Origin of the sequence: Photobacterium sp. GJ3 (assembly GCF_018199995.1) — a bacterium.
Taxonomy (GTDB): Bacteria; Pseudomonadota; Gammaproteobacteria; order Enterobacterales; family Vibrionaceae; genus Photobacterium.
The window spans coordinates 1324425-1555110 of the sequence record NZ_CP073579.1; the positions used below are offsets into that span (position 1 = coordinate 1324425).

191 protein-coding genes and 6 pseudogenes (2 of these 197 only partly in view) are annotated in these 230686 nt (G+C 51.0%); 72 read left to right on the forward strand and 125 right to left on the reverse strand.

The features are described 5' to 3' along the window. Window positions 1-191, forward strand: the end of a protein-coding gene (locus KDD30_RS22730) for a hypothetical protein (RefSeq protein WP_211650842.1). The gene continues 754 nt to the left of window position 1, outside the view; only the last 191 of its 945 coding nucleotides appear in the window; its start codon lies off the left edge, out of view; it ends in the stop codon at window positions 189-191. Window positions 192-306: 115 nt separating this feature from the next. Here KDD30_RS22730 and KDD30_RS22735 read toward each other — a convergent pair whose 3' ends face one another. Next, window positions 307-1704, reverse strand: coding sequence for an MATE family efflux transporter (locus KDD30_RS22735; protein WP_211650843.1), 1398 nt, complete (start codon window positions 1702-1704; stop codon window positions 307-309). Window positions 1705-1800: 96 nt separating this feature from the next. Here KDD30_RS22735 and KDD30_RS22740 point away from each other — a divergent pair, with 96 nt between their 5' ends. Next, window positions 1801-2652 (forward strand): AraC family transcriptional regulator, encoded by an 852-nt coding sequence (locus KDD30_RS22740; protein WP_211650844.1) that lies wholly within the window; start codon window positions 1801-1803, stop codon window positions 2650-2652. A 27-nt stretch (window positions 2653-2679) separates the two neighbouring features. Then, window positions 2680-2898, forward strand: a complete 219-nt coding sequence (locus KDD30_RS22745; RefSeq protein ID WP_211650845.1) for a DUF6500 family protein — start codon at window positions 2680-2682, stop codon at window positions 2896-2898. Between the two features lie 246 nt (window positions 2899-3144). Here the strand turns inward: KDD30_RS22745 and KDD30_RS22750 are convergent, their stop codons facing one another. The 6 genes from KDD30_RS22750 to ltnD all read right to left on the reverse strand — a co-directional run bounded on the left by KDD30_RS22750 (window position 3145) and on the right by ltnD (window position 9255). Next, entirely contained in the window at window positions 3145-4641 is a 1497-nt protein-coding gene (locus tag KDD30_RS22750) for a GntP family permease (RefSeq protein ID WP_211650846.1), read from the reverse strand. Beyond that, window positions 4641-5606: a D-erythronate dehydrogenase gene (denD, locus tag KDD30_RS22755; protein ID WP_211650847.1), complete on the reverse strand. Its 966-nt coding sequence runs from the start codon at window positions 5604-5606 to the stop codon at window positions 4641-4643. Before denD ends, KDD30_RS22750 begins: the two co-directional genes overlap by 1 nt. A gap of 67 nt (window positions 5607-5673) precedes the next feature. Beyond that, complete coding sequence (gene otnI / locus KDD30_RS22760) at window positions 5674-6450, reverse strand: 2-oxo-tetronate isomerase (RefSeq protein ID WP_211650848.1); 777 nt, start codon at window positions 6448-6450, stop codon at window positions 5674-5676. Further along, window positions 6450-7082 (reverse strand): aldolase, encoded by a 633-nt coding sequence (locus tag KDD30_RS22765; protein ID WP_211650849.1) that lies wholly within the window; start codon window positions 7080-7082, stop codon window positions 6450-6452. The genes otnI and KDD30_RS22765 overlap by 1 nt, the downstream gene beginning before the upstream one ends. Next, window positions 7075-8337: a 3-oxo-tetronate kinase gene (gene otnK, locus KDD30_RS22770; protein WP_211650850.1), complete on the reverse strand. Its 1263-nt coding sequence runs from the start codon at window positions 8335-8337 to the stop codon at window positions 7075-7077. The genes KDD30_RS22765 and otnK overlap by 8 nt, the downstream gene beginning before the upstream one ends. 3 nt (window positions 8338-8340) lie before the next feature. Continuing rightward, entirely contained in the window at window positions 8341-9255 is a 915-nt protein-coding gene (gene ltnD / locus KDD30_RS22775; protein ID WP_211650851.1) for an L-threonate dehydrogenase, read from the reverse strand. A gap of 285 nt (window positions 9256-9540) precedes the next feature. Between ltnD and KDD30_RS22780 the strand changes: the two genes are divergently transcribed. Beyond that, window positions 9541-10299: a DeoR/GlpR family DNA-binding transcription regulator gene (locus KDD30_RS22780; RefSeq protein ID WP_211650852.1), complete on the forward strand. Its 759-nt coding sequence runs from the start codon at window positions 9541-9543 to the stop codon at window positions 10297-10299. Between the two features lie 97 nt (window positions 10300-10396). Here the strand turns inward: KDD30_RS22780 and KDD30_RS22785 are convergent, their stop codons facing one another. Together KDD30_RS22785 and KDD30_RS22790 are read right to left on the reverse strand one after the other, a co-directional pair. After that, entirely contained in the window at window positions 10397-10615 is a 219-nt protein-coding gene (locus KDD30_RS22785) for a hypothetical protein (RefSeq protein WP_211650853.1), read from the reverse strand. A gap of 16 nt (window positions 10616-10631) precedes the next feature. After that, entirely contained in the window at window positions 10632-11600 is a 969-nt protein-coding gene (locus KDD30_RS22790) for an AraC family transcriptional regulator (protein WP_211650854.1), read from the reverse strand. 254 nt (window positions 11601-11854) lie between these two features. Here KDD30_RS22790 and KDD30_RS22795 point away from each other — a divergent pair, with 254 nt between their 5' ends. Next, window positions 11855-13846 carry a TonB-dependent receptor domain-containing protein gene (locus KDD30_RS22795; protein ID WP_211651942.1) on the forward strand — a complete coding sequence of 664 codons (1992 nt, stop codon included), beginning with the start codon at window positions 11855-11857 and terminating at the stop codon, window positions 13844-13846. Window positions 13847-13971: 125 nt separating this feature from the next. Here the strand turns inward: KDD30_RS22795 and KDD30_RS22800 are convergent, their stop codons facing one another. The 3 genes from KDD30_RS22800 to KDD30_RS22810 form a co-directional block, all read right to left on the reverse strand. Next, entirely contained in the window at window positions 13972-15939 is a 1968-nt protein-coding gene (locus tag KDD30_RS22800) for an LTA synthase family protein (protein WP_211650855.1), read from the reverse strand. A gap of 40 nt (window positions 15940-15979) precedes the next feature. Beyond that, window positions 15980-16348, reverse strand: coding sequence for a diacylglycerol kinase (locus tag KDD30_RS22805; RefSeq protein WP_211650856.1), 369 nt, complete (start codon window positions 16346-16348; stop codon window positions 15980-15982). A 230-nt stretch (window positions 16349-16578) separates the two neighbouring features. Then, window positions 16579-17028, reverse strand: a complete 450-nt coding sequence (locus tag KDD30_RS22810; protein ID WP_211650857.1) for an Lrp/AsnC family transcriptional regulator — start codon at window positions 17026-17028, stop codon at window positions 16579-16581. Between the two features lie 191 nt (window positions 17029-17219). Between KDD30_RS22810 and KDD30_RS22815 the strand changes: the two genes are divergently transcribed. Then, entirely contained in the window at window positions 17220-18143 is a 924-nt protein-coding gene (locus KDD30_RS22815; protein ID WP_211650858.1) for a DMT family transporter, read from the forward strand. 8 nt (window positions 18144-18151) lie between these two features. Here KDD30_RS22815 and KDD30_RS22820 read toward each other — a convergent pair whose 3' ends face one another. From KDD30_RS22820 to KDD30_RS22840, 5 genes are all read right to left on the reverse strand, one after another. After that, window positions 18152-18358, reverse strand: a complete 207-nt coding sequence (locus KDD30_RS22820) for a DUF3283 family protein (RefSeq protein ID WP_211650859.1) — start codon at window positions 18356-18358, stop codon at window positions 18152-18154. Between the two features lie 84 nt (window positions 18359-18442). Continuing rightward, window positions 18443-18652, reverse strand: coding sequence for a hypothetical protein (locus KDD30_RS22825; protein ID WP_211650860.1), 210 nt, complete (start codon window positions 18650-18652; stop codon window positions 18443-18445). 29 nt (window positions 18653-18681) lie between these two features. Further along, entirely contained in the window at window positions 18682-19086 is a 405-nt protein-coding gene (locus KDD30_RS22830) for a hypothetical protein (protein WP_211650861.1), read from the reverse strand. Between the two features lie 107 nt (window positions 19087-19193). After that, a complete protein-coding gene (locus KDD30_RS22835; RefSeq protein WP_211650862.1) occupies window positions 19194-19709 on the reverse strand; it encodes an outer membrane beta-barrel protein in 516 nt (171 codons plus the stop codon). 61 nt (window positions 19710-19770) lie between these two features. Beyond that, window positions 19771-19989 carry a hypothetical protein gene (locus KDD30_RS22840; RefSeq protein WP_211650863.1) on the reverse strand — a complete coding sequence of 73 codons (219 nt, stop codon included), beginning with the start codon at window positions 19987-19989 and terminating at the stop codon, window positions 19771-19773. Between the two features lie 265 nt (window positions 19990-20254). On the opposite strand from KDD30_RS22840, the gene KDD30_RS22845 reads away from it, so the two are divergent. From KDD30_RS22845 to tkt, 7 genes are all read left to right on the forward strand, one after another. Next, a complete protein-coding gene (locus KDD30_RS22845; RefSeq protein ID WP_211650864.1) occupies window positions 20255-20425 on the forward strand; it encodes a XapX domain-containing protein in 171 nt (56 codons plus the stop codon). Window positions 20426-20455: 30 nt separating this feature from the next. Continuing rightward, the gene (deoD, locus tag KDD30_RS22850; RefSeq protein WP_211650865.1) at window positions 20456-21166 is read left to right on the forward strand and encodes a purine-nucleoside phosphorylase; all 711 of its coding nucleotides are present in this window, start codon (window positions 20456-20458) and stop codon (window positions 21164-21166) included. Window positions 21167-21415: 249 nt separating this feature from the next. Then, window positions 21416-22897 (forward strand): lactate dehydrogenase, encoded by a 1482-nt coding sequence (locus KDD30_RS22855; RefSeq protein WP_249199372.1) that lies wholly within the window; start codon window positions 21416-21418, stop codon window positions 22895-22897. Between the two features lie 174 nt (window positions 22898-23071). Further along, entirely contained in the window at window positions 23072-24151 is a 1080-nt protein-coding gene (locus KDD30_RS24690) for a hypothetical protein (protein ID WP_249199373.1), read from the forward strand. Continuing rightward, the gene (locus tag KDD30_RS24695; RefSeq protein WP_249199374.1) at window positions 24133-25830 is read left to right on the forward strand and encodes an ATP-binding protein; all 1698 of its coding nucleotides are present in this window, start codon (window positions 24133-24135) and stop codon (window positions 25828-25830) included. Before KDD30_RS24690 ends, KDD30_RS24695 begins: the two co-directional genes overlap by 19 nt. Window positions 25831-26180: 350 nt before the next feature. After that, window positions 26181-27131, forward strand: coding sequence for a transaldolase (gene tal / locus KDD30_RS22865; RefSeq protein ID WP_211650866.1), 951 nt, complete (start codon window positions 26181-26183; stop codon window positions 27129-27131). A gap of 82 nt (window positions 27132-27213) precedes the next feature. Further along, on the forward strand, window positions 27214-29205 hold the full coding sequence (gene tkt, locus KDD30_RS22870) for a transketolase (protein ID WP_211650867.1): 1992 nt from the start codon (window positions 27214-27216) through the stop codon (window positions 29203-29205). Window positions 29206-29283: 78 nt separating this feature from the next. On the opposite strand, the gene KDD30_RS22875 is transcribed toward tkt, so the two are convergent. After that, entirely contained in the window at window positions 29284-29469 is a 186-nt protein-coding gene (locus tag KDD30_RS22875) for a hypothetical protein (protein ID WP_211650868.1), read from the reverse strand. 96 nt (window positions 29470-29565) lie between these two features. Here KDD30_RS22875 and KDD30_RS22880 point away from each other — a divergent pair, with 96 nt between their 5' ends. Further along, window positions 29566-30492 carry a LysR substrate-binding domain-containing protein gene (locus KDD30_RS22880; RefSeq protein ID WP_211650869.1) on the forward strand — a complete coding sequence of 309 codons (927 nt, stop codon included), beginning with the start codon at window positions 29566-29568 and terminating at the stop codon, window positions 30490-30492. A 35-nt stretch (window positions 30493-30527) separates the two neighbouring features. Here KDD30_RS22880 and KDD30_RS22885 read toward each other — a convergent pair whose 3' ends face one another. Beyond that, window positions 30528-31931, reverse strand: a complete 1404-nt coding sequence (locus KDD30_RS22885; RefSeq protein ID WP_249199375.1) for an MFS transporter — start codon at window positions 31929-31931, stop codon at window positions 30528-30530. 258 nt (window positions 31932-32189) lie between these two features. Beyond that, window positions 32190-32846 (reverse strand): metalloregulator ArsR/SmtB family transcription factor, encoded by a 657-nt coding sequence (locus tag KDD30_RS22890; protein WP_211650870.1) that lies wholly within the window; start codon window positions 32844-32846, stop codon window positions 32190-32192. Between the two features lie 140 nt (window positions 32847-32986). Here KDD30_RS22890 and KDD30_RS22895 point away from each other — a divergent pair, with 140 nt between their 5' ends. Both KDD30_RS22895 and KDD30_RS22900 read left to right on the forward strand, forming a co-directional pair. Next, window positions 32987-33478 (forward strand): DUF2938 domain-containing protein, encoded by a 492-nt coding sequence (locus KDD30_RS22895; protein ID WP_211650871.1) that lies wholly within the window; start codon window positions 32987-32989, stop codon window positions 33476-33478. Window positions 33479-33781: 303 nt separating this feature from the next. Next, window positions 33782-35455: an amidohydrolase gene (locus tag KDD30_RS22900; protein WP_211650872.1), complete on the forward strand. Its 1674-nt coding sequence runs from the start codon at window positions 33782-33784 to the stop codon at window positions 35453-35455. Window positions 35456-35637: 182 nt separating this feature from the next. On the opposite strand, the gene KDD30_RS22905 is transcribed toward KDD30_RS22900, so the two are convergent. The 14 genes and pseudogenes from KDD30_RS22905 to KDD30_RS22970 form a co-directional block, all read right to left on the reverse strand. Beyond that, window positions 35638-36513: a LysR family transcriptional regulator gene (locus KDD30_RS22905; protein ID WP_211650873.1), complete on the reverse strand. Its 876-nt coding sequence runs from the start codon at window positions 36511-36513 to the stop codon at window positions 35638-35640. Between the two features lie 258 nt (window positions 36514-36771). After that, on the reverse strand, window positions 36772-37857 hold the full coding sequence (locus tag KDD30_RS22910) for a nickel/cobalt transporter (RefSeq protein WP_211650874.1): 1086 nt from the start codon (window positions 37855-37857) through the stop codon (window positions 36772-36774). A gap of 68 nt (window positions 37858-37925) precedes the next feature. Further along, entirely contained in the window at window positions 37926-38615 is a 690-nt protein-coding gene (locus KDD30_RS22915) for a DUF1007 family protein (protein ID WP_249199376.1), read from the reverse strand. Between the two features lie 330 nt (window positions 38616-38945). Beyond that, window positions 38946-39437, reverse strand: coding sequence for an AAC(3)-I family aminoglycoside N-acetyltransferase (locus KDD30_RS22920; RefSeq protein ID WP_211650876.1), 492 nt, complete (start codon window positions 39435-39437; stop codon window positions 38946-38948). 3030 nt (window positions 39438-42467) lie between these two features. Then, window positions 42468-44102, reverse strand: a complete 1635-nt coding sequence (locus tag KDD30_RS22925) for a methyl-accepting chemotaxis protein (protein WP_211650877.1) — start codon at window positions 44100-44102, stop codon at window positions 42468-42470. Window positions 44103-44719: 617 nt separating this feature from the next. Then, window positions 44720-45052 carry a nitrite reductase small subunit NirD gene (gene nirD, locus KDD30_RS22930; protein WP_211650878.1) on the reverse strand — a complete coding sequence of 111 codons (333 nt, stop codon included), beginning with the start codon at window positions 45050-45052 and terminating at the stop codon, window positions 44720-44722. Continuing rightward, window positions 45049-47613, reverse strand: coding sequence for a nitrite reductase large subunit NirB (gene nirB / locus KDD30_RS22935; RefSeq protein ID WP_211651945.1), 2565 nt, complete (start codon window positions 47611-47613; stop codon window positions 45049-45051). The genes nirD and nirB overlap by 4 nt, the downstream gene beginning before the upstream one ends. Before the next feature lie 41 nt (window positions 47614-47654). Beyond that, complete coding sequence (locus tag KDD30_RS22940; RefSeq protein WP_211651946.1) at window positions 47655-48443, reverse strand: ABC transporter ATP-binding protein; 789 nt, start codon at window positions 48441-48443, stop codon at window positions 47655-47657. A gap of 180 nt (window positions 48444-48623) precedes the next feature. Next, on the reverse strand, window positions 48624-49598 hold the full coding sequence (locus tag KDD30_RS22945; RefSeq protein WP_211650879.1) for an ABC transporter permease: 975 nt from the start codon (window positions 49596-49598) through the stop codon (window positions 48624-48626). A 12-nt stretch (window positions 49599-49610) separates the two neighbouring features. After that, window positions 49611-50975 (reverse strand): CmpA/NrtA family ABC transporter substrate-binding protein, encoded by a 1365-nt coding sequence (locus KDD30_RS22950; RefSeq protein WP_211650880.1) that lies wholly within the window; start codon window positions 50973-50975, stop codon window positions 49611-49613. A gap of 175 nt (window positions 50976-51150) precedes the next feature. Then, window positions 51151-51756 (reverse strand): ANTAR domain-containing response regulator, encoded by a 606-nt coding sequence (locus tag KDD30_RS22955; protein WP_211650881.1) that lies wholly within the window; start codon window positions 51754-51756, stop codon window positions 51151-51153. A 77-nt stretch (window positions 51757-51833) separates the two neighbouring features. After that, window positions 51834-52643, reverse strand: coding sequence for a uroporphyrinogen-III C-methyltransferase (gene cobA, locus KDD30_RS22960; RefSeq protein ID WP_249199454.1), 810 nt, complete (start codon window positions 52641-52643; stop codon window positions 51834-51836). Between the two features lie 44 nt (window positions 52644-52687). Next, a pseudogene (locus tag KDD30_RS22965) lies at window positions 52688-55512 on the reverse strand (molybdopterin-dependent oxidoreductase). A 276-nt stretch (window positions 55513-55788) separates the two neighbouring features. Continuing rightward, the gene (locus tag KDD30_RS22970; RefSeq protein WP_211650883.1) at window positions 55789-56715 is read right to left on the reverse strand and encodes a DMT family transporter; all 927 of its coding nucleotides are present in this window, start codon (window positions 56713-56715) and stop codon (window positions 55789-55791) included. A 91-nt stretch (window positions 56716-56806) separates the two neighbouring features. Between KDD30_RS22970 and KDD30_RS22975 the strand changes: the two genes are divergently transcribed. Next, entirely contained in the window at window positions 56807-57706 is a 900-nt protein-coding gene (locus KDD30_RS22975; protein ID WP_211650884.1) for a LysR substrate-binding domain-containing protein, read from the forward strand. A 213-nt stretch (window positions 57707-57919) separates the two neighbouring features. Beyond that, window positions 57920-58693 carry a DUF1194 domain-containing protein gene (locus tag KDD30_RS22980; RefSeq protein ID WP_211651947.1) on the forward strand — a complete coding sequence of 258 codons (774 nt, stop codon included), beginning with the start codon at window positions 57920-57922 and terminating at the stop codon, window positions 58691-58693. A gap of 97 nt (window positions 58694-58790) precedes the next feature. On the opposite strand, the gene KDD30_RS22985 is transcribed toward KDD30_RS22980, so the two are convergent. Then, window positions 58791-60548: a hypothetical protein gene (locus KDD30_RS22985; protein ID WP_211650885.1), complete on the reverse strand. Its 1758-nt coding sequence runs from the start codon at window positions 60546-60548 to the stop codon at window positions 58791-58793. A 249-nt stretch (window positions 60549-60797) separates the two neighbouring features. Continuing rightward, window positions 60798-61787, reverse strand: a complete 990-nt coding sequence (locus KDD30_RS22990; protein WP_211650886.1) for a hypothetical protein — start codon at window positions 61785-61787, stop codon at window positions 60798-60800. A 427-nt stretch (window positions 61788-62214) separates the two neighbouring features. Between KDD30_RS22990 and KDD30_RS22995 the strand changes: the two genes are divergently transcribed. From KDD30_RS22995 to KDD30_RS23020, 6 genes are read left to right on the forward strand one after another with little or no spacing between them, the layout of a single operon-like run. Continuing rightward, a complete protein-coding gene (locus KDD30_RS22995) occupies window positions 62215-62613 on the forward strand; it encodes a DUF2170 family protein (RefSeq protein ID WP_249199377.1) in 399 nt (132 codons plus the stop codon). Beyond that, complete coding sequence (locus tag KDD30_RS23000; RefSeq protein ID WP_211650888.1) at window positions 62610-63296, forward strand: PspA/IM30 family protein; 687 nt, start codon at window positions 62610-62612, stop codon at window positions 63294-63296. Before KDD30_RS22995 ends, KDD30_RS23000 begins: the two co-directional genes overlap by 4 nt. A 37-nt stretch (window positions 63297-63333) precedes the next feature. Next, window positions 63334-64362, forward strand: a complete 1029-nt coding sequence (locus KDD30_RS23005; RefSeq protein WP_211650889.1) for a potassium channel family protein — start codon at window positions 63334-63336, stop codon at window positions 64360-64362. 17 nt (window positions 64363-64379) lie between these two features. Further along, a complete protein-coding gene (locus KDD30_RS23010; protein WP_211650890.1) occupies window positions 64380-65015 on the forward strand; it encodes a YjfK family protein in 636 nt (211 codons plus the stop codon). Between the two features lie 39 nt (window positions 65016-65054). After that, a complete protein-coding gene (locus KDD30_RS23015) occupies window positions 65055-65471 on the forward strand; it encodes a DUF350 domain-containing protein (protein WP_211650891.1) in 417 nt (138 codons plus the stop codon). 11 nt (window positions 65472-65482) lie between these two features. Beyond that, window positions 65483-66100 carry a DUF1190 family protein gene (locus KDD30_RS23020; RefSeq protein WP_211650892.1) on the forward strand — a complete coding sequence of 206 codons (618 nt, stop codon included), beginning with the start codon at window positions 65483-65485 and terminating at the stop codon, window positions 66098-66100. Window positions 66101-66172: 72 nt separating this feature from the next. Here KDD30_RS23020 and KDD30_RS23025 read toward each other — a convergent pair whose 3' ends face one another. Further along, complete coding sequence (locus KDD30_RS23025) at window positions 66173-66490, reverse strand: hypothetical protein (RefSeq protein WP_211650893.1); 318 nt, start codon at window positions 66488-66490, stop codon at window positions 66173-66175. 658 nt (window positions 66491-67148) lie between these two features. Here KDD30_RS23025 and KDD30_RS23030 point away from each other — a divergent pair. From KDD30_RS23030 to KDD30_RS23045, 4 genes are all read left to right on the forward strand, one after another. Then, complete coding sequence (locus KDD30_RS23030; RefSeq protein WP_211650894.1) at window positions 67149-69128, forward strand: BCCT family transporter; 1980 nt, start codon at window positions 67149-67151, stop codon at window positions 69126-69128. Between the two features lie 250 nt (window positions 69129-69378). Further along, complete coding sequence (gene norR / locus KDD30_RS23035; RefSeq protein ID WP_211650895.1) at window positions 69379-70908, forward strand: nitric oxide reductase transcriptional regulator NorR; 1530 nt, start codon at window positions 69379-69381, stop codon at window positions 70906-70908. Window positions 70909-71083: 175 nt separating this feature from the next. Beyond that, window positions 71084-72745 carry a hydroxylamine reductase gene (hcp, locus tag KDD30_RS23040; RefSeq protein WP_211650896.1) on the forward strand — a complete coding sequence of 554 codons (1662 nt, stop codon included), beginning with the start codon at window positions 71084-71086 and terminating at the stop codon, window positions 72743-72745. Window positions 72746-72807: 62 nt separating this feature from the next. Continuing rightward, the gene (locus KDD30_RS23045; protein WP_211650897.1) at window positions 72808-73851 is read left to right on the forward strand and encodes a hybrid-cluster NAD(P)-dependent oxidoreductase; all 1044 of its coding nucleotides are present in this window, start codon (window positions 72808-72810) and stop codon (window positions 73849-73851) included. A 25-nt stretch (window positions 73852-73876) separates the two neighbouring features. Here the strand turns inward: KDD30_RS23045 and KDD30_RS23050 are convergent, their stop codons facing one another. Continuing rightward, window positions 73877-74395 carry a lactoylglutathione lyase family protein gene (locus KDD30_RS23050; protein ID WP_211650898.1) on the reverse strand — a complete coding sequence of 173 codons (519 nt, stop codon included), beginning with the start codon at window positions 74393-74395 and terminating at the stop codon, window positions 73877-73879. Window positions 74396-74491: 96 nt separating this feature from the next. Here KDD30_RS23050 and KDD30_RS23055 point away from each other — a divergent pair, with 96 nt between their 5' ends. The 4 genes from KDD30_RS23055 to KDD30_RS23070 all read left to right on the forward strand — a co-directional run bounded on the left by KDD30_RS23055 (window position 74492) and on the right by KDD30_RS23070 (window position 78397). Next, window positions 74492-75376 carry a LysR family transcriptional regulator gene (locus tag KDD30_RS23055; protein WP_211650899.1) on the forward strand — a complete coding sequence of 295 codons (885 nt, stop codon included), beginning with the start codon at window positions 74492-74494 and terminating at the stop codon, window positions 75374-75376. 118 nt (window positions 75377-75494) lie between these two features. Then, a complete protein-coding gene (locus KDD30_RS23060) occupies window positions 75495-76583 on the forward strand; it encodes a poly(3-hydroxybutyrate) depolymerase (RefSeq protein WP_249199378.1) in 1089 nt (362 codons plus the stop codon). A 276-nt stretch (window positions 76584-76859) separates the two neighbouring features. After that, on the forward strand, window positions 76860-77153 hold the full coding sequence (locus KDD30_RS23065) for a hypothetical protein (RefSeq protein WP_211650900.1): 294 nt from the start codon (window positions 76860-76862) through the stop codon (window positions 77151-77153). A gap of 209 nt (window positions 77154-77362) precedes the next feature. Beyond that, window positions 77363-78397 carry an endonuclease/exonuclease/phosphatase family protein gene (locus KDD30_RS23070; protein ID WP_211650901.1) on the forward strand — a complete coding sequence of 345 codons (1035 nt, stop codon included), beginning with the start codon at window positions 77363-77365 and terminating at the stop codon, window positions 78395-78397. A 151-nt stretch (window positions 78398-78548) separates the two neighbouring features. On the opposite strand, the gene KDD30_RS23075 is transcribed toward KDD30_RS23070, so the two are convergent. Continuing rightward, entirely contained in the window at window positions 78549-78953 is a 405-nt protein-coding gene (locus KDD30_RS23075; protein ID WP_211650902.1) for a hypothetical protein, read from the reverse strand. 102 nt (window positions 78954-79055) lie between these two features. Then, window positions 79056-80180 (reverse strand): ISAs1 family transposase, encoded by a 1125-nt coding sequence (locus tag KDD30_RS23080; protein WP_211650903.1) that lies wholly within the window; start codon window positions 80178-80180, stop codon window positions 79056-79058. Window positions 80181-80207: 27 nt separating this feature from the next. Here KDD30_RS23080 and KDD30_RS23085 point away from each other — a divergent pair, with 27 nt between their 5' ends. From KDD30_RS23085 to KDD30_RS23095, 3 genes and pseudogenes are all read left to right on the forward strand, one after another. Beyond that, complete coding sequence (locus KDD30_RS23085) at window positions 80208-80462, forward strand: hypothetical protein (protein ID WP_211651969.1); 255 nt, start codon at window positions 80208-80210, stop codon at window positions 80460-80462. Beyond that, window positions 80374-80592: an alpha/beta fold hydrolase gene (locus tag KDD30_RS24945; RefSeq protein WP_211650904.1), complete on the forward strand. Its 219-nt coding sequence runs from the start codon at window positions 80374-80376 to the stop codon at window positions 80590-80592. Before KDD30_RS23085 ends, KDD30_RS24945 begins: the two co-directional genes overlap by 89 nt. A 174-nt stretch (window positions 80593-80766) precedes the next feature. Beyond that, window positions 80767-81404, forward strand: a pseudogene (locus KDD30_RS23095) (lytic polysaccharide monooxygenase auxiliary activity family 9 protein). A gap of 88 nt (window positions 81405-81492) precedes the next feature. Here KDD30_RS23095 and KDD30_RS23100 read toward each other — a convergent pair. The 3 genes from KDD30_RS23100 to KDD30_RS23110 all read right to left on the reverse strand — a co-directional run bounded on the left by KDD30_RS23100 (window position 81493) and on the right by KDD30_RS23110 (window position 83762). After that, window positions 81493-82665 carry a BamA/TamA family outer membrane protein gene (locus KDD30_RS23100; protein ID WP_211650905.1) on the reverse strand — a complete coding sequence of 391 codons (1173 nt, stop codon included), beginning with the start codon at window positions 82663-82665 and terminating at the stop codon, window positions 81493-81495. Between the two features lie 74 nt (window positions 82666-82739). Then, the gene (locus KDD30_RS23105) at window positions 82740-83180 is read right to left on the reverse strand and encodes an N-acetyltransferase (RefSeq protein WP_211650906.1); all 441 of its coding nucleotides are present in this window, start codon (window positions 83178-83180) and stop codon (window positions 82740-82742) included. Between the two features lie 3 nt (window positions 83181-83183). Further along, window positions 83184-83762, reverse strand: coding sequence for an adenylate kinase (locus KDD30_RS23110; RefSeq protein ID WP_211651949.1), 579 nt, complete (start codon window positions 83760-83762; stop codon window positions 83184-83186). A gap of 444 nt (window positions 83763-84206) precedes the next feature. Between KDD30_RS23110 and KDD30_RS23115 the strand changes: the two genes are divergently transcribed. Genes KDD30_RS23115 through KDD30_RS23125 form a run of 3 tightly spaced genes read left to right on the forward strand, consistent with a single transcriptional unit; the run spans window position 84207 to window position 87810 of the window. Then, window positions 84207-85220: a thiamine pyrophosphate-binding protein gene (locus KDD30_RS23115; protein ID WP_211650907.1), complete on the forward strand. Its 1014-nt coding sequence runs from the start codon at window positions 84207-84209 to the stop codon at window positions 85218-85220. Further along, entirely contained in the window at window positions 85118-86155 is a 1038-nt protein-coding gene (locus KDD30_RS23120; RefSeq protein ID WP_211650908.1) for a thiamine pyrophosphate-dependent enzyme, read from the forward strand. The genes KDD30_RS23115 and KDD30_RS23120 overlap by 103 nt, the downstream gene beginning before the upstream one ends. Before the next feature lie 29 nt (window positions 86156-86184). Beyond that, window positions 86185-87810 carry an FAD-dependent oxidoreductase gene (locus tag KDD30_RS23125; RefSeq protein ID WP_211650909.1) on the forward strand — a complete coding sequence of 542 codons (1626 nt, stop codon included), beginning with the start codon at window positions 86185-86187 and terminating at the stop codon, window positions 87808-87810. Between the two features lie 50 nt (window positions 87811-87860). Here KDD30_RS23125 and def read toward each other — a convergent pair whose 3' ends face one another. From def to KDD30_RS23145, 4 genes are all read right to left on the reverse strand, one after another. Beyond that, complete coding sequence (gene def, locus KDD30_RS23130; protein ID WP_211650910.1) at window positions 87861-88373, reverse strand: peptide deformylase; 513 nt, start codon at window positions 88371-88373, stop codon at window positions 87861-87863. A 1400-nt stretch (window positions 88374-89773) separates the two neighbouring features. Beyond that, on the reverse strand, window positions 89774-90121 hold the full coding sequence (locus KDD30_RS23135; RefSeq protein WP_371826110.1) for a GNAT family N-acetyltransferase: 348 nt from the start codon (window positions 90119-90121) through the stop codon (window positions 89774-89776). Between the two features lie 143 nt (window positions 90122-90264). Then, complete coding sequence (locus KDD30_RS23140) at window positions 90265-91284, reverse strand: S66 peptidase family protein (RefSeq protein ID WP_211650911.1); 1020 nt, start codon at window positions 91282-91284, stop codon at window positions 90265-90267. A 108-nt stretch (window positions 91285-91392) separates the two neighbouring features. Beyond that, the gene (locus KDD30_RS23145; RefSeq protein WP_211650912.1) at window positions 91393-92091 is read right to left on the reverse strand and encodes a YafY family protein; all 699 of its coding nucleotides are present in this window, start codon (window positions 92089-92091) and stop codon (window positions 91393-91395) included. A gap of 99 nt (window positions 92092-92190) precedes the next feature. Here KDD30_RS23145 and KDD30_RS23150 point away from each other — a divergent pair, with 99 nt between their 5' ends. Continuing rightward, entirely contained in the window at window positions 92191-92559 is a 369-nt protein-coding gene (locus tag KDD30_RS23150) for a VOC family protein (RefSeq protein WP_211650913.1), read from the forward strand. Between the two features lie 96 nt (window positions 92560-92655). On the opposite strand, the gene KDD30_RS23155 is transcribed toward KDD30_RS23150, so the two are convergent. The 4 genes from KDD30_RS23155 to KDD30_RS23170 form a co-directional block, all read right to left on the reverse strand. After that, window positions 92656-94038, reverse strand: a complete 1383-nt coding sequence (locus KDD30_RS23155) for an ATP-binding protein (RefSeq protein ID WP_211650914.1) — start codon at window positions 94036-94038, stop codon at window positions 92656-92658. A 162-nt stretch (window positions 94039-94200) separates the two neighbouring features. Further along, on the reverse strand, window positions 94201-94572 hold the full coding sequence (locus KDD30_RS23160) for a hypothetical protein (RefSeq protein ID WP_211650915.1): 372 nt from the start codon (window positions 94570-94572) through the stop codon (window positions 94201-94203). A gap of 126 nt (window positions 94573-94698) precedes the next feature. Beyond that, a complete protein-coding gene (locus KDD30_RS23165; protein WP_211650916.1) occupies window positions 94699-95373 on the reverse strand; it encodes a hypothetical protein in 675 nt (224 codons plus the stop codon). 38 nt (window positions 95374-95411) lie between these two features. Next, window positions 95412-95708: a DUF4157 domain-containing protein gene (locus tag KDD30_RS23170; protein ID WP_249199379.1), complete on the reverse strand. Its 297-nt coding sequence runs from the start codon at window positions 95706-95708 to the stop codon at window positions 95412-95414. Between the two features lie 241 nt (window positions 95709-95949). Between KDD30_RS23170 and KDD30_RS23175 the strand changes: the two genes are divergently transcribed. The 7 genes from KDD30_RS23175 to KDD30_RS23205 all read left to right on the forward strand — a co-directional run bounded on the left by KDD30_RS23175 (window position 95950) and on the right by KDD30_RS23205 (window position 102444). Continuing rightward, window positions 95950-97038, forward strand: coding sequence for a hypothetical protein (locus tag KDD30_RS23175; protein ID WP_211650918.1), 1089 nt, complete (start codon window positions 95950-95952; stop codon window positions 97036-97038). 11 nt (window positions 97039-97049) lie between these two features. Next, window positions 97050-97703: a hypothetical protein gene (locus KDD30_RS23180; RefSeq protein ID WP_211650919.1), complete on the forward strand. Its 654-nt coding sequence runs from the start codon at window positions 97050-97052 to the stop codon at window positions 97701-97703. Beyond that, entirely contained in the window at window positions 97700-98023 is a 324-nt protein-coding gene (locus tag KDD30_RS23185; RefSeq protein ID WP_211650920.1) for a hypothetical protein, read from the forward strand. Before KDD30_RS23180 ends, KDD30_RS23185 begins: the two co-directional genes overlap by 4 nt. 191 nt (window positions 98024-98214) lie before the next feature. Further along, complete coding sequence (locus KDD30_RS23190; RefSeq protein ID WP_211650921.1) at window positions 98215-100719, forward strand: hypothetical protein; 2505 nt, start codon at window positions 98215-98217, stop codon at window positions 100717-100719. Next, entirely contained in the window at window positions 100712-101362 is a 651-nt protein-coding gene (locus tag KDD30_RS23195) for a tail fiber protein (RefSeq protein ID WP_211650922.1), read from the forward strand. The genes KDD30_RS23190 and KDD30_RS23195 overlap by 8 nt, the downstream gene beginning before the upstream one ends. Before the next feature lie 207 nt (window positions 101363-101569). Then, window positions 101570-101752: a hypothetical protein gene (locus tag KDD30_RS23200; protein ID WP_211650923.1), complete on the forward strand. Its 183-nt coding sequence runs from the start codon at window positions 101570-101572 to the stop codon at window positions 101750-101752. Between the two features lie 542 nt (window positions 101753-102294). Further along, the gene (locus KDD30_RS23205; protein WP_211650924.1) at window positions 102295-102444 is read left to right on the forward strand and encodes a hypothetical protein; all 150 of its coding nucleotides are present in this window, start codon (window positions 102295-102297) and stop codon (window positions 102442-102444) included. 1342 nt (window positions 102445-103786) lie between these two features. Here KDD30_RS23205 and KDD30_RS23210 read toward each other — a convergent pair. The 14 genes and pseudogenes from KDD30_RS23210 to KDD30_RS23275 all read right to left on the reverse strand — a co-directional run bounded on the left by KDD30_RS23210 (window position 103787) and on the right by KDD30_RS23275 (window position 120033). Continuing rightward, entirely contained in the window at window positions 103787-105127 is a 1341-nt protein-coding gene (locus tag KDD30_RS23210; RefSeq protein WP_211645381.1) for an IS4 family transposase, read from the reverse strand. A 356-nt stretch (window positions 105128-105483) separates the two neighbouring features. Beyond that, on the reverse strand, window positions 105484-105816 hold the full coding sequence (locus tag KDD30_RS23215; protein WP_211650925.1) for a hypothetical protein: 333 nt from the start codon (window positions 105814-105816) through the stop codon (window positions 105484-105486). Further along, window positions 105809-106333: a RebB family R body protein gene (locus KDD30_RS23220; protein WP_211650926.1), complete on the reverse strand. Its 525-nt coding sequence runs from the start codon at window positions 106331-106333 to the stop codon at window positions 105809-105811. Before KDD30_RS23220 ends, KDD30_RS23215 begins: the two co-directional genes overlap by 8 nt. Further along, entirely contained in the window at window positions 106323-106622 is a 300-nt protein-coding gene (locus tag KDD30_RS23225; RefSeq protein WP_211650927.1) for a hypothetical protein, read from the reverse strand. Before KDD30_RS23225 ends, KDD30_RS23220 begins: the two co-directional genes overlap by 11 nt. 89 nt (window positions 106623-106711) lie before the next feature. Next, window positions 106712-106993, reverse strand: coding sequence for a RebB family R body protein (locus tag KDD30_RS23230; RefSeq protein ID WP_211650928.1), 282 nt, complete (start codon window positions 106991-106993; stop codon window positions 106712-106714). A 117-nt stretch (window positions 106994-107110) separates the two neighbouring features. After that, complete coding sequence (locus tag KDD30_RS23235) at window positions 107111-107317, reverse strand: RebB family R body protein (RefSeq protein ID WP_371826111.1); 207 nt, start codon at window positions 107315-107317, stop codon at window positions 107111-107113. A 117-nt stretch (window positions 107318-107434) separates the two neighbouring features. Next, the gene (locus KDD30_RS24950; RefSeq protein WP_211650929.1) at window positions 107435-107683 is read right to left on the reverse strand and encodes a RebB family R body protein; all 249 of its coding nucleotides are present in this window, start codon (window positions 107681-107683) and stop codon (window positions 107435-107437) included. A 252-nt stretch (window positions 107684-107935) separates the two neighbouring features. After that, a complete protein-coding gene (locus KDD30_RS23245; RefSeq protein ID WP_211650930.1) occupies window positions 107936-108988 on the reverse strand; it encodes a helix-turn-helix transcriptional regulator in 1053 nt (350 codons plus the stop codon). Between the two features lie 271 nt (window positions 108989-109259). Further along, window positions 109260-113024 carry a cellulose synthase subunit BcsC-related outer membrane protein gene (locus tag KDD30_RS23250; RefSeq protein ID WP_211650931.1) on the reverse strand — a complete coding sequence of 1255 codons (3765 nt, stop codon included), beginning with the start codon at window positions 113022-113024 and terminating at the stop codon, window positions 109260-109262. Then, window positions 113015-114123, reverse strand: a pseudogene (gene bcsZ / locus KDD30_RS23255) (cellulose synthase complex periplasmic endoglucanase BcsZ). The gene KDD30_RS23250 and the pseudogene bcsZ overlap by 10 nt, the downstream one beginning before the upstream one ends. After that, entirely contained in the window at window positions 114120-116408 is a 2289-nt protein-coding gene (gene bcsB, locus KDD30_RS23260) for a cellulose biosynthesis cyclic di-GMP-binding regulatory protein BcsB (protein ID WP_211650932.1), read from the reverse strand. Before bcsB ends, bcsZ begins: the two are co-directional and overlap by 4 nt. A 4-nt stretch (window positions 116409-116412) precedes the next feature. Beyond that, window positions 116413-119033, reverse strand: a pseudogene (gene bcsA, locus KDD30_RS23265) (UDP-forming cellulose synthase catalytic subunit). A gap of 3 nt (window positions 119034-119036) precedes the next feature. Then, on the reverse strand, window positions 119037-119774 hold the full coding sequence (bcsQ, locus tag KDD30_RS23270) for a cellulose biosynthesis protein BcsQ (protein ID WP_249199381.1): 738 nt from the start codon (window positions 119772-119774) through the stop codon (window positions 119037-119039). Between the two features lie 49 nt (window positions 119775-119823). Next, the gene (locus KDD30_RS23275; protein WP_211650933.1) at window positions 119824-120033 is read right to left on the reverse strand and encodes a hypothetical protein; all 210 of its coding nucleotides are present in this window, start codon (window positions 120031-120033) and stop codon (window positions 119824-119826) included. Window positions 120034-120498: 465 nt separating this feature from the next. Here KDD30_RS23275 and bcsE point away from each other — a divergent pair, with 465 nt between their 5' ends. The 3 genes from bcsE to bcsG are packed head-to-tail and all read left to right on the forward strand — an operon-like array spanning window position 120499 to window position 123873. After that, on the forward strand, window positions 120499-122076 hold the full coding sequence (bcsE, locus tag KDD30_RS23280; RefSeq protein ID WP_211650934.1) for a cellulose biosynthesis protein BcsE: 1578 nt from the start codon (window positions 120499-120501) through the stop codon (window positions 122074-122076). Continuing rightward, complete coding sequence (locus KDD30_RS23285) at window positions 122073-122219, forward strand: hypothetical protein (RefSeq protein WP_211650935.1); 147 nt, start codon at window positions 122073-122075, stop codon at window positions 122217-122219. Before bcsE ends, KDD30_RS23285 begins: the two co-directional genes overlap by 4 nt. A 16-nt stretch (window positions 122220-122235) precedes the next feature. Further along, window positions 122236-123873: a cellulose biosynthesis protein BcsG gene (bcsG, locus tag KDD30_RS23290; protein WP_211650936.1), complete on the forward strand. Its 1638-nt coding sequence runs from the start codon at window positions 122236-122238 to the stop codon at window positions 123871-123873. Between the two features lie 100 nt (window positions 123874-123973). On the opposite strand, the gene KDD30_RS23295 is transcribed toward bcsG, so the two are convergent. Then, window positions 123974-124225 (reverse strand): hypothetical protein, encoded by a 252-nt coding sequence (locus tag KDD30_RS23295; protein WP_211650937.1) that lies wholly within the window; start codon window positions 124223-124225, stop codon window positions 123974-123976. A gap of 58 nt (window positions 124226-124283) precedes the next feature. Here KDD30_RS23295 and KDD30_RS23300 point away from each other — a divergent pair, with 58 nt between their 5' ends. Together KDD30_RS23300 and KDD30_RS23305 are read left to right on the forward strand one after the other, a co-directional pair. Then, window positions 124284-124736 (forward strand): DUF417 family protein, encoded by a 453-nt coding sequence (locus KDD30_RS23300; RefSeq protein WP_211650938.1) that lies wholly within the window; start codon window positions 124284-124286, stop codon window positions 124734-124736. A gap of 373 nt (window positions 124737-125109) precedes the next feature. Further along, window positions 125110-125388: a hypothetical protein gene (locus KDD30_RS23305; protein ID WP_211650939.1), complete on the forward strand. Its 279-nt coding sequence runs from the start codon at window positions 125110-125112 to the stop codon at window positions 125386-125388. A gap of 61 nt (window positions 125389-125449) precedes the next feature. Here the strand turns inward: KDD30_RS23305 and KDD30_RS23310 are convergent, their stop codons facing one another. The 8 genes from KDD30_RS23310 to KDD30_RS23345 all read right to left on the reverse strand — a co-directional run bounded on the left by KDD30_RS23310 (window position 125450) and on the right by KDD30_RS23345 (window position 134512). Next, window positions 125450-126457 carry a substrate-binding domain-containing protein gene (locus KDD30_RS23310; protein WP_211650940.1) on the reverse strand — a complete coding sequence of 336 codons (1008 nt, stop codon included), beginning with the start codon at window positions 126455-126457 and terminating at the stop codon, window positions 125450-125452. A 15-nt stretch (window positions 126458-126472) separates the two neighbouring features. Continuing rightward, a complete protein-coding gene (gene rbsK, locus KDD30_RS23315) occupies window positions 126473-127405 on the reverse strand; it encodes a ribokinase (RefSeq protein ID WP_211650941.1) in 933 nt (310 codons plus the stop codon). A 1022-nt stretch (window positions 127406-128427) separates the two neighbouring features. Then, window positions 128428-129309, reverse strand: coding sequence for a ribose ABC transporter substrate-binding protein RbsB (rbsB, locus tag KDD30_RS23320; protein ID WP_211650942.1), 882 nt, complete (start codon window positions 129307-129309; stop codon window positions 128428-128430). A 73-nt stretch (window positions 129310-129382) separates the two neighbouring features. Beyond that, window positions 129383-130366, reverse strand: a complete 984-nt coding sequence (rbsC, locus tag KDD30_RS23325; protein WP_211650943.1) for a ribose ABC transporter permease — start codon at window positions 130364-130366, stop codon at window positions 129383-129385. After that, window positions 130363-131868, reverse strand: coding sequence for a ribose ABC transporter ATP-binding protein RbsA (gene rbsA, locus KDD30_RS23330; protein ID WP_211650944.1), 1506 nt, complete (start codon window positions 131866-131868; stop codon window positions 130363-130365). The genes rbsC and rbsA overlap by 4 nt, the downstream gene beginning before the upstream one ends. A gap of 30 nt (window positions 131869-131898) precedes the next feature. Further along, the gene (rbsD, locus tag KDD30_RS23335) at window positions 131899-132318 is read right to left on the reverse strand and encodes a D-ribose pyranase (RefSeq protein ID WP_211650945.1); all 420 of its coding nucleotides are present in this window, start codon (window positions 132316-132318) and stop codon (window positions 131899-131901) included. 408 nt (window positions 132319-132726) lie between these two features. Then, a complete protein-coding gene (locus KDD30_RS23340) occupies window positions 132727-133314 on the reverse strand; it encodes an isochorismatase family protein (RefSeq protein WP_211650946.1) in 588 nt (195 codons plus the stop codon). Between the two features lie 136 nt (window positions 133315-133450). Then, window positions 133451-134512, reverse strand: a complete 1062-nt coding sequence (locus KDD30_RS23345) for an alkene reductase (RefSeq protein WP_211650947.1) — start codon at window positions 134510-134512, stop codon at window positions 133451-133453. Window positions 134513-134624: 112 nt separating this feature from the next. Here KDD30_RS23345 and KDD30_RS23350 point away from each other — a divergent pair, with 112 nt between their 5' ends. Beyond that, on the forward strand, window positions 134625-135512 hold the full coding sequence (locus tag KDD30_RS23350) for a LysR family transcriptional regulator (protein WP_249199382.1): 888 nt from the start codon (window positions 134625-134627) through the stop codon (window positions 135510-135512). 44 nt (window positions 135513-135556) lie between these two features. On the opposite strand, the gene KDD30_RS23355 is transcribed toward KDD30_RS23350, so the two are convergent. The 6 genes from KDD30_RS23355 to KDD30_RS23380 all read right to left on the reverse strand — a co-directional run bounded on the left by KDD30_RS23355 (window position 135557) and on the right by KDD30_RS23380 (window position 145661). Then, entirely contained in the window at window positions 135557-137122 is a 1566-nt protein-coding gene (locus KDD30_RS23355; RefSeq protein ID WP_211650948.1) for a methyl-accepting chemotaxis protein, read from the reverse strand. A gap of 541 nt (window positions 137123-137663) precedes the next feature. Further along, the gene (locus KDD30_RS23360) at window positions 137664-138242 is read right to left on the reverse strand and encodes a TerD family protein (protein ID WP_211650949.1); all 579 of its coding nucleotides are present in this window, start codon (window positions 138240-138242) and stop codon (window positions 137664-137666) included. A gap of 24 nt (window positions 138243-138266) precedes the next feature. Beyond that, entirely contained in the window at window positions 138267-138842 is a 576-nt protein-coding gene (locus KDD30_RS23365; protein ID WP_211650950.1) for a TerD family protein, read from the reverse strand. 20 nt (window positions 138843-138862) lie between these two features. Beyond that, a complete protein-coding gene (locus KDD30_RS23370) occupies window positions 138863-140032 on the reverse strand; it encodes a toxic anion resistance protein (protein ID WP_211650951.1) in 1170 nt (389 codons plus the stop codon). Next, on the reverse strand, window positions 140022-141098 hold the full coding sequence (locus tag KDD30_RS23375; RefSeq protein ID WP_211650952.1) for a toxic anion resistance protein: 1077 nt from the start codon (window positions 141096-141098) through the stop codon (window positions 140022-140024). The genes KDD30_RS23370 and KDD30_RS23375 overlap by 11 nt, the downstream gene beginning before the upstream one ends. Window positions 141099-141545: 447 nt before the next feature. After that, entirely contained in the window at window positions 141546-145661 is a 4116-nt protein-coding gene (locus tag KDD30_RS23380; protein WP_211650953.1) for a hypothetical protein, read from the reverse strand. 420 nt (window positions 145662-146081) lie between these two features. Here KDD30_RS23380 and KDD30_RS23385 point away from each other — a divergent pair, with 420 nt between their 5' ends. Beyond that, a complete protein-coding gene (locus tag KDD30_RS23385; protein ID WP_211650954.1) occupies window positions 146082-147545 on the forward strand; it encodes a BCCT family transporter in 1464 nt (487 codons plus the stop codon). A 42-nt stretch (window positions 147546-147587) separates the two neighbouring features. Here KDD30_RS23385 and KDD30_RS23390 read toward each other — a convergent pair whose 3' ends face one another. Then, complete coding sequence (locus KDD30_RS23390; RefSeq protein ID WP_211650955.1) at window positions 147588-148754, reverse strand: right-handed parallel beta-helix repeat-containing protein; 1167 nt, start codon at window positions 148752-148754, stop codon at window positions 147588-147590. 335 nt (window positions 148755-149089) lie between these two features. Between KDD30_RS23390 and KDD30_RS23395 the strand changes: the two genes are divergently transcribed. After that, window positions 149090-150706, forward strand: a complete 1617-nt coding sequence (locus KDD30_RS23395; protein WP_211650956.1) for a methyl-accepting chemotaxis protein — start codon at window positions 149090-149092, stop codon at window positions 150704-150706. A gap of 49 nt (window positions 150707-150755) precedes the next feature. Here KDD30_RS23395 and KDD30_RS23400 read toward each other — a convergent pair whose 3' ends face one another. Next, entirely contained in the window at window positions 150756-151634 is an 879-nt protein-coding gene (locus KDD30_RS23400; protein ID WP_211650957.1) for a hypothetical protein, read from the reverse strand. A 314-nt stretch (window positions 151635-151948) separates the two neighbouring features. Here KDD30_RS23400 and KDD30_RS23405 point away from each other — a divergent pair, with 314 nt between their 5' ends. Together KDD30_RS23405 and KDD30_RS23410 are read left to right on the forward strand one after the other, a co-directional pair. Beyond that, the gene (locus KDD30_RS23405; protein WP_211650958.1) at window positions 151949-153046 is read left to right on the forward strand and encodes a S9 family peptidase; all 1098 of its coding nucleotides are present in this window, start codon (window positions 151949-151951) and stop codon (window positions 153044-153046) included. Beyond that, complete coding sequence (locus KDD30_RS23410; RefSeq protein WP_249199384.1) at window positions 153046-154083, forward strand: helix-turn-helix transcriptional regulator; 1038 nt, start codon at window positions 153046-153048, stop codon at window positions 154081-154083. The genes KDD30_RS23405 and KDD30_RS23410 overlap by 1 nt, the downstream gene beginning before the upstream one ends. 419 nt (window positions 154084-154502) lie before the next feature. Here the strand turns inward: KDD30_RS23410 and KDD30_RS23415 are convergent, their stop codons facing one another. The 18 genes and pseudogenes from KDD30_RS23415 to KDD30_RS23500 form a co-directional block, all read right to left on the reverse strand. After that, entirely contained in the window at window positions 154503-155459 is a 957-nt protein-coding gene (locus tag KDD30_RS23415; RefSeq protein WP_211650959.1) for a transposase, read from the reverse strand. 311 nt (window positions 155460-155770) lie between these two features. Further along, a complete protein-coding gene (locus KDD30_RS23420) occupies window positions 155771-157498 on the reverse strand; it encodes an ABC transporter ATP-binding protein (RefSeq protein ID WP_211650960.1) in 1728 nt (575 codons plus the stop codon). A gap of 18 nt (window positions 157499-157516) precedes the next feature. After that, window positions 157517-158475, reverse strand: a pseudogene (locus KDD30_RS23425) (acetamidase/formamidase family protein). Next, on the reverse strand, window positions 158465-160096 hold the full coding sequence (locus tag KDD30_RS23430; protein ID WP_211650961.1) for an ABC transporter substrate-binding protein: 1632 nt from the start codon (window positions 160094-160096) through the stop codon (window positions 158465-158467). The pseudogene KDD30_RS23425 and the gene KDD30_RS23430 overlap by 11 nt, the downstream one beginning before the upstream one ends. A gap of 20 nt (window positions 160097-160116) precedes the next feature. Beyond that, on the reverse strand, window positions 160117-161043 hold the full coding sequence (locus KDD30_RS23435; protein ID WP_211650962.1) for an ABC transporter permease: 927 nt from the start codon (window positions 161041-161043) through the stop codon (window positions 160117-160119). Continuing rightward, on the reverse strand, window positions 161040-161876 hold the full coding sequence (locus KDD30_RS23440; protein ID WP_371826133.1) for an ABC transporter permease: 837 nt from the start codon (window positions 161874-161876) through the stop codon (window positions 161040-161042). Before KDD30_RS23440 ends, KDD30_RS23435 begins: the two co-directional genes overlap by 4 nt. 14 nt (window positions 161877-161890) lie before the next feature. Then, a complete protein-coding gene (locus tag KDD30_RS23445) occupies window positions 161891-162472 on the reverse strand; it encodes an ANTAR domain-containing response regulator (protein WP_211650964.1) in 582 nt (193 codons plus the stop codon). Beyond that, window positions 162469-163599 carry a transporter substrate-binding protein gene (locus KDD30_RS23450; protein ID WP_211650965.1) on the reverse strand — a complete coding sequence of 377 codons (1131 nt, stop codon included), beginning with the start codon at window positions 163597-163599 and terminating at the stop codon, window positions 162469-162471. The genes KDD30_RS23445 and KDD30_RS23450 overlap by 4 nt, the downstream gene beginning before the upstream one ends. A 612-nt stretch (window positions 163600-164211) precedes the next feature. Beyond that, window positions 164212-164961, reverse strand: coding sequence for an SDR family NAD(P)-dependent oxidoreductase (locus tag KDD30_RS23455; protein ID WP_211650966.1), 750 nt, complete (start codon window positions 164959-164961; stop codon window positions 164212-164214). Window positions 164962-164965: 4 nt separating this feature from the next. After that, window positions 164966-165814, reverse strand: a complete 849-nt coding sequence (locus KDD30_RS23460) for a sugar phosphate isomerase/epimerase (protein ID WP_211650967.1) — start codon at window positions 165812-165814, stop codon at window positions 164966-164968. Then, complete coding sequence (locus KDD30_RS23465; RefSeq protein WP_211650968.1) at window positions 165815-166711, reverse strand: NAD(P)-dependent oxidoreductase; 897 nt, start codon at window positions 166709-166711, stop codon at window positions 165815-165817. A 30-nt stretch (window positions 166712-166741) separates the two neighbouring features. Then, window positions 166742-168001, reverse strand: coding sequence for a TRAP transporter large permease (locus tag KDD30_RS23470; RefSeq protein WP_211650969.1), 1260 nt, complete (start codon window positions 167999-168001; stop codon window positions 166742-166744). Then, window positions 167998-168564, reverse strand: coding sequence for a TRAP transporter small permease (locus KDD30_RS23475; protein WP_249199385.1), 567 nt, complete (start codon window positions 168562-168564; stop codon window positions 167998-168000). Before KDD30_RS23475 ends, KDD30_RS23470 begins: the two co-directional genes overlap by 4 nt. A gap of 115 nt (window positions 168565-168679) precedes the next feature. Then, the gene (locus KDD30_RS23480; RefSeq protein ID WP_211650970.1) at window positions 168680-169654 is read right to left on the reverse strand and encodes a TRAP transporter substrate-binding protein; all 975 of its coding nucleotides are present in this window, start codon (window positions 169652-169654) and stop codon (window positions 168680-168682) included. Window positions 169655-169745: 91 nt separating this feature from the next. Further along, window positions 169746-170729, reverse strand: coding sequence for a transketolase family protein (locus KDD30_RS23485; RefSeq protein WP_211650971.1), 984 nt, complete (start codon window positions 170727-170729; stop codon window positions 169746-169748). Window positions 170730-170780: 51 nt separating this feature from the next. Beyond that, on the reverse strand, window positions 170781-171626 hold the full coding sequence (locus KDD30_RS23490) for a transketolase (RefSeq protein WP_211650972.1): 846 nt from the start codon (window positions 171624-171626) through the stop codon (window positions 170781-170783). 48 nt (window positions 171627-171674) lie between these two features. Continuing rightward, window positions 171675-172358, reverse strand: coding sequence for a FadR/GntR family transcriptional regulator (locus tag KDD30_RS23495; RefSeq protein ID WP_211650973.1), 684 nt, complete (start codon window positions 172356-172358; stop codon window positions 171675-171677). 804 nt (window positions 172359-173162) lie between these two features. Beyond that, window positions 173163-173684, reverse strand: a complete 522-nt coding sequence (locus tag KDD30_RS23500; RefSeq protein ID WP_211651953.1) for an NADPH-dependent FMN reductase — start codon at window positions 173682-173684, stop codon at window positions 173163-173165. 139 nt (window positions 173685-173823) lie between these two features. Here KDD30_RS23500 and KDD30_RS23505 point away from each other — a divergent pair, with 139 nt between their 5' ends. Together KDD30_RS23505 and KDD30_RS23510 are read left to right on the forward strand one after the other, a co-directional pair. Beyond that, complete coding sequence (locus KDD30_RS23505) at window positions 173824-174732, forward strand: LysR family transcriptional regulator (protein ID WP_211650974.1); 909 nt, start codon at window positions 173824-173826, stop codon at window positions 174730-174732. Window positions 174733-175205: 473 nt separating this feature from the next. Further along, window positions 175206-176123 carry an IS5 family transposase gene (locus KDD30_RS23510; protein ID WP_211650975.1) on the forward strand — a complete coding sequence of 306 codons (918 nt, stop codon included), beginning with the start codon at window positions 175206-175208 and terminating at the stop codon, window positions 176121-176123. 498 nt (window positions 176124-176621) lie between these two features. Here KDD30_RS23510 and KDD30_RS23515 read toward each other — a convergent pair whose 3' ends face one another. The 4 genes from KDD30_RS23515 to KDD30_RS23530 all read right to left on the reverse strand — a co-directional run bounded on the left by KDD30_RS23515 (window position 176622) and on the right by KDD30_RS23530 (window position 179176). Then, window positions 176622-176783 carry a hypothetical protein gene (locus KDD30_RS23515; RefSeq protein ID WP_211650976.1) on the reverse strand — a complete coding sequence of 54 codons (162 nt, stop codon included), beginning with the start codon at window positions 176781-176783 and terminating at the stop codon, window positions 176622-176624. A 44-nt stretch (window positions 176784-176827) separates the two neighbouring features. Then, window positions 176828-177355 (reverse strand): DUF4225 domain-containing protein, encoded by a 528-nt coding sequence (locus tag KDD30_RS23520; protein ID WP_211650977.1) that lies wholly within the window; start codon window positions 177353-177355, stop codon window positions 176828-176830. A 15-nt stretch (window positions 177356-177370) separates the two neighbouring features. Further along, complete coding sequence (locus KDD30_RS23525) at window positions 177371-177856, reverse strand: Hcp family type VI secretion system effector (protein ID WP_211650978.1); 486 nt, start codon at window positions 177854-177856, stop codon at window positions 177371-177373. Window positions 177857-178075: 219 nt separating this feature from the next. Beyond that, window positions 178076-179176, reverse strand: coding sequence for an ISAs1 family transposase (locus KDD30_RS23530; protein ID WP_211650979.1), 1101 nt, complete (start codon window positions 179174-179176; stop codon window positions 178076-178078). 439 nt (window positions 179177-179615) lie between these two features. Between KDD30_RS23530 and KDD30_RS23535 the strand changes: the two genes are divergently transcribed. Beyond that, window positions 179616-180740 (forward strand): ISAs1 family transposase, encoded by a 1125-nt coding sequence (locus tag KDD30_RS23535; protein WP_211650980.1) that lies wholly within the window; start codon window positions 179616-179618, stop codon window positions 180738-180740. 245 nt (window positions 180741-180985) lie between these two features. Here the strand turns inward: KDD30_RS23535 and KDD30_RS23540 are convergent, their stop codons facing one another. From KDD30_RS23540 to KDD30_RS23580, 9 genes are all read right to left on the reverse strand, one after another. Next, on the reverse strand, window positions 180986-181501 hold the full coding sequence (locus tag KDD30_RS23540; protein ID WP_211650981.1) for a DUF2247 family protein: 516 nt from the start codon (window positions 181499-181501) through the stop codon (window positions 180986-180988). A gap of 1 nt (window position 181502) precedes the next feature. Beyond that, on the reverse strand, window positions 181503-187259 hold the full coding sequence (locus KDD30_RS23545; protein ID WP_211650982.1) for a hemagglutinin repeat-containing protein: 5757 nt from the start codon (window positions 187257-187259) through the stop codon (window positions 181503-181505). 89 nt (window positions 187260-187348) lie between these two features. Next, on the reverse strand, window positions 187349-188401 hold the full coding sequence (locus tag KDD30_RS23550; protein WP_211650983.1) for a hypothetical protein: 1053 nt from the start codon (window positions 188399-188401) through the stop codon (window positions 187349-187351). Then, complete coding sequence (locus KDD30_RS23555; RefSeq protein WP_211650984.1) at window positions 188359-190116, reverse strand: filamentous hemagglutinin N-terminal domain-containing protein; 1758 nt, start codon at window positions 190114-190116, stop codon at window positions 188359-188361. The genes KDD30_RS23550 and KDD30_RS23555 overlap by 43 nt, the downstream gene beginning before the upstream one ends. 19 nt (window positions 190117-190135) lie before the next feature. Further along, window positions 190136-191782 carry a ShlB/FhaC/HecB family hemolysin secretion/activation protein gene (locus KDD30_RS23560; protein WP_211650985.1) on the reverse strand — a complete coding sequence of 549 codons (1647 nt, stop codon included), beginning with the start codon at window positions 191780-191782 and terminating at the stop codon, window positions 190136-190138. A 242-nt stretch (window positions 191783-192024) separates the two neighbouring features. After that, a complete protein-coding gene (locus KDD30_RS23565) occupies window positions 192025-193218 on the reverse strand; it encodes an acetate/propionate family kinase (RefSeq protein WP_211650986.1) in 1194 nt (397 codons plus the stop codon). A 289-nt stretch (window positions 193219-193507) separates the two neighbouring features. Next, on the reverse strand, window positions 193508-194167 hold the full coding sequence (locus KDD30_RS23570; protein ID WP_211650987.1) for a CatB-related O-acetyltransferase: 660 nt from the start codon (window positions 194165-194167) through the stop codon (window positions 193508-193510). 135 nt (window positions 194168-194302) lie between these two features. After that, entirely contained in the window at window positions 194303-195484 is a 1182-nt protein-coding gene (locus KDD30_RS23575; RefSeq protein WP_211650988.1) for a tetratricopeptide repeat protein, read from the reverse strand. A 177-nt stretch (window positions 195485-195661) separates the two neighbouring features. Beyond that, entirely contained in the window at window positions 195662-196087 is a 426-nt protein-coding gene (locus tag KDD30_RS23580; protein WP_211650989.1) for an organic hydroperoxide resistance protein, read from the reverse strand. Between the two features lie 126 nt (window positions 196088-196213). Here KDD30_RS23580 and KDD30_RS23585 point away from each other — a divergent pair, with 126 nt between their 5' ends. Continuing rightward, the gene (locus KDD30_RS23585) at window positions 196214-196675 is read left to right on the forward strand and encodes a MarR family winged helix-turn-helix transcriptional regulator (RefSeq protein ID WP_211650990.1); all 462 of its coding nucleotides are present in this window, start codon (window positions 196214-196216) and stop codon (window positions 196673-196675) included. A 53-nt stretch (window positions 196676-196728) separates the two neighbouring features. Here the strand turns inward: KDD30_RS23585 and putP are convergent. From putP to KDD30_RS23605, 4 genes and pseudogenes are all read right to left on the reverse strand, one after another. Further along, window positions 196729-198224, reverse strand: a pseudogene (putP, locus tag KDD30_RS23590) (sodium/proline symporter PutP). 211 nt (window positions 198225-198435) lie between these two features. After that, entirely contained in the window at window positions 198436-199137 is a 702-nt protein-coding gene (locus tag KDD30_RS23595) for an aldehyde dehydrogenase family protein (RefSeq protein ID WP_211650992.1), read from the reverse strand. A 29-nt stretch (window positions 199138-199166) separates the two neighbouring features. Further along, window positions 199167-202277 (reverse strand): bifunctional proline dehydrogenase/L-glutamate gamma-semialdehyde dehydrogenase PutA, encoded by a 3111-nt coding sequence (putA, locus tag KDD30_RS23600; protein ID WP_211650993.1) that lies wholly within the window; start codon window positions 202275-202277, stop codon window positions 199167-199169. Window positions 202278-202645: 368 nt separating this feature from the next. Next, the gene (locus KDD30_RS23605; RefSeq protein ID WP_211650994.1) at window positions 202646-203434 is read right to left on the reverse strand and encodes an AraC family transcriptional regulator; all 789 of its coding nucleotides are present in this window, start codon (window positions 203432-203434) and stop codon (window positions 202646-202648) included. A 742-nt stretch (window positions 203435-204176) separates the two neighbouring features. Between KDD30_RS23605 and KDD30_RS23610 the strand changes: the two genes are divergently transcribed. From KDD30_RS23610 to KDD30_RS23620, 3 genes are all read left to right on the forward strand, one after another. Beyond that, entirely contained in the window at window positions 204177-205133 is a 957-nt protein-coding gene (locus tag KDD30_RS23610; RefSeq protein WP_211650995.1) for an AEC family transporter, read from the forward strand. Window positions 205134-205226: 93 nt separating this feature from the next. After that, window positions 205227-206417 (forward strand): putative manganese transporter, encoded by a 1191-nt coding sequence (locus KDD30_RS23615; RefSeq protein ID WP_211650996.1) that lies wholly within the window; start codon window positions 205227-205229, stop codon window positions 206415-206417. 557 nt (window positions 206418-206974) lie between these two features. Beyond that, a complete protein-coding gene (locus KDD30_RS23620) occupies window positions 206975-207652 on the forward strand; it encodes a PAS domain-containing protein (RefSeq protein WP_211651954.1) in 678 nt (225 codons plus the stop codon). 67 nt (window positions 207653-207719) lie between these two features. On the opposite strand, the gene pdxH is transcribed toward KDD30_RS23620, so the two are convergent. Further along, window positions 207720-208355 (reverse strand): pyridoxamine 5'-phosphate oxidase, encoded by a 636-nt coding sequence (gene pdxH / locus KDD30_RS23625; RefSeq protein WP_211650997.1) that lies wholly within the window; start codon window positions 208353-208355, stop codon window positions 207720-207722. 292 nt (window positions 208356-208647) lie between these two features. Between pdxH and KDD30_RS23630 the strand changes: the two genes are divergently transcribed. Together KDD30_RS23630 and KDD30_RS23635 are read left to right on the forward strand one after the other, a co-directional pair. Continuing rightward, window positions 208648-210465, forward strand: a complete 1818-nt coding sequence (locus tag KDD30_RS23630; RefSeq protein ID WP_211650998.1) for an ATP-binding protein — start codon at window positions 208648-208650, stop codon at window positions 210463-210465. Further along, window positions 210462-211757, forward strand: a complete 1296-nt coding sequence (locus tag KDD30_RS23635; RefSeq protein ID WP_211650999.1) for a sigma-54 dependent transcriptional regulator — start codon at window positions 210462-210464, stop codon at window positions 211755-211757. The genes KDD30_RS23630 and KDD30_RS23635 overlap by 4 nt, the downstream gene beginning before the upstream one ends. Before the next feature lie 97 nt (window positions 211758-211854). Here KDD30_RS23635 and KDD30_RS23640 read toward each other — a convergent pair whose 3' ends face one another. The 5 genes from KDD30_RS23640 to KDD30_RS23660 form a co-directional block, all read right to left on the reverse strand. After that, entirely contained in the window at window positions 211855-213516 is a 1662-nt protein-coding gene (locus KDD30_RS23640) for a DUF342 domain-containing protein (protein WP_211651000.1), read from the reverse strand. Between the two features lie 170 nt (window positions 213517-213686). Beyond that, complete coding sequence (locus KDD30_RS23645) at window positions 213687-214091, reverse strand: hypothetical protein (RefSeq protein WP_211651001.1); 405 nt, start codon at window positions 214089-214091, stop codon at window positions 213687-213689. 324 nt (window positions 214092-214415) lie between these two features. After that, complete coding sequence (locus KDD30_RS23650) at window positions 214416-216521, reverse strand: tRNA(Met) cytidine acetyltransferase TmcA (protein WP_211651002.1); 2106 nt, start codon at window positions 216519-216521, stop codon at window positions 214416-214418. A gap of 123 nt (window positions 216522-216644) precedes the next feature. Then, complete coding sequence (locus KDD30_RS23655) at window positions 216645-217622, reverse strand: ParB/RepB/Spo0J family partition protein (RefSeq protein WP_211651006.1); 978 nt, start codon at window positions 217620-217622, stop codon at window positions 216645-216647. Between the two features lie 3 nt (window positions 217623-217625). After that, complete coding sequence (locus KDD30_RS23660) at window positions 217626-218843, reverse strand: ParA family protein (protein WP_211651008.1); 1218 nt, start codon at window positions 218841-218843, stop codon at window positions 217626-217628. Between the two features lie 1304 nt (window positions 218844-220147). On the opposite strand from KDD30_RS23660, the gene KDD30_RS23665 reads away from it, so the two are divergent. Beyond that, complete coding sequence (locus tag KDD30_RS23665; protein WP_211651009.1) at window positions 220148-222151, forward strand: replication initiator protein RctB domain-containing protein; 2004 nt, start codon at window positions 220148-220150, stop codon at window positions 222149-222151. Window positions 222152-222435: 284 nt separating this feature from the next. On the opposite strand, the gene KDD30_RS23670 is transcribed toward KDD30_RS23665, so the two are convergent. Beyond that, on the reverse strand, window positions 222436-223125 hold the full coding sequence (locus KDD30_RS23670) for a DUF1566 domain-containing protein (RefSeq protein ID WP_211651010.1): 690 nt from the start codon (window positions 223123-223125) through the stop codon (window positions 222436-222438). A 14-nt stretch (window positions 223126-223139) separates the two neighbouring features. Beyond that, window positions 223140-226151 carry a DUF1566 domain-containing protein gene (locus KDD30_RS23675; RefSeq protein ID WP_211651012.1) on the reverse strand — a complete coding sequence of 1004 codons (3012 nt, stop codon included), beginning with the start codon at window positions 226149-226151 and terminating at the stop codon, window positions 223140-223142. A gap of 212 nt (window positions 226152-226363) precedes the next feature. On the opposite strand from KDD30_RS23675, the gene KDD30_RS23680 reads away from it, so the two are divergent. The 6 genes in view from KDD30_RS23680 to KDD30_RS23705 are tightly spaced (at most 45 nt apart) and all read left to right on the forward strand, a layout consistent with a single transcriptional unit that may run on beyond the window. Next, entirely contained in the window at window positions 226364-226564 is a 201-nt protein-coding gene (locus tag KDD30_RS23680) for a Flp family type IVb pilin (protein ID WP_249199455.1), read from the forward strand. Beyond that, window positions 226557-226991, forward strand: coding sequence for a prepilin peptidase (locus tag KDD30_RS23685; RefSeq protein ID WP_211651018.1), 435 nt, complete (start codon window positions 226557-226559; stop codon window positions 226989-226991). The genes KDD30_RS23680 and KDD30_RS23685 overlap by 8 nt, the downstream gene beginning before the upstream one ends. A gap of 45 nt (window positions 226992-227036) precedes the next feature. Beyond that, a complete protein-coding gene (gene cpaB, locus KDD30_RS23690) occupies window positions 227037-227954 on the forward strand; it encodes a Flp pilus assembly protein CpaB (protein ID WP_211651019.1) in 918 nt (305 codons plus the stop codon). A 12-nt stretch (window positions 227955-227966) separates the two neighbouring features. After that, window positions 227967-229355: a type II and III secretion system protein family protein gene (locus tag KDD30_RS23695; RefSeq protein WP_211651021.1), complete on the forward strand. Its 1389-nt coding sequence runs from the start codon at window positions 227967-227969 to the stop codon at window positions 229353-229355. An 11-nt stretch (window positions 229356-229366) separates the two neighbouring features. After that, complete coding sequence (locus tag KDD30_RS23700; RefSeq protein WP_211651029.1) at window positions 229367-229942, forward strand: hypothetical protein; 576 nt, start codon at window positions 229367-229369, stop codon at window positions 229940-229942. 3 nt (window positions 229943-229945) lie between these two features. Then, window positions 229946-230686, forward strand: partial view of a P-loop NTPase gene (locus KDD30_RS23705; protein WP_211651037.1) — the 5' portion only. 399 nt of this gene lie beyond the right edge of the window; 741 of the gene's 1140 nt are visible here — the first part of the coding sequence; its start codon is at window positions 229946-229948; its stop codon lies beyond the right edge, outside the window.

A 230686-nucleotide genomic window follows, 5' to 3' on the forward strand; every position in this document is an offset into this window, starting at 1 on the left:
AGATGTGGCAAACCGGCCATTGCTACAGTTTTGATCTCAGGTTTGGCAACAAAGCTGGTCAGCTGTATCTCGATGGCAGCTCCTCGCCTTGCATTGGTGGAAGCGGCGCCTCCCTCAACCAACTCATCGGTCACATCCGATTCCCTTTCTCGGTGGATATTCTGGATAACAAGACCGATGTGGTGAAGTAGTTGCGGCGGCCGTTTTCATTGGTTGCCTTGTTATACCAATCAAAGTCAGTCCGTGATCAAACACTTGAACCAGCTGGGATGACCCGTGATTGACTGCGATTGGTATCATGCCCCTTTAAATGCGGCCTGTCTCAAAGGCAGGCTGAGGCTCCCGGACCAAGTTGTTCATCCATTTTTTCGACTGAATCCGCTGCGACGTCAGACCAATTTTCACCACCTCTTCGAGCAAAATTGCGGCCATCACCCAATCCAGAGACCAGCCCAGTACCAGCCCGGTATAGTAAGCCAACGGGATCCCTATCAGCCATTGGGCCGACAGGTCGATAAAAATGGTGTAGTTGATATCTCCACCGCTTTTCAGAACACCGCCGATACCAACCATATTGAAGACTTTCAGAACCATTCCGAACGCCATCACCAGACAAACATGAACGGCCAGCGTACTGTTTTCCAGCGGGCTCAGGCGCATCAGCTGTGTCAAAAGTGGCTGCGCCAGCCAGCATCCGATGGCAATCAGCAATGCCACACCACAGCTGATGAGCACATACCCCCAGGCCGTCTGTTCAGCGCGCTGATAATTCTCGGCACCGAGTTCATGACCGAGGATAATCGACGCCCCAACGGCTGCCCCCAGAAAGGCCGACATCAGCACACTTTCAACCGGCGCTAACAAGGCAATCATTGCCAGTTCACTCACCCCGAGCTGACCCACAAGAATGTTGTAGACCACAATCCCTGCGGCCCAGCCGGTATCGTGAATCATCATCGGCATCGCAATCTTCAGATAACGCTTCAGGTGCGATTTTTGCCAGGCTTGCATCCAGTGCGTCCGGTTCGGAAACAATGCACGATGGCTGCGCAACGCCAGATAAAAAAGGATCAGGGTTTGTACCAGCCGGGAGATCGCCGTGCCTAATCCCGCCCCGAGAACCCCCATTTCCGGAAAGCCGAACAGGCCGAAGATCAGCAAAGCATTCAGCACAATATTGACAATCACGGCCACGATGCTGGCATAGGTTGGCAACCTGGCGTGACCCGAAGCACGCAACACAGCTTCAAGCGGGACAACGATGGCCGTCAGCAGAAAACTGGGGCCAGTGACCCACAGATAATCCGCAGCCATGTGAACATAGTCTGGCTCCGACGCCACCCAGCCGACAATGGTCGCTGGCATCAGCCCATACAGGGCAATAAATGGCAGTACCGAGAGAACACACATCAGCCATGATTGGGCCAGCGTGCGCTTGACGCCATCCAGATTCCCCGCACCAACATATTGCGAAGCGAGTATGTTTACCGCGCCACTGATACCGGCAATCATCAGCAAATTGAAGAAGAAAATCCGGTTTCCAACGCCCACGGCAGCCGTCGCCTGCTCCCCGAGCTGGCTGACCATAAAAATGTCGATCACGCCTAATAACGAAAACAGCATCGCCTGCAAAGAAATAGGCAAGCCAATGTGAATCAGTTTCTGCCAAAACGCGCGATCAAGATGACGAGATGCCAGCTGCATCACAAATCTCCTTCTGTGGGAATCAGCACAGTTTAATCCCAGTCCTCGTTTCCGGTATTCTGCTCCCCCATCCAAAACTTTTGCCAAACTATCCAGATGCAGGACAAACAGGAACATTATCTGATTTCAGATAAAACGCAGCAGGAGTTGATTGATCACACCAAAGTTCTGTTGATGGAAGAACACGGCATCGTTCAATGTGGCCTCGCCAACTGCCGTGAACAATTTTCAGTGTTCCGGAAGCAGCCGCAGCAACATATGCTGCTCTGCACGGTGCAGGGCAAAGGCTGGCTCGATAGCCAAGGGAGCCGGTGGATACTGGAACCGGGGTCGGTCATGATCGTGCCTGCCGGTACAGAGAACGCTTTTGGCATTGAAGAAGATGGCTGGCAACTCGCCTGGCTGTTTCTGGATCCTTCAATCCAGTGGCCTGTGCTGGATACTCAGTCGATTACGTACGCCTTCACGCCCGCGGCGGATGTGATGTACGCCGTCATTCAAACCTTGCTGAGAAGTCTGGCGTTGCCGATTGATTTGAGTGGTGCCGTCATGGCGCATGCCATACAGCAAATCATTCTGATGCTGCACAACACACAAGCCACGAACCTGCCCCACCAGCACCTCAGACTCAAGCGGGTTTTTGACCGCGCCCAGCGGCAACTGCACAAAGCGTGGGATGTGAAGCAACTGGCAGCCTTGTATCCCTGCTCAGAACCTCATCTGCACCGGCTTTGTCAGCAATATCTCGGCCGCAGTCCGATGGCACAACTCACCCGCATGCGGATGGAATATGCTGGCCGGTTACTGCGTTCCTCACAATGGTCTGTTCAGCAAATCGGAGAAATCGTCGGATATCCCACTCCGGCGAATTTCAGCACGCGTTTCAAAGCCTGGTCTGGCGTCACACCCAGAGCATTCAGGCAACAACACAGTCGTTCAGACGGGTAACTCACATCAATTAAAAAAGGAACAAAAATGCGCGATTCATTGCGTCAGAAAATTATTCAGGTCTGCCAGAAGAAGATCAGTCAGAAAGGCGACAACGTCGGGGTGTCGTTTTATGCGTTTTTCGCCAACAAGAACGATGACCCAGCATGCCTGATGGAGGCTGCAACCTGGTGGATTCAGACCCATCAGCTCGATCACTTTGAAAAAGCGAAAAAAATCATGGAAATGGTCGAGGCTGGCCGTTAAGCGATCTTTTGCCATTAAGAAGCCCCCGGAGACCGGGGGCAAATGTCACTTAATTTCAGACCGCAGAGATACACTGAAGCCGCTTATACCAATCGCAGTCAATCATTGGTCATCCTAGTTTGTTAAAATGCTCAATAACTGCGTTAGGTTTTTTGATTGTAGAATCACGACTTATCTAAAAAATCCGCCTTGTTCTCAAACATTTTTCCTACGCTATTTCTGATCACTGACTGACTTTGATTGGTATTAATGATTGGCAGCAGCCTCTGCCGCAGGTTTACTTTGCGACTTTACGAAGTAAATACAGCCCGCCAGGAACAGCAGTGGCAGAACCGGATCAAACAGGCTGCCGTTGCTGCCGAAAATCAGGTTCAGAATCATCACCAGCGAACCGCCCACCGACCATGCGATCGTGGTCGGCACCGTCCAGATCACCAGTTGCTTGCGAACTTCAGTCACACCCATCAGACGGTTCACGATGTGGAACAGACTGTCATTGAAGTAACCGGCAAACAGGCTGCCCATGGTCGCTGCCGAAGCCGCAAAGAGCATATTGATGCCTTCCATCTCTGCAAGCACCGGCGCTGAAATCGAGGCTGCCGTAATCATGGACACCGTTCCGCTGCCCTGAATCACGCGCACCAGCGTGGCAATAATGAACGGGATCATGATGGGTGAAATCGACAGCGCCGCAATCTGATTCGCGATCTCAGTGCCTGCACCGGATTCACGCAACACACTGCCCAGAGCACCACCCGCACCAGTCACCAGCAGAATAATGCCTGAGGTTGAAATCCCCTCTTCCAGTTTGCGGGTCGTGGTTTCTTTATCCAGATAAGGGGTCAGGGTGTACACCGCCATCAGGGTACTGATCGACAATGCAATGACCGGATGGCCGACAAAGTTGATCACCTGGCCGATCATGCTTTCAGACAGCCCCTCAAAGCCCAGTTGCTTCTCCATCAGGCTGGCCAGTGATTTCACCAGAATCAGCAGGATGGGCACCGCAATCGGCATGACTGATTTCGTCAGAGATGGCAGATCTTTCGACGCTTTTGAAGCCATATACTCATCGTGGACTTGCTTGAGATCGTCGGCATCTTTTGGCAGCGACACAGGCGTCGCATACTCAGGAAAGTGTTTCTCCAGCCAGCGGGCATACATCACGATGCCGTAAATTGAAGGCAGCGCGATCACCAGTCCCAAGCCCAGCATCGAGGCAATATCGACACCAAAAATGCTCGCGACACCCAGCGGACCCGGCGTCGGCGGGATACAGTGGTGCGCCACCACCAAGCCACCCGCCAGTGCGACCGTCAGTGTCAGAATGGAACGACCAGAGGTTTTCGACAGTGACTTCGCAATCGGGAACAGGATAATCAGCGCACTATCCACGAAGACCGGAATACTGACGATATAACCGGTAATCGCAAGCGCCATTTCTTCCTTTTTCTTGCCCAGCCATTTGATGAAATGGTACGCGATAGACTCACCCGCGCCGGAGGTCTCCAGAATAGCCCCCATCATCACACCCAGACCGATCACAATGCCGATCCCGCCCAGCGTGCCTCCAAAGCCTTGACTGATGGCAGACATGGTTTCATCCACACTCAGCCCACCAATCAGGCCCGCAATACAGGCCGCGGCCAGCATCGCAATCAGCACATGAACCCGGGTTCTCAGCACCAGAAAAATTAAAACAAAAACAGCAATGATTAAGCCAATCACAGAAATAGGTAACATTAGCAAGCCTCCTCTTCACAAACCGGATACTTGGCCAGATAGCCTTCAAGTACCGTGCGGAAATCCTTATCCGCCTGAAATCCCAATGACAGTTCTGCAGCATTGTTGAACGCTTTCGGCCAACTGCTGACGATGCTGGACACGGCTTCGTCTGTCTCGAAGCTGACGCGCTGGGCAAACTTCTCGCCTGCGATATGCGTCATTGCCGTGATCATCTCCGCTGGCGTCACCTGAATACCAGGCAGATTCAGCGTTCGGTAACCCTGAATCTGATCCGCAGGCAACTGGCTGGCGTGAATGATATTTTCAATCACGGTTTCCGGGCTGGAAATCCACAGCGGCAGCGACGGATCGACCGGGCAGTTCGAACGCTCTCCTTTCAGCGGTTCACGGATGATACCGCTGACAAAAGAAGACGCGGCTTTGTTTGGCGTGCCAGGACGGATACAGATCGTCGGCAAACGCACGGTGAGCGCGTCGACGAAACCTTTGCGGCCATAATCATTGACCAGCAACTCACCAACCGCTTTCTGCGTCCCGTAAGATGAGCTCGGCTGTGTCGCCGTCATCGGCTCGATCAGCGCTGGCAGCTCACCACCAAACACAGCCAGAGAACTGGAAAAGACAAACCGGATGGATGGATTCACCTGACGGCATCGCTCCAGCAGTAACTGCGTGGCGAGCAGATTCACTTTCATCCCAAGGTCAAAGTCTTCTTCCGCATGGCTGGAAACAATTGCAGCCAGGTGGAAAACATGGGTCGTCCGGGCGTCAATCAGACGATCCATCTCCGCCGGATTGGTTATATCTGCAACCACAGCCGTCACCCGGCTGTCGTACGGGCTCAGGTCTGGTTCAACCCGATCCACAATGCGGATCTGCGCTATCTCTTTGTAGCGGTGCAGTAATGCGTGGGTCAGCATGGCTCCGAGAAAGCCCGCCCCACCGGTAATTGTTATATTCATGAGGGTCATCCTTACTCTTCTATCTTTCTTACGTCTCTTGTCGAAAGTGTTGTCTTATAATTTCCGTTCACAGATAGGGGGTCACCCAGCTCAGGCCTTCTTGTGTGCCTTGTTGTGGGTTGTATTCACAGCCTATCCAGCCCTGATAGCCCGACTTGTCCAAGACTTCAAACAGGTAGGGATAATTGATTTCACCGCCAAAAGGTTCATGACGCGCCGGGACAGAGGCAATCTGTACATGCCCGATATGATCAGCCAGATCCTGAATCAGGACCGTCAGATCCCCGTCCATGATCTGGGCATGGTACGCATCAAACTGAAGCTTAACGTTTGGGCGATCGATCGCCTGAATCAGCGTGACGGCGTCACGTTGATGGGCAACAAAGTACTCCGGCACATCCCGGCTGTTCAGCGGTTCGATCATCACGCTGATCCCATGCGCCGCAAAACGATCCGCTGCATAGCGCAGGTTCCGGATAAAGGTTTCACGATGCGCTTCAAGACTGAACGCTGGATTCACAATCCCCGCCATGGCGTGCACTTTTTTACACTGCAGGGCCTGCGCGTAATGCAGTGCGGTTTCTACACTTTGCTCGAATTCAACCACCCGGTCCGGCAGGGCGGCAATGCCCCGCTCACCGCCAGCCCAGTCGCCCGGCGGCATGTTGAACAAAGCCTGCTCGAGCTGATGGAACTGCAGCTGCTCTGCCAGCTGATCCGCTTCATAGTCATAAGGAAACAGATATTCCACAGCCTGAAATCCAGCCTGTCGGGCTTGTTCAAACCGCGCCAGAAACGGCACTTCCGTAAACAGCATCGTGAGGTTTGCAGCAAACTTCGCCATTACTTGCCTCTCCCTTTCAAATCACTGACTTCTGCATCGGTGAGATACCGGATCGCTTTGCCATCCAGCATCAATGCCAGCTTGGCGGTTTCTTCCAGCTCTTCTGCATTATCGACGGCATCACACAAATCGGTGCCGGTCACGACAGGCCCGTGGTTAGCGAGCAGAAAGGCACGGTAATCCGCAGCCCGGTTCGCCAGTTCGATGGCAATCTGCGGATCCCCCGGTCGCAGGTAAGGAATCACGGGTAACTGTCCGACACGCATCACGTAGTAAGGCGTGAATGGCCGGATTGCATTCTCCGGGTCCAGCCCTTCCAGACAGGACAGCGCCGTCAGATAAGTAGAATGCAGATGCACAATGGCATTGCAGGCTGAATTATTCCGGTAAATCGCCAGATGAAAGGCAATTTCTTTCGATGGGCGATCGCCAGACACATGGTTTCCCTCAATATCCACCACCGACAGGCGTTCAGCCACCAGACGACCGAACGATGAACCCGTGGGTGTGGCCAGGAAATTACCGTCCGGCAGTTTCAGTGACAGATTCCCGGCACCGCCGGTGGCATAGCCTCGCTCAAACATGGAGCGTGCAAGCGTCACCATCTCTTCTCTTAACGCTTGTTCAGTCATGAAAATATCCTTGTGCCTTCTGAAAAAATGATTTGTCCCCGAAATTGCCTGATTTGAGTGCCAGTGACAGATCCTGATCGATCGCTTTCACCCAGGGCACACCCGGTGCGATTTGCGGACCAATATGGAAACCCTTCACCCCAAGACTTTGCGTGACGACACCGGAGGTTTCGCCGCCTGCCACAATGAAATTGCGAACACCGTGCTCACGCAACGCGTGGGCAAGCTGACTGAAAAACTGTTCGACCGCACGGCTGGATGCCTGTGCGCCAAACTCCGCCTGAATGGCTTTGAGTAATTCCGGATTGGCCGTGGCATACACCAGAGGTGCGTACTCACTGTCGAGGTTGGCCAGCACCCATTCACACACCGTCTGGCTGTAGTGGCTGTCGGTCAGACAGGCGTTCACATCCAGTGCAAAATGCGGTGCAATCGCCAGATAATGGCCGACTTGCTGGTTCGTCATCACAGAGCAGGAACCGGACAATACGACCGTCTTTCCTGCCTGTGGCCGTCCGGCAGACAAGGCCTGCGCTGTCGCTTTGTCTGCGGCACTCACCCAATGCCGGGCAATGCCGGCTGCCAGCCCTGAACCGCCGGTCACCAGTTTCAGATCTTTGCACGCCGCGCCAATGGTCTGTAAATGCTGATCACTGAGTGTATCGACCACGGCATAACGGATGCCCTGGCGTTGCAGTTCCCGGAATGCTGCTTCGACGGCCGCTGACCCTTGATCGAGCACGGCATAATTCACCAGCCCGCTCTTGCCGTTTGACTGCGCATCCATCAGACGCATCAGATTGGCATCGGTCATTGGCGTCACCGGGTGGTGACGCATCCCGGATTCACTCAGCAACTCGCCGTTCACGAACAAATGTCCATGGCACACGGTTCTGCCGTTCACCGGCAAAGCCGGACAAATGACGGTAAAGCTTGTCCCCAGTTCTGCCATCAGTGCATCAGTCACCGGACCAATATTGCCTTGTGCGGTACTGTCAAAGGTCGAACAGTATTTGAAATAGAACTGCTGACACCCTGCCGCCTGCAACCAGCGCAACGCTGCCACAGAATCCGCAACGGCTTCTTCGGCCGGACACGACCGGGATTTGAGGCTGATCACCACAGCATCCGCATCCATCGTCAGCGTCTGCGTCGGTACACCATTGAGCTGAATGGTTTTCATGCCGTTTTCAACCAGAAATCCGGCAATATCTGTTGCCCCGGTAAAATCGTCGGCAATCACTCCAAGTAACATGATTTAAGCTCCTTTCTTGCTCGGGTCTTTTTCAGGCAATTCGATCCCTGAAAAAATCTTAATCACCGCGCTGTCATCTTCCTGCCCGTGGCCGGCATTGCTGGCTTCGGTAAACATGGTGAGCGCCGTGCTGGCCAGTGGCAGTGGAAAGTTCATGGCTTTGGCACTGTCTGCGACCAGGCCCAGATCTTTCACAAAAATATCCACCATGGACGTTGGGGTGTAATCGCCATCCACGACATGTTTCATGCGGTTTTCAAACATCCATGAATTCCCTGCGGCATGTGTGACCACGTCATACATCAGATCCAGCGGGATCTCTGCTCTGGCTGCCATCGCCATCGCTTCCGCACCGACCGCGATGTGGACGCCAGCTAACAACTGATGAATAATTTTGACCGTGGACCCTTTTCCGATGTCTGGACCCACGTTGTACACACGGGCCGCGACAGCATTCAGCACAGGATCCAAGCGTTCAAAGACAGACGCAGCACCGGAAGCCATTACCGTCAGCTCGCCTGACGCCGCTTTGGCTGCGCCACCGGAAATCGGGGCATCCAGCATCGGTAAATCAAATTGCGCCAGCGCCTGTTCAATCGCTTTCGCATCCTGTGCAGAAATGGTGGCACACACCATCACTGGCGTTCCCGGTTTCAAAGCTGCCGCCAGACCCGATTCAAACAACACGGCCTGAACCTGACGGGCATTCACCACCAGCAAAATCACGGCATCCAGTTGATCTGCGAAATCTGTACACTGCGCTGAAGTGCCTTTTGCGCCCGCCTCCGCCAGGGTCTGACGGGCGGCATCATTCAAATCAACACCGTAAACGTCTAGCCCGGCACGGAGGCACGACTTGGCGACACCCATTCCCATGGAGCCCAGTCCAATCACTGCAACGGCCTGCATTTCACGCATGGTACTCACCTTAATGTTATATTTTGTGAATTAATGTTCATGTTTGTGATTCTAGTGATAGAACTGTCATCGTTCTGTCACCTACGTCACAAAATTTAACATAGATAGACTGGCATGACGTGTAAAAAACAAGCGAAATTCACAGGAAAGCACACTTTATCTTGTTTATTCAGCTAGATACGATTCACATAACATCACATCGGACATAACATTTTTTCACAAAACAAGTAGAGAGCATGGTAAACTGCTCTTGTCGGTATTCTTCAGTGTGAGCGAAAAAACCATATGATTCCTGCAGAGCGTCAACGGGCCATTCTGGCTATCCTGAGCAATCACCAAGTCATCAGTATTCATGAGCTGACCGAACAGCTGGATGTGTCGCATATGACAGTTCGGCGGGATATTGCCAAACTGGAAGCTGATGGGCGGGTCATGTCTGTTTCAGGGGGGGTGCAATTATCGGAATCCATTCATCTTGAGCTGCCTCACGATGACAAAATGGCCCATCAGCATGATGAAAAGGTCAAAATTGGGCAGCATGCGGCCACACTGATCCGGCCTCACAGCACGATCTACCTTGATGCTGGCACAACGATTCTGGAAATTGCGCATCAGCTGGCACAACGGGACGACCTCACGGTGATCACCAATGACTTTGCGATTGCTGCTTTTCTGATCGCACATTCTGACTGTGCGCTCTACCATACGGGCGGAAAAGTGGATCGGCAGAATCAATCCTGCGTGGGAGATAAAGCCGCATCATTGCTGCGGGAGATGAATATTGATCTGGCTTTTATTTCGACATCGTCATGGAATCAACGCGGCATTTCAACGCCGAACGAAGACAAAGTTATGGTCAAGCGGGCCATCATCAACGCCGCCAAGACCAATTATCTGGTCACCGACGCATCCAAATATGGCAAAGTCGCCACCTTTCACGCACTGGATATTGAAAGTTTCGATAAGATCATTACAGACCGCAACCTGCCTGCGAGCAGTCTGCATGACTTTGAGGAAAAAGGGATTCAGGTTGACGTGGTCTGAGCCTGCGCGTTCTGGCCTCATACCAATCAAAGTCAGTCAGTGATCAGACATAGCATTTGAACAAGCTAGGATGACCAATGATTGACTGCGATTGGTATCAGAGCCCCTCAATGTCTTCCTTCACCTGATACCCTTTGTCGGTGATAATTTTCTCCAGCACAGACACGCGAGCTTTCAGCTCGGCCATTTCTTCTCGCAATGCCTCGGCTTCCCGGCTCGCCAGTCTGTCCTTTTCCTGCTGCTTCGCCTGAAGACGAAGATACTGCTGCACAATCAGTGCGCCAAAAATAATGGCAATGATCCAGACAGCCGTCATGTTTCCCCCTGCTCGCTCATCCGGTCCGTGTGGTCGGTTCAGAGCCAACACCACATTCACCCGGCGTCATCCCAAATTTCCGTTTAAAAGCGGTGATAAAGTTCGACGGATGATTGTAACGGCAAAAATATGCGGCTTCACATACCGACAAATTTTCCTGCCGCATCAGTTCCCGCGCTTTTTCCAGCCGCCGGTTGCGGACATAATCCAAAACCGTAAACCCCAATTCCTGCTTAAATCGCCGTTGCAACACACTGACGCTCATCGCTGTGGCAGTCGCAACCTCTTGTAAGCGTATATCATGGTGCAAGTTCGATTCGAGATAAGCCACCACCCCCGACAATGAATCTGGCACCCGAAGTAAAGACTGGGCTTCACACCCAAAAGTTTCAGGCGCACAGGCGGCCAGTTGCCGGCAAAGATCCAGCATAATTAACTGAGCGCGTGATTCCAGCATCAATTCACGTACCCAAGGATCCGCGATGGTTTCGGCAACCAGCATTTCTTCGCACCAGGCCAATTGTTGCGAATCCGGCTCCCAGCACCAGGTCGCAAGATGGGTTTGGAGATATTGCCGAACCGATTCAGGCAACTGAAGGTGACTTTTTTCAAACCATTCCGGACGCAACAGCAGATTCACTTTTCTGATTTTTGTCTGGCTGGTTTCAATGTGTCTTCTGAAGGCACACTCCCGGGCCAGATTGACAGCCATCGCCTTCGCGCCTTTCGAGGCATCCAGCAGATGATCCTGACCGTCATAACCAAAACCAATACAACCGGACAGCAACAGCGTCACACAAACACACGGACCCGCTTTTGCCAGCACATCGGCTTGAGCAATCTCGTAAAAAGTACCGGCCTGTACAATCAGACCATTGCGGAACTGACTGTAGTGAAATGTACCTTCCAGCAAAGTTTCATTCTGTTGCCGGTTATCAGAAGATACGCGATCCCCCTGGCCACCATTTTGTATCAGCTTCGCCATTACGACACGTTTCGTCCGGTGTGGCGCACTTTCCTTTGCCTGTTTCCTCTGCCCGATCAATTTCAATGCCCATCCCCGGTGATTTTTACGAATAACAGTTAGACGATTTCGCATAACTGTCTGGCCTTCTCAGCGAACCGGAATCAAAATATCATGAATACGAATCAATATCATTCATAACAATAAGACACAGACAACACGGATTTCTTTTCAGGTAGGATTAAGCTCACATGTTCAATCATCACACTTTCAATGTGTCGCCCTTGCGACGTTCCGCCCTTTCGCTTGCCATTGCTTCAACACTGACCCTGCCATTCACCGTTCACGCTGAGGAAGAAAAACAACACCTTGACGAGATGGTGGTCTGGGGAGCAAAAGTTTCCAGCTCATCGGAATTTATGACCGATGAAGACATTTCCGTCCGTCAGGCGGACCATCTGTCGGATCTGCTGCGGGATATTCCGGGCGTTGATGTCGGTGGCACCCACTCCGTGAATCAGCGGATCAACATTCGCGGCATCGGTGAAACGGATCTGGACATTCGTCTGGATGGTGCGTCCCAGTATGCCAACATGTTCCACCACATCGGTAACCTGACGCTGAACCCGGATATTATCAAAGCCGTGGATGTGCAGGTGGGTGCGAACTCCGTTCTGAACGGGGGACTGGGCGGTTCTGTGATGTTTGAAACCAAATCCGCAAAAGATCTGCTGCGTCCGGGTGAACAGTACGGCATCCGCCTGTTTGCCGGGTATGGCAGCAATGACTTCACTCAGGGGTCGGTCTCCCTGTACGGTCAGCTCACCGACGCACTGGATGCGCTGCTCTATGCCTACCAGATTGATCGCAACAATTTTAAAGACGGCAATGGTGATGAAACACTGGGCTACGAAGGCACCGTAGATGACATCATGCTGAAACTCGGCTGGGAGCCAGCAGCCAACCAGCGTTTGCAATTCACCTATGACCGGTACCGGGATGAAGGCGATTACAATCCACGACCGGACATGTCGACCACGGCCAACAATGGCCTGACACAAGACCAGCTGGCACCGACCAATTATGATCGCGACACATTCAGCGCCCGATATCATCTGAATCAGGGCGATGCGCTGGACCTCTCTGTGACTGTTTATCAAAACCGAATCAAACTGACCCGGGATGAGTCTGCGCTCACACCCTGGCCGCCGAACCGTCAAAGTGTCAACACCGCTGAAAACATCAATACAGGTACCACGATTCTGGCAGTCTCTGAAGTGAACCTCGGCGGCATGGCGCACACCCTGAGTTATGGCGGTGAAGGCAACATTCAGGACAGTAAGAACAAATATGGCAGCCAGCCGGGCAATGAAGAAACCCTGACCAGCTGGGCGCTGTACCTGGAAGATAAGATTCAGGTCACCGATGCGTTCAGGGTGACGCCCGGCGTGCGCTTTGACACCGTGGATCGGGATGCGGTAACCAGCGATCAAACCTTTGATGACATCAGTTGGGCGCTGGCTGCCGATTATGACGTGACCGACAACCTGACACTCTTCGCCAGCACGCGGTCACTGTTTAAAGCGCCGCCATTGCTGGAAACCTTCATCAACTATCAGGATATTGCCTATCTGGCTGACGATATCAAAGCCCAAACGGGTCAGAACACACAAGGGGGCTTCCGCTGGCAGTACAATCAGGGACTGAGCAGTTATGGTTCGACGATCACTGTCTTCAAAACACAGCTGGATGATTATCTGGCCAGTGAATACAGTGCCGGCCAATACGTCTTCTTTAACAATGGTGATGCCGAAATCGAAGGATTTGAAGCCAGTTTCTTCTATGGCTACGATGCATTGACAGCGAAGCTGTCTTATTCGAAATCTGACAATGAAAACACCACCAACCATGCGCCGATTCTTGCGGCAAATGGCCGCAGCAGCGATGTCGGCGACAGCATTGGCCTGACGCTGGATTACAGCCTGTACGATTTCGACCTGTACCTGGGTTACCGCGGGCAGTTTGTGCTGGAAGAGGATAACGTCCTGCCAGGCACACCCGTCAAAGACAGCTATGATGTGCACAATATTTACGCGCAGTGGGCGCCGCGTCAGATCGATGGTTTCGTCCTGACATTCGGCGTAGATAACCTGCTTGATGAGGCTTATGTCTCGCACGCATCCCGTTCCGGCACAGCACGTGGGCTCGATACAGCAGATCTGGAGCCGGGCCGTAACATCAAGCTATCGGCATCCTACCAATTCTGATTGGCAACTGAAGAAACATCCCAAAATTATTCACTGCCAAATATCGACCAAGCCGCCTGAGTGAAGGGCGGTTTTTTTATTGTAAAAAAGCCGCTGTTTCGCAGCGGCTTTGATTCAGGAATAAGTTAGTCCGCATTGGCAAGCTGATGTTCGCTCGCATCCGGCAATTTATACCGCCCTTCCCGGTAGAGTTTGCCCCCCAGCAAGGCATGCGCTAAAGCACGCTTAGATTCAAGTTCGCTCACCTCGGTGACGCTTAATTGTCTCGAATCAAAATCATACTGATAACCCATCGGGGCTTTGCCCGGCTGCAGCACCACCAGCTTGTCACGGGTCAGATAACCGAAGTTCTTATCAAACTGCATCATGGCCCGCTGGAACTCAGGCGCAAGCGGTTTGGTCAGGTCATGGCCAATCATCGGCGAAGTATTGTCCGCACCGATCAGTGACAACAGCGTCGGTGCCATATCAATATTACTGGCCAGACGGTCATCCTGACGCGGCTGAATGTCGCTGCCCAGAATCAGCGCCGGAATATGAAAACGATCGACGGGGACAGGCACGTTGCCTTCTGCACGGGCATCATGATCAGCGATCACAATGAAAACCGTATCTTTCCAGTAATCCGATTGCTTGGCTTTGGCAAAGAACTCACCCAAAGCTTTGTCTGAATATTTCACCGCATTATTTCGGGTATGTTCAGGTTGCTCATAGAGTTCAATCTCACCATCCGGGAACTCATAGGGTGAGTGGTTACTACTGGTAAAGACCAGGCTGAAAAAAGGCTGACCCGATTGATGCAGTTTGGTGAATTGCAGATCTGCCATGGTGTACAGATCCTGATCCGATGCACCCCAGGAGCCGACAAACTTCGGATTCACAAAGTCCGGCAGGTCAACAATTACCTCAAACCCATTACCGAGGAAGAAAGACTTCATGTTATCGAAGTGACTTTCACCACCATAAATGAACTGCGTATGGTAACCCTGTCGCGCCAGCAGATCTGCGATGGTATAAAAGCCGGTCTGGCTCTTACTCAGCTTCACCACCGCGCGGGAAGGTGTCGGCGTAAACCCGGTTGTCATCGCCTCAATCCCGCGCACTGAACGCGTGCCTGTAGCGTACACCTGGGTAAAGTTCCAGCCTTCCTGCATCAGCTGATCCAGATTTGGCGTCAGCGGTAAGCCACCCAGCCCACCGACAAAACGTGCACCAAGGCTTTCCTGCAGCAAAATGACCAGATTCTTCTTCCCGGAAAACGTCGGCGAAATCGTATTCAGCGTCGGAATCTCATCTGAAATAAACTCTGCCTCACGACCTGAAGCCTGGCGCACCGTCTGAATAATTTCTTCCAGCGGCATCTGACCATAAAATTCTTCGGCATTTTTTTCTGATGCCATATTCTTGGCTGCAAAAATCACCGAATATGCGGAGTTCAGCGTGAGATCATTGAGCAGCGGATCGGTTGAAAACGCCACCATCGCCGGGTTCAGCGGCCGGTGCTGAAACGTTGAGCGCGCGCCCATCACACCCAGAGCAACAACTGCCAATGCCAGAACCGGCCGCCAGTACCACTTCGGTGCCGTCAGATCACGCACCGCATAGCCGCTCAGTTTCCAACCCAGTACCAGCGTCAGCAATGTTCCCAGCAATCCCAGCGCAAGTTCAGCTTTGTAGCCGACCCAAAGCATACTGAACACTTCTTTCGGGTAAACAAGATATTCGATGAACAATCGGTTTGGACGCAGATTATATTCTGTAATAAAAGTCGGGGTCGCCAGTTCCATATACACCAGAACCCACAGCCCAGCGACAAGCCAGATTCTGAAAACAAATAACCAGCATCGGCCCAGAACGCCTGTGACCGGCATCAGCGCAAGAAGCAATGAGGGCAGAATCAGCAACCAGCACAGTGTTGAAATATCAATCCGGACGCCCTGAGCGAGGATCATCAACCAATCCTGCCAACCCGTAATATGATCGGCCTGCCAGATTGTCAGCAACAATCGGGACAGGCTCAGTAAACATAAAGCAAGAAGAGAAAACAGGATGACAGGAAACATCACCCCGGTGACACGTTTGAGCGTTTGCATGACACAACATCCGAATCAATGGCATCCGGATTTCGACGGATTACCAGAACAGCTTCAAGATGATCGCCAGCCAGATCCCGCCTGTCAGCATCAGAGCAACGAAAACGGCTGCAGACCCGATGTCTTTCGCCCGTCCGCTCAGCTCATGAAATTCGTTACCAATCCGGTCAACGACTGCTTCAATGGCAGAATTCAGCAATTCAACAATCACCACCAGGAACAGACTGGCTATAAGCAAAATATGCTCTACAAAGCTCACGGGCAGAAAAAATGAAACCGCCGTTAGCACGACGAGTAAGACAATTTCCTGACGAATGGCGGCCTCGTGTTGCCAAGCAGCTTTCAGACCTTGCATTGAATAGCCGGCGGCTTTCACGATGCGTACCACCCCAGTGTTACCAGGCTTCATAATGTTCCTTTTCATCTAAAGTCGGACAAATTAGTAAATTTTTGCTGTGAGGAAAGCAATTTCTCGCTTAGATTTGAGTTTGCTCCAATCCTGACGGTCATCATCTTGTCATAATGTGATTTTCTCTCAAACCCACCCGCCACAGTCAGTCCGGCTTCACCATTGCCGTACTCTGCCTGTGAATTCTTAAGATTCCCTGAAGAGACCATTTTTCTTGGACTTTCAATCATTCAGATGGGCAGCTGCTGACCTGTTTTCACCGTGCGGATCGCTAAATTCGTATGGATATCTTTCACCATAGTCAGCCGTTGCAGCTGTCGGATAAAAGATTCGTAATGCGGTAAATCTCTGGCGACAACCTCCAGTAAGTAGTCATGCGCCCCGGAAATGACATGCGCGCTGATCACTTCAGGCATTTCTGTCATCACCTGTTCAAAGGCATCGATGGGCTGATCTCTGTGATTGTTCAGGCTGACATTCACAAAAAAAGTCATCATCAGCCCCAGCTTTTGCCGATCAAGTGAGGCCTGATAACCGGCTATAATGCCATCATTTTCCAGCTTCTTAATACGTCGGGCGCACGGAGACACTGACAAACCGACTTTATCGGCAATCTCTGCCGTGCTCTGACGGGCATCGCGCTGAATTTCGACCAATATTTGTTTGTCTTTTTTATCCATCCTGCCTGCTTCCCTGTCCACCGCCCCGGTTTCATCAGAAACGTTTCAGGCGTGTATCAATCAAATGATGCATCTTTTGCGGAATTATTGGTAAAAATAACCAAGATGACAATGAATTGAAGTCATCTTTGCCAACATTTATCACGCTATTTTCCCGATACTTTTGCTATCTCATTTCAAGGACACTTCAGATGCAAAAGTCTGCCTCCACTCTGCTGACCGGATTGTCAGCCATGCTGGTCACCCTGTTGATCTGGTCAAGCTTCTTTCTGTCGTTACGCGCAGCCAGCCACTCCAGCCTGACCACCGCCGACATCGCTTTGCTGCGATTTGTGCCAGCCGCCCTGCTCTTCGGCTGGTGCTGCAGAAGCAGATTCCGCGCAATATTCGCAACGCCCAAACGTTATCTGGCCCTGATTGCCTGGGGAGCAGGGTTACCTTACTTTCTGATTGCCGGATGGGGATTGCAGGCAGTCCCGGTCGCAGACGGCGCGTCTTTGATTCCGGGCATCTTGCCGCTTTTCGTTTCGGGGATTGCGGCGTTTTGCTATCGGGAATCGATCTCTGCTGCCCGCCGGTTGGGGTTGTGCCTGATCGCGGTTGGCGTTGCCTGCTTTGTGTATAAGTCGCTGATCAACGGCCAGCCAAACCTGTTGAAAGGGTACAGTATTCTGCTGTTTGCCAGCCTGAGCTGGGCCTGGTACACCATCGCGATGCGGGTTTCCGGATTAACGGCGATGGAAGGTGCTGCGGTGATTGCAATCTCAGGCTGTCTATTGTTGGGTCTCGGTGCCTTGAGCGGCACGATCACCTTCAACCTGACATCGGCTGGTTCTCAGGAGATTCTGTATCATTTTCTGGTCCAGGGAATCGGAGTCGGAATGGTGTCCAGCCTGTGCTATGCCATGGCAATTTCCAGGCTGGGTGCAGAAGTCAGCGCAGCGTTGGGCGCATTCACCCCCGTTCTGGCTGCTGCTCTGGCTTTCCCCTTCTTTTCTGAGCCCCTGAGCAGTCAGACTTTACTGGCGATGGCCTTTGTCGTTTGCGGCGCGATCACAGCCAGCGAAGTCTTGCCGCTCCGGTTGAACAAATCACTGAAAAAAGCCTTCCGGTAGGCACCGATTCAGGCCATCCCCATCAGTCGCTTGTAGGTCTCAACCGACTGATGGTAAAAATCTCGTTCGTCATCGTCGGCGATATTTTCCGCTTCTTTCAGAAATATCTCAGGGCCGGCCTTGCCGTTTTTCAGTTGCCAGACGGCATAGGCGGCCTGCTTATCCAGCTCGACACGGTTCTTTTCGGAATCAGACAATAAAGACAGGTTATGCATGCTTCGCTCATCTCTGGGATCACTCGGGCGACATAGTAACGAATTCGTCGTGAAAGTGAAGCCCGAGGTCCGGACGCAGCACCATCAGAACCCGATGTGATTCGAGACAATCCAGGTAAACACCACCACAACCACGGTAATCAGTGCAACACTGAGTACAGGATTTAATGTCCGCTGGCTGGGGTAGCGAATGGCATCGATCACCGACGGTTCATCAGACTGTCCGGCCGGACCTTGAGCCTGTTTCAATTGCACCAGTCCCTCTTCAATACAGTCATCCTCGCCATCAATCACTTGTGCATCCAGCCATCGCTGGCGATCGACTAAGCGATCCGCCGGAACACTTCTGGGGGGCCAAATTGACCGGTCCGGGGCTCAATCACGCTGATCACCATCAGCTGTTTCGACGCTCCCCAGACCCAGCAAGGCAGATAGCTACCCTGAATATCGACCCGACACGGGTAGGGATAGTTTTCATCACTGAGCAGTTGAACAACCGGCAGCTCCGTTTGCGGCAATGCAAGGAAAGCCTGCTCCAGCCAAGGCTGAATTGCATGGCGAAAGGTATTTTGACGCAGGGGCAAAAGTCGCGACAGTCCGCGCAAAATATAAGCCCGGAAATCAGTGCGTATCGCTTGTTCCTGACAGAAGTCCTCAACGGCCCGTGTTTCCCGCAGCGCAAGAAACACAGCCCGGCAGGTTTTCTGATAATGTTCAAAATTCGTCATATACGCCTCCGCAGCAAAGCCCCACTATTTGATGATTGTAACCAAGATGTGCCAGGCCGTTGTTGATCTCGCTGCGGTTGACAGTCAACGCTGTTCGTCAGGTCGCCTCAAAGACCAAATCCGACACTCAGCAAGATCGCATTGTTATCGACGTCGCCCATATCGCGGTATTCATAGCCAAGCGTCACATCCAGCAACGGAATAATACCCAATACAAACCCCGCACCACCGGCGAATCCCCAACCATCATCTTTGAATGTCGTCCCGGCAAATTTACGATCCACGTCGTAATAGTTTCCACCCGCTCTGGCATAAATACTGCCAATCAGTAACGGAATATCAGCCTGAAGTGTCAACGGAATGGTCGTGTAATCAATGTCATTTTTTGCCGCAGATAAATCTGAATCCACTTCTGCACTGCCGATTGCCAGCCCTGCATTGGCACTCAAAATAGACGTCAGCTGGTAATTTAAATTCACGCCATATTCATAGCCGTAGTCTGAATTTCCATCATACTCAAGCCGGGATGCACCGGCATGGACACCAGCAGATAACCCCAGAATTTCAGCACTGGCAGGTAAACTCAGCATCGTGAGTGCCACTGACATCATTACTTTTTTCATGGTTACGATCCTTCGAAGAAAAAATTATCACAAACTAAAGCCATCTATTCCGTATAAAGCTTTAGTCCAAAACCACGCAATCGCCAACTAATTCACCGAAAAAACAAACAGATACTTCTGTTTTTTTCATCCCGGTCACATTCAGACCCCCCCAGCAAATGAAAACGATTACATCACGTTCTGTTTCTACCATGGCATTTTTTTCATTGATCCACGTTCTCAAATGCTGAAATTTTGTATAAAAATGCAATAAACCTATGATTTGATACTTTTTTGGCATGGATACAAACCTTGTTGAATAAGCAGCGTTCTGATGAAAAAGCAAACGATTCACCTCAAGCTTTCAACACATTTGGTAAGTTAATCTGGAATATCATCCAAACAATCAATAAAATGTGATCAATTTCAAAAGTTCTCTGAGGGGTCTTCCCTAGACTGGCCCTCTGATTCAGCGACAGCCTTTTGGCTTTTTCGTTTCTGCCACCGCTGCGTTGATTTTTTTCAGATGAGAAGTGCCACAGAGTACGACACAGAGGGTAAAACACATGAGCGAAATTCTGCTTGCAACAGTCGCAGGATTAATTGTTGGCCTGTTCTTCAGCGCCGTGAAACTGCCACTGCCTGCACCACCGGTACTGCCGGGGATTATGGGTATTGTTGGTGTGTACCTCGGTGGCATTGCCTATCAGGCCGTGGTTGAACGTTTCTTTTCATAATTTTTTCAAATAACTTGTCAGGAGTCCGCTATGGCAACCCCGCATATCAATGCTGAATTTGGTGATTTCGCAGAAACTGTCCTGATGCCAGGTGATCCGCTGCGCGCGAAACTGATCGCCGAAACTTACCTGGAAGACGTCAAAGAAGTGTGTAATGTCCGGAATATGTTCGGTTACACCGGCACCTACAAAGGCCAGAAGCTCTCTGTCATGGGTCATGGTATGGGCATCCCGTCCTGCTCCATTTATGTGCATGAGCTGATCAAAGATTTCGGCGTCAAAAACATCATCCGTATCGGTAGCTGCGGTACGGTCAGCGATGACATCAAACTGATGGATATCGTGATTGCCATGGGCGCGTCAACCGATTCTAAAGTGAACCGTATCCGCTTCAACAACCACGATTTTGCGGCGATTGCAGATTATCACCTGCTGGAAACCGCTGTGAATGAAGCTCGTGAGCAAAATGTGCCCGTTCGTGTCGGTAACGTTTTCTCTGCAGACCTGTTCTACAGCCCTGAAGCTGATCTGTTCGACAAAATGAACAAGCTGAACATTCTGGGTGTGGATATGGAAGCTGCCGGTATTTACGGCGTTGCAGCTGAACTGGGTGCGAAAGCACTGACCATGCTGACAGTTTCTGACCACATTACCCGTGGCGAGCACTTGAGCTCTGAAGATCGTCAGAAGTCTTTCCATGCCATGATGCAGGTTGCACTGGAAACAGCCATCAAAATCTGATGCGTTGATTTCGAAGGAATTAGTCAGTTCAAACCTCAGACGAACATGCCGCAGCTCAACATTCTGTAATATGTGGCGTCTTACACAATTTGAAGCGGGTTAAACCGGGCGGCAATCGTGAAGTCTGACCGTTTGAGCGTACTAATGGGTGCTGGATCATCATAAGCAGTTATGATTCGGCACCTTTTTTCGATCAGGTTCTGAGATCGCTTCACCTGATACGTGAACCGGTTCTGAAGGAGAAGCAGCATGATGATCAGCCAAACAGACGTTGCAACACTACCACCAGCCAGTGGCGCATGGCAGTTTAATCACTGCAAAACGGTGCATTGCCGAAATTTTGGCTCCCGGAATCCGGACGATTACATCATCCAGCTCACGAACCCGAACCGACCTTCCTTTATTTGCAGAGAATGTGGCGCATTCCCGCCGCTGATCAACAACCACAGCGTCATTGCTGAATGGCGATACCTCAAACTTCAGCACAGTTGCGGGCTCCCGGCCTGTAACAATCTCAACTGCGAAAATCTTGGGCTTGCCGTCCTGACACACCGCCACCTGTATCATGCATTTGGTTACAGCGGTGACCGCCAGCGCTATCGTTGCAAGGCCTGCCAGACGACCTTTGTGGATCGCTGGTCGGGTTTTAATCCCAAACATCTGGTTCAGCAAAAACTCCTGGCACTCTTGTTCACCGGTCATCCCATCCGGGATATTTGCCGTCGCCTGAGCATGAACCCGAAAACGTTTTACGATCAGCTCAATCACATTGCCAGCCGTTGTCGCCGACAATTATCTGTTTTTGATGCCCGCTTGCTGCAACACAGACCCCAGCTGGCGCTGGCATGCACCCTGAGCCCGCTTCAACCCAATGCCGACAATGGCGTGAGTTGGCTGGCCAGTTGTGAAGCCCATTCCGGCTACGTGCTCAGCCAGCACATCAATTATCATCCAGAAGAAGCTGGCAACGCAGTCGCTATTCATGACCCGTTCAATCCGGATGCACGCTTTATGGCCAAACCAATCCGCGCAACGGTGTCCGTTCAGCCGCCCCCACCGCAAGGATTGCTGGCACAGGTGGATGCAAAATACCGGGAAGTTCTGTCCAGGCCTCACCTGGAAGATCCGATCAGTGCCAAAGGGCTGAACCATTTTCCCGCGAAAGGAAAGCTGATCCGGCCACAATATGCCGCTTATGCGCACTTCCTTCAATTGAATGAACTGATCAGTGAAGACACACAATTGATGCTTTTTATGCCGCAGGAACCCCTGTTGCGTTCAGCCTGCCTGTCCGTTTTTTACGACAGAATTCAGGCAGAAACCATTGAGCCCATTTATGTTGAGGAAGATCCGGCCTGGCCGACAGATCAGGCTGCCGGGCGGATTGATATTGTCCTGCTGGGCTGGTGGCGGGATCGCTGGGCCTTTACCCGCAACGATCAGGTCAGCAAAGGCATCTGTCATCTGCGGGGAGAGCGCGACAATGAAGCCAGATGGCTCCAGATAGCGTCTCACCGTGCGGTTGATGACTATCAGCAACGTTTTTATCAGCAATTTTCTCAGTTGGTTGATGAGCCAAGACGCAAAGCCAGACCCGGCGGATTAATTCCGTTGCTGGATATTTATCGCGCCTGGCATAACCTCTGCCGGCAAGACCGAAATGGTATGACCCCGGCACAGCAACTGGGCCTGATGCGCTCACCACTCACGCTGGAGCAGTTACTTTCCTGATCCGAAGCGCCATCATCTGTATTCTGGTTCCCGTCTGCTGCCTGAAACTACAGCAGACCACTCAAAATACAAATGAAATGGCAGCGGAAGGCTTCATCACGTGCTAACTCTTTTGGCATAGTCTGTGTTTGTAAGTATGCTTTTATCGAATGAACAGAATACTGAGGTCTAGTGGTGATAAGGATTGTCCCCAACCGAATCAAGCCAATATTACTGGTCAGCATGCTGAGTGTGGGCATACTGCCAGCCTATATTTACGGCTGGATTAGCGGCGAAAAACTAAACGACGTCGCATTGGACCGAATTGCCAACGGCATTAACGCGCGCAATAACATCTCTGCCCAAAGTCTGGATCAGACTTATGCGCTGCGACTGAAAAACCTGGACCTGCTCAGTCATTCTCCGATTTTTTCCCGTCCACCTGAGCAAATCAGTCAATTTTTCCGAAATTTCGGGATCACGGACACTTCTTTTTCTGCCATGCATCAGATCCGAAAAAAAGACGGCCAGTTTTATCTTGGTGCCAGCTCCACGCAAGGGCTTTCCATTGATGAAATTGATGCCCCGGATTTAGCACTGATTGAAACCGCGTTAAATCAGGCTCAAAACGACCACTACATCTCTCACCCCAAAGTCAAAGGAGAAGTGGCCACAGCCTATCTTGCCCGAAAGATTCGCAACCAACCGGATGGCTACCTGCTGATTGAATACAGAATGGATGACATCAAACAGCAATTGGCACAGTTGGGCCAGGAAGTCAGCAGAACCGATAATGTTTACCTGACCGACATTGACGGTAATCTGCTACTGAGCAGTAATGATTCACCCGCAGCACTCACTGAGTTTCAGCAATTCTTTCAGGCAAATCTGGTGGCTGGTTCTGGTGAAATGGCCTCTTTCATGCCCTTTGTCGCTGGGCTGACTTACTACCAGGATAATTCGGATCAGGCCATGATTGCCGCAGTGGTTCCCTCGCAAACCAAAGATGCAGAAGGCATGCCTGTCTGGTCATTGATCACTGTCACCTCTCAGGACAGTGCCATCAGTGTGATCGATGAGCTCCATCATTTCTTCATGCTGGCGCTTGCCATGATCAGCCTGTTTATCCTGTTGCTTGCCATCACCCTGACCAAACGCATTACCGATCCCATTGCTAAACTGACACGTTTTGCATCTCAATTCCGACTGGGCAATTATCAGCGCAGTGAAAGTTTTCAGGGCCCTATGAATTTCAGGTGCTGCACGATGCGTTGAATCAGGGCATTGACAAGATTTCGGCGGATACCCGCCGGCTCAATCAGACCCTCGAAAAAGCCAAAGCTGCCGATAAAGCCAAGTCGGCTTTTCTGGCCAATCTGTCTCATGAAATCCGAACGCCCATGAATGGCATGCTGGGCCTGTCTCAGCTTCTTCTGAAAACCGACCTGACCCAAGAGCAGCGACAGCACTTACTTACCCTGCTGGATTCCGGAAAGCATATGATGGCGCTTCTGAATGATATTCTGGATTTCTCTAAAATCGAGCAAGGCAAGCTCAAGCTGGATAAAACTCATTTTTGCTTTACCGATTTAGTCGGCGCGATTGAGAGTACATATTACTCACTGGCGAAAGAAAAAGGCCTGACCTTCAATATTGATTGCGGTTTTGTTCAGGAAACCTGGTTTTATGCAGACAAATCCCGCATCCGGCAGATCCTGTTTAACCTGATCAGCAATGCCATTAAATTCACCGATCAGGGCAGCGTCAGAGTCCGGATGTCTTTATCGCATTTACCCGGTGGTGAAAAACAGCAATTAACCATTGTGACCGATGATACCGGCATCGGGATTGCCCCGGAACGTGTGGCCCACATATTTGACCCTTTTGCTCAGGCAGAAGCCTCCACCAGCCGACGCTATGGCGGCACTGGTTTGGGACTGAGTATCGTGCGTCAGCTCGCTCAACTGATGGACGGGGACGTCGTTTTGACCAGTGAACCGGATCAGGGCACCGTCGTCACCGTCACACTCTGCCTTGAGCAAGGTGTGCCGCAAGAAGAGCTGATTGAGAACATTGAGGTCGATCGACAAGCGTTTGCGGGGTTACATGTACTTGTGGTCGAAGATAATCACCTGAATGTGCTGATTATGGAAAGCTTCCTCAAACAATGGGGATTCCTGACATATACAGCCGAAAACGGTCTGGATGCGCTGGACATGATTCAGCATCAATCCTTTGATCTGGTGCTGATGGACAACCACATGCCCGTCATGGATGGCCTTGAATCCACCCGTCGCATCCGCGCTTTGCCGGAGCCCTACCGCATCGTCCCGATTTTTGCCTGTACCGCTGATGCGTTCGAAGAAACACAGAAGAACATGATGAATGCTGGCGTTGACTGTGTAATCACTAAGCCGCTGGATGAAAGAAAGCTGCTGGATGCGCTGCAACGCTTCCGTCATCGCATTGATTATATGGCCTCGCTGCGTCACCGTGCACTCAACCAAAACATCCCGCAGAGTCAGGATTCTATCCTGAGCGATGCCATACTTCAGCCTCCGGAGCAGACAAAAACAGCCACGGAGCAAACAACCTCAGCGCCTGTACCTCAGTACAAAGAAATGGACATGGATGAACTGATGGAAATTCTGGATCATGACCCGGACATGATTGCACATTTCCTCACCATATTCGCTGATGATCACCATGATTATGATCATCAACTCCGTCTGGCACTTGCCCAGGGCGATATTGAACAGGGTATTTTACTCAGCCATACTCTGAAAGGGGCTTCCGCCAGCTTGTGCGCACACACGCTGACTCAGGCGGCCAGTGTAGTAGAAAAACGTCTTAAGAGCGGCGAAATGCCCACAGAATCGGAGCTTTCCCGCCTGTCGGACGATTTACACCGTTTTTGTACTGAGATCAGAGAACATCAATTCGTTGAACAATAAGCATCCATCAAGAGCGCCATGACAATACCATTCGTCTCGTGCTCTCCCCGACCGGGCTACTCTCACGTCGTTCATATACACACCCAACCAATCATATGTTCACATCAGTAACGACTGCTCAAAGGCTCAAATCCAATCCGATTTTTTGCAGGCTTATTTTTATCTTAATCAGTGCCAAACCCTGGCTTTGCGATTGACTTTTAGCCTGAAAAATTCAATTATCGGGACATCAATTGCTCTACAGCCATCCATATGTTCATACCTGTTGGATCAGGTGCGAACGGATCCTGACAAGAGCAGTCAACTGGCTAAACTTAAAGCTTGCATTAATTCAGCAAAGGTCGAGAGATATGAGCACGAAACTTGAACAACTGCGCGCCCTGACGACTGTTGTTGCCGACACCGGCGACATCGAAGCAATTAAGAAATATCAACCGCAAGACGCGACCACCAACCCGTCCCTGATTCTGAAAGCTGCTGAAATCGAACAGTATGCGCCGCTCATCGACGATGCCATTGCGTATGCCAAAGCACAGAGCAACGACAAAGCACAACAAATCGAAGACGCGGGCGACAAGCTGGCTGTGAACATCGGGAAAGAAATCCTGAACGTGGTGCCTGGCCGTATCTCCACTGAAGTTGACGCACGCCTGTCTTACGACACGCAAGCCAGTGTTGCAAAAGCTCGCAAGCTGATCAAAATGTACAACGATGCTGGCATCAGCAACGACCGTATCCTGATTAAACTGGCATCGACCTGGGAAGGGATCCGCGCAGCAGAAGTGCTGGAAAAAGAAGGCATCAACTGTAACCTGACCCTGCTGTTCTCATTCGCTCAGGCGCGTGCCTGTGCTGAAGCCGGTGTGTTCCTGATTTCTCCGTTCGTTGGCCGCATCATGGACTGGTACAAAGCGAAAGAAGGCCGTGACTTCGAAGCCTCTGAAGATCCGGGCGTGATTTCTGTCACCAAGATCTACAACTACTACAAAGCACTGGGCTACAACACCGTGGTCATGGGCGCAAGCTTCCGTAACACGGGTGAAATCCTGGAGCTGGCTGGCTGTGACCGCCTGACCATCAGCCCGCAGCTGCTGCAAGAGCTCTCTGAAGCACAAGGCGACGTCGTTCAGAAGCTGTCTGCTGACGTGGCTTCTGAAGAACGCCCGGCACCGATGACTCACGCTGAGTTCCTGTGGGATCACAATCAGGACCCAATGGCAATTGAGAAGCTGGCGGAAGGGATCCGTAACTTCGCCATCGACCAGGGTAAACTGGAAACCATGATCGAAGCGCGTCTGTAATCCCGCGACAATTTCTGAGAGCAGCACATCGCTGCTCTCAATCGTTTTATGACTAACCTGTATTGAGTAAGAAGAATTAATTATGGAACGTAAAGTACTGGCGAATGCAATCCGTGCCCTGAGCATGGACGGTGTACAACAGGCGAATTCCGGCCACCCGGGCGCACCGATGGGCATGGCGGACATCGCTGAGGTTCTGTGGCGTGACCACCTGAACCACAACCCGCAAAACCCGAACTGGGCTGACCGTGACCGCTTCGTGCTGTCCAACGGCCACGGCTCCATGCTGATTTACTCCCTGCTGCATCTGTCTGGCTACGCGCTGTCGATTGACGATCTGAAAAACTTCCGTCAGCTGCACTCCAAAACACCGGGTCACCCGGAGTACGGCTACGCGCCGGGCATCGAAACCACCACAGGTCCACTGGGCCAGGGCATCACCAATGCGGTGGGTATGGCGATTGCGGAGAAGTCTCTGGCAGCACAGTTTAACCGTGACGGCCACGACATCGTTGACCACTACACCTATGCATTCCTGGGCGACGGCTGCCTGATGGAAGGGATTTCTCACGAAGCGTGCTCTCTGGCAGGGACGCTGGGCCTGGGCAAACTAATCGCCTTCTGGGATGACAACGGCATCTCCATCGACGGTCATGTGGAAGGCTGGTTCTCTGACGATACACCGAAGCGTTTTGAAGCCTACGGCTGGCATGTCATTCCAGCGGTAGACGGCCACGACGCAGCAGCCATCAACGCGGCGATTGAAGCGGCAAAAGCCGATCCACGCCCAACCCTGATTTGCACCAAAACCATCATTGGTTTCGGCTCTCCGAATAAAGCCGGCTCTCACGACTGCCACGGTGCCCCGCTGGGTCACGACGAAATCGCAGCAGCCCGTGAATTCCTGGGCTGGCAGCACGGTCCGTTCGAAGTGCCTGCAGACGTTTACGCACAGTGGGATGCGAAAGAAGCAGGCGAAGCGAAAGAAGCGGCATGGAATGAAAAACTGGCCGCTTATGAAGCCGCGCATCCGGAACTGGCTGCCGAGTTCAAACGCCGTGTGAACGGTGAACTGCCAGCACAGTGGGAAGAAGCCACCCGTCAGATCATCGCTGATCTGCAGGCAAACCCGGCGAACATCGCTTCCCGTAAAGCCTCTCAGAACGCGCTGGAAGCTTTCGGCAAGATCCTGCCTGAATTCATGGGCGGCTCTGCAGATCTGGCACCTTCCAACCTGACCCTGTGGTCGGGCTCCAAGTCACTGACGGCGGATGATGCCTCCGGTAACTATATCCACTACGGTGTGCGTGAGTTCGGGATGACGGCCATCATCAACGGTATCGCCCTGCACGGCGGTTTCGTGCCTTACGGCGCCACCTTCCTGATGTTCATGGAATACGCCCGGAACGCCATGCGTATGGCTGCGCTGATGAAAGTGCAGAACATCCAGGTTTACACCCATGATTCAATTGGTCTGGGTGAAGACGGTCCAACGCACCAGCCAGTTGAGCAAATGGCTTCTCTGCGTCTGACCCCGAACATGAGCACCTGGCGTCCCTGCGATCAGGTTGAGTCTGCCGTGGCCTGGAAACTGGCCATCGAGCGTAAAGATGCGCCAACCGCGCTGATCTTCTCGCGTCAGAACCTGGCTCAGCAGGAGCGTAACGACGCACAGGTTGCAGATATCGCCAAGGGTGGTTATATCCTGAAAGACTGCGCAGGCAAGCCTGAGCTGATCCTGATTGCGACGGGTTCTGAAGTGGCGCTGGCTGTGAATGCTGCCGCTGAACTGAGTGCCGAAGGCAAGCAGGTCCGTGTGGTTTCTATGCCATCGACCGATGCATTCGACAAGCAAGACGCGGCTTACCGCGAGTCTGTGTTGCCATCAGATGTGACTGCACGTATCGCCATTGAAGCGGGTATCGCAGATTTCTGGTACAAGTACGTTGGTTTTGACGGCCGCATCATCGGCATGACCAGCTTCGGTGAATCAGCACCGGCTGGCGAGCTGTTCAAGCTGTTCGGCTTCACCACTGAAAACGTGGTCAGCACCGCGAAAGAGCTGCTGGCGTAAGTCAGACGATTTGAACATACAAAACCCGACGTCATCGTCGGGTTTTTTTATACCGGCGCAATACGCAAGGACAATCATTTATCTCTGATTGTGGTGCCCACGATCAAAGCCAATGTCATCCTGAAGATAGTCGGGCAGATCGTTCAGGCACCGTTCGCTGCGTTTCCGCAAACGCCATTGTCTGTATTCAGAAAAGACGAACTTAACTGTTCTGATCACTTCATCCACCGTCGGTAATTTAGGGCTGGCCGTTGTCATACGCATTTCATCAACCTATCATCTGAAAGTCATGGGCTAATCATTGACCACTGCGCTCAAACGCTCAAACGATAGATCCTGTCATTCAGTTAAGGAAAGCTAATGTCAAACCAGCATCGGATGCCGCCGCTTCAGGGACTCTATTATTTTTATCAGGCAGCCCATTGCGGCAGCTTCAAGGACGCCGCAGAAACACTGCACGTCACCGCTGCAGCGGTCAGTCAGCAAATCCGGTTACTGGAAGACTGGCTGGGTACGCCCCTGTTTTACCGTCAGCACCGGAAAGTTGTGCTGACCCCGGAAGGACAAATCCTGTTTGAGCAGAGCCAGAAAGGCTTTCAGCACATCCAGCAAGGCATCCGCTTGCTGAATCAGGATCCGGACCCGCATCGGTTATCTCTGTCGACGCTGCCTTCTCTCTCGCAGCACTGGCTGGTGCCGAGAATGACCTCATTCAGAGACGAACAGCCGGATATTTCGCTGCTCATCGAATCCAGAGTTGAGCTGGTTGATTTCGAGCAGTCTCCGCTTGATCTCTGTATCCGCTACGGCAAAGGGGAATATCCCAACCTCAGCAGCCTCTGGCTGATGGATGACTTGCTCTTTCCGGTGTGTCATCCGCTCTATCAGAAAGAAAATCAGATTGACGATCTCAAGGATCTGCACCGCGCTCACCTGATTGGCGATCTCTGGCCCGATATGAACTGGGAACGCTGGCTGTCGACTGTGGGAGTCACAGGCGGGCCAAGTCAGCTGTCTTACGATGGCTCCAACTTTGTGCTGGAGGGTGCCCTCGCCGTTCAGGGCGTCGCGCTGGCAAGGCATAGTCTGGCACAGCGTTACCTTGAAGAAGGCACTCTGATCCGGATTGGAAACGTGGCTGTCCGGCCGCCATTCAGTTATTACCTGTGCGCCCCGGAAGGATATTTCAGACGGGATAAAGTGAAACTCTTCTGCGACTGGATTCGCAGACAGGCAGCCGCCTTTCAGCGGACGCTGCCTGAAGAATTAGTCATTTTATCCGGCTGAAACAGATGTTGCCGCGATGCATGTTCGTCGTCGGTTCACTGCACTTTATCTGCCGCCACAGTGTCCGTCTGCAGAAGCTTATCGCGTGTCAGAAACCACGCAAGCCCCGCAGCAACCAGATACACCCCGGCTGCCGTGCCAAAGGCCAGACTGTATCCGCGGACCACATCCGGTGCCAAAGCTGCCACAGCCATGAGAGAGGCCAGGCCCAATGTCGGTCCCAGCTCCATGGATGTATTCATCACCCCACCAGCCAAACCGGCCTGATGCGGAGACACATGCATGGTCGACAGGACAGCAGCACCCGCAAACATCATTGACGTTCCGGTTGTCAGAATCACAATCCCGGGCAACAGCCCAGATAGGTACTCAATCTGCGAATGAATACCGGCCAGCCATGCCAGCCCGGCCGCACCAATCAGCAGACCGAAGCAGGTCACTTTCAATGGCCCGAAACGACTGACAATACCGCTGGCTGCACGATTCATCAGCAGCAGGGTGAAGGTGTAAGGCACAAAAGCCCCCGCCGTTTCAAGTGGCGTCCAGTGTTGCTGAATTTGCAGGAATAATGACAACAGAAAAGTCACCAGCCCCATACTGGCCGAGGCCAGAAGGATGCCCATCAAGCCCACAATACGGTATGGCTCACGCACAAAGCCGGGAGGCAGTAAAGGCGATTTTACCTGTCTTTCCACCACAAAAAACAGGCTGAGCAGCGCCACACCACTGAGCAAAGGCCCGTAAACACCGGGTGATGACCAGGCAAATTCGCCGCTGGCGATCAGCCCGTAACTGCCCAGCGCAATCCCCAGCGTGGCCAGCACAGCACCGATAAGATCAAGTCCAGATTGTACCGATGGCCGCGACTGCGCCGCTTTGGGGAGAAACCCTGCGACGGCAATCAAGCCCATCAAGGCCACCCCGACAGGCACAGCAAACATCCAACGCCATGAAATCCAGGTGGTCACCACACCGGATGCGAGAAAACCAACACCCCCGCCCAACACAGAAACGCCGCCCCAGGTGGCCATGGCACGCATGAAATCTTCTGGCTCAGGATATAAATGCCGAAGGATGGCCACAGCAGCGGGTGCAGTCATCGCTGCGCCTGCGCCCTGAAGAAATCGCATCAGCACCATCGCAGAAAAGTGGAACGACAAAGCAGCCCCCACAGAAGCCAGACCGAACAGGCATAATCCGATCGTCAGCAGTGTTCTGCCGCCAAACCTGTCTGTTAAGCGCCCGCCAAATAAAAGTAACCCACTGAAAGATAAGCCATAGGCTGTGCTGGCCAGCAGTAAATCCGCTTCGTGGATCCCAAACTCAACCCCTATCTCCGGTAATGGAATGCCAATCATCACAATCGTGAAAATCAAGGTAGCCTGTATCAGGGCAAGTAAGGCAAAAGCCTTGTTCAAGTTCCGTTTTGTTGTCTGCACTGTCTGTTCCTCTCTCGGACATGGTCGCGGCTTCCAAATCAACCAGCACACCTTTCTCCGTTAAAATATCATTCAATTGAATTATTGAATGATATTTAGAGTATGTGTGTCTGCTCATATCTGTCAACAGGAATGTCGCTCATCGGGCGGCGTCACCCGCCACAACAGTTCAGGCCAGAAGCTCAGAAAAGGCACAGCACATCGCCCGGCTCAGGCGATGGCTTCCGGCTCAATCAAACCAAATCGCCGGTGATGCACTCAGCCAACCGGATATCCCGCGGCTTTCCACTCTGGAACACCCTCGTGAAAACGACGGGCAGATAAGCCTTTGTCTTGAAGCGTATTCACGGCGGTCAGCGACAAGGTACAATACGGCCCGCGACAATACGCCACAATTTCCTGTGCTTTGGGCAGCTCTGCAAGGCGTGCTTCAAGTTCGGCCAGCGGAATATTGATCGCCCCGGGCAGATGACCCTGCTCAAATTCTTCTTCGGGTCGGACGTCCAGTAACGTCACACTGTTTTCCTGCAAACGAGCAAACAACTCTTCCCGGGAAATGCCTTCCAGCCCTTGCTGATGATGCAAAGTCCCCTGAACCAGCTTTCTGATCTCCGAGTGATGAAACTCGGCAAACTGACGCAATGCCATCAGCAGTTCGACAACCGGTGCGTCGCTCAAGCGATAAAAAACATGCTTTCCTTCCCGACGCGTCTGAACATAGCCATTTCTTTTTAATTGCTGCAAATGCTGAGAAGCATTTGCCACTGTCAGATCCGCAAGTTCTGCCAGCTTTTCAACCGGCTTCTCCCCCTGAGCAATATGCTCCAGCAAAATGAGCCGGTGGGCATTTCCCAGCGGCCGCGCAAGGTCAGCCAGATCAGCATACATATGAGACGCATTGTTTATCGTTGACATCAAAGTTTAACTGCCCCATCATTCAATCAATTTATTGAATTATATAACATCAACCATCAATTGAAACGATCACGGCCCGATTCAAGAGCATTTCTCTCGTGAATCAGGTCACGAGATACGACAACAAGGAGTGAACCCAAATGGAACCTGATTTTATTGTTCGCGCCATTGCACTGGGCGTCGGTGCCACGCTGGTGATGGACCTCTGGGCACTGTTCCTGAAAACCTGTTTCAATATCCCCTCGCTGAACTACGCCATGGTTGGCCGCTGGATTGGGCACTTTCCAAAGGGTCAGTTCACCCATCTCAATATTGCGCAGGCAACGCCCGTCAATGGGGAAGCCATCATCGGCTGGACAGCCCATTATCTGATTGGGATCGCTTTTGCCGGGATTCTGCTGCTGGGCTGGGGAGAAGCTTGGGTTGCCTCGCCAACCTTACTGCCGGCTTTGATGATTGGTGTGGCGACGGTGGTCGCCCCCTTTTTCCTGATGCAGCCTTGCATGGGCGCAGGCATTGCTGCCTCTAAAACACCACAGCCCAATACGGCCCGACTGCGCAGCCTGATGGCTCATACTTCTTTTGGGGTGGGATTGTATCTGGCGGGGTTGGTGCTGCCAGTTATCGAATAAAGTCCTGTATCAACACAAGTCAAGACAGTCAAAACCGACTCGCGCTGCGTGGGAAGCTGAATCTCTCTCCCCCCCCCCCGCTGCGCGAAATAGAGTCTACGGTGGAAATAGCAGGAAAATTCGTCCCCGCCATAAAATAACTCATGATCGAGTGAGTCTGATGAAACCTGACTGCTCCATACTATCCAATTTTTATGATACTCACTATTTTTCATTTGCTTTTTCAATACGCTAAACTTTCCGAAAGTTAACTGAATTCAAACAGTGAATTGTAAAAATTTCCAAGAAGATATGGATCAAAATATGAATCATCTCAAATTCATTTTCTACATCACAATTTTCATCATCAGCAAAAGTACTTTAGCCGAAATGAAAGCGGACGTGATCATTACGAACGCAAACATTTATGGTTACGGGAATGAAAATGCTATTGCAATACACGATGGCAATATCATTTTTATTGGAAATAATTCTGAAATACCCGCTTATCGCTCCTCAAATACTAAAATCATCAATATAGATCAAGCCTTTGTCTTACCTGGATTCATTGATAACCACAATCATATATTTGAAGCAGCCTCAGCGGCAGGAGGCAACTGTGAATTAAGCGCTGATGCCTCCTTGAAAGAACAGATACCTTATTTAAAAGCATGTCGTCAGAAATATGAAACAAGCCACTGGTTGATCGGATATGGTTTTTCTTTAGATGCAATTCTTGATGCAGAACATCATCAAACGCCCTTAGAAGTGATTGATGAAATTTTCCCGAATCAGCCCGTCATCATCATGGAGCAGACTTCCCACTCCATGTGGGTGAATTCCGCCGCCCTCATTGAAGCAGGAATCAGTAAAAACACCATAGAGCCACAAGGCGGCAAAATTCTCAAAGACGAAGAAACCGGTGAACTGAATGGTATCTTGCTTGATAATGCGGGCGATATTGTGATGGAGATGGCATGGAACAGTTTAGAAAACCAGTTTGAACAAAGCTACAACGGCTTAATGGCTGGCCTTGCAGAAGCATCTGCTCACGGAATCACAACAGTTGGTGATGGTCGGCTGTACTGGAAACGAGGCTGGTATGACGTATGGCTGCAAGCCGAGAAAGATAAAAAACTGACAGCTCGTGTATCCTTGCGTCCATGGATTTATCCGACTGACGCCATCGCCCCTCAACTAGAATTCCTAAAGAAAATTCAATCCCATGATAAATCCCGTTTATTAATCGTTGATCAGGTAAAAATGTACAGCGATGGTATTTTCATTAATGGCACAGCAAAAGTTCTCAGCCCTTATCTGGAAACCTACATTCCTGATGAGCCATATGGAATTCACTATATTCCACCAGGAAAAATGAAAACCTGGCTGAATGAACTCAATAACATTGGCTATAGCGCGCATATTCATGCCATTGGTGATGGTGCAATTCGGGAATCATTGAATGCTATCGAATCTGTCCGTAACCAAGGGGTAAAGAAGCCCTACACTCTCACTCATGTCGAGTTAGTGAATTCAACAGATATCTCACGTTTTGCAAAGCTGGGGGTCACTGCGGATTTTCAGGTCGGTTCTGATTATGTCGCCAGTCATGACCATCAATGGGCAACCGCTTTTCTTGGCGAAAAACGCACCCGATCGATGATGAACCTGAAAACAATCTTTGATACTGGCGCAAATGTCACTTTAAGTAGTGACTGGAATGTCCATGACATTAACCCATTAGTTGGGATTGCCAATAGCCTTATCATGGAAAAAACGGGGCTGCCTGATATTCATTCCGCCATTAATGCTTATACAATCAACGCTGCAAAAAGCTTAGGAATCAGTGAAATGACAGGCTCTATCGATATAGGAAAATCAGCAGATTTTGTCATTCTTGAACACGATATTACTCGTTTAGAGCCAGAAGAGATTGCTGACACCAATATCTTAATGACAATTTTACAGGGGAATGTGGTTTACGAATCAGAGCCCTAATTTTCATATAAGAAATGTTCCCAACTTTGATAATTTCGGGAGCATGAAGGATAAATCGACATCAAATCGGGTCTGAAACAAATCATATATCCATGCTTGATTGTCTCAGACCCGGTTCGAAATACGTGTTTTTCAATTCGACGGATGAATACCATTGATTTCCGAGAAATCCTTTTGATGATTTATTCAATGATCCGATGGTGATTTTTAAATTGTTCAATCACCTGATCTCCAACGCCAGAAAAAGTAAAACCATGACGCCAACACAGTTCAACGTTTCGAATCGTATCAGACAACTCGAACTCACAACGAATGGCAGTCAACTGACCATTTGCAATCTCAGCACTAACACTTTCTTTTGGCAAAAATGCATACCCTTGATTGTTTTTGAGCATCGTGATGAGACAAGCCATATCAGAAAAAATGGCATAATACGGGCTGAAACCGTCGTTGTCTCCAGCATGGGATTCCCCCCAGACTAACTCGCGGTATTCACTCAAATCATGGCTGTGAATAGGAAGTCGTTGAACCAGAGGATGTTCTGGACTACACACTAAAATTTCCTGATAGCTTCCTAAGCGGCAGTAGTCGAAATCCTTGTGATGAATCGTCGTTGATTCATGGGTCAAAATAATATCGACATGCCCGTCGCGTAACGCTTGCTCTAATTGGGCCTTTTCATCACGATAGACCACCACACTCAACAAGGGCATGTTCAAAATCAAAGCGAGTGATTTCGTAAAAATTATGTCCGGGACAAAATTTTCAATCCCTATCACCAATAACGTCGGCTCATTTTTTGCCAGATTTTCTGCACTTTGGACAAACTTTTCAAGTTGGCTCAGTGTGTGAGTCAGATTGGGCAGTAAGCGTTCGCCATCTTGGCTTAATGTCGTTTTATTGCCAGTCCTGTCGAAAAAGCGCACACCCAGATCAACCTCCAGATCGGAAATCCATTGGCTGACCTGCGACTGTTTTTTATTTAACTGACGTGCTGCGGCAGAAATTGAGCCCGTTTCGATAGATAACAATAAAGCTTTCAGGTGAAGTGTATTCATCTTCTCTTACTTGAAATTTACTTATACTTTGATTCTTTTCATGACGAAGCACCACAAGATGCTTGTACGCCAATTTCAAAATACAAATCTATTCCAATTGGCGAATTGAATCCAATACAGAATAAAAATCTTCATGACTGATTCCGTACGACTTCACACCGAATTGAACGCTCCTAAACCAAGGTTCAAGCCAGCATCTGTGTTTCCAGCGCATCATCATCCACATATACGAACATGTTCAAATTAAACCGGCTTCGCTTACACCGAAAACATCGGAGACAGACCCGTATCCTGCCCGCCCATCAGCAACATGCCAATCACCATCATCAATATGCCGCCAAGGAGCTTCAGCGAGTAACCCGCGAATTGCCAGCCACCCTTTTTGTGGCTGTTCTCCGTGATCAGATAGCGCTGAATCAACTGCTTTCCGGTTAAGGTCATGACTGCGATCAGGGACGTCGTCAACGCTGTCCCGGCCGCCATCACGATGGCACTGACCACTCCCATCCAGTACAACCCGGCCAGATTGGCAAACAGAAGGACCATCACAGCCCCGGTACAGGGCCGGATCCCAATCGAAGCCACAATCCCAGCATACTCCCTCCAGGTTGAAGCCCGGTTGATTGCTTCCGCATCTGCGACATGGGAATGGCCGCATCCGCAGTCCGCATGGTGATCATGGTTGTGAGCGGTTTGTATATGTACGCTGGGACGAATCGCCGGGCGGTGAATCGCTGACTTTAAAGCGAACGCTTGCGGCGCGGCTGAGCGCATCATAGGGAACGCGGATGACATCGGCGGCAAGGATGAAGCGTGGCGATGAGCATGACGTAAGGCATGGTAAATTTGCTGAATTGCTTTCCAGCTGATCAATCCGCCCAACACCACAACCAGCGCAAAGCTCAACGACACGAATACAGCGGCTTTCTCATTCACAACGCGCATGGATGCCTGAAATCCCCAAACCAGCACGCTCACAAGAACGATGGCAACCAGGGCCTGAATAAAAGCTGAAATCACGGTCAGCATCAGGCTGGCTTTCACCTTTGTCGGATGTGTCGCGAGGTAGGTTGTCACAATCACTTTGCCATGCCCCGGCCCCAGCGAATGCAACATGCCGTAAATAAAACTGAACCCTGCGAGCGAACCGCCGGCAATCAACGGATTGGATTTCGCATCGTATAACAAATCAGCCAACTGAGCGTTCACTTTCCGCTGCCACTGAATGCTTTCCACCACCAAGATTGGCCACATCGACCACAATGAGTAACCGCAAATCGTCATGACGCATACAAAGGCCGCAGTGACAAACCAGCGTCGCGGATCAATTCTGCTTTGTTTCATTGTCTTTCTCACTTCAACTGAATCAACGATTTCACCTTGCGCTGTCTCCGGCAGCTTGATGAATCGATTCATTTTTCGTCTGTCGTTGGTTCACAATGGATTTGCACGGTTTGCGTGAACAACTTCCCCAGCGTGTTATCCGGATTCGCATCTGCAGGTAAAGACATGGCATAACTCACCTGCTCCGGCGTCGGGTCCGGCTCAATCAGCGCAACCCGGCAATCACGGGCAAGTTCATCCGACAAGACAACATCCTCGGCAGCATCCCATGTCATCCCGAGATAAAAACTCGGCTCGAACACGAACAGCCGTAATGTCTCCTGTGTGAGAGGTTTCGGGTGGGACAGAGGCAGCACAAAGCTGAGCACCAGTTTTGCCCGGTCACGCGTGAGTTGTCCGCCATGGGCCGGTTTGAATTGAAGCGGCTGGTCACCGTCATAAAAATGGGTGAAATACTGATCACCCTGAATGTTTTCCAGCATGGATGCCGCCATCTTGCGAAAAGTTTGCTGCAGGTTTTCCGGGGAAGTATCTTCACCGTCCAGCATATAAGCGGACGTCATCGCATCAAACGTCCATTCCATTCGAAAACCGGTGATCTCGTCATTCTTTCCCTGGATGAACGTCTTCATATCCGCAAAGGAATGAGGATGCGCCTGTACTGCTGGCGCGACTAACACAGCCAAGGCCAAGAGACACCGCTGGAAACCTTTCCTGAATCCATCAAAATGTTGCCGTAATCCGTGTAATTGAATCATGTGCGTATTGCTGACCGACATAAAATGGTTGTTATAACATAACGAATGTGAATCACAAGATCGCCGTGGGCGCATCTGATACATCAGAGGTGCTGTGTTGAAACGCTCCGGAACTACGACGATAAGCGAGATCCTTGCACGGAAAAAACGTCATCACAATCTTTCAGTCAAGTTTTGAAGAAAGGTAACAGATTGAGGGGGATGTCGTGGGATTGGGAGCGTTCAAACGAATCAATCGTTTTTGAACATTTCCGAGTTAAAGCCTTAACTCTAACTCGTCAGTTTCAGATTAAAAATTTCTAGGAGTTAACGTTGCCAACACGCGCCGCTTTAACGGTCGCCGTGCTTGGCTTTGTTATGCGCTTCTTCGACTGCGATGTCAAAGTGGAGGATATTTTCACGCACTCCGAGCTTCGTATAAAGCGCGATCGCGGGTTCATCTTCGATGCCCTGATCGGCCTGAACGAAGATCACATAGGCGCCACGTTTTGCCGCGACCCCTTTTAGGTTTGAGATTAGTTCTGTCGCAATCCCCTCTCGTCGATGCCCTTCTAGTACAGCTAAGTCATAGATATAGACTTCGCTGCGCTCTTGCTCAAATTTTCTTAACTCATATGCGGCAATACCACCTACCACCTTCCCACCCTTCAAAGCTGCCAGTGCGATGAAAGAGTCACCGCCCAACAGTCGGCCCAGGTAGCTCGCGTGTGGGCGATTCCCGGTGTAAGTATCCATATCGCCGAAGGCTTCACCGAACATGACCAACATACTTTCCATCAAGCCGATGTCGTCGGGGGCGAGATGGTGAATTACAAGCGACATGGCGCTCTCCTAATCTGCATAACGAATGACATGGGCTCCCCCTCATCAGGCTCTGCCACACTTGGTAAGTCTTATCTTGTAACTACCGGAGGCCACCATGGCACATTCTATTTATAGCATTGATTTAGCCGAACATAGCTTCAGCATCCACGGTGAAGATCATCAAGGCAAGGTGTTGATCCACGGACCACTTTAAAAGGACATCAACTCTTGCTGATCATATGTCGCGCTTGAGTTCTGTGCTTCTCTCATCATTGTCTGACGCGCATCCGGAAATGGTGAGATTGCCACTAAACGGAAGCGCGACATACCCGCAAAATCCTCAGAATTACCCCAAACCATGCTACCGACAAAGCGCTCTATCAAGACCCCTAAACATCCCGTTTCCAAGATTAGGACACGGTTTCAGGGTTGCTGTATTGAATCAACCACAGTGTGATTTCAGGCAAAAAATCAGTACAACGGCTTTGTTTTGCAATGTCTTCACCGCAGACGAGCGACCTGAAAATACGCTCGTCTGGGTTAACTTAACCTGAAAGGTTTGCCCGCTTTACCGGGCCACAAAAAATGCCCGGACAAGCACTGCACTGTCCCTCTAACCAACAATGGGGCAAAAGCCTGTCGCACATTCCCTCCCAGTCAATGACTTACTTGAACTTTTCGGGTTGTATTCTGGGACTGCACCTCGACCATTCTGGAGGTGTTTTTATATTAATATCAGATGTTTAAGTCGTCATTCCCGCGAAGGCGGGAATCCATGTGGCTCGGTACTGAGGCAATTGAAGATCGGATGCTTTCATCCAACCCTCATTCGTGTTCTCCACCGTCACTGGATCCCCGCCTTCGCGGGGATGACAATTTATACTTATATATCAATAATTTAAATCTACAACCTCTGTAAGCATGGAAATCCATGTCGCTCGGTATCTGAAGCAATCGAAGATCGGATGCTTTCATCCAACCCTCATTTGTGTTCTCTACCGTCACTGGATCCCCGCCTTCGCGGGGATGACAATTTATACCTATATATCAATAATTTAAACACACGATCTCTGCAAGCATGGAAATCCATATGGCTCGGTATCTGAAGCAATCGAAAATCGGATGTATTCATCCAACCCTCATTTGTGTTCTCCACCGTCACTGGATCCCCGCCTTTGCGGGGATGACAAATTATACATATATATCATCAACTTAAGCCCATAACCTCAGTAAACATGGAAATCCATATGGCTCGGTATCTGAAGCAATCGAAGATCGGATGCTTTCATCCAACCCTCATTTGTGTTCTCCACCGTCACTGGATCCCCGCCTTCGCGGGGATGACAATTTATACATATATATCATCAACTTAAGCCCATAACCTCGGTAAACATGGAAATCCATATGGCTCGGTATCTAAAGCAATCGAAGATCGGATGCTTTCATCCAACCCTCATTTGTGTTCTCCACCGTCACTGGATCCCCGCCTTCGCGGGGATGACAATTTATACATATATATCATCAACTTAAGCCCATAACCTCGGTAAACATGGAAATCCATATGGCTCGGTATCTAAAGCAATCGAAGAGCGGATGCTTTCATCCAACCCTCATTTGTGTTCTCCACCATCACTGGACCCCCGCCTTTGCGGGGATGACAATTTATACATATATATCATCAACTTAAGCCCATAACTGAATAGCCACCGACTCAGTAAACATGGAAATCCATATGGCTCGGTACTGAGGCAATTGAAGATCGGATGCTTTCATCGAACCCTCATTTGTGTTCTCCACCGTCACTGGATCCCCGCCTTTGCGGGGATGACAATTTATACATATATATCATTAACTTAAGCCCATAACCTCAGTAAACATGGAAATCCATATGGCTCGGTATCTGAGGCAACCGAAGATCGGATGTATTCATCCAACCCTCATTTGTGTTCTCCACCGTCACTGGATCCCCGCCTTCGCGGGGATGACAATTTATAAATATATATCATCAACTTAAGCCCATAACCCCTGTAAACATGGAAATCCATGTCGCTCGGTATCTGAGGCAATCGAAGATCGGATGTATTCATCCAACCCTCATTTGTGTTCTCCACCGTCACTGGATCCCCGCCTTCGCGGGGATGACAATTTATACATATATATCATCAACTTAAGCCCATAACCTCAGTAAACATGGAAATCCATATGGCTCGGTATCTGAGGCAACCGAAGATCGGATGTATTCATCCAACCCTCATTTGTGTTCTCCACCGTCACTGGATCCCCGCCTTCGCGGGGATGACAATTTATACATATATATCATTAACTTAAGCCCATAACCTCAGTAAACATGGAAATCCATATGGCTCGGTATCTGAGGCAACCGAAGATCGGATGTATTCATCCAACCCTCATTTGTGTTCTCCACCGTCACTGGATCCCCGCCTTCGCGGGGATGACAATTTATAAATATATATCATCAACTTAAGCCCATAACCCCTGTAAACATGGAAATCCATGTCGCTCGGTATCTGAGGCAATCGAAGATCGGATGTATTCATCCAACCCTCATTTGTGTTCTCCACCGTCACTGGATCCCCGCCTTCGCGGGGATGACAATTTATACATATATATCATCAACTTAAGCCCATAACCTCAGTAAACATGGAAATCCATATGGCTCGGTATCTGAGGCAACCGAAGATCGGATGTATTCATCCAACCCTCATTTGTGTTCTCCACCGTCACTGGATCCCCGCCTTCGCGGGGATGACAATTTATACATATATATCATCAACTTAAGCCCATAACCTCAGTAAACATGGAAATCCATATGGCTCGGTAACTGAAGCAATCGAAGATCGGATGCTTTCATCCAACCCTCATTTGTGTTCTCCACCATCACTGGATCCCCGCCTTTGCGGGGATGACAGGGAGAGGCGGGGATGACATTTTCTAGCTTTATTTCGATTTCTAGCTTTAAATCGATGCGTTAATCAAAAACTCACCGCAAAAACAAATTCCATATGTTTCACAAGCCACTCCTATCGACTAAGCCAGCTTAAAGCGGTTAATCATCTTCATCAGATCCGCCGACACATGCAGCAGTTCATCGCTGGCTTGGGCCATCTGGCCGGATTCGGTGGCTACCGACAGGGACATGTCCTTCAGGCTGACCACATTGCAGTTGATGTCGTTCAGGGTCAGGGTTTGTTGCTCTGTGGCAGTGGCGATATGCTGGTTCATGGCCTGAATGGTCTGGACTTCGCCATTGATGATGTTCAGGGCTTCACCGGCTTCGATGGAGATTTTCGACGCGTTACTGGCTTTTTCTGTGCCCGTTTCCATCACTTTCACCGCATTTCCGGCGCCATGCTGGAGTTGCTCTACAATTTTCTGGATTTCCAGTGTCGATTCCTGAGTGCGCTGCGACAGCGTCCGGACTTCATCGGCAACCACGGCAAAGCCGCGGCCTGCTTCCCCGGCACGGGCGGCTTCAATCGCGGCGTTCAGGGCGAGCAGGTTGGTCTGCTCGGCGATGCCCCGGATGACTTCCAGGACGGTATCCACGTTGCGGCTGTCGGTTGCCAATTGCTCGACCACCTGACTGGCCTGCGCGATGTTGTCAGCCAGCTGATTCGCTTCTTCAACGTTTCGGTCCACAATCAGCTTTCCGTTTTTTGTGCCTTTGGCCGCCGACAAACTGGCGTCGTTGGCCTCTACTGTGCGACGGCTGACTTCTTCCACCGTGGCCAGCATTTCCGTCATGGCTGCGGCCAGTTGCTCAACGTCATTTTGCTGCTGATTCAGATTATGATCGACGGTATGAATCGACGATGAAACCTGATTCGCGGCCGCAGCCACCTGAGTCCCGGAAGTATTGATCTGCTGCAAAATCGACTGGATTGAGGCGACAAACTGGTTGAAATACTTCGATAACGCCGCCAGTTCATCCCGGCCAGACTCATTCAGGCGTTGTGTCAGATCCCCTTCACCACGGGACAGCGCTTTCATCGCATCGACGGTTTGTTTCAAGGGTACGGTAATCGACCGGATCATCAATGCAATCAGGACAGACAACACAGCCAGCATGATCCCGGCATTTGTCAGTGAGATCATTTCTGCTTTCCGCACATCCGTCTGCAGCGCCTGCATATTCATGCCACTGCCCACCAGCCATTGCCACGGGCCGAACTCCAGAACATAACTGGTTTTCGGCTCTGATGCGCTGGTACTCTGGCCACTGTGCCAGGCATAATCGACAAAGCCTCCGCCGTTTCTGGCTTCAACATACAGCTGGCGCACAAACCGGAAGCCTTCCGCATCTTCCAGATCCATCGTATTGGTGCCAATCAGCGTCTTCACGCCTGCCAGCTGAATGCCGTTTCGATCATTGACAAAGATATAGTTCCCCTGATCAAACCGCATCGCAGCAATGGCCGCAATGGCGTCTGATTTGGCCTGAGATTCGGTCAGAACACCGGACTGACTGAGCCCGTGGTAGTGCTCAATCACGCCGACAGCACTCTCGACCAGATTCACCACCCCCCGTTCATAATTTTCCCGCATGAACTCACGCGATTTACTGGCATTTAGCACCGTATTCACCACGAGCCCGACGGCAAATAAAGCCAGCAACGTCCATATCCGAGCAGCAATACTGAAACCAGAAAACCAGGTCTTCATTTTATTTCTCCTATGGGTGTAATACCAATCGCAGTCAATCACTGGTCATCCTAGCTTGTTCAAATGTTCGATCACTGCGTTAGATTTTTTGATTGTAGAATCAGGACTGATCTAAAAAGTCTGCCTTGTTCTCAAACATTTCCCCTGCGCTATTTCTGATCATTGACTGACTTTGATTGGTATAACTGTCGTCTTTTTACGACCGGGAAGTCTTTAAAAACACATGAGATTGTTCTTGTCACACCAAACAGGCTGCTGTTCACTCTTGGGCTTGCTGAACAGCGTCATTTGCCAGTCATCGGGTGCTTTTGTGAATCTCATCCAATCTATGCATAGATGAGCATGGCGGGAATGAAACTCAGCGAACATGAATTTATGAGAGTGTTCAAAATTTATACAAATCATCGGATAAAATACCCCGAAAATCTGGCAATTTTCAGAACTGCTGCAAGGTGGCGACTGTCAATAAATTGACGAATATAGCCATAAAAAAAGCCAGCTGATCGACGACACAGCTGGCGTGTAGGACCGCTTTCACGGCTTATCGCGTTGGTTCTCTGCGAAACCTTGCTTTAGGCGTGTAGGAACTGCCGATTATTTTACAGAGGCATGGGAAATCAGGTGGCAACCTCAACCCACACCATGTCTTGTTCAATTTTCACCGGCCAGATTTTCAGGCTGACGTCAGGGATTTCCAGACACTGCCCCGAGTGCAGACTGAAATGTTGTTTATATAGCGGCGATGCCACACAAGGCTCGCCCTGAATATCTCCCAGAATTCCCCGCGCCATCACATAGGCCTTCCCGACCGGGTCCCAGTTATCCAGCGCAAACACTTCCGGCGTCAGAGCGGGCAGATAAAAGAGGGCAATTTGCTGGTTGCCCGCCCATGCGCCCATGCCGGATTGCGCGACCAGGTCGTCGATATGACAGATTTTTTGCCAGCTCATAGGCCCTCCTTCTCTGTTTCCGGCAGCCTTTGTGGTTGCGCTTCGACCCACTGCACCGGAATACGCTGACCGCGTTCACGCACCGTTATCGGGACCGTTACCGGAACCGTTACCGGAACCGTTATCGATTCCGTCTCCGACGGATTGTCATTCACAAATCGGCGAAAACGAGCCAGTTTTTCCGGCGTCGACAAGGTGGTTTTCCATTCGCACTGATAGGTGTCCACCACATGCTGCATCTGTTGTTCCAACGCTGCATTGATGCCCAGACTATCCGCCACGACCACGCTGCGCAGATAGTCCAGTCCGCCTTCCAGATTCTGTAACCACACTGAAGTGCGCTGCAGTTTGTCGGCTGTCCGGACATAGAACATCAGCACCCGGTCGATCATGGTCACCAGCTCATCGGTAGACAGATCAGACACCAGCAGATCCGCATGACGCGGACGCATCCCGCCATTGCCGCACACATAAAGATTCCAGCCGTTTTCCGTCGCAATCACGCCAATATCTTTGCTCTGCGCTTCGGCGCATTCCCGTGTACAGCCGGAAACAGCAAACTTGAGCTTATGCGGTGAACGCAATCCTTTGTACCGGTTCTCCAGCAGAATCGCCAGCGCCATGGAATCGTCGACACCATAACGGCACCAGGTCGACCCCACGCAGGATTTCACGGTTCGCAGCGATTTCCCGTAGGCATGACCGGTTTCAAACCCGGCATCAATCAGGGCCTGCCAGATATCCGGCAGCTGTTCCAGTTGCGCCCCGAACAAATCCACCCGCTGACCACCGGTGATCTTGGTGTAGAGATCGAATGCTTTGGCCACTTCCCCTAATACAATCAGTTTGTCCGGCGTAATTTCACCGCCGGGAATCCGGGGAACCACCGAGTAGCTGCCATCTTTCTGAATGTTGGCCAGAAAGGCATCGTTGGTGTCCTGCAACGGCTGATGCTGCGGGGCCAGAATGTGCTCATTCCACAGCGAGGCAAAGATCGACGCCGCAGCGGGTTTACAGACATCGCATCCAAGCCCCCGGCCATGGCGGCTGATCAGATCCGTAAAGCTTTTGATCTCTTCTACCTGAATCAGGTGAAAGAGTTCCTGACGGGTGTGGGCAAAGTGCTCACATAAGTGATGATTCACTGCCATGCCCAGAGCGGCCAATTCTTCATCCAGCACAGATTTCACCAGCGCACTGCATCCGCCACAGCCCGTGCCGGCCTTGGTGCAGCTTTTCAGTTCAGACAACGCATGCGCCCCGGCCTGAACCGCCGCTGCGATATCCCCCCGGCTCACATTGTGGCAGGAACAAATGATCGCACCGGCATCTTTGCTGCCCTGCAAAGAAGAGCAGTCGAACAGCAGCTCGGCCGGATGCGATGGCAGTGGCATTTCATTCAGATAACACTGCAGCAGGGCGTCATAGTCCTGATGATCTCCAATCAGAATCGCCCCCAGCAGTTTGTCGCCGGTCTCATTCACCACCAGCTTTTTGTAGACCCCGGCGCGCATATCCTGCAACACCATTTCCTGACAGCCTTCACCCTGCCCCAGTGAATCGCCGATGGCAGAAACATCAACTCCCATGAGTTTGAGTTTGGTGCTCATATCCGCACCGTCAAAGGTCGCCTCCCCACCCAGAATCTGATCGGCCGCAATGCGCGCCATCCGGTAACCCGGTGCAACCAGACCAAAAATCCGCTGCTGCCAAAGCGCACATTCACCAATGGCATAAATCGCCGGATCACTGGTCTGACAGGCATCGTTGATCACAATCCCACCCCGCTCACCGATGGCCAGTCCGCATTGCCGGGCCAGTGTGTCCTGCGGGCGGATCCCGGCAGAAAACACGATCACATCAACTTCAAGCGGCGCGTGATCCTGAAAGTTCATCCGGTGATATGCCGTCTCGCCATCGGTGATCGCTGTGGTGGCGCGGCTGGTATGAACCCGAACCCCCAGTTCACTCACTTTACTTTTCAGCAATGCACTCCCCGCATCATCAATCTGAACCGGCATCAGCCGCGGCGCAAACTCCACGACGTGCGTCTCCAGTCCCAGTAAACGCAATGCGTTGGCCGCTTCGAGTCCCAGCAGTCCGCCACCGACCACAGCACCGGTTTTCGCGCCTTCACAGGCCGTTTTAATGGCAGATAAATCATCCAGCGTTCTGTAAACAAAACAGTTCGCGCGATCATTCCCCGAAACCGGCGGCACAAAAGGGTAAGACCCGGTCGCCAGCACGAGTTTGTCGTAAGCAAGCTGGCTGTCACTGGCCAGCGTGACACGCTGTCTGTCACGATCAATCGCGACAACCTGCTCCCCCAGCAGCAACTCAATGCCCTGATCCTGATACCATGCCTCCTGACTCAGTAAGAGATCCTGATGATCACTGCCGGAAAACAGCGAAGACAAATGGACCCGGTCATAAGCGACAAACCGCTCCTCACCCAACACAATAATCTGATATCGCTGCTGTGCATTTTGTGCCACCAGCTGTTCAATGAAGTGATGGCCGACCATGCCGTTTCCCACCACCAGTAATTTTTCCCGTTGCATCAACATCCTGCACTCCTGAATTCTGTTGTTTATCACGCGGCTCAGGCCACTTTGGGGTTCTTTTTCTGCGGGGTGATGGGCTCGACCTTGCGCTGCTTCTCATACAGGAAGCGCAACACCCGCTGGCGCAGCTGCTGATACACCGGATCATCCGCCAGTGCGACCCGATCCCGGGGCCGCGACAGAGGAATCTCCAGCACCTCACCAATGGTGGCTGCCGGGCCGTTACTCATCATCACAATACGATCCGAAAGCAGCACCGCTTCATCTACGTCATGGGTAATCATGATCACCGTGTTGTTCAGCTCCGCCTGGATCGCCATGAGCGCATCCTGCAAATGAGCCCGGGTCAGGGCGTCCAGCGCACCGAAGGGCTCATCCATCAGCAGCACTTTGGGCTTCATCGCCAAAGCCCGGGCAATCCCGACCCGCTGCTTCATCCCGCCGGAAATTTCATCGGGCCGTTTATCATGGGCATGATCCATCTGGACCAGCCGGAGGTAATGCATCACCGCATCCCGGATTGCGGCCGATGCCTTCCCCTTCTCGACCTGCTTCACGGCAAGTTCCACGTTCTGATAGACCGTCAGCCAGGGCAGCAGTGCGTGGTTCTGAAAAACCACCGCGCGCTCCGGGCCGGGGCCATCGATCTCACGTCCTTCCAGAATCACCCCGCCATCGGTTGCTTCATGTAACCCGGCAACCAGATTCAGCACCGTGGATTTCCCGCAGCCGGAATGGCCAATCAGCGAAATAAACTCCCCCTGCCGGATGGCAAAATTGACATCTTTCAGCGCAACAAACTCGCCCTGTGGCGTGGGAAACCGCATCCCCAGATAACTGAGCAGGAGATAATCCCGGGACTTGGCTCTCGACGGCGTTTGAGGCACTGTCCCGGCTGACGTCAGCACCTGCTTCGGCACCCGTGATTGAGATAACGACGTTTGGGTGAACCGGTTTTTCAACAACTTCGCTTTCGACAACATTGCTTTCTCCTTCACCTGAACCGCTTAGCGCTGGCTCAGTTGTTGATTCCATGAAAAATGACGTTGCAGACTGAGCATCCCGCGATCCAGCAGCAGTCCGATGAAGCCGATGGTCACAACGGCCACCATAATGCGTCCCAGTGAAGCCGAACTGCCATTCTGAAATTCATCCCACACGAATTTGCCCAGCCCCGGATTCTGCGCCAGCATCTCTGCCGCGATCAGCACCATCCAGGCCACTCCGAGCGACAGCCGCAATCCGGTGAACACCATAGGAATCGCCGACGGCAGAACAATGGTGCGCACATGCTGCCAGCGGGACAGCCTGAGCACGCGGCTGACATTGCGCAGATCCTTGTCCACCCCGGTCACACCGACGGCCGTGTTGATCAGGGTGGGCCACAGACTGCACATCGCGACAGTCAGCAGGGAATTTAAGAAGGATTTCGCCACCAGCGGGTCATCGCTGACATACAGCGCGCTGACCACCATGGTGACAATCGGCAGCCAGGCCAGTGGGGAGACGGGTTTGAGGAGCTGAATGATCGGGTTCAGCGCCGCATAGAGATTCTGATTCAGCCCCAGCAAAATCCCGGCCGGAATTGCAATCAGTGTCGCCAGCAGAAAGCCAGCACCGACCGTCAGCAAGCTGGTGCCGATCTGGTCAAAAAAAGTAGGCTTTCCGGTGTAATCGCGAATCCGGATCTCGGCCTGAGGATTCTGAGCCAGCCGTTCGGCATTCCGCGCTGCCTGACGTACATCAAAGGCTGTTTCGCGCTCCCGTTCACGCTGATGTTCAGCCACCAGACTGGTGAACTGCTGCCAGGTCTGAACCGGTCCCGGCAGGGTGCCTAAAGACGTCTGAACCTGACTGGCTGCCAGATGCCAGATCAGCAGAAAAATGACGATTCCTGAGGCCGGTAAGGCCAGGTTCCGGCAGTGCTGAATCACCTGTGCCGATTTCGGCAACACGCGAACATTGATCATTGAAGCTATCATCTGTTGTCCTCCTTACAAGCGGTCGTCGCCCTTCAGACCAATGGCGAATTTGTCGAGATACGCATTGGGCTGACGGCCGTCAAAAGTGATCTGATCAATGAAGCCATTCTGCGGGGGCCGGAACCCGTCTTCGCGGTCAAAATCCGGAAAGTCCGAGGGGGTCATTTTGCCTTCGGCAATCAGGGCTTCGGCAGCCTGGCGGTAGATCTCCGGACGGTAAACTCGCTTCGCAACAGACAGGTACCAGCCATCCGGTCTGGCCTGCGGGATCTGGCCCCAGCGCCGCATTTGTGTCAGCGTCCAGACGGCATCGCTGTAATAGGGATAAGTGGCGTGATACCGGAAGAACACATTGAAATCCGGCGCCGGACGCTGATCGCCTTTTTCATACTCAAAGGTGCCTGTCATGCTGTTGGCGATCACTTTGGCATCCGCTCCGACATACTGACTGCGCGCCAGCATCTGAACAGCCTGCGACCGGTTGGCATTGTCACCCTCATCCAGCCAGTGCGCCGCGCGGATCAAAGCTTTCACCACCCGGATATGCGTGTTGGGATTGGCCTCTGCCCAGCTTTTGCTGACCCCGAACACTTTCTCCGGGTTATTGCGCCAGATATCGTGATCCGTAATCACGGGCACACCAATGCCTTTCATCACAGCTTGCTGGTTCCAGGGTTCACCCACGCTGTAGCCCTGAATGGTGGCAGCCTCCAGCGTGGCGGGCATTTGCGGCGGCGGGGTGACACTCAGCAGCACATCGGCCTGACGCTGCCCGCTGTTATCTCCGTGCGCCGGATCATAAAAACCGGGATGAATTCCGCCGGCTGCCAGCCAGTAACGCAGCTCGTAGTTATGCGTTGACACCGGGAACACCATGCCCATATTAAAGGGCTTCCCTTCCGCCTGATACGACGCGATCACCGGCTTGAGCAGATCTGCCGTCACCGGATGCCGGACTCTGCCATCCGCCTGACGCTGAACGTTCGGCTTCATCGCTTCCCAGACGTGATTCGCCACCGTGATCGCGTTGCCGTTGAGATCCATGCTGAAAGCGGTGATCACGTCGGCCTGAGTCCCAATGCCAATGGTGGCTCCGATGGGCTGTCCGGCGAGCATGTGCGCACCGTCCAGCTCGCCGTCAATCACCCGATCCAGTAAAACTTTCCAGTTCGCCTGTGCTTCCAGGGTGACGTACAGGCCCTCGTCTTCAAAAAAGAAGTTTTCATAGGCCACGGCCAGCGGCGCCATATCGGTGAGTTTGATAAACCCAAACTTCAGTTCATCTTTCTCCGGTGGCCCCACGTCGGCCTGCGCCGACAGCGAGCACAGGCTGAGCGCCACCGCAACGGCAATTCCCTTTCGTTTTCCTCGTTCCATGTCTCATCCTCTTCCTCAAGTCGAAACCAATGCCTGAACCCATAAAAAAACGCTGCCCTTCCCAAAGGAAGCAGCAGCGTTGCTGTGTGATTCATGGATGTCTGATTTTTGGGCCGAAAAGTCAGGCGTCGTTGCCTCACCTTTCAGCCATGTTCATTCTGCTCGTCCGGTCCTTTTAACCTCGCGTCAGCCGGAGCAACACGTTCTTCGCAATCTGGCCCAGCGACTGACTGTGCTGCATCGCTGCGTTGCGAAGCATCTGATAAGCTTCAGCCTCCGCCAGACCATGCTGCTTCATCAGCAACCCTTTTGCCTGCTCCACCAGCCGCCGGTCTTCCAGACGGCGATTCAGCGTCTGAAACTCTCGCTCAATCCTGCGTTGCCGCGCCCTGACCTGTTCGGCCCTTTCCACCCAGACACACAGCGCCGTTGCCGAGTCGCCGGGGAGAAGGACATAACCGTCCGGGGCGGGTAAACGCTCGATATCGTGAATGTCCAGTTGCCGGATCATCACCACCAGCGGCCATTGCTGACTGCCCGCCTGCGTCACCAGCAGACGAAGTTCGGCATCCGCCCTGGCCCAGCTGATCACCAGCACCCGCGATGATGCCTGTGGGATCACCCCGGAAAGCTGGCTGAACTGACAACCGATCACATCGTCGTAATGCGCTGCCAGTTCTCGGGTCAGCCTCGCCTGTTCGCGGGTGCAGTCACTGCACACCAGGATCTGTCGGGGGGCTGCCGCCTGCTGCTCACTCTGTCGCGCATCTGATTTTGTCATCCCTGTCGACTTCCCTGTCCCTGACCGTTCACTCACTACACCATCACTCAAGCAAGGAAACGGCCACAGCGGCCAGCTCAACCAAAAAATACCTCTTTGGGGGTATCCATCGAATCAACATCTGACGTAAGTGATTGATTCAGCGTCTCACGGAGACGCACCACGTCGCCAATCACCAGCAGCGCCGGTGACTGTCCCTTGAAGATTTGCCCCAGTTTGGTGAGCTTGCCCAATGTCGACACATGCACCACTTCGTCCGGCGTGCTGCCTTTGATGACGACAGCCAGCGGGGTATCGGTGCTCAGCCCGCCCAGTGTCAGGCCGCTTTGAATTTCCCGCGCCTGTTCCAGTCCCATATAAAAAACAATGGTCTGCCCGGCGCCGATCAGCTGCGCCCACGCCGGTAAAGCCCCTGACACCACATGCCCGGTCACCAGCGTGACCGAACGGGACATTTCGCGATGGGTGAGCGGAATAGATGCCGACGCCGCGCAGCCAATTGCAGCGGTAATGCCCGGAACAAACTCAAAAGGAATTCCGGCAGCGGCCAGCGCCAGCCCTTCTTCGCCGCCCCGGCCAAAGATCAGCGGATCGCCCCCTTTCAACCGCACAACATATTGCCCCGTGCCCGCCTGCTCAATCAGGAGCTGATTGATGGCTTCCTGCTTCATACTGGGCTCACCGCAGCGTTTGCCGACATGAATCCGTACCGCGTCCGGATTCGCCAGCTTCAGAATCGCTTCACTGACCAGCCGGTCGTAAACCAGCACGTCTGCCCGTTCAATGGCTTTCAGTGCTTTGATCGTCAGTAACTCCGGATCCCCCGGTCCGGCTCCCACCAGACTGACTGCGGGCCGCTGTGCCATCGGTCTGATCGCTGGTATCATCGTCACTGTCTTTTCCGCAGTGTCTTTGAACGGATTCATCTCACTCATCCCTGTACTCCTTGTACTGAAGGCAAAGACTGCGCCACCCTGACCTCGGCCTTAGCGTCGCTTTCTATCCTCTGCTTTTCCTGAACATCTGGTGTCTGATTCGCCACCAGCACTGTGCGCACTTCTGCCAGACAAGACCCGCAATTGGTGCCGCATTTCAGCTGTGCCTGAAGTCCACCGAGTGTGTTGATGCCGTCTTCTTCAATGGCTTTGATGATTTGCCGGTCTGTCACTCGGAAGCAGCTGCACACCAGTTTTGACGGTGCCTGTCCCCGCAACATCAGCGCCAGAAATGCGGAAATTGAAAAGTCCTGTCCGAATAAGGCCGCCAGCGCCATAGCATCCGCCGTGAGTGGTTGCTGACTGACCAGACAGACAGCACTCAGTGTGCTGCCCTGTTGTATCAGCCCGGCCCAGCTGTTCGAAGCCGGACACATCCCATCCAGCATCAGTGCCCGTGCCACTTGTGGCGTCTGCGTTGTGTCGGACCATGCTTGTTTGGACAAGGGATGCCGGGTCGTAAAGCGCCAGAGACCCACGGCCTCTGTGGTCTGAAAACTCAGGTACTCGGTTGCAAATGGTGGCGGTTGATCACCGAGCCAGAGACCATAAGAGCCGACAGGTTCAGGGGCGATCGCAACGAAAGCGGACTTCAGAGCGGGCTGACCGGAAACCGGATCCGCATCAGCAGGAACGAGACCATTGACCCGGCTGTTGAAGCCAAACCTGCCAGCCCAGTGCATCGACATAAACAGCTGACCCGGTGACAAGCCATCATCCAGCCCCAGCTTCGCCAGCAGTGTCTGCCCCGACTGTGGTGCCTGTCCCGACTGTGCCGTTGCGGGTTGGGCATCGACTGCAGACAGCCGGATCAATTGTCCCTCATCCAGCTCAAGTTGCTGCGCGGCATGCGGATGCATGTAAACGGTGGGTTCAGGTTCGCTTTCGGCCAGCCGGGCGATGTGGCCGGTGCGGGTCATGGTGTGCCATTGATCCCGTTGACGGCCGGTATTGAGCCACCAGACAGGCAAGCGGCCATTTGGTCCGTGGTGTTCAGCAGTTTGCCCGGTAAACGTTTCAGACGAGACCGCCATGAAACGGGCACGTCCGTTATCCGTCGGAAACACGCCGTCACGGAACAGATGGGATGTCTGACCCAGTGGCCAGCGCTGTGGCTGCCAGTGTGCATAGTCCGCGTCGGACAGATCGGCCAGCGCAGACAAATCAAACATCAGAGGCGTGCCGCGATTGATCCCAGTCAGCGCAGCATGTTCGCGAAAAACATCCGCAGCACTGGGATAATCGAAACCCGGATATCCCATCCGCTGCGCGACCTCGCACAGGGCCTGCCAGTCCGCACGTGCCTGTCCCGGTGGCGGCAGAAAAGCACGCTGACGGCTGATCATCCGCTCCGAGTTGGTCACCATGCCTTCTTTTTCTCCCCAGCCAGCGGCGGGCAGCATCACATCAGCAAAGGCGGCGGTATCGGCATCCGGTGAAATGTCTGACACCACAACAAAGTCGCAGCGCGACAAAGCTGCCGCGATCCGGGCGCTGTCCGGCATCGACACAACCGGATTCGTCGCCATGATCCAGATGAACTTTATTTTGCCGGCATGCATGGCTTCAAAAAGATCGACCGCTTTGAGGCCGGGCTGAGTTGCCATGTTCGGCGCCTGCCAGAATTCCCCGACCGCAGCCACGGATTCGGTATCAAACCCGCGGTGCACCGCCAACTGATTCGCCAGCCCACCCACTTCCCGGCCCCCATCGCATTGGGCTGGCCCGTCAGAGAAAAGGGGCCGGCCCCGGGCTGACCAATACGTCCGGTCGCCAGATGGCAATTGATGATGGCGTTGGCTTTATCCGTTCCGTTAGCCGACTGATTGATCCCCTGACAAAACAGTGTCAGGGTTCGGGGCGTTTCACGGAACCAGTGAAAAAAGGTCTGCAGATCGGTCCGGCTCAGGCCCAGCGCTTCAGCACAGCGTTTCAATCCGTATTCCTCCCGGCGGATGATCGACCGGAGGGCTTCAAAACCCTGACAGTGCTGCGCAATAAATACGTCATCCAAAGCCTGATGATCCATCAGGAATCGCAACAGTCCGTTGAACAACAGCACATCCCCATCATTGGCTATCGGCAAATGTAAATCCGCCTGCTGCGCCGTCAGGGTTCGCCGCGGATCAATCACCACCAGTTTCAAATCCGGATTCACTTCCCGTGCCTGCTGTATCCGCCGGAACAGCACCGGATGCGTCCATGCCGTATTGGCACCGACGATCACAATCAAACCTGCTTTTTCTATATCGTCGTAATGCACCGGAACCAGATCTTCACCAAAGGCACGGGTATGTGCAGCGACCGCTGAGGACATACAGAGGCGGGAGTTGGTATCCAGATTGGCGGAGCCGACAAAACCTTTCATCAGTTTATTGGCGACGTAATAGTCTTCGGTCAGCAACTGGCCGGACACATACATCGCCACGCTCTCCGGCCCATGCTCGGCCAGAGTTTGTTTGAGTTTCTCTGCGATCAGCGTTGTCGCTGAAGCCCAGTCGGACTCCCGGCCCAGAATCCGCGGATAAAGCAAACGGTTGGGGATCGTCAGGCTCTCTTTCAGCGCAGAGCCTTTCACACATAACGCGCCCTGATTTGCCGGATGTCCGGCATCTCCGGTGACCTCTGGCAAAACGGTTGAAGCCCCCGACCGAGAACACGGATTGATCTGAACGCCGCACCCCACCCCGCAATACGGGCAGGCCGATTTGATCACAGATTGTTGCTGGCATCCGGAAGTCGGAGCGACCCTGCTGCTCATATGCATCTCCTACGCGGTGCTGCCACCGCCATATCGCAGGCATAAAAAATGCCACGCCCCCGGGAGAGGACGTGGCAGCAATGCCTAATAACCAAAGTATCAAGTGTTGAATGTCGTGTACGGAGTAGACTCTGCATCTTGTGTGCCAAAGTCGCACCAAATCAATCAAACCATTTAAAATCAATCGCTTATTTAGTTTTCTTGATCTTTCCCGCCCGAATCCGAAGATGAAAAAGTTCCGCGATAGTGCATCCCTGCACTGGCTTGGGGAGCGAATCAGCTGCGACTCAGACGAGCATGTCGCTGCCGGATCCAGACCGGACCAAAGGTATTCATCAGCATAGCCAGCACAATCAGGCTGACACCGAGCACCTTATTCCAGACCAGACTCTGCTCAAAGAAGGTGATCTGCCAGATAAAAGCGAACATCAGATTGGTGAGGATCAGCGGGGCCAGTTCAGAACCGGATTCAACCAGCCGGTACGCCTTCACCCGGAAGACCTGCGTATTCACAATACAGATAGCCAGCAGCAGCAACGCGGGCAACACCATGGACTGTAAATCAGTGATTTGCTGCCAGCTGTCGGTCAGCATGGCGTGGTTATGCGTGAACAGTACCAGCGGGACTAGCATCAGGCTGGCCAGAGTAAAACACCAGGCATTAAGGCCGAACGCTGACATCGTGCCTTTACTCACCCGGTATAAGCTAACCTGAGATCCGGCGTTAAACACACCTGCAGCGACGCCCACCAGTAATTCCGGCCGCATCGTCAATCCGTCACCACTGCCCGCCATCAGCATGACACCGAGAAACGTGATGATCAGATTCGCCACGGTGAGTGACTGAATCTGAGTTTTAAATAACAGTTTTTCTAACACAGGAATAAACAGCGGCCCGGTACTGAACAACACCACGGTTTCAACCAGCGATAAGTGACTGAGTGAAAAAAGAAAACACAGTTGTGCAGCCGCCACGCAAAACGCCCGGACTGCCAGCGATTGCCAGAGTTTCCGGTTGTCTGGCACGGCCCACTGCGTTAAAGACATCAGCCACATCAATAACAATGCAGGGAAGGCAAACCGTAACAGACTCAAGAGTTCAATACTGATCTGGTCACTGAGCAACTTAGACACCAGGCCGTTGACAGACAGGCTGAAAGTGGAAGCCAGCATAAAAAAGAGGGGGCGAAAATCTGAGGTCATGCAATACTCCTTAGCTGGCGAGGAGTCTAGCCGGGTTACAAATGATAAAAAAGCGAATAATATTAACCAAACCCGTAAGAAAAACTTACAGATGAGAAAATTCATTCCCCTGAAGTCTATTTATGCTTTTGTCGCCGTCGCGGAAACCGGCAGTATGACCGACGCTGCCGATGTGCTCAGTGTGAGCCATTCGGCCATCAGTCAGGCGATTAAGTCGCTGGAGAGTCAGTTGGGCTTGCCGCTGTTCCAGCGGGTTGGCCGGCGGGTTGAGCTCAACCGGAACGGCCGCAAGTATTACCGCCAGGTTGCACCGGCACTGGAACAAATTGTTGAGGCCGGTGAATCCTTACAGCAACAGAACCAGCAGCGAATCACCCTGAATATGGTGAATTCGCTGGCCCTTCACTGGTGGATTCCCCGAGTGCCGGAATTCCAGGCGATGGCGCCTCAGATTGATATCCGGATTTCGACGCTGACTCATGTGTTTGATCTCGACAAAGAGGGCGTGGATGTCGCCTTGATTCATGGCCGTCCCGACGACTGGAAAAATTATCATTGTGAAAAACTGGGCGATGATGAACTGATTCTGGTGTGTTCCCCCCGCTTATTGTCCGAGTCATCGGTCAATACCCCGGAACAACTCCTGCTGCACCATTCCCCGGTCTTCGTCACCAATCCCAGAAGACAGAATGACTGGCATCTCTGGTGTCAGGCCAATCAGTACCGAGTGCCCGCCCAGCAACGGAACTTATGTTTCACAACGTCGGCGCATGCTGTTCAGGCCACCTTACGCGGGCTCGGCGTGCTGGTAACCCATCGATTGTTTGTCCGGGACGATATTCGGCAAGGGTTGCTGGCCGAGGTCGGGCCTGCGGTGCTCAATCCGCAGCAGGCTTATTTTCTCGTGTGCCACCGCGACAAATTAAAACAGGAAAGTGTGATGACCCTGCGGGCCTGGCTCCGCAGTGAATTCAGCCAGCTCAGTGAGTGAGTCAGGATTTTTTACACCTTTCTCAGGCGAAAGACCGCCCTGGCTGCGATGACTGAGAAAAGGTGTCAGTATTTTTTACATCTGACGACAAGCTCATCCCAAAGATGACGAGGAATTAATGCCTTAGCATGATGGCACCGAAATTGCTCATCCCTTACGACCAACTTAGTTGGGTGTTCACCCCCGATTCTGTCGTACGTGAGGAGTAATCTAATGTCATTGTCGATTAAAAAAGCTTTGATTCCGGTTGCACTGGCCGCAACACTGGGCACCAGCATGCAGGCCAACGCGGATATTTTAGAACTGGCCCTGTTAATTGATGGTTCAGGCAGTATAGGTTCCACGGATTTTGCCAACCAAATCAGTGGCTATACCAACATTTTAAATTCAGCCGGCTTTTACAACACCTTCATCGATCCAAGCCCTTATACCGAGGTTTACGTCAGCGCATGGACCTTCTCCGGCACCGCCGTGCAGGTCGTCGACTGGACACTGCTCGACAGTGATGCCGCAGCGGCTGGCTTTGCAACCGACCTGACGAATGGCGCGTCTTACGCCGGCGGGTCGACCAACACACAAGACGCGATTCTGGATGCGATGGCTGCATTCTCAATCGGCTCACAGGATTACAAGTTCGTGATTGATATCTCCACGGACGGTGTGCCAACGTCCGACAATGATCCGGGCGATCCCAGTACGAATGCGCTGATTGCTGCCAATGCAGCCCGTGATTTGGGGATCACCATTAACGCACTGGGCGTCGGTGGCGTTGATCAGAGCTTCCTTGAAGCTTTAGTCGGGATCAATCCGGCAGACACGCCATTAGGTTTTTATCTTGAAGCCAGTAACTTTGGTTCAGACTTTCAGGATGCACTGGTCCGTAAGTTTGGTCGAGAGATCACTGATATGCCGGAGCCAACCTCCATGGCCTTTTTAGGTCTCGGCGTTCTCGGACTGGGCCTTCTTCGCCGCCGCCAGAAACAATAACCGGTATCCCTTCTTCCTCTCCCAAATAACAGAAAGCTCCTGACAACAGGGGCTTTCCATCATCCTCGGTGCATCATCGATTCCCGGTGACACGCATTTACAGACTTTCACCTTCGGCGGTCGCGGCAGTTTTCATGGCTTGCTCTTTGGCGACGCGGATAAATTCCTCGAATTCTTGCTGCATTCCGGCAATATCCATAGGCACAACCGTTTCCCAGTGTTCTCCGAAGTCAGCCGTACGCACAACCTGCCCCTGATCACACAAAAAATACAGCATGTTTTTATCAGTCAGCTCAGGCAACATGGTTTCACAACCCGCTTTAGAAGCACCATGATGCTGCCATGCCTCTTGATCACTGAGCCGATCCCTTTTCGCGGAAATCAGTTTCAGCGCACTGTCGCCATTGTTAGCAACAACGCGCCCCAGAGAAACCACAACGCCATCCTCTGTCATTGCAGGCAGGCTTCGCTCTGTCTTACCGTCACCCAAAAAATACAGGTGACGCTGAATCGTCTGCCACGCATCTCCATCATTGAAGCTGATGATCTGATCCCCCACACCATCCCACTGACTTACCGACAGACCCATTAAAACACCATCATTGAGTCTGGCCATTTTCACCAGGGGTTCTGATTCAGAAACAATCCATTGGCCGGTGGTGACATCGAAATCCGATTTCTGATTATCGTTCAGAATACGTATCTGACCCTTCGCATTGATCAGCGGAAACAGCCCCCCGTTCTGGACCCAGCCACCATTTGCCGGTTTTTGATTGAAAGAGCCGATTTTCTTCCATTCATGCTGAATATGCTCGAACTGATACACGGAATGAGTCATCGCAGAACGCGTCAATGCGTAGTAGCTCCCTTTGCCTTTACCCATCCACAGAATGGCTTCACTCGCCGGGACCGGAGAAAGTATTTGCCAGTGATCATGCCAGCCATTCGCAACAAACAATTGTCCGCGCTCACCGCCCACGGCAATCTGATGATCCAATTCCAGTACAGAAGCAACCTGCGCGTTCGTCGGCAAGTCCACCTGGAACCACTGACCATCGTGGCCCAGCACTCTCAGCTGTCCAAATTTCGCAGCGATGGCCCCTCTGGCAAATTGATTCAGCGCAATTGCATCATCGCCATAAGCATTCGCACGAGATAACTCACCCAGCTTCATTCTGATTTCATCCAGCTGGTCCTGTTGCCAGCTGCCTATGGCCTGCAAATCCAGCGTTTCAGCAATTTTCGGGTACTGATTCAGCACAAACTTTTCCAGATGCTGCTGTTCATCCAGTCGGGCGACATAAGCTTTCTGAGCGCTTGTGTTATTCCAGAACGAGGCTGATTTCACATTCAGTAATGGCTGAAAGCCAAGCGTGCCAAGATTGGTGATCTGATTGTTTCGCACGTCGAACTTGCCTGCACTGAAACCCACAGGCATGGAAAGCCAGGAACTCACATTGCCATCTGAGTAGTAACTGTACAGTTTGGTAATCAGATAACTGCCCTCCGGCATCGTCCCGACAAATAACTGACTGTCAATCACGCCCTGTGTAGAAGGAACCAGCGAATAAAAATCGGGCTCCCACTCAAGCAGGTCAGGGTCAATGTCTTTCACACCGGACTTTTCGACAGCGGCCTGTTTAATCGCTTCAATATTATCGGTTCGCATCACCAGAACTTCGGTCCAATGATCATGTAAAGCCCCCAGGGCTTCCGTATTATTAATAACCTGAACAGCCACCACACCATTGCCCGGAGGCAAGGGCTGATGATTCTCCATTCGAGTGGGCTGAATATTGCTTGCACAGCCACTCAGAACAGCTAAGAGAAAGAATAAAATCAATGGGTTTCTCATAAGCGCTCTCTCATCCCTTTGCTTCAATATTGTGAGTCATATAATTTTTTGTATGACTATACGCATACCGGAAATAATAGAAAGCCTTGCAAATGCAAGGCTTTCACAAAAAAGAAAGTTTGATCAGACATATCGATAATTTCGGTAAAAACTGCCTCATTCATTCGTCAGTTCAGGACCAAAGGGTGAGCACCCAATAAAAATCACGCGGCTCTTCCCAGGCAGCAACGAAAGAAATACCTCCTGATGTCATTCCCCCAAAGGCAACAGGACATGATCGGTAAACAGAAAGTTCCCCAGTAAAGCCGTGCGTTGCTGACTGCCATCCGAATAATCGACGAGAAAGCGAACCAGCAGATATCCCGGTGTGTCCCCTTTTCCCAAATCCAGAATGTTCACCGGTACTTCCAGGGCTTTCTCTCGCTCTGGCTGAATGACAACCGGATCAGCGAGGGTGACAGATTCATCATTGTCTGGCCCAAGACTGATTCCCGGTGCTTGCAATGTGACCCGGGGCGGTAACTGCTCCCCAAGATATCCTGCCTGCGCGGATGGGAAGACCACAAAGATCCGCTCACTGCGAATACGGGTCAGGGTTGCATCTCTGGCCCCACGATTTGAAAAGGTAAAGCGCAAGGTGGGTTGCAGCGTCGGATTCACCACCTCCTCCACATAGGCGATCGGCTGAGGCATCTCACTCAACGGTCTATTGATGAGTTTGCCTGCGGTGTCGTACCGATAATAATGAGGCACACCATCGTCGTGTTCATAGATATCCAACCGGGAAATCAAGCTGCCTTCAGCCTCGGGATCCCGCTCAATCCGGTAAACAGACACCATTGACTGCAAGGCATTCGCACTGAGGCTGCCCGCTGCGATTAATTGATTAGGCGCTTTGAACTGCGCCTGTGAATCGGTATTCAGCAAATAACCGGGTGTATCACAGAGTAACCAGGACGGCAGAACTTCAGCCCAGCGCTGGCATTCACCGGCAAGAGTCTGTTCTGCCTCTGGCGACGTTGCCGCCAGCATAGCGCTGTATTCGGGCTGGCTGATCGCGAGCAGTTCAGGCTTCAGCAACCCTGATTTTTCATCTGAAAACGGGGCGAGATCCACGCCCGTCAGGCTGAGCTCTGCGGGTCGTGTGTGATAGGTATAAAATTTCAGCACCACAGCCCCCAGCACCATCGCCAGCAACAGAGGCAAGATAAACCGCAACAGCAGATTCTTCTTGGTCATTGTCATTCCTCAGCGGTCAGCACTGCTGCTAAGTATAGCTGTCGCAACCCTCGCTATATTCAGTTAAAAGAGACGAGAAATCAGAATTAACCGACTTGTCATTTTTTTCATCGAATTCAATGTGTTTTAATTCTCAGGCCAATATCACAAAACCGGACTTCAACCACAAAAAATCGACCTGTCTCTATGAGTTCAAAGGCATACTCTGTCGCCCAATTGCCTTATATTAGGTTTTGTTGACCCGAGAATGGTCAATGCAGACCCAGGATAAAGACGCTTTATCCCCCGCTGTTCGCTGCGAAGCTGACCTAAAATCAGGAACTTCATCAGCAGGGATCAGTCAAATGTCTGGAAATAGTAATCTGCAGCGCTGCACGCGCTGCCGGATGACTCTTGAAATTGTTTTTTTAATCAAAGGATGCTGACTATGTGGCAACTTTCCGATCTGGCTCCCCTGCTGTCTGAGCATGACGGCTGGCAAGTCGAATTACAGGGTCAGGCACTGCTGATCCGCAATGAAGACAACATTGAAGCCTTTCTGGCGGTTTCAGGCGAACAGATTCTGGTTGAAGTCGTGTTGTTCGATGCCGCTCAGGTCAAAGATACCGATGCACTGAACCGCGAAGTTCTGCGTACACACAAGCTGTTCCCGCTGTCGACCATTGGCCTGAACACAATCAATGACAATGATTACTACATTGCCTTTGGTTCTCTGTCGTCTCAGTCCAAAGCTGAAAGTGTTGTCATTGAAGTCGCGACGCTATTCCGTAACGTTGAAGCCTTTATCGATCTGTATCAGGACCACTTCAAGGAGCAAACAGCATGAGTGTGTGGAAAAAACTGTTCACCGCAGTCCGTGGCGGTGCAAACGAAGCCGCTGAAGCCGTCGTCGACAGCCAGGCCCTGCGTATCCTTGATCAGGAAATTCGTGAAGCGAAGGAAGAGCTTCGCCGTTCAGACGAAGCGCTGGTTAAAATTGTCGCCAAGCGCAAAATGTCCCAGCAAAAAGTCGAAAGCTTTAATCTGGGGATTACCGAGTATGAAGCCTATGCCCGCAATGCGATGGACAAAGGTCAGCAGGATCTGGCGCTGGAGTGCGCTCAGAAAGTGGCAAACCTGCGGAACGAGCAGCAAACCGAACAAACGTACCTCGATCAATTCAACACGTCTGAACAGAGCCTGCGTGGCAACATCGCACAGGCGAAAGACAAACTGCGTCAGCTGGAACAACAGGTTGATGTGGTGAAAGCAACAGAAGCCGTGCAAAAAGCACAGTCTGCCGTTTCAGCCAGCCACGTCGGTGCAAACACCAAGATGCACACGGCAGCTTCGTCGTTGGAGCGCATCAAACAGCGTCAGGCCGAAAAAGCGGCACAATTGGAAGCCTCTGCTGAAATGGCGGAGGAACAGTCCGGTTCTGCGCTGGAGAAAAAACTTGCTGATGCTGGCATCAAAAGCGGTGGCCAAGCCTCTGCTGAAGATGAACTGGCACGTATTCTCGGTCGCTAAGCAGGCGCCATGCCTCTGAAGGATTGAGGAGAAAGGCATGACAATCTGGTTGTGGGTCCGTCGCTGGGCCCATCAACAATTCAATCAGCTCAATGGCCGCAACCTGCTCATGACCCTGGTGATCTATGTCGGGTTAAGCTGGATACTTCTTGAATTGGCGGGTGAGCAAGATCTGACTCACTCAGCAAGCCGCTTCATTTATTACCTCGTGGTGACTGCCTCGACTGTCGGTTACGGTGATTTTTCACCGCAGACCATCGCCGGTCAATGGGTCGTTTCCCTGTTCGTAATTCCGGGCGGTCTGGGATTATTCGCCATTGGGATTGGCCGTCTGGCCACCGTGTTTATCAGTTACTGGAAAAGCAGCCTGCTTGGCAAACGGAGAATCAACGTGGAGAACCACATTCTGGTACTCGGCTGGAATCACCAGCGAACCCTGCATCTGATCAAAATGCTGCAACATGAAGAGCGAACCCGTCGACACATTGTGCTGTGTGTTCGTCCTGAAATGGAAAATCCACTGCCGGGCGAAATCGACTTTGTGCGTGTGGTCAGTTTTACCGACACAGCAAGCATGGACAGAGCCGGGATCGGCAGCGCCAGTTGCATCATCATTGATAACGAAGAAGACGACGTGACTCTGGCTGCAGCATTGTACTGTGCCAGCCGGAATCCGCAGGCACACCTGCTGGCTTATTTTCATGATGAAACGCTGAGTGACCTGCTGAAAAGCCACTGTCCGAATGCCGAATGTATTCCGTCTGTGGCCGTGGAAATGCTGGCCAAAGCTGCAGTTGACCCGGGCTCAAGCGGTTTACACCACGAACTGCTGAGTACCCATCATGGCATGACTCAGTACGCAGTACGTTTTCCTGCCAACGGTGTGAGCACGCCGATCAGCCAGTTGTTCACCCTGTTTAAAGCTGAGCATGATGCCACATTAATCGGTATCGACCGGGGCGATGGGATTGAGCTCAATCCGGCGCTGGATCTGGAAGTCACGCCGGGTACCAATATCTTCTATATCGCGGATGAGCGGATAGACCAATTCAACTGGCCTGACTGAGCCAGCGAGGAGCATTGATGTTTGACTGGTTTAAAAAACGCAATCAGCCGCAGGATACGGGTCCGAAAGCTCCGGAAATCCTCGGTCTGAGACTGGGTGGAGCGTTTGAGCTGGATGATCTGAAGCTGCGTCTGACCGAACCCTCGCTGATCATCGAAGGGGCCGCGCGAACGCATCTGATTCAGGCGGTCGGAGAAGTCCAGCTGGATGAGCAGACTCGTCTGATTCGGTACTACACCGACGACGACGGCTTTGTTCAGGTCCTGGCCCATGGCGAGTCTGATGCCGATGTCAGTGAGGTGAAACTGTTCTATTTCTACGACAGTAAACCCATTGACACCGACAGTGAGTGGCAACATCAGCTGGATCATCAGATCGTCAAAAGTCAGTGGACTCTGGAAGAATTCAGCTTCGATAAACTCTGGGATAACAGCCGCCCGGTTGCGATGACGGAAACCACCTGGCTGCAAAATGGTTCCACCAACAGAACGGATCAGTTTGTCATGCTTTACGAGCGGGAAGCAGCACCGTCCACGACCGAAGTACTGCTGGTTGCCGCCGAAGAAAAGATTTTCAATAACCGGGCCGAACGAAGCCTGGTCTTGAGCACCGGATTTGATCTCAGCCCAACCGATTTTAAACTCATCGGCTGAATCAGATAACACAAAAACTATTATTTTTTAGGGATTTACATGGAATTACTAACACAATCACTCGCAGGGTTAGGCTCATTTGCAATCTATTTTTCGATTTCGATTCTGTTTCTGATGCTGTTCAAAATCATTTTCGTTCGGGTCACCCCTTACGATGAATGGAAATTGGTGAAAGAAGAGAAAAATACAGCAGCAGCGATCACGCTGTCCGGTTCAATCGTGGGTTACTCGCTGGCGGTTGCAGGTGCTGCCAGCAACTCTGTGAATTTTGTGGATTTCGCTATCTGGGGCGTCGTGGCGTTACTGGCACAGATGCTGGCTTATGTCATTGTACGTATTGGTTTCATGCCTAAAATTGCCGAGCGCATTGAAGCTGGCGAGATCCCTGCGGGTCTGCTGATGGCTGCAACTTCGGTATCCGTTGGCCTGCTGAACGCAGCCTGCATGACCTACTGAGGGGAAGTGCGATGAAACGGACCAAAGAAGTCAATCTACCTGGCATGCGAAAGCAATGGCGCTCTTTTGCTGTTGCACCGGTCACCGCAGCAATTTCAGCAGGATTGCTGGCTGGGTGTAGTGAAACGAAAGAAGACGCGCGGCTTTACCATACCCTCAACGACTGTAAAAGTGATAACCCCGGCTACGCCACACAATGTGAAATGGCCTATGAAGATGCATTGAAAGAGGCTGCCCGCACCGCACCCAAATTCTCAACCCGCCGTGACTGTACGGAAGAATTTGGTATGAACAGCTGTGTGGAAGCGCCGAACAACAACTGGTTTATGCCAGCCATGGCTGGTTTTATGTTTGCCCGTCTGATTGATAACCAGCGTGGCTATTACAGCCAGCCCATGTTCAGTTCTTCGTATCCGAGCAGCCGCTATTATGGCCGCTGGATGACAGCCGACGGTTACGATTACGGTTCATATCGCTATAAGAAAGCGAAAGTGCTCATCGGCAAAGAGCAGATGAAACCCAAACCAACCGTGACCCGTACCATTTCCCGGGGTGGATTTGGCTCCAGTGCAGCAGCTAAATCCAGTTGGAGCAGTTCTTCCAGCTCCAGCCGAAGCTGGGGTGGCTAATCCAAACCCGGTTGCCATGACAAAAAGAGCGCTGAATGCGCTCTTTTTATTTCATTTCTGGCAATTGAAGCATTAGTACGTCGCGTATCCCTGCGCTTCAGGTGTCGGCGCTTTCGCGTAATCTTCTTCACCCACACTGTAACAAAGATAGTAAATCGCGCCCTGCTCTCCTGCCTCCGTATCTCCCATCCCGGAAAGGACAACCACCTGAGCCCCCAGATCCTTCAACGTACTATACTGACTCTCGTCGATCGTGAGTGCCCCCAGATCGATGTCTTTCTTGATTGGGTCTCTGTCACGGATTTTGATTGTGACTGGCCCACGGTCCAGCGGAAATCGATAGTCATAGGATTCACTTTCAACAAAAGCGAACTGGTCTTCGAAAGGCACTCAATCTGAAAACCCGCACCAGGCAGGCTCTCGCGCACAAATTCCTTAAAAGAATAACTATTGCTATCTTTTTGCCTGAATCGCATGAACAGCAAACAAAAAGTGACCATAAACCGAAAATAGTTTATGTGTCTCATTGCAATTCAACAATTGACCTAAACTCTATGGCGGATCGCATTTCATCAGGGAAAATTTCGCAAACGCACAAGCTCAGCTCAATACGGATTCAAATTCTTTGTGATGAGGAGGCCCATTCATCAGCAGATCGGATCAGGCATTGGTATGCAAAAATCTCGTCGATCCTGCGCAAAAACTTACAGCTCAAAACAATCGGGCTCAAATTTATTCCACCATCTCAGAAATGTTGATAGATGTTTAAAAACAACCAATTACCGTGATGTTGACTCATTTTCACAAAAATTTTAACCAGATCACACTTTGAACACTAATCAATTTATTGTTAATATCTTGCCGGTTTCGTGCAGGTAGAAAATGTTGAAACTCTGCCTGACAAAAGGTCAAGCTGCATAATTTTGCTTCATAAGCAGTCAACGATGCCGTCCGATTCATTGATCTGCATCAATTTTTGCTTTGACCAGCGCCATTACGATAGCGCCCCCTTAATCGGACATATTGCACCGTAAAGTTTGAAGGATTTATGGAATTTAAGTCAGATTTAAATAAACCGGTATTTTTTACCTCAGCAATTTTTATTGCTGTCTTGTCATTCATTGGCGTCGTGTGGCCACAAGCCATGGAAGCCTATTTCAAAAACATTCAAAGCTGGGTCATTACGCAAGCAAGCTGGATTTACATTCTGGCGGTTGCAATTTTTCTGATCTTCCTCATTCTCGTGATGTTCAGCCGCTTGGGTGATATCAAGTTGGGTCCGGATCACTCCGAACCGGACTACACCTATACTTCCTGGCTGGCCATGCTGTTCTCCGCAGGGATGGGCATTGGCCTGATGTTCTTTGGTGTCGCTGAGCCCGTGATGCACTTTACGTCACCGCCGGTGGGCGATCCACAAAGTGTCGAAGCGGCCCGGGAAGCGATGAAAATCACTTTCTTCCACTGGGGTTTGCATGCCTGGGGCATTTACGCGCTGGTTGCACTGGCCATGGCTTACTTTGCCTATCGTCATAAGCTGCCTTTACTGCCGCGTTCAGCACTGTACCCGCTGATTGGTGACAAGATCTACGGCCCGATTGGCCATGTGATCGATATCTTTGCCGTGATTGGTACGCTGTTCGGTGTCGCCACCTCACTCGGTTTTGGTGTGGTTCAGGTGAATGCAGGTTTCAACTATCTGTTTGACCTGCCACAAACCACGGGCGTGCAGGTTGGATTGATTGCTGCCATTACCCTGATTGCAACCGCTTCGGTCGTGATGGGTCTGGACGGGGGCATCAAGCGCCTGTCGAACATCAACATGTTTCTGGCGGTATTGCTGCTGGCCGTCGTGATTATTGCCGGCCCGACCGCATTGATCATGAAGTCTTTTGTTCAGAACACAGGCTCTTACCTGAGTGACATCGTGAACAAAACGTTCAACCTGTACGCCTACGAGCCCAAAGAAGACTGGATCGGCGGCTGGACGCTGCTGTACTGGGGCTGGTGGGTTTCCTGGTCACCCTTTGTCGGAATGTTCATTGCCCGTATTTCACGCGGCCGGACCATCCGTGAATTCCTGGTGGGTGTATTGCTGATCCCATCTTTGTTCGGTTTCCTGTGGTTCACTGCGTTCGGTAACACCGCGATTGACGCCATCATGAACCATGGCGCAGCCTATCTGAGCCAGGCGGTGAGCGAAAATGTGCCGGTTGCGTTGTTTAAGTTCTTCGAACATATGCCCATGTCATCCGTCTTGTCCGTCATTGGTGTGGCACTGGTCATCACTTTCTTTGTCAGCTCTTCAGACTCCGGCTCTCTGGTCATTGATACCCTGACATCGGGTGGTGCGGCTGAGCCACCAGTCTGGCAGCGTGTCTTCTGGGCCGTCATTGAAGGGATTGTGGCTGCAGCATTGCTGGCAGCTGGCGGCTTGTCTGCCTTGCAGACAATGACCATCGCCAGTGCGTTCCCAATCATGATTCTGATGCTGCTGTTCTGCTACTGTCTGTTCAAAGCCCTGCGCAATGACTACATGCTGCAAAACAGTATTCAGAACCACAATACGACGCTGCAGTACACACAAACCAGTGTGAGCTGGAAAACCCGAATTTCTGCTTTGGTGAGTCATCCAAAACAGGAAGAAGCTGAAAAGTTCATCAAAACAACCGCCATTCCAGCGCTGGAAACTTTGATGAATGAAATGGAAGCACAGGGACTGGCAGCGAAACTGCAGGTTCTGGATGATGAGTCCCGGGTTCGCCTGGTGGTTGAGAAAGAAGACGTTGAAGATTTTGCCTACGGCATTCGTCTGCGTCACTTCGCCCTGCCAGCTTACGCGAATGAATCTTACGATGACTACTATCGCGCGGAAGTTTTCCTGCTTCAGGGCGGCCAGCAATATGATGTGATGGGTTACACCAAAGACCAGATTATTGCGGATGCTGTGAGCCAGTATGAACGCCACATGCACTTCCTGCATCTGGCCACCTCGGAAAACATTCAGGAAGAGCCTGTCCTGTCTTAAGGCCACCAGACTGCAGTAACTGCATAAGCCAGCTTCATTACGAAGCTGGCTTTTTTATACCGGATAAGATCCTAGCCTCATGACAGCGATACACAAAGCACTGAACATTCATCATTTCGCCTTCTGAAGCAAAATAATTGCCTCGCCCTTGATTGTCGTCAATAAAACATCACTCTCCAGATCCCTGGAGATGTTCAAATGACATCATCTTGCTAGCATTGACATCCAGAACCACTTCCCTGGTGTGATGATGTCGTTGAATCTTGATCAAGCGCTGCTGAATATTGCATTAAATCTCAGTTCCAATCGTTCCCATGAACAACAGTATCAAACCATCATTGATACAATTGAAAAAGTATTCCCTTCTGATGCCTGTTGTCTGTTTATCTTTGATGAAGAGGGTTTCCTGACGCCTGTGGCAGTGAGAGGCTTATCCGCTTCTGTCTTAGGAAGACGATATTTCCCGAAAGCGCACCCAAGGCTCCACGCGATGATTCAGAGCCATCAGCCTGTTCGTTTTGATGCTGATTGCCCGCTACCGGATCCTTTCGACGGTACTTTACTCACAGCAGATCAGTGTATCGACGTTCATGATTGCATGGGATTCAGCTTATATGTCGAAGATCAGCTGATAGGCGTACTAACGATGGATGCACTCTCAGTGGGGGCCTTTGACAAAATAGATCCTGTTGCCATCAAAACTTTCGCAGCATTAACCGCCGCAACACTGCGTAATATCTCCCAGCTGAAAGCATTGAAAGCACAGAACCAAAAGCAGAAAAATGTCACTCAGACACTGATCCGGCAAGCACGCTCTCAGCACGGGGAAATCATAGGCCTCAGCCAGCCAATCAAACAGCTGCGCAGCAATATCGCCACGGTGGCTCAATCAGATTATGCCGTCTTGATCACAGGAGAAACCGGAACAGGCAAAGAGTTGGTTGCTCATTCAGTTCATGCACAATCACATCGCAGCGACAAACCAATGATTTATGTGAACTGTGCTGCACTGCCAGAAGGCCTGGCGGAAAGTGAGCTGTTTGGTCACGTCAAAGGTGCTTTTACCGGCGCAAACTGTCATCGGACGGGTAAGTTTGAACTGGCCGATGGGGGCACAATTTTCTTGGATGAAGTCGGTGAGTTACCCTTAATTTTACAGGCAAAACTACTGCGGGTTATCCAGCAAGGCGAGTTACAGCGGGTCGGCAGTGACCAACACTTGATCGTAAATGTTCGCATCATAGCTGCGACCAACCGACAGCTTGAAAAAGAGGTGGAAGATGGTACCTTCCGGGCAGACTTGTTTCATCGTTTGAATGTATTTCCCATCCACGTCCCGCCACTACGCACCCGAGACGGCGATATTCCTGTGCTAGCCGGATATTTACTGGAAAAAGTGCGTCAACAGTTCAATACACCCAACCTCCATGTTCACCCCAAGGTACTGGCACAATTTGAATTTTTGCCCTGGTATGGCAACGTTCGTGAGTTAGAACACACACTCACACGGGCTGCTTTATACGCTATCCAGCAAGGTTCAGGCACCATCATGCTCAATCACTTTGATGCAACTCTTACCTTGAACGATGTCAAAATCACATCACATCATCTACCGACCACAAGCCAACCGATGCGTGAACTGGTTGAGGACTATCAGAAGGATCTGATTGAGCACGCATTAAACAAAACGAACCGTGTCTGGGCAAAAGCTGCCGAGTTTTTACAGATGGATCGGGGAAACCTCTATCGTATGGGTAGAAAACTTGGAATTACTCGATAGTAACCGAGCCAGCTTCGATGTCATTCAGACATCGAAGCTGTTGTGATTATCACAACATCTAACTTTCAAAAACCAACAAAAAAGCTATAAAATCAATATATTATGATATGGCACACATCGTGCAGTCTGGTGAGATGCAAAACCAAATCTGGTTAAAATCACTGGAGAACCCAATATGTTCTGTATTCAATGCGAGCAGACACTTCAAACCCCTGCGATCAAAGGCTGTTCATTTGCAAAAGGGATGTGCGGTAAAACGGCCGAAGTCTCTGATCTGCAAGATGTACTGGTCTACACACTGCAAGGCGTTTCTTTTTGGGCAACAAAAGCGCTCGAATTTGGCATCATGGATCATGAAATCAATCAATGGGCACCCAAAGCATTCTTCTCGACACTGACCAACGTTAACTTCGACCCGGCTCGTATTCTGGAACTGACATCCCAAGCCGAATCCTACAAATTACGCCTGAAAACAAAAGTCACCGCGGCAGCGGCATTGGCCAACCAGCCCATTTCTGAACTGCCTGCCGTCGCAACCTTCGAGCTACCGCAAACAGCCGAAGACATCGTTGCATTCGCGCCTCAGGTTGCGGTTAACCGCGGTAAAGATAAGCTGCATGAAGATGTCATCGGTCTTCGCCTGTTATGTCTGTATGGCCTGAAAGGCGCTGCCGCTTACATGGAGCACGCCCGCGTCCTTGAGCAGACCAGCAATGACATTTACGCCGAATATCATGACATCATGGCCTGGCTGGGCACGGATCCAGACGACTTGAATGCTCTACTGGAGTGTTCCATGCGTATTGGCCTCATGAACTACAAAGTTATGGAGATGCTTGACCGCGGCGAGACATCCGCGTTCGGGCACCCGGAGCCAAGCACTGTGAACGTCAAACCCGTCAAAGGAAAATGCATTCTGGTCTCCGGTCATGACTTACATGACCTTGAAAAAATTCTGCAGCAAACCGAAGGCAAAGGCATCAAGGTATACACTAATGGTGAGATGCTCCCCGCGCACGGCTATCCGGAGCTGAAAAAATACGCCCATCTGGTTGGTAACTACGGCAGCGCCTGGCAGAACCAGCAGAAAGAGTTCGCCAACTTCCCCGGCGCGATTGTGATGACTTCAAACTGCCTGCTCAATCCCAATCTGGGCCAGTATGCAGACCGTCTTTTCACACGCAGTATCGTGGGCTGGCCAGGCGTCGCCCACATTGAAGGGGATGACTTCAGTCAGGTGATTGAATGCGCACTGGCTCTGCCGGGCTTTCAGCATGATGAAATCGAGCATCATATTACCGTGGGTTTTGGTCGCAATGCGTTGATGAATGCTGCACCGGCTGTGATCGATCAAGTCAAACAAGGCAACATCAGACATTTCTTCCTCGTGGGTGGCTGTGACGGCGACAAAACGGAACGCAGTTATTACACCGATTTCACAGCAGAAGCACCGGAAGACACCCTGATCCTGACGCTGGCCTGCGGCAAGTTCCGTTTCAACAAAAACACCTTCGGTGAAATCAACGGCATTCCCCGTTTATTGGATGTTGGCCAGTGCAACGATGCCTACTCAGCAATCCAGCTCGCCTTGGCTCTGGCAAGTGAATTCGACTGCGGGATCAATGATCTGCCGCTGACTCTGGTGCTTTCGTGGTTTGAGCAAAAGGCAATTGTTGTCCTGTTAACACTATTCGCACTCGGTGTGAAAGGTATTTATACCGGCCCGACCGCACCTGCATTTCTGACGCCGAACCTGATTGCAATGCTGCAAGAGAAATTTGATATGCGCAGCATTGGCAATGTTCAGGAAGATCTGAAAACAATTCTGGCCGCGTAATACAAGTCGACTTCAATAAGCCCCAACTCAGGGGCTTTATCAACCACAACCAAGAGATGATTATGTTTTTTGAATGGCAAGCGAATCAGGCTGTAACACTCCGCTGTGTTGGCAAATATGCGGAAACTCAAGATGCTGTCACTATCAGGCTGTCTGAACTCAGTGAGTCACTGCTATTTCAATTCAAACCGGGACAGTTTGTTAATCTGGGCGTCGAAATTGCGGGAAAAATGGCGTTTCGGGCTTATTCAATCAGCTCTGCTGTCGAAGATGAACACCTTCAATTCACCATTAAGCGTGTGGCAGGGGGCAAGGTCTCTAACTACATTATCGATTCCTTATTACCGGGAGACACAGTTCAGGCCCTGCCTCCAGCGGGTGACTTTAACTGTATCGATCATCCGCCACAAACAATCAACGGACACGCAAAAGCACTGCTCATCAGTGCTGGCTGCGGAGTGACTCCTGTCTTCTCCATGGCAACATCCTGGTTAAATAACCGGGAGAATGTGGATATCGCATTTCTGCATATTGCCCGTAGCCCGGAAGAAACCATTTATTTTGATCAGCTGGAAACGCTGGATGCCATCTATCCAAACTTTCATCTTGAGCTCTTGCTCAAAAACAATCAGGGCACCTCTCATCCACAAGGTCGCCTGAACGCGGACTGGATAACTCAACTTGTACCGGATTTTAAAGAACGTACTATCTATTTATGTGGCCCGGATCAATTCATGCTTGATACTCAGCAATATTTAAAACAACTTGATTTCAATATGAATCAGTTTCATCAGGAGAGCTTTACCCCGACACCCCGGGAAGATGTTCAACTGTCTGATGAACATGTAATGGTGACTGTGCCAGACTTTTCTCAAAGTATTCAGGCGAACAAAGGACAGGTTCTGGCAGATGTTCTGGAAGATGCGGGTTTGCCGCTGATCGTGGCATGTCGAAGCGGCATTTGCGGCTCATGTAAATGTAAGGTGCGAGCAGGCAGTGTGTCGTCCACCAGCCAGGAAACGCTCACACCTGAAGAAATAGAGCAAGGTTATGTACTGGCCTGTTCTTCAACCATTCAATCAGATTTAGAGGTAAACATTGGCTGAAAGCGTTCAGCCAACTAAAATCTGTTCACTTGCTGTAGGCACCGCTGGCGTAGTGCAGTTCATAGCTGTGGCTGTAAATTTCCAGAATGTTCCCGAACGGGTCTTCCATGTAAATCATCCGGTATGGCTTCTCGCCCGGATAATAATAGCGAGGTGCTTTCATCCGTTTTTTTCCGCCTGCAGCCACGATCCGCTCTGCCAGTTCCTCGACATTCGGATCTTGCACACAGAAGTGGAATACGCCGGTTTTCCAGTATTCAAAGTTGTCTTCCGGCTGTTGCTGGTTCTCGAACTGGAACAGCTCTACACCAATCCGATCCCCCGTAGAGAGGTGCGCAATCCGAAAACGACGCCAGCCTGCGCCAAACACATCCGTACACATTTCACCAATCGCACTGTCATCTTCCACGATTTCAGTTGGTGGCATGATCAGATACCAACCGAGCACTTCGGTATAGAACTTCACAGCCGCTTCCAGATCGGGCACTGAAATCCCGATATGGGAAAATGTTCTTGGATAAGGCGTCTGTATTTCTGTCTTCATGATGAACCCTCTTTTTGTTCAGGGCTCCACTTTAATTCGCTAAAATGAGCATTAAAAATTATCATTTATTCTCATTACCATTACATAATGTTATCCATGAAACTCAACAGACAATGGCTTCATACGTTTTCGACACTGGTCGATGTCGGTCAGTTTACTGAAACCGCTGCCCGGCTCCACATGACACAGCCTGGGGTCAGCCAGCATATCCGCAAACTGGAAGCGCAATTGGGTCAACCACTGCTGACACGTATCGGGAAAAAATTTGAGTTAACCCGTGCAGGCACTGTGCTTTACCAGCATTGTCAGTCACTGATGGCCCAGGAACAGCATTTGGCTTCCGCATTGTTACTGGACAATCCTGAAACCGGACCATGTCGCTTTGCGATGTCCGGGACGCTGGCGAATCAGCTCTATCCCCTATTTCTTCAACGACAACTGGCCCATCCGGGGCTGACCATTGCTGTTGAATCCGCGCCGGATCAACGTGTCCTTCACTTGCTGGAACAAGATGAAGTCGAATTAGGCATCATGACGGAACCGCCGGCTCAGGCTCGTTTTGAATCAGAACGCATCGGTGAAGAAACGCTGTGTCTTGTATTTTCGGCATCTGTACCGAAAGAAACGCTGTCGGAGACGTTACTCAGCGAAACTGGTTTCATCGATCACCCCAATGCCCGCCGCAATCTTGATAGCGTCCTGCCTGATCTGCCTTTTCCTATACAACCCGAAACATTACCGGTGCACGGCTATATCAATCAGCTCAGCCAGATTCTGTTACCGGTTTCTCTCGGACTGGGATTTACTGTCTTGCCTGAGCGCACGATTCAGGAATCTCCTTACAATCAACAACTGCGAATCCTGCACCGCTGTGTGAACGTCCGCGAATCACTCTACCTTGTTCGTAAACGTCATCGGGAACTGCCGTCCCGTTATGTCTGGTTCATGGATTGTATCCGGCAGGCGATGCAGTTGGGTTAATCGGAAACGCACAAATCCGGAATTCACACTTACACAACAAAGCGCATATTCGCACCTATACTCCAACCAAAGATAATGCTCATCGACAGGACGTACAATCTCGGCAGGAGGCACTCCTATGCAGCAATCCAACACCATACACGCTCTGACACAGCTGACCTTTTTATTCATCCTGTTTTTCTGCAGTTCGCAAGCGCAGGGGACGACGGTCCCATTACCCGCGTTGAACGCCAGGGCCGATCAAACCTCAATATCCGGCCTCTCGTCCGGTGGGTTCATGGCAGCTCAGTTCCACGTTGCATATTCTGAATCCCTGATGGGCGTTGGCATTGTCGCCGGGGGACCCTGGAATTGCGCCGGGAATAATCCATTTGTCAATCCGCTGGTCAATGCCACGACAACCTGTATGAATCCCTGCGCAAATACCTTGGGTGTCTGCCCCTCAACCCTGTTTCCCAACAGCGGTTATCTTTCTGAACTAGCGAGAGTGACCGCCAGAAACGGTCGGATTGACAATCCGGACAACCTGAAAGACGACCAAATTTATCTGTTCTCCGGGCGTCTGGATGAAACCGTCGTCACCGGCGTCGTTGATACCGCGACAACGTTTTATCGGAAGCTGGATGTGCCGGATGCACAAATCCATTACGACAAAAGCTTAGATGCCGGCCACGCATTTATTACCGATGATCCAGCTGATACCGCCTGTGATATCACCCAGTCACCTTATATCAATCACTGCGAACACCACCAGGCACAACGTATCCTCGAACATATCTACGGCCCATTGAAACCAGAAGCGAACAGCCTGAGCGGGGAGTTGCTGGCTTTTGATCAGGGTGAATTTTTCAGCTCGTCGCTCTCCAGTATGGATGACACGGCTTATGTGTATATTCCCAAAGGCTGCCGCAGCGAATCCTGCAAAATTCACGTTGCCGTGCATGGCTGCCGTCAGGGGATATCCGTTATCGGCACCACTTTTGTGACAGAAACCGGTTATCTTGAAATTGCAGACACCAACAACATCATCGTGCTGTTTCCGCAGGTGAAGAAGTCCGAATTTGTACCTTACAACCCGCGGGGTTGCTGGGATTTTTGGGGCTATGGCAGCATGGGGCAACCGCCCTTCAACTACCACACCAAAGATGCCCCGCAAATGCAGGCCATTCAGCGCATGATTTCACGCTTAACCCGTGCTGCAATTTAATGGCCCATGGCCGCCCCCGGAATCATAATTCGATCCTGAACAGGGTTGGGTATTTTCAACACGCCGTCCATACTGAATCCATCCTGTGCCGACCGTTGTCTGCGGTCGGTGCGGTCTCAACCTGTGATGGAGAAGTCATATGAATATTCAGGTTCGCTTGATACCGGTTATCTCATCCGCCATGAGTCTGTTGTTACTTCTGGGTTCATTCACCGCTTCTGCAAACGACATTCGCACCGAGCGGGTTCAGTTCAAAAAGGGGCCAGTAGTGCCACCGTGGAAGGAAGTATCAAAGGCTATCAGATTGTTGACTATGTGCTGAACGCCAAAGAAGGCCAGCAGATGAATGTCAGCATGGCCACCCAAAATACATCCGCCTATTTCAACATCCTCGCACCGGGAGAGAATGAAGCGGCGATGTTTATCGGCTCCGTCAATGGCAATCAATATGAAGGTCAGCTCTCGGCCAGTGGCGATTATAAAGTCCGGGTCTACATGATGCGTGCAGCCGCCCGCCGGGATGAAGTCGCAGATTATCGCCTTGAAATGAACATCACCCCCGGCAATTAAACCGCAAATCCCGTGATTCCCTTCGGTCAGTTCACTGAGGCAGATCTGACAGGTCTGCCTCAGGTTTTCATCGATTCTATGGTCCGGGCCCACAAGTCTGCCCAACTTTTTTGGCACTGTCGGATCCGCCTTCTACGATGAATCGAATCCACTTGCAGTTCGTGGCACATCACCCGTTCATTTTTCACCTATTGCAGAGGGCTACAGGGATGAAATTCGCAACGTTTAACCTTTATCAGTTTCTGGAACCGGGAAACTGGTGGTACGAGAAAACGGCTCAAAATACTTATTCTCAGGCACTTTGGGATCAGAAAACCGGTTGGATCCAAGACACATTGCGTGCAATCGATGCCGATGTCGTTGGATTTCAGGAAGTGTTCAGTAAAAACGCTTTGCAGGCGCTGTGCAACGCGGCAGGTTTCGAGCACTTTGCTGTCGTGGGTCGTGCCGGGCAGGACGAGCAGGATCCGCAAGTCTTCACCCGGCCAGTCGTCGCGCTGGCTTCCAAGCATCCGATTGTATCCCTGTCTGAAGTGGGCGTTTCCGGAGAAGTTGCGGCAAACCTGCCCCTGGCCAATGGCTTTGCATTCAGCCGGACACCCATCAAAGCGGTGTTGAATACGCCAGAATTTGGCCTGATTCAGGTATACGTCACCCACCTGAAAAGTAAACGACCTTTATATCAAACCCGGTATTCGCCAGCAGACGCTCTGGAAGATAAAGTTTTTGAGGAAGTGCTGGGGCAAGCTCAAGGGAAAATCGCGGCACTGTTACAACGTGGCGCCGAAGCCGCGTTGCTGGCCGCTGATGTCGCCAAAGACCAGCGCTATTCAAAAATTCCTTCCGTGGTTCTGGGCGACATGAACTGCGACTATACCAGCGTTGAATATGACGCCCTCAGTCCATCAAACTACATGCCGGACATCCCGAAAGCCGATGGCAGTGAAGAGGACAGACATGCAGTCAAAGCTTATGCCAATCAGCTTTGGCTGGACAGTAGCTATCTCCGGGCCGAGCAAAAAGACAACGCCCCGACGTACTACTATCACGGTAAGGGCAGCTCGCTGGATTATATTTTCTTAACGGAAAGTTTCCTGAACGCTGGCGGCCGGGTCGCCCGGCATCAGGTCTGGGATGACCACCTGCTCGACCGTGACACCAGTAAACCTCACGGGAATCAGGCCAAAAAGAAAGTCTCCAGTGATCACGCCATTGTCAGTGTAGAAATCATTGCTGGTGCATGATTCATGGCTCTCGGCAAGTAAATGCTGTTTCAGTTCTGACAGGTAAAATCTTCGCTGAGTCTTTCACCCTCCGTGGGAAAACGGGACAGCAATCGGACGACGCTGCGATTGCCTCGTACCCGTTTTCCTGGAACTAAAATGAGCGACACAACTAATCACCATCCTGATTCATCTGGATCAGTTTCGCAAACTGGCTGAGTGCTTTCTTTCCTTCAGCATTCGCATAAGGCATCGCTGCTTCAGGTGTCAGGAAAAACTCCCGTTCACAGCCATCGCCGATGGCTCTTTCCCAGAACTGAAGTCCATTCTGTTTCAGTGAAATCTGATAGTAGCCCGGATCTAAATCATCGCAACCCGGAAAGTTGATGTCTTCAGCGGCTTCCTGTGACGCAATATCTTCTGGTGTTTCTGCCATTTCCTGCTCAAACTTGTCTCGCATGATTTGAGGCAACGGGTTTGAGTAGGGAGTATCATATTTATCTTGTTTTTGCGGTAGGGTGATAAACCAAGTCCAGGGATTCACGGCTTCACCCGTCGCCAGCGAAAAGTAACGCATGAGCATTCCATGAACAACGCAAGGCTAGCATTAATCGATCTGATCACCAGACCCGTGACACAAAACGAAGTCATCGTGAATGCAGGGCGAGAGCACGTATGCTCAGTTTTTATCCAAACCTTGGATTCCCGCCAATATTACTTGCTCCAAATAGGTAATATTCATGGCAGCTATTTTTTGCTTGCGCCTGATGCTCGCCTTTTTGCTTGTTTCTAATTGAAGCATGTTAAGCGCCATGTGACGCACACCAGCCAGGAGTTCGGCGGCATTGCCACGATAGATTTGGCAAGCATCTTCCTTCATCGTGACATCAAGCACCCAGTGCAACCGATTTTCGATTTCCCAGTGACCTCGGACTGCATCGGCAAAACGTTCGGGGGTGAACACCGCAGAGCTAATGTAGTAGCGGTACTCCAGCGATTCTTTCCCTGCTGAGTCAATACGATAGCCAATAGCAACACCGACGCTTTGAAGCCCTTTCCAATCAGGGAAATCTGTCGTCAACTCCTGCGCTGGCATGACGTGGTATTCGCGCGCTTCAATACGCCCATGTCCGCGCTCGATGTCACACGCTGGGCTTTTTTCGAGCAATGGCGCCAACGCTTTTTGTACTGCTTTAGCCAGGCTTTTTTGGTTGCCTTTGACTGCTAATAGGTAATCGCCACCTTGCTCAACTATCTGCTTGGCGATATCGGTTTGACAGCCCATCGCATCGATAGAGACAAGACAACCTTTGATATCTAACAGCTTGAGCAGCTCAGGGATGGCGGTGATTTCATTGGACTTATCTTGGGTTTTAACTTGTCCCATGACAACGCCGTTGGCTGTCGCAAAAGCACTGACCATGTGGAGCGTTGATTGCCGATCTTCTCGGTTATAGGAGCTGCGTAACACCTTGCCGTCAATAGCAATAAGCTCGCCATTCGAATGGACGTTGGCTGCCTGCATCCATTTTAAAAAGCAGTCTTGAAACTGGTCAGGCTCAATGGAAGAAACAACCCTGGCAATCGTGTCATGGACAGGGATGCCCTGGCGAAAAAGTCCTTTGTCCTGTAGCCAATTGAGGTGAGCTTCGCCAAAGTCTTCGATATCTTCCCAGCCCTCCATACCAGCAATGGTGGCGCATACGGTCAGAAACAAAATGTCGAACAGTGGGTACGATATTTTTGCTGACTGCCGTGGGTCTTGAATCACTGAAAAGAATTGAGAAAAAGCATCGATATGCATCAGGAACTCCCGTAAAAAGGGGAGTATATGATCACAGCCAGCCTTGATCGTCAAACTGATCTATTTTGTTCAAAAAACGTTCGTGATCTTGCCCTGATCGTGAATGACATCAACACAGCCTATCTCACTGCAGGTGAAGGTATGCCTGTGATCTTATTACATGGCGCAGGGGCAGGGGTGCTGCGGTTCGCCGATGCCGGCAGAAACGTTAAGCCAGATTCAGCATCAGACGCTGATTCTTTGGGGGGAACACGATCGACTGTTCGACATCAGGCACGGTGAGCAAGCGGCAGCGATCATGCCGAACGCGATCCTGAAGCGCATCCCGCAAGCGGGACACCTATCAATGATGGATCAGCCTGAGATCTTTCATGAGGCACTCCGCTCCTTTCTGGAATCAACCCCCAATTGAGCAAACCAACCTCATTCCCCATCATCCAGTCAAGGCTACAGACAGAAAGACAGAAAACTTTCGAGCTATTTCATAGTTTCTATACAACCATATGCACACTTATGAATAATATCTTTTTTACCGTCTATAACTGAATGACTTCCACAACCATCAACAACAAGAGGCATTTCAGTCATGACAAAAAAATCTCCAAATGTTGGCCAGATTTCCCCGAAACATGGCCGCGTCATCAATCCACCCTCTCGCGGTTTTCACGCAGTGGAACAAGGCTGGTGGGGTATCCAGGAATGGCATATCAATGAGCTGGAAGGTGGGAAAAACTTCCCTGATTTGTCAGGTGGCCCTGCACACTATGAACCCACGGACTCGCCAAGCGATCACCCCCCGCGGATGGCCTCATCTGTAGTGGTGGTCGTCTGGATGAGCGCCAGAAACTGAACTTAACTGATAGTGAACTCATTGCCGAAGGCAAGTCAGCCTGGCCTAAAATTCGTGTACCAACAAATAAAATTATCGACATAGAGTGGGTTTATACCATGGCGCATAAAACCCGTGGATATATTGCGTTCATTACCAAAGATGGCTGGAATCCAGACTTACCGATTTCCCGTGCCCAGCTTGAAATAAAACCCTTCTACGAAAATATCTATCCAGAAGTACCTTACTGGGAATATGATCTGCCCGCCCAAACGAAGCATCAAATTGCATTGCCGCACCTGAAACAAGGCCATCACGTCGTAGTGCTGCTTTGGTTGGTCGCCGATACGGGGAATGCTTTTTACCAGACGTTTGATTTTGACTTTGGCAATTAATTTCTGAGCAATCATCGCGGCCAACATCTCAAGGAGATGAAGAATCATCTCCTTGCTCACCCCAGATGCTTAAACGGATTGATTCAATTCAAAACCCCGATCCCACATTAAAATAGAAGGCGTTTTCTTCGTCACTGAAAGCGAAATCGATCCCCGTACGCAGGCCGTAACGGCGGGCGATAAGATACCGGAAACCAGTACCGTAGGCTGTTTCACTCTGCTCATACAAATCGTGACTTTCTCCGGCTGCAGAGCCGACGCCGATAAAGCCCGATACCGTCCACCGGGTATCAATGTGCCACATCAGCTGAGTCTGTAAGGCGCTGACATAATTATCCTGATAGCGGTAAGCCGAAATTCCCCGCAACTGAACGTAAGGTTTCACTAAAGGCGGCAGGCTTTGATCGTCCGTCTGGATCGACTGGTAATCCCCGGCAAAGGCCAGTGTGAGTGGTTTGGAAAGCGGAAAGAAGATCTGGCCATCCAAAGCAAACGTATCGTAGTTGTAGTTACTTCCAATCCCATCCCGGAAAAACAGATACTCTGCAGAAACCTGATAGCCGTTGGCCGGGAAAAAGATATTATCGCGGGTGTCATACTCCGCAATCACCCCCAGACCTGACGAGGTTGTACTGTTGCCCAGAATACGCTCAAAAAGCTGATCAACCGTTGGGTTCGAAGCGCTGACTTCCGTGCGCGTCCAGAACTGTGACATCCCTAAGAGTAACGGGGTATCCTGCACGCGAAACTGGAGCTTCTGAATGACGCCTGCGCCTTGCGTCTGTGTTTCAAACCCCAAGGCCTGACTGGCGGGCAGACGCCCCCCAAAGTCATTGAAAATATCCATGACGATATCGCCGTAGCCAACACCGCCCAGATACCGGATATGATCTTGATTCCAGGTTCTCCGATGGCCCAAAGCCCCAAACCAGGTGCCGTTGGCTGTCGCAGCGCCCCCCACCACGGTGATCGCCGGTGGGATCAACCTGGCACCGCCATCCAGTGAGTTCAGGGCCAGCTTTCGCCGGGCTTCTTTTTCAGCATCAGATTCATGAAGAAAAACACCGAAAATTCCTCCGCCTCCGCCCAACGCAGGTTCCGTAATAATGATGGGAACAGGCAGAAAACCATAGGCATTTTCTGCAAGATATTCCCCCATATCGAACATATGATCGACCGGGTCGATCATCGAAACCGCATACGAGGACGGCGCGAACCCGGCACACAGTCCGGCCAGTGCAAGCAAAGCTGGTTTTTGCATCCTTTCATTCCCTGAACAGCGACACGTAACAGCTTCAAACCATGGATGAATTGGGTTGATTTTTCAACAGAAACTCATCCGCAAGCGGGTGAGCTCGAGTATCCCATGACCCACTCGGCTTCGCCTATATGCTCATCTGTGCTTTCAGACGTGATCTGAAATCCCTGTGATAGATAAAAGCGATAGCTGTTTTCGTTCCGCTGATAAACATTCAGCGTCAGTGAAGCGCGCTGTACTTTTGCATGGGCCATCAAAGCTTTGCCCAGCCCCTGCCCTTGCGCATCCGGCGCCACGAAAATAGCAGCAAGCATGGTCTCGTATAACGCGTAAAAACCTTTGACTTGATCATTGTGTTCATACACATAGACCTCGGATGCCGGAATATACATCGTTCGCATATTCTCTACCTGAGATTGCCAGTATTCTGCCGCAATAAAATCATGCGCTTTCAAAGATGCGGCCAGCCAGATATTCAGTACGGATTCCATATCTGCGGATTTAAATTTTCTGATCATTGTTTATCGTCCTGATTGTTCTGAGGCAGGTGAAATTGTCGCTGCCTGAATTTTCTGTTGCTGAAGGATAAACTCTTTGGCCTCTGCCGGGCTGCGTAATTGTATAAATTTCAAATGTGCATAGGCGGGATCCGCCATAATTTTCAGATATCGTTCCCGGTTAGAATGATAGGTTTTGATTGTCCACCAGACCACTGAATTACGACTCAAGAAAGTATTTCGAAATTTTTCTGTATTCCCGGTGCCTGGCCATAATTCTTCCTGACTGAGGCAACGTTTGATGGCACGCCGAATAGCCTGAACAAGTGTTCGCAGAAAGGAGTAATCAATCCAGATGAGCGTATCAGCCTCCCGCCATTTTATGGGCACTGTCCTGTGGTAGTTGCCGTCCAATACCCATGCTGGGGGAGTTATTGCTGTTTCTAAGGCTGCAAAAAACTCATCGTCCGTTGATTCCCCCCAATTCCGCTTCCAGAACAAAGCATCCATTTCAATATGCGGAACACCGAAAGCCGCTGCCAGATTCCTGCTGAATGTTGATTTACCACTGCCACTGGTTCCGATGACATTTATCCGTCGCATCGTCATTACCTTTTGTGATGTAGATTTAATTTTAATGCCAGACCGAATCAATTTTATTTATTTTTTCTAATCTGAAATCCCAGCGTCATTGAGAATCTTTCTGTCAGCGTGTGCCTCTTTTATTTAACTGTCTCTCAATATAAAACTTTGAAAAGGTTCGGGAGTATACAGAGAGCAGCATTGAAATCAAGTGAAAGCGATAAAACATTCCAATGAAAAACAGAGGTTTAATTCTATTTTCATCCATTTCCTGCTTGGTATCACATAAGCCTAATTCACTGAATCCGGTATTGCGATTGAATGCATTACTTTGCTTTTCAAACGCTGGAAATCAAATTTGTACGCCCAGATTCACTGAACTAGGTTCGATAGGCCAGAAGCACATTTAACATTTAGTTAACTTCATTGGGAGGTCGTTGTCCCCGATTTCAAAAAGGAAACCTCATGTCAGACCTACCGCCACGTATCATGCGTGATTATCTCTACGATGCACTCAATCAATTGAATATTCGTCAAATCTTTGGCGTTCCCGGCACCAACGAAATTCCGATTATCGACGGCACTGCTTACCCTGAAAACAATGTGGAATATGTGGAATGTTTACATGAAAACATTGCCATGGGTGCTGCCATGGGTGCAGCACGAATGACAGGGGAGCCCGGTGTGCTGGTGGTACATATCACACCCGGGATTGCCCATGGCATTGGTAACTTATTTAATGCGTATCGCTCTCATACCCCGCTGGTGATTTTGTGTTGCCAGCAACAAAATGAGCTGGTCACTCAGGAACCATTGCTGTCTTCAAATATTGCCGAACTTGCCAAACAGTATTGTAAGTGGTCCCACGAACTGCGAACCCCTTATGAATTTCCCATGGTGTTACAACGGGCGTTCAAAGAAGCCAAAGCACCAGCTTGCGGCCCGGTCTTTATCTCTATTCCCTGGGAATTCATGATGGTCAACCCACTGCCCAATCAGCCTGAAAAGCTGCCGGGCATTACCCGGATTCCAACCAATTTTTGTGGGGATGTCGACGAAATTCAGCGATTGGCCAAACGATTCTCTGAAGCTAAAAATCCAATCATCATCGCCGGTGACGGCGTCGGGTACGACAACGCTGCCGAACAGCTGGGGATTCTGGCACAAACTGTCGGCGCACCGGTGTCACTGCAAACGTTCAGCAGTCTGGCGAATTTCCCCAACGATGATATTCACTGGCAGGGCGAGTTGCCCGGCAATCAGGCCATGCTGCAGGCACTGTTTCAAACCCACGACGTCGCTTTTCTGGTTGGCTGGAGCAATCAGGCGCAGGTCACGGTATTCAATTATGCCGATGGCCCGCTGATCCCCCTTCAGTGGATATTCTTTATCTGTCGAATAACACCTGGGATATCGGGAAAAACTACTACGGCAGTCATGCTGTGTTGGGTGGCATCCGGGCCAGTCTGGAAAAACTGAACGAGGTCATGGCCGGTTTACCCGTCACACCGGAACAGCAGCAGGCCAGAGATGAGCGGAATCAATTGTTAAGCCAACTGAGCCAGCAACGTCGTCAGGACTGGGACGCTTATTTGCATCAGGCGGAACAGGCCCCGGCCGATGGCATCAACCCGGCACTAATCCCGCACTATCTAGCGCAGGCCATTACAGAACAGGGACTCGCCAACCAGTTTGTTTATGTTCATGAAGCCGTCTCCGACAGCCCGAGCTTCCAGTATCTGATGCCGCTGAACCGGGAGATGAGCCGCCCTGTCAGTTATTACTGTGTGTCCGGGGGGTCGCTCGGGTGGTCAATGCCCGCCTCGCTGGGGATCAAAAAACAGCAAACCGCCATTCAGGGCGTGACCCCTAAGTTAGTGATCAATGCCGTGGGGGATGGTTCATCACTCTTTTATCCTCAGGTCTGGTGGACTGCAGCCAAATTTCAGCTGGCCGTGCTCTACATCATTACCAACAACCGGGAATACCATACGCTGCAAAACGGTCTGGAGGAAGTCATAGACTCGTACGACTGGGAGCCAAAGAAAAAGCCGGTTGAGCCGAATCCCACCGACAATGCTGATTATCACAATTACGAAGTGGACTATCTGTCGCTACAGCATCCGGCGCTGAACTTCAAGCAAATCGCCGATGCGATGGGCGCTGGCGTGCAGGGTCAGGTCGTCGAACAAACCGAAGATCTGAACGCGGCCCTGAAAGCTGCGATCGCCTTTGTGCTGACGGAGAACAAACCATTTGTGCTGGATATCCGCACCGCAAGAGATCCGGCAGCCGTTCAGTCCAGTGCAAACATGAAGGCATCCACAAGCCCGCTGCGCCGCCCGTCTTTAAATTATTTCCACAAGGACCTGCTGGATGAAATCAATCCGAATCATTTCAGCACCTTGTCTTAAATCATCAACGAATCACAAGGAAGCGACCCATGAGTGAACATTATGATGTTGCCATTATCGGCGCAGGCGTCTCCGGCGTGTACAGCGCTTGGAAACTGAAGAAGAATTTTCCCGGCAAGCGCATTGCCGTTTTTGAGGGCAGTGATCGCGTCGGCGGCCGTTTATTATCCGTCAAAGCCCCGGATGTGAGCAATATGGTGGCAGAGCTGGGCGGGATGCGGATTCTGGATGCCCAGCGTCAACCCCTGATTCACGCGCTGCTGAATGAAATCAATCAGTTTCATTCACTGGCAGATCCCATTGAGTTTTACCCGTTCCCGGTCGATACCCCGGTCAACATCGCCTTCCTTCGGGATGTCCGGCTTAGACTCAAGGATTACCAGAATAACCCGCACGCTATCCCATATAACACCAGCCCGGACGCCTTCGCCAAAACACCCGGAGCCGTCATCATTGAAGCCTTGGATATCATTGTTCCCGGAATCACCAATCCGGATCTGACCGAGAAACAGCGTCGTGAAATGACAATGAATGCTGATTTCAACGGTAAGAAACTTTATGAGCAAGGTTTCTGGAATGTCCTGCAGGTCGTCATGACAAGCGAGAATTACCATTATTGTTTAGATGCCGGTGGCTATAATTCCACGATGTCGAACTGGAATGCCGCGGATGCCATTCCCTGGTTCCTGACTGATTTTGGTGACAATGTGGAATATTTTGGTTTTAAACAAGGCTTCCAATCAGTCCCGCTGACATTGGCAGAAGAATTTCAGACGATTGGGGGCGAGCTCCTGATGGGGCACAAACTCAGCAGCTTTGAACAGGTGAATGGTGTCTTTAGCCTGAATTTCACAACAGAGCTGGATATCACGACTTTTGACGAGATTCAGTGTACAGCAACGCATATCGTGCTTGCGATGCCTCGACGTTCACTGGATTTACTGGAACCCAGCTGCCCGGTGCTGCAGCAGCCCGCGGTGAAAGCGCTGACTGGCAGCGTCACACCCAGACCGCTGTTTAAACTGTTCACAACTTACCAGTCGCCCTGGTGGGTCGAACAATCCGGGATTGAGTCCGGGCGTAGTGTGACCGACATGCCAGTACGTCAGACCTATTACTGGCCCACCAATCAGGGACAACCGGCACTCGACGGCCCGGCGATTCTGATGGCCAGTTATGATGATGGTGTCAACGTCGGTTTCTGGGACGGCTACCGACAAAAACGTGGTCTGGCCTGGAAGCAACAACTCGAAGTTTTACCCTTCACTGAAAAACGGGCATTTACGGGCCGACTGCTGAAACAGCAAAGCGTCGATCCACAGTGGGCAGAACATGAGGCGCCCGCCGCCATGGTGACCGAGGTGACCCGTCAGATTGACCAGATGCATGACGTACGACCCAATGAAAGTGCTCAAACACAGCCGTTACAGGCCGCTTTCCGCGACTGGGGTGATGACCCGTACGGCGGCGGCTGGAACAGCTGGAACATTGGTGTCCAGAGCGATGACGTGGCGAACCAAATCGTACAGCCGCTGCCACAAACGCATCTGTATATCTGTGGTGAAGCGTATTCCCATAGTCAGGGCTGGGTCGAAGGTGCGCTGCAAACCGCAGACCTGATGCTGGTGAAACTGGAATCTCAGCTCGGCGCATAACACTCCATGACGGGCTTTGAGCGCAAGGCCCGTCATGTTTTGTACTCGGTTCAGGCGGTTCGCGCCATCGCCTTCACCGCTTTCTTCACTTTCTTCATGGCCATCTGGCGCTTCAGCGGCGACAGGTAGTCAATGAACAGATTCCCGCTCAAGTGATCAATCTCATGCTGCATGACAATCGCCAGAAAATCATCGCGCTCGATGGTGATCGGATTCCCGTGCCGATCCTGGGCTGAAACAACCACGGACCGGTACCGCTCAACATCCGCGTAATAATCCGGCACCGACAGACATCCTTCCTGCCCCATCACCTTGTCTGCTCCGCGAGTCACGACAGGATTGACCAGAATCAGGGGTTCGTCCCGTGTTTCAGAGATGTCGATAACGACCACAGCTTCTTCCCGGCCCACTTGCGTTGCAGCAAGACCAATCCCATTGCTGGTGGCATAAAGCGTCTCCAGCATGTCATCAATCAATGTCTGTACAGATTCGACATCTGTTACAGGGACAGACTGCTCCTTCAGGCGCGGATCCGGGGCCGTAAGTATGGTTAAAATCGCCATAAGGGTAAAATTTTCCTCTGTTGAATCAAATTGATAAAAATAATTGAAGGGGAATAAATATTCCTGCTCGCAGCAAACTCGATCAATCCCTCCCCTTGCCAAGGGGAGGGAAAACGCAAGACTCACAGCAAACGCGATCAGTCCCTCCCCCTTTTCAAGGGGAGGCTAGGAGGGGGTTATCAAACACCAGCGCCAGTTCCGAATCCGTGCGCGCTGTTCGAACCCCACCCTAACCCTCCCCTTGCCAAGGGGAGGGAAAACGCAAGACTGACAACAAACGCGATCAGTCCCTCCCCCTTTTCAAGGGTAGGTTAGGCGGAGGTTACCATGCACCACCGCCAAATCCGCGCACGCTTGTCGAACCCCACCTTGGCCCTCCCCTTGCCAAGGGGAGGGAAAACGCAAGACTCACAACAAACGCGATCTGTCCCTCCCCCTTTTCAAGGGGAAGGGGAGGCGGGGGTTACTGTGCACACAGGCCAAATTCGTGCGCGCTGTTCGAACCCCACCCTGACCCTCCCCTTGCCAAGGGGAGGGAATCATTAGTGATCGCAGCATGCTCGATCTGTCCCTCCCCCTTTCAAGGGGGAGGTGAGGCGGGGGTTACTGTGCACACAGGCCAAATCCGTGCACGCTTGTCGAACCCCACCCTGGCCCTCCCCTTGCCAAGGGGAGGGAAAACGCAAGACTTACAACAAACGCGATCAGTCCCCCCTTTTCAAGGGGGAGGTGAGGCGGGGGTTACCATGCACCACCGCCAAATCCGTGCACGCTTGTCGAACCCCACCCTGCCCCTCCCCTTGCCAAGGGGAGGGAAAACGCAAGACTGACAACAAACGCGATCAGTCCCTCCCCCTTTTCAAGGGGAGGTGAGGCGGGGGTTACCATGCACCACCGCCAAATCCGCGCGCGCTGTTCGAACCCCACCCTGGCCCTCCCCTTGCCAAGGGGAGGGAAAACGCAAGACTCACAGCAAACGCGATCAGTCCCTCCCCCTTTTCAAGGGGGAGGTGAGGCGGGGTTACTGTGCACACAGGCCAAATTCGTGCGCGCTGTTCGAACCCCACCCTGACCCTCCACTTGCCAAGGGGAGGGAAAACGCAAGACTTACAACAAACTCGATCAGTCCCTCCCCCTTTTCAAGGGGGAGGTGAGGCGGGGTTACTGTGCACACAGGCCAAATTCGTGCGCGCTGTTCGAACCCCACCCTGACCCTCCCCTTGCCAAGGGGAGGGAAAACGCAAGACTTACAGCAAACGCGATCAGTCCCTCCCCCTTTTCAAGGGGGAGGTGAGGCGGGGGTTACTTGTGCACACAGGCCAAATTCGTGCGCGCTGTTCGAACCCCACCCTGACCCTCCCCTTGCCAAGGGGAGGGAAAAGTCATTGTTCGCAGAAAACTCAAAGCGTTGAAAGCAAAGATTTTTCCATCGGGATGCAGGCCAGCTGCAAACCGCCCGGCGATTCATACACCGAAATCTCATCACCCTCAAAGCCGCAATGCCGATAAAACGCCGCTGCATTCAAGGTTGAATTCAGCTTCATCGCTGGCAAACCCGCCTCGCGCGCAAGGTGTTCAAGATGACTCAGCATGGCCTGTGCCACGCCCTGTCCCATGAACTCAGGCACCACAAAAATAGCATCGACCATCCCGTCGTCCACATTGATCATGCCGCTGGCAATCACACGTTGTTCTGATTCAGCGACAAAAAATGCCCGTTCTACGTCGGCGATAAATCGTGCCGACATCTCCCCTTGTGTCCAGAGCGCCAACTGCGCTTCAGGATAATCAGCCGCACATTTGGCCCAGATTGCCCGCTGACGTCATTCAAAAATGGACCTTGCATCCGCGACAACCGCCTTTCTGATCAAAAACGACATCTATATTCCTTTCATTCAATCGATTCACGCAACCAAGCCCCATTCAGACGGATACTTTCCCGGTCAAAATCGACTTCAACCTCGGCACCAAGCGGCACCGTTAACATAGGGTGTGTATGGCAACTGTCAAAACCGGCCAGAATCGGGAGCGACTGCCCATTCAGGATTTCCTGTAAGACATCAAGCGGTGTTCTGCCTGTCCCTTTATCATCGAACAGCTCATGTTTCCCCAAGATGATGGCCGATACAGTATCGAATACACCACACAGTTTCAGGTGCGCAAAGGCGCGCTCGACCGTCTCGATCCCCTTCAGACTGTCTTCAATCAGCAGAATATCGCCGGGCTGAAGGTCAGGCATATACGGGCTGCCCCAGATCCCAGCCATGGTGTTGAGATTCCCGCCAATCAAACGTCCCTTGGTGACCCCTTCGCCCAAAAACGCCCACCGATTCGGACGGCAAACTTTCGGATCAGACTGTGTTTCCCAGTCCAGCATTTGCTCTGTCCAGACCGGTGGCATCTGATATTGATAGACCGATTTACCCGTCTGACACAGCACTTCAAAAAAAGAATCATAAGTTTGCTCCACCAAAGGCGGCAATTCACCAAAAGAAGCCACCAGCGCAGGTCCGTAAAAAGTGATCAATCCGGTTTGGGCATAAATCCCCATCAGCAATGCGGTGACATCTGAATAGCCGATGATGATTTTCGGATCCCGCTTCAGGGCTTCGTAATCAAGATAAGGCAGCAGCGCATTGCTGTTATTGCCCCCAATCGTCGAAATCACACACCGTACTTCGGGATCGCGAATCAGGGTGTTCAGCTCTTCTGCCCGAGCCTGAACAGAGCCAGAGCGATAGTGATCCGAATGCCCGGTCAGACTGCCAGCTTGCAGGCGAAACCCTTTTGACGCCAGAAATTGCTTCGCTCGTTCATACCGCTGCGGCGCAAACACGGTGGCGGGTGAAGACGGCGAGAAAAAGCCAATTTTATCCCCCGGCTTTAAAGGTGGCGGGAATAGGGTTTCCATGCAGTGATATCTGTCCTTGCTTGATATCGCCAATCACACCGATCAGCGATCCTATTTTTCTTTGTTCAGTGCACCATTGAGCCATGTTGTTTCATTGCGCGTCATTCGTTACATCTTTCTTTCAGAGCGCTTGGTGGGAACCAATTGCTGGGCCTGCCATTCCCGAAACAGATCATGACGCCGCCGCAGATAACGCTGATCCAGCAGCATCGCCTGGCGAATTCTGTCGGTCCGAAAATGGCGAAAATCCTGCCGGGATTCACACCAGGCCGCCAGAATCCTGCCATCCTGAAAATACCCGATTGCAAACGGCCAGATCACCCGGTTGGTCGGCTGACCGCTTTGGTCCTGATACGCAATCGCCAACTGGCGCTCCAGCTGAATGGCCTTGCGCAGCAAAGATAAATCTTCGTCTCGCGTTTTCACTGGCGGTCCGACCCGCAAAGGCACTTCATTGGCACCCGGCATCACATCCGGAGGCAATACAGCGGTCACTTTTGCCAAAGCTTCCTGAGCCGCGACCGCTAAGGGCTGATCGGCAAAAGTGGAGACCCACCGCATCCCCAGCATCAGTGCTGCCACTTCCTGCTCTTTCAACATCAATGGCGGCAGAAAAAAACCGGGTTTCAGGACATAGCCAATGCCGGGCTCTCCTTCAATCTGCGCCCCCTGCGCCTGCAACGTGGCAATGTCTCGATACAGTGTTCGGATACTGACATTCAGCGCCTCCGACAGAAACTGACCGCTCACAGGATGCCGATGCTGACGGAGAATTTGCAGAAGCTGAAGTAAACGTTCGGTTCGCATATGCACTCAGATTAAAGCCCTAACATACTGCCATTTTCTGACAGTGTCACGGGTTAATCTAAGCTCATTCCTAACCCACGTATAAAAGAAAGGAAAGTTATGTTGACACCTAACCTGTTGTTATTTTATGTGAAAAGTCCTGAAACCAGTGCCCAGTTTTATCAGACACTCTTTGACCGCGAACCTTCAGCTGTTCTGCCGACTTACGCAGCATTCGATTTTGAGAATGGACTCAGCCTGGGACTCTGGTCTGAAGAAGCCAGAAACTTTGTATCCGGAGGAAACGGACACCGCAGTGAGCTCTCGCTGATGGTGCCGGAAGACGATGAAGTGATCCGATTATATGAACAGTGGCAGCAACGCAATGTCACCATTGAACAGCCCTTGCATGAAGCGGTCTTTGGCCTCACCTTTGTGGCCCTGGACCCCGACGGCCACCGGATTCGGGTATGTACACCGGACGATTGATGCCACAAAGCACTGAAAATCATGGTCACTCCGGTGGCCATGGATTGTTTTCCACAACCCGTTGTTCGAGACAGAGCAGACATCTGAAGCAACCCTTCACGGATGCGATTGAAAAAACGCATGCTTGCCTGCAAAACGCTGCGCCTGAAAGGTGGTAACCTGGCGGATCCCGGTCTGCAGTTCATCCAGCCTGACGGCAGATGCAGAACGGCTCATGGCTTTTAAAGCGGCATAACGCACCACATTCACAATCTCTGCGCCACTCAACGGATACTGGCTGGCCAGTTCGCTTAAATCGACATCCGCCCCGCGCTTTGTTGCTGGGAGTGCGTGTTCCCATAATGTCAGACGTACAGACGCATCTGGCAGTGGGAAGTGCACCGTCGTTTCGAAACGGCGGAAAAAGGCACTGTCCAGATTCTCCTGCAGATTGGTGGCCAGAATAATGATCCCAGTGAACGACTCAATCCGCTGAAGCAGATACGCTACATTCTGATTTGCAAACTGATCGTTCGCCCCCGCAGTTTGTACCCGTTGGCCAAACAGGGCATCCGCTTCATCGAAAAACAGAATCCAGCCCTGCTGCTCTGCTTGCTGAAACAGTTGCGATAAGTTTTTTTCTGTCTCCCCGATATACTTAGACACCACCGCAGAAAGATCGACCCGGTAAACGGGCCGTTCATGCTTTTTACCCAGAAGCGCCGCCGTCATCGATTTACCGGTTCCGGGCGGACCGTAAAACAGCGCCCGAAATCCTGACCTGATTTTTCCGGCCAACTGCCATTCGGATTCAAGCGCTTGCCCGAAACAAAGCCAGAGTTCAATTTCATCCAGAGCGCCCAAGACCGCCGACGGCAATACCAGTGCTTCCCACGCCAGCGGAGTGGTGAGTAAACTGGCATACCGCACGGGTTCCTTCTGTGGCAGGGGGGCATCCGAACAGAGACACGCTGCGACCACGTCCTCCTTCAGCCGGAGTTTTTGCCACAGGCGAGACCCGCCTTCTTCTGAACTTTCCACCACAAACAGCGGCAATAAATCGGTTTGAAACTGTCCCGACAGCACCTGCAATGCCAACCGCCGGCTCTGTATTGGATCGTCCCCCAGCAAAAAAGCGAGCGTTTGACCCGTCGGCCACAAGGTGCCTTGAAATTCGGCAAATCCCAGTTCACTGAATGGCTGCTGTTTCTCTTCATAAGATTGCAGTAGATGTTCCAGCATCTGAGGCAGCACAATGGGCACCAAACCCAGACAGATCAACAAACGGGACTGCACCGAAAATTGGCAGGATCGGATAAAATCCGCGTAAGGCCCTGAATAAAGTGAAAGATCCGGCGCGGATAAACTCAAATGAGTCGGCTCGCCATCCAGACGCGCCTGAAACAGTGCCTGACACCAGGCGAGTTCAGCGCGCAACCCCTCATCCTGCGGGTGAGACCGGGATTGGGAGATCGGGAATTGCTGCAGTGATGTCATCATATCTTTGCCTGTACCCTGGCCAGAAAAATTGAAGTCCTGAAAAAGAAAGCCAGCGCCATTCCCCCGTTGTTCACAACGTCAGGATCTGGCTTTACTTTTTCAGCACTCCGGTTCAAGACGCCTGAGATAAAAACAATCAAAAGTCATCCAGTCCGTCGGAGATTATTTTTTGATGCCATAGGTGATGAAATCGATATTGATTGCCTCTGCATCTCTGGGAATGGTCCCGTTGTTTTTCAAAATGGCGATCACTTGACTGGTGTAATCGACTCTGTATTTGGGATGGCTTTTGGTGGTTACAATCACGGTGCCACCTTTACTGTCTTCCCGAAAATCAAAAGCGATATTTTCTGGATTGTTTCCCAGTCGATAAGTCCCCTCTGCAGACTTCAGACAGACATCAGTTCTCTGGCGCTGAGCAACCCCTGGCACCTGTTGACTTTGATTCAAGCCTACCCGCCCCAAATTTATCCACGGATTGGGTCGGTTTCCTGTATTCAATACCTGAGTGCCCGCCATTTTTGCAGGCTTCATTTCACTCGCAGACTTGAACCCTGAAGTCCGTTCGGTCCGATTCATTGTTGCAAACATAGTCACTTCTCCTTTCACTCATCATGAATGATTCAAACAAAATCTTGACTGTATAATCTCAATTTTCGATTAAACAAAAATAGGCGAACGTTCATTTCCCCCAGGCTGTAACCCGCCAGTAAATCTTTTTCTCTCTTCATGCATTCCCGGCATTCCCAGTACTGCTTCTAGTCTTGCGACGCCATCATGTAAAGAATTCGCGATATTTGGGTTATATGGCATATCAAAATATTTCCCGCCACCATCCCCGGTCGAATGATCGGCGATGAATAAATTCCCGCCATACATGGCAATACCATGAATTAATCGTTCAACCGCATTGTTATAGTCATACAGGCTATGACCGACTTGGTTCAAACTTGGCGTTCCTAAGGCTTGCGCAATTTGATTTATCTTCAGCAAAGCCATATTCCGGTTTTGCTCATTTTTCATGATTGATATCAGGCGGTCCCGAATCCAGTTATATGGCATACAATGTTTCAGTGTTTGATTGCTTGCATTTCTCTCTATATTTCCATCAGGAATGGGCGAACTTGGAACATTAGAGCCACGATCAATTTGTACATCAATGATTTGGGATTGTGATTCATAAAAATGATCATTCACAGTTTGTGTGGCAGCTAAACACTGCGCAACACCTTGATTTGAGTTTCGATATCCTTTCAAAAGTGACTTTAGGGTTTGATTTGCCTTTTTAGACGATTTCGTCTCATAAACATACATTTTGTTTTCCTCCTGATTCATTCAGATACCCATACCATGCGATGCTAAAATGACATCACTCACGCGCTCGGGCCACCATAACCCGCGCGTACAGCCTGTTCGCCAAGCCAGGTCGCATGGGCTTCCAGGGCCGGGTCATCATTCACAGCCACACCATTCACCTGCATGGTAGGCTGAACCATTCCCTTCGCTTGCTGAATAATATGTCCCAATTCATGAGGCAGGTGATGTTCCTGCCCCGGGGCCAGATAAATATTCCAGCCCTGAGCATAAGCATGGGCTTGTAACTGACTGGGTTTATCCGAGTGATAAAACACACGGACTTGTTCCAGATTGATGCCGGTTATTTTTTCCATCCCGCGCCTAAGTCGCGCGGGTAATGGGTAAACGTAGCCCGACGTCCTTTTTTGGGAATCAAATTTTCCTGGAATCGATTGGGAGAACATTGCCACTGCTTCCTTCATTGATTGTCGGCACTGAATTGAATGTAGTTTTCTCTGGTTGTAAAAACCCGGACATTCGGCGGTATTATTCAGCCGGAATTATCAATGCATTCACCTTCCTGACTTTCACTTAAAAATAACGGGATTCCCCCGAATGTTTCGCCCGGATCAGTTTTATGCTGAAAAGACACCCGCCACTTCAGAAAGGAATATCCAATGTCTGCAACCGAACATCTTCAATCTCAGCAAGCGGATCCATCCGAAACCCAACATCCGGCACATCCTGAAATACCTCAGACAGCGCCGGGAACAGCACCACAACCGCCATTGCAGCGCGCAGAAGTTGACACGGCTCCCCCCCTCCGGAAGTGCCCTCACCAAAGTTCGAACCCGTTTATGTGGCCGGGAAATTACAGGTCGAATTTCCAAACAAGGGCTGGAAAAAGAATGTGAAGCGGCCGCTCAGGAAATATCAGCCAAAGAAAATCGCAACGTCGCCCCCTATCAATACGGCACGATTTTTGGCTATATCGACAAGCAACCGGGCTCGGAACAGCGCACCAAGCCCTACCGTTATCTGGCAGAAAATGTGAACTGGATTCTGACTGTGGATGAACAGGAAGCCTATATCATTCAACCGCACAGTATTGTCGAACTGAATGAATTTATTAGCTATCTGCGCAAACTTGAGCAAGAGCAGGCCGATCAATCCACAGAATTACTCTGTGTCATCGTTGGCGTGCAAGAGGCATCGAGATCTGTAGATGCGGGAGAAGAAATCTGGCTGCCTGTGGTCCAGTGCAACCATATTTTTGATTTTGACCCGAATCCTGCCGTCATTTTGCGAAAACTGGGCCAGAGCGGAGAGAACACCACCACTACAGCCATCGCGAATCTGCTGAATTTGCTTCGAGTCCGCCAGAATCTCGGCGCCAGTGATTTTGAACGGGCACAGAACTTTCTGGCCTTCCGCTATCCGGATATTTATGAAACCCGGACCTCCGGAATGCTGGTGTCTGGCGAAGGCAACCACAACGTTCAAAAAGATACCGAAGCATTTCTGCTCAGTATTGAAACACAATACTCACCCAGCGCAGCGGAAACCACCCTTGTGGATGTGATCTTCAACTATCAGCGCACCATCAGTGGCAGACAATTCAGTTACTTTGCATCCGTCGATGTATCCAGCCTGTATCCCTTTCTGCAATCACCCCTGAGTGATTACATTCCCACGCATGGTTGAGGAGACATTCTATGCTGAGCACCCACTTCACTCCCTTGCCAAGCATCGCTGCGAATGCTTTTCCCATGCCGGTCCAGCGCACCACTGGAGATCTCCCATTCACGGTCGAAGCATTAGCGACTGATGTTTATGCCGTTGGCAAACTGATGGCCCAATGGCCCGACAAAAGTATTGAACGGGAATTTCGTTGCGCTTATGCCGTGATTGAACAGTACGGCAGCAGCGGAGACATGCAAGCGTACCGCACCCAGTTTGCTCCCTTCTGGCCCGATTGTCTGCCCAAACAGCCTGCGCCCATGTCGGTACAACAGGCGCAGGCCAAGGCCCTGCACATCATCAATACGGTGCTGGCTTCCCGCTATTACCGCTATCTGGCCAAAATGCTGGAATGGCAGTTGCAGGATATCTACGGCAATCCGATGTACCGTTTAGTGCCCAGTGAATACAACATGCAGATGCTGATCGACACCCTGGCCCGCAGTGAACAAAATAAGGACAGCGAGCGAGACACAGTCAATACATTGATTGTGGGCCCATTGCTCCCGGATTCGGGGATCTCAGCCTGTTACGCATCAACAAATTTCATGACGTCAACGCCCGTGCCATGGCGCGCCAGGGTTCCGGGCGACCGAACTCCGGCGCTGATGACGGCTTGGTTCAGATGATTGAATCCTACCTGCTGCTGGCCCGATGTACCGGTATGACGGATGAAGCCAGAGCCCTGAATTATCTGCTTTGCTATGGTGAAACCTTCTACCGGAAACTGTACCGGCAACGCAGCCAGAGCTACAGTCAGCTGATTCACCTGATCAGTATTGATGCCAACATCCAGTATGTGGGCGAAAGGATACTGGTCAGTGTGATCTTTCACTATCAGGACAGCAAAACCAGTGCTGTGGAGTCCTGGGCGTCCACGATTGATGTCACGGACGAATTTCCATTCACGGTGAATCCGTTCGAACCTTATGTGGCCGTGTTCTCCTGATGTCACCCCGTTGTCCCGGCCGTTCAGGTGATCGCCTCATCACCTGGACGATGCCGGATTTCACGACATCTTGCCCCTGAGTTGCCCCCACTTTCATCATACCGCCTGTAAACCGCCGCGGTTTGAACGATTCTTCCGGCTCAGATTCCCGCACGATAAACACTCTGTACCTGATTAGAGTGAGTCACGTTATGAGCAATCCATCGGAACTTGGCCATCTGCTCAGCAGACAGGTCACCACATCCTACCAACAACTGTTTCCCTATCTGAACATCGCCCCCGTGCCCGCAGTCAGCCCTTTCTACCTCGATAATTCTTTCTTTACGGTGCCGTCCATTGTGACCGCCACTCAGGACTATCAAACGCTGGCGAGCCTGAAAACACAGGGCGAGCGCATCGCGATGGAGCAATGGGCGGCCAGCTATATTTCAGACACCCCTTTCACGCCGCCATCAGAGGTGGCACAGCCTGTGACTGACAGCACAACCCAAGCGGCATCTTACATCAGCCATCCGCGCGAGTTGCCGCCGCTGTTTCGTCTGATTGCCGAATCGCAGATCGATGCGCATGCATCCCCGTCTGATATCCAGAGCTTCATCGAATCCAACCCGGCGTTGATGACGCAACTCGATCAGGCCAGTATTTCCGTCTGGTTCAGCGTGATCGCACTGAACATTCAGACCGACTATGAGCTCGCCTGGCTTGATTTTTTAATCGCCCTCTTACGAAAAACCCATGTGATCCAGCGAGCGGCACAACAACTTCAGAAACACGAGGAAATCAGCGATGACCTGCTTGAATTATGGTGGCAAGCCAGCCTGAATCTGCCCGTCGCCATTTTTCCGCTGCCTCCCGTCAACCAGCCCACCGACACCCCGTCCTCCAGTGCCCGATACTATGCGTTGGGCACGCTGCATATGCTCCAGTACAAACTGTCGGGCTACAGCTTGGGTGAACTCCAGAAAGTCGAAACCGTCCTGCAAGGGGAAACCCGGGAGCGGCGTTCCCGGCAGAGACGCTTTGACAGGACCCAGAATCAGCAGCAAACGAATTCCCGGCAGGATCAGGGAACAACACAACAGCGATGGGATAAAGAACTCAGCAACTATGTGGCACAGGTTCTGGCAGAAAGAACCCAGACCACCAGCTTTCAGGATTATCAGACCAATTATTCCGGCGCGGCTCCCAACGCAACCACCACGGGCGGCTGGACCATTGTCGAAAGCCCTACGGGTGACGAAGCAAGCAACCAGCAGCAATTCATCAGAAAAGTGTTAGAAGAAGCGCAGGCAAAAGCGAGTCAGGCTGTCGATGAAATGCGGCAGAATCGCGGAGAGCAGGAGCTGGAACAGACTGAAATCAACCGATTTCAAAATCATTCTGACAGCGCAGTAAACGGGTTTTACTACTGGCTGAACAAAAAATATGAAGTGGTCGCTTCGGACAGCCAGAAACGACTGCTCATTGAAATTGACTGTCCGATGCTGGCCAGCGACATCGATATCCTTGCCGAGTTACAGACCTTACTGAATTTTCAGAAACCCCAAACGCTCGCTCAGTTGGGAATTTCGTCTTATACCGACATCAGCGACAATCTCAGCGAGCCCAGCAGCTATCTCAACCTGGCTGCGCAATATCAGATCCCGGAGGTGCCGCCGCCGCCCGTATCGCCATATGCAGTTTCGGCCAGCCTGAAGAGCACGCAAGCTGTGTCTTCGCTCAATCTTGCGCTACCGCCGGGCTATCTCCTGCAGCGTGTGTCCGTCTCTCTTCAGTCGGCAGTGGCTCAGTCTTATGCGATCACAGTCGCGGATCAGAGCCAGCAAATCACGCCGGACACCACACAGCCTGTCACCTTCGACTTCTCTGCCGCGCAAGGGAGCGCTCCAACCACTTCCGACACTCAGTCCACAACACCCGCGCCTAGCAGCGAATTCAACGTTGCTGTCATCGCGATTCCCCCGCAGCCACAGGACGCGTCCACCCCCTCAGAGAACCTGAGTTATACCGTGAGCGTGGTGGCGACGCTGGTTTGTACGGAAGCGCATTTCAGCCAATGGCAATACGACGTTTATCAATTACTCAACCGCGGCTACCACACGCAATTTTCGGACTATCTGAGCCAGCTCAGCGAGATCCAGCACTGGCTCGACAAGCACTGCACCCCCAAAACGTTTGCCCTGTTGAAGCTGTATCTGATCCGACAAGGCATGCAGGCGTTATATCTGCAGGCGATGTCCCATGTCCAGTCTGATCCCAGTTACCCGCAAGAGAAACTGCCCTTCTATCAGTATGCGGAAGAGGCGTTAGACTGGGATCATCTCAATCTCAGAATCATCACCACGCGGGCGGACGATCAGTCCCGAATGATGTCTCAGCTCCTGTCGAATTTAGATCTGCACCTGTATCTTCAGAACATGCTGGTTGCGGACCGGGTGAAATTACTCTTGCCGGTCAAAGTCGATTATGTGCTGCGGTTTCTCTACTTTCTCGACACGGGCAAAATCTGGCATGGAGAGGAGACTCTGACGCCCATCAATGCACCATCGCTAGCGATTGTCAGTGATTATAAGAAGCTGCTCCGGATGCCTGACGAGCGTCAGCAAACCGAGACCTGGACGATGACACTGCCAACCGCAATGGCCGTGCTTTCTGATGATGATTTACGGGATATCGGAGGTCATCTCGATGAATAAAATGCCGCAATCGATTCAGACCAGTGCCTCAGCACAACCCACTCCGCTCCGTGGCCTGATTGCGCCCGAGCCCCCCACGCATCCTTCACCGGGACAACTGACAACCCTGGGCATGCCGGTCGGCTCAGTGATTGCCTTTGCCGGTGAAATCAGCCAGCAGCCCGGTCCGCATCGGACAAATCTGATGATGTTTGACTGGCTGCTGTGCGATGGCGCTTTGGTGAACATCGCGCAGTACCCGGAATTATTCGGCGCTTTAGGCGTCCGCTATGGCGGGAACGAATCGCAGGGGCAATTTCAGTTGCCGGATTACCAGGGCACGTTCTTACGCGGGGTCGACAGCCAGAACAAACAGCCTGGCAGCACAGAAAACCGGACCGCACCAGCAGGAGGAAACGCCAGCGAGGTCGGCTCCACGCAGGATTACGCCATGCGCGAACACCAGCACAATTATCAGTTCCGGCAAACAGGCACGGCGACGCCAACCGATCCGCCGACCGCCTTTACACTGAGCGCCACCACGCTGGCAAAACAAACCACAGATCACCCTGATGTGGCTGCCGTCAACGTCAGTTCGAATGAAACCCGCCCCGTGAACACCTTTGTCTATTGGCTGATCAAAGCCAGGCCAGACCGACATTAACCCAGCGCGCCCTGTGCCAGCAGGGCGTTTCCTCAACCGGCAACACTCAATTTCGTCATTTCCTCGCAGGCGGGAACGACACAGGTTTGGCATGAGTGGTAGAAAACGGAATCGTGACTCAAACTTCATATAATTCATACAATTACCGTCATTCCCGCGCAGGCGGGAATCCATAAAGCACCGGGTTAACAGCACACAAAAATCATCATGGAACAGATAAAATCTCAACGTGGTTTAGGCCATTCTGTCGAATCACTCACAGCACCCGGACGAGGCTTCAGCGCATCAACGTCACTGGGTTCCCGCCTGCGCGGGAACGACAAACTTCATACAATTCATACAATTACCGTCATTCCCGTGCAGGCGGGAATCCATAGAGCGCTGGGTTAAAAGCACGCGAGCATCAGAATTGAACAAATAAACTCACAACAAGGTTCCACCATGCTTCGGGATCATTCTCAAGTGGGTACAGCGCCTAAACGAGGCTCCGTCGCATCAACGTCACTGGGTTCCCGCCTTCGCGGGAACGACACAGGTTTGGCATGAGTGGTAGAAAACGGAATCGTGACTCAAACTTCATACAATTCATGCAATTACCGTCATTCCCGCGCAGGCGGGAATCCATAAAGCACCGGGTTAAAAGCACGCGAGCATCAGTATTGAACAGATAAAATCTCAACGTGGTTCAAGCCATTCTGTCGAATCGTTCACAGCGCCTAAACGAGGCTCCGGTGCATTCACGTCGCTGGGTTCCCGCCTGCGCGGGAACGACACAGGTTTGGCATGAGTGGTAGAAAACGAAATCGTTACTCAAACTTCACATAATTCATACAATTACCGTCATTCCCGCGCAGGCGGGAATCCATAGAGCGCTGGGTTAACAGCACGCGAGCATCAGAATTGAACAAATCAACTCACAACAAGGGTCCGCCATGCTTCAGGATCATTCTCAAGTGAATACAGCGCCTGAACGAGGCTCCGTCGCATCAACGTCACTGGGTTCCCGCCTTCGCGGGAACGACAAAATTCATACAATTACCGTCATTCCCGCGCAGGCGGGAATCCATAAAGCACCGGGTTAACAGCACACAAAAATCATCATGGAACAGATAAAATCTCAACGTGGTTTAGGCCATTCTGTCGAATCGTTCACAGCACCCGGACGAGGCTTCAGCGCATTAACGTCACTGGGTTCCCGCCTGCGCGGGAACGACACAGGTTTGGCATGAGTGGTAGAAAACTGAATCGTGACTAAAAACTCATATAATTCATACAATTACCGTCATTCCCGCGCAGGCGGGAATCCATAAAGCACCGGGTTAACAGCACACAAAAATCATCATGGAACAGATAAAATCTCAACGTGGTTTAGGCCATTCTGTCGAATCGTTCACAGCACCCGGACGAGGCTTCAGCGCATTAACGTCACTGGGTTCCCGCCTTCGCGGGAACGACAAACTTCATATAATTCATGCAATTACCGTCATTCCCGCGCAGGCGAGAATCCATAAATCGCCGGGTTAAAATCACGCGAGCATCAGAATTGAACAAATAAACTCACAACAAGGTTCCGCCATGCTTCGGGATCATTCTCAAGTGAGTACAGCGCCTAAACGAGGCTCCGGCGCATGAACGTCACTGGGTTCCCGCCTTCGCGGGAACGACACAGGTTTGGCATGAGTGGTAGAAAACGAAATCGTAACTCAAACTTCATACAATTCATGCAATTACCGTCATTGCCGCGCAGGCGGGAATCCATAAAGCGCCGGGCTACAAACACACAAAAATCATCATGGAACAGATAAAATCTCAACGTGGTTTAGGCCATTCTGTCGAATCACTCACAGCACCCGGACGAGGCTTCAGCGCATCAACGTCACTGGGTTCCCGCCTTCGCGGGAACGACGAATGACTTTAAATTCAACCACTTACCGTCATTCCCGTGCAGGCGGGAATCCATAAAGCACCGGGCTACAAACACACAAAAATCATCATGGAACAGATCAAATCTCAACATGGTTTAGGCCATTCTGTCGAATTGTTCACAGCGCCTGAACGAGGCTCCGGTGCATGAACGTCACTGGGTTCCCGCCTGCGCGGGAACGACACAGGTTTGGCATGAGTGGTAGAAAACGGAATCGTGACTCAAACTTCATATAATTCATATAATTCATGTAATTACCGTCATTCCCGCGCAGGCGGGAATCCATAAAGCACCGGGTTAACAGCACGCGAGCATCAGTATTGAACAGATAAACTCACAACAAGGGTCCGCCATGCTTCAGGATCATTCTCAAGTGAATACAGCGCCTGAACGAGGCTTCAGCGCATCAACGTCGCTGGATTCCCGCCTGCGCGGGAACGACAAAACTCATATAATTCATGCAATTATCGTCATTCCCGCGCAGACGCAATGCTGTTCGGTTAAGAGGATTCCTTCTTTTTTCTGTTGCTTTTTAACGGATATTTATTCGGCCTCATCTTGACCGCCCTTTCATAATTTGGGCGGTCTGGCTTGGGGAGAATCAGATCTTTCAGAGTATCCGTTAAATCTTTGAGTCGTGCTGGTATCGACTGTAAGTTTTTCGTCTGGCATATCGCTGTATAATCATACAAAACGACCTTAAAACCGAGTTTAAAGCTGATTCTTAGAGGGCTAACTTTCGCCTCCTTTGCCGCTAGAGCCATTTCGTAACGGATCAAATTATAAGCAAGTAACAGCCCGTATAATTCCTGGTAGACCAAAGTAATTTTCTTACTTCTTAAGGCAATGGCTTTGCGGAGCATCGTGCATTTAATTTCACGATATCCTAGTTCAATTTCCCAACGCTGATGATAGAGTTCGATAATTTTAGCGGCATCATACTGACTTTTCGGTAACGATGTCGCGAGAAAGCGTTCCGGGAAGCCTTCAAATTGATAGCGGATGACCCGAAAGTGCCACTCTTGCGGTAATGATGGTGACTGTTTACGCGCATGGGGGCTTAGCTTTCGTTTCACCAACCAGTCGTTATCCGTGTATTTATCCACGATTTCAAAGTTGATGTCTTTCTTCAATGGTGTCACCCAGTGGCGATCATGACCTCGACTTTCAATATGATGAAGCAACTCAGCACTATGATAGAGCTTATCCATCAGCAGGACTGAGTGATCGTCGATATCATCCACCAACTGTGATGCTTGCGTGATTTCAGCCTCTCGATAAGGTCCGGCTGCTGCTTTAAGGATCAACCGCGAAGCGGTATCCATTAAGCAGGTCAACTGCATTACTGGATAGCCGGACTGGTACTCGGAAGCCGTGTTTGCAGAGCCAAAATGCTCTCGGCATTCTGGCGTATCTTCTACACGGAATTGGGTACCATCAATGGCATAAACTCTGAGACCTTCCCATTTATCGACCTCAACTTGTTCTGACCAGTGACTGGCGCTTTGATGAAAGAGCCACTGAATGGGCTCGACGCCCAACCTTTTACGAGCCTCAGTTAATGAGCTTTTAGCAGACAGCAGTGCATTATCTAACTGTTTGGAATTTAAAGCTAATTGCTCAGCGACCGTATGGATAGACTCTTGCCTAAGCAAAGACATTCCAATCACGAGCCTGAGGATATCTTGCGGCTGAATTTTGCGACGCCTGACCGTAGCATGAGATGTCATGCTCAAGGCATTGTTGACCCACTCAAAGGGCAAGTGAGCATTTAACACCTCTAAATAATCATTCTTGAGTGGGTAGCTTGAAGAAAAGTCTTCTAATTCAGCAGCAAACATACAGGCTCCTTTCAGTTGAACCGATAGTTTGCTCGAAATTAAGGATCGTTCAAGTCCTTAATTTTCCTTAAACGATCAGCATTGCGCGCAGGCGGGAATCCATAAAGCACCGGGTTAACAGCACGCGAGCATCAGAATTGAACAGATAAACTCACAACAAGGGTCCGCCATGCTTCGGGATCATTCTCAAGTGAGTACAGCGCCTGAACGAGGCTCCGGTGCATTCACGTCGCTGGATCCCCGCCTGCGCGGGAACGACAAAGGTTTGGCATTTTCTCATGTGGGTAATGTTTTCAATGCGAAGCGTGTTGGTCATCATCCACAATCAAATCACGACACATCAAATACTAAAATCGTCATTCCTGCTCCTTCATGGTGTTCCTGAGCTGGGCATGCAAATCATCCAGGACGCATTTTAAGTTCAGGTGGGACTGTTCAACGTCATCCATCTGCGTCTGGACATACTGCTGGATATCGGTATTGAGTGCTTCTAAGCTGGCTCTGATTTGTGCCAGACGTTCAGCCGAACGATGTTCAAATACCTCAAAATCAAAAATATCCTGGCTGCTGTCTGTATGATTTTCTCCGTGCGATTTTGAATGATCTTGATTTGATCGATCCGCTTCCCGCTCCGAGTAACGCGCGTCTGAAATCTCCATCGCTTCCGACTCAACATTGCTTTCATTCATCACTGTTTCCTCCTGAGATAGGCTGGCTGATCGAATTCGAATTAAAATTCACATCAATCAGACTGGTAAAACTCAACCGGTGAAAAATTTCATACCCTGCCCAGACCAGCGCAAGCAGGATTAAAAACGCAAAGATAAACTTCTTGTTATTTCGCCAGAAACGGACCAAGGCATGAAAGATAGTGTGGGCACGTGGCGCCGTCTTTGTCGGTTCTGGCGTCGCTGCCGTTGTATTTCCCGATGCCGAATTGGACTCACCCGTGACTTTCCCGCCGGATTTTGCCTGTAAAATCCGGGCACAGGCATTGGTGATCGATGAAGATGACACCATCTGCGCATTTTGCTGGGAGATAATGGCATTCTGCATGCCTCGGGACAGGCTGTCTGCAAACATCGTATCAATCATTTCACTGGAATAATTGCCGCGAAACAAATCTTCGGAGAATATTTCAGACATCTCCGGATGCGTTTGTTTGGTCTCAGTCTTGGTCTGCTCCTTCCCTGATTTACTGTCCATGGGTTCCTCCATCATTCCGGCTGCTGATCGACTGATAGACCCTGGTAAATATATTAATAAAGTGATCGGTTGAGTTCTTTGCCTGAGAATTAATGTCATCAATTGCTTTCAGATAATTCACATCTCCGGTTTCGATGAAATTAGCGAGCGCAACACCCGAAGCCGTTGATAGCAGGGTGTTCATTTCTCTCAGGTTATTGGCTGCATCCTGCACCGCTAATGCGCCCGATTGTGCCAGAGATTTATCAACCATATTCTGAGTTTTCACATCGGATGAATTACTTTTCATGACTGCCACCTTTCAACAAGTTAAGAAAAACCCAAAGCCACTCCCGAAGGAATCAACTTTGGGCTGGAGTCTATTCAAATCAGCGAATATTAACGGCGAGGTTCTGCTGGCAGATCCAAGACCTGAGTGGTTACTTTCCCGGTGACTGCATTGCCGGTATTCATCAGTGCATTAATGCCCTGTACCGTGGCGGCCTGCCACATGACATTCGCCTGCTGCTGACCGGTGGTGAGGTTCTGCGCACTGATGGCCAGAGCCTGGCTGGTGGTCATCATCAGATTCCCCATGGCCGTTGCTGGCGTATCACCCAATACTTTCGTATTGACCTGTGTCACGGAGTCTGTGACTTGTTCATTGACATAGTTTGGCATGTGCTTTCCTTAATTTTCAGTGTCCAAAAAGGGCCTGTGCTTTACAGGATTATGGGTTTGATGGCAGTGTCAGTACCTGAGAAGCGACTTTACCCGTCACTGCATCACCGGTATTCATCAGGGCATTAATCCCTGCACCGTCGCCGCCTGATACATCACATTGGCCTGTTGCTGACTCGTGACCAGATTTTGTGCAGCAACCGAAAGTGACTGACTCACGGGTAACATCAGATTCCCCATTGCCGTGGCTGGTGTGTCTCCCAGAACTTTCGTATTCACTTGCGTGACCGAATCAGTGATTGAACCATCAACTGTATTTGGCATACATTTCTCCTCAATTTAGATAATCATATGGTTTATACAGCAACCATGTGGCACAACCTGATGCTGAGTGATACAGCAAAGATCAACACCAAGTCTTTCTGAATCAGCGATAAATCTTTATGACGACTCCCCAAGGAACAAAGCTTTATCTGCTGCTAAAGTCGTTGCAAACATACTATTTCTACCCTGAACACCAGAGGCTTGCTGAATGATGTACATTTGCTGCTGATTGGAAATGCAATTGTAAAATGACATTCCCAATGATTGGCTGCTCGCTGAAATCAGATTCGCAGCCGAATTCGAGGACATGAGCCCTAAAGTCAGCAATGAATTATCTGCGACTGCATTCGATATGATTTGACTCATGAATCCCTCGCTCTCGTCGATGTTCTATTTCATTGTCGTCTTCATCCGACACGCTGCTTCTTTGTTGATATAAATATATAATCCACCTCAACAATTATCTCAGCGAAACAAATGATCTTCCCGGGGGTTTATACGCAGCTTCCGTGAAATGCTTTCTGACGGATAAAAGCAGGCGCACAAACAGCATCAAAACAATCACATCAGGACGGGCTTCAGATGCTGTGTCACAGCAAAGGAACACCGGTAAAGCGCTCATCTTCTGGCGATACACTGCAACTTGCGTTGTTGAAAGCGATATTGTCTCGGTGTGCATCCAACATAACGTTTGAACATTTTTTCGAAGTGGCTTAAATCACCAAATCCGGCGGATAAACTCACCTCGGTAATTTTACACATCGGCTTTTCATCAATGAGCGTTTTCGCATAATGGACTCTGACCTGAACCAGAAGTTTTTTGAAGGACTGACCAATATATCGTCGAAACAGGTAGGATAAATGAGAAGGGCTGGTAAAAGAGGATTTTGCGATGTCATCTAAATGAATGTCTTGCGTAAAATTGTTTCTAATAAATGACAGTGCTTTCTGTAACCCCGGATGATATTTACGGAACACAGTCGACTGCTCATCGAATATCAGTTCGATAATATCAGGCGGAATGTCACCACGCTCATCTAGGGGTTGCTCCTCTCGCAAATCATGGCTTTGATTGAGAAAGCTTGGAATATGTGAAAATGCATCCGGTTGAAATCCCTGAACACTCGGTAAACTCACTTCCAGGCAAGGTTTGAGCAAGCGCATAATCAGTTCAAAATACGTGGTGTTTTTCGACAGCGTATCCACACGTTCCGTACAAGAGACAATCAGCTGAATATCATTCTCGGCGAGTTTCTCCATCAACTTGTCGACCTGAATCACCTCAATCAGACAAAGTTTCTGTGCCTCAGATAAGCGATCAATTTCTGACAGGTAAAGCGTGCCTGACGTTGCTCTGGATATCCCTTCCCGCAGGCATTGCTGATACGCATCTGCCGTTTCTAACGATGCTGGAATCACAATAAACTGGCCCGCATCCCGCTGGTAATCATCCTGAGTGCTCAACGATAATTGTTCAGGGCCGATGTCACTGTAAATCAACACCGGCAATCGGCGATCAGAGCAAATGCTCATCTGGCTGTTGGCATATCTTGCTGTCGCAGTTTTGCCCGACAGCGGGTATTTATAACGCATCTGATCATGTGCATCACGGGAGTTGGCATGGAGAGAACCACCCAACGGACAGGAATCTGAATATTTGCTCTGTGCCATAGAAAAGTCCTTTTGCAGAGGTTGAATGCTTCATGGGTATCCTATGACGTCTGAAATCAGGTAAATCGGGATCAACAATGAAAATCACAGCCTTACCTATGAACCTGATTGGGTACTCAATCGATTGGGTTGAACGTTACGAGGGACTTTTCTCTGCGTTTCATTTCAATAAGGAAGCAATCACGTCAGTCAGACATACAGACGGTATTCGCCGGTCCATGAAGTGCGTTCAAAAAAAAGAGCGCAAACGCGCTCTTTTCATGAGGTAAGATTAATCAAAATCACTGTACAGCGTTGGCACTGCTGGCGGATATTCAATCGGCTGCCAGCGATCGCTGAAGGTATATTTGAAATACAACATGACATGATTGGGCTCATAAAAATCTGAACGCTGCAAATCAAGTGATGCGCCAAGATACCAACGCCGACTCACCCGTTTTTCTACGGCAGCCTCCAGCGAATAACCAAACCCGCCACCGGTACTGTCCGCGCCATCACTCTGATATGGAGCATCCAGTTGTGACCACGAATTGGAAACAGATGCACTGACAAGATAGGACAGGCTGTTGTCATAACGACCGTAATAATTCACCGGAATGGACACCGAGAAATATCGATCCGGACTGTAATAGCCGCCGCTGCCGAGTGTATATTCACTCAGGTTTTTATCGTAATGGAAGAACAGCAGATTGGTGCCAATACTCAAACGCTGCGCATCGGTTGCGATCAACTTGTAATAAGCCCCGCCCAGCAGCGCCAGCCGGGTATTGTCGGCCACATTTTCTCCGGTCATCTGATGGCGCTGAAGACTGTTCCAGAATCCATAAGGCCCGCCGAGATCCCAGCTGGAATTCAGTTTCACGCCGGTACGGACCACACCTCCCCAGGACGTGCCCGCAGGATCATTGGTATTCTCTGGCACTGTCATCCCCGCATAAGACAGCGTACTGCTGGTTTCCGGACGACGAGACAGGGTGCCGGAGACCCCAAAATCACCCAGTTCCCCTCGAAGGGTCACACCGCCCACCCAGGTCGCATGATCAAAGCCCAGCGGCGTGGTTCCGATATCGGCATGCCAGTTCTCTGCCTGCCAGCCAACCCCCAGCGCCGTACCGGAAGCCTGCTCCCGGAAGCGCACAGGTGCATTCACATTGGGCGTCTTATCAAAATAAGTCAGATCACCGGAATCCACATGCACAGAGTCGGCCCGCAGCAACAAATGACCCGACCACGCCTCAACCGGGATCCGCGCTTCAATCGGCACCTGACTGGACTGGTTTTCACCATCCCGGGCGCTAAAATCCCAGCCGATGATGACATGACCATCACTGCGGTCCCGCAAGCGGTCAAGATCAGCTTTCACATTCCGGGTCAGCCAGTCATCGTCAGCTTCCTCATAAAGCGTGCGCAGATCCGGTGACTCAGTACTCGCTTGTGCCGGATCTTTGCTTTTGTCGATGCGATCTGCATTCAGCGCCTGATAACCCCGCTGCTCGGCCAGGGTCCAGTGCCGGTTGGCCATCGCAATGGCCATCGCATCCCGGTAATCCATGGCATCGGCATCGGTCCGCAGTTCAAGTTCCACATTCAGCGCATTGGCTTTTGACGTTTCTCTCTGCTGATTCATCACCCCCGCTGCCGTCATCAGCTGCCGTGCTGTCAGTTGAGATTTTTTCGTATAAAGCTGTTCAGATGTCTGCTGATAAAGTGTGGTTTCACCGGTCAGTGAAGCGACTTCCAGTACGCCGAGTTGCGCTGCAGTCTGATAGGGTTCCGGCTTTCTCAGCACTTGCTGGTACAACGCCAATGCCGAAGAATACTGGCGTTGCGCCAACCTCAGATCGGCTTCAGTCAGCGTGCGTTGCGCATGTAATTCATCCAGTTCGGCGACCGGCAGTGCATTCGGATCGCCTTTGAGTCGCAACTGGCCTTGCTTTGTCAGCCACGCATCAAAATCACCGAACTTCGCCAGCGCGATCATCAGCTCGCCGTGTCCCAGGGTGTCAGATTCCGACCAGTCCTCATCCGGCTGCATGCCCCGATAAATCGCTTCGGCCCGGGTCCGCTCTCCCAAACGTACCAGCGTAACGCCCAGCCGGGCCAGCACCGCTGGCTGATCGCCGTACTGCTGTGTCAGACCATCCAGCTGCGCTCGCACCGCAACCGGGTTCGCCGCGTAACGGTCCGCGACCGCATCCAGAGACTGGTTGAGTTTCAGCCGAGCCAGATTCCGGCTCATGGCATCCGTGCGCTGGGGAACCGGCACGCGAGACAAGGTCTGTACCGCTTCCGCTTCACGGCCGGATTGCGACAGATACAGCGCATAAGCAAAGTACATTTCCGGGTCTGAACTGCCGGAAGACCATTCACGCATCAGGGTATCCGCACGCGCACGCTGCCCGACAGAAACCAGCGCATCCGCGATATCCCGTCGCTGCCAGGCAGAGGTCGGATTCAATGCCAGCAGTGCGTCCGCAGCCCGCTCAATTTCATCGGGCTGATTCATCGCCACAGCCTGCGCGAATCCGGCCAGGGCCTGACGGGTTTTCAGGTCCTGTCGTCTGTCTTGCAGTAACCGTTGCGAAGACACTGGCATCGATTCAATCAATGCAATGGCTTCTTTCAGGGCCCCTTGTGCTTCACGGACATTCACCCGCCCTCGCAACGCCGAGGCATTCCCCGGTTCCCGTTTCAGCGCCTGTAAGTAGGCCTGATCAGCGGCATCGTAGGCTTGCTCAGACAGCAGTACATCTGCCATTTTCAGGTACGCATAGGGCTGTGCATCATTCACCGACGCCGCTTTCCGGTACGCTTTCTTCGCTGACGCAGACTGCCCTTTCGCCAGCAGCGCATCGCCTTCATCCAGCGCTGCCCAGTAAGACGACGCTTCGATCAGCGACTGCCATTTACTCAGGTTATCCGGGTCGCTGTCGAGCGCCTGAGCCTGCTGAAAATAGCCCAACGCTTTGCCCTGCTGCCCCATTCGCAAATACACCAGTCCCAATCCGCCCAGAATTTCCGGGTCTTTGGGGCGTGTGGTCAGCGCATAGCGCAGTTGGCGCTCAGCCTGGGTGTATTGTGATTTCTCAATCAGTGCCAGTCCCTGACGTTTCGCCTGATACGTTGGGTCTTGCCGGAGGGTTTGCTCGGTTTCCCAGCGTTGTTGTGCGTCCTGATTCGCCCGGTTGATCGCCAGATCGGACGGATAATAACTGGCCAGAATGGCATACTGATCCGCAACTGCTTGCGAGATCGGCAACTGATCCAGCGCGCGCAGCCAGGCATCGGCAGCCGCTCGGCCCAAATCCGTTCGTAACGACAGCTGGCGATAGGTCTCGAGAATCCAGGGATCAGCCGGGTTGCGGCGTCGGATATGGTTCGCCAGCGCCAGCTGGAATGCAGGGACGCCCGGATAAGCGGCATTCAGTTGCTCCAGACCCTGTTGAACATCCGGCCACTGGTCGCGAATATTTCCTTCCACCTGCAAATATTCCAGTTGCAGCTCCGGCGACGGCATGCCATGAGGAAAAAGCGCCTGATAGGCTTGCAGGGCTTCCGGGTAACGTCCGGCATGGGCCAGCAGGCGAGCCTGTTGCAGAGCACCTCTCTGTTCCCCGGCCACCGCCATCAGATCCCGGATTGCAATGGCTTGCCTGGCATCGGGGTTCATCTGACGAACCACAGCGTCTGCCAGCGAAATCTGATTCTGTTTCAGATACAGACGCGCCTGATAATACAGACCGTCCGGATGACGACTGTCGATCGCCAATAACCGCTCCAGCGCACTGGCCACAATATCGTCCCGCCCCAATGCGGTTGCCAGCGCCAACTGATCGCGCAAAAACGCCACGGAATCCACCTGATCCAGTGAGGTCGCCAGTTGAACAGGCGTGACCGGCTGATACACCTGCTTTAACTGCTGCGGCGTTAACGGCGTATCCGGGACCACACCGGCCAGTATGGTTGGGCTGCTGAACAATGCACCGATGCTCAGCGCAACCCGGGTAAATGAAACGGCAGATCGACTCACTGACATTGATTTTCCCAAGCTGGCAGTAACTTGCCATCCACATCAAAACGATAGCGCGCTTGATGCCAGCCTAGTCCAAACAGGGCCAGCACATTGTCGTAATAGTAGTCATCAGGCTGGCTGACCAGCATGGCGGCAGCTCGCTCCGCCTGTGTTTTCAGTAACGCCTGCTCGCCCGAAGCATGGATCAGCGGCAGCATGGCGGCAGAAAATCCGGCGCTTCCCGTCTGCTTAAATTTGCCATTCGACGTATTCACTTCACGCGGCGGAGCGGATAACCGGGCTGTCGCAGCAACCATCGGCTGCATCGCGGCGACCAGCGCGGCTTTCTCCGGAGATGCATCGCTGAGCATGCCCGCCACAAATAGCTCCGGATAGCGTTGTAGCTCCCGGTGAATCCTGTCTGCGGATCCACCTGGAATCCTGCACGGCTGGCTTTTGCCCAGTCGGGACTGAATCCGGCAGGCATTGTTGCCAGCATCAAGGCCTGACTGGTCTGATACAACGACGCCCAGTCGTCATGAGGATACAGTGCCCGAAAACGCGCCATGATCTGTAACGGAACATAACTCGGATTCACGCTGTACTCCCCATCACCCAGTTCAAACCCTGAGATTCCCGGCAGCAGTACCGTGCCCAGGCCATCGATCAGCACCGTTTCTTCCCGCATAATCCGGCTCGCCAACAGATGAGCCAGCGACTGATAGTAATAGTTGTCCCACAGGCGTCCGGCTTCCGCGAGGGTATAGGCAATCCAGAGATCTGAGTCCGACGCCGGATTGGCATCCAGCACACCGAAACGTCCGGACGCTTGCCTGCCCCACAGCCAGGCGGGTAAGCGGGCGGTCAGATCGCCGCCGGCCAGATGGCTTTGAGTCCAGTTCAGTAACTCAGCAAACATCGCCCGGTCATTGGCAACCAGCGCAAAAAATAGCGCGTACGACTGGCCTTCCGAAGTTGTGATCTGACGGGCATCGCTGCCATCCACAACCCGGCCATTTACAATGTAAATCGATTGAAACTGCTGCCACTGCGGCCAGTCACACGTTGCAGCACGGCCCGGCAGGCTGATGAGCAGTGCCAGAAGGAATATCAGCGTTTTCATGCTTCATCCTCGCCTTTTGACAGCCGTTTGGCAGCAATTCGGCGCAAAACACGCCACAGGACGATCGTCACAATCACCACGAGCAATGCCGCCAGACTGGCAACCAGCACCGGATGATTCGAGAAGTGATACCAGACCAGCTGCCAGACCGGTAATTTGCCGACAAAATAACGTTTGCCAACCTGATAACTGGCGACTTCCTGATTGCGCAGTGTCACCACAGAGCCCGACATAAACTCAACTTTGCCAGCATCCGTCAGTGCCTGATCCACCAGACTGAGTGCCTGCGGCTCTGCCGCCATCACGGTCACCAGACTTCGCTTCTTCGTGAAGGGGGATTCGAGCCCAGTGATTGCCGCAAATGTTCCCCCGGCTTCAACCGACACCCAGTCAGCCGCATCGCGATGCTGGCCCGATGTCGCGACACCTTCCTTCGACTGCGCCGTTTCATTCCGGCCCGGCAGCCGGATCTGACGTTGCCCGGCCTGCATCACCAGATTCACCTGATCCGCATCGACCGCGGCCTGCTGCAGTTCCGGCGCAACCCCGATACTCAGGATATCTTTGCCTTTCAGGTGTTGCGGGTCCCACTCATGGGTCAGCGTCACATTCAATCCCGGATAACCGGTATCTGCCCCAAAACGGCCCATCAGATTGAGAAAGGTCTGCAAGGCGTCTCTGGAAGGCGACTTCGGCACCACCACAACGGTTTCAGACAAGTCTGCCATCCGGGTAAAAGGAAAGCCCGAAGTTGCAAACGCCCGCAGATTCGGCATCTCGATATAATGCGGAAATCCGCTGAAATCGATGGTTGAGCTGCCATCAATCACGGCATATTGCTTGCTGGGTTGCGTGACCTGACAGTTGCCTTCAGTCACCGATGCAAACCCAAACTCAAACGCCATATTATTCTTGCTGCCCACTTTGAATGCAGGAATCCGTACCCGGTCATGGCCGTTCAGCATCCCGTCATCCAGTAAGGGCACACGGATCCGGGTCGACTCGCCTCCCTGACCTTTGGTGGTCAGATTAAAGGCTTCAATAAATTCATCATTGATTTTCAGGCTCAGGCGCGAACCGGAGTTGTCTGTCATCGGTGGTGAATAGCGGTAGCTGAGATCCATCGGGATGCCCCGGCTCTGCCAGGTAAAGAGATCCGGTGCCAGATTCAGATTCAACCGGATCGGTGGCGGCGTGCGGCCTTCCACCTGAAGCTGACTGCGCTGTTCCACCAGCTCAGAGAATGCAATCGGCCGTGAGGTATCAATCCAGTTTGGCGCATCATAAGGGACACGCGGTTTGATCTGCTTCACGGCATTAATTTTTGCCATCGGCCCGGTAAACAATTGCGTCCCCAGCGCCAGTCCCTGAACAGCCGTATTCAGATCCGCACTATCGCGCCCAATCACCAGCAGCAACTTCACGTAAGGGTTGGTCGGATGAGTAATCATCTGTAACCGCGGGCCATCTGTGTCGGGAAAATCCCGCAGAAAGTCAGGTTTGTTCTCATTGGTCACGAACACCACGGCATGTCGTTCCGGCAGGTGATCAAACGACAAAGGGAACTGAGCGCCGCGCCACTGAGACAACGCACCAAAATGAGACGCCAGCACACCCGCCGCTTTCATTGCCGCCAGATCGTACTCATCTCCCATCACAAACGGCAGATTCACACGACCGAAATCACGCGGATCAAAGAAGGGGGCAGGCAGCAGGCTGAGATCGCTTTGCAACTGTGTTTTCTGAACCTGTAAGGCGACGTGACTGCTCTGGCTGATTTCAGCCCAGATACTGGCATCGTTCGGGTTGGAACAGGTTTTGTGCGTATTACCAATCAGCTCAAAACGAATCTGGTTATAGTTACTGAAATAACGCGGGTCCAGCGGCATCGAAATATTCATTTTCTTGCCTTGCTGCCCGTCGGTGATCGCCACGACCCCCATCAGCTCGTTGTTCAGGTAGATCTTGATATGAGACACCAACGCCAGCAAGGCAGGTGAAGGGGTGACATCAAAGTTCAGTGATGCCTGAGCGATCACTTCGTCTAACCGGGAACCAAAGCCAATATAGGCGCTGGCTTCGCTGCCCTGAATCCCCACCGATCCCTGAAACCCGAGCTGTGAAAATGGCAGTTCGCGCTGAATGACCGCCGATAAAGTGTCGGACGCCAAAGGCGCCCTCAAAGGTTCAGTGACCACAGGTGTCGTCTGTGCACCCGTCAGTGCTGATGCACTCAAGCCCAGCATCAAAGCCGAAATTGTTTGAATTTTTTGTTTTATTTTCATGAAATTAAGCCCTGTTGGGGACAAAACGGGGTCTGAGCGACCACAGGCGCTCCCCCAGCGATATAACCAGATTCACCGTCACAGCCATCACTTTCGGGCCATGCTGAATCAAACGGCGGTAACCATCCAGACCAACCTGCAACACGGCCTGCATGCTGGATAACGGCTTGTCGGACTGATACGACTGCTGCCACTTCGCCCAGGTGTCTGCTCTGGCAAAGGTGCACTGCACGTAATCAATCCGCTGTTGTGTGCTGAGCGGATCAAGCCGCAACCCCAGCACGCCATGGCGGATATACGCAATCGTCGCCGGGAAGACATATGACTGACTGCCCCGGCTCATGACCACAGAGAGCTTCTGACTCACCAGCGCTTCCAGGCGTTCCCCGTCGGTTTCTGTCATCCGGATCCGCAGTCCACCCAGCGAAAAATCTTTCAGTTCTGCCTGCAGCAGGTGTCCTGAATGAAGCCGAACCGCCACCGGCATCGACACCTCAACCCGGTGATCCCGGCGAACCTGCTTGGCTTCCACGGCCACAGCCACGGCCGCACCGAGAATCAGCAGGTTATAAAGCGTCCAGACAATGTTCACCAGCACTGTCGTCAGCTCATCTGCCGGGCCCCATCCAAGACGATAGACACCAACACCCAGCCCCAGTACGTTCAGCAGGACCAGCATCAGATAAGGCCGGGAAATCACCCAGTCATAATGCGAGGCCTCGACCAGACCGCCTTTCGCCGTGACATTAAAGGTTCCTTTATGGGGTGCAAACAGCGCGACCGTGGTCGGGCGTGCGATATACCAGGCGAGCACCGTTTCATACACCTCTCCCCAGAAAGAATAGCGGTACTCTCCCTGCATGCGGGAATTGGTCATACTGGCATGAATCATGTGCGGTAAAACGTACAGAATGATCGCCATGGCAGGTGCATAAATGATGTATTCATGCAGCAGCAGAAACGCCAGCGGGGCGGTCAGAAAGATCAATCGCGGGATCCCCGATAGAAAATGCAGCATGGCATTGGCATAGCACAGTCGCTGCGACAGCTTCAGTCCTTTCCCGGTCAGCGGATTATCCACCCGGAATATCTGTGCCATTCCCCTTGCCCAGCGAATTCGCTGGCCCACATGCGCCGATAAGGTTTCGGTTGCCAGCCCGGCAGAAATCGGTTGTTTCAGATATGCCGATCGATAACCCAGCCGATGCATCCGCAACGACGTGTGTGCATCCTCGGTGACCGTTTCAACTGCAATCCCCCCACTTCTTCCAGCGGTTCACGCCGTAATACGGCACAGGAGCCGCAGAAAAAAGTGGCATCCCACAGGTCGTTACCGTCCTGAATCAACCCGTAGAACAGATTGCCTTCATTCGGAACATTGCGGAAATTCGACAGATTCCGCTCAAAAGGATCCGGCGAAAAGAAATGGTGCGGGGTCTGAATCAAGGCCAGTTTTGGATCTTTCAGAAACAGGCCCATCGTGAGCTGAAAAAATGCCCGGGCCGGAATGTGGTCGCAATCAAAAATGGCCACATACTCACCCTGAGATTGTTTGAGTGCGTAATTGATGTTGCCCGCTTTTGCGTGCTCATTGGTCGGACGGCGGATGTAGTGAACACCCACTTCCCGGGCAAAGTCACGAAAACTGTCCCGTTTTCCGTCATCCAGAATATAGATATTCAGCTTCTCTTTCGGCCAGTCCACACCCAGTGCGGCGTACACGGTGGCCCGGACAACATCCAGGTCTTCGTTGTAGGTCGGGATCATGACATCAATGGTCGGCCATGTAGACGAGTCAGAAGGCAGCGGCTCCGGCTGGCGATTCAGCGGCCAGATATTCTGGAAATACCCCAGAATCAGAACCAGCCAAGAGTATGTTTCAGCAAGCAGTAAAACCAGCCCAAGGCCTAAAGCGACCGGCTCATCCCAGTTCAACGTCGATGAATAGCGCCACCATAAGTACCGGCAAGAAGCCGTGACCGACAAAATAATCATGAGCAACGTCGGGAAATGACCCGGCATCCGCCGGAACAGCATCGCCAGTGCCCAGAGCAGCAGGACAAAAACCGTCTGCGCTTCCAGACCAAAAGGCACAGTGAAACAGATCAACGCCAGCAAAACCACGGCCGCCAGCAGCAGTCCGTTGATCACCCGGCCCGTCTTCGTTTCACGGAGCATCGCCTGAATTTCCCGGGTGTCTGTCTCACTGGCCTGATGTTCCAGCCACAGCACCAAACGACGCAGTGCTGCCATTGGCAGCAACAACACCCGGCGAATCTGCCCGGTCACCCAAAGAAAAGGGACAGACACATCTCGATATGAGGGCGCAGATCCGGACTGACGCACACCGATCAGCCACAGGCTTTGGATCAGAAAACGAACCGGATCCAGCCAGACAGGTGCCGCAAAGTTGATCTGCGGATAATAGACCAGCGGCAAACGCCATGCAGGCATCCCAGCGACAACGGGTTTGAACAGCACAAAAGCCATCGTAAACCAGAAGCCAAGCACCCAGCGGCCCAAACGTGAAGCGGGCTGGCCCCCTTCGCGCTCATAGACCTTCAGTTGGGTCCGGAACTGCGCGACAATCCAGGCCTGAAAAATGAAGTTGAAAAAGTTTGGCATGGTTTATCGTTCACTGGCTTCTGCGGCAAGTTGTGAGACACACCAGAGCGCCAGCGACTGATAATCCCGCGCCGCCTGACTGCTGGGCGAAAATTGCTGCACTGTGGTCAGGTTCGCCACGCTGTCGAGCAGTGCGGTATCCCGGTGTAACACAACAGAGGACAACTGCGTCCCCAGTTCTTCTTTCAGAACCAGGGTAAAATCCCGGCTGATCTCGGTTTCCGGCTGGTACTGGTTCAGCACGTATCTGATGCGTGGCCAGCGTTGCTGGGAACTGCCCGACTCCGCCAGTGCATCGCTCGTTTGCGAAAGCAGACTGTAAGCTGAAGCCTCAGGCGTCATCACAACCAGCACCAGATCAAACTGATGGGTTTGCGCCAAAGAGCTCAACTCGTGCAAATCTGACGGTGCAAAATGAAACAGTTGCCAGTGTTCTGCATGCGCAGGGAATTCAATCCGGCACAGCGATGCTGCCAGTTCAGACAGAGACTGAATCCGGCAGGTGTTCATCTGCTGCTGCAGAGGCTGTTGCAATTGGCCAAACGGCAGAAATGCCACACCAGAAGGGCTTTCAAACCCAGCCGACTGCCAGTTTTCACCCGTGCAGACAAGCGGTGCCCAGCCTTGTTTTTCCGACAGTGGCATGCCGAGATGCAAGCGCAGTACATTTGCCGGATCGGCATCCACCACCAGCACATTTTTCTGAATCAGCCGAAGTGCCTGCGCCAGATTCGCCGTCACGGTATTCGAACCAGCGCCCCCCGCTGGCTGATCAGTGCCACCCGCTTCATCATGATCCAGCTTCCGTTACACGGACGGCATCATGGCTCATGCTCCGTTCAGAGTCCGCGGAGATGACTGTTTCCCATTTTTCTCTGAGGATCAGCCATTTACGCTGAATTCGCACATAAGCTTCTCTTTCTGTTGTTTCGACATACTCGTTGCCAGGCAATTTATAGGAAGCGTAAATCGCTTCAATATCTTTAGCAGGAACAGCCACGAATGATCACCACTTCTTAACAAAAATATTAAAATATATAATTTTCAGATATTGATTTAACGTCTTTAAAATCAACGAATACAATTGAACATCATTTTTTTGTTATACTTTATTTCACTTTTGTTACTGAAAACATCAAAAATTCACTCAATAAAAAATTTTATTTTCCTGTACAAATAAACGTGAACTCGGTGGACCGGATGCACTCCAAAAAATTTCAATTTAATTTAAATGCATCAAAACACATATTAACCAACCCCCATATGCATCAAGGTTTGACCTTGTCAGAAAAATGGCGATGATATGAAAAATATTGGGAGCAACACTTCACTTTTTAACCGTATTCTATATTATCTGGCTACATTTTTGACACACATAATTTCGGGTCTGTCGCGAAAAGTCTTCAGTTTTCCCGATTGCCAGCCATCCGTACAGGATGCGAGCGATGTATGATTGGTATTTCTTATGTCTGACTTCCAGGGCGTTCAGCCATTTCAGGAAATGAAAGAATTACAATCCGTTTATGTTTATTTATTTGGACACAAACAGATTGCAATCGATTTACTGACACAAAATAAAACACAGAATAACAACACAACGTTTACTTTTGTAACCGATAAAGATAGCTTTTACAGTGGATTAAATCCTTCTGTCACGAGTGCGCTGGAATATTCAGTTCGGGAATGTGGAAAGCAGGCTTATTTCCTGTCCAAAGACATGTCAGGAAAAACTCAAAGCGCATTAAAGCTCATCAAAGATATATGCCGTATACGGATTTCAAGGCAATCTCGCATGATTATCCTGATGCCCGATACCCTGATTGTCAATTTAATGCAAAATCACCGTCACAGTTTACTCAACCTGCTGAATAAGCATGCGATTGACAGAACTGCAACCATTGAACTAATGATTTACGGTGAGCAGGCAACCTCAATCCGCCCCGCCTTGCTTGCCATGAATCACTGCATACGCGGGCTTGTCTCGATGACGGCAATCAACGCGCACCAGTGTCAGTATCAGTTGGCCTTTTGGGCAAATCGGCAAGGCGTTCTGTCTGGTCAGACTTTTCTGTTAAACCGGGCGGAAAACGGACACTGGCTGAGGACTGAGCCGCCGCTGCACCCGTATTTGTCGGACATGCAGCCCGATTCAGAGCCGAGCCCGATCTATCTCAGCGACGAGGCATTACTCGACGGTGAACACACGCCGGATCAGGTGATGCGCCAGATCTCAAATGAGGTGCTGCTCACTCAGACAGACTTTCCGGCATCCGCCACCCTGCTCCTGGGATGCGGCTCACCGACGTCCATTCAGCCCTTAGCCATCGCTTGCCTCCGATTACGGCATCAAACCGGCGCATCGCTGAAGATCATCATCCGGGAGACCCGACAATGTCTGCGATACACCGACGAAACCTTTTTGCTGGCCGCGGGGGTGAACCTGATTGTACCGGCCAACCTGCCGTTCAGCCGGTTGATGAGTCAGGTGGAAGCCATTCAGCATCAGATTTTAGTCCGAACCTTACCCTCCGATCCGGACGCTTTACTGTCGCTCAACCTTCAGTATGCAAACCGCGGTTATCTCGACAATCAGCAATTCAGTCAATACAGTCATCTCGCCATGCAGCATACGGCCCCAGCACAGTTGGGATTTGCGCTGGTTCGGCTCAATCTGCTGCCGGGAATGCAGGCAGAGGAATGTCTCAAATTATGTCGGATCCGGCGGGATGGTGATGTGGTCACCGCTTGCCACAATGCACTCTATGTCTTGTTCAGTGCGATTCGTCTGACGGATGTGCAGACAGCCCTGAATCATATCTTTGATATTCCGGTCCGGGATCTGTTTCAGCAAATTCAGATCTTTCAGACGCAGTACGACGCAGAGCGCGAACTCCAGACCGTGATCACGCAGGCTGTCCCGCTGGATAATGTGTCAGCGACCGTCTTTGAAAAAGAAGCATTCGGTGAGTCAGCGCAGCCTGAGCCTGCCCGACCTTCATTTTTCGCCATTCAGAAACCCATTCAACTGCGGGGTGGCAAATGAGCCTGGAAGATTTTCTGCTGACTTCAGGCATCAGCCTGCTGATTGGGCTGCTCCTTGGCTATTTTGCCCGAAATCTGGCCGCCTGGGTGCAACGAACTTATAAGGCCCGCTTCAGACGTGCGCATTACTTTAAACAAGACTAACGAACAGATTCAGCACATGACAAAGCAGCAAAGCAGACATCCAGTCCAAGCCCTGTCGGGACTGGGATGGTGGAATGTTTATTTCATTCTCAAAATTGCCCTGTACATTCAGGGCACTCTCGGATTCCACCCGCTGGAAAATATGGCACTGGTGGTCTTTCTGTTACTGCCACTGGGTTCATCCTGGCTCAGGGTGCTGCGTCAGGTTGTTGCCATTCCGGCGGCCGCCTGGCTGATGCATTACGACTCTTTCCTGCCGCCGCTGACCCGTTTATGGGCACAGTTGGGTCAGCTGATGCAATTTGAATTCAGCTATCTGCTGGAACTGATAGGCCGGTTCATCACGGTTCAGAGCCTTCTGGCGCTGATGACGCTCTGTCTGGGTTATGTACTGCTGAATCGTTTTCTGCGAGTCTCTGTTTTTGTGGTCGCAACATTAGTGGTGCTCTGCGTGCCTGCCGCCAAAACGCCTCAGGCTGTGGCACAACCAGAAACCGTCACCAGACTTGAACCGCCTGTCACGGTACAGAAACCGTCAGATTCGCTGACCGTGCCAACACAAACAGATGATGCATCGCTGAACACTTATGTGTCGGACTTCTTTCAGTCCGAGGCCCAACGTCAGGTGTTGTTTGAACCAAACACACCCGCAGGGGCCCCGTTTGACATCCTGTTCCTGAGCATCTGTTCAGTGGCCTGGGACGATATCGCTATCGCCGGGCTGAGTGATCACCCGCTGTTCAAAGAATTCGACATCCTGTTTGACCAGTACAATGCCGCAACCTCTTACAGTGGCCCGGCCGTGATCCGTTTGCTGCGCGCAGGCTGCGGACAGGAAACACACAATCAATTGTTCTCCGGTGCGCCCTCACAGCAATGCTATCTGTTCGACAATCTGAAAAAGCTGGGTTTTGAAGAAAATCTGGTGATGAACCACGATGGCGTGTTTGATAATTTCCTGAAACTGATCCAAACCGATGGACAGGTCACCGCTGATCTCATGCCTCAGGATGGCTTTTCGCCGTATCAGAAGGCGTTCGATGGCAAGTCGATTTATCGGGATAAACAAGTCCTTGAAGACTGGCTCGCCCAGCGCAACACCGACAGTCATGAGCAAATTGTCACGCTGTATAACTCCATTTCACTGCATGATGGCAATCGGCTGATTCGTGGCGATCGCACCACCAGCATGGCCAGCTACCAGCTGCGCCTGAAAAATTTGCTGGATGATCTGTATGCTTTCTTTCAGACACTCAAGCAGTCTGAACGAAACATTGTTGTCGTGATGATTCCTGAACATGGCGCAGGCATGAAAGGTGACCGGATGCAAATCTCCGGCATGCGCGAGATTCCGTCTCAGTCGATCACTCATATTCCGGTCGGCCTGAAAGTGTTTGGGAAAGATGTAATCCGGACCGGCGACACGGTTCATGTGACCGCGCCTTCCAGTCATCAGGCTCTGGCGCAGCTGATCAGTAATGTACTGGCTCAGAATCCGTATCAGCACAACAGCTTTGATCCGGCCACGCTGATCAGAAACCTGCCGGAAACGCCTGTCGTCTCTCAAAATGACGGCTCAACAGTGATCCAAATCAACGGCAAGCCGTATGTGTCGCTGGATGGCAGAAGCTGGTCTGTCTATCCGGGGAAATAAACTGTACAGCCACAACAAAGCCACGTCACTTGCCTGAGTGCCGTGGCTTTTTTAATCTGACGCTTCCCCTCCTGAACGACGAACACAATCAGACACCGTGCTAAAAGCGGTCACTGAGCCCGGCAGACACCGAGTAAGACACGCTGTCATAAAAAGCGACGTACTGCAGGTGTGCGAGATTGCCCCCAGTGCATTGAATGCCAGGTGATTCCAGCCAAACATCGCGCAGCGTCAGCGGCATCAGTGCAGAAGTGAATGCAACAGGATGCGTTATCTGGGATTGATCAATACCAAAGCCTGCATCGCTTTTACCGTCAGGAAATATTTCTGAACAACTTTCCGCCAGAACCACTGAAATTTCTCCGCCGAAGACGGGGTCATGTAGGCACTGTAATTTCAAGGAATCAAAGATGACTTCAAACGCAACATCCAATCACACAAATTATGGCTATCTTCTGGGAACATCCGGTGTGATTCTGGTCCTGCTCTGGTTGGGGATCTACAAATTCACACCGACAGAAGCCAAAGCGATTGAGCCTCTGGTGGCAAACCACCCCCTGATGGGCTGGCTGTATGACATTTTTTCACTGCAGGCGGTGTCGAACCTGATAGGACTCAGTGAAATAATTGTCGCGGGCGGACTGCTGATTGGTTTTCGCGTGCCGCTCGTGGCTTATTGGTCGGGGATTGCGGCATCCGTTATCTTCGTCGTGACACTCAGTTTCATGGTGACGACTCCGGATGCCTGGAAAGTGTCTGACGGATTACTGATCCCGAATTTCTTTCTGATCAAAGATATCCTGTTTCTGGCCATCAGCATCAGTGTCATCGAACGCGCAAAACACAAAATGGCCCATCAATAACTCGGTGATGGCCCGCTCTGAGGGGGACTCCAGCTCCCCCTTTTCTTTTCAGCGAATCGCGCTCAAAACGTCCGGGCCAACATACTGGCCGCTGCCAGAAACATCATGATCCCCGCGCCTTTACCGCTTTCCCAATCAAGACTCATCAACAATAACGGAAAAAGAGCAAAAAGCCGGAATAATATGAATACAAACACATAAAATCAATTCCAGATAGAATCTTTTACTGAAAAACTTGATAAGCACCACAGCACATAACAGCACAGGTAGAAAATTTCAGTGAAATCATCCAACTTAGCCGATGATTCTCATCCTTTTGCACCAACTGTATGCGATGTTGCTGCAATCAATCTATTTTAAGCCTGGAGTGCTCATGGAAAGCTTATCTTTTCTTTTGTTTTTGGTTTATCTGGCCATCGGGGGACTGGCAACCCTGTACGCGCTTGTGTTTTTCTTTCTGACCGGTTTAACGATATTTGATCAGGGCAAGAAACAAGCCATGCCTTTCCGACACAAATGCAGCTATGTTTTTGTCATGCTGTTGTTAATGCCCCTCTTTTTTCCTGTTTTCATGGATGAGATCATCTCACTCTCCGAATATTATCTGGCAAAGAAGAACGCGCTTGCACAAAGCGGGTCTGAAACGGTCTGATAAAAAATAAAGCCTTCCCTCCTCAAATGAACACACCGTTTGAAAAGGGGAGGGCTTCCGATTATTCCGAAATCTCTTTCACACTCTGACGCTTGACCAGCGTTGGCTCAAGTTGCACCACCTGAGTGTCTGTGATTTCTTTATTGATTCGTTTGAGCAGCGTCTCAACCGCTGCCTGTCCCAAACGATATTTCGGCTGGTGAATGGTCGTCAGGGATGGGGTCATAAATTTCGCGATATGGATATCATCGTAGCCGATGATGGAGAGATCGTCTGGAATTCGGATCCCTTGTTCATATGCAGCGTGGATCACGCCCATCGCCATCATATCGTTACAGACAAAGAGCGCCGTGGGTAAAGAACCGCTGGCACAGATCTGCTGAAAAGCCCGGTATCCGCCGTCACATTCGAAATCCGATTCGACAATCCAATCAGGTTGAATGGGCAGACCCGCTTCATTCATGGCCCGCTTATAGCCTTCATAACGGATCTGTGCCTGGTGTCTGACCAAAGGGCCGGTAATACAGCCGATCTCACGATGTCCGCTCTGAATCAGATATTGCGCTGCCAGATAACCGCCCTGATAGGAATTATCCTGAATCTTGTCGCTGGCAAAAGACATTGGCCCCCAATCCATCACCACCACCGGAATATCGGGATAGCGATCGAACACTTCAATGCGCTCGCCTTCCAGCGTTGAGCACATCAGCAACAAGCCGTCGACCCGCTTTTGCAGCAAGGTATCAATCGAGGCTTTCATGCGTTCGTTATCCCCTTCGGTGTTGCAAAGGATCAGGTTATACCCTTTCTGATAGCAACTGCGCTCAACCCCTTTCACCACTTCACCAAAAAATGGGTTGGTCGAGGTGGTCACCAGCATCCCGATGGTCTGAGTCCGATTGACCTTGAGGCTGCGGGCCAGTGCGGACGGGGCATAGTTCAGCTCTTTCGCTGCCCGGTTCACCCGCGCTGCAATTTCCTCACTGACAAAGCGGGATTTGTTGATCACATGGCTCACGGTAGAAGTCGACACCCCTGCCAGTCTCGCAATATCTTTCATCGTGGCCATGTCATGTTCCTGTATTTAATCGACGACCGCAAAACGCTCCGCCAGAAAAGCATCCACCTCTGCATGCGTTGGAATCGATGTCTGCGCACCAAAACGCGTCACAGAAATCGCGGCAGCAGCGTGTGCAAAACGAATGGCTGATTCTAAAGACATTTCTTCCAGTAAACCAGTCACCAACGCGCCGTTAAAGGTATCACCGGCCGCTGTGGTATCCACCGCATCCACTGTGTAACCGGGAATCAGCTGGCCCCGGCCATTCTGACTCAGCCAGACGCCTTTCGCACCCAGGGTGATCAGCACGATTTCAATGCCTTTCCGGTGTAATTCATCTGCAGCACGCTGTGCAGACGCATGGTCTGTGACCGGAATCCCTGTCAGCACTTCAGCTTCAGTTTCATTCGGTGTAATCACATCGATGCACGACAACACGCTGTCCGGCAAAGCACGCGCCGGCGCCGGATTGAGAATCACGTTGGTCTGGTGTGCTTTCGCGACCTGTGCCGCTTTTTCGACCCCGTCCAGCGGTGTTTCCAGTTGCATCAGCAGAAACCGGGCTTCACGAATCCGCGTCAGATCCGGTTCGATCCGCTCAGCCGTCAGATAATCATTCGCTTCCGCAGAGAGGCAAATTGTATTTTCACCGCTGTCCGACACCTGAATCATGGCGATACCGGTCGGGCAGTTGGGCTGCATTTTCACGCCTGAGATATTGATACCATCGTGCTTGAAGCTTTCCCGGATATGAATGCCGAATGCATCATCGCCGACACAGGCAATCAAGCCGATATCCGCATTCAGCCGTGCTGCCGCAACCGCCTGATTGGCGCCTTTGCCACCGGGAATGACCTGATAATCACGTCCCTGCAACGTTTCGCCCGGGCGGGGAAATGCGGGCACACGCAGAACATGGTCCGCATTCACACTGCCTAAAACCACTAATTTATTCATCACGTTATCCTGGAAATTCTGTTCCGACTTAAACACAAGGATTTGCCGTTTCCGCAAAAAGCAAAGCGTTGTGTTCAACTCCCCTTGTCAAGGGGAGGGAATGTTCAGTGCTTGCAACAAACTCGGACTGTCCCTCCCCCTTTTCAAGGGGGAGGCTAGGTGGGGGGTTACAAGGCACACCTGCCAAATCTGCGCACGCTTCACGAACCCCACCCTAACCCTCCCCTTGTCAAGGGGAGGGAATATTCAGTACTTGCAACAAACGCTGTACTGTTCCTCCCCCTTTTTCAAGAGAGGGGCTGGCCGGGAGTTACAAAACACACCTGCCAAATCTGCGCGCGCTGTTCGAACCCCACCCTAACCCTCCCCTTGCCAAGGGGAGGGAATATTCAGTGCTTGCAACAAACGCTGTACTGTCCTTCCCCCTTTTCAAGATAGGGGCTGGCCGGGAATTACTGTGCACTCAGGCCAAACCTGTGCGTGCTGTTCGAACCCCACCCTCGCCCTCCCCTTGCCAAGGGGAGGGAATATTCAGTACTTGCAACAAACTCGGACTGTCCCTCCCCCTTTTTCAAGAGAGGGGCTGGCCGGGAGTTACAAAACACACCTGTCAAATCTGCGCGCGCTTCACGAACCCCACCCTCGCCCTCCCCTTGCCAAGGGGAGGGAGTATTCATCACTCGCAGCAAATGCTGTATATCCCTCCCCCTTTTCAAGGGGGAGGCTAGGAGGGGTTATCGGGCACACAATCCAAACCTATGCACATTTCACGAACCCCACCCTCGCCCTCCCCTTGTCAAGGGGAGGGAATGCTCAGTGCTTGCAACAAACTCGGACTGTCTCTCCCCCCTTTTTCAAGAGAGGGACTGGCCGGGAGTTACAAAACACACCTGTCAAATCTGCGCGCGCTTCACGAACCCCACCCTAACCCTCCCCTTGCCAAGGGGAGGGAATATTCATCACTCGCAGCAAATGCGATCTGTCCCTCCCCCCTTTTCAAGGGGAGGGAATGTTCCTGAGGTTTACTGCTTCGCAACCACTTTCAGCGGCACCGGAATGTACTGCTCAACCGGCTCACCTTTCAGCACTTTCACCGCGGTTTCCACGCCCAGCGCACCGATTTGATCCGGCTGCTGTGCAATCGTCGCCGCCAGCTTACCGCGGTTCACCGCCGCAATGCCGTCGTCTGTGCCGTCAAATCCAACAATCATGACTTGCTTGCCAGACGCCTGAACGGCGCGTAGCGCACCCAGTGCCATTTCATCGTTCTGCGCAAACACAGCCTGCACATCCGGGTTCGCTGCCAGCAGATTTTCCATCACGTTCAGACCTTTGGTCCGGTCGAAATCCGCAGGCTGGCTCGCCAGCAGATCCATCTGACTGCCTTTCACCGCTTTCATGAAACCCTCACCCCGCTCGCGGGCCGCAGACGTACCGGCAATGCCTTCCAGCTGAATGACTTTGGCCTGCTCACCGACTTTTTCCATAATGAACTTACCCGCCATTTCGCCGCCAGCCACGTTATCCGAAGCAATATGACTCACCACCTCACCCCGGCTGGCACCCCGGTCCAGGGTCAGGACAGGGATCTTTGAGCGGTTCGCCATGCGAATCGCATTCGACACCGCATCAGAATCCGTCGGGTTGATCAAAATGGCCTTCACACCACGGATACTCAGATCTTCCACATTCGACAGCTCTTTACTCGGGTCATTTTGCGAGTCCAGCACAATCAAGTCGTAGCCCAGCTCCTTCGCCTTGGCTTCCGCGCCATCTTTCATGGTCACGAAGAAGGGGTTGTTCAGGGTCGAGACCACAATCGCCAGTGTGTCCTGTGCCTGAGCAGAAACAGAAACGGTCGAAGTGAGCAATGCAGCAGAAATCAGGGTTGCCAGTTTTTTCATTGTCATGATCCTTTGTGTAGGGGGAGCCGGTACACGTCATCCGGCTCTCTTTTCATGGATAAATCCAGAGGATTTACTTGTTTTTATTGTCCACCAGCACGGCCAGCAAAATCACAACTGCTTTGGCAATCATCTGGTAGTAAGAAGAGACATCGAGCAGGTTCAGGGCGTTATTCAGGAAGCCGATGATCAGCGCACCAATCAGGGTGCCCATAATCCGGCCTTTACCGCCCATCAGGCTGGTGCCGCCCAGCACCACAGCCGCAATGGCGTCGAGTTCGTATCCCATGCCCGCCGTCGGCTGCGCCGAAGACAGACGCGAGGTGACAATGATGCCCGCCAGTGCGGCCAGCAGACCACAGATCGCGTACACACCGATCTTCACCCGATCCACATTGATACCGGACAAACGGGTCGCCGACTCATTCCCGCCGAGCGCATACACATAGCGGCCAAAGCGGGTGTGATTGAGCAGATACCAGACCGCCGCAAATACCACCACCATCAACCAGACCGGCACAGGAATCCCCAGCGCATAGCCGGTGCCAAACCAAGCAAAAGCATCAGCCGTATCGGTAAAACCAGTCGAAATCGGACGACCGTCGGTGTACACCATGGTGACACCGCGCAGCAGCGTCATGGTGACCAAGGTGGCAATAAAAGCCTGCACTTTGCCCTTGGCAATGATGACCCCGCTGACTGCACCCAATGCAGCCCCGGCGAGCAGCGCTGTCGGCACGGCAATCAGAACCGGCACTTCCATCGCAATCAAGCTGGCGGCAAACGCGCCGCATAACGCCAGCACCGAGCCGACGCTCAGGTCGATCCCCGCGGTCAGAATGACCAGTGTCATCCCCACGGCAATGATGGCGTTGACCGAGGTCTGACGCAGAATATTGAGAATGTTATCCGCGGTGAAAAAGTTCGGATTCAGAAAGGACACCACAGCAATCAGTAACAGCAGGGCAATCAGCGATTTCTGCTCAATCAGCCAGGCTTTACTGAACCACTTTTTCTCGCGGGCTTCGGTCGGTTGACTCAAGGTTTTGGTACTCATGCTGCTTCCCCGTTAATCATTTTGCCGACAGCACAGGCCAGCAATTTTTCCTGATCGGCATCTTTTGCATCAAATTCGCCGCTGATCCGGCCTTCATGCATCACCAGAATCCGGTCACTCATGCCAAGAACTTCCGGCATTTCGGAAGACACCAGAATGATGCTCATGCCTTCGGCTTTGAATTGATTGATCAGCTGATAGATTTCTTTTTTAGCGCCAACATCGACGCCTCGTGTCGGCTCATCCAGAATCAGGACTTTTGGCCGGGTCATCAGACCTTTGGCAATCGCCACTTTCTGTTGATTCCCGCCCGACAGATTGCCGATGATCTGATCCCGGCCCGGCGTTTTGATGTTGAACAGGCGGATAAAATCCTCCACAGCGATGGCTTCATCGCCATGCTGAATCTGAATGCCTCGGCTCAGTTGTGCCAGCGCGCACAGGGACATGTTCTCTTTCACCGACAAGCCCAGAACCAGGCCATCGCCTTTGCGATCTTCTGAAATATAAGCGATGCCATTGGCCAGTCCGTCTTGCGGGCTGACCGGATTGATGGTTTTGCCGTTCAGGTTGATCACGCCCCGCTCGCTTGGCAAAGCGCCGTAAATCACCTTCATCAGTTCTGTCCGGCCTGCGCCCATCAGACCTGAAATGCCCAGAATCTCCCCGCGTTTGAGGGTAAAACTCACCTCGTGGACGCCGGAGCCGGTCAGGCCGATGACTTCAAGGCAGGTTTCGCCATGCTGAACCGCAATGCGCGGATACTGCTCTTCCAGTTTTCGGCCGACCATCATTTCAATCAGGCCGTCTTCGTTGGTGTCGGCCACCTGACATTCCCCAATGAATTTGCCGTCCCGCAGGACGGTGATGTCGTCGCAGATCTCGAAGATTTCTTTCAGGCGGTGCGAGATATATACAATGCCGCAGCCTTGCGCGCGCAGTTCATGGATCACCGTGAACAGCGAGGCAGTTTCAGTATCCGTCAGCGCATCGGTCGGCTCATCCATAATGATGACTTTCGACTCGAACGACAGCGCCTTGGCAATCTCAACCATCTGCTGCTCACCCAGACTCAGGTCGCCCAGTAAAGTTTTCGAGCTGTGTTTCACATTCAGCCGAGCCAACAGCCGGTCTGCCTCTGCGTACATCCGGTCCCACTGAATCCGGCCCAACGGCCCCGTGAATTCACGGCCGAGAAAAATATTCTCAGCAATCGTCAGTTCAGGGATCAGATTCAGTTCCTGATGAATAATACTGATCCCCGCCTGCTGGGAATCCCGTGGCCCTTTGAACGCGGCCGTTTGACCCTGATAGTGAATCGTACCCGCGTCTTTGCTGTAGATCCCGGTCAGGACTTTCATCAGCGTTGATTTTCCGGCACCGTTTTCTCCCATCAATGCCATCACCCGTCCCGGATAGACATTCAGGCTGGCTTTATCCAGTGCCTTCACGCCCGGAAAGGCTTTTTCGATTTCACTGAGCTGTAAAATGGCTTGCGTCATACGCCGTCCTCAATGGTTTGGTTGCAGGGGTCAGAACACCACACCAGCCTGAAAAATCACGTTCGCATACGGGGTGCATTCTCCCGTCCGGACCACGGCCCGGCTGTTGTGCGTCCGCTGCTTGAACAATTCGTGAGACAGGTAAGTCACAGAAATCTCGCGGCCAGTGCGTGCCTGTTCCGCCTGAAGCAATCCCATCAGCGACTGATGAAGCGCCGGGCTCACCTGCTGAAACTCCTCTGCCATCACCACGCCTTCAATCTGCGATTCAGACAACAGCGTGCGGACAGTCTCAATGAAACCCGGCACGCCATGGGTCAATGCCAAATCGATTCGCTGCACCTGATCCGGCACCGGCAATCCGGCATCACAAATCGTCACTTCATCGGTGTGCCCCAGCGTCGCCACCAGATAGGACAACTCAGCGTGCAGGAGGGTACTTTTTTTCATGCTTCAATACCTTGTTCGGTCTTTGGGTCGGACCTTGATCAAACCTTGATTGAATCATCCCGGCTGCGCCAGATGAAACAGCCGGGAAAAATGTCTAACGTCGTCAAAATGTCGGTTTCTCTCCCCGAAACGGGCAGTGATGCATTTTCTGTTTCCTGTCTTTTTTATGGTTGGGGAAAACTTATCGAAACGTTTCGATGAATTCTAATTCACTGAGATTTCTTTGCAGCAGGTGAAAAGTTGAACTGTGATTAGGATCGTGCGATCTATCAGTAAGAGGAATAAAAAAAGTGATCTGAGTCTCGGAGGGAATACAATGAATGGAGCGAATGACAGAAAAAAGCAGAAGCCTGTTCGGCCTCTGCTTTTCAAATCAATCTCAATGTCTGGCTGTGAAAAAATGCGCTTCTATGCCCCTTGCAGGGACTTCAGCATCACCTGAACTAATTGTGTCCCTTCAGGTGTTGCCCAGCTGCCTGCCAGTTCTGCGATCAACTGGTTGGTACTGGTCAGCGTAACGCCGTTTGTCTCCATCCGGCGCAGCGCCATCTCATCTGCCATTTTACTGGGTGAACCGCCCGCATCGGCGACGACCTGCACCTCGAACCCATCACGAACCAGACTCAAAGCCGGATAGACGGTGCAGACATCATTCGTCACGCCTGCGATGATGATTTTCTTCCGCCCGCTGGCATGCACTGCAGCGGCAAAATTTTCGTCATCCATCGCATTCACAATCCCCAGACGCTTGATACGGGCATTGAATTCAGCAGGAAGCAGTGTTTCCAGTTCACTCAGTAAAGGGCCCTGAGCATGTTCTTCCATGCTGGAAGTTAAGACCACTGGCATGTTCAGAATCTTTGCTGATTCTGCCAGCATCAGGGCATTTCGCTTCATTTCTTCGAAATCAATGGATTTCACCCAACTCATTGTGCCGACCTGATGGTCAATCAACAACAGCACGGCATTGCTGGCAGTAAATTTTTCATATGACATCGTCTTTCTCCTGTTTCAACCACTGGGTTCCCCCATCAGGAACGGACTGCGTCCCCGACGAAAGTATGGCTAATGCTTCAAATCTCGGATCGACAACGTGGTTACATCCCACGCTGCACCCTGAATTCAGATCGGTTTAAGGCTGCAGAACGGGATAATCGGTATAGCCTTGTTCACTACCGCCGTAATAGGAGGATGGATCCGCCTCATTCAGCGGTGCACCCGCCTCAAGCCGCGCCACAAAATCGGGATTGGCCAGTACCATCACGCCGTAAGATTCCAGATCCGCCAGGCCAGCCTTCAGGTCATTGCCAATGGACACCCGCGGACGTCCCGGACGGTTCAGAATCAGCGTGTGCTGCCAGATCTCCCGGATGTCACGCAACAGTTCTTCATTGCCCTGATGCATGATGTGCAGGTAAGCCAGCCCCAGCTTGTTCAGCTCCGCCACCAGATAACGATACAACGCTGGCCCTTCGGCACCTTCATCAATGCCCCAGATTGCCGTGCCCGGCGACAAGCGAATCGCTGTTTTATCGGCCCCGATTTCATCTGCAATCGCTGTCGCAACTTCAATCGCAAACCGTGCACGATTTTCAATGGAACCACCGTATTCATCTGTTCGAGTGTTGGCGCTGGGCGCAAAAAACTGCTGCACCAGATAAGCGTTGGCACCATGAATTTCGATGCCATCTGCGCCTGCTTCAATGGCTCGTCTTGCGGCGACCCGAAAATCATCGACGGTTTGCTGAATCTCTGCCGTCGTCAGTGCCCGGGGCACCGGAATATCCTGCATACCGCTCAGGGTAAACATTTTGGTTTGCGGCGAAATTGCTGAAGGCGCGACGCCCTGACGATGATGGGGGGTGTTGTCCGGATGCGACATCCGGCCAGCATGCATCAATTGAAAGAAAATATGGCCGCCCTTGGCATGAATCGCAGCAGTCACCGACTTCCATGCCTCAACTTGTGCATCGGTGTGGATACCCGGCGTTGCCAGATAACCCTGTCCATCTTCCGATGGCTGAACACCTTCACTGACAATCAGGCCAATGCTGGCACGCTGCGTATAATATTCCGCCGTCTGTGGGCCAGGCGTGCCGTCAAAATTCGCTCTGGATCGGGTCATCGGTGCCATCACCAGACGGTTAGATAATTTCATTTGGCCTAGTTTGACCGGTGCAAATAACTGACTCATGCTTCACTCCTACGTCTCGGCTCACTCAATGTTGATAGGGTCATCATGAATCAATTCACATTTGGAATAAATATGATTAAATGGAAATCATTAAGCCATTAATGGAGCAATCATGACAGGCCTACTGAATGACATGGCGTTATTTGTTGAAGTCGCCAATGTGATGAGTTTTCGCAAAGCTGCCGAAATCACAGGTGTGCCGAATTCCACCTTGTCACGGCGCATCAGCGTGCTGGAAAAAGAAATCGGATTACGTCTGATGCACCGGACCACCCGAAAGCTGGAATTGACGGAAGCAGGGCAACTCTACTACGAGCGCTGCAAGCGGATTGTTGAAGATGCCAAGCTGGCTCATGAGCAATTAGGCGATATGCTTGAACAGCCCAGCGGGCTGATCCGCGCTTCCCTGCCTGTCGACTTCGCGCTCACGTTTCTGGCACCGCTGATGCCTGAATTCATGCGTCGCTATCCGGAGATAACATTTGATTTTGATCTCACGCCGCGCAAAGTGGACATGATTACGGAACACGTTGATGTCGCCATTCGAATCGGCGAGCAGGAGAGCTCCAATTTAATCGCCAGAAAACTCGCCAGCCTGAAAACACAGCTCTATGCATCGCCCGGCTATCTCGCCCGTTATCCGGCACCGAACTCCCCTGATGAGCTTACACAGCATCAGTGCCTGCATATCCGGAATACCAGCCGGTGGTGTCTGAATGACGGCTCACAGACTCAGGAAATTGCCGTATCAAGCCAGTTTACGCTGAATAACATGGGGATGATCCGAAGGTTAGCAACCTTAGATCTGGGCATCGTGCTGATGCCGGAAGAAATTGTGATTGAAGCGTTACAGGCGGGACAGTTACAACGCATTCTGCCCGAGTGGCAGGGAACAGAGACCTCAATTTACGCGTTAACCGAAACACGGCTATTGCCTGCGAAAACGCGCTGTTTTATTGACTACATTCGGGAGTGTCTTGCTGAATCTCCCACACCATGAGCGATTCAGCAGCCGCTGGGTAGCCAGCGGCTGATTGTTCAAGCTTACTTCGCGAGTTTAAACGCGCCGACCAGACGATCCAGTGTCTGTGCCAGTTCAGCCAGTTCCTGACTGGATTTTTCCAGTTCGGTGCTGGCGTCCAGACCCGCCTGAACGGCCTGATTCACCGTATCCATGTTCAGGTTGATTTCATTCGCCACGCTGGATTGCTGCTCGGTTGCTGTCGCCACCTGCGTGTTCATATCCAGAATCGACACCACCTGACGGGAAATTTCTTCCAGTGCATTCCGCGCATTTTCAGTGGCTTTGGTGCCTTCCTCTGTCAGTGAGCGGCTGCTTTCCATGGCATCAACCGCATTCTTTGCTTCCCGCTGCAGCTGGTCAATCATGGTCTGAATTTCATCGGTCGATTTCGACGTTTTCGTTGCCAGATTCCGAACTTCATCCGCAACGACGGCAAAACCACGTCCGGCTTCACCAGCCCGTGCCGCTTCAATGGCAGCATTCAGCGCCAGCAGGTTGGTCTGTTCGGAAATACCGCGAATCACCTCCAGAATGGAGCCAATCGACTGGGTTTTGTCTGCCAGTGTAGCCACAACCACAGACATGTTATTCATTTCATCAGCCAGATGATTGATGGTGCTGGTCGCCGCCTGGAGCGTATGACGGCCCGCCTGGGTTTCACTGTTTGCTGTACCCGCAGATTCAGCCGCACCGGCTGCATTGTTCGAAATCTCGTTGATGGTGGCGATCATTTCGTTCATGGACGTGACCACCAGCAGCGTTTGTTCACTTTGCTCCTGTCCACGGGAAAGGGCGTGCACAGATTGTTCACGCAGCGAAGTCGCGGTGCGACCCAGGCCAACTCCGGTATTCACAACCTCAACAATGATTCCGTTGATCTTGCCCACAAAGGTATTGAAGGCCGTCGAAATACGGGCAATTTCATCATCCCCTTTCACTGGCAGGCGAACCGTCAGGTTACCATCGCCTCTGGAGATATCTTCCAGCGCCTGCTGCAAACCGGTCAGAGGTTGGAACAAGCGGCTCATCACCCACATCAACACAATGGCGCAAAGCAGGAAAATCAACACAATCGCCAGCAACTGCGTGGTCACAATTTCTTTCGCAGCGTTGTCCACTTCGGTGATAGGTATCCCGACATCAAATGAGCCATACAGCTGGCCGCCCACATAGACAGGCATCATGATGTCATAGACCCAGACTTTCTGTACATCAGCATACCATTTGGAATGCTTTGGCTTCCCTTCACCCGCAGCTTCTCTCGTGTATTGATCATCGTATACTTTCTGAAGCTTTTGCCGATCACTGTGGGCAACAGCGGTGATGTTTTTATCAATCACTACCGCATAGCTGATGTCACTGCGCTGCTTCAGCGTCGTGACAAAAGTCTGTAAATCGGCCAAGGGCTGATCGGAAGATTCCAGCACATACTCAACATGTTTTGCTAAGAGTTCAGCCTGAGCCTGCGACCGCTTCAGAATGATACTGTCGATTTCCTGATGGGAGATATAGGACGTGGAGGTGATACTTGCAATCGCAGCGATCGCAAACATCGCACACACGACCATAACGATGATCTTTTTCATTGTTGTTAGACCCTGACGCCGTAAAGACTTAAATTAGAAATTCATGAAAATGGCCTGCATTATCACTGCTGTCTGCGAGCCTTCATATCAGAAAAGCGGCACGCCGGGCAGCAGTAATAAACCCAAAAGTGACTCAATTTGAGCAAAAAGCTTATGCATCGATCCACTTATTTAAATGTCAGCTTGCAATATTTGAAGTGAATGCACAGTTTGACCCCATTTTATTCCATTACAGAATCAAGCTGTATCGAAATATGACGTGCTATCCGGATTCAATTCTCTGCACGGCCGCCACTTACGTTCCCCTCAGGCATGAAACAAGCAGCTGCCCCCATGTCGTAATGCATTCTCCAATATCGGGCTGCCATGCGCCCAACACAAAACCTTTACAGCCAAGTAAAGACAGATAGGTTTCTACATTCAGCCTTTATGCTTTCACTGGAAAATGCTTTATACAATCCAGAAAGGCTGTGATCATCATGAAGAAAAAAGCCATGACATCCATCATGGCTTTTCATCAAAGAGTTCAGCAATTCGTCGGTTACAACGAGGCTTTAATGGTCGAGATCATCTCGTTCACATGCGTGCCCTGAACCGGTGCCCCTTTAGCAGAGAAGTGCCATTCAGAACCCTGACGAGACAGCATCGCAATGAAAATGCCGGTATGATTACCCTGCTCAGACAGTGTGAAACGACACACTTCTGTCTGGGTTTGATCCATCACACGGCAGTACGCATTATCAACTTTACTGAATGGCTGGCCACGGAAGCTGTTCACCGTCAGTGCCATATAAGCCACATTATTCGGCAATTTTTCCAGATTGATCTTAATCTGCTCATCGTCGCCATCACCTTCACCGGTCCGGTTATCACCCTGATGATGAACGCTTTTACATTTTGATTTCAGCTGTTGGAAATACACGGTATCCAGGACTTCACCGGTGTCATCCAGCAGGACGCAGGAGGCGTCCAGATCGATATCTCCCGAACCGAAAATTGCGCCAAAGAAACCGGTTGAACGGATTGGGCTCCAGCCCAGTCCCAATGTCAGTTTTTTCAATTCAACCGACGCCGATTTGGTCAGTGAAATCGTGCTGTTCTTTTCTAGATTAATCGCCATAACTACTTCTTCCAGGTCCGTGAATTATTGGTAACCGTTCACAAAGTCAACCAGACCCAGCTGATAGCCAGCGCCCACGGCTTTGAAGTTCCACTGACCGTTCTCTTTAAACAGAGAGCCGAACTGTACCGAAGTTTCACTTTGGAATTCATTGCCCAGATTGAACTGTGCAATCAACTGACCTGAATCTTCGTTATACAGCTTGATATAGCTGTTTTTCACCAGACCGAAGTTATGATTACGCGCAGGGGCATCGTGGATCGTAACAATCAGAGAAATCTCGTCTGCATCCGGAGACATGCTGGTCAGGTTGATTTTGATGCTTTCGTCATCACCATCGCCATTACCGGTACGGTTATCACCGGTGTGAACAACAGCACCCTGCGGGCATTTCAGGTTGTTATAAAAAATAAAGTGACCATCAGACAGCAGTTTTGGCTCACCCTGCGCATTATGACGGCAAACAAAAGCAGATGCGTCGATATCAAACGGTGAGGTATGGGTCACAGGATCCCAACCCAAGCCCAGACGAAGATTAACCAGACCTGGTTCTGTTTTTTGCAGGTTGATGGAGTTGCCTTTTTCTAGATTAATAGCCATAACGTTTCTCTACTGATGATTTAATTAGACAGAACAGACAGTAATTCTGTTTTCATGGATTCCATTTTCTGGCTGGCGGCCTGACGTTGTCTGGCGCCTTCCTGCTCAATGGTGACCACATCCTGCAGCGTGCTGATCAGTGTGGTCTGGACATGTTCAAGGGTTTCGATATCCACAACGGAACGCTGATTGCTTCGCGCAACATCCAGCGTGTTCTGGCGCAGCATGTCGGCATTTTTACGAATCAGATCATTGGTGGTATCGTCAATTTTGTTGCTGAGCTGGACAGCTTTTTTCTGCTCCAGCATCGAAATCGCCAGCGTAAACTGCTTTTTCCATGCCGGAATCGTCAGCGTTTTGATGTTGTCGAATTTCTCAACCAGCGTCAGGTTGTTGGTCTGCACCATGCGGATCATCGGGGCGGTTTGCAGGGCCAGCATTTGCAGTGACTTCAGGTCATACACGCGCTTTTCAACCCGGGCAGCAATGTCCTTCAGATCACTGACCTGCTGCGCCAGATACGGGGAGCCTGCCGCTTCTTCAGCCATGCTATCAATTCGCTGCTGGATCAGACTCAGCTTGGCTTCACCGAACACAATGCAGGAAGACAGTTCTTTATACTCATTCATGTTATGAATGAAGACGTTATCCAATTGATGTGCACGTTCACGCAAACTCGATTGCTGCTTATCAATTTCTTTGACCAGGCGCTCAAGCTGCGTATTCACCGAATTAAACTGGGCCAGGATTTTCTCTTTGGTGTTCTTGACCTTGGCGATCAGTTTAGAGAAGAAATTGTCCTCCCCCATCAGGGCTTCAATATTGACGCCCTTTGCCAGGCCAATCACTTCCGTCAGGTTACCGGCCATGTGCTCCAAATCTTTACACTTCACATGCTTGAGCATGTCATCCGAATAGCTGCTGATCTTCTGAGCAGACGCATCGCCCAGTGTTGCAACACCATTCGGACTGTAAATATCCATTTGGGATAATTGGCTGACCAGCGTGGTACTGAGTACTTTTGTATCAATCTGGCATTGCTCCAGCTCAGACTGATACTGCCCCATGGCCTGATCAACTGCAGCCTGGATCACTGCCTGTTCAAGCGCAACCGGAGGTTGTGCGACTTCAGTAGATTGAACCCCAGGTGCAGGGGTGGCCGTGTTTACAAAAACAGGTTTAAACGTCATTTTTATTCAGCTCCATGATACTGGCGAATAATTTTTCCTGAACATCGTTGAGTTCGTAATACAGAGAGACTTCACTTTTCTCATGAAGCGCAATGGCAGTTAAAAACTGCTGTTTCCACACTTGAATAATGTGCGTACGGATTTCCTCAAGCTGGCTGAAACCATTCACCAGATTCGATGAATAAAGCTTGAGTTGCGGTAACGTCATCAGCAAAGACTGACGTAATACCTGAAGATTCGTGATTTTTCGTTCCCAACGCGACAAGGCTTCTTTCTGGCTCGACACTTTATCGGCGGCAAAAGGATCCGACGCAGATTGAGACGATTGCGCCTGACTGATTTCTTCCCGAAATACGGTCAGTTTGACTTTGGCGGCCAGCACCCTTAATTCCAGTTCCTGATAAATGGACTGAACAGACGCCATACGCACTTCGAAGTCAGTTAGGGTCGACTTCATTGAAGTCAGATCCTGAAAAACAGAGTCGATTTTTGCGTCGATCTGATCACAGGCAAAATCAAATTCATGCTTCACAAATTCGATCTTCCCTTTCTTGGTTCGCATCAGTGTTGCGATTTTGCTGGTTACTTTTCTGGGATTGAATATTGAAATATCAATACTTTTCGCAATATCAATCACCGACGATCCCATATCAGTCAGTTGATCAACTTTGCCCAGCTTGGCATAGTCCGACAATTCACCCTGAATCTCCTGAAATCGCTGCGACAAATGATTGCAGAACTCAATCTGAGCCGTTGCGCTTTCCAGGTTGATCTCTTCTGAATACGTTCTGACTTTCAGATAATCGTTACTCGACAGCTCAACATCAGGCTGTTTCTCGGCATCAACCTGATGTTTCCAGTCTGCCGGAATATCGACCTCGCCATTCACAGATTTCACCTGATTCGAAAAAAGAACACCGGGGGAACGATGTGTTTTTTCCGGCTGTGGTGCCGCAACGGGTATCGATATTTCTTTCGGTTTCTCACGTTCAACTGAAGCGAAGTCTTTTATCTTCGGCTTATTTTCTTTGCTGGTCTGAACCGCACTGTGAAATGTTTTAACCATTCGTTCATTCTGCTCTAACCGGGCCAGGAACAACCTGAAATGATAAAGCACTCATATTGTTTAAACCCAAGTGATCTCACGATTCGTGAATGAAGGTAATCGTATTACTCATTGTTTTTTAAGACAACTTTGATTATGAAAGTTACAGCAGTCATTTTTACTATCCACCCTGTCAAAATTACTGGTTCGCAATGAATTATTTGTTTTATGAGATGGATCCAACTTTGATTCAATCAATTTAATTTTTCAGAATGAATACACTCAACCCATGATTTCCCCGAACACTGCCCGAAGTATTTTATTGTCGGAGTTTCTCAGGCAGGAATATTGATATCTCAAAGATAAAAAACCGGGTTCATCCGAAATCACGAAAGCATGTCAGGTCTTCAAGATTCAACGAGATCATGCAGGCCACTGCCCTTGCCGTGGCCTGACGTATCGATCTCTCTATGCATCTGCATGTCTATCTCGAACTTCGAGACGACGTTGTCCATCTTTTCGGGTGAACCAGCTAATCAATCGATCCCACAGGCTCAATCGGCGGCTCATGATGAAGTAACAGCACATCTCTTCCTGAGCATCAAACCCGAAAAAGATTTGATAGCCCTGACGCTGAAAATGAAGTGCAATCAACGCCGATGATTCCTGAGTTTCACCTTCAGGCTGATAGACCCGGTAAGGTTCCGCTTTCGATACCTGTTGCCAGCTCTGGTCGGGTTCGGCCAGCACTTGATCCAGTGTCGATTTGTTTCCGACAAGCACCGTTTTAGATTTCAGAAAACGCTCCAGCCACATATAAGCAGGCGTACACCCTTGATGCCATTGTTGCACCGAGGCCAGTTGCCCGACCGCCAGACCGATCACCGACGCCTGTTCCCGGAACAGAGTGACAGGAATGGGCGCATCCCCCAGCAAGTAAGGTAAAACCACGTCTTCATTCTCACGCGCCGGATCAACAACGGTAATTTCTCCCTGTCCCATCAACACAGGTGGCAGCGTTTCCCGCAGCACAGCATCGTTGTCCAGTAATGCATCAAGTTCAGGGAGTCGGTTACGTTGCCCGCGTGGCCACAGGGACAGATGGTAAGTTCTGTGCCACAGGACCCGTTGCTGATCATCCATGACTTCAATGTCATACCGGCCAGGACGACAGTGTTCTGTCATTCCCAGATACCAGCCAAGGAAATACTCGGTATTGGGCTGAATAGTATGATTGGCCTGAACCGGCTGCCCCTGATCTTCCGGATGAGTGACTCTCACAATCACGTCAATTTCATCCGGGTAAGACAGGCCGTCCATTTCCGGGTGATAAACAACTTTCATTCCGAGAATCTTTTCGAAGGTCAGTTCAGAGATTCGCGTATTGCTGTCCAGCACTAAATAATCCGTTATATCGGGAACAACTTTCGCTTCCGGATTTTCCCGCTGAAATGATTCGATTCTTGCTTCGTCTGCCTTGTAAATACCTTCATCGACCCTGTCCAGCAGGGAGCCATATATCCGGCGACGGTATTGCCCCGCACGAATCCGGCTGACTAAATCACGAACTGTCGCTGAATCATCATCCGAAAATCGCTCCACCAGTGACATCTGGCCATCCACGACCGACAACGATTTCAGTAGCTTCAGCTGAGTGTGCTCACTGAGTCCTTGAATCGCACAGAACAAGTCATGGCGCTCCGCCAGATAACGAATCCCATGAAATAAATCATACCGAATCAAATACGGGAGCAGTCTTTCCAGTGAAATGCCAGCTTCATGCAGCTGCTGCGCGTAGTCGTTCTCACTCATCTGGCTGGGGTCATAGCAATCATGTAACGCTTGATCGGACAGTGCTGCACTGAACAGCAAGACACGCGCCCGCAATGGCTGACTCGCATGCCACAGCACAGTGCTCAGCTCGACTTCAGCGAAACGCTGCTTCAAAGACGCAATCTGGTACAGCTTTAATTTTTCCAAGGCGGCTTCCAGACGGGTTTGTCCGGAAAAGAAAGCCATGATTTCGTCCGACCTGACGCTGATAAATTCTTCTTCGTCATCCGGGATCTCGACTTCCTGATCGAGCAGGAACGATAATATCCTGTGGTTGATCTCCTCGCGAATCTCATCCATTAGTGCGGTATCAAAATACTCGTACCACGCAAGAGACGGATACAATTCGGTCAGCATCTGAAAGAACTTTTGCTGATCCTCTTTCTGCAGGTAACTGACAACAGAATGGATCACCTGATCGCGATTCGGATCCTGTTTTTCAGCGGCATAGCGAGCACCATACTTTGCAAGAATCGGTTTTGCCGCAGCATCGTCGGACTGTATCAGGGTCGTCATCAGCACGGCAGTTTCCTGAAGTTCGCCAATTTCGTCTCCGACAATCGCCCGTAAATGAAGAATAATTGCAACCACATCCATGTCGACATGGAACTGCTCGGCAACCACATCCGCAACTTGTGCCGGTGCAATTTCAATCCAGAGCGATAAGAACCGCCGGCTGGTTTCCCCGAGATTCGATGAATCTTGTGCTAAGTGATGTGCCGCACTCAGATAACATTTTGCACCCAGCTGTAGCACTAAATAACCATGACAGGGTGAATCTATGTCTGTCCTGATTGTTTGTGCCAGAATCGTCTTCAACGCCTGAACAGCATCCTCCCGACAGATTTCGTTCCGGATACACAGATAATCTTCAAGCAAGACAAACGCCTGTGACTGTGCATCCGTGATCGGTCGTTCAAATTGCTTCAGATCGTTTCCATCATCGAGATTCCTTGAGCTTTCAAGCGCACTCAATGCCCTTTCATTCAAGCACCAGGCTCGCAAATGAGCAATCATCCCCTGGGCAAGGGACTGTTCCAGAAGCTGTTGACTCAGTGCATAAAATGGATGGTGCTTGTGGTCACGCCGTAAGGAATACACACCGGCAAGCATCGCAATCCCTGCGGCCTTGTTTTGAGGCAACTGAACCAACTGAGGCAGAAATGTCTTCGCCTGTGCCCAGTCCGCTTCAAGCAACCCATCACAAATGAAATAGGGTCCATCTAATGCACCCCAAATTTGTTTGAAGAGGTCGAATGCCCCCCAAAAGTAAGACTTCCAATTGCACCCGTATCGCGTATAAAACTGCTCTGGTGGCATCAGCCGCACTTTGCCCAGCACAATAAACACCATTTCATCCGAGAAAGGCGTCTCATTTTTCAACTGGTAAATGACATCCAGCAAGCGAATGGCCTTCATGCGATTCAGCTCAATGTCGTCGTCCGACACAGCGCCCCTCAAAAACCAGTCATGGCCTAACCCGAACATGAAATGCATTGACAGGCAATGATCAAATTCCTCACGTCGTAACGCATACCGGATCAAATGCTGATACAGCCTGTACTGGCCTTCACGCGCCCGGTTCAGGATATCGCAGGGCTCGATTTCATCCTGAACAAGTTCGCCTTCTCCGAATTCCACATACCGCCACAAGGCATCACCCTGAGGGAGTGCGCCAGTGATGAATTCCTGCCAGGCAGCGACACTCTGACCAAATTCGTATTCATCATCAGATTCTTCACCTTCTTCCACAATATCGTCATCAGCTTTTTCAACCGCTGCAAAGCGTCGGTCAAACTCAGCCGGTATCACTGACGACACCTCGGCGGTCAATGCTGCCACAGACATTGTTTCGGTGAATGGCCCCGCCAGAGATACCGCGTCTGTCCTGTCTGTCCCCTGTTCATCCGGCTGAATCACCGACAGAACAAACCGCCGTGCGAATTGAATCTCGTGCGGCTCATCGGTGGCAGGAAACACATAAGGTTGCGCTTCACTACGCTGCGCGAGCAGGCTTAGTAACTGGTCAATGGTCTCCGGCTCTTTCTGACACACATGAACCAGATTGACATGCTGGCGAAAATCAACCTGGATCAGGTTGTTGAACGGCCCTTTCAAATCACATTGTGAAAACATACGGCCGCGGGCGATATCATTATCGCAGTAACAAAATGCCTTCAGCATCGACGCACTGAATCCATGATGAGCCACCAGCAAAGCGGGCAAATTCAGCACAGAGGGCGCAAAACTTTCATCCCAGCCAGCGACCACATAACCCGCAGCTAAGTAAGCGTATTCAGGATAAGTAAAACCAATCAGATAAAGCGCCGCAGCACCGAAAACTTCCGCCTCATTTACGCTGAGTTTCTGCGGGCAATTCAGTGCGCGTGCGGCCAGTCGAATGCGGTCACCTGCGTCAAAGAGCTGCGCTTTCAACGCGGGATTGAAACAGGCCAGTAAGAAAAAAACGTCTTCCGGGCTCAGCTGCGCTGACAGGTTATCCCGGTGCTGCCAGGCATCAATGGACTTCCAGGACAGCAATGCTTTCATCAGTGGCTGGTGCAAATGGTTCTTCAGCACCTCATTCACTTCGGTTTCCGGCAGAAAGCTGAGTGTGACACCCGCCGTTTCCAGTGCCTGTTCATGGCTGAGCCATCCGCAGAACTGTTGAAGGGCCTGCTGTATGGAATCGGATTGAGTCGGGTGGTAATGAATCACGTGTTGGGTATCAGATTGTTTTTGATCATGCATGCTTGAGCCATCAGACAAAGAACGGATGACATTGTCTGGCGACCAATCAAGCCGACAAATTTAAAACCAAAAAAATCAATAAATTGATGATTATCAATCTGTTACTTCAACATAATTGACCGTAATTCTGACTTTTCAGGCTGTGATTTTCACCAGGCCATCGCGACCCATCAGAAGGCATTCATATCATCGCTGCAATGATCATGGATTCGGCAACCGCAACATCCACGGCGTCAGCATGGGTTGCTCTGGGCTGTATTCACGATGTTCTCAGGATGAATCCACCCAGATGATCGCTATCTTTTTCCTGAAAATGGGCGCTGTTTAAAAACTTTCGTGTTCTTCACATCCTTCTGCTTGCAATGCTCTGACGCATCGTTTTTCATGACCGCGCTAACTCATGCCGCCACAGAGCAAACTATGCAATTATTGACCACTCACACCCAGCGCTTGATGCTGGTATCTGCCATCCTTGCTGGCGTATTTATTCTTTTTCCGTCCATCAGTGTCTATCAACTGGCTGCCTTTACTCAGTTTGTGATCGAACAACTGGGCAATCAGGTGATTCAATTATCCACTCTGGCACTGCTGATTTGTGCAGCCATCGTGGTCAGCCCCTTCGGCAAAAAGCGTTTAGGGGACGAAGCGCCAGAATTTGGATTCATCCCCTGGCTGGTGATGCTGTTTACCACCGGCATGGGCTCGGGTTTAATTTTCTGGGGGATTGCCGAGCCCGTCTTTCATTTAGCCAACCCGCCACTGCAGTCAGACGGGATGGATCCCAAAGATACCGCACTGGCGCTGACCTATTTTCACTGGGGCGTTCATGCCTGGTGCCTGTATGCATTGGCTGGATTAGTCATGGCCTGGGTTGCTTATGAAAAAAAACGGCCCATGCGTGTCAGTGCCTCCTTTATCGGTAACCGGAACCCCGGATGGTTCTCTCTGGTGGACTTGATCGCTGTACTTGCCATTCTGTTCGGCATTGCAGGCGTGCTGGCCAACACCATGGCGTTGGTGGAACAGGGGGTTCGTCAGGTATTCCAGATCGAAGGAGAAATGACCGGATTCAGACTGGTCATGACCGCTGTCATTGGTGTGCTTTTTACAGCGTCCAGCGCTTTAGGATTAAAGAAAGGGATTCAGCGACTCAGCAGCCTGAATGTCTGGCTCATGCTGGCATTGTTCACGTTCGTATTCATCAATATTGACGGCAGCGCCGTGATCACGCGAATGTTTAGCTCGGTTGCTGCCTACGTGACACTGCTGCCGGACGTCTCGTTCGGGATGATTGAAGGCAGTGAAACCTGGAGCCAGGGCTGGACGGTCATTTATCTGGTCTGGTGGATTGCCTGGACGCCTTTTGTCGGACCCTTTATTGCCAGAATCAGCCGGGGCAGAACGGTCCGGCAATTTCTGATCTGTACCATCATGATCCCAACACTGGCATCGATTCTGTGGTTTTCCGGCTTTGCCGGTGCGGTGTTTGAAAGTGATTATCTGCCGGAGATCATGGCAGCGGTGAATCAGGATTACACGCAGGGGCTATTCCTGTTTTTTGCACACCTGCCCTTTAGTAACATCCTGTCGATTGCCGCACTGGTCTTGTTGCTGACTTTCGTCATTTCCAGCTCGGATTCTGCCATTTACGCGGCTGGCATGATGACGGATGACACCCGTACCAGCAGTAAAATCAGCTGGTCTGTGATTGTGGTTGCCATGAGCATGGCATTGGTGATGTTCAACGACGTTGATTTGAATAAACAGGTCGCGATCGCAGGCGCTATCCCCTTCACGTTTGTCCTCATCGCGCAGGGGATTGCAGCGGTCGCAGAGCAGGTGCGAACCAAACCAGAGCCACTCCCGACACCGCAGCAGGAATAACGCTTTCCCCTCAGCGCCCACCTCCGGCGCTGAGGGAATCACTTACAAGCTCACGCTCTGACAATGCACCGGAATTGTCTGACCCGCGACCTTCATGACACACTGATCAGCTTCTTCACGCAGGAACTCAAAGACCTGAGCGAACTGATTATTCTCCTTCAGCGCGGCCTCATCCGGCACAGATCCTGCCACACCGGCGACCGTGGGTCGTCCGGGGCTGATTTCAACCGCTGACTTGAAGACATTCCCAGTCACTTCAATCGACCCTTGCTGCGGAATGGCCCGGATCATGATGGATGAACGGTTCGCCGTCCCGAAATCACCATAATTAAACCAGTTGTTATAAACATGAACATAACTGCCGCCGTAGCCATCTTTTTCATGCATATCAAACTGATGATAGGCGTCTTTTCCGCCGCCCTGCATAACCAGATTGTATGATGCCGTATACCCTTCTCCCAATGCGCCAGAACCGGCGATCGCATGTCGGTTATGATTAAAAATATTGCACCGGATGTCCGCGGTGGTCTCACCGTTCTGCACCACGACCCCATAACCAAGTTCACTTTTAATATTATGGTGAATAAAGTTATGGCTGATCTGACTGTCCCTTGAACGCTTCAGCGACACCCCTGCCCAGGGCCAGCCAAAAATTTCATTATTATCGACAACAATCCCGACAGCATCACTTTGCGATTGCATCGCGATTGTCGACTTCAGGGTGTCACTCACCTGACTTGGACCTTCAATGATCAAGCCCGTCACGCGCGCATGGCTGGCCAGTGTCATCACAGGATATCGGTCTTCATCGATGCCAGAATTCGGCAAGACCAGTAACTTCCCCGGTTGTGCCGCTCTCCCCCGCTCCCCAAACAACGTCTGGGATGCACCAACCGACAAAGCACCCGGCTGATTCGGGATTTCAATCGTGACACCATTGGGCACTTTGACATAGGCGTAGCCGCTATCCAGTGCCGTTTTCAATGCCGTGTAATCTGAAACCTCAATCAACTGATTGAGATCCGGCACCAGGACAGGCACTGATTTCACCCCTAGCGTGCCGCAGGTATCAGGATCAGCATACTGATCAGGATTCTCGACGAAAGCGGATTCCACGACATTTGAGGCTTGTTTCTCATCGGAATCCCCCGTACAGGCAGTCACAGACAGAAACAAAACGGGGAGAGAAAGCATCGGAATCAATTTCATAACAGTATTCTTTTACACATAACAATGAGCAGAGATAAAAAATATAAAACGACAATGATCGCTGCCGGCTTAAAAGGATCAAAACAATCGGCAACATTTACATCAAAACCGATTGATTGAAACATTTTCAGAACAAGGAAAAGTGAAAGATTTATCAACTCATTCAGCATATAAGTCCTATTGGGTTGATGGCATTTTAACTGGTGGCAAAACATACAATGACAGTGTGATATCCACTCGTAAACATGAAGAAATGTCATTCAAAAAACATTATTATTGACATAATCCATTCTCACTCCACACCCTATACTGAACAGGTATTGATCCAGGTTGATATGAAGCAGAAAATTTTCACAAAACTTCTTGTGGTTCCATTTACCTTATGCGTCTTGATGTTCCTGATGTTCTGGAATCAAATGTCTGGAAATCAAGGCACACTCAAAGCAATGAACTCGATTTATTTAGATCGTGTTATACCCCTTCAGCAATTGAAAAACATTTCTGATGCGTTTGCAGTTGATATTGTTGATGCTTTTAATAAGTGGAATATTGGCCAGATATCTCAGCATGAGCTGGAAACCTCGGTCCTGACAGCGAAAGACGACGTTGAGCGAATTTGGAATCAATACTATTCCACAACTTTAACCAACGAAGAAAAAAACATTGCAAATCAGCTTTCTGTAGAAATCAGAACCATCAAAAATAATCTGGTAAATCGACTGAAAGAAGCTGAAAAAAGACCGGAAACAGCCGATCAAATTTCCCGAGATGTTTACGCGTTAATTGACCCCTTGTCTAACCATATCGACACGCTGATCAATATTCAGTTAAACACATCTGAGCAAATCTATCAGAAAAGCCAGGCACAATACGAAACGGATCTCATTCAGTCGATCCTGCTGTTAATCAGTGCCTGTATTCTGGGCTTTATCGTTGCATTTTGGATCATCCGGAAGGAACTACGTGTGTTACCCGAAATCACACGCGCTATCCAGAAAATGTCGAATGGTGATTTTACACCCAACACGATCACCACAGCGAACAATGAACTGGACATTATTTCATCGTCCCTGTACGCATTGCAGAAAAGCATCGTCAGCATCATTGAAGCCTCAGAAAACATGTTGAGTCAGCTGGCCGTGAATCAAACCCAAATCTCTGAAGTGATTCGCAACAACTCCATTAATGCCGAACGTGAACTATCTGAAGTCGAACAAGTTGCCGCCGCAGCCACGCAACTGTCTTCCACCGCATCCGACGTCGCGCAAAATGCTCAATCGGCTGACACAACGACAGGCTCAGCGATTCAGGTGATCGTCGACAGCACCCACACCCTGGAACGTTCCGATCAGATTGCCGAACGTGTGGGTCAGTCTATTCAGGAATCTGCGACCATTATCAACGAACTCAAAGTGCATTCCGATAACATCAGCTCCGTGGTTGATGTGATTAACGGTATTTCTGAGCAAACCAACCTGCTGGCGCTGAATGCGGCCATTGAAGCCGCCAGGGCAGGAGAACAGGGACGCGGATTTGCCGTGGTTGCGGATGAAGTCCGGGCACTGGCTGCCAAAACGCAACAATCAACCATCCACATTCAGCAAATCATCAGCCAATTGCAGGCGCAATCCAAACGGGCCGATGATCACATGCAGCTGAACACGGAGCTGGTGACAGAATCTCAGACGAATACGCACGCCCTGTCGGAAGCATTTCAGATGATCTCAGAACAAGTCTCGCAAATTTCCGACATGAACACTCTGGTTGCCACCGCCTCGGAAGAGCAATCTTCAGTGACCAGAGATATCTCGCAACGGCTGGAAGCCATCAGTCAGATCGTGCAGCAGAATACGGATAACGCGAACCAGACCAAGCTGGCCAATGATGATATTTCGGCCCTGACGCAGCGCCTCAGAAAGGAAATGGCCTTCTTTCAGATCCATTCACACTAACCCTCCAAACGAATTCAGGCCCGCTTCCGGGCCTGAGTTTTATGAACCATTAAAGTGGCTGACATCGCGGACACGGTGGCTTGGGTGTGCCCGGTACACGGACATAGCCCAAGGACTGGCCATCGGTATATTTACCATCTGACAACGAAATGCTCACGCTGTTAATTCCCGGATTGGCGGGCGTGATGCTGATCGTCTGGCTGCCATTCAATGCACTGAGGCTAATCGAACGCGAAGTTGACTGACCATATAAGTCATCCCGAACCCGAATCGTCAGGCGTGCATTGACACTCGTATCTTTGGCTGCGGTTGAATACTTGTCGATCAGATACTGGACATTGGCCTGAATTTTACCGGAAGCATGGGACGCGCTGGCACTGACAATTCTTGGTTTTTTCTGGACCCAGACCCCTTCAGCAGAGCACATGCCCCCAGCACGGTTGATCCATACCAGCCCATAACCATAAGTTCGGGAAAACTTCATATTCAGATAGGAGTTTGCATCCAGATTCGACTTATCTTTGCCCACATAACCAAACTCAGAGTTATTAAACCGAACGTAAGCATATCGGTCGAATAAATTTCCTTTGGCCCGGAACTCTTCATCCTGCAACACATGCTTTGGTACTTCCACGCGCAGGTAATCGAACGAATTAAACAGATTAATCAGGGCTTCAAAAAAGTTCGCGTATTCTTCCTGATTATAGTCAGTCTGATCCGGTTGAGAGGGGTCGGGATAAGTTTGGGGATCATTGTAAATATCATAACCACTGTCAATCGCATTCCGGACATCCTGATACTGAACGTCATACGACTTCACACGACCATACTCACAGCCTGCCGGTAAATCAAACGAGCGCGCTTGGGTTGTCATCGACGTCACAGCCATTGTCAGTGCTGCGAAAGATAAAATCGATTTTCCTTTCATATTTCAACTCCTTATTTTAAGAACTTTCATCTGACCTTTTGATGATGAATCAATCAGATGAGTTCAGGAGAGAAACAGAGATCATCCATACCAGACAAGCCTGAACGACAGTGAATGAGATATAGCCAGCATGAATATTATGTTTATTGCATATCAATCAGATTGCACTTAGGTATCACTCGCAGAAAGAGCAGCATATCGTCATTTCTCCACATCAGTTCTTGATCTGTTTTCGTAGTAAAACAGCAAAACGAGACACGTTTTCTGCACTGACCTGTTCGATACTCAACCCAAAAGAAAACAGGGATATCCCGATGAATGCGCTGAAAATCCTCTTGCTGCTCTGCTCCTGTCTGATATCCGGCTGCTTTTCAGAAGAAAAAATCACCTTTCAAAGTGGCGAGAACCAATTATCCGGAGTGTTCCTGCATCCGACCAATCATCACCCCAGTAAGGCCGTCCTCCTTTTTGTCCATGGCGACGGCGCAATGCCTTTTGATGCGGAAGGATATTATCCTCTCATTTGGGATCAGCTCCGGGCGGAAGGATACTCCATATTGAGCTGGGATAAACCGGGCATCGGAGAGTCGACAGGCAACTGGCTGGATCAGTCGATGGCAGACAGACAAAACGAAGTGCTGGCAGCCATTCGATGGGTTCAGTCCCGATATCATTTCACCTCACAAACGACCGGGATCATTGGATTCAGCCAAGCCGGTTGGGTTTTGCCTGCACTGGCAACCCATGCCAAAGCACACATCGGATTCATGGTCGGTATTGGCTTTGCCACGAACTGGATCGAACAAAGCCGGTATTACACGCGTATCCAGCAGCAAGAAGCTGGGGCGACTGCCACTGACATCCAGGCTGCACTCAGTGCATATGATCAGGAAATTGCACTGCTGCATCAACGCCCGAGTTACGCGGATTACCGGAGAATAATGGGCAATGCTGCAATGCCGGAACCGCGGTATCCGTTTGTCCTGAAAAATTTAGACGCCGATGCAAAAGCGGATTATGAAGAGCTGGAAATACCGACGCTGCTGATGTGGGGCGAGCATGATCTGAATGTTGATGCTGCCCTTGAATATCAGCGGCAACAGCGCCTCAGCAATGTGTCGGTCACTGCCACCCTCATCCCACTCGCCAATCATGGGCTGCTGCATACGCACCACTTTCCCCACCAGAAGATGGGCATCAGGGATCTGCTAAAGCTGTATTGGCTCGGACAGCAAGCATTTGCGCCTGGCGCACTCGATACACTGACAGACTGGCTCAATCAGCAATCGCTCGGGGCCAAACAAGCCTCCTGGCTGAACTTATTGAATGTGCCGCCACCGCTGACAGCTGGTCGTTTCTTCACAACCCCTGCATCGGTTCTATCTGAACCTTTACAGCAAGAGATCCCCTGATGCTTGATCAACCATGCAAGACCGTGCATGCTTTTGTGACCATTCACAATGCCTTTTCTGCCATGGAACAGCATCTACATCATGCCCACCCTTTGTCCAACTTGCATGAAATCGTGCCGGAAAACGCTTTACTTACCTTGATGCCAGCGCATTTGCGTCACCGGTTCGAAACCGCTTTGCAACTGATGCATCAGTCGCTGGCGGAACCCTTGTCCTGGGAAACCATTGCGCAGCGCAGCGCGATCTCCCCCTTTCATTTTCACCGTCAATTCACGCAGTTGTTCCATGAAACACCGGGACAATATCTGAACCGACTCAGGCTGCAATTCGCCGTATCCAGATTACTCACCGTGCCACAAGCCTCTGTCACAGACATTGCGCTGAGCGCGGGCTTTTCGTCCTCTCAGGCGCTTGCCAAGGCATTAAAACGCGAAACCGGCTTTCAGCCAAAACAGGTCAAATTATTGGGGGCGCAGGGTACTCCTGAAGAAACCATGGCATTCCTTGCGAAACTGGCCCACCCCAGCCAGCGTTTTTCCAGCGGACAGACACCTCAATCACTGGAACAACAACTCGCAGCCACCATGCCCTGTGAATTGCTCTGGTTTCCCGCCCGAGGGATATCCCGGCCAGTGACCCACCGGGGCAACTGGACCCATTTTCATGAACACTTTGGTGCACGCACTGCAAAGATGCTTTGTGCGACGCCGATCTCCCAACTTGAACGCAGCTGGCAGGATATGAGCGCCAGCTTTGGACTCTGGCGCATGCCTCCAGAAACAGGAGATGATGTGATTGAAGCGGGACACTATTTGTGCAGTCAGGTACGCGTTGCTTCCGAAATAGCGTATCTGAAAGCCATCGAGTCTCTCTTTCAGATTGCAGAAAATCTGGGATACGAAATCAACACTTCTGGCTGCCTTCTCGAAACCTTGCTGGAAATGGATACCGATTTTGCCGGATATGCAATTTTTTACTTTCAGATTCCGGTTGAATCGCCTGATGCAGAGCGTTTTCCAAACGGACAGACACCTTAGTCAACTGGTGGCATCCTTTAGCGTTTTCCAAACGGACAGACACCTTAGTCAACTGGTGGCATCCTTTAGGACAGACACGTCGCTTTCCAAGAGAGCGTCCTCTGGGACAGACATAGTTAAATATCATCCTCGGCATACACCGGGACAGGCATCATTAAACATCGCTCCATTATATAAGGATAGAAGTGCCTGTCCGTTTGATTGTGTTCCAAGCGGACAGACACATTAAAAAAAGAAGGGTTCAATTTCCGTCAATCCCAACGGAAACACTGTTTGAAGCTCATGGAAATAGCAATTGAATTGATTTTCTAAATCAATCATCAGGCTGCTTTTATCCCGCTTCATTTAAAGGCGAGTGAGATCATTGTCGCGCGGAGCAAGGTTTGATTTGTTAGGGATTCTGGCTGATCTGAGCTGCTTTACGGAATTTGTAATCCCGTTCTCCGCTGTCGATTCAATGATGGCAAGGCCGATTGAATGGCAGCAGGGGAGCCAATGAGTGCACCTTTCTCGATTTGTGTACAGATTTTCAACCATGTCTGATGATTCAAGCCGAGTCGTGCCAGAATGGGCTGTTGCCTTGATTCAATTTGGCCATGTTTGCCCGCTTTGATTTGCCGCCCGGTCCAGTCGAGGAGTTTCAGATAATCCAACAAGCGGAACGGGAGTCCGTCCGGCATGTCTTTTCTCGGATTTCCAGCGAAAGGAAACAGAGAAGGTGCAGAGGCTTTCGTTTGTCGAAGTGATTCAATCCGTGTTTTTACCGATGTAAAGTCGGATGTTTCCGGTGTCTCAGCAACCCCGGCCCGAACCGGGTTCAAGTCGACATAGGCCATGGCGGCGGCCAACGCTTTATCATCCAGCAACGCCTGACTTTTGAAACGACCTTCCCAAAAGTGACCCGTACAATCGTCTTCTCGATTGGCTTCACTGGCAATGAATTGATTGAGAAGCCGCATGAACCAACTAATGGAGCAGAGTCTTTCCCGCCAGGTTCGGATGATTGCGAGGCATGCCTTTTGCTCAGACTTCGATGAAATTTCCCCCTTTAAGTACCGCTGAATCAGTACCGGCGCCTGGTGCAACGTGAGCCAGCGCTGAATGACCTCGTATTCAGAAAGTTGATGGACTCGCTTGGTGTTGATATGCAGCACTAAATGATAGTGATTACTCATGATTGCGTAAGCACAAACATCAATGCAAAAGACGCTGGCAATCCGCTTCAATCGCTTTTCGACCCAGCCGCGACGGTGTTCATAGCTCGTCTGAGTCAACTCATCGTACCCGCAAAGAAAAGAGCGACGGACACACCGAGAAACACAATGGTAATAGGGCGTTGCTTCGACACTGATCAGTTGGCTGCGTGCTGTGGTCATAGTTTTTCATCGAATAGGACTGGATGCATAAACAGTATTTCAGTTTGGCACTCTGGGAAAGATGCAAATGATGAAGACGAGAATTCGGTCTGAAATTGATGAAAATGATAGAGGTGTTTTTTGCTTGAGGTACTTAAGATGCCTGTCCTCACTCAAGTAAAGCGGGACAGTCACCCATAGAATTACCATCAACCATCAAACAGGACAGTCACCCCATAGAATTGAAGGCCCAGGCAAAGCTCAATGATTAACTGTCTGTCCGCCCATCTGTCCCAGAGAGAAAACCGCCGTCTGTCCTCCAGTTCCTCCCTTCAAATAGCCACAATATGATGCTGAGACACATGGCGATACTCAGGTGGCTGAACTTCACTGGACACCGGATGGATGGGATCAGGGATCTGATGCTGTGACAAGACTAACGATAGATCTCGCTTCACACGAACATCCGCAATCGGTACAGCTTGCATCAGACGTTGCGTGTAAGTGTGCTGAGGGGCGTGTAACACTTCATCTCTGGGTCCCATCTCAACAATTCTGCCTGAATACATCACCGCGACGCGATGACTCACCTGTTCTATCACAGCCATGTCATGTGAAATAAACAGAAAACTGAGCTGGAGCTCTTGTTGTAACCGCCCAAGTAACTCAAGCACTTGGGCCTGAACAGAGACATCAAGAGCAGACACCGATTCGTCGGCAATCACCAGTTTAGGCTGAGAGGCAATCGCGCGTGCAATACCAATGCGTTGGCGTTGGCCGCCAGAAAATTGGTGTGGATAGCGATCAAGCATATCCGGAGAAAGTTCCACCTGCGCCATTAAAGCTGCAGCATGGTCACGCACTTCATGCTTTGAACAAATATTGTGGATTAACAGTGGCTCTCGCAGCAGCTGAAAAATACTTTTTCTCGGATTGAGTGAGCTGTACGGGTCTTGAAAGATCATTTGGATATCTTTGCGCACCGCCATGAAAGCATCACCTTTCAGACCGTTAAGTTCTGTGCCGTTCAGCATCGCACTACCGGAAAATGGCACCATGTTCATGAGTGCTTTTCCTGTGGTTGATTTCCCGCAGCCACTTTCTCCGACAATGCCCAGTGTTTCTCCCCGTGCAAGAGAGAAACTGACACCATCGACCGCACGAACCTGATAACGCTCACGAGCCCAAAAGGGGGCATCCAAGTCAAAATGTACCGACAGATTGTCCACTTCGAGCAGCGGGTCAGGCTTCTCAATCGCTGTCATCGTTGGCGCGTTTCCAAGTTTTGGAACCGCTGCTAACAGTTTTTGGGTATATGCCGCTTGGGGTGACGTAAACAGGGTTTCAACATCGCTGTACTCTTCCACGTTGCCACGGTTCATGACCACAACCTGATTGGCCATTTCGGCAACAACACCCATATCGTGCGTGATCATGATGACACCGGCATTGAAATCGGCTTTCAATTCATTCAGTAAACTTAGGATTTGGGCTTGAATCGTGACATCAAGGGCGGTTGTGGGTTCATCGGCAATCAGGATTTTCGGCTGCCCGACCAAAGCAATCGCGATCATGATGCGTTGCAGCATCCCGCCGGACATTTCATGCGGATATTGCGAGAAACGTTTTTCTGCACGAGGGACTTTCACGGCATCGAGCAATGCAATCGCTTCTTTTCTAGCTTGAGCAGCAGAAACCTTCCGGTGCGCTTGAATCGCTTCCACAATCTGCTGGCCAGCCGTCATAATTGGGTTGAGCGACATCATGGGATCTTGAAAAATCATCGCAATCTCATGGCCACGCAACCGTTGCATTTGTGCTTCTGACTGAAGCAGCAAGTCTTTTTCACCAAAGAGAATCTTACCGCTGCTTACCTGGGCAACCTGAGGCAATAACCTCATGATGGCAAGGCTGGTCAACGACTTCCCACTCCCTGATTCTCCGGCAATACAGAGCGTTTCCTGCTCGGAAAGGGTGAACGACAAATCGTTCACCACAGGTTGAGTCAGAGGATTGTTTCCGATTCGGATGGTTAGGTTTTCAACCGACAATAACGGCATATCATTTCCTCTTCCGATTCAGTCGAACACGATGTTTGGGAAGTAGAAACTGACGAGCCAGTTCGGCATGTCGACAATCTCACTGATTCGAAGATCACCGCAGACAGAGCACAGCATGTAAGCGTCTTCTGGACTGAGATGATGCAGGCGGCAAAGGTGCTCAATCATCTGGCTGACGGCGATCCTGGCCCCTTCCATTAAATCAGGGTGAGCACCCGTAGTCACCATATAACCTTGACCGTCTAAATGACGAGAAACAGGGCCTGGCGTGGTGAAAAATGGCATCTTCAACGGTTTATTCTTAATCAGATCGACCGTCATCACCACATTCATCGGGCTTTCAATCGCGGTGCCGCACACTTCACCATCTCCCTGTGCTGCATGGGTGTCGCCCACAGAGAGTAAGGCCCCTCAACCGCCACGGGGAGATAAAGCGTTGTCCCGGCAGACAGATCTCGGATGTCCATATTTCCGCCAACATGCCGTGGCGGAACGACAGAATGGACACCTGGCTCCGCCAATGCCAGTCCGATTGTGCCAGCAAAGGGCTTGAGAGGCACTTTGGCATGCTTCCCGAAGGCTGCCGGCGAGCATGTATTTTTATCATAGGACCATAAAGCAAGTGCCGGAGATTGAAACTGGTCTGCCAGCAGGCCGAACCCCGGGATGTTTGCGGTCCAGCCAAAACCACTGGGTTTGAATTCTTCAATGGTCAGCCGAATGACATCCCCGGGTTTCGCCCCATCAATAAAGATGGGGCCAGTCACCGGATTAATTTGACCAAAGTCGAGGTTGGCAATATCTGCAGCGGTCGACTGGGCATGTAGCTGTCCGCTCGCGCTGTCTTTACATTCAAATTCCAACGTCGTGCCTGGTATCACCTGACTCACTGGCTGAATACTGTTGTCCCAGCCATGGTGATGGTGAACACTGTGAATGGTTTTGATCAAGTGATCGTGGGAGTTGTTATTGCACATCTTTCACCCATACTTTTTCGTAGTGAACAGGAATATGAACCGGATCGACAAAAATGGCTTTGTCGCCGCCAAGACGTTCAGAGCGGATGGTGAACCGTTTTTCGTGGAACACCGGCACCCAAGGCGCATCTTTCATCACGCTGGTATAGATGTTTTCCCAAGCTTTCATGCGTGCCTGTTGTTGGCCTGCATCCACCATGGCATCCGCTTGCGCAGCTTGTTGATCTAATTCTTCATTACAGTACCAAGCCCAGTTCCAGCCACCATCAACGGCACCGCTACAGCCCAGAATGGGGGCATAAAAGTTCGATGGATCCGGGAAATCGGCAATCCACGCCATACCGCCAGACCAAATCATGGGCGCTTGTGAGGCATGACCACCGGCGGCAATCACATTGGCCTGCGCCAGTGCTTTGATACTCGCTTTCACACCGATTTTGGCCAGATCCTGCTGAATCGCCTGTGCGATTCGTGGCTGAGGGTCGGTATTTGCCACATAGAGCTCGGTGGTGAAACCGTTTGGAAAGCCGGCTTCTGTCAGCAAGGCTCGCGCTTTGTCTTGATCAAACGCGTAGCCTTGATAGCTGGATGAATAACCGGGCATCGCGGGAGGCAAGGGTTGGTTCGCAGGCACTGCTCGGCCGTTGATGATCTGGACGATCCGGGCTTTATCGATGGCCATGTTGATCGCTTGGCGCACTTTGAGGTCATTAAAAGGAGCTATATTGACGTTCATGGTGACATAACCCGTATGGAGTTGATCACCTTCGACAATCATCGACTGGTAATTTGGGTTGTTGCGCATTTGCAGAAACTTCGCAGGCGGGATGCCGTCGCCGGCAATATCAATCTCACCTTTCTCAAGTCGGAGCAGGGCCACAATGGGCTCCTGGCCCACTTCAAAACGGATTTCATCCAGGTAAGGCAATCCCGGGACATCGTACTTATCATTTCGAACAAATGTCAGATACTGGCCCAGTTTCCATTCCCCTAACTTGAATGCCCCGGTCCCGACGGGATGTTTACCAAAATCAGCGCCTTGCTGTTCAACCACTTCCTTAGGGACAACAAACGAAAAATTGATGGCTAATACATGAAGGAAAGTGGCATCCGGACGGGATAGCTCAAAACTCAACGTGTGGTCATCAAGCACTTTGATACTTGAAAGCGTGTTGACTTCACCACGATTGAGGCTGGAAAAGTCCTTGAGCGATCCAAAAAAGCCAGCACCCGGGCTTTGGGTTTCAGGCCGGATCACCCGCTCAATGGAATACTTAAAGTCGGCAGCGGTAACTTTTCGCCCGTTGTGGAACTGAATATTCGGTTTGATTTTGAATGTATAAATTTTACCGTCTTCAGAAATTTCATAGCTTTCGGCAAGATCTGTCGTGAGCTCTGTGGTACCAGGTACGTAATCCATTAACCCGTCAAAGAGGCTTTTAATCATCGACCAGTTTTGCCAGTCGTAACCTATGGCCGGGTCGAGCGTTGTGACATCATCTTTATAAGTGACAATCATCTGTCCGCCTTGCTTGATGTCTGCCATGTCTGCCATGTCTGCCGAAGTCGCACTGGCGGAAAATAAAACAGCGACAATCGCGGATAACACACTTTTTTTCATCACAATTTCCTTATTTGTTATTAGAGTTTCTTGAGATCAATCCTTGGATCAATCCATGGTGAGACCAAATCCGCCAATAGGTTTGCCATGACAATGGCAACTGCAGAAACCAGAGTGACGCCGACAATAATGGGAATATCGACCCGCTGAATCGCCTGCCAAGCGAGTTGACCAATACCGGGCCAACCAAATACCGATTCCACCACCACCATACCGCCGATGAAAATACCGATATCAATGGCAATCATAGAAATAATGGGGAGTAGCGCATTTGGGATAATATGGCGAAATAAAATGCGCGTACGGCTTAAACCTTTGGCTTTTGCTGTGCGGATATAATCTTGGTGCAGTACTTCAATCATGGAAGAACGCATCATGCGTGAATACCAACCACTGCCTAACAATCCGAGCGTTACCGCGGGGAGAACCAGATGTTGCCAGGTCCCATAACCTCCAATAGGGAGCCACGACCATTGCACGGCAAACAGATAGAGGAACAGCATGGCCGCAACAAAATGAGGCGATGAAACGCCAATAAAGGAGAAGATCATGAGGCTGCGATCGATCAGACTGTTTCTTTTCAGCGCAGCGATGATCCCTAACGACAGACCAATCATGAGTTCGACACCAATGCCAGCAGCCAATAACGAAAGGGAGGCAGGCAATCGCGCAGCAATCAGTTCAGCGACTTCGGTTTTTTGCAACCATGAACGTCCCATATCACCCTGCAAGAGCGAGGTAAGATAGCGCCAGTACTGCTGATAAAAAGGCAGATCCAACCCAAGTTGTTGTCGGATATTTTCAATGGTTTCCGGTGTCGCACTTCGCCCTGCAATTTGGCGTACTGGATCGGCGGGGAGCAGATAAAGCAGTAAATACGTAATGAATGTTACACCGAGTAAAATCAATGCCGCATGCAGTAAACGTTTGAAAAGGTAATCAATCATGCGTCGTCCCTTCCATTGAGTGTTGGGTCTAGCGCATCACGCAGGGCATCTCCAACAATGTTAAAACACAGTGATAGAAGAATGATCACGACGCCTGGAATAAACACCAACCACGGCGCAATCGTAAAGTACGTTTGGTTTTCAAAGATAATATTTCCCCAGCTTGGGATAGGTGGCTGAACACCAATGCCAAGATAGGAAAGCGTTGCTTCCAGCAGGACTGTGGTGGATATTCCGAGGGTTGCCCAAACCAGCATGGTAGGAATTAAATGCGGAAGAATATGAGAGAACAATATCGTAGACGCACCGACCCCAATCGCTTTTTCAGCCGCAATAAAATCTTTCTCACTGATGGCCAGTGTTTCTGAATAAACAACCCGGGCAATTTGCACCCAATTCACTAAAGCAATGACCAGTGCCACAATCCATAAACTGGGTTGGAAAATAGCAGCCAGTGCAATCGCAAGCAGCAATGCAGGAAAGGCCATCATGAGATCGGTAAATCGCATCAGGACAGTCCCCAACCATCCTTTGAGATAAGCGGCCAATACACCCACCATAGTGCCAATCAGAATGGCGATGCCATTTGCCACCACACCAATCAACAGCGATGTTTGAGCACCATACATAATCCGAGAAAACAGATCGCGTCCTAAGAGATCGGTGCCAAACCAGTAGGTTGTATTGGGTGGTAATGGCGCGCCTTCCAGGGTCAGGCCATCAAAAAACTGCTCCGTGGGATCAAAAGGAGCTAACCAGGGAGCGCCGACGGCCAAAACAACAATCAAGACAATGATAAATAATGAGAAAATTACAGATATCCGAGAGAACATTTTCTTCCAAGAACTCATGAGCGGCCTGCCTTAAAACGTTGGTCAGTGACATAGCCTTGAGTCAATTCCACACAGGCTTGCTCGATGGGGACATTACGCCGCATGGATTCGCGTTGAAGTTGCTGATAAGCCGCTTCACTGGATAGGTTGTATTCCGTCATCAGTTGTCCGACCGCATTGATCACGGTATGGCGCAACTGGTGGCGCGTCTGCATCGCTTTGAGTTGTTGACGGAGCTGGTTGTATGTCGCATTGAGCGTTTTAGCCATGTGAAACGCGGCGTACAGCCCAGACTGATGGATAGGCTTACAGATCACAGCCAAAGCACCAATTTGAGTAGCCCGCTCCACTTCCGTGGGAGAACCATGGGAAAGTAAACCTACAATTGGCAGGGTATCGGTGATGATTGTCTGCGGTGTAAAAGCATTGAAATAGTACTGAATATCAATGAGTACTAAGTCGGTTTTTTCTCTCTGATAGGCCATTCGCGTATGGCAATGAATACCCATTCTGGCTGACGCTTTTTCAACTTGCCGGCAGGTTCTTTCATTGTCGCTGATCAGCACAATGGTATTGATTGAGGTGGTAGCGTTCATCGGATTAACCTCAATTTTCTCTGGGGTTCAGTTTCTTGACCGGATGTCGAGGTCAAAAATTCATGACCAACTAAGTAGGGGTTCGGTGCCGTCGCAGGGAAATTCACGACCGGAACAAAGGAATCGCCCAGACGTTCACCAATCGAGCACGGTAAGATCGCATGTTGATTGGCAGCAATCCGTATCTCGACCGACATCGGTGAATCGGTCGAGATCTCTGGCAACACAGCACAGACTCGATCAACTTCCGCAGAATCTGCTTTGACAATGGCATTCGCAAGGCTCATCACAGACAGATAACTCCCGACAAAATTGCCTGTGATTCTGGTGTCTGTCCCAACAAACTGCCGGGCTTGTGCGACAAACGCTGGATTGAGCGACTCAAAGAAAATGAGGGAAGAATAAAGCCGCAAATGAGGTAATTCATTCAAACAAGTTAATTCGCACTCTGTCAGGTTACAACTGAGGACAGGCAAAGGAGAATGAGACCACTGGTTGTCTAATTGATGCAAAAATGCATAACTGGAGTCGCCGATCAGATTGTTGATGATGAAATCCGGGTGGCTTTGCTTCAGTTTCTGAATGATTAAGTCAAAATTCAGCGTATCAAGGTGATAAAAGCTGTCGTCCAGAACTTCGCCACCGACAGATAAAATCGCCTCTCGAGCAATCCGGCAACTTTCCCAGCCCCAAACATAGTTTGATCCTAAAATGGCAATTCGTTTACCAAACTGTTTTACCGCATATTCCAACAATGGAAGTAGATTTTGGTTTGGGCATGCACCGTGATAAACCACATTTTCGTCACACTCATATCCTTCATACGGGATGCCGTACCACAATAAACCGCGATACTCGCGTACATCAGGAATGATTTCTTTACGGGTGCTGGAAGTGATGGTGCCAACTAAATGATGAATATTGCTGGTGAGTAACGAGCGAGCATGGTGCACATAGTCACTCACGACGCCAGCCGGATTACGAATATCCGCATTCAGCGTAAATGGATAGGAAGGATCACCATTCACTTTTTCAATGGCGTATAGGGCACCGAGCAAGCCATTACGACCCAGATGACGATATGTGCCTGAAGTCGAAAACAATAATCCTATGTTGATTCGATCCATCTTAACGGTCCCTCAACGAAAAAAGCTCAAGCAACACCAAATTCAGAGAAAGGTGCTGTTTGAGCTCTATTACTCATATCAAGTTAAATTGAGGCTTATGCCGAAGCTGCTCATGGTGATTCAACCGAGCGGTTTGCTCAGATTCTATTACCCCAAACGGATTCGTGATCAATAAGTATATTGACAATAAAATCAATAACTGGATTTATACTAGTGTGGCAATTCACAAGCTTGCAACATAAAATTGAATAAAAAGCAGCCACTTTTACCGTTTGAGGTTTCGCTCAATAATTTTTACTAACCCCACAGAAAAAATGACCCGGGACGACCCATTTTTTAGCTTTGTGAAAATGAGCCAACTGCCAATCATCGCGTATGACTGCTTCGGGTGAAAAGTATTGCCCGAACCGATATAAGCCCTGGCCTCGCCTTCCATTCTGCTCAACTGCCCCGGCTCACTTCATACAAAAGTGCCTGTCCTTATTGCCCCTTTTCATACAAAAGTGCCTGTCCTTATTGCTCCTCTTCTTACCCCGCAGCAAAAGTGCCTATCCTTATTGCCCCTCTTCTTGCCCCGCAGCAAAAGTGCCTGTCCTTCCCTCCGGCCAACATCTAGTAAATATGCATGCCGCCGTTCACATCGAGTGTGGCGCCGGTCATGTAACTTGACAGATCAGAGGCAAGAAACAGGAAAGCGTTCGCCACGTCCTCGGCCGCACCCAAACGGTTCAACGGAATCGTTGTCAGGATCTTTTCCTTCATGTCATCGGTCAGCTTACCGCCGGTAATGTCCGTCAGGATCAGTCCCGGCGTGACACTGTTTATGCGGATATTAGCACCACCGAATTCCCGAGCCATCGCTTTGCCAAGCCCTAACATTCCGGCTTTTGCGGCGCTGTAATGCGGCCCGCCGAAAATCCCGCCGCCCCGCTGGGCAGAAACAGAAGAGGTATTCACAATGGAACCGCCTTGCTGCTTCTGCATATGCGGCAATACCGCCTGACACATATACAGCATGCCACGCAGGCTGACATCCGTAACCTGCTCATAGTTTTGCGGGGTGATATCCAGAGTTTTGAGGGGCTGGGTGATACCTGCGTTATTGATAAGCACATCTACCCGCCCGCACCGTTCAACAACCGCGGCAATGGCATTGTCACACGAATTTTTATCCGTTACGTCGCAGGCCACGCCAAAGGCTCGCTCGCCGACAGATGCCGCCGCTTCATCGGCCTGTTGTTGATTCAAATCGAGAATGGCGACAATCGCCCCCTGTTGATGGAACAAGTTTGCCGTATTTTTGCCAATACCTTTAGGACTGGCGGCACCGGTAATGACACAGACTTTATCCCCAAGAAGCATACACTCACTCCTTTAAGTTCATTGTTTTGTTTAAATAGGCAATGGACGTTGCCAAGTCGTCCTCTATCTCTGGCATCGTTAGCAAATCCGGCTTTTTATAGGGTTTAGCATCATCATTGCGTTGCAAACGGAAGGGCAACTCAAGGCTGAACGACAATGCTGAGAAATCTTCTGCTATGTGCGGTAGCAAGGTATCAAACGCTATTGCGCCCTCACCCAACGCACAGAAGTGATAAACATGGTTACGATAATAGGCATCTTTGATATGCAGATGGGCACTGTAGGGAAGCGCCAGACGGGTATCTTCAACCGGATCCAGATCCGGACAATGAGAAATGAGATTCCCCACATCGTAGTTAATACCGAATGCATCGCTGCCCAATCTCGACAGCAAAGGCTGAATATCTTTAGCGCTGTTTAAGATGTTATCCACACGATCGCCGGGATTTTCGAGACAGACAATAATATCGTGCGCTTTGGCAATGGCGGCCATTTCCGGTGCCAACTGAAAAAATCGCGCTGCGGTTTCACGCGTAGCAGCGTTGGTAATCAACCGCTTTGCGCCCAGTTCTGCGGCAAAGCGCGCACGTACCTCAAACTGCGACAACGCGGTATCGTCACCCAAATTGATATGGCCGGAAAAGGTCGGACATTGCTGGCCGAGCGAGTCCATCAGCCCAACCAGTTCCTGCGCATAGCCGACATTCAGGTCTGCATCGGTAAATTCGTTGACGTAACCTTTGATAAACGCCAGTTCCACCTTCTTGATGCCAAGCCTGTGCATGGACGCGAGAATGTCCGGCATTGCGTATCCATCGTAAGCGCCTGTGCTTACGGAAATATCTCGTTTCATTTAGCCGTTACCTTCTTGTGAACCATTTCCGTTGATGAGGTCGTAACTGGTAATCACCTGACTATCGTCGGCATTGTTCAGCCCTCGGCCTGATGTGGCGAGAAACATTTGCTGTGCAGCCGCTGCAAGCGGAAGCGCCACTTTGCTTGCATGGCCAGACGCCAGGACGATACCGAGGTCTTTGACGAAAATATCAACGGTACTCGTTACGGGAGGATCGGACTGCAACATTCGTGGGCCCCTGTCTTTAAGCATCCAGCTTGAGGCCGCAGATCCGCTTAAAATCTCAAGCAACACCTGCAAATCCACACCGGATTTTCGGGCCAGTGAAAACGCTTCAGCCAGCACGGCGATATGCACGCCGCACAACAGTTGATTGACCGTTTTCACCACGGCGCCCTGCCCGGGTTCGGTTCCGACGTGATAAAGCTTGTCACCCATGCTTTTCAACACTGGTACCACCTGAGTAAACACAGCATCCGGGGCGGCTGCCATGATTGTCAGCGACCCATTTTTAGCCCCTGCAACACCACCGGAAACCGGTGCATCAATAAACTCACGACCGGATGCCCGCACCGTTTTCGCCAACTCGCGGACACTGTCTGCCGGGCAGGTCGACATCAGAACAACGACAGCCTGTGGCGGTAATGCCTCAAGGGCACCATCACCAGACAACACCTGCTCTGCCTGTTCTGCATTAACCACCATAAGCACCAACAGATCGGCTTGATGCACCGCAGCGGTTATCGAGTTACAGGCTTCGCCCCCTGCTTCTTTCAGTGCCTGAAGTGCCTTGGGGTTCATGTCATACCCCCGCACCTCAAATCCCGAGCCTAATAGATTTTTGGCCATCGGCAACCCCATCGAGCCCAACCCGACAAATGCGATTTTGTTCATATATAGCTCCTTGCAGTTCGGCGATTCCGGTCAATACATGGTGAATGCCGGCACATATGAGATCAGCAGTAAGACCGTGAGTGCGACGAGGTAAAATGGCCACAGCTCTTTGACAATATTGCCGATTTTTTCCTTTGAGATAGCTGCAGCCACAAAAAGGGTGGTGCCTATCGGTGGGGTGAACAGGCCAATACTGAGGTTAACGGCAATCATGATGCCAAGCTGGATCGGATCCAGCCCAATGCTGTTACCTACAGCGACCAGTGTCGGCCCCAGCAGCAAAATAGCGGCGGGAAGATCCATGAACATGCCAATACACAGCAGCAAAATATTCATGGCCAGAATGATCATCCACGGGCTGGGAAAGGTTTCCTGCGCATAGGTCGCGATCTGATTGGGGATATGCTCGGTGATCAGTACATGCCCGACCAAGTTGGAGGCAATAATCACCAACATCACAATGCCTGTGGTCAAGGCAGTTGCAATCAGCGCATTGATAACGCGTTGAATCGTTAAATCACGGTAGATCAGCTGGCTGACTAACAAGGCATAAGCAACTGCGATAATACTGACTTCTGTCGGTGTGGCGATACCGGCCCGCAATAACACAACAATAACCAGCGGCATGGCGAGTGCGGGGCCTGCATAGAAGAAAGCTTTCACTAACCCTTTCACCGTAAAGGTATTTTTCAGCAGCGGGAACTTCCGGAAGCGGCCAGACAGATAGCAGACCATCATCATCCCACCCGCAAGCATCATGCCGGGTAAGATCCCTGCCACAAACAGCGATGCAATGGAGCTGTTGGACACCAAGGCATAAAGAATCAGTGGAATGGACGGCGGGATAAGACCAGCAATCACAGACGACGATGCAGTCACCGCAGCACTGAAACTGCCCGGATAGCCTTCACGTTTCTGCCAGGGGATCAGCATGGAACCCAGGGCCGATGCTTCCGCCACCGCAGAGCCGGATACGCCGCCGAAAACAGTGGACCCCACCACAGTCACCTGACCAAGGCCACCATGAAAGCGCCCGACCAGATAAGCCGCAAAATCCACCAGTTTTTTCCCCAGCGTTCCGGACATCATCAGCCCGCCCGACAAAATGAAGAAGGGAATCGCCAACATGGGGAAGCTCTGGGTTGGCTGGAAAAGTTTCAGCACGGCAATCACGCTGGGTGCATCACCCACAAAAAGTACCGCTGCGCCAGCACTGATAATCAAGGCATACCCCACAGGGAATGCCAGCACCAGCATGACAGCGAATAAAGCAATCATTAACGGGGTCATTCTGTTACCTCCGCAGGAAGAACACGCTGACCAAACCTCTCGGCATCAATGAACAGCCACAGAAGGTTGGACAATGCAGTCAGGGCAATGGCAGCAAAGCCATAAACCAACGCCATATAGGCATAACTGGAAGAAATCCCGGAAATAGGGAAAAGCTGGCTACCCGCGATACTGACCACATCCAGACCGCTAATCGCCAGATAGCAAAACGTTGCCGTTGTGATCAGGTTTATGAGGAACATCAGTCCGCGGGTTGTTCCTTGACGGAGAAAGCCAATAATGGCATTGACCGCAATGTGCCTGCCACGCTGAGCTGCAGCAACAATCGCGCCCATCACCAACCAAGGGAACAGCAAGTTCGGCATTTCCGCCGGCCAGCCAAGGCTTTCCGTGGTGAGATAACGGACAATGACATCCGTACCCAGTGACAGAAACAGCGCGGAAATCGCTAATATAAAAATCGCCAGCGCCGTGTATTCAATCAATCTATCCAGCCCGTTCAACAGCCGGGTCGCCATTCCCTTATCAGATTGCAGATGCATCAGTTTTCCTTGTACGTCCATTTTGCTGCCTCCTTATAGATAAAGGGCTGGAAACAATGACTTTTGGTACACAACCGTTTAAGGATCAGCTATCGGTTGCCTAGATCAGAGGGGAACGGCATTCCCCTCACAGCTGTCATTGACTTTGGGTGGACTCACGGACCAGTAAAGAGACCAATTCCGGATAGTCTTTTTTCCATTTCTCATACACGGGTTGGGTTGCAGCAACAAAGGCAGAATGCTCAACATCGTTAAACATCACTCCCGCAGCTTCCATTTCGGCCCGCAGTTGGGTTTCCTGCTCAACGAATGTTTTACGGTTAAAGTCACCGGCTTCTTTGGCGGCTTCCCGAATCGCAGCCTGATCATCCTGTGACAATCTGTCCCAGACGATCTTACTGGCTAAGAACGGGGTTGCTTCGTACTTATGGCCGGTAAAGGAAATGTACTTCTGCACTTCATACAATTTTGATGAGTAAATATTTGCCAACGGGTTTTCCTGCCCATCAACAACCCCTTGTTGCAGGGCAATATACAGCTCGGAAAATGCCATCGGTGTTGGGTTGGCACCAAGGGTTTGGAAGATATCCACGGTCATGGTGTCTGGCGGTGTTCTCAGCTTGATCCCGGCCAGTTCAGAAGGCTTGGTAATCGGTCTGACGTTGTTACTCACATGGCGAATGCCGTTGTCCCAATACGCCAGGACGACCAGACCTTTTTGGGCGGCCAGCTCGCTCAGCTTATCACCTGCAGTCCCATCCAGCACCCGCCATGCATCCTGCTGGTTTGAGAACAAAAAGGGTAATCCCAGCAACGCGAATTCCGGAACAACACTGGACGTTGTCCCCTGCGAGTTTGCACTGAACGCAATTGCGCCAAGGCGCATGGAGGTAATCGCCTCAGCATCATCTCCAAACTGGGCATTCCCACCGACTTCAACTTTTATCCTGCCGTCTGTCTTTTCCTCAACCAATTTGGCAAATAGCAACGATGCTTCCGCTTTAGGGTTCCCATCGGCGGCATTATGCGCCACACGAAGCGTGGTTTCCGCCCATACCGGAGTTGCGGCAAGCGAGATAGCTAATGCCAAAGATGTCAGTATCTTTTTCATATCGCGTTCCTTATTGAGAGAAATTCTTGTCCCTTGTTATGCACATAACAGCCGTGTGCGCGTGACACACAGCCATATGTCGGCCCGTCGCTCAGAGCCATGCCTTCGCCTGAGCAACAATTCGGTTTACTGAAATTCCATATTTGTCATGCAGTGTCGGAAGCGCGCCCGCATCAAGAAACTGATCCGGCAACGCGATTTGATGGAAGTCGGTATGCACGCCGGCACGCGCCAAGACGCCTGCCACGGCTTCACCCAAACCGCCAACCACGGAATGGTTCTCTGCCACAATGACCAAGCGTCCGGGTTGGGCGGCTTCTTTCAGGATCGTTTCTTCATCCAGCGGTTTAATGGTCGGGACATGCAGAACAGACGCCCCCACATTATCTTTTTTCAACCGCTTGGAGGCCGCCAACGCACGCATGGTCATCAAGCCAGAAGAAATAAACAGCACATCATTGCCATCGCACAGGCGCTTCGCTTTACCCAGTTCGAACTGGTAGTCATAGTCATCCAGAACCAATGGGACCTTACCGCGTGGAAGGCGCATATAAACCGGCCCATTGTGGGCGGCAATCGCAGGAACGGCCTGCTCGACATCCAATGCATCACAGGGGTCGACGATGGTCAGGTTGGGCATGGCGCGGAAAATCGCCAAATCATCCGTTGCCTGATGGCTGGGGCCATAACCGGTTGTCAGGCCCGGTAAGGCACAGGCAATTTTCACATTCAACTTTTCTTCGGCAATCGCCATGCAGATAAAATCGTACGCCCGGCGAGCCGCAAATACCGCGTAAGTTGTTACAAACGGTCGAGCCCCCTCACGGGCCATGCCTGCGGCCGCCATCATCAGTAATTGTTCGGCCATACCCATTTGATAAAAACGATCCGGGTGCTTTTCCGCGAAAATATGGAGGTCGGTATATTTGGATAAATCTGCCGTCATGCCGACAATATCCGGCTGAGTGTCTGCCAGCTTCGCCAGTGCGTGACCAAATGGCGCTGAGACGGTTGTTTGCCCTTCCTCAGCAATGGAGGCAATCATTGCCGAGGTTTTCAAAGCCACTTTACTCATGTCTGAATCCTTTTCGATGAGCCATTGCGAACGGTGTATTTTTTCGTGAGTTCAGGCACTGTGCGACGGCTTAAACCCGGCTTCCAACGCCTGTAATGCCTGCTCCCACTCCTCCGGTTCCACACGGATAAAGTGCGTTTTTTCTCGCTGCTCAAGAAAAGGGACGCCCTGCCCCATCCGGGTATCACAAATAATGACGCGAGGCCCGTTGAAATCACTCCGGCGTGCAGTTTCAAATGCCTGAGCGACGGCCGAGAGATCATTGCCATCAACGCGCTGAACATCCCAGCCGAAGGCCTGCCACTTGTCGGCAAGTGGTTCGAAATTCAGCACCTGTCTTGACTGACCGTCGGCTTGCTGGTTGTTGACGTCAACAATGGCGATAAGGTTATTCAGCCGCCAGTGACCGGCGGACATAGCAGCCTCCCAGGTGGAGCCTTCATCCAGCTCCCCGTCAGACAGAAGGTTATAAATAAAAGAGTCCGATGATTTTCTTTTCAGCCCGAGCGCCATGCCCACCGCAATGCCAAGCCCGTGTCCGAGCGAGCCACCGGTAATTTCCATACCCGGCGTGTAAGCCGCCATGCCGGACATCGGCAACTTGCTTTCGTCCGAACCATAGGTTTCCAATTCTTGTTCCGGCACAATCCCCGCTTCGATCAACGCGGCATAAAGTGCAATGGCATAGTGACCGATGGAAAGCAGAAACCTGTCCCGGCCTTCCCATTCCGGATCCTCCGCCCTGTATGTCAGCGCCTGAAAATACGCAACGGCCAACACATCCGCGATGCCAAGTGCCTGACCAACATAGCCCTGCCCCTGCACTTCACCCATGCGTAATGCATAACGACGAATGTGGAACGCTCGTTGTTCTAACGTGAATTCAACCTGCTGCATACCTCACCTCAATTTTCTGATCCGCACGGAAATAACTCACTCACAGGCTCACTCTTTTATCCACTCGAGCAGCCCTTTTGATTCCTCATCCCAGATTCGGAAATGAATATTCATGGCATCTTTGGCGGCGTCAGGATCGCGGTTTTTCAGCGCATCAATCACAGCTTGATGGGTATCGTTCGTTTTTGACATCGACTGACGCGATTGCCTGACCAACACGCGTCGGCGGTGTACCACCTCTTTCAACACCGAGGCCAGCCCCTGAATAATCAGGATGATCACGGGATTTCTTGTCATGTAAGCCAGATGCCGGTGAAAATCATAGTCCGCAGCGAGGCTTTCATGAACATTGGGGTTTCCCATCTCCACCAGGTATTCCTCCAGCTTGGCGATATCAGCATCCGTGGCGTTATGCGCCGCACAGTAAGCAATTTCGCGCTCCAGCATTTCACGGGCGGCTTCCAGCGCATCGACCGAAATAAAACCAAGCCTGAGAGCAATATCGAAATAAATTTGCACGAAGGCCGGTTGCGGCATTTGCAAGAATGTGCCGCTGCCACGCACGCGCTGAACAAACCCCAGATTTTCTAACGTGGCCAGTTGCTCCCTAACTAACGTTCTTTGCATGCTCAATAGTTCAGACAAATCACGTTCCGAAGGAAGCCGTAATCTGCCTTTTTCGTCCGTTTTAGCGGTTTCAAGCACATCTCTTAATCGCTTAAAGGCATCCATGTCTGACCTCAACTTTCAAAATACGTTGATTGGTACAACCAATATAACAAAAACATAACAAATCGATCACAACCGGTCAAATATTATTCATCAACAATAAACCTTTTAAAAACAACGAATTAATTAAAAACCAAGAAAGAGATCGTTGTTATTGTGATATCTATCACTAATATACATTCAATTGGTACTACCAAAACACTCCCCTGCGACGGATGCATTCCTGAATCCTGATTCATTGGATCCGACAGAGAACATTTGATCTGAATTTAATGAGCAAGGTGGGATAAATCGGATAGGTAAGACAACAGACCTGCGAAGCAGCAGTCACATGACCCAGCCCTGTCAGAACGTCGCTGTTCGCTGAATGTCCAGAATGATCGCGGCAAAAACCGTAGAAAAAATCGGAGTGAAGTCAAACGAGGCTGCAAGGAAAATCCCGGCAAGTGATTCAACGGGGCAACTGGACCCTTTTTCATGAACACTTTGGCGCACCCATTGCAAGAATGCTTTGCGTTACGCCCATTCCGTATCCTGAACGGACCTGGCAGCATATGAGCGTTAGTTTTGGTCTCTGGCGCATGCAATCATACGTTGGGACAGACATGGCGCATACACTCTCAGTACCAGCTTCCCGAGGTCGTAGCTGATCTACCGACATTGTTGTCTCGTGGTATTTCAATTTTATCGCTGTGATTTGATAAAATGACGAAATGCACCAGTGTCACAGGTGAAAGAAACAACCGGCTAGAATGCAAACATGCGCGACAAAAAGACCACCGGATTCGCCGGTGGCCATGGTTACAATTACAGATTGGCAATTATCGTCTGTAATTTATCCAGCAGCTCAGGGTTATGTAACTCGCCTGCTTCAACATCAAAATTGTCGTAAAAACTCGGTACAGAAAGCGACCCTTTCACATCCGCAGCAAAGAATGGCGCAGAGCCTACCGCCGATCCCAATACACTTTGTGCGCCCCCCGGACCCGGCGAGGTGGCCAGGAAAACGAGCGCTTTGTTCTGATAGACCTTCTGATTGATACGAGAAGCCCAGTCAAAAACATTCTTATACGCTGCGGTATAAGAGCCGTTGTGTTCTGCAAATGAAACGAACACGGCATCCGCTGCGGTGATTTTATTAAAAAATTGCTGAGCCGCCGCGGGAATGCCCGATTCGTTTTCAATATCTGAGCTGTAAATCGGCATTTCATAATCGTTTAAATCCAGCACTTCAACGTCTGCGTTCGGCACTAACGAAGCGGCATGACTGACGAGCTGTTTGTTGATTGACTGACGGCTGCTGCTGGCAGCAAAGGCTAATACTTTCATCATCTTCTCCATAAGACACGGAACACGGAAACAGGCATTGCATTCTGACATTGAACTTTTTTGCCCGACTGGTTGGTAATCATCCTACATTGAGTTTTAATAAAGATTAATCAGGCAAAAGTGGATGAACTATTTCCAAATGGCTATTAATCAATTATTCGATGGGTTGCCAATTTTTGTGCAGGTCGTCAAAAGTGCTGGCTTTAGTGCCGCTGCTGAGGCTTTAGGACACTCCAGCTCCCATATCAGTAAAGAAATCAGCAAACTTGAATCACGATTAGGCGTCAGGCTGCTCAACCGCACAACCCGCACGATTGCGTTAACCCCTGAAGGGGAAGCTTTTTACCGCCAGTGCATCCAGTTAGTTGCAGATGCGGAGAGTGCTGTCGAACTGGTCACGCAAAACGATGCGCTGCCAAAAGGCGAGTTAAAAATCAGTTGTCCGATCGGTTTGGCACACAGCCACTTACAGGCTGTACTAACCGAATATCTGACGCTGTATCCCAATGTCACTTTAGATTTGGATCTTTCAGATAAACATATCGATTTAATTGCTGACGGGTACGATTTAGTGGTGCGGGCAACCCAATCATTGAGTGAGTCCACTCTGATTTGCAGACAGATATTTTCGGCGCCGGCTTATGTCGTGGCGTCAAAAAGTTATATTGAAAAGCATGGCCGGCCACACCATCCGCGTGAACTCAGCCAGCATCACTGTATTTGTTACAGCAATCTCAAGCAACCAGAGCGCTGGGAGTTTACCGACCATGGAGGGAAAACGCTCAGCGTAAACGTGCGGCAACGCATCAAATGCAATAACGGTGTGATGGAAATGGCCATGGTCCGGAATGGACTGGGCATTTGTCGCTTACCCTCATTTTATATGGATGAAGCTTTTGCAAATGATGAGCTGGAAGTGCTGTTTCCTGACTGGCCCTGTCCGGCGGTCAATATTTATGCGCTCTACCCCAGCCGGAAACATCTTTCACCGAAAGTACGTCGGTTTATTGATTTGCTGGCAGTACGCTTGTCTGTCGTCCCGGATTGAATGACGGCCGGAACAGCCTGGTGAGACCAACACGGCTCACCAGACTCCGAACCCGCGCAGACAAACCATCACCGAGCAAGTGTACTGTGATGATTCAAACCACTGCGAGCAAGCGCTCACCATCTTCACAACCGGAAAGGTCATCACTGGCACGACCAGAGGAAACAAAGCAGACATCAGCGTTGCAAGCGCGCTGTCGGAGTAAATGCCTGAAGAACCTCCCAATAGATCGATGTGAGGAACAAGCGCAAGCACAAACAAAGTTACCGGCACAAAATACACCAGCAAATACAGCCTGAAACCGCTGCTCAGCACTTTCAGCCAGCCCCAAACGGTCCCCCGAGACAAAATACAGACACCGCAAATAAAAGAACATTTGCACTGGTTATCAACGGCTTTGTTGACTAAATCAGCTTGAACTTTTCTTGCAGCCAGTGATCTGATCTTATAACGCTCACTGACTGATCACTTCCATGGACAAAAGCACTTACCGAACAGAAAACTGGAAAGAGTACAACCAAGCACTGATTAACCGCGGCTCGCTGACATTCTGGATCGACGAAGAAGCAATAAGCAGTTGGTTATGCTCTGAACATCACGGTAACCGTGGACGCGGCTATCAGTATTCAGACACAGCGATCATGACTGCGCTCATGGTGAAGCGACTATTCAATCTGTCACTTCGTGCTGTTCAAGGGTTCATGAACTCAGTGTTTTCTCTGATGAAAGTACCGCTAACATGCCCGAACTACAGCAGTATCAGCAAACGAGCGAAAACGGTCGATATCCCCATCAAAATGCCTGCTCGAGGTGAAATTCGTCATCTTGCCATTGACGCAACTGGCCTGAAGGTTTTCGGTGAAGGTGAAGGTGAATGGAAAATGAAAAAGCATGGCAAGGAGAAACGCCGTGTCTGGCGAAAACTCCATCTTGCAGTTGATGCGGATACCCATCAAGTCATTTGTGCAGAACTCTCGTTATCAACCGTCACTGATGGCGAAGTTATGCCAACGTTGCTCAACCAGACTTATCGTCAGATCAAATCGATATCAGGTGATGGTGCGTATGATACCAGGCTGTGCTACCAAGCGATTCAAAGGAAAAAGGCACAGCCCCTTATCCCGCCCAGAGCTGGAGCAGCCTACTGGGAGCACGGTCATCCCAGAAATGTTGCGGTTGCAAACCAGCGGATTCACGGTAGCAATGAACACTGGAAAAAGACCAGTGGTTACCATAGTCGCTCAATCTCTGAAACAGCGATGTCGAGATATAAACGATTACTTGGCTCGGCGCTAAGCCTGCGAGATTACAACGCTCAAGTCGGCGAAGCATATGCGGCCGTCCGAGCGTTGAACAAATTAACAGGGCTGGGTATGCCCAAAAAAACATAAAGTTAGATAAATTATGATTTATTTGGGATAGATCTGTTTGTTATCCGATTTGATCAACAAAGCCATGCCGTACACCAGATTTGACCATAGCTCTCATAAACGCCTTTCAGGGTAATAAAATCTGCTAAGATCTCTGTTGCAAGAGATTAAAAAGGTGCGTTTAGTACACCACTCGCTTGAGTGATGCACTATAAGTGAAGCTTGCGGGTGGCTTAAATTTTTAGAGTAGGCTTTTGTCTTGGGAAGATTGTGCACTGCAATATGATTGCAGGGATCGCTAGTAGTTGTGTAACAGGTGTGAATTGATAATCAATGAAGTCTAGTAAGAAAAATTTACCAGTGTCCATGATACTGTAATGCTGTGATACCAGCAGAAGGCCATTTGTCAAAACGAAGATATACAACCAGAAATTACTATGCATTCTTTCTGAAACAAATGATGCAAATTTTCTGGTTAGAAAGTAACAGGCCAAAGTGCCAATCAGATATAGCAATACTTCAATTATCAACTGAGTCATACATGCCTTTCATTGTGATGCCGTCTGCAGCAATTTCCGTAGTTAAAGCGCCAGAACCCATGGTTTTCATTCCTTTGGCGTAGTCATCGGCTAAAGCTCTGAATAGCTTAAACTGTTTGGCGCCTTCAACGATATGATCCATAGATTTCAACTCATTAACGAGTCCATAAGCCGATAAAGCTAAGTCTACCCCCCATAAGCAAGATCCCCAGCAGTATCTCCATATCCAAGCAAATTTGCTGCTTCTCTGTACCCATGTCTCAAAAATCCGACGGCATTTTCGGCTCCAAGGTTCAAGAGGTTATAACCATTTTCATAAACGTTATTAGCCCCATGCGCTATGAGAGGAGCACCAATGAAGTAACACGCTGTCCCAAAGGTTTCAGCTGAGCCACCAACACATATTCCTACACCGCCATAAACTTGCATGAGGCCAGCTGCTAAGCCAACACCATATTTGAAGATACTGCCGCTTTGGTCAAGAAGGCTCTGAGCTTCCCGTTTGATTTGGTCAACTAAGGATTCTTTACTAATTTCACCGTTCTCATAACGGTTGATTAAGTATTGCCCAATCTGACTGTAATGCTGTTGGAAATGAAATTGAACAGAAGGATCTCTCAGGTGCTGTTGGCTGAGATGATGTGCTTGCGTTATCAATCCTGAAACAGCTAGGTTGATCTCAGCGTATTCATCCGAGTCATAGCATTGATTCATAAACAGTAACCTTAATTATAAACTGCTGATTACATCAACCCAGGTGTCAAAACCATTTGTATTTGCAGTTACATGTTTCCAGGTGATTTCATTGTATTTGATTGTTACGACTTCCTGCATCTCGCTACTGTTAAGGTCAATCGTATGTGGCATATTTACGGATGTGTTGACAATCAAAGCTCCTGTCAGAGTAACGGTATAGAACAATTCAATACCGCCTTTAGGGTTGGGTCTGAAGAATGAAAGCTCACACTCCAGTTTTTCACCATTGATACAGGCTTGAGCAAGTAACGGAGATGACTTATCTACTCGCTTGACAATTTGAATCGGGTGGTGGATACCGCGATTATTGTAACCAACAGAATGTGAGTAAGATAAAACCGTGATTTCGTCTTCGTGGTTATCTTGGAATTTGTTACCCATGGAGTTCTGAGTGTTACATCCCTGAGAAATGTTTCCTTGCTTCTCACCAGTGATAGAAATAAAAGCTGTGCTAGCCATGTGTTTACCTCAAGAAAAAAGAACGCTGTATTGTGGCATAGCGCTGGACATTATGGTTACTGTCAAATTGACACTTTATCTATGCATTTTAACTAATCAGCTGATTTTGTGATGCTTACTCCGAAAATTCACAAGGTTGAATACTGTTGTTATATGGCGCTGATCCATTTGTGTGTTGGTATATATCCTTTAAGTAAATCAGGGCCGGAGCATACTTTGTTAACTCGATTTTACAGTGCCAAATAACAAGGTTGAGCGGTAATTATCACAGTAACTTGCTCGGATCAACTTACCTTTCATACTGTCTTTTACAGATGTCTCTTGTTTCGCTATATTTAGTGAGACTCGGCGGAACATCGCTAAGTTCTCAGCAGCTTTTTTCTCACGAACACGGCAAATATCTTCTTTATAAACAACATCTAAGATCCAGTGAAGACTATTCTCTATTGCCCAGTGCTCACGAACACATTTACCTGCCAGCTCTGGGTTAATATCCAGCGAGCTCAGATAATACTTCGTATCAATAACGTTATTTTGATCTCGTTCAACGGCAACTAATGTCTTTACTGACGGCCATTTTTCACTGAGTTCATCAGAAAAATCAGCTTTCACCTGAAAAACGGTTCGAGTCTCTATCCGACCATGAGCCTTTTCAGATGTTGTGCTTTGAGCAAGGATATCTTGATTTTCAAATGCCTGTGCAAATTGCTCTTTGACAGTATGGTTTAGTAATTTTTGATTAGCCTTTACTTGGACGACATAATCTGCGCCTCGACTTGTAAGTAACTGTAATGTATCGCGTTGACAGTGTAAGGCATCAAGAGTAATCACTGCGTCGGTAATATTCAGAACATTCAAGACTTCACGCACAGCAGCAATTTCACAACCTTTGCCTTCAGTCATTTCTTGATAAAGGAATAGTCCATTATCAACATCATAGGCAGCTACAGAGTGCAATGCATCATCTGGGTTTTTATGGTAAGAGCCTCTCAATGCCTTACCATCTAAGGCAATCAAAGGTTGCTGTTTATGCTCCCTCATTTGATTCACCCAGCTCAGCAAAGCAAGCATAAGGCTTTGACAATCAACACTTTCAACAATACGAGCAATCGTATGTCTGCGGGGAATTCCATGCTTGAATGCACGATACTGACGCAGCCAATCAAGCTTTAAATCTCCAAATATTTCAATGTCTTGCCATCCTTCAGCACCTGTTGATATAGCGGATAAAATAAGAAACATGACATCAACAAGGTTATGGCGTTGGTTAATATGAGAACGATTTTCTTCCACGAGGGTTAAGTGATCAAATAGGGACATGACAGGTCGAGATAATACTAAACTTATATAATCAGATCGCGCAAACTCGTAAAAGTTCAGTCAATTAACAAAGTGCGATCCTGCCCTGTACTGAGTATTAGGTAACGGATTATTCAATGCCTCGTATTCCGGTGTACCTTTAACAGCTCGTGATGAATCAATCTTAACAACAGGTATATCACCGAGCATCCTACCATCAATGTCCCCAACGGCAGGGTATTCCAGCCGCCAAGCTCGCCATGACCGGCATTGCTGTAGTTGAAGCTCAGATAATCTTCTGTGGCTTCTCCCATCACTTCGGTATACTGCTCGCGGTTCTGGTCGTAAGTCTCACCGTCACCCTCAGGGCAAGATCACGAACGTTTTTTGAACAAAATAGATCAGTTTGACGATCAAGGCTGGCTGTGATCATATACTCCCCTTTTTACGGGAGTTCCTGATGCATATCGATGCTTTTTCTCAATTCTTTTCAGTGATTCAAGACCCACGGCAGTCAGCAAAAATATCGTACCCACTGTTCGACATTTTGTTTCTGACCGTATGCGCCACCATTGCCGGTATGGAGGGCTGGGAAGATATCGAAGACTTTGGCGAAGCTCACCTCAATTGGCTACAGGACAAAGGACTTTTTCGCCAGGGCATCCCTGTCCATGACACGATTGCCAGGGTTGTTTCTTCCATTGAGCCTGACCAGTTTCAAGACTGCTTTTTAAAATGGATGCAGGCAGCCAACGTCCATTCGAATGGCGAGCTTATTGCTATTGACGGCAAGGTGTTACGCAGCTCCTATAACCGAGAAGATCGGCAATCAACGCTCCACATGGTCAGTGCTTTTGCGACAGCCAACGGCGTTGTCATGGGACAAGTTAAAACCCAAGATAAGTCCAATGAAATCACCGCCATCCCTGAGCTGCTCAAGCTGTTAGATATCAAAGGTTGTCTTGTCTCTATCGATGCGATGGGCTGTCAAACCGATATCGCCAAGCAGATAGTTGAGCAAGGTGGCGATTACCTATTAGCAGTCAAAGGCAACCAAAAAAGCCTGGCTAAAGCAGTACAAAAAGCGTTGGCGCCATTGCTCGAAAAAAGCCCAGCGTGTGACATCGAGCGCGGACATGGGCGTATTGAAGCGCGCGAATACCACGTCATGCCAGCGCAGGAGTTGAAGACAGATTTCCCTGATTGGAAAGGGCTTCAAAGCGTCGGTGTTGCTATTGGCTATCGTATTGACTCAGCAGGGAAAGAATCGCTGGAGTACCGCTACTACATTAGCTCTGCGGTGCTCACCCCCGAAGGTTTTGCCGATGCAGTCCGAGGTCACTGGGAAATCGAAAATCGGTTGCACTGGGTGCTTGATGTCACGATGAAGGAAGATGCTTGCCAAATCTATCGTGGCAATGCCGCCGAACTCCTGGCTGGTGTGCGTCACATGGCGCTTAACATGCTTCGATTAGAAACAAGCAAAAAGGCGAGTATCAGGCGCAAGCAAAAAATAGCTGCCATGAATATAGCCTATTTGGAGCAAGTAATATTGGCGGGAATCCAAGGTTTGGATAAAAACTGAGCATACGTGCTCTCGCCCTGCCGTCACCCTGATGCCCGCGCTGCGCGTCTATATGGTGCTGGGTTTCGTGGCCGACTGTGTTGACCGCATCTTCCAAGCGATAGTGTTCACTGTCGTTGATGTACAGGGTGCCGTTGGCATATGCCCCTCTGGTAGCTTAGTCGCCATAGGTATTGTGCCGCATATACAACAAGCCCCCCACATTGCGGGGCTTGGGTGGGGGTGTTTGCTACTAATAAAAACAATTACTTGGATATTCCAATATCCTGCCTTGCTTCAGAAAGATACTGCTCCCACTTAGAAAACAATCTTGCTTTGTTTTCTTCAATGCTGTGCTGGCTGGGATCATATCCATCGGTTACAGGCATATAGCTCACGAAGCCTTCGATTTCAGGCGGATAATCAAAGTCAGCATAAATACACTCCACCTCACCCAAAGGATCAGAAACAGCGTCCCTGTTCTCAAATAGCCATGCAAGCATTAAAAATAGCCATTTCGTGTCCGATGTACTTCCCGCGTCATCGGGTTCATTGCTAGCCAAAACACGAAGCAATTCCCCAACCTGCTGAGTCTCCGACTTCCCTAAACAAGCAAACTCAATCTCCATAGGATCTTCTGAACCAAGCAACAATCGATCCTCAGCAATGGCAACGATATCTGACCAGCCAATCAACTGACGCTCGTATCCCCAAAGCGCATCCTGCCATGACAACAAGACACGCTCACGAATGAATGAATATGGAATAGGTATCTGCTTCATATCAAGGGACCTTAGGCACTCTCTGGTTAGGAATGCCATTGATGATACCATCTTTTATAAAGCGTTGATGGGTCACCTTCCCTGAAGGATCAAGAATGTATTCGTATATTCCTTTATTACCGTTCAGGCCACCTTCCGTTTGTAACAGAGTTCGTTCAACGCCATCTCCACCACGAAGTGGGAAAGTCTTTCCGGCTTGAAGCTGTTCTTTTGATAGGAAGCTTGCTGCCCTGTGCGCAGCATCGTCTTTTAAGCCACTGCCAACACGCTCAGCTTGAAGAAGCTTATCCACTGTACCCTTTCCCTGACCTTCAGTTTCCTGCTTCGCCAGCGTACTCTCAGCTTCCGGTGTTGATGGCTTTTCATGAGGCGCAACAGAATCCCCATCCTGCTTACCCGAATGTGGCAGTTCAGGGGGATGTGACGATCCTTTCTCCGTTAAAGCCAGTTGATTTGATGAGGGCAAATCATCAAAATCCGCATCCATATGCTGGAGGTGCTCCTGCGCTTTACTCAGGAGTTTCTTTGCTTCGTCGACTTTACCCGCCTTCAATGCATCGACTGCCATTTTCACCAAATCGCCAGCAACAGGAAAAATTCCTGTCGTTGCCAGCAAGTAGTCCAGCTTCGTCTCTGCTTCTGCGAACCCTTTGGCATCGCCCACACCGGGTGATAAGTCTGCCAATACATTGAACGCTAAGTCGAGATGCTCTTGCTGTTCCTGACGCTCCCTGCCCGATGGATCATTCAGCACCACCCGAATACTTTCCTGCTCCTGTCCGATACGGGTGTCATCCCACGGCGATGCGCCTTCATCAAAGGAATCCAGTGCAGCTTGCGCCTTCGCGATTTCTGCGCGGCAGCCGGGGCTGTTCATGTCCTGACAAGCGGCTTGCAGCTCGGCATCCCGAATGTGATCCAGCTGATTGGTTTGGTTCACTTGCTGGCAGGCCGCAGAGCCTGCACCCTGTTGGTTACACCGGGACAGCTGAGATAATTTTTCTTGCACTTCCTGCTTGTTCAGGTAGTAATCGATACTTCCTGTCGGCAGCCTGGCTTCATCTGCCAGAAAAGCGGTACTGTTTTGCCCAATCAGAACGGTGTTGTTGCCAATGTGACGGTTGATATCTCCGCCTCTGATCGTGTCCAGTCCGCTGTTTTCCAGCGCAAAGGCATAATTGTCTGCGGAATAGCCTCCCATCAGATGGGCATACCCTTCCTCTTGATCTTTATTTCTCGATTCCAGCACACCCTGAGCCGTTTGCGCATGGGTGACTTCATGACCCAGCGTTGCCATATAGTCTCTGGCATTTTTCATGCTCTCGTCGTTGATGACGATTTGGCTGGCCCCCGACTCGCTCTGATAATGTGCGCCGTTCACCACTTTGGTTACTGCAACCACAAGGGCCGATTCGATATCAAGGTGATATACCTCGGCATAAGCCGCTGCATACGCATTGATTGCGGCCTGCTTTTCCTCACCCGTTGCGCTATCGAGCTGATTCAAAATCACCGCATACTTGCCGCCATCTTTCGATGCCACCAGCTTCTGAACATCCAGGTTTTTCTGGACGTTATCGACATGCTCAAAAGTATCACCGAGAGAGACGGAATCTTGGGTGACCACATCGGCAAGCGAGGACAAACCCAGCTCATTCCGCTTCACATCCTCCTGAATCTCCTGCCACCCATCTTCCGTCAGCAGGCGGTGGTCGAGGGTGACATCCACGTTGCCTTGCTGGCGGTCGACGTCGAACAGAGCCCGGTTGGTGTTCTGGGTGTCGCGGTTCAGGGCGGTGAGATCGCTGTCGTCTGCAATGCTGAGCTCACCCTGCCCTAAGGTCGCGAGCGTTTTGTCTTTGCTGTAAGAGGAAGTGTTTTGGTATTGCAGTGTGGTGCTGTTGTATGTCGAATCAATTTCACCTGCGTTCACGCCTGTACTGGACGTGATGCCCCCGGACATGTCCTGACGGTAGTTGGTGTTGTTCAGATCGCGGAAAGTCAGGCTGTCGGTCGTCAGTACCAGATTGCCGAGGTCATTGCCGTTTTCATCAACGGTAGCGATCAAGGCACCGGTAATGTCGGTGTTCCCGCCGACGTTGATGTCCGCCGTACCGCCGGAGGTGAGTGTCGTCAGCAGCGTTTCTGAGGTGATCGAGTGGCCATTGCTGGCGTTCAGGCCGCCGTTCGCCCCAGTTGCGTCCCCGCCCCCATTCAGGCTTGCGCCACCGCTGATCCCCATGCCCTGATTGCTGGCACTGTGGCGGTTCTGCACCGAAACCACATTCAAATCGCCGCCAATGTCCAGATTCAGGGCTTTTTCCGCCTCAACATTGGCACCTTCGATATGGGTATCACCACGAGAGTTGATCGTGATGGTGCTGCCTGCAACGCCACTGTTCACATAAGTCGTCGACTGACTGCGCTGCTCCGACAGGTTCATGCTGGCATTCAGGCTGCCGCCCGTGCTGCTGCCGTGGACCGTGATTGATGCGTTGATGGTGCCGCTTTCAGTGGAAGACTGACCGGATTGCGTTTGCTGCGCAGCAACCACATTCACGGTGCCGCCATCCAAGACCACTGCTTCTTTGGCCTTGAGTACACTGCCCTGCACCAGAACCTGCTGATCGGTCTGCGTGCCGGATTTCACAACAATATTTTGACCCGAGAGCGACGCGCCTCGTGCGGTCGTGCTGGTACTGTGGCTGTCGGTCTGCGTGACTGACATGTCCAGATGAAGACCGGCATTCACACCCAGAGTAGAGAATGAGGAGTAAGTCGTTGCGCCTTGCTTCATCAATAAGGTGGTTTTCGAAGCCACATCTGCCGTCGCGAGTGCGATCGTTGAAAGGTAAAATTGCTCATCACGTTTAACATCACGGATGATGCCTTTCAGCTCATCAACATCGGCTGCGTTGACACCCGGCGATTGGTTTGCCAGTGCCTGTTCCAGCGATGACAGCGTGTCTTCAAGGTTATCCAGCTGCTTCTTGTATTGCCGATAATCTTTATTTGCCTGCTTCAGTTTGTCGGCCGATTCTTTCAGCGCAATGGCTGCTTTCCCTGTCTCAACCGCCTGATGCTGCACCACCAGGCTCAGCTCAGCTTCACCTTTCGTATTTGACGAATGGGTAGTTTGTGTGTCGGTGACTTCCCGGATCAGCACATCGTTCGCAGCGGTCAGTTCGATGTTGCCGTGGCCATCTTCATCGGCGTCGGCGAGGACATCAGAGCCTTCAATCAGAATGTCTTCGGCAGCATTCATCAGCACCGTGCCATTGCCAATGATGGACGCGCCACGATGGGTGGTCGCGTCGGTCTTGCTGTCCGATTTTTCGTAGTCGGCTTTCGCCAGCGTCAGCTTGGCCTGACCGTCATCAAAATTCACCGATTCATAAGGATTCACCACAGATTTCAGGGCATCTTCCAGGTTGACCGACAGTGATTCCGTAGACGACCAGGTGGTGTGCGTTTCTTCCGCCGCCAGCACAGCAACACTGCCCGTGTCAGCGGTGAAATTGGCATCGGCTTCTGCGGTAATGCCGGATCCAATCACGGTCACGCTGCCGCCTTTGACATTCACCGTCCCACCCGATGCCAGCTCACTGCCTTTGGCGGTGTTGTGGGTTTCCCCCTGACGCGCAGAATCCATAGAAAACAGATCACCGCCTCTGAAAGCACCATATTCCTGTTCAAAGGTCTCGCGCTGCCGGCTTTCCTGCCCGGCGGCGATGATCACCTCTTCAACCGCGCTGGCATTGATGTCGCCGCCAGCCTCAATCTCACTGGCGATCAGGGCGATGTTTTTCCCCGAGGTGATGTCGATAGTGTCGCTGCTCAACATGCCGCTGGCATTGAGCAGGGTTGCGGAATCGATTTCAGATTTGTGAGAGCCCGACAGACCGCCAAAGCCTTTTTTGATTTTTTCATCGCGGTTAAAGGTGCGGTATTGCTGGGCATATACGCCGACACCGCCATCTGCTGAAGCTTCAATACCCTCTTCAGCTTTGAAATTGGCGCCAATCAGCGTGATGTCACTGTCACCACCAGCCAGCTGCACATCATCGTACTTCTGAGCCTTCACGATGATTTTGCCGCCTGCGGTCACATCCGCCCCCACAACGGTTTCGGCCAGCGATTCCTGAATGTGGGTCTCTTTACGACCAAAGGATTTCTTCCGGGTCGTCTCCTCGTAGTGATATTCGCTGTCATTGACGGCCTGGAAGGTAATATCACCCTTTGCAAGTGCCACGACATCACCTTGTGTGGTGATCTCACTGCCGGTGGCCGTAATGTTGTTGCCCGACTGAATGAATACGCCGTCGTTCGCGGCCATCTGCGTTCGCTGATGCTGCTGAAGATGACTGACAGATCGACGGTTCCCGGCGTTTTCACTGCTGAAGCTTTCGTTCACCAGTGTATTGAGGGCAACGTCCCAGCCTGCCACCATCGCCAGTTTGCCCTTGGTTTCCATGTCGGATGCAGTCACTGCAATATTCTCACCCGCATCCAGGCTCAGGTTGCCACCGGAAGACACACTGGATCCCAGCACAGCCACATTCCGTTGTTCCCGGCCGCTCAACTTGATGGCATCACGAGCGGTTTCAGCGGCCAGGATGATGTCTTTTTCTGCGATGAAGCTGAGCTCATCCCCGGCAGAGACGTTCGCTGCCGTGTTCACAATCGATCCCCCGGCATTCATCGTCACCTGGCCACGACCGCTGATCGTAGCGGTGTCGCCGACGCGGGTCTCGCTGTACACCACATTGCTGGCATTGTCTGCCGTCGTGACAGTGCCCGCCTGCGTGATGCTGATGCGCTCAACGTCTGTCCGGTTGATGATGTCGCCTTGTTGCGTGGTCAGGGCGACATTGTCTCCGGCAATCTCCCCGCTGATATTCTGAATATCATTCACGGCATCCAGAACGACATCGCCACCAGCCGTCATACTGCCGCCCAGATTGCTGATGCTGTCGTCACTCACCAGATGCAATTTGCCCCGGCTGTCCATCTGGCCGCTGTTCACCAGGTTCCCCGCCTCGGCATATACCTCAGCACCGCTGATCAGCGCACCGCCATCGATGTGATCCTGCGTGACTTTCGAGAGATACAGCTTGGGTGCCAGGACCTGCTGGCCTTGCACCTCAACCGGCTCCCACCAGACAATATCCTGAGTCAGTCCGGCAACCTGCTCTGGCGTCAGTGCCACGCCAGCCTGAAGGCTCAGGCTGTGTTTCTGCTGGCCTGCGTTATCCAGCAGTTGCTGCATCTGGGCAAGATCCGTCCCGACATCGTCATTCAGATACCGCTTACCCGTTTGTTCGAAAATGGCCGTGGTAATCGTGCGGGTGTCATAGAAGGCATCTCCCAGCACCCTGAGATCTTTTTCCGGATTGAAACCGATGCTGTCGAAGAAGTAATCGGAACCCAGAAACTGATCCAGATTCGTCAGCGCCGGATTGGTCTCGATCAAATACTGACTGTCGGGGCCATTGTTCAACACGAACAGGCCATTCGGGCTCGTCGGCAGGCGAAAGTCGGGAAATTCAACACTGTTGGCGCCGGCGATAACGCTCAGCTGACTACCGGACGCCGTTTGTCCGCTGGCCTGCTGTGCCTGTTGGGATGGTTTTCCGGTACTTTTGGCGCCTGTGTTTGATTTGATTTCCGAATTGTTCAGCTTGTTTTGAACATGGAGAACCGTGTTGCCGCCGGATGAGATGGTGGAATTGATAAAATCCTGGTCAAACTTTTGCACATCATGACTGGTGCGCTTGAAAAAAAATTCTTTGACTGTCCGCCTCGTCAAATTACGATGATATGCATAGTCGTAGGCAGCGGTTTCTTTTATCCCCCAAGTGCATACCCCGTGTTTTCTAGAGAATCTAGGGTAAAATATGAATTGTTCGCAGCACTGATTAGACTGGCATTATTTTCTAGGTTCTTTCCCAGAACGGTTAAATTCTTTCCAGCGAGCATCTGAGCAGACGCAGATGCTGTTTTCAGCGTGACCACCTCATTTTTAGTCACAAAATCAAGATGCGTTCCCCCGGTAACGACTAAAGTGTACCGAATATTGCTATTTCCATTCGCTCCACTGCTGCCTTTTGACTCTTTCCAATAGTATGTTGGAGCAAACTCAGAACCTCTGGGCACACTGAATTCAGCCTGATTGTAGTGGGGATCAAGCTGTACCCCTTCTCCTGAAGATTTTTCAATCTCCAGTACTTTGCGTTTGTTGACGATATGCTCCGCCTTCAAATCCAGATCATCGCCCGACTGGATCACCCCCGACACATTCTGAACCGACTTCGACAGCGCGCCACTGTCATCCGCGGCGATGAACATTTTTCCGCCCGTCAGAATATCCCCTTCGGTATTGACCAGTTCACCTTTCACATAGAAAGCACCGGTTTGACCGGCATAGAGCAGACCTGTATTTGATACATTCCCGGTCACATTCAGCGTGGTGTCCTGCATCCCGAGTGTTGCCCCCTGATTGATGAACTGCGACAGGGTCGCCATCAGGTTGCTCAGGGCCTGTATCGTTCCCTGATTATTCAGCACATGGGCGTTCAGCGCGGTGGTCTGACCGGAAATCAGGCCAGCAGCCAGGTTCGTCAAGGCCCCGCCCGCAGAGACATCGGTGTGCCCCTGAGCCACCAGCTTGCCGGTGTTCACCAACTGGCCGCCAGCCGATACGTAGGCATCGCCTCCGGCACTGAGTTCATGGTTCAGCGCAAGATCACCCGAAACCGTCAGGTGCACATCCTGATTCGCAGTCACCGCCTGATTCAGCGTCAATTCATCTGCCGTGATCCGGATGTCTTCAAGGGAAACCAGCGTCCCCTCCTGGATCATGCTTCCGGCTTCAACCCGGATCGCTTTATCTCCGGCCACATTCCCCTGTTGTAAGAACACGGCTGCCGAGAGCGATTGTTCGCCAGCCGCCTGCACATCCCCGTATTCCGCAACTGGCCTGTCACATCAATTGCTTGCGCACCGGCAGACGCCAATGTCCCTTGATTCGACAGCGTACCCGCGGAGATATGCTGTTGACCGTGCGAGATCAACTGACCGTCGTTGATCAGTGTTTCGGCTTCCACGGTCATTTCAGACGCTGCGGTCAGTTTGCTTTGGTTCTTGATTTCATTCGCCTGAACCGTCAGTGAGTCCGCACTGACATTGCCTGAGCCCATGAATTCCAACGATTGCTCAGAGGCAAGCGTGAAGCCCTGCTTCACGCGAATCTGGCCGTCATTGTTCAGCCGGGCAGTGTCCGACAACACCGCCTGCTCTGCGGCCACCACACTACTGCTATCCAGAGTCAGCTGGTTGATTTCCCCATTGAAATGACCTGAGACCTGCACCGCACTGTCCGACAAAGTGGCCTCAGCCACCTGAATGCTGAGCGTGCCTGTGCCGGTCTCACTGCCGTCAGACGTCAGGCCAGCCGTCAGCGTGCTTTGATTGATTGCAAGCGTACCGGCTTGAATATCAATCTGTTGTGCAGACGTTTCTGCTTGCGTCAGCAAGACCTCACTCGCTTCAAACGATGCGCTTTCCCCAGCATTGATCAAACCGGTCTGATGAATCTGCTGGCCTGCAGACGCCTGAACACGAGTCGCAGAATTTTCGCTGTGAAGAGACAGACTGTCTGCGGCAGTGTATTCAATCTGCTGTCCGGCCTGTTGGGTTCCCGTCGTCGTGACCGACTGATTCGAAGCAACCTTGAGTGATTGCTGGCTGCGGACATCGCCTAAGGTGATCTGCCCATCCGCAGAAAGCTGAATATCCCCCACCGAACTGAACAGCTTGCCGGTATTCACGCCGACCCCCTGTTCCGTCGCCACCAGCGAAATCCGTCCGGCATACATGCCACCCAGTACCGAAGAATCGATTGCCAGTAAAGGCTTGTCTTTCAAATCATGCGTGGCTGTGACTTCATTGGTCAGATAATCGATTTGGTTGGGGCCGGTCACAATAGACAGCTGATTCGCATGAATGTCCGCATTGATTTTTGCGGTGCGGGAGAGAATATCGAAGTAGTCCTGACCCGTCGCATCCAGGCCTTCCCCGAGAATCGTGACATCGCCCTGACGGATATCAAAACCGCTCAGCAGACCGTTCTGAAATTGCGGTACTCCGGTGGTCAAAGTCGCGCGTGAAGTATTGATAAAACCACAGCCGTCGCAGGTGATCCCGTATGGGTTGGCGACGATCACATTGGCCTGCTGACCCAGCACTTCGGTATAGCCATTCAACTGACTCCGGTTGGCCCCAGTCACCTCATTCAGAATCACTGAAGCCGCCTGACCGTTCAACTGAGAATTCCCCTGCAGGTAGCCTGCCAACTGAGACTGAACAAGTTTGTCGGTCGCGTTATTCAGGATCAGCCCGGCTTGACCCACGTCGTACTGCTCAAACTGATTGTGCGACAGACCTTGCGCATTGGGCGCGGCAATATTCAGCACCGGCACACCGTTGCCCGCTGAAGTCAGCGTGGCATTGTTCTGGCGATTGGAATCCACCTCAATGCCGGCCCACACCGGCTGCGTTGCCAGTAACCAGCATAAAACGTAAGTGAAGACTCGCTTCAATCTTTGATGATGCATACAGACCTCAAAAACGGTGTCAGAACTTTAGTGAAAAACGGTAATTCAGGCTGTAATCGTCGGCCTGAAACCAGGATGGTTGTGCCATCGGCCAGCCTATGACCATCGAACTGTGGAAAGACGCCGACTGGCTGCTCAATGACACAGCGCCGCCGGTGAGATGCCCGCGCTCAAATGGATCGGTGTTGTCCGGATGAATCGCGCCCGTATCCAGCGACAGGCCCAGATTCATCTGACCAAGCCAGGGGAAGGCTCCCAGTGCATAATTCAGATCATTGCGCCAGTAATACCCCGCATCACCCGACAAGGACTGGTCTTTAAACCCGCGTACCGAATATTCACCGCCCACACTCAGGCGCTCATTTCCCGGCAGCGAATGGGCTGTAATCTGAGTAAAGACTGTGGTGGAAAGAAACCACCGAGACGACAGCGGATACGAATAATTCAGCGTCAATGTCCCTTTATTAAATTCATCCTCGGTCTGTCCGGCCATCGCCGATAATTTTCCCGGCACAGCCAGCCCGCGCTCATACACAGGCGACACCGTGAGAAATCCATCCGCCAACCGGGTGCTGTATTCGAGTGCAATACTGCCAGACAGGCGCTTGTGACTGCTGCCTTTGAGCTGCGTCTCATCGATGAAGTTCTTCACGCCGTCATAACTCAATCCGAAGCGAAGTGAAGACTTACTGAGGCTGTCGCGGTAAAACAACCACTGAGTATCCAGTCCGTGGCTTTGGGTCTTGCCACTGGAGACAAAAGAGAAATTCTGGCTTTCGACGGTTGTCAGATAATCGCTGTAAGCATACCGGTACCCGAAGGTCCAGTACCCGACCGGGACGCCGACACTCAATTGCAGGCTCTGGCTGTCGCGATCATTGGCAAAAGCGGCACTTTTCGTGCCCGACAAACGCCAGTTGTCATACACGCCAAAGATATCTTCAGCGATAAGACTCAGCGACAGTTGCTGCTCACCCGTACTGTCCTGACCGGCATTATTCAGCCCGAAATCTCCCTGCCACCACGGGCCGGGCTGATCCTGAATGTTCACGATGCTGTCGCCCGGTTCGCTGCCCGGCAGTAACTGAACGGTTGCGTTATATCGCGACAATCGGTTGATCTGATCCAACGTCTGTTCGATATCACGCAAATTCAGGATTTCATTGGCGTCGGCAGGAGAGAGTCGCTGTAAACGATCCGAAGGTTGACCGTTACGCTGAAGCGCTTGCATCCGCCCTTCCAGAATGTGAATAACCAGCACACCATCCGATAAATCCTGCGGGAGCAACACAGCCCGGGACGTCACATAGGCATGTTCGACATAAATGTTGGTGATCACTTTCAGCATGTTGTTGATGGCCTGAATGCCAATACATTCACCCGGATGAAACGGCAGCGCCTGAAGTAAGGTTTCCGTGGCCATCACCCGGTTCCCGTTCAGGGTCACGGTATCAACAACAAAACACGGTGTTTCATCATCCGCAGACACAGGTATGGCCGAGGGCAAAGGCTGTAATTGTTTTAACCCCTGCTGAGAATCCTGAATCGATCGCAGGCGTTCAGCCTGTTCCGATTCAATGTCGCTTTTCACGGCCGGAGAAAGGAATGCTGCTTGCGCAGGAAAACCAACAACAGCCCAAAGCCAGAATGCAAGACGAGAATACATACCATTGCAACCACAACAAAAGCCGGGTCAGCCCGGCATACATCACCCATCAACCCATTGCCTGACCTGAATTCAAAAAAGAAAAACCCAGTCAAAACAATACCGAGATGATCCTGAAACACCCGACGGATTAAGGCGACAATCGTTGTAAGTAAATGTGACAGGCTGTCTAAAAAACAAGCATAAAAAAACGGCCCTGAGTCAAACCCGGGGCCGTTTTATATCTGAAAGGGGGAAGGAGGTTATGCGTGCAATAGCGCCATCGATTCTTTGGCGATCACCCACTCTTCATTGGTTGGGATCACCATCGCAATCGGCGTGTTCGGTTTGGTAATGATCCCTTTCTCGCCGAAGCGGGCTTTTTCATTCGCTGCAGTATCTTCGCGGTAACCGAAGATCTTAAGGTGCTTCAGCACTGCGCTGCGAACCGGCAGGGAGTTCTCACCGATACCGCCGGTGAATACGATGGCATCCAGCTCGTCCAGCGAGACCATGTAAGATGCGATGTATTTCGCGACGCGGTAGGTAAAGATTTCGAACGCCAGTTTCGCGCCTTCATGGCCCTGCTCCATGGCTTCAACAATGCCACGGCAATCGCTGGTCAGGCCGGAGACCCCCAGGAAACCCGCTTCTTTATTCAGTGCCTGCTGCAGATCCGCCTGATTCCAGCCTTTACTCATCAGAAAATCAATGATACCCGGGTCCAGATCGCCACAGCGTGTGCCCATCATCAGGCCAGCTGTTGGGGTGAAACCCATGCTGGTATCCACGCTTTTGCCTTCGCGAACGGCACAGATGGATGCGCCATTGCCCAGGTGCACGGTGATCACGTTGGTTGCATCCGCGGATTTACCCAGCTGTTTCGCTGCTTCCTGACTCACAAAGTAATGGCTGGTGCCATGGAAACCGTAGCGACGGATGCCGTAGTCCTGATACAGCTTTTGTGGCAGCGCATAATGGTAGGCTTTGGCGGGCATGGTCTGGTGGAAAGCAGTATCGAATACTGCATATTGCGGCAGGTAAGGGAAGGCTTGCATGGCCGCCCGAATGCCAATCACATGCGCCGGATTATGCAGCGGTGCGAGTTCACTCAGTGCATCAATTTCATTCAGAACATGGGCGTCAATTTTGACCGTCTGGCTGAAACGCTCACCGCCGTGAACCACCCGATGGCCGATCGCGATGATGTCCTGTTTCAGTCCTAACTCCTCCAGCAGGGTGACCAAACGTTCAATGGCCTGCTGATGATGATTACCTGTTGCGTCCAGTGCACAGCTTGCTTTTTCGCCTTCATATTTCCAACTGACAGATGCGTCGCTCAGTCCGAAGCACTCACCCAGCCCGGTCAGTCGGGCATCGCCGCTCACGGCATCGATCAGGGCAAATTTTAGCGAGGAGCTTCCGGAATTGATCACTAGTACTAAAGAATGACTCATGGGTTTCCACCAGATGATTGTCGGCTGATTTGGCACTGCGTGCCCCCTGACAACAGGCGTTGTCGAGCACAGATGCTAAGAAATGATGTGGAGCAACAGGTTCAAAGCATCTTGTGCTTCGCCCATATTACTCAATTTTTTTTGAATAATTCAACTCAACACTCAATTTAAATGTAAAAATTTCAAACTTGATTGCAATACATCAAAAAATATTGAGCAAAGCATCAACAAAGTGCTGAGATGAACGCCAGTCAGAAACCGGCAGCGGATGTGCCGGCAGAAGAGAAAATCAGTCAGAAAATTTGAGGTAACGCTCATACAGCGCATCGATGTCCTGGCTGCACATCAGATCCATGTTGTCCTTCAGCGTGGATAACGACCAGTCCCACCATTTCATCTCCAGCAGTTTGGCAACCTGCGCCTCACTGAACCGGGTTTTCACCACCCGTCCCGGATTTCCTACCACAATGCTGTACGGTGGCACATCTTTGGTGACGACTGCTCTGGCGCCAATGACAGCACCGTCAGCTATCTGTACTCCCGGCATGATGACACACTCACTGCCCAGCCAGACATCATTGCCAATCACAGTATCCCCGACCCGCTCAAACCCCGGTTTCACTTTGTTGCCAAATTCGCTGACATCAAACGGATAGGAAGAGATCCAGTCATGCCGGTGGCCCTGATTGCCCGCGAGCATAAACACCGCACCTGAAGCAATGGAACAAAACTTTCCGATGACGAGTTTATCAACCTCACCAAAAATCCCGGATTCCCAGACGGCTTTGGTTGAATGATCGCCCAGCAGGTATCTGACACAGCAATCTTCAAAATCTTTCTCGTGGTAGTAACCGGAATAATAGGTAAAGTCCCCGACAATAATATTCGGATTGGAGACTTTTTTATTGAGCTCGTAACCGCCCAACCAGGAAGGGAAAATCGTCGACATTCATACCCCTTACGAACAGCCTGCTGCACACTGTCAGTTTATTGATAAGTATAATGTAACAAAAAACAAACAGCCGCGCTTTGGTGTCCATCAACTAAGACAACACCTTGGCACGGCTGCTAGAACATGGAACCATCAGGAAGATATGGGTTCTGCAGTCACCATCCCGGTACTCCAGTCCTGCCCCGAATGCGGTGCAGGTGTATCTTGACTGTCCCCGTCTGAAGGCACAACCTGATACTCACTGTCATCAATATCTTCATGAACCCGTCCCAGTGCTGAATCCATCTCTGCATCTGACGGACGGTATTTCTGGCGATCGTACACTTTATCCAGCAAATCCATAATGGCATGTGTCGGAACAGGCGGATTATGCACCAGTTTATAAATCTGCTTCGCCACTTTCTGCACATTCAGAATCGATTCAATCCCGACATGCTGAACCGCCATATCCCGCTCTTTTTTCGCATCCAGATAACCCGAAGCAAAAGCTACCGAGAACCAGATATAAGCGACTGCGGCATCCGTCACGTTGGCGATTGGCTGATCCTGATTCAGGTGCATCTTGCCCGCCAGATACTGCGCTTCAACATTGCCCAGTTCTGTTGCTTTTTCCAGCCAGTAAATGGCACGGCGGCGATCTTTTGCCACACCAATGCCGGTCTGATAACAGTATGCGACTTTAATACAGCCCAGCGGATCCTGATTCACGGCAGATTTTAAACGCCAGAAAAATGCCCGGCGCGGAGAAGGCGATGGGTTGGACTCCACCACATACCAGTCCCCCAGAAAAATCTGAGCCGGAACATATTCCATCTCTGCCGCTTTGATGAGATGACCCACACCAGATGCAGCATTGATTGCTGTGCCAAAACCACGAATTTCATAACGACCAATTTCAAATAAAGCTTCCAGATCGTTGTGATTCGCTTTGACTTTACACTCCCAGTAACGCGATTTTGCCTCGCCATGCGGATCATCAACATCCTGGCGAGACAATCGGGCCAGCGCGTTCTGACCAATTTCATTCCCGAGCTGAGCGGCTTTCTGGTACCAGCTTAATGCTTCACGGAGATTGCCAATTTCATTTTCCTTCGCGAGTGACAGAATGCTGGGAATATGACCTGACTGAGCCTTTCTGACTTTTTCTTCGTGCTCAACAGCTTTTGCCTGCTCTAATACCTGACGGTACTTTTCATCCCTGCGCGCCTGCTCTCTGGCAGCCTCGCGGAGTTCTTTCATCAGAGCAAAATACCGGGAAACCGCCACAATCAGCAGTACAATGCCAAGGCAAATGCCTAAACCGAGTTGTGACATAACCCCTCTTAAAACAAATTTTTATTCCTTTTAATAACGGCATTTTGAGCAAAATCTAAAGTGAAATTTCTTATGAATTTGAAGCTGGTCAGATCAGCATGCAAAAACCAGGCAACAATCCCGGTTTCCGCAAGGGTTTTGCGACAACCGGGACAGAGAAATTCCTTTCCGTGCAACTTAAGCCAACTGAATGCCATTCACACTCAGGCTGACGGCCACATTGCCCCGGATGGCATTTGAGTATGGGCAAACCTGGTGCGCTGCCTTCACCAATTCAATGGCAGCGTCATTGTCCATCGCCAGTTCAACCGACAGCTCAGCCGCTAATGCAAAGCCACCATCTTCTTTCGCCAGCAACCGCACCTGAGCTTCTGTCGGTGCTTCACGTAAGCCCAGCTTCTGAAGGCTGGCAATATGCAGCACGGCATTGGAGAAACAGGCGGAGTACCCCGCTGCGAACAACTGCTCTGGATTCGTTGCCTCTCCGGTACCGCCCAGTGCTTTCGGGTAGCTCAGAGAAACATCCAGCAGACCATCATCACTTTTTACCTGACCATTGCGACCAGCGCTTGCTTTCGCGGAAGTTGTATAAATTGTTTTCATTAGATTCACCTCGAACAATTAGATTGTACACAATTAAATTTCACGCAATCTTAGATCGATTTTCAGATCCAACGCAAGTATATTGTGCACAATTTAATTGAACCCAACTCATACCGGAGATAAGCCATGGCCAATGCCACGCAAATCCCTGCCCAAGTGACCTTGGATGATATGGTCTGTTTTTCCTTATACAGCGCGTCCAATGCGATGATCCGGGCTTATCGGCCGTTGCTGGATGCGCTGAATCTGACTTACTCACAATATCTGGTCATGCTGGTGATGTGGGAAAAAGAATGCCTCAGCGTGAAAGCACTGGGCGAAAAAGTGCACCTTGATTCTGGGACACTGACACCGCTGCTGAAGCGATTGGAAAGTAAAGGGCTGGTCAGACGGCGACGCAGTGAAACGGATGAGAGAATCCGGGAGATCAGTCTGACAGATGCAGGGGAAGCACTTCAGGTGCAAGCCGCTCAGGTGCCTGCCTCGCTGTTGTGTCAGGTTGATATGCCTCTGGCATCCCTGAAGGCCCTGAAAGCCAGCTGCGATGCGTTATATGCGCAACTGACCGCCATTGAATCCAAGGCATAAAAAATGCGCAGCCAGAGCTGCGCATCCTATGCTTCATTGTGTTATTCGATATTTTAATCGAATGCTTTCAGATTCTTCTCAAACGTATCGAATTGCGTGTGCAGGACAGCAGGCGCGCCACCCGTTGCTTTGCTGACCCCACAATGGCAATGGTTGCAAAGATAAATCCAGGAACGATTTCGTACATATCGAAGATACCGCCAGTCAGCTGTTTCCAGATCACAACAGTCAGGGCACCCACAACAATACCCGCCAGAGCACCATGACGGTTCATGTCACGCCAGTACAGACTCAGCAGCAGTGCCGGACCAAATGCCGCACCAAAACCAGCCCAGGCATAAGACACCAGACCCAGAACCGTGCTGTCCGGGTTCATCGCCAGCATCAGTGCAATCAGAGACAGCACAATAACCGCGACACGACCCACCATCACGATTTCTTCAGTGGATGCATCTTTACGGATGACTTGCTTATAGAAGTCTTCCGCCAGCGCTGAAGAAGAAACCAGCAGCTGAGAATCCGCGGTACTCATAATCGCAGCCAAAATAGCAGCCAGCAAAATCCCCGCAATAACCGGGTGGAAAATCGCATTGACCAGCAGCATGAAGATTCTCTCACCATCCGCCAGCTCACCCGCCAGTTGGTTATCGGCATACAGAATACCGACCAGACCGACCATAATCGCACCAAACATAGATAACGCAGACCAGACAACAGCGATACGGCGTGCGGTGCCAATATCTTTATTGGAACGGGTGGCATTGAAACGTGCCAGAATGTGCGGCTGACCAAAGTAACCCAGACCCCAAGCGGCCAGGGAAACAATGCTGATGAAGGTCAGAGGCTGGCCTTTCACATCATTGAAAATGGTCATCAGTTCCGGGTTTTTCGCTTCCAGAGAAGCCGCCAGATCACCGAATCCGCCCTGCATTGCTGCAATCGGAACGACCAGCAGCGCAGCTGCCATCAGCAGCCCCTGAACCAAATCTGTCCAGGACACCGCAAGGAACCCACCAAACAGAGTGTAAGAAACGACACAAAGGGTACCAATCACAACAGCAAGTTGATAATCCAGACCGAAGACAGTTTCGAACAACTTACCGCCGGCGACCAGACCAGAACTGGTGTAGAAAAGGAAGAACAGCAGAATGAAAAATGCTGAGATGGTCTGGATCAGCTTCGACTTATCCTGGAAACGGTTAGACAGATATTCAGGAATCGTAATCGCGTTATCTGCGGTAATGGTGTAAGTCCGCAGACGTTTGGCACAAATCAGCCAGTTCAGCCAGGTCCCTAACAGCAGACCGCCAGCCAGCCAGATAGATTCCATCCCGGCTGCATAAGCGTAGCCCGGCAGACCCAGCAGCAGCCAGCCACTCATATCGGAAGCGCCGGCAGACAGTGCCGCAGGCCACGGACCTAATGAACGCCCGCCCAGAAAGTAATCGGATGAGTTTGCAGTTCGCTTATAGGCATAGTAGCCGATTGCGAGCATCGCAATCAGATACACGATAAACGTACCTGTGATAGCAAAGCTATTTTCTATCATGATTGAGTTCCCTCGTTTTTGTCGCTCTTGTCACAGCAAGAACTTATTGAATGGTGCTGATCCTTAACAGCATCTGCTGCAGCATGACTGCTCCACCACGGACAACGTACCTGTCGGGGATGTTCGATCCCACTTATCCTTTTTGAAAAAAACCGCCGATCAGAGACCGACGGTTCAGGTCACGAGTCACTGGTAACAGTCGAATGCAGCATTAATGTGCTTCTTCGCCGCTCCCCAATTCCAGCAGAGAGGCATTGCCACCTACCGCAGTAATATTGATCGTTCGCGTTCTTTCCGTTACGAAGCGCAGCGAATAAGTCGGGCTGCCAATCACAGGGTAAGACACGAAGTCAGACTCTGCAATCAATTGCCCAAGCAGCCCGTCACGGGCCGCCAAGTCGCGAGACAGCTTCAATGCTGCTTCGCGGTTTCCGGCATACACCACACCCGCAACTGCGGCATGACGTACGATGTCCTCAAAATCTTTCGCATCAGCCGCCAGCACGACGCCCTTTGGCAGTTCCGCCTGTTCCAGCTCCGTCACGATTTGCTGTGCCGATTTTGCAAAGCCTTCCGGCAGGCACAACAGCACCGTATTTCCGGTCACTAACGCGGCCGTCAGTTGACCGGCCACAGCCACCAGAGGGGCGTCCGCATCTGCCGACACCACAAACAGACCGCGACCCGCGCAATAAAGTTCATTGGTTTCACCCGTTGGGCCCGGCATCAACTCGGCTTCAGCCACATGTTCATTTGCATTGCGGCACTGAAACGCCACCATCGCGGCAACATCAGCATCCTGCTTGCTGCTCCACTGAGTCAGCTGGGTGATCCGCTTTTCATAGCCCAGACCATTCCAGTGTTCCCAGGCTGCATTACTTTGATCGACGATTGCTTGAATACGTGTTGTCATCTTTTAATCCTTTCCAATTCCTGCAGCCATTACGCAGAGAAAACATCTTTCGTGAAACGATACAGATAGTGTGGACCACCCGCTTTCGGGCCGGTACCGGACAGGCCTTGGCCGCCAAACGGCTGAACCCCAACCACAGCACCCACCTGATCACGGTTGATATAGCAGTTCCCCACCCGGGCACGACGCTCAATGTGGCTGTAAGTCCGCTCGTTACGGCTGTGTACACCCATGGTCAGGCCGAAACCAGTCTGGTTAATCTGATCAATCACCTGATCCAGCTCATTCGCTTTAAAGCGAACGATATGCAGAATCGGACCGAAGTTTTCATTTTGCAGGAGATTGATACCGCGAATTTCAAACGCCGTTGGCAGCACAAAATCACCGTGCGTACAATCCGGACTCAGAGCAGCCTGCGCCACCATCTTGGCCTGATTTTTCAGGGCACCAATGTGCGTCAGCAGTTTTTGCTTCGCCGTCTTGTCAATCACAGGGCCCACATCGGTACTGTGCAGCTCCGGACGGCCGACAGACAGCTCTGCCATCGCCCCTTTGATCAGCGCGATAATGCGATCCGCTACGTCTTCCTGGACAAACAGCACCCGCAGCGCAGAACAACGCTGACCGGCAGAAGCAAATGCAGAACGCACCACATCACGCACCACTTGTTCTGGCAATGCCGTGCTGTCAACGATCATGGCATTCTGGCCACCGGTTTCTGCAATGAAAGGCACGGGATCACAGTCGCGCGCTGCCAAGGTACGATTGATGCGCTGTGCCGTCTCGGTCGAACCGGTAAAGGCCACACCAGCAATCCGGACATCAGAAGTCAGGACAGAACCCACCTCAGCACCACGGCCCGGCACAAACTGAATCACACCGGCAGGAACGCCCGCTTCCAGCATCATTTCGATAGCACGGAATGCAATCACAGACGTCTGCTCAGCCGGTTTACACACCACGGTGTTCCCCGCAGCCAGCGCAGCTGAAACCTGACCTAAGAAAATCGCCAACGGGAAGTTCCACGGGCTTATGCAGGCGAATACACCACGTCCCTGATAAGACAACAGGCGTTCTTTGCCATCGAAACCCACGACAGGCGTCTCACCGGCAAATTCAGTCGCAGCCTGGTGCGAATAGAAGCGCAGGAAGTCCACAGCTTCGCGGATTTCATCAATGCCGTCCTGAATCGTTTTACCCGCTTCACGGTGACACAATGCAACCAGCTCACCGGTATGAGCTTCCAGCAAATCGGCCAGACGCTGCAGACAAGCACCACGTTCCGCAGCAGGTGTCGCCGACCATGCCGGATAAGCTTCAGCCGCAACATCAATGGCTGTTGCCACCAGTTCCCGATTCGCAAATGCCACTTCACCGACGGTCTCACGGCGGTCATACGGCGCTGTGACCTGATAGATTTCACCGTCATGAATTTTGCCATTCACAATCGGACCCGCTTTCCAGTGATGCTCGCTGAAAGCAGCAACTGATTCATGGAAAGGTTGCCATGCCGACTCGATCTCAATATTAATGCCTGCAGAGTTTTTCCGATCGGCCCCAAAAATATCTTTTGGCAGCGGGATCAGATGGTTATGCAGCGTTGGACGGGAACGCAGCACATCAACCGGATGCTGGATCAGATCAGAGATTGGGCAACGGGCATCCACCAGACGATGAACGAAAGAGCTGTTGGCACCGTTTTCAAGCAGACGGCGAACCAGATACGGCAGCAGATCTTTATGGCTGCCCACTGGTGCGTAAATACGCACGTTCACGCCATAGATGTCCATCACGTGGTTGTACAGCGCATCACCCATGCCATGCAGGCGCTGGAATTCGAAATCACGATGCTTGGCCATCGCCAGGATCGCAGTCACTGTGTGGGCGTTGTGGCTCGCAAACTGCGGGAAAATCAGGCCGCGAACATGTGAAGACAACAGGAATCGGGCACAGGCCAGGTAAGAAGTATCCGTTGCTTCTTTGCGGGTAAATACCGGATATCCCTCATAACCGCTTTGCTGGCAGAGTTTCAGTTCGGTATCCCAGTACGCCCCTTTCACCAGACGCAACGGGATCACATCGCCCTGGTCTTTACTCAGGGCAGCCAGCCAGGTCAGCACCGGCAGCGCACGCTTGGAGTAAGCCTGAACCACCAGACCAAAACGGCCCCAGCCTTTCACCGCTTCAGAGCGATAGAGTTTTTCAAACAGTTTCAGCGACAGTTCCAGACGATCGGCTTCTTCCGCATCAATGGTGATGCCGACATTCAGCGCACGGGCACGCTTGAGCAGCGCCAGTACGGTTTCGTACATTTCGCTCATCACCCGGCTTTCATTGGACACGTCATAACGCGGATGCAAGGCAGAAAGCTTAATCGAGACCGTCGGGCAAGGTGATTTGGAATGCTTTTTATTATCCAGTCCGACCGCTTCAATCGCTTCAATGTAATCATTGAAGTATTTCTTTGCATCGTCCTGTGTCAGCGCGGCTTCACCCAGCATGTCAAACGAGTATGTGAACCCCTTGTCGCGTTTAGTCTGGCCATTTTTCATGGCTTCGCCAATGGTGCGTCCCAGAACAAACTGGTGACCCATAATTTTCATCGCCTGATGCATCGCTTTACGAATGACTGGCTCAGACATTTTGTTGGTCAGGCGGTTAATCGCGCGTGCAGGGCTGCCATCTTCCTTCTCGTCCATGCTGATCACTTTACCGGTCAGCATCAGCCCCCAGGTCGACGCATTCACAAACAGAGAATCGGAGTTTTTAAGATGAGATTTCCAGTCCGCCACACTCAGTTTGTCGCGGATCAGTGCATCTGCGGTGGCTGTATCCGGAATACGCATCAACGCTTCAGCCAGACACATCAGGAGAATGCCTTCTTTGGTATCCAGACTGTATTCCAGCAACAGGGCGTCAATCATCTGGATAGCACTGCGGTCAGCACGCACTTGCTCAATCAGGCTGGTGGCTTTTTCCTTCGTGTACTGGCGCTCTTGTTCAGAAGGCTCAGCCAAAGGCAACAGCTGTTCCAGCCAGGCAGATTCATCAACCGAATAAAGTGGTGAAATCTGCTGCCAAAGTGCATCTAAAGGTTGCTCAATCAAAGATGGCTGAAGAGCATCTGCCGCATTGAACATAGTCATTCCCTCAATATAGTGGACCTAAATAACCATCAACACCGTTTGTCGTGGGATTCAGGTAAATGTTACACCAGTGTTACTTTAGCGGGGGATTTTATTTCGAACACTTCTCTGCGTCTTACCAAAAACTCCGATCATTTATCGAAAAAGTCCGCTTTATAACAAAATTAGACAGAAGTAATTAGCAAAAAATACTGATTTCGCTCTTAATTGCTGTAAGAAACAGCAACTGAAAGTCCCAAAGGGATACCTTGCTTAACAGATCGAAAATAATAAGAAAAAGATTTTCACAAATATGACGATTGCCGGGGGAAGACGAACTCACGATGAAGAATGGCCGGGTGACAGAACCTCACCCGAGACCACTAAAGCCACTGACGGCGGAATTTGGCGGGGGAAACCCCGAAATGACGTGTGAAAGCCTGCGTGAAGTTGCTCTGGTTCGCAAACCCGGAAGATTGCGCAATCTGCGCCAGGCTCAACTTAGGCTCTTCCATCAGCTGCCGGGCGAACTCCAAGCGCTTTTGCAGCACATACTGATGCGGCGTAACCCCGGTTTGCTCTTTGAAGACTACATGAAACTGGCTTTCCCCAAGAAATACCAGCCCAGCCAATTGAGCCACGGCGATCTTCCGTGAAAGATGCTGCTGAATGTAATGATCAATGACATCCATATTCAGTCTTGGCAGATACCGTTCAGAGGCCAGCGGTTTAAAATGCCGTTGAAGAACGCACATCAGCGTATCGGTACAGGCTTTACTCAACAGCAAGTCATCCGGATGTGCCTGCATTTCTGCGGTTAAAGCCCGGATCAGGGTCTGCGCCTGATTATCGAGATGAAAATAAGCAGAACGATCAAACAATTGGTGCATCCGATCAACCGCATAATCCTGGACCGTGTCGCCGATCGTCGGGACATTCAGCACCAGAATTTCATTTTGGCCGATGCCGGAAAAGCCATGGTCTGAATCTGCCGTCACCAGACAGCCCTGACCAGAGCAAACCAGACTGCCGTAGCCTTCAATCTCGAATTCAGTCTGGCCGGACAGCGCAATCACCACCTGGTTATAACCATGGTTATGGTGATCCATATGTTCCGGTAATTTCATAATCTCCGCAGGTCTGAATCCTGGCAGAGGGGTCATATCCTTCATCCGTTCTTCCTGCGTTGACAGCATCCTGGCTTCGCTGCCAGATCTCAATCCAGCCCGCATCATAATCGATCCACGCCAGCAATGAAAAGGGCTGCGCAGCGCATGCCAGCGACCTTGATCATCTTTCCTGATACAGCCGCAAAATTTAGATCACCAAGCAACGGAAGCGTGATCAAGCCTAAACTTTTTACGGCCGCTGTCATTTCAATTTTAAGCCGATGAATTTTCAGGCAGAACATCTGTGCGACTTTCTGTCGTTTCTACATCCAGCTGCTCTTGGGTACCTCAATACGGATCACATCATTGATCTAATAAAATCAATTAGTTAAAAAGGATCACTTGATCATTCTTCCATCAGCAAAGTTGTCGATCACAAGAGGTGGCGGGGATCCAACCCGATGTTGTCCCGCTTGACCTTGATCATGCTTCTGTTCCGATCCAACCCGGCCAGCGCGCTCATCCCGGATCTTTCCATAGGATCTTACTTGATCATCTTTCCAGTTCAAATGACACTCGCCGTTATTTATTCAAGCTTGATCATCTTTCCGTTGATAAAACAAGGTGATAGTGCAAAAACCAACCTCACCGAGTGGTCTTCAGCAGCTTCGATATGAAAGAAATGAAAAAAATACCATCTCAATCGGTTCGTTACTGTTGATCAACAAACTTTGTGGTAAAACAAAACCTTCCGGTATTGCAGGTTTCTTACCTGCTTCTCCCCCCTATTGATAAAGGATGCACAATGGGTGAATTTCTGACGCAGCTTGCTTTCTCATTTACCGTAACCGGGCCAATTTTCATCATGCTGGCTCTGGGTATCGCATTGAAAAAATGGGGAATTATTAATGATGCCTTTACTCAGTCTGGCTCCAGGCTGGTGTTTACGGTCACCCTGCCCACATTGCTGTTCCTGAATCTGGTGGATGCTGACATCCATCAACTTGGCAGTGGTGAACTTTTCATCTTTGCTGCCATTGCTAACATTGCCGTGTTTCTTCTGTTTGAGTTTCTTGCGGGAAGAATGATCAAGGTTTCATCAGAACGTGGCGTGGTTGTGCAAGGCGCATTTCGGGCTAATACAGGGATTATTGGTTTGGCTTATGTCGCCAATGCCTACGGCAATGCGGGCATCGTTGTTGGTGCACTTTATGTCGCCGTCATTACGGTGCTCTACAACATCCTGGCTGTCATTACACTCAGTCGTTCAAATGCAGCATCCGCATCCCTTGATCATCGTTACGTACTGAAAGCAATTTTAACCAATCCTTTGATCCTCAGTATCTGTAGCGCACTCCCGTTTACTTTCCTTGAGATCAGACTGCCAGATGTCCTGATGCAATCCGGCCGTTACTTTGCAGACATGACTTTGCCACTGGCGCTGCTGTGTACGGGGGCCAGTCTGGATTTCCGGCAGTTACGTCAGGAATCTTCACATGCAAACCTGTCCACTTGCGCGCGCTTGATCATCGCTCCGGTTTTGATCACGATCGCAGGCTACTTATATGGTTTCCGCGATCACACCCTTGGGATCATTTTTCTGATGAGTGCAGCTCCCACCGCAGCGGCCAGTTATGTCATGGCACGCGCCATGGGCGCAAACGCGAGTCTGGCGGCCAATATCATTGCGATGACAACCCTGGGATCCATGCTGACCTGTAGTTTGGGTTTAACCCTGCTGAAAACACTGAAAATAATCTGATTTGTCACTCGGATCCAAAAAATTGAATTGATAATCACTCTCAACTTGGATTAAATAGGAATAGTTCTTATTTACGATGAGTTGAGCCCCGTTATGGTCACACTGATTCGATCGCTGCCCGTCCACCAACTCGGAAAGCGCTGGCGACTCGCCAATAAACGTTTTCTGTTTCCGGTGCTGCTGCTGGTATTGCTCGCAACACCTATCTCCCGGGAAATCACCGTCAACGTTCTGGCAGATGCTTTCTGGCAGGTTGCCGCTTATGTCGCGGCGACGCTGACAATCTACCATGTCATTTCAGCCCGAATGAACCAGCACGGCCTGCTCCGAACTCAGCTTCAGCACAGCCGTCGCTTTCAGGTTGTTTTTTCTGCTGCCATGGGGGCTTTACCTGGTTGTGGCGGAGCCATCATTGTGATGACTCAGTTTGTCCGCGGCCAGCTCAGTTTCGGTTCTGTAGTGGCTGTCCTCACCGCGACTATGGGAGATGCCGCTTTTCTCTTGCTGGCAGCCAAACCGGCAACCGGCTTATTGATTGTATCGATTGGCTTTTTTGTCGGATTAATTTCCGGCTGGCTGGTAGATACGATTCATGGCGCCGATTTTATGCGACCCACTGTGACTCAGGAGACTGAATCATCTTGCTGTCAGCCGACAAGCAGCCAGCACAATAAAGCCGTACGATGGCAAGGGATGTTCTGGCAATGGCTGTTGATTCCCAGCGTCGTGTTTGCTGTGCTCGGTTCTTTACAAGTTGATACTGATGTATTTTTTCATCTGCCAGAACACACCACTGCTGTTCTGGGCGCAGGACTGGCACTCCTGGCCATGACTTTATGGTCATTCAGTCGCGACGTTCAGGGCTATCAGGATGTCGTTTCTGAAGATCCGAAACCCGAAACCACAACGTTGTTTCAGCGTGTCGCGCAAGACACCAACTTTGTCACGACTTGGGTGATTAGTGCGTTTCTTTGTTTCGAATTCATCATGACGCTCACGCAATGGGATCTTCAGCATATCTTCGCTGGCTGGGGAATTCTGATGCCCTTACTTGGCGTCCTGATCGGGCTCATCCCGGGCTGTGGTCCGCAAATTCTGGTGACATCCTTGTTCCTGCAAGGTGCAATTCCACAGTCAGCGCAACTGGGAAATGCAATCAGCAATGATGGCGATGCTCTCTTTCCAGCCATTGCTCTTGCCCCCAAAGCAGCATTAGTGGCGACCTTCTATTCAAGCCTCCCAGCCTTGTTGGCTGGCTATTCCTTTTACTGGATATTCGAGTAATCGCCATACGCGGATCAAACCATTTAAAAAAATTGCATAAAAAAATCGACCTCAGGTCGATTTTTTATTATCTTAGAGGCTCTTATCGCATTGTTTAATAGCACTGCATCGCATATAAAACACCGTATTCCACATCCAGTCCATACTTCCGTGGAATTGTCAATAGGTGATTTCCCCCCTTATGTGAAAGACTCTCCTTCACTATAGTTAGTCCTGTAGGCAATTGAAGAAAACCCTCTCTTCGGCTGTCTGCAGTATCCAGATTTGGATACATGCCAATGAGGTTCTTTGATATATACCCTCATATCAAAGTCATGAACTTGATTGGATACCTCTTCTACACGTCGTACAGGATTGTACTCTTAGGAGTCAAACTCTTGTCTTTGCCGGCCATTTTGGCCGGCTTTTTTTCTATTTTATTTCTATCTCGTCTAAGTTTTCGGCACCCTTGTATTGTAACATTCGATGCATCCATTAAACTCAGTGTTATCCCGCCCATCAAAATAATAAAATCTGGCTAAAGCGTGAAAGATACACTTGATCCCAATTTATTGCATATGTTCAATCAACTTCCTGGCTGTTGGGGTTGTAAAGATACGGACTCAATTTTTGTCTATGCCAATGAGGAATATGGAAAAATCATTGGTGTCGAGCATCACTTAGATTGTGTGGGCCGTACCGATTTTGATATGCCCAGCCCAACGATTGAATGTGCCGAATCCTTCAGAGATCAAGACCATCAGGTCATGAATAGTGAAAAACGTATGCGTGTTCTGGATATCCATCCTTATTCGGATGGCAACTGGCGTGCACATTTATTCACGAAAATGCCATGGCGGAGTGAAGAAAATGAAGTCGTTGGTACCATCTTTTCAGGGATTGAGTTGAAAGATACGGCCATACTCGAAGTTGGTCATTGGATTTGTCGGGCAGCCGGTTTGAACAACCAGCAACAAACTTCTTTCAGTCTGGATTTGCATCGACAACAGGTTCAGCTCAATACCAGAGAATCTGAAGTCCTGTTTTTATTGCTGTATGGAAAAAAACCGCAATACATTGCCAAAGTGCTTAATGTTTCAGTGAAAACGATTGAAAACTATGTCATCCGACTGCGTGAAAAATTTAATGCAAACTCCAAGAATGAGTTAATCGATTTAGCCCTCGATTTGGGTTTCGGTTCGCACATTCCGGAAAGTATGCTCACGCATCAACTTTCAATCATCTTGAAAGAGTAAACACAGACGGAAATCTCATAAACAACAGGCCACCCAAGGGTGGCCTGTTGATTTCAAGAACACAAAATTAAGGAGCAAGACGATCAATCTGCCAGCTGTCGCCATCCCGCTCATACAAAAAGCGATCATGCAGGCGATGCTCTCCGCCCTGCCAGAATTCCACAGACTTCATCCTGACACGATAGCCACCCCAAAACGTTGGGAATGGCACTTCGCCTGCAGAGAACTTCTGTTTCAGCTCCATGAACTTTCCTTCCAGAGCCTGGCGAGCCGTCAGCCTAGAACTTTGCTTACTCGCCCAAGCTGCAATCTGACTTTCCTTCGGACGAGATGAGAAGTATTTCATGACTTCAAGTGTGGATAGCTTTTCCGCAATACCAGTAACGTGTACCTGACGCTCAAGCGGATGCCATGGAAAATGTAAGCTAATCTTCCCATTCTCAGCTAATTGAGCCGCCTTACGACTACTCAGGTTAGTGTAAAACACAAACCCCTGCTGATCGAAATGCTTCAACAAAACAATACGCTGGAATGGTTGCCCGGTTGCATCAACCGTCGCGACCGTCATTGCTGTCGGATCAGTCAGTCCAGCTTCAATCGCTTGCTGTAACCAGTGATTAAACAACTCGATTGGTTCCTGAGGCAAATCTTTGCGGCGTAAACCACCCCGGGTATATTCGCGACGAATATCAGACAACTCCATTGTATTCTCCGTTTACTGTTACGACAGCTTACCGCCCCGGTATCGCCATCGAATCAATGATAAGTGACGGCTGAATTGTCCATCTAAGCGTTTACAAAAACAAGCAAATCCTCACAACAACTCAGCGAGGCGTGACTCGTTTTTCAATGTCGGGACAAAAGGGCATGCGTCCTCGAACCTCTCTCCTCTCCTTCCCTTTGCTGCGGTAACTGACTGACACACACTCATTTAGCCACACCCACGAAAAAATGATAATTTGTTTGAACCCCTCTTTGTATGCAGAACATCCATTGTGCTCAAAAGAAAAAAACTTGCGCTGATCACTGGCCTTGGGATCCTCCTGTCGATATTCATTGCATTTCTGACGAAGCAGCATTTTACGATCGCGCTGTCGAATCAAATCAAAGACGACATCACGGCTTTAGGTGAGAAATTAGATCAGCGACTCAGACGCTACCAACAGTTACCACAGCTGCTGGCCCATGATCCCAGACTGCTTGATTCACTCAATGCGGCCTTCGCGCCATCGAGTGAACGAAACGCCAAGCTGCTGCAAACGAATTTGTTGCTGGCTTACTGGGCAAAAACGCTCAGCGCAGATACGATCTACCTCTTAGATAAACACGGGGAGACACTGGCTGCCAGCAACTGGCATCAACAAGATAGTTTTGTTGGATTCAATTACGCCTATCGGCCCTATTTTAAAGATGCGATGAAAGGTGGATTGGGGCAGTTTTTTGCACTGGGGATTAGTTCAGGGAAGCGTGGCTATTTTTTTTCTGCGCCGGTTTTTGATCAGCAGAATCAAGTGAGCGGTGTCATCGTCATCAAAATTGATTTGAATCTTGTCGATGAAATCTGGCAGTACCAGGAGTTTGAGTATGTGATCAGCGACCCACGCGGGGTGATTTTCTACAGTTCAATCGACAGCTGGATTTATCACAGTCTGGTGCCTTTAACGGAAGCACAACGAACTCAGGTGGTTGAAAGCCGGCAATACGGCACGCCCACACTGACGCCTTTAACCGAATTACCCAGCCTTCAGGTACTCAATGGCCAGACGCAAGCTGACATTCTGATCCCGGCGGAGCAACGCATTCACACTTTCCTCCATGCCCATCATGATATGAACACTGCGGGATGGGTCATTTACGGCTTCACACCAACACATCAGATTCTGAGTCCGGTCTTCGAAAGTGTTTTACTATTTATCGCCTTTTACATTCTGCTGATTCTGGTGATGAATTACTGGTGGCAAACCGTGAGTGCGAAGGCAGCCTTAGCCGATCTGAACAGTACGCTTGAGCAGCAAGTCGCGGAACGGACGGACCATCTTCATCAGGCAAACAAGCAACTCTGGCATGCCATTGAGCAATATGAACTGACTCAGGCTGAACTGAAAGAGACTCGAACCGAATTGATTCAAACGGCGAAAGTCGCCATGCTCGGAGAATTATCTGCGAGTATCAATCATGAAATTAATCAGCCTCTGGCAGCCATGCGCACCTACAGCGAAAACAGTATCAAACTTCTGGCAAGAGAGAACTACCCCGCAGTCGCAGACAATCTGGCGCAGTTAGTCCAGCTCAACCAGCGAGTTTCAGATATCATTGCCCGGTTCAAAGTGTTTGCCCGCAAAGGACTTCAGCAAAACAGCCAGATTCATGCGGCCCAATCCATCCGAAATGCGCTCGAACTGATGCACGCGCCCCTGACCAAACATCGCATCGAGTTGCATCTGGACCTGGATGAATCCATCAACATCAAAATCGATGCAGTGCAATTTGAGCAGGTCGTCATTAACTTATTACAGAATGCGATTCAGGCTCAGGACTCGGTCAGCCAAAAACAAATTGGTATCACTCTGAAAGCTGGCCGTCAGCGGTGTATTCTCACCCTCTGGGATCGTGGCCCCGGACTGGATAACACGCAGAAACAACGTATCTTTACCCCATTTTTTAGCACCAAACATGACGGACTGGGATTAGGGCTGACGATCTGCCGCCGGATACTGGATTTATTTTCTGGCAGTTTGACCGTTCACGACCACGCTGACGGTGGCGCCGAATTTCAAATCAGCTTACCCCTTGCCGAAGAGGACCCCCAATGAAACAACCAGTCATCTTTATCGATGATGATAAAGCCATCCGTGACTCTTTAGGGCAAACCCTGATGCTTGAAGACTATCAGGTTCAATTGTTTCACAGTGCACGCCAGGCACTGGATGCATTTGATCCCCAATTTCCGGGGGTGATTATTACCGACATGAATATGCCGGGTATGGATGGCATGACGTTCCTCAAACATGCCCTTCAGATTGATCATGAACTGCCCGTTATCATGCTGACCGGACACGGTGACATTTCAACCGCAGTTGATGCCATGCGATTAGGGGCCTACGATTTTCTGGAGAAACCGTTCTCAACTGAATATTTACTGGATGTCGTCAAACGCGCTTGCGATAAACGGGATCTGATTTTAGAAAACAGAGAGCTCAAGCGAGAACTGGCATCCCAGAGTCATCCGGGACCGCGGATACTCGGCAATACACTGGCAGTGAAGCAATTACGCCATCGCCTCTACCATCTGAAGGAATTACCTCAGGCTGTGTTTCTTCAGGGTGAAGAGGGCTCCGGGAAACGCATGATGGCAACATTTCTCCACGAACATAGTCAACGCCAGCACCAGGCCATGATGACGATTCAAACTCAGGAACTGAATGATCAGCAAGCAGAATTGCTGCTTCAGGGGCCAGAAGGAAAATGGCATGCTGCACAGGGCAGCAGTCTCTACATTGAAAATATTGAGTTGCTACCGCCTCAAACCCAACAGGTGCTCGTAACGCTGTTGCAATCACAATCTGAAAACACCGAACCGAGCCATCAAGTCCGACTGATTGCCAGTAGTCAGCATCCGTTGCACCATCTTCTGGCGTCTCAGCAACTTTTACCTGCGTTGATGTCTATGTTCGAGGGAGCCGTGCTTGAGATACCTCCGCTTCGCGAGCGCCAAGACGACATCCCCCTCCTGTTTCAGAATTTTATCCGGACCGCAGCCTCGCGATATAACCTCGAAGCGCCGGTGCTCAGTGTTGAACAGGAACAGCGACTCGTCGAACACCGCTGGCCGGGGAACGTCAGAGAACTCCGGAACCTGGCAGAACGGATCGTTCTTCTGGGTAATCATTTTGATGAAAGTCAGACGCTTGAAATCGACAGCCCACCTTTGACTCTGGTCGATAAGGTCACTCAGTTTGAATTCACACTCCTCAGTGATGCTTTACGTCGCCACAATGGGCGACTCAAGGACGTACAATCCGAACTGGGCATTGCGAGAAAGACGCTCTACGACAAGATGAAAAAACACGGTTTAGATAAAGAAGACTTTAAAGAATCAAATTAACTTCGCCAATACTTTGAAATTTACAGTGTAAATAACGCTCTGATTCTAACCTGCGGTCGATTGCACTAAAATTTACACTGTAAATCCAATCCAGACTTTAGCTGTGTTTCATGTGTAGCGGTTGGCAAACGAATTGATGGTCCCTCAAACAAATCACGCTGGATCTGATTTCATGTTCGATCACAAATTCTTTTTCTTCAATCCGAACATGCACACCAGGGTGAATCAAGCCACTCACTTCAACACGGGCATTTTCCATTTGTTGCTGATATTGCGCTTGCAGCATCTGCTGAAGTGCTTTCATCTCAGCGAGCGTTGCCATGAATTGCGCTTTACCGGTTTCCAGCTTGGCCATATATTCCGGTGAACGCTTCTCCTTCGGCAGTTTTGACATCTTCATCTGCAAAACAACCAGCTGATGCAAGCGTTCTTCCTGCGCTCTCATCTCAATTCGAGTTTCATCAATCTGTGCTTTTAAAGCCTGGAACTGTCCCATTAAATGAATTTGGGTTTCAACGCCAGCCTCTGCACCCAGTACGCAGGCATGAACGCCACCATCCGCTTCAATGCGTCCGCCCGTAATACTGCCATGCCGTTGTGCAATATCAATCACACGAACCTCACCTTTTGCCTGCACCCAACTGTGTGCGAGATGAAGATGTAACTCGGTGTCACCGCCTGAACTGATGTGAGCATATTGAGCAAATCTCGCTGCCACTTTTCCCTGAGCAGCTAACGTGCAATATACCGGCTTTCCATCCTGCATCCGGCCAATGACGCCACTCGCGACTGTGATATCCCCGCCTGCACTCAGTTCGGCAAGTTCAACAACCCCTGTGATTGTAATATTTCCGGCAGCCTGAATTTTCATCCCGGGGCTGACATCACCGTACACCAACACGGCGCCGTTGAAATCAATATGGCCTGTTGTGACGTCGACACCATTCAGCGTCATCACTTCATCAACAGCCATGCCGGACGTGCCATGCCGGGGCATGCCGTCTCTGGTTGCGATCAACAGGTGCTCGTCATCCTCTGCCACACGAGTCCCGATACCAACATCAAAGGAGATTGCTTTTCCTGCCACCGGTGGAACCGCTTTGCCATGAACATCATAACCTGGCTGGCCTTGTGTGGGTGGCGTTCGGCGCATTAGCGGTTGTCCCGCAGACACCGTAATCTGTTTGCCCAGATTACGCATATCCACCTTACCGTGATCACTGTCTTGCGGAGCGAGAATACGTGTTGAAGCGTCCGGCACGAGGGCTTCAAACTGTGTATCAGAACCATGGATTGCTGGCCGTCCGGCTGCAATTTTCAATGAGAATCTTTCACCAGGGGCAAGTTCCCAGCTTTTTTGCAGTAAGAACTGCAAGCGTTTTTTACTGACGCCACGAACAATCGCATGCGACTTCAGAATTGAGATCAAATTCTGGGCCGACAGTTTCTCGCCACCAAATGCCCCGGTCAGCGTTACAAAAGCAAACATGTGGTCTTCTGAAATCTCAATTTCAACGGCCACATCTTTCCGCTCAGCAATCCTGAATGCGGATTCACCGGTCATTTCTGGTTGGCTGAGAAACAGGATCACCTGCTCAACAGCATCGTCATCGATCTGAAAATCATGATAGGGAGACTGGGCTAATAAATCCTGTATGAGTGTCTGATCCAGCTCGGGTAAATCCCCCGTCTCTGGTTTTCTCACAATTAAGCTAAGGCCAGCACCTTCAGGTTCCAGCGTTAGCAATGAATCCAGCATGAAGGACTCCTTCTTCCTTATCAATAACCTTTATCGGACGAAATCTTACAGAAGTTTCAATCCCGTAGACATAGAAGAAAGTCACACTTCACACAAACCCAGAAAAGACAAAGACAAAGAAGCGAGCAAGGTCAACCTTACTCGCTTGTCAGAAGGCGTAGTGCCCAAAATTAATCGACAATTAACCAGTTTAAATCATCATCCGTTAACCAATCATCCGGATGAAACTGGTAAATACAAGGTAAATGAACGTCATTATCCCCAGAGGATTCAGCTGTCAGATAACCCTCCAACAGTCTCAGGCCCTGGACCTGGAGTTGATACGATGCCGCCAGATCCAACGGGACCATCGCGGAAAAATAGATACAATTTTTGCTGAGTTTATTGAGCCGGACTTTTAACCCCAAACGATAACTTTCGGATGGGTTCAACTCTTGACGCGCATGTCCCTTCTTCAATAAACGAGCCGCATGTCCTCCCGACACAAGGCTAAATGTCATATTCGGTTTGGCAATCCGCAGTCCAGATTCAGACCAGGCTCGCATCGCTTTACTTTCTACCTTAACGAAACTCATATCCCACCCCTTAGCGCTTCATCGGGTCTGCCGACCATCATTATTATTCTGTGCTTGCAGGTGAATCACCAAGACAGACAAGCTTCAGTATGTTTCTCGTGCTCAGGTAAAATAACTCTAGCCTAATTTTGCTGTTTCTGTGGTTGTACCTTGTATTTTTTTTCCACTCAATACCGTGATATGTAAGTGGACGCTTACCCGAAAGTGCCTGAGTAATCGTGGCTCATTGAATCCACCAATACTGAGCAGAAATTTGAAAATCACGAAAGGTACTGATTTACAGTGTAAATCATGCTTGCGTCAGATTTACACTGTAAATAGAGGTTAATCAGTCAAAAATGGAAAAGAATTGGCGACAAAATTTCTTAAAAATAACTCAGCTTTTTTCCGTCCGGTAAAACCAAATTGCCCAGAAATATCAGCCCAACTTCGACGTTGGAGCACTTTAGCAACAAGCACATCCATCCCTTGATCTGAAGAAAACTGCCCGGCTTTGATTCTGTGTTGCAACCACAGTGTTAGCTGGCCCACAATCAAATCGTATCCAAGCCCGCCATGTGAGAAACGCTGAAGCTGTGCCTCAGTTGAAGCTGGTATCTGAGGTAAAAAAACGTCAGTGAGCGCCTGGCGATAAAGCGACAGAAAGACATCAACATCCAATTGTTGAAATTGCTCGCATGCTTGCGCCATAAAATTAATGGCAAAAGATAACTGTGCCTCGCGAAACCATCTGTTCGCCACAGCCAACAGCGGTAATACCATCAGCAAAGAGTGGCAGCCACTGGCGGCATCTTTCATCACACCCAATCGGATGGGTGTGTATCCGGCCTTCTCCCAAAATGGCAGTAACTCACCACTCGCAGCGAAGCTGGTCCCCAGGTAATCCAGCGAATGGTGCTGAGCCCATTTTAAAATGCATTGCAGCATGCCAGCGCCAACCCCAGATCGCCGAACATCATCATGAACGGCAATCCGCAAAATTCGGGCGCAATGTTGGTGAGCCGCTTCAGCAATACCTAAATGGGCGGCAACGGACTGTGCGAGTAAATGCCCTTTGGGTCTGCGTTGCCCGTGAGCGATCGCTTCTGCCAAGTGAGCTGGGAAACCACCTTCTTTTGAAACGAGTGCGCAGCCAATGATTTGATCATGGCTGAGTGCAACGAACACAGAGACCAAGGGATCATCAAGTAGCTGTTTCAGATCAGAAGGGGACGTCTGATAATGCGCGTGTACAAGAAGCCCAAATAAATGTTTCAGCCGCGCCGGGTGAGACATCAGCCATGCCGAATCGACCTGCTGATACGCAACCGAGGATGAATCAACCGGCAGCGATAACAAGGCGGGTTCAGCATCCAGCAATAGCGTATCAAACAGCCAGGCTTCCAGGGGATCACCATCCGCCCACCGGATAGGTTGTGCCAGCGTCATCGCACGCCATTGCGGTGTGACCTTATCCAATACCGCCCTGAATTTGATAGCAAAACCTCGGCCAGTACCTTCATAACCATGAACTGTGGAGGCAAACACAACCCGGGAAAACTTCACTAACATGCGTTGCAGCAATGGCGCGGGAATCGCTGCGGCTTCGTCGACAATCAGCAAATCCACTGCCGGTGCTTCAGCCAGCAGATGATCGGGCGCCATAAATTGAAGCTGGCTTCCGTGTGCATTCAGAGCTGTTTCACCTTGGTACGGCCTGTCCAGTACACAGGCAGCATGCTGGAAAAGCGTTTGTGTTTGTCGCTGTCTGGGTGCAGTCACAACAATCTGCCGTGGCTTTTCCAGCATCAGGCCGGCAGCGGCAATACCAAGCGCTGAGGATTTTCCGCGCCCGCGATCGGCAGTCAGCACCAAAGGACGACGCCGGTGTCCGGTCACGACACGTCGAATCGCCTCGACCGCCTGAAACTGTTCTGCACTGCGGCAGCCATCGGGAAAACAAAGTTCAGCGGATTCGGCATCATCACATTGCTGATTGCGTTCAGGCAGCACGGGCAGTATGGCTATGCCCGATGCGTCAAAACGAAGTGGCACAATTTCAGGCAGATGAAGTTGAGTAAAGAAATGCTGCATGAAGGGCGTTTGCCAGGCTGGCGGGCAACTTTCAGGCAGCAAGAAAACCAGCACGCCACCACCGCGAACAGTGCCGGCCACTGCAGCCAGCGCCTCAAGAGAAAACTCATCATGCAGATCAACGACCAGTGCCTCGCAGTCCTGACCCAGCCAGCCGAGAGCTTGCCTGGTCGTCACAGCCTGAAACCCTGAAGGCGCATCACCGCCAAGCCATAAACAAGCCGTGTACAGAGAAAGCAGTGGCTGGACAGCCTCCCTCGCCTGTTCAGCATCACTTTCAATTCGTAACATCAATCGATGCCGGGTCAGACGTGCGTGGGTGACATACTCAGAAAAAAAACAGGACAGATCAGACATACAGGCAGGCCTCTGAAGCCATAAAATCATGCGCGAAAAACTGGCCTGTATACTATCAAGACGCACAAAAAAAGCCACGTCAGTGACGTGGCCATTTCGGTGGGACCCGGGAAATCGAAACGATTACTTCAGGTAATCGGCTAAATACGACAGAATATGTTCCGCCTGTTGTTCAGATAACTGACTGAGTTTCAGTTGCAGTTTATCGCCATCACGCACATAAGACGCCTGACCTTTGATCAGCTCGACAGCCTGTGGTTTTGATTCAACAGCAGTTGACGGGCGGACTTTTTCGCTCAGCGCTTCAATATGATGAGTCACTTCGCGGGTGATTCGGGTGATCCCTTGCGCATCAACCCGCTGCCAGACAGGCTGTTCTTGTTTCGACAATGCATCCACAAACGCTTGCTGCTGTTTTTCATCTAACGAGAAATACATTTTATGCAGCTTCACAATCGTTGGACGTCCCAGCTCTCCCACGCTCGGATATGCCATCAGCAATTCCATCGGCAGGCTGGCAGCTTTCAGCGCACCACTCACCAATGCTTCACTGCACTGACAATAGCGTGCGAGTGCTTTTTGATCCGAGACCTTGCCCGTAGCCAGCAACGCCTGCATCTCTTTACCGCGTTCAAACAGCGACAAAGGCTTGTGTGCGTTCGCCACATCGGACAGGAACTTCGCGTGATCGCTCTGGATGCCGCTGGCCACATAAATCAGAAAGTCCTGATTCGCCAGAATACACGCCATCCGGCGACGGCTACCATCCAGGACTTCAATCCGACCATCTTCCAACCAACGGCCAACCGCGGGGTATTGCTGTCCGCGGTCTTTCAGCGTGGTCAGAATATCGGCCAGCGCATGCTCATTCAGGAACGCCTGTTCACGGGCATTTTGGGCAAAGACCTGCGTTTTCCCTTCAATGTCATCCGCATTCACTTTCACCAATTCAAAAGCAACCGTCTTTTCGCCGGCCACGGCCAGCTCAATCACTGCCGCTTTATCCTGCGCTGCACTTTGCGCTTCTGCGACGGTGGTTGCACGGCGCTTATCTGCCTTGCCAAACAGACGGGCATTCAGATCATTTGTTTTTATCGCCACCTGTTATTTCTCCTGGTTCAAATTCGCCCAGTGACTGTGCATGACACGTTCCAGCTCGAGGCCAACCCGCTGAATTGCGTCCTGGGCAGTCGATAAAGTTTTCTTGCCCCCTTCAAAATCTGACGTCGTCAGATCGAAAACGGTACTGTAAGTATCCGCACAAGTTTCGAAAGCACGGCTGCGAGGCACAGTCGCCATCATCACCTGTTCTTGCAGCAGGTAGTTCATTTCAGTCAGAACCGAAACCTGCTTCTTGTTATCATCTTCGAACATGGTCGGAATCAAACGGATAAACTCCAGTCCATGCCAGTCTTCCGGGAACATCTCATAAACGGTTGGTAAATGCTGGAAGAAATTAACCGTCGATGCCCAGTCCAGACGCTTCGCAGCACAAGGGATCAGCAACGCATTCGAGGCATACATCGCATTCCAGACCAGCGGGTCAATGTGCGGACCGGTATCAATCATGATGATATCGAATTCATCTTCAATCTGGTCAATCACCCGCTCTTTCAGCAAACGAACAATATCAAGATTCTGATTCACCGCTAGATCCTGCCATGCATCTGCGTTGAACATGGCATCTTCCGGGAAAGCCGCAATGGTTTTCAGGTTTGGATATTGCGTTGGCATGACGACATTATTCATCATGAATTCTTTATCTGTGGCCTGCTCTTCCGGAATGTTGCCCAGCATGACATCCACGGCAGAGTAGATGTTCTGCTGATCACCAATGCTGATTTGCGGGTTCAGGAACAAACGCAGCGAGCCCTGAGGATCCAGGTCAATCAGGCAGATACGGTAGCGCTTGTCGAGATCCAAAGCCAGACAAGCAGCCAGATGAACGGCGGTCATCGATTTTCCCGTCCCGCCTTTCTGGTTCTGAACATTCACAACCCATGGCTTGCGCTTGCCACTCTGACGCTCGTGAAATGCCGACCGCTCTGCCGCGTCCATCAGCATATGTGCTTCATTCAGCGTAATCGAGTAATGATTGGCGTTGTTCTTTGTAAACTGATGCCCCTCGGATTCCATACGGGCAATCGCTTCATCCAGTTTACGACGGGTCAATCCGGAACGCGTTTCCATCAAGGCTTTCGACATTGAAGGGAAGTGATCGTCTCTTCTCTCTTCCAGTACAATTTCAATCCGGTCCGCCTGGACCTGTTTCGTCTGCTCTGCAATTTTGAGCAGGTTTTCAATTGTCTCTAACCGATTCATGTTGTTCTGTCACCCTAAGCGTGTGTTTGACAAAATTGTACAACATAAATGTTTTAAAACAACAAAAAGCTGAACGTATAACGTGACAAAGTCCTCAAGTAAAAATTATGTCAATTCTTATTAAAGCCGTTCAGGCGAACAAAAACATCACATTTTCACCGTCTCTCAGGGCGTATCTTACTCTTGGGATTACCTCAGATTTAAAATGTCACAGTGTCACAAATTTACAATGTAAAACTAGCGTACCCTGAAATCATACGGGAAGCCTGATCATCTGTGGCTAAAATACGAGCCTTGTCATTTCAACTTGAAAAAGGCTTTCCATCCGTGAGCGCAACGGGTGAATGTCATGAACAATATGCTGGCGGTCAAAAAACAAACCTACGGGAAGGGCAGGAAGTCTAACTCAACACTCAGTCCCCTTGATCATCTTTCTGAGCGTACAGACGATTTACGAAACGATGATCAAGGTCATTTCTGTTATATTCCTCAACAGAATTCCAGACACTTTGCACACTCAAAGATCGGATCAATGATCAAGTAGCGATCGACAAAGTCTGGATCCTTTGACTCATCCCGGAAGCATTAAGATACACCGCGAAATTACGGTAGATGCCCGATATACTTGAAACCAAGCCTTGAAGGCTCCGCACAACGGGACAATGAAGACACTGATTCGTTCATTCGGTGCAGGTTGAAATGACATTCTGATTCACTTGATCATTTTTCCATTACCGGACACATGTAAAAGCGGCCTGGCTTTACGGTCATTGTCATTTTGAAAACGGTGAAAATATCATCATCCTACTCAAGCTGAATCACTGCGTCGCTGAAATCCAGTCAAAAACGCATCCACTTGATCATCGTTCTGAGCTTCACACCCAAACAATTGGCCTGAAATCAGTCGATTTTTCATATTCACAATCTCATCACAGCAGAATCAGATGTATAACCCTGTGGATAAGCTGTAAAAACACGTTGATCATCTTTCAGACGCATGAATGATCATGCTTTCAACGTTACAATGATCATTATTCCGGGCAAATGATGATCATCGTTACAAGGATCGAATGATCAACGTTCCGACATGGCATTGATCATCTTTCCGGATCCGACATTTTTTTACTGTCTTAAAATCATCAACTTACGCGTTTTTTTCGCTTCAGATCATAAGATCACATTATCAATTAGATCTTTAAAATCAAAAAGATCATGATTAAGAGCCAATCATAAAAAAAGCTTTCTTTCTTGGAATATTTTTATTATTCTTTCCGGAAAGATGATGAATTTACGGCTAGTGGCAAATGAACCCCCAAGTAACTCGTGATGAGAAGTATGACGAAAAGATCCTGATCTCTGCACCGCGATCCCACAAGGATGGGCACTTATTTGCCATTCCTTCGGCACTGATCGACTGGATGCCACAATATCAGCATTTTAAAGGTGTCACCCGTAGCATTATCGAGTTACTGAATCTGATCTCACTTCGCGGACTTTCCAGCCAGGATGGTATGGTCTCTACCACTGAACTGGTGGAAGCCACTGAAGGTCAACTGACCCGTGCAGCCATTCAGCAACGTTTACGCGCTGCCGTAAGTATCGGTCTTTTTATTCAGCAACCGGTCCGGTTTGAAGAAGGACTGGCTGGAAAGACCATGCTGCATCATTTTATCAATCCAGCCTTGCTGATTTCTCAGTTGGGCACATCCAGCCTGCATTCGGATCAGAGCAAAGAGAAAGAAAAACAGAAACGCTCAAAAGCCTTGGCACAGAATGTCGTGAATAAACGTCTGCTGACCGAGCATGGGCTAGGCACGCCGCCGATGATGCCGGATGAAGCCGATCAAATTGTTGTCTCACCCACCAGCTGGGCCGGGATTATTGATCAGGCATTAGCGCCGCCCCGGACCAAGAAAAATTACCAGAAATCCATGGTCGCAATTTCAGGGACACGGGCCATCATCGAAACCCGTTCTTCCAAGTCGATCATGACCGTTGACGACATGATGACCCTGTTTGCGTTGTTTACACTGACGGTCCAGTATCATGATCATCATTTGCCGGAGTATGAGCTTCAGTCACGGCATATGAGCAACAAAACGCCGATTTATATTACAGATATTCTGGCACTGCGCGGAAAGAAAGACAGCGGGCCAGCCCGTGATTCGATCCGTGAAAGTATTGATCGGATTGAATTTACCGATTTCCAGCTGCATGAACTGACGGGACGCTGGCTGAGCGAGAATATGCCGGAAGGATTCAAAAGTGATCGTTTCCGCTTCCTGGCCAGAACGATTACCGCGTCTGAAGAAGCACCTCAGGAAGGGGAAGACGGCGAAATCCGGATCAAACCGAATCTGTACATTCTGGTCTGGGAACCTTCTTTTTTTGAAGAATTGCTTACCCGGGATTATTTCTTCTTGTTTCCACCGGAGATCCTGCGTCAGCATACGTTGATCTTCCAGTTGTATACCTTTTTCAGAAGCCGTATGACGCGTCGGGGACATGACAGCATGCTGCTCAGTGAACTGAACCAGAAACTGGCCAGAAACATCGAATGGCGGCGTTTTTCGACGGATTTGATCCGCGAGCTGAAAAAACTGGCAGAAGGCAAGGTCACCGAGTCTCTGTTTGCGGTTAATTTGTGGGGGTATCACCTGACGATCAGTCCGGCGGAAGGCAAGGCGTCCCGATATCCGGATTACACCATTGAAATCAAATGTGATGCGGAAGAAGTGATCCGTTTCTCTCGTGCCAAGATGCACAATGAAGGGAAACGTTCGCTGGCGCCCACCATGCCGAATCCGCTTCGCAATGAAATTCTGCCGCGTCAGGAACTGGAACAGCTGTCAGAGATCATTGATGGCGAATTTGAACCGATTCAGCGCAAAGAAGGGCGTCCGAAAGGTCGGTTGGGGCGTCGCGTGAAGCTTAGAAAGCATCTGGTTGAGATTAACGCCGACGAGCTGACCATCGTCCTGTCGAAATATACCTCTCAGGAGGCGCTGCAACGCAGTATCACGGCACTTTCTGCCATGTCCGGTCATGCGGTCAGCGTGATCACAGAAGAGTGTCAGGGTTATCTGGATAAGCTGGACTGGCTTCGGGTGGGCAGTGACGTCGTCCCTTATGAAACGCTCAGTAAAACCGTGGAGCTGTTTAACAGCCAGCATGATGAACGGCATTTGTCGATTGAGCGGCTGATTTCCGGCCTCGCAGTTCGGCGGAAGGTGTGCAAGTTAGTCCATGAAGGCCATATGAATGAGCAGGTGCTGGCGGCGTTGGATGATATTGCGAACGGAACTTAGGAAGCAAAATCAAAGTTTTCCGTTCTGTCAGGGGGTTTTGACAATTCGATGACATAAGGCACGGAAAAATAGCCAAAATAAACCTTGATATAACCTTTGTCCCTTTCGATGAGAAAGGTAACCCCTGGCATGGATGGCGGGCCGGTTATCTTGTGAGTCTCTCGAAAATGCAATATGTGAGTTTATTGCGAGCCTGTCCCGGCTCGCATTTTTTTTGCCTTTTTTTGTGTTATGCAATGTTGCGCATAATAATTGCGTTGCTCAGGGCTGAGATCTGACCAGCCTCAGAAATCCCCCCAGATATTGTGGTTCTGATAGTTCGCATGGCCGTTATGATTCGGATAAAGGTCATTGACCAGATTGAAGTTGTAGTTGCTGAAACTGATCACAGCATATTGCTCATCATCACCCCAGCTGTCGCTGACGAAGTATAGCGATGTGTAGTTGACCAGCGTCTCTTTTGCCTGACTTGTGACGTCATCCGGCTGATTTTGCCAGTCTTCTGACAGCGTCTTCAGGTGTTTCAGCTCAGTCAGTGTCTTTTTCGGATAACCAAACGCAGTGTAAAGGGCAGGGGAGCAGTCCGGATTCATCATGCTCATCAGCTCATTGATATCCGGGGCACGCCAGGCATGTTGTTTCTCTCCCAAGCGCTCATTTTCCTGGCCGATCAGGATGGCCTGATTCGCCATAGCACCCGTCGGACTGCCACTGTCGCGCACAATGGTTGCATCGCCGATGCAGCTCTGCTGATCCGCGCTGAGCGCTTGTCCCACAGGGCAAAATTGCCACTGCAGGCCGGTTTGACGGTCGTGGATCACTTTCAGATCTCCGCTGGCTGTGGGGAGGATCTGGGTTTCAAAGCGTTCCTGATCTTCCTCATAGCCCTGAGTACAGACCCGCTGCAGGTTATCGCTCGCCTGGGCGGTCCACACGGCTGGCAGGCTGAGCATTATGAGGGCTGCTTTTTTCATGGTTCTGTCCTTTTTCATGGTGCCTGAAATCCGTCACTGACCAGCATGATCAGATGCGGTTCCTGATTCGCCGTCATGTTGTTACTTCTCTGGGCAAGCATTCTGACGGTCCGGGTCATTGATTTTTCTGCCAGCGGGTGATGATCCGCCGTCCAGAAACTCCGGTAAATGGATTCGTAGTGGGTTTTCCCTTGATCATCTTTCCAGTTAAAGTAAGTGGTTTTGAGACCATTGTTATTTGGGAAGTAGTTGGTATCCAGCGCAATAGCCTGATCACCCTGCAGGTTCATCAAGCCATACAGCTCTGCCTGTGTGGGGAGTCGCCAGTTATCCAGTCCGCACAATTTGCTGGCATTGACCCAGGCCTGCTGATTGGCAGCCGTACACTGTGAACGTTCAGAAACCAGCTTCCCTGAATCCGGGTTAAAGCAGGTGCCGTTGAAAGGTACCGCATGCGCTGCACCATCCATGGCAAAGTAATATAAGTCATCTTGCAGGGTCGGGTTTTCCAGATCCGTGGCGGATTTGGTTTCCCAGATTAAACCTGTGTTGGCATCTGCCACGCAGCTGAACTTCAACTGCTTCCACGCCAGATCCTGTCGGGGCAGGCGCTCTCCCTGAGCATCCAGTTTGAGGTATCGGGCACCCAGTTCCCCATCCCGGTTGCTGTTGAAGGCTAACCCGCTGACTGGATCACACTGGTTTTGCGTGTCCCGGCCGCGGGTACTGTCATCTCCCAGAATACCTTTGGTGATCCGAGTGTCATTGAGTACGGTTTTACCCGGCGTGTAATGGATCACTGCACTCAGGCTTCCACTTGGCGTTCCAATGCGGATCTGGTAAGTCTGCCATTTCTCCAGTCCGCGAATCGTTGCACGGGTTTGTGTGGTCTGTGCTTTGTGGCTGGCGGTATCAACCGTGCTGAAATTGGTGATATCCCATGCCAGTGTGTATTCGCTGACATAATCCTGCGCAGGCCAATCCAGCGTCAGCCAATGTTTGCCGGTTTGCGGATCCACGCCCTGACCCACCAGCGCAATCCCGGTGACCTGATCGTAACTCACCTGACCGCTGCTCTGGCAGATGGGGGCCAGATGGCTGTTGGGATAAACCTGAACCCAGCGTCCTGGTGGTGGCTGATTGTGGAAATAGGCCGCATCCGGCACCGAGTCTCCGAGCAAGCCCGTGGCTGCTTTGATGATGTGAGAAACATTCCGATCCGGGTATTGAATCAACAGATCAGCCAGCCCTGAGTTATCCCCAATCTGAGACTGCAGAATATTCAGTGCCGGGATCAGGTTATTGTTCGACACAATGCTGTACTCGGCCTGCATGTTGATGTTCACCAGCTTGAGCAAATCCTGATAAAAACCCGCATTTTCAATCAGATCAATCGTTTCTCCGAAGAGTGACTGCCTGGCTTGCATGGCGGTGAAAGCTGCCAGCAGCTCGGTCTGCTGGCGGGGGAATCCGGCCATCAGCTCATCAATTGCTGCGATACTCAATGGTTTCCAATCGATAAAGGCACCATAGCTGGCCAGCGTGACTTTTTTCAGCAGCACTTCCTGAGCCGTGGAGATGTATCCGACATCCGTCCGGCTGTATTCATGGTGATCCAGAATGCCGTCTTTGTTGCTATCGCGAGCCAGCAGTTCACAGAAGGGTCCGAGCACAGAGCGGAGCTCGACATTGGAAGTCTGATCGACGATTTGAAGCGTGAGCAAATCCTGAACATTGTCGTCTGTGGTGATGCCCTCCCAGGATTCACCGACATGGCCGGGTGCACACTGAGTGATAGCCCCGGCAGTATCGTTGAGCCGGAGTGTGGCTCTGTATGTTTGCCGGCCACTGACATCGAGCCGCTTGCTGTGTCGTCCTTCGCTGTCTTCCAGCGTCAGCGGGATCACACGGTGCGGTCGTTCGGGCTTGTAGTAGTACTCGCCCCGGGTATCGTCATTGGGTTTCGCTCCAATGAGTACGCTGATCCCTGCATGTTGCAGCTCGGCCGGGAAGTGGCCGCTCAGGGTCAGTGCGTATTCCGGATAAAAAGATTCCTGCCAGCGATATTCTCCGCTCAGAGTATTCAGTTTTGTTCCTTTCTCCAGGGCTGCATTGAGCTGGGATTCGACGGTTTCTCCCAGTGAGATGTTTCGTTTGTCAGCCAGCTTCAGGTAGAGCTCGGTGACCGTCATCGATGGGGAAGTGACTTTATCGCGGACCAGTTGTGTGACGAGCTGTGACTGAGTCAGCCCCAGTAATGGCAGTGCCGCAGAGGCGCTGTCCGCTGGTTTTGCCTGTGTTTCAGCCAGAAGCTGAGAGAGATCGCGCACCAGCGCCTGATTCAGGGTGACATCCGATGCCATCTGAATTTTGGCGGCTGTTTTTTCAGACGCTGTGAGTGCCGTTTTTCCCGTCAACTGCCGGGCGACGGCATCAAATGCCAGGGGAGCCGGAGACAGTGCGAGCGGCAGCAACTCCAGATCGTCAATCAGCTGATTGCGATCGCCGTCCAGCAGCAAGATCTGGTCGATTGTCGGCAGCGACTGACTGAATACCTGCTGGCGGTCATCCTTGTCCGTCGCGGTCAGGGTCAGTGGATTCTGCCGCTGCCATTGTCTTAACGTCAGGTCGAACTGATATGCACCGTTCTCGGTTGTTTTGGCATAAAGTACAGATTTTCCATCACTGATCTGAACTTGATACTGCTGCCCGCGGTCGCCAAGGACGACACCAGACAGGGTCATCGCAGTGATTGGATCCGGCTCAGGATTTGGCGCCGGATCAGGGGTGGGATCCGGCGTTGGATCCGGGGTGGGTGGTGTCACCGGGTCGGGCGTCGGATCCGGCGTCTGGCCGGTGTTGGGGTGCGACGGCGTGCCGTTGCCCGGATCGGGCTGATGGGTCGAAGGGGTGCCTGAATTGGTGTCATTATTCCCTCGGACGGGTTCCACGTTACAGCCACTGAGTCCGGCGAGCAGGGCTGCACTGATGCATACCTTGAGTGCATATTTATTCTGAATGTTCACTTCACTGTTTTTCCTTTTCTGGGCCGCTCATCGCCAGCTCGCAATGATTTGATACTGAAGTTTCAGCTTGATGTGTCATGAGTGACTCGGTTTAATCCTTGATTTATGGTTATTTAGCGTTTTTTTGCAGGTTTGCCGCAGATACTATTGAAACTGATGTTGAGAATCAATATCATTCGCGTCAGTTTTTTTATCCATTGATGGAGTGAATGATGAATGTGTTCTCAGCCCAAATGATCCAGCGTTACCTGAAAGACGAAACTGGCGCGACTGCCATTGAATACGGCATTCTGGCTGCGGGTCTGGCCGCAGGGATTCTGGCGATTTTTGGTTCGGATGGTGTGTTTGTCACGGCCCTGAAAGCCAAGTTTGAAACGATCATCAAAGATCTGAATATCAGTGAAAATGGCTGATACCGGTGTCGCTGTCGCTCAGGGACTGGCCGCTCTGATGTTTTCCTGGCTGGTGGTCACCGATGTCACCGAGCGACGCATTCCCAATCTGGCCATTGGGGTCTTGTTGATCATTGCGGCCATCCTGGTGCCGTTCAGCGGCACGCAAGTCTTGATCTCTCTGACTTGTCTGCTGGCGGGACTGGCGGCCTATGCCAAAGGATGGCTCGGGGCCGGCGACAGTAAGTTACTGGCCGTCTGTTTGTACGCTGCGCAGGATCACTGGCTGACCTGCCTGCTGATGACCGCCATGTTTGGTGGTGGACTGAGTCTGATATATCTGGCGCGGAATCGCTGGTTTCCGGTATGGAAGCCAGCGGATCCGGCAGCGTGCACCGTGCCTTACGGGGTGGCGATTACGCTGGGCGCATTGATGTCGACCCCTTGATCATCTTTCCGTGACGGGCTGACTGAATCCCTGAGAGTTCCAATCATGAAAAAATTATTGTTATTTGTCATCGCGACGGGTTCGCTGTTGACGGCCCTTGCTTTTGTCTGGCTTCAGGACGGCAGGTCTGATGAAGCGGTGCAGCAAGCGGCTTCGTCTGTCAATGAACCGGTTGCTTCTGAACCGACACGCAACCGGGCCCGGATTCTGGTGGCGGCGCGTCCGTTACAGGCAGGCGCACTGTTGAGAACCGAAGATCTCCGCTGGGCTGATTTACCGGCCTCGGATGAAGGCAATCTGCCCGGCCTGTTCCTGCAGGGTTTTATTCAGCCGGAAAAGCTCTCGGGTAGTCTGATGACCCGAACGGTGCAATCCGGTCAGATCCTTTCGGCAGAAGATGTGATCCGCCCGGAGCAGAGTCATTACCTGTCTGCCATGATGGCACCCGGTACGCGTGCCGTTACGCTGGCACTGACACCGGAAGCGGTCAGCCATGGCCTGTTACGTCCGGGCAACCGGGTGGATGTGATTCTCACCAGTCTGAATGAGAATGCCAGCAAGCTGGTTGAGGGCGAAACGGTGTCCGGCCTGTCTGCGGAGCAAGTGTTGTCGGACATCAAATTGCTGGCGATTGAAGCGCAGCTGATCGATTTGGGCCAGCGTGGTGCTGCTGCAACGGCGCAATCGGGCTTTGATCTGGTCAATGTGACTTTTGAGCTGTTGCCGGAAGAAGCCGCCACACTCTTGCTGGCCAATAAACTCGGTGATTTGTCGCTGGTTCTGCGGGGGCGTCGTCCGTCTCTGGCGTATGAGGAATCCGTCGCGCAGAAGGTTGTCTGGGCCGAACAGGTGTCTCAGAACCATAACCCGAAAGCAATTCCCACCCATGGCGTTCGCATTGCCTACGGCAAATCGGACGATGCCAACAAAAATCAGGACAAATCGTCCGGCTCATCCAACTAAGGTTTTCCTGACATGCGTGTTTTCTTTTTGATGCTTTTTGTTGTCCTGGCCGCTCAGGCGCAGGCAGCGCAATCTATTGTTCTGACACCGGATCAGTCCCGCCTGTTGCGGTTTGACCAGCCGGTGAAAGATGTCTTTATTGCCAACGGTGAGGTGGCCAAATTACACAGCCCGTCTGAGCAGCACTTGCTGGTCTATGGGATGGCCGTCGGGAAAACCGACCTGGTCATCACGGGTCATCAGGGCCGGACACTGGGCCATTATGAAGTGCGGGTGGTGGCTGATCTGACGCCATTGGAGCAGTCAGCCAAACGGGCTTTTCCGGAGACACCACTCACGTTCGAATCTACGGCGAACGCCATTATTGTGTCGGGTGATGTTGCCAGTGCGCAGCAGGCCCACGATATTCTGTCGATGGCCTCGGGCTTTGCCAGAGGGTTGTTCTCGGATGACGAGATGCAAAATCAGCAGAACCGGGAGCGTTCCACCAATGAACGTCCTGAAGATGCAGTACCCGGCGGGGGCGGCGCGCAGTATCCCCATGTGGTTAACCGGCTTCGACTTGCCGGTTCTGAGCAAATCAATATTTCTGTGCGAATCATTGAAATGGAGCGTTCAACCAGTGAGCAACTGGGTGTGCGTTGGAGCGCCATCGGGAAATATCTGCAACTGGGCGTTTCACCCGGCAATCTGTATCCCACACCTGCCGACAACAGCATTCTCGACAAAGATACGGTGCAGATTGACGCCATTATTGATGCGCTGGTTCAGAACAACCTGGTCACAGTCCTGGCCGAGCCCAATCTGACGGCGAAATCCGGTGAAGCGGCGACCTTCATGTCTGGGGGCGAGTTCCCTTTCCCTGTGGGCAATGGTGACGATGGCCCGGAAATTGAGTTTAAGAACTTCGGTATCTCACTGGGCCTGACGCCGACCCTGCTCAGTAACAAACGTATCAGCCTGACGGTGTCGCCGGAAGTCTCGACGCTCAGCCGCGAAAACAGTGTGTCTATCGGTGGCGTGGTCGTCCCCGGCATAGAAACCCGCCGGACCACCACCACGGTTGAACTGGCTGATGGGCAGAGCTTCGCGCTGGCCGGACTGGTGCGCAGCTACCGTAATCAGAATGTTGAAGCCCTGCCGTTCTTAGGGGAGATCCCGATCCTTGCACCGTTTTTCAGCAGCACCTCTTATGAAGAAGGGGAGAGTGAGCTGGTGATTATTGCCACCGCCCGTTTGGTCGAACCCACCAGCAATCCGCTGGAGCTGGCCACACCGCTGGATTATTTCCGTCCGCCAAGCCGGTTTGAGCGGCTGTTTTTCAGTGACTTTGGTGAGCTCAGCCCGCCGGACAATACGCAGCAGACCACACTTTTTGGCCAGTATGGCTACAGCTACTGAGGGCGGAGACCATGATGAAACTGAAAACAAACTTGTTTGCCCTGCCATGCGTGGCAGTGGCGCTGACTGGCTGTGTTGATCGCCTCGATCACTGGGAGACTGCAGATCCGTACGCTGCTGATTATCAGGAATCCGTCCAATACCGGGTGGAGGCGGCACAGGTCCAGCCTTCTTTAATGGCAGTGGTGCGTCCGCTGGCCGAGCGACTGGAAGACGGTGTGCTCAAGGTCAGTATTTCCGGCCCGGCTCCAGCGCTCAATTTGCAGCTGTTGTCCGCACAATTGCGCGAACAGCTGGCGATGCCTGCGGTGGTCAATGTGATTCCCGCCACGCAAACCGATTACCGGGTTGATCTGGCCGTCTCTCTGATGCCGAACACCTGCCGTTACCAGCAGGGGCCGATAGCTGTCTCAGTGAATGTCTGTCTGCAACGGCGGAATCAGTATCGCGCCATGACCACCACAGCTCACTGGCATCAGGGGGCTGCCTATGAAGTCACGTCAAGCGCACTGGATATTGGTGCCGTGCAGCGCCTTTATGACGACAAGATAAAACATGCCAGCAGCCTGAGCACCACAGGGGAATAAATCATGAGTGAGCAACAAACGATCGTCGTTTTCGCACAAGATGAAGCGACCCGAGACACCCTGACACAGATTGGCGCGCAGTTGCCTGATGTGGGGATCACCACAACACGGGGCGATTTGAAAGCCGCTCAGGCGCACTGCCTGAAACATGGCGCACCGGATATTCTGATTGTTGACGGCGGGGATTGCCGCCATTTGGATCAAGAATTATCCGAACTGGCACAGTGCTGTCCACCGACAATGAAACTGGTGGTGCTGGGGCAGCATCAGGATCTGAATCTGTATCGTCGCCTGATTCAGATGGGGGTCAGTGACTATCATGCCACGCCTGTGGATGCCGATGCATTGCGTCTGAGCCTGCTGGCATTACTGGCGCGTCCGGCGGCAGCACCGCTGCGCCGTGGCCGGGTGATTGCTGTGGTTGGCACGGGCGGTGGGGTCGGGACCAGTACTGTTGCGGCGAATCTGGCCTGGCTGCTGGCCCGTGAGCATCATCAGCAAGTGGCACTGTTCGATCTCAATACCTTCCACAGTGCGCATCCAATGCTGCTCGGGGCGGATTATGAGCCCTCTCAGCATTCTATTTTTACGGATGCGGAGCGGCTTGACGAAACCTTGCTCGGTCATGCGGCCCATCAGCTTGAAGACGGTCTGCATCTGTTTTATGCACAGAACGGCGATCTGGATACAACCCAGGGCCTGGATGTTGCGCGCAGTGTAGCCATGGTGGCCGGTCATTACAGT

Coding starts and splice junctions, on each gene's coding strand:
- KDD30_RS23495 (WP_211650973.1), bottom strand. CDS start 172,358: ATGGATGCCTTTAAGCGATTAAGAGATGTGCTTGAAACCGCTAAAACG.
- KDD30_RS22925 (WP_211650877.1), bottom strand. CDS start 44,102: ATGAAGACCTGGTTTTCTGGTTTCAGTATTGCTGCTCGGATATGGACG.
- KDD30_RS23555 (WP_211650984.1), bottom strand. CDS start 190,116: ATGCATCATCAAAGATTGAAGCGAGTCTTCACTTACGTTTTATGCTGG.
- KDD30_RS23150 (WP_211650913.1), top strand. CDS start 92,191: ATGTTGACACCTAACCTGTTGTTATTTTATGTGAAAAGTCCTGAAACC.
- KDD30_RS23430 (WP_211650961.1), bottom strand. CDS start 160,096: ATGAAAAAAAGTGTGTTATCCGCGATTGTCGCTGTTTTATTTTCCGCC.
- KDD30_RS23140 (WP_211650911.1), bottom strand. CDS start 91,284: ATGGAAACCCTATTCCCGCCACCTTTAAAGCCGGGGGATAAAATTGGC.
- KDD30_RS23345 (WP_211650947.1), bottom strand. CDS start 134,512: ATGAGTCAGTTATTTGCACCGGTCAAACTAGGCCAAATGAAATTATCT.
- KDD30_RS23100 (WP_211650905.1), bottom strand. CDS start 82,665: ATGCAAAAACCAGCTTTGCTTGCACTGGCCGGACTGTGTGCCGGGTTC.
- KDD30_RS23580 (WP_211650989.1), bottom strand. CDS start 196,087: ATGAAAACAATTTATACAACTTCCGCGAAAGCAAGCGCTGGTCGCAAT.
- KDD30_RS22890 (WP_211650870.1), bottom strand. CDS start 32,846: ATGTCAACGATAAACAATGCGTCTCATATGTATGCTGATCTGGCTGAC.
- KDD30_RS23365 (WP_211650950.1), bottom strand. CDS start 138,842: ATGGCTATTAATCTAGAAAAAGGCAACTCCATCAACCTGCAAAAAACA.
- KDD30_RS23560 (WP_211650985.1), bottom strand. CDS start 191,782: ATGTATTCTCGTCTTGCATTCTGGCTTTGGGCTGTTGTTGGTTTTCCT.
- KDD30_RS23615 (WP_211650996.1), top strand. CDS start 205,227: ATGGTCACACTGATTCGATCGCTGCCCGTCCACCAACTCGGAAAGCGC.
- rbsK (WP_211650941.1), bottom strand. CDS start 127,405: ATGAATAAATTAGTGGTTTTAGGCAGTGTGAATGCGGACCATGTTCTG.
- KDD30_RS23210 (WP_211645381.1), bottom strand. CDS start 105,127: ATGTTTGCTGCTGAATTAGAAGACTTTTCTTCAAGCTACCCACTCAAG.
- KDD30_RS23490 (WP_211650972.1), bottom strand. CDS start 171,626: ATGCAGCAGGTTGAATTCACGTTAGAACAACGAGCGTTCCACATTCGT.
- KDD30_RS23380 (WP_211650953.1), bottom strand. CDS start 145,661: ATGCATGATCAAAAACAATCTGATACCCAACACGTGATTCATTACCAC.
- nirD (WP_211650878.1), bottom strand. CDS start 45,052: ATGAGCTGGCAAAAAATCTGTCATATCGACGACCTGGTCGCGCAATCC.
- KDD30_RS23175 (WP_211650918.1), top strand. CDS start 95,950: ATGTTTCGCCCGGATCAGTTTTATGCTGAAAAGACACCCGCCACTTCA.
- KDD30_RS22750 (WP_211650846.1), bottom strand. CDS start 4,641: ATGTTACCTATTTCTGTGATTGGCTTAATCATTGCTGTTTTTGTTTTA.
- KDD30_RS23605 (WP_211650994.1), bottom strand. CDS start 203,434: ATGAAGGATATGACCCCTCTGCCAGGATTCAGACCTGCGGAGATTATG.
- cpaB (WP_211651019.1), top strand. CDS start 227,037: ATGAAAAAATTATTGTTATTTGTCATCGCGACGGGTTCGCTGTTGACG.
- KDD30_RS23535 (WP_211650980.1), top strand. CDS start 179,616: ATGCATATCGATGCTTTTTCTCAATTCTTTTCAGTGATTCAAGACCCA.
- KDD30_RS23620 (WP_211651954.1), top strand. CDS start 206,975: ATGTTCAATCAACTTCCTGGCTGTTGGGGTTGTAAAGATACGGACTCA.
- KDD30_RS23420 (WP_211650960.1), bottom strand. CDS start 157,498: ATGCCGTTATTGTCGGTTGAAAACCTAACCATCCGAATCGGAAACAAT.
- rbsD (WP_211650945.1), bottom strand. CDS start 132,318: ATGAAAAAAAGTACCCTCCTGCACGCTGAGTTGTCCTATCTGGTGGCG.
- KDD30_RS22995 (WP_249199377.1), top strand. CDS start 62,215: ATGTGGCAACTTTCCGATCTGGCTCCCCTGCTGTCTGAGCATGACGGC.
- KDD30_RS23470 (WP_211650969.1), bottom strand. CDS start 168,001: ATGACCCCGTTAATGATTGCTTTATTCGCTGTCATGCTGGTGCTGGCA.
- KDD30_RS23340 (WP_211650946.1), bottom strand. CDS start 133,314: ATGTCATATGAAAAATTTACTGCCAGCAATGCCGTGCTGTTGTTGATT.
- KDD30_RS22845 (WP_211650864.1), top strand. CDS start 20,255: ATGAGCGAAATTCTGCTTGCAACAGTCGCAGGATTAATTGTTGGCCTG.
- KDD30_RS22780 (WP_211650852.1), top strand. CDS start 9,541: ATGATTCCTGCAGAGCGTCAACGGGCCATTCTGGCTATCCTGAGCAAT.
- KDD30_RS22985 (WP_211650885.1), bottom strand. CDS start 60,548: ATGAGAAACCCATTGATTTTATTCTTTCTCTTAGCTGTTCTGAGTGGC.
- KDD30_RS23585 (WP_211650990.1), top strand. CDS start 196,214: ATGGCCAATGCCACGCAAATCCCTGCCCAAGTGACCTTGGATGATATG.
- KDD30_RS23400 (WP_211650957.1), bottom strand. CDS start 151,634: ATGAAAGGAAAATCGATTTTATCTTTCGCAGCACTGACAATGGCTGTG.
- KDD30_RS23145 (WP_211650912.1), bottom strand. CDS start 92,091: ATGCGAACCGAACGTTTACTTCAGCTTCTGCAAATTCTCCGTCAGCAT.
- bcsE (WP_211650934.1), top strand. CDS start 120,499: ATGTCTGACTTCCAGGGCGTTCAGCCATTTCAGGAAATGAAAGAATTA.
- KDD30_RS23070 (WP_211650901.1), top strand. CDS start 77,363: ATGAAATTCGCAACGTTTAACCTTTATCAGTTTCTGGAACCGGGAAAC.
- KDD30_RS22840 (WP_211650863.1), bottom strand. CDS start 19,989: ATGCCAAAAAAGTATCAAATCATAGGTTTATTGCATTTTTATACAAAA.
- KDD30_RS22790 (WP_211650854.1), bottom strand. CDS start 11,600: ATGGCGAAGCTGATACAAAATGGTGGCCAGGGGGATCGCGTATCTTCT.
- KDD30_RS22915 (WP_249199376.1), bottom strand. CDS start 38,615: ATGATTCAATTACACGGATTACGGCAACATTTTGATGGATTCAGGAAA.
- KDD30_RS23480 (WP_211650970.1), bottom strand. CDS start 169,654: ATGAAAAAGATACTGACATCTTTGGCATTAGCTATCTCGCTTGCCGCA.
- KDD30_RS22975 (WP_211650884.1), top strand. CDS start 56,807: ATGAGAAAATTCATTCCCCTGAAGTCTATTTATGCTTTTGTCGCCGTC.
- KDD30_RS23055 (WP_211650899.1), top strand. CDS start 74,492: ATGAAACTCAACAGACAATGGCTTCATACGTTTTCGACACTGGTCGAT.
- KDD30_RS23220 (WP_211650926.1), bottom strand. CDS start 106,333: ATGGACAGTAAATCAGGGAAGGAGCAGACCAAGACTGAGACCAAACAA.
- otnK (WP_211650850.1), bottom strand. CDS start 8,337: ATGTTACTTGGAGTGATTGCCGACGATTTTACCGGGGCAACAGATATT.
- KDD30_RS23310 (WP_211650940.1), bottom strand. CDS start 126,457: ATGGCCACGATGAAAGATATTGCGAGACTGGCAGGGGTGTCGACTTCT.
- pdxH (WP_211650997.1), bottom strand. CDS start 208,355: ATGGAGTTGTCTGATATTCGTCGCGAATATACCCGGGGTGGTTTACGC.
- KDD30_RS23520 (WP_211650977.1), bottom strand. CDS start 177,355: ATGAATCAATGCTATGACTCGGATGAATACGCTGAGATCAACCTAGCT.
- KDD30_RS23235 (WP_371826111.1), bottom strand. CDS start 107,317: ATGCCAAATACAGTTGATGGTTCAATCACTGATTCGGTCACGCAAGTG.
- KDD30_RS23410 (WP_249199384.1), top strand. CDS start 153,046: ATGCTTGATCAACCATGCAAGACCGTGCATGCTTTTGTGACCATTCAC.
- KDD30_RS23530 (WP_211650979.1), bottom strand. CDS start 179,176: ATGTCCCTATTTGATCACTTAACCCTCGTGGAAGAAAATCGTTCTCAT.
- KDD30_RS22855 (WP_249199372.1), top strand. CDS start 21,416: ATGATGATCAGCCAAACAGACGTTGCAACACTACCACCAGCCAGTGGC.
- KDD30_RS23185 (WP_211650920.1), top strand. CDS start 97,700: ATGATTGAATCCTACCTGCTGCTGGCCCGATGTACCGGTATGACGGAT.
- KDD30_RS23200 (WP_211650923.1), top strand. CDS start 101,570: ATGGAACAGATAAAATCTCAACGTGGTTTAGGCCATTCTGTCGAATCA.
- KDD30_RS22815 (WP_211650858.1), top strand. CDS start 17,220: ATGCAAAAGTCTGCCTCCACTCTGCTGACCGGATTGTCAGCCATGCTG.
- KDD30_RS22940 (WP_211651946.1), bottom strand. CDS start 48,443: ATGCGGTTTCCCACGCCACAGGGCGAGTTTGTTGCGCTGAAAGATGTC.
- KDD30_RS23250 (WP_211650931.1), bottom strand. CDS start 113,024: ATGTCAGTGAGTCGATCTGCCGTTTCATTTACCCGGGTTGCGCTGAGC.
- KDD30_RS23505 (WP_211650974.1), top strand. CDS start 173,824: ATGGCTATTAATCAATTATTCGATGGGTTGCCAATTTTTGTGCAGGTC.
- KDD30_RS22835 (WP_211650862.1), bottom strand. CDS start 19,709: ATGAAAAAAGTAATGATGTCAGTGGCACTCACGATGCTGAGTTTACCT.
- KDD30_RS23105 (WP_211650906.1), bottom strand. CDS start 83,180: ATGATCAGAAAATTTAAATCCGCAGATATGGAATCCGTACTGAATATC.
- KDD30_RS23525 (WP_211650978.1), bottom strand. CDS start 177,856: ATGGCTAGCACAGCTTTTATTTCTATCACTGGTGAGAAGCAAGGAAAC.
- KDD30_RS22830 (WP_211650861.1), bottom strand. CDS start 19,086: ATGACGAATTTTGAACATTATCAGAAAACCTGCCGGGCTGTGTTTCTT.
- KDD30_RS23360 (WP_211650949.1), bottom strand. CDS start 138,242: ATGGCGATTAATCTAGAAAAGAACAGCACGATTTCACTGACCAAATCG.
- KDD30_RS23355 (WP_211650948.1), bottom strand. CDS start 137,122: ATGAAAAAGATCATCGTTATGGTCGTGTGTGCGATGTTTGCGATCGCT.
- KDD30_RS23570 (WP_211650987.1), bottom strand. CDS start 194,167: ATGTCGACGATTTTCCCTTCCTGGTTGGGCGGTTACGAGCTCAATAAA.
- KDD30_RS22820 (WP_211650859.1), bottom strand. CDS start 18,358: ATGCATAACCTGTCTTTATTGTCTGATTCCGAAAAGAACCGTGTCGAG.
- KDD30_RS23010 (WP_211650890.1), top strand. CDS start 64,380: ATGTTTGACTGGTTTAAAAAACGCAATCAGCCGCAGGATACGGGTCCG.
- KDD30_RS23080 (WP_211650903.1), bottom strand. CDS start 80,180: ATGCATATCGATGCTTTTTCTCAATTCTTTTCAGTGATTCAAGACCCA.
- KDD30_RS23485 (WP_211650971.1), bottom strand. CDS start 170,729: ATGAGTAAAGTGGCTTTGAAAACCTCGGCAATGATTGCCTCCATTGCT.
- KDD30_RS23395 (WP_211650956.1), top strand. CDS start 149,090: ATGAAGCAGAAAATTTTCACAAAACTTCTTGTGGTTCCATTTACCTTA.
- KDD30_RS23455 (WP_211650966.1), bottom strand. CDS start 164,961: ATGCTTCTTGGGGATAAAGTCTGTGTCATTACCGGTGCCGCCAGTCCT.
- KDD30_RS23075 (WP_211650902.1), bottom strand. CDS start 78,953: ATGCGTTACTTTTCGCTGGCGACGGGTGAAGCCGTGAATCCCTGGACT.
- KDD30_RS23460 (WP_211650967.1), bottom strand. CDS start 165,814: ATGAAACGAGATATTTCCGTAAGCACAGGCGCTTACGATGGATACGCA.
- KDD30_RS22980 (WP_211651947.1), top strand. CDS start 57,920: ATGTCATTGTCGATTAAAAAAGCTTTGATTCCGGTTGCACTGGCCGCA.
- KDD30_RS23115 (WP_211650907.1), top strand. CDS start 84,207: ATGTCAGACCTACCGCCACGTATCATGCGTGATTATCTCTACGATGCA.
- KDD30_RS23165 (WP_211650916.1), bottom strand. CDS start 95,373: ATGAATCAGGAGGAAAACAAAATGTATGTTTATGAGACGAAATCGTCT.
- tkt (WP_211650867.1), top strand. CDS start 27,214: ATGGAACGTAAAGTACTGGCGAATGCAATCCGTGCCCTGAGCATGGAC.
- KDD30_RS23640 (WP_211651000.1), bottom strand. CDS start 213,516: ATGCTGGATTCATTGCTAACGCTGGAACCTGAAGGTGCTGGCCTTAGC.
- KDD30_RS22950 (WP_211650880.1), bottom strand. CDS start 50,975: ATGGAACGAGGAAAACGAAAGGGAATTGCCGTTGCGGTGGCGCTCAGC.
- KDD30_RS23415 (WP_211650959.1), bottom strand. CDS start 155,459: ATGACCACAGCACGCAGCCAACTGATCAGTGTCGAAGCAACGCCCTAT.
- KDD30_RS23190 (WP_211650921.1), top strand. CDS start 98,215: ATGAGCAATCCATCGGAACTTGGCCATCTGCTCAGCAGACAGGTCACC.
- KDD30_RS23195 (WP_211650922.1), top strand. CDS start 100,712: ATGAATAAAATGCCGCAATCGATTCAGACCAGTGCCTCAGCACAACCC.
- KDD30_RS23125 (WP_211650909.1), top strand. CDS start 86,185: ATGAGTGAACATTATGATGTTGCCATTATCGGCGCAGGCGTCTCCGGC.
- KDD30_RS22910 (WP_211650874.1), bottom strand. CDS start 37,857: ATGAAACAAAGCAGAATTGATCCGCGACGCTGGTTTGTCACTGCGGCC.
- KDD30_RS23160 (WP_211650915.1), bottom strand. CDS start 94,572: ATGAAGCCTGCAAAAATGGCGGGCACTCAGGTATTGAATACAGGAAAC.
- KDD30_RS23510 (WP_211650975.1), top strand. CDS start 175,206: ATGGACAAAAGCACTTACCGAACAGAAAACTGGAAAGAGTACAACCAA.
- KDD30_RS23155 (WP_211650914.1), bottom strand. CDS start 94,038: ATGATGACATCACTGCAGCAATTCCCGATCTCCCAATCCCGGTCTCAC.
- KDD30_RS23450 (WP_211650965.1), bottom strand. CDS start 163,599: ATGGATCGAATCAACATAGGATTATTGTTTTCGACTTCAGGCACATAT.
- denD (WP_211650847.1), bottom strand. CDS start 5,606: ATGAATATAACAATTACCGGTGGGGCGGGCTTTCTCGGAGCCATGCTG.
- bcsG (WP_211650936.1), top strand. CDS start 122,236: ATGACAAAGCAGCAAAGCAGACATCCAGTCCAAGCCCTGTCGGGACTG.
- KDD30_RS22875 (WP_211650868.1), bottom strand. CDS start 29,469: ATGCGTATGACAACGGCCAGCCCTAAATTACCGACGGTGGATGAAGTG.
- KDD30_RS23215 (WP_211650925.1), bottom strand. CDS start 105,816: ATGAATGAAAGCAATGTTGAGTCGGAAGCGATGGAGATTTCAGACGCG.
- KDD30_RS23045 (WP_211650897.1), top strand. CDS start 72,808: ATGTTTTTTGAATGGCAAGCGAATCAGGCTGTAACACTCCGCTGTGTT.
- KDD30_RS23350 (WP_249199382.1), top strand. CDS start 134,625: ATGACAGGCCTACTGAATGACATGGCGTTATTTGTTGAAGTCGCCAAT.
- KDD30_RS23225 (WP_211650927.1), bottom strand. CDS start 106,622: ATGAAAAGTAATTCATCCGATGTGAAAACTCAGAATATGGTTGATAAA.
- KDD30_RS23435 (WP_211650962.1), bottom strand. CDS start 161,043: ATGATTGATTACCTTTTCAAACGTTTACTGCATGCGGCATTGATTTTA.
- KDD30_RS23440 (WP_371826133.1), bottom strand. CDS start 161,876: ATGTTCTCTCGGATATCTGTAATTTTCTCATTATTTATCATTGTCTTG.
- KDD30_RS22810 (WP_211650857.1), bottom strand. CDS start 17,028: ATGGATAAAAAAGACAAACAAATATTGGTCGAAATTCAGCGCGATGCC.
- KDD30_RS22895 (WP_211650871.1), top strand. CDS start 32,987: ATGGAACCTGATTTTATTGTTCGCGCCATTGCACTGGGCGTCGGTGCC.
- norR (WP_211650895.1), top strand. CDS start 69,379: ATGTCGTTGAATCTTGATCAAGCGCTGCTGAATATTGCATTAAATCTC.
- KDD30_RS23205 (WP_211650924.1), top strand. CDS start 102,295: ATGCTTCAGGATCATTCTCAAGTGAATACAGCGCCTGAACGAGGCTCC.
- KDD30_RS23390 (WP_211650955.1), bottom strand. CDS start 148,754: ATGAAATTGATTCCGATGCTTTCTCTCCCCGTTTTGTTTCTGTCTGTG.
- KDD30_RS23575 (WP_211650988.1), bottom strand. CDS start 195,484: ATGTCACAACTCGGTTTAGGCATTTGCCTTGGCATTGTACTGCTGATT.
- KDD30_RS22905 (WP_211650873.1), bottom strand. CDS start 36,513: ATGAATACACTTCACCTGAAAGCTTTATTGTTATCTATCGAAACGGGC.
- KDD30_RS22765 (WP_211650849.1), bottom strand. CDS start 7,082: ATGACTGAACAAGCGTTAAGAGAAGAGATGGTGACGCTTGCACGCTCC.
- KDD30_RS23465 (WP_211650968.1), bottom strand. CDS start 166,711: ATGAACAAAATCGCATTTGTCGGGTTGGGCTCGATGGGGTTGCCGATG.
- KDD30_RS22805 (WP_211650856.1), bottom strand. CDS start 16,348: ATGAAGCCTGGTAACACTGGGGTGGTACGCATCGTGAAAGCCGCCGGC.
- KDD30_RS23050 (WP_211650898.1), bottom strand. CDS start 74,395: ATGAAGACAGAAATACAGACGCCTTATCCAAGAACATTTTCCCATATC.
- KDD30_RS23305 (WP_211650939.1), top strand. CDS start 125,110: ATGGAAAGCTTATCTTTTCTTTTGTTTTTGGTTTATCTGGCCATCGGG.
- KDD30_RS23300 (WP_211650938.1), top strand. CDS start 124,284: ATGACTTCAAACGCAACATCCAATCACACAAATTATGGCTATCTTCTG.
- KDD30_RS23595 (WP_211650992.1), bottom strand. CDS start 199,137: ATGACAACACGTATTCAAGCAATCGTCGATCAAAGTAATGCAGCCTGG.
- KDD30_RS23030 (WP_211650894.1), top strand. CDS start 67,149: ATGGAATTTAAGTCAGATTTAAATAAACCGGTATTTTTTACCTCAGCA.
- KDD30_RS23085 (WP_211651969.1), top strand. CDS start 80,208: ATGATCACAGCCAGCCTTGATCGTCAAACTGATCTATTTTGTTCAAAA.
- KDD30_RS23060 (WP_249199378.1), top strand. CDS start 75,495: ATGCAGCAATCCAACACCATACACGCTCTGACACAGCTGACCTTTTTA.
- rbsA (WP_211650944.1), bottom strand. CDS start 131,868: ATGACGCAAGCCATTTTACAGCTCAGTGAAATCGAAAAAGCCTTTCCG.
- KDD30_RS23110 (WP_211651949.1), bottom strand. CDS start 83,762: ATGCGACGGATAAATGTCATCGGAACCAGTGGCAGTGGTAAATCAACA.
- KDD30_RS22945 (WP_211650879.1), bottom strand. CDS start 49,598: ATGATAGCTTCAATGATCAATGTTCGCGTGTTGCCGAAATCGGCACAG.
- KDD30_RS22735 (WP_211650843.1), bottom strand. CDS start 1,704: ATGCAGCTGGCATCTCGTCATCTTGATCGCGCGTTTTGGCAGAAACTG.
- KDD30_RS23565 (WP_211650986.1), bottom strand. CDS start 193,218: ATGAGTCATTCTTTAGTACTAGTGATCAATTCCGGAAGCTCCTCGCTA.
- tal (WP_211650866.1), top strand. CDS start 26,181: ATGAGCACGAAACTTGAACAACTGCGCGCCCTGACGACTGTTGTTGCC.
- KDD30_RS23005 (WP_211650889.1), top strand. CDS start 63,334: ATGACAATCTGGTTGTGGGTCCGTCGCTGGGCCCATCAACAATTCAAT.
- KDD30_RS24945 (WP_211650904.1), top strand. CDS start 80,374: ATGCCGGCAGAAACGTTAAGCCAGATTCAGCATCAGACGCTGATTCTT.
- KDD30_RS23540 (WP_211650981.1), bottom strand. CDS start 181,501: ATGAAGCAGATACCTATTCCATATTCATTCATTCGTGAGCGTGTCTTG.
- def (WP_211650910.1), bottom strand. CDS start 88,373: ATGGCGATTTTAACCATACTTACGGCCCCGGATCCGCGCCTGAAGGAG.
- KDD30_RS23500 (WP_211651953.1), bottom strand. CDS start 173,684: ATGAAAGTATTAGCCTTTGCTGCCAGCAGCAGCCGTCAGTCAATCAAC.
- KDD30_RS22900 (WP_211650872.1), top strand. CDS start 33,782: ATGAATCATCTCAAATTCATTTTCTACATCACAATTTTCATCATCAGC.
- KDD30_RS22970 (WP_211650883.1), bottom strand. CDS start 56,715: ATGACCTCAGATTTTCGCCCCCTCTTTTTTATGCTGGCTTCCACTTTC.
- bcsB (WP_211650932.1), bottom strand. CDS start 116,408: ATGAAAATAAAACAAAAAATTCAAACAATTTCGGCTTTGATGCTGGGC.
- KDD30_RS23665 (WP_211651009.1), top strand. CDS start 220,148: ATGAACCCCCAAGTAACTCGTGATGAGAAGTATGACGAAAAGATCCTG.
- KDD30_RS22880 (WP_211650869.1), top strand. CDS start 29,566: ATGTCAAACCAGCATCGGATGCCGCCGCTTCAGGGACTCTATTATTTT.
- KDD30_RS23650 (WP_211651002.1), bottom strand. CDS start 216,521: ATGTCTGATCTGTCCTGTTTTTTTTCTGAGTATGTCACCCACGCACGT.
- KDD30_RS23230 (WP_211650928.1), bottom strand. CDS start 106,993: ATGCCAAACTATGTCAATGAACAAGTCACAGACTCCGTGACACAGGTC.
- KDD30_RS23375 (WP_211650952.1), bottom strand. CDS start 141,098: ATGGTTAAAACATTTCACAGTGCGGTTCAGACCAGCAAAGAAAATAAG.
- KDD30_RS23515 (WP_211650976.1), bottom strand. CDS start 176,783: ATGGATCATATCGTTGAAGGCGCCAAACAGTTTAAGCTATTCAGAGCT.
- KDD30_RS23245 (WP_211650930.1), bottom strand. CDS start 108,988: ATGGCACAGAGCAAATATTCAGATTCCTGTCCGTTGGGTGGTTCTCTC.
- rbsC (WP_211650943.1), bottom strand. CDS start 130,366: ATGAGTACCAAAACCTTGAGTCAACCGACCGAAGCCCGCGAGAAAAAG.
- KDD30_RS23645 (WP_211651001.1), bottom strand. CDS start 214,091: ATGAGTTTCGTTAAGGTAGAAAGTAAAGCGATGCGAGCCTGGTCTGAA.
- cobA (WP_249199454.1), bottom strand. CDS start 52,643: ATGATACCAGCGATCAGACCGATGGCACAGCGGCCCGCAGTCAGTCTG.
- KDD30_RS22800 (WP_211650855.1), bottom strand. CDS start 15,939: ATGCAAACGCTCAAACGTGTCACCGGGGTGATGTTTCCTGTCATCCTG.
- KDD30_RS23385 (WP_211650954.1), top strand. CDS start 146,082: ATGCAATTATTGACCACTCACACCCAGCGCTTGATGCTGGTATCTGCC.
- KDD30_RS22990 (WP_211650886.1), bottom strand. CDS start 61,787: ATGACCAAGAAGAATCTGCTGTTGCGGTTTATCTTGCCTCTGTTGCTG.
- KDD30_RS23680 (WP_249199455.1), top strand. CDS start 226,364: ATGAATGTGTTCTCAGCCCAAATGATCCAGCGTTACCTGAAAGACGAA.
- KDD30_RS23000 (WP_211650888.1), top strand. CDS start 62,610: ATGAGTGTGTGGAAAAAACTGTTCACCGCAGTCCGTGGCGGTGCAAAC.
- rbsB (WP_211650942.1), bottom strand. CDS start 129,309: ATGAAAAAACTGGCAACCCTGATTTCTGCTGCATTGCTCACTTCGACC.
- KDD30_RS23445 (WP_211650964.1), bottom strand. CDS start 162,472: ATGAACGCTACCACCTCAATCAATACCATTGTGCTGATCAGCGACAAT.
- KDD30_RS23170 (WP_249199379.1), bottom strand. CDS start 95,708: ATGGAAAAAATAACCGGCATCAATCTGGAACAAGTCCGTGTGTTTTAT.
- KDD30_RS23635 (WP_211650999.1), top strand. CDS start 210,462: ATGAAACAACCAGTCATCTTTATCGATGATGATAAAGCCATCCGTGAC.
- KDD30_RS22785 (WP_211650853.1), bottom strand. CDS start 10,615: ATGACGGCTGTCTGGATCATTGCCATTATTTTTGGCGCACTGATTGTG.
- KDD30_RS23670 (WP_211651010.1), bottom strand. CDS start 223,125: ATGAAAAAAGCAGCCCTCATAATGCTCAGCCTGCCAGCCGTGTGGACC.
- KDD30_RS22745 (WP_211650845.1), top strand. CDS start 2,680: ATGCGCGATTCATTGCGTCAGAAAATTATTCAGGTCTGCCAGAAGAAG.
- deoD (WP_211650865.1), top strand. CDS start 20,456: ATGGCAACCCCGCATATCAATGCTGAATTTGGTGATTTCGCAGAAACT.
- KDD30_RS22955 (WP_211650881.1), bottom strand. CDS start 51,756: ATGACAAAATCAGATGCGCGACAGAGTGAGCAGCAGGCGGCAGCCCCC.
- KDD30_RS23015 (WP_211650891.1), top strand. CDS start 65,055: ATGGAATTACTAACACAATCACTCGCAGGGTTAGGCTCATTTGCAATC.
- KDD30_RS23610 (WP_211650995.1), top strand. CDS start 204,177: ATGGGTGAATTTCTGACGCAGCTTGCTTTCTCATTTACCGTAACCGGG.
- KDD30_RS23180 (WP_211650919.1), top strand. CDS start 97,050: ATGCTGAGCACCCACTTCACTCCCTTGCCAAGCATCGCTGCGAATGCT.
- KDD30_RS23700 (WP_211651029.1), top strand. CDS start 229,367: ATGATGAAACTGAAAACAAACTTGTTTGCCCTGCCATGCGTGGCAGTG.
- KDD30_RS23020 (WP_211650892.1), top strand. CDS start 65,483: ATGAAACGGACCAAAGAAGTCAATCTACCTGGCATGCGAAAGCAATGG.
- ltnD (WP_211650851.1), bottom strand. CDS start 9,255: ATGCGTGAAATGCAGGCCGTTGCAGTGATTGGACTGGGCTCCATGGGA.
- KDD30_RS23660 (WP_211651008.1), bottom strand. CDS start 218,843: ATGAATCGGTTAGAGACAATTGAAAACCTGCTCAAAATTGCAGAGCAG.
- hcp (WP_211650896.1), top strand. CDS start 71,084: ATGTTCTGTATTCAATGCGAGCAGACACTTCAAACCCCTGCGATCAAA.
- otnI (WP_211650848.1), bottom strand. CDS start 6,450: ATGGCGAAGTTTGCTGCAAACCTCACGATGCTGTTTACGGAAGTGCCG.
- KDD30_RS23405 (WP_211650958.1), top strand. CDS start 151,949: ATGAATGCGCTGAAAATCCTCTTGCTGCTCTGCTCCTGTCTGATATCC.
- KDD30_RS22740 (WP_211650844.1), top strand. CDS start 1,801: ATGCAGGACAAACAGGAACATTATCTGATTTCAGATAAAACGCAGCAG.
- KDD30_RS23695 (WP_211651021.1), top strand. CDS start 227,967: ATGCGTGTTTTCTTTTTGATGCTTTTTGTTGTCCTGGCCGCTCAGGCG.
- KDD30_RS23285 (WP_211650935.1), top strand. CDS start 122,073: ATGAGCCTGGAAGATTTTCTGCTGACTTCAGGCATCAGCCTGCTGATT.
- KDD30_RS23370 (WP_211650951.1), bottom strand. CDS start 140,032: ATGACGTTTAAACCTGTTTTTGTAAACACGGCCACCCCTGCACCTGGG.
- putA (WP_211650993.1), bottom strand. CDS start 202,277: ATGTTCAATGCGGCAGATGCTCTTCAGCCATCTTTGATTGAGCAACCT.
- nirB (WP_211651945.1), bottom strand. CDS start 47,613: ATGCAACGGGAAAAATTACTGGTGGTGGGAAACGGCATGGTCGGCCAT.
- KDD30_RS23685 (WP_211651018.1), top strand. CDS start 226,557: ATGGCTGATACCGGTGTCGCTGTCGCTCAGGGACTGGCCGCTCTGATG.
- KDD30_RS24950 (WP_211650929.1), bottom strand. CDS start 107,683: ATGAGTCAAATCATATCGAATGCAGTCGCAGATAATTCATTGCTGACT.
- KDD30_RS23135 (WP_371826110.1), bottom strand. CDS start 90,121: ATGTCGGCACGATTTATCGCCGACGTAGAACGGGCATTTTTTGTCGCT.
- KDD30_RS22920 (WP_211650876.1), bottom strand. CDS start 39,437: ATGTCGCTTGTAATTCACCATCTCGCCCCCGACGACATCGGCTTGATG.
- KDD30_RS23475 (WP_249199385.1), bottom strand. CDS start 168,564: ATGGACGTACAAGGAAAACTGATGCATCTGCAATCTGATAAGGGAATG.